This is a genomic window from Paracoccus liaowanqingii (assembly GCF_004683865.2).
Taxonomy (GTDB): Bacteria; Pseudomonadota; Alphaproteobacteria; order Rhodobacterales; family Rhodobacteraceae; genus Paracoccus; species Paracoccus liaowanqingii.
In genome coordinates this window covers 1-230,686 of sequence record NZ_CP040763.1, presented here as the reverse complement: position 1 = coordinate 230,686, position 230,686 = coordinate 1, and the positions used below count along the sequence as shown (strand labels likewise).

The 230,686-nt window shown below is 65.2% G+C and carries 197 protein-coding genes and 18 pseudogenes (1 of these 215 cut by a window edge); 104 read left to right on the top strand and 111 right to left on the bottom strand.

Annotation, left to right across the window (positions count from 1 at the left end; translation table 11 throughout):
- The 6 genes in view from E4191_RS20820 to E4191_RS20795 are tightly spaced (at most 58 nt apart) and all read right to left on the bottom strand, a layout consistent with a single transcriptional unit that may run on beyond the window.
- On the bottom strand, positions 1-206 hold the 5' end (the start) of the coding sequence (locus E4191_RS20820; RefSeq protein WP_139616254.1) for an SDR family oxidoreductase. The gene continues 523 nt to the left of window position 1, outside the view; the window shows 206 of its 729 coding nt (coding positions 1-206); it begins with the start codon at positions 204-206; the stop codon falls past the left edge of the window.
- Positions 207-221: 15 nt separating this feature from the next.
- Complete coding sequence (locus E4191_RS20815; RefSeq protein ID WP_139616289.1) at positions 222-1,688, bottom strand: UxaA family hydrolase; 1,467 nt, start codon at positions 1,686-1,688, stop codon at positions 222-224.
- Positions 1,689-1,735: 47 nt separating this feature from the next.
- Positions 1,736-2,722, bottom strand: a complete 987-nt coding sequence (locus E4191_RS20810) for a zinc-binding alcohol dehydrogenase family protein (protein WP_139616288.1) — start codon at positions 2,720-2,722, stop codon at positions 1,736-1,738.
- A 20-nt stretch (positions 2,723-2,742) separates the two neighbouring features.
- The gene (locus E4191_RS20805; RefSeq protein WP_228461877.1) at positions 2,743-3,519 is read right to left on the bottom strand and encodes an ATP-binding cassette domain-containing protein; all 777 of its coding nucleotides are present in this window, start codon (positions 3,517-3,519) and stop codon (positions 2,743-2,745) included.
- A 58-nt stretch (positions 3,520-3,577) separates the two neighbouring features.
- Positions 3,578-4,516 carry an ABC transporter substrate-binding protein gene (locus E4191_RS20800; RefSeq protein ID WP_139616253.1) on the bottom strand — a complete coding sequence of 313 codons (939 nt, stop codon included), beginning with the start codon at positions 4,514-4,516 and terminating at the stop codon, positions 3,578-3,580.
- A gap of 35 nt (positions 4,517-4,551) precedes the next feature.
- Entirely contained in the window at positions 4,552-5,577 is a 1,026-nt protein-coding gene (locus E4191_RS20795; RefSeq protein ID WP_139616252.1) for an ABC transporter permease, read from the bottom strand.
- A gap of 114 nt (positions 5,578-5,691) precedes the next feature.
- Here E4191_RS20795 and E4191_RS20790 point away from each other — a divergent pair, with 114 nt between their 5' ends.
- Positions 5,692-6,594 (top strand): GntR family transcriptional regulator, encoded by a 903-nt coding sequence (locus E4191_RS20790; RefSeq protein ID WP_139616251.1) that lies wholly within the window; start codon positions 5,692-5,694, stop codon positions 6,592-6,594.
- Here E4191_RS20790 and E4191_RS20785 read toward each other — a convergent pair.
- Complete coding sequence (locus tag E4191_RS20785; protein ID WP_139616250.1) at positions 6,579-7,517, bottom strand: aldo/keto reductase; 939 nt, start codon at positions 7,515-7,517, stop codon at positions 6,579-6,581. The genes E4191_RS20790 and E4191_RS20785 overlap by 16 nt on opposite strands.
- Positions 7,518-7,612: 95 nt before the next feature.
- On the opposite strand from E4191_RS20785, the gene E4191_RS20780 reads away from it, so the two are divergent.
- The gene (locus E4191_RS20780; RefSeq protein WP_139616249.1) at positions 7,613-8,437 is read left to right on the top strand and encodes an amidohydrolase family protein; all 825 of its coding nucleotides are present in this window, start codon (positions 7,613-7,615) and stop codon (positions 8,435-8,437) included.
- A 171-nt stretch (positions 8,438-8,608) separates the two neighbouring features.
- On the top strand, positions 8,609-9,040 hold the full coding sequence (locus tag E4191_RS20775) for an RbsD/FucU family protein (RefSeq protein ID WP_139616248.1): 432 nt from the start codon (positions 8,609-8,611) through the stop codon (positions 9,038-9,040).
- Between the two features lie 183 nt (positions 9,041-9,223).
- Here the strand turns inward: E4191_RS20775 and E4191_RS24380 are convergent.
- A pseudogene (locus tag E4191_RS24380) lies at positions 9,224-9,660 on the bottom strand (alpha/beta fold hydrolase); the annotation flags it as partial.
- Positions 9,661-10,128: 468 nt separating this feature from the next.
- Positions 10,129-10,584 (bottom strand): annotated as a pseudogene (locus E4191_RS20765) (cupin domain-containing protein); the annotation flags it as partial.
- Between the two features lie 217 nt (positions 10,585-10,801).
- Here E4191_RS20765 and E4191_RS20760 point away from each other — a divergent pair.
- From E4191_RS20760 to E4191_RS20740, 5 genes and pseudogenes are all read left to right on the top strand, one after another.
- The gene (locus tag E4191_RS20760; protein WP_331459672.1) at positions 10,802-11,389 is read left to right on the top strand and encodes a family 16 glycosylhydrolase; all 588 of its coding nucleotides are present in this window, start codon (positions 10,802-10,804) and stop codon (positions 11,387-11,389) included.
- 279 nt (positions 11,390-11,668) lie between these two features.
- Entirely contained in the window at positions 11,669-13,198 is a 1,530-nt protein-coding gene (locus E4191_RS20755) for a hypothetical protein (protein ID WP_139616245.1), read from the top strand.
- An 11-nt stretch (positions 13,199-13,209) separates the two neighbouring features.
- Complete coding sequence (locus E4191_RS20750; RefSeq protein ID WP_139616244.1) at positions 13,210-13,995, top strand: hypothetical protein; 786 nt, start codon at positions 13,210-13,212, stop codon at positions 13,993-13,995.
- A 3-nt stretch (positions 13,996-13,998) separates the two neighbouring features.
- On the top strand, positions 13,999-16,143 hold the full coding sequence (locus tag E4191_RS24050) for a sulfatase-like hydrolase/transferase (RefSeq protein WP_139616243.1): 2,145 nt from the start codon (positions 13,999-14,001) through the stop codon (positions 16,141-16,143).
- A gap of 140 nt (positions 16,144-16,283) precedes the next feature.
- Positions 16,284-17,425, top strand: a pseudogene (locus E4191_RS20740) (IS3 family transposase); the annotation flags it as partial.
- 146 nt (positions 17,426-17,571) lie between these two features.
- Here E4191_RS20740 and istB read toward each other — a convergent pair.
- The 9 genes and pseudogenes from istB to folE2 form a co-directional block, all read right to left on the bottom strand.
- Positions 17,572-18,336: an IS21-like element helper ATPase IstB gene (istB, locus tag E4191_RS20735; RefSeq protein WP_135311672.1), complete on the bottom strand. Its 765-nt coding sequence runs from the start codon at positions 18,334-18,336 to the stop codon at positions 17,572-17,574.
- The gene (istA, locus tag E4191_RS20730; protein ID WP_176562690.1) at positions 18,333-19,820 is read right to left on the bottom strand and encodes an IS21 family transposase; all 1,488 of its coding nucleotides are present in this window, start codon (positions 19,818-19,820) and stop codon (positions 18,333-18,335) included. The genes istB and istA overlap by 4 nt, the downstream gene beginning before the upstream one ends.
- A 119-nt stretch (positions 19,821-19,939) precedes the next feature.
- Positions 19,940-20,455: pseudogene (locus E4191_RS20725) on the bottom strand (MFS transporter); the annotation flags it as partial.
- Positions 20,456-20,599: 144 nt separating this feature from the next.
- A pseudogene (locus tag E4191_RS20720) lies at positions 20,600-21,778 on the bottom strand (IS3 family transposase).
- Between the two features lie 80 nt (positions 21,779-21,858).
- Positions 21,859-22,131: pseudogene (locus E4191_RS20715) on the bottom strand (transposase); the annotation flags it as partial.
- Between the two features lie 81 nt (positions 22,132-22,212).
- Entirely contained in the window at positions 22,213-22,899 is a 687-nt protein-coding gene (locus E4191_RS20710) for an FkbM family methyltransferase (RefSeq protein ID WP_139616242.1), read from the bottom strand.
- Positions 22,900-22,933: 34 nt separating this feature from the next.
- A complete protein-coding gene (locus E4191_RS20705; RefSeq protein WP_176562833.1) occupies positions 22,934-24,892 on the bottom strand; it encodes a putative bifunctional diguanylate cyclase/phosphodiesterase in 1,959 nt (652 codons plus the stop codon).
- A gap of 5 nt (positions 24,893-24,897) precedes the next feature.
- Complete coding sequence (locus tag E4191_RS20700; RefSeq protein WP_139616240.1) at positions 24,898-25,404, bottom strand: molybdopterin-dependent oxidoreductase; 507 nt, start codon at positions 25,402-25,404, stop codon at positions 24,898-24,900.
- A 162-nt stretch (positions 25,405-25,566) separates the two neighbouring features.
- Positions 25,567-26,619, bottom strand: coding sequence for a GTP cyclohydrolase FolE2 (gene folE2, locus E4191_RS20695; protein WP_139616239.1), 1,053 nt, complete (start codon positions 26,617-26,619; stop codon positions 25,567-25,569).
- A gap of 435 nt (positions 26,620-27,054) precedes the next feature.
- Here folE2 and E4191_RS20690 point away from each other — a divergent pair, with 435 nt between their 5' ends.
- Positions 27,055-28,026, top strand: a complete 972-nt coding sequence (locus tag E4191_RS20690; RefSeq protein ID WP_139616225.1) for an IS481 family transposase — start codon at positions 27,055-27,057, stop codon at positions 28,024-28,026.
- Between the two features lie 119 nt (positions 28,027-28,145).
- Positions 28,146-29,498, top strand: coding sequence for an IS5 family transposase (locus tag E4191_RS20685; protein ID WP_139616286.1), 1,353 nt, complete (start codon positions 28,146-28,148; stop codon positions 29,496-29,498).
- Between the two features lie 364 nt (positions 29,499-29,862).
- On the opposite strand, the pseudogene E4191_RS24375 reads toward E4191_RS20685, so the two are convergent.
- A pseudogene (locus E4191_RS24375) lies at positions 29,863-30,009 on the bottom strand (transposase); the annotation flags it as partial.
- Positions 30,010-30,048: 39 nt separating this feature from the next.
- A pseudogene (locus E4191_RS20680) lies at positions 30,049-31,014 on the bottom strand (IS481 family transposase); the annotation flags it as partial.
- 586 nt (positions 31,015-31,600) lie between these two features.
- Here E4191_RS20680 and E4191_RS20675 point away from each other — a divergent pair.
- Complete coding sequence (locus E4191_RS20675; protein WP_139616238.1) at positions 31,601-31,927, top strand: antibiotic biosynthesis monooxygenase family protein; 327 nt, start codon at positions 31,601-31,603, stop codon at positions 31,925-31,927.
- 640 nt (positions 31,928-32,567) lie between these two features.
- Complete coding sequence (locus E4191_RS20670; RefSeq protein WP_228461876.1) at positions 32,568-32,858, top strand: hypothetical protein; 291 nt, start codon at positions 32,568-32,570, stop codon at positions 32,856-32,858.
- Between the two features lie 211 nt (positions 32,859-33,069).
- On the opposite strand, the gene E4191_RS20665 is transcribed toward E4191_RS20670, so the two are convergent.
- The gene (locus E4191_RS20665; RefSeq protein WP_139616236.1) at positions 33,070-33,492 is read right to left on the bottom strand and encodes a MerR family transcriptional regulator; all 423 of its coding nucleotides are present in this window, start codon (positions 33,490-33,492) and stop codon (positions 33,070-33,072) included.
- 245 nt (positions 33,493-33,737) lie between these two features.
- Here E4191_RS20665 and E4191_RS20660 point away from each other — a divergent pair, with 245 nt between their 5' ends.
- The 5 genes from E4191_RS20660 to E4191_RS20645 all read left to right on the top strand — a co-directional run bounded on the left by E4191_RS20660 (position 33,738) and on the right by E4191_RS20645 (position 37,598).
- Positions 33,738-34,772, top strand: a complete 1,035-nt coding sequence (locus E4191_RS20660; protein ID WP_228461875.1) for a cation diffusion facilitator family transporter — start codon at positions 33,738-33,740, stop codon at positions 34,770-34,772.
- 267 nt (positions 34,773-35,039) lie between these two features.
- On the top strand, positions 35,040-35,264 hold the full coding sequence (locus E4191_RS24370) for a hypothetical protein (RefSeq protein ID WP_139616235.1): 225 nt from the start codon (positions 35,040-35,042) through the stop codon (positions 35,262-35,264).
- A gap of 176 nt (positions 35,265-35,440) precedes the next feature.
- On the top strand, positions 35,441-36,037 hold the full coding sequence (locus E4191_RS20650; protein ID WP_139616234.1) for an RBBP9/YdeN family alpha/beta hydrolase: 597 nt from the start codon (positions 35,441-35,443) through the stop codon (positions 36,035-36,037).
- Positions 36,038-36,065: 28 nt separating this feature from the next.
- On the top strand, positions 36,066-36,203 hold the full coding sequence (locus E4191_RS23925) for a hypothetical protein (RefSeq protein ID WP_176562832.1): 138 nt from the start codon (positions 36,066-36,068) through the stop codon (positions 36,201-36,203).
- Between the two features lie 21 nt (positions 36,204-36,224).
- Positions 36,225-37,598, top strand: a complete 1,374-nt coding sequence (locus E4191_RS20645) for an FAD/NAD(P)-binding protein (protein WP_139616233.1) — start codon at positions 36,225-36,227, stop codon at positions 37,596-37,598.
- 128 nt (positions 37,599-37,726) lie between these two features.
- On the opposite strand, the gene E4191_RS20640 is transcribed toward E4191_RS20645, so the two are convergent.
- The 5 genes and pseudogenes from E4191_RS20640 to hpbA all read right to left on the bottom strand — a co-directional run bounded on the left by E4191_RS20640 (position 37,727) and on the right by hpbA (position 44,622).
- Positions 37,727-39,232, bottom strand: a complete 1,506-nt coding sequence (locus E4191_RS20640) for an argininosuccinate lyase (RefSeq protein WP_176562837.1) — start codon at positions 39,230-39,232, stop codon at positions 37,727-37,729.
- A 160-nt stretch (positions 39,233-39,392) separates the two neighbouring features.
- Positions 39,393-40,442 (bottom strand): betaine/proline/choline family ABC transporter ATP-binding protein, encoded by a 1,050-nt coding sequence (locus tag E4191_RS20635; protein ID WP_139616231.1) that lies wholly within the window; start codon positions 40,440-40,442, stop codon positions 39,393-39,395.
- Positions 40,442-41,485, bottom strand: a complete 1,044-nt coding sequence (locus E4191_RS20630; RefSeq protein WP_139616230.1) for an ABC transporter permease — start codon at positions 41,483-41,485, stop codon at positions 40,442-40,444. The genes E4191_RS20635 and E4191_RS20630 overlap by 1 nt, the downstream gene beginning before the upstream one ends.
- 99 nt (positions 41,486-41,584) lie before the next feature.
- Positions 41,585-42,511: pseudogene (locus tag E4191_RS20625) on the bottom strand (glycine betaine ABC transporter substrate-binding protein).
- A 74-nt stretch (positions 42,512-42,585) separates the two neighbouring features.
- Positions 42,586-44,622, bottom strand: coding sequence for an N-methyl-L-proline N-demethylase HpbA (gene hpbA, locus E4191_RS20620; protein WP_139616229.1), 2,037 nt, complete (start codon positions 44,620-44,622; stop codon positions 42,586-42,588).
- A 145-nt stretch (positions 44,623-44,767) separates the two neighbouring features.
- Here hpbA and E4191_RS20615 point away from each other — a divergent pair, with 145 nt between their 5' ends.
- Positions 44,768-45,409: a TetR family transcriptional regulator gene (locus E4191_RS20615; protein ID WP_139616228.1), complete on the top strand. Its 642-nt coding sequence runs from the start codon at positions 44,768-44,770 to the stop codon at positions 45,407-45,409.
- A gap of 383 nt (positions 45,410-45,792) precedes the next feature.
- On the opposite strand, the gene E4191_RS20610 is transcribed toward E4191_RS20615, so the two are convergent.
- Together E4191_RS20610 and E4191_RS20605 are read right to left on the bottom strand one after the other, a co-directional pair.
- Positions 45,793-46,779 carry a sensor domain-containing diguanylate cyclase gene (locus E4191_RS20610; RefSeq protein ID WP_139616227.1) on the bottom strand — a complete coding sequence of 329 codons (987 nt, stop codon included), beginning with the start codon at positions 46,777-46,779 and terminating at the stop codon, positions 45,793-45,795.
- Entirely contained in the window at positions 46,776-47,009 is a 234-nt protein-coding gene (locus tag E4191_RS20605) for a hypothetical protein (RefSeq protein ID WP_139616226.1), read from the bottom strand. Before E4191_RS20605 ends, E4191_RS20610 begins: the two co-directional genes overlap by 4 nt.
- A 352-nt stretch (positions 47,010-47,361) precedes the next feature.
- Between E4191_RS20605 and E4191_RS20600 the strand changes: the two genes are divergently transcribed.
- On the top strand, positions 47,362-48,333 hold the full coding sequence (locus E4191_RS20600; protein WP_139616225.1) for an IS481 family transposase: 972 nt from the start codon (positions 47,362-47,364) through the stop codon (positions 48,331-48,333).
- Positions 48,334-48,372: 39 nt separating this feature from the next.
- On the opposite strand, the pseudogene E4191_RS20595 reads toward E4191_RS20600, so the two are convergent.
- From E4191_RS20595 to E4191_RS20580, 4 genes and pseudogenes are all read right to left on the bottom strand, one after another.
- Positions 48,373-49,715: pseudogene (locus E4191_RS20595) on the bottom strand (IS5 family transposase).
- Positions 49,716-50,437: 722 nt separating this feature from the next.
- The gene (locus tag E4191_RS20590) at positions 50,438-50,743 is read right to left on the bottom strand and encodes a hypothetical protein (protein WP_139616224.1); all 306 of its coding nucleotides are present in this window, start codon (positions 50,741-50,743) and stop codon (positions 50,438-50,440) included.
- 148 nt (positions 50,744-50,891) lie between these two features.
- Positions 50,892-51,779 (bottom strand): sensor histidine kinase, encoded by an 888-nt coding sequence (locus E4191_RS20585; RefSeq protein ID WP_139616223.1) that lies wholly within the window; start codon positions 51,777-51,779, stop codon positions 50,892-50,894.
- A gap of 535 nt (positions 51,780-52,314) precedes the next feature.
- Positions 52,315-52,731, bottom strand: a complete 417-nt coding sequence (locus tag E4191_RS20580) for a BLUF domain-containing protein (RefSeq protein ID WP_139616222.1) — start codon at positions 52,729-52,731, stop codon at positions 52,315-52,317.
- 788 nt (positions 52,732-53,519) lie between these two features.
- Here E4191_RS20580 and E4191_RS20575 point away from each other — a divergent pair.
- Positions 53,520-56,363 carry a GAF domain-containing protein gene (locus E4191_RS20575; protein ID WP_139616221.1) on the top strand — a complete coding sequence of 948 codons (2,844 nt, stop codon included), beginning with the start codon at positions 53,520-53,522 and terminating at the stop codon, positions 56,361-56,363.
- A gap of 13 nt (positions 56,364-56,376) precedes the next feature.
- Positions 56,377-56,739, top strand: coding sequence for a response regulator (locus E4191_RS20570; protein WP_139616220.1), 363 nt, complete (start codon positions 56,377-56,379; stop codon positions 56,737-56,739).
- A gap of 228 nt (positions 56,740-56,967) precedes the next feature.
- Here the strand turns inward: E4191_RS20570 and E4191_RS20565 are convergent.
- From E4191_RS20565 to E4191_RS20540, 6 genes and pseudogenes are all read right to left on the bottom strand, one after another.
- Positions 56,968-57,054: pseudogene (locus E4191_RS20565) on the bottom strand (IS66-like element accessory protein TnpA); the annotation flags it as partial.
- A 61-nt stretch (positions 57,055-57,115) separates the two neighbouring features.
- The gene (locus tag E4191_RS20560) at positions 57,116-58,255 is read right to left on the bottom strand and encodes a sensor histidine kinase (protein WP_176562831.1); all 1,140 of its coding nucleotides are present in this window, start codon (positions 58,253-58,255) and stop codon (positions 57,116-57,118) included.
- Between the two features lie 226 nt (positions 58,256-58,481).
- Positions 58,482-60,149, bottom strand: coding sequence for a phospholipase D-like domain-containing protein (locus E4191_RS20555; protein WP_228461873.1), 1,668 nt, complete (start codon positions 60,147-60,149; stop codon positions 58,482-58,484).
- A 612-nt stretch (positions 60,150-60,761) separates the two neighbouring features.
- On the bottom strand, positions 60,762-61,295 hold the full coding sequence (locus E4191_RS24940; protein WP_139616218.1) for a DUF4167 domain-containing protein: 534 nt from the start codon (positions 61,293-61,295) through the stop codon (positions 60,762-60,764).
- A 325-nt stretch (positions 61,296-61,620) separates the two neighbouring features.
- Positions 61,621-61,983 carry a response regulator gene (locus E4191_RS20545; RefSeq protein ID WP_139616217.1) on the bottom strand — a complete coding sequence of 121 codons (363 nt, stop codon included), beginning with the start codon at positions 61,981-61,983 and terminating at the stop codon, positions 61,621-61,623.
- Complete coding sequence (locus E4191_RS20540; protein WP_139616216.1) at positions 61,980-64,853, bottom strand: PAS domain S-box protein; 2,874 nt, start codon at positions 64,851-64,853, stop codon at positions 61,980-61,982. The genes E4191_RS20545 and E4191_RS20540 overlap by 4 nt, the downstream gene beginning before the upstream one ends.
- 435 nt (positions 64,854-65,288) lie before the next feature.
- Between E4191_RS20540 and E4191_RS20535 the strand changes: the two genes are divergently transcribed.
- Complete coding sequence (locus E4191_RS20535; protein ID WP_139616215.1) at positions 65,289-66,194, top strand: extracellular catalytic domain type 1 short-chain-length polyhydroxyalkanoate depolymerase; 906 nt, start codon at positions 65,289-65,291, stop codon at positions 66,192-66,194.
- Positions 66,195-66,632: 438 nt separating this feature from the next.
- On the opposite strand, the gene E4191_RS20530 is transcribed toward E4191_RS20535, so the two are convergent.
- The 12 genes from E4191_RS20530 to gspG are packed head-to-tail and all read right to left on the bottom strand — an operon-like array spanning position 66,633 to position 76,116.
- On the bottom strand, positions 66,633-66,950 hold the full coding sequence (locus E4191_RS20530) for a hypothetical protein (RefSeq protein WP_135816596.1): 318 nt from the start codon (positions 66,948-66,950) through the stop codon (positions 66,633-66,635).
- Positions 66,947-67,708, bottom strand: coding sequence for a DUF4198 domain-containing protein (locus E4191_RS20525; protein ID WP_135816595.1), 762 nt, complete (start codon positions 67,706-67,708; stop codon positions 66,947-66,949). The genes E4191_RS20530 and E4191_RS20525 overlap by 4 nt, the downstream gene beginning before the upstream one ends.
- 19 nt (positions 67,709-67,727) lie before the next feature.
- A complete protein-coding gene (locus tag E4191_RS20520; RefSeq protein WP_135816594.1) occupies positions 67,728-68,603 on the bottom strand; it encodes a metal ABC transporter substrate-binding protein in 876 nt (291 codons plus the stop codon).
- 20 nt (positions 68,604-68,623) lie between these two features.
- Positions 68,624-69,787, bottom strand: a complete 1,164-nt coding sequence (locus tag E4191_RS20515; protein WP_135816593.1) for an ABC transporter permease — start codon at positions 69,785-69,787, stop codon at positions 68,624-68,626.
- Positions 69,784-70,446, bottom strand: coding sequence for an ABC transporter ATP-binding protein (locus E4191_RS20510; protein ID WP_135816592.1), 663 nt, complete (start codon positions 70,444-70,446; stop codon positions 69,784-69,786). Before E4191_RS20510 ends, E4191_RS20515 begins: the two co-directional genes overlap by 4 nt.
- Positions 70,443-70,943 carry a hypothetical protein gene (locus E4191_RS20505; protein ID WP_139616214.1) on the bottom strand — a complete coding sequence of 167 codons (501 nt, stop codon included), beginning with the start codon at positions 70,941-70,943 and terminating at the stop codon, positions 70,443-70,445. Before E4191_RS20505 ends, E4191_RS20510 begins: the two co-directional genes overlap by 4 nt.
- Positions 70,930-71,733 carry a DUF4198 domain-containing protein gene (locus tag E4191_RS20500; RefSeq protein WP_139616213.1) on the bottom strand — a complete coding sequence of 268 codons (804 nt, stop codon included), beginning with the start codon at positions 71,731-71,733 and terminating at the stop codon, positions 70,930-70,932. Before E4191_RS20500 ends, E4191_RS20505 begins: the two co-directional genes overlap by 14 nt.
- Complete coding sequence (gspD, locus tag E4191_RS20495; protein WP_228461872.1) at positions 71,720-73,918, bottom strand: type II secretion system secretin GspD; 2,199 nt, start codon at positions 73,916-73,918, stop codon at positions 71,720-71,722. The genes E4191_RS20500 and gspD overlap by 14 nt, the downstream gene beginning before the upstream one ends.
- A gap of 8 nt (positions 73,919-73,926) precedes the next feature.
- Positions 73,927-74,790, bottom strand: coding sequence for a type II secretion system protein N (locus E4191_RS20490; RefSeq protein ID WP_139616212.1), 864 nt, complete (start codon positions 74,788-74,790; stop codon positions 73,927-73,929).
- Positions 74,787-75,149: a type II secretion system minor pseudopilin GspI gene (gene gspI / locus E4191_RS20485; protein WP_135816588.1), complete on the bottom strand. Its 363-nt coding sequence runs from the start codon at positions 75,147-75,149 to the stop codon at positions 74,787-74,789. Before gspI ends, E4191_RS20490 begins: the two co-directional genes overlap by 4 nt.
- The gene (locus tag E4191_RS20480; RefSeq protein ID WP_168217354.1) at positions 75,146-75,610 is read right to left on the bottom strand and encodes a pilus assembly FimT family protein; all 465 of its coding nucleotides are present in this window, start codon (positions 75,608-75,610) and stop codon (positions 75,146-75,148) included. Before E4191_RS20480 ends, gspI begins: the two co-directional genes overlap by 4 nt.
- Before the next feature lie 26 nt (positions 75,611-75,636).
- The gene (gene gspG / locus E4191_RS20475; protein WP_139616211.1) at positions 75,637-76,116 is read right to left on the bottom strand and encodes a type II secretion system major pseudopilin GspG; all 480 of its coding nucleotides are present in this window, start codon (positions 76,114-76,116) and stop codon (positions 75,637-75,639) included.
- Positions 76,117-76,238: 122 nt separating this feature from the next.
- Here gspG and gspL point away from each other — a divergent pair, with 122 nt between their 5' ends.
- Genes gspL through E4191_RS20455 form a run of 4 tightly spaced genes read left to right on the top strand, consistent with a single transcriptional unit; the run spans position 76,239 to position 80,485 of the window.
- Entirely contained in the window at positions 76,239-77,309 is a 1,071-nt protein-coding gene (gene gspL / locus E4191_RS20470) for a type II secretion system protein GspL (protein ID WP_139616210.1), read from the top strand.
- Positions 77,306-77,779, top strand: coding sequence for a type II secretion system protein GspM (gene gspM, locus E4191_RS20465; RefSeq protein WP_135816584.1), 474 nt, complete (start codon positions 77,306-77,308; stop codon positions 77,777-77,779). The genes gspL and gspM overlap by 4 nt, the downstream gene beginning before the upstream one ends.
- Before the next feature lie 8 nt (positions 77,780-77,787).
- Entirely contained in the window at positions 77,788-79,236 is a 1,449-nt protein-coding gene (gspE, locus tag E4191_RS20460; RefSeq protein ID WP_240768846.1) for a type II secretion system ATPase GspE, read from the top strand.
- A gap of 4 nt (positions 79,237-79,240) precedes the next feature.
- Positions 79,241-80,485, top strand: coding sequence for a type II secretion system F family protein (locus E4191_RS20455; protein WP_139616209.1), 1,245 nt, complete (start codon positions 79,241-79,243; stop codon positions 80,483-80,485).
- A gap of 7 nt (positions 80,486-80,492) precedes the next feature.
- Here E4191_RS20455 and E4191_RS20450 read toward each other — a convergent pair whose 3' ends face one another.
- Positions 80,493-81,254 carry a hypothetical protein gene (locus E4191_RS20450; RefSeq protein WP_139616208.1) on the bottom strand — a complete coding sequence of 254 codons (762 nt, stop codon included), beginning with the start codon at positions 81,252-81,254 and terminating at the stop codon, positions 80,493-80,495.
- A gap of 20 nt (positions 81,255-81,274) precedes the next feature.
- Between E4191_RS20450 and E4191_RS20445 the strand changes: the two genes are divergently transcribed.
- From E4191_RS20445 to E4191_RS20435, 3 genes are read left to right on the top strand one after another with little or no spacing between them, the layout of a single operon-like run.
- On the top strand, positions 81,275-82,303 hold the full coding sequence (locus E4191_RS20445; protein ID WP_228461888.1) for an ABC transporter substrate-binding protein: 1,029 nt from the start codon (positions 81,275-81,277) through the stop codon (positions 82,301-82,303).
- The gene (locus E4191_RS20440; protein WP_135816579.1) at positions 82,300-82,878 is read left to right on the top strand and encodes a type II secretion system protein GspJ; all 579 of its coding nucleotides are present in this window, start codon (positions 82,300-82,302) and stop codon (positions 82,876-82,878) included. Before E4191_RS20445 ends, E4191_RS20440 begins: the two co-directional genes overlap by 4 nt.
- Positions 82,878-83,729, top strand: coding sequence for a type II secretion system minor pseudopilin (locus E4191_RS20435; protein WP_228461871.1), 852 nt, complete (start codon positions 82,878-82,880; stop codon positions 83,727-83,729). The genes E4191_RS20440 and E4191_RS20435 overlap by 1 nt, the downstream gene beginning before the upstream one ends.
- A gap of 62 nt (positions 83,730-83,791) precedes the next feature.
- Here the strand turns inward: E4191_RS20435 and E4191_RS20430 are convergent, their stop codons facing one another.
- Together E4191_RS20430 and E4191_RS20425 are read right to left on the bottom strand one after the other, a co-directional pair.
- Positions 83,792-84,016, bottom strand: a complete 225-nt coding sequence (locus tag E4191_RS20430; protein ID WP_135816577.1) for a hypothetical protein — start codon at positions 84,014-84,016, stop codon at positions 83,792-83,794.
- Positions 84,017-84,025: 9 nt separating this feature from the next.
- Complete coding sequence (locus E4191_RS20425) at positions 84,026-85,663, bottom strand: DUF4331 domain-containing protein (protein WP_135816598.1); 1,638 nt, start codon at positions 85,661-85,663, stop codon at positions 84,026-84,028.
- A gap of 232 nt (positions 85,664-85,895) precedes the next feature.
- Here E4191_RS20425 and E4191_RS20420 point away from each other — a divergent pair, with 232 nt between their 5' ends.
- The gene (locus E4191_RS20420) at positions 85,896-86,348 is read left to right on the top strand and encodes a prepilin peptidase (RefSeq protein WP_135816576.1); all 453 of its coding nucleotides are present in this window, start codon (positions 85,896-85,898) and stop codon (positions 86,346-86,348) included.
- 28 nt (positions 86,349-86,376) lie between these two features.
- On the opposite strand, the gene E4191_RS20415 is transcribed toward E4191_RS20420, so the two are convergent.
- Positions 86,377-87,069, bottom strand: coding sequence for an outer membrane protein (locus E4191_RS20415; protein ID WP_139616206.1), 693 nt, complete (start codon positions 87,067-87,069; stop codon positions 86,377-86,379).
- Between the two features lie 709 nt (positions 87,070-87,778).
- On the opposite strand from E4191_RS20415, the gene E4191_RS20410 reads away from it, so the two are divergent.
- A complete protein-coding gene (locus tag E4191_RS20410) occupies positions 87,779-88,159 on the top strand; it encodes a hypothetical protein (RefSeq protein ID WP_139616205.1) in 381 nt (126 codons plus the stop codon).
- 169 nt (positions 88,160-88,328) lie between these two features.
- Positions 88,329-89,357: an alpha/beta hydrolase gene (locus tag E4191_RS20405; RefSeq protein WP_407947097.1), complete on the top strand. Its 1,029-nt coding sequence runs from the start codon at positions 88,329-88,331 to the stop codon at positions 89,355-89,357.
- Between the two features lie 415 nt (positions 89,358-89,772).
- Here E4191_RS20405 and E4191_RS20400 read toward each other — a convergent pair whose 3' ends face one another.
- Together E4191_RS20400 and E4191_RS20395 are read right to left on the bottom strand one after the other, a co-directional pair.
- A complete protein-coding gene (locus E4191_RS20400; protein WP_135816573.1) occupies positions 89,773-90,201 on the bottom strand; it encodes a type II toxin-antitoxin system VapC family toxin in 429 nt (142 codons plus the stop codon).
- Complete coding sequence (locus tag E4191_RS20395; RefSeq protein WP_135816572.1) at positions 90,198-90,443, bottom strand: FitA-like ribbon-helix-helix domain-containing protein; 246 nt, start codon at positions 90,441-90,443, stop codon at positions 90,198-90,200. Before E4191_RS20395 ends, E4191_RS20400 begins: the two co-directional genes overlap by 4 nt.
- 248 nt (positions 90,444-90,691) lie before the next feature.
- Between E4191_RS20395 and E4191_RS20390 the strand changes: the two genes are divergently transcribed.
- The 5 genes and pseudogenes from E4191_RS20390 to E4191_RS24365 all read left to right on the top strand — a co-directional run.
- A complete protein-coding gene (locus E4191_RS20390; RefSeq protein ID WP_139616204.1) occupies positions 90,692-91,261 on the top strand; it encodes a recombinase family protein in 570 nt (189 codons plus the stop codon).
- A 192-nt stretch (positions 91,262-91,453) separates the two neighbouring features.
- The gene (locus E4191_RS20385) at positions 91,454-91,900 is read left to right on the top strand and encodes a GNAT family N-acetyltransferase (RefSeq protein ID WP_139616203.1); all 447 of its coding nucleotides are present in this window, start codon (positions 91,454-91,456) and stop codon (positions 91,898-91,900) included.
- A gap of 221 nt (positions 91,901-92,121) precedes the next feature.
- Positions 92,122-93,188 (top strand): IS630 family transposase gene (locus tag E4191_RS20380; protein WP_139616284.1). Its coding sequence is split into 2 segments (ribosomal slippage): positions 92,122-92,608 and positions 92,608-93,188, totalling 1,068 coding nucleotides; the frame shifts between segments, so codons are not numbered across the junction.
- Positions 93,189-93,408: 220 nt separating this feature from the next.
- Positions 93,409-93,777 (top strand): annotated as a pseudogene (locus tag E4191_RS20375) (arsenic resistance protein); the annotation flags it as partial.
- Positions 93,774-93,851: pseudogene (locus E4191_RS24365) on the top strand (arsenate reductase (glutaredoxin)); the annotation flags it as partial. The pseudogenes E4191_RS20375 and E4191_RS24365, both read left to right, overlap by 4 nt.
- A gap of 166 nt (positions 93,852-94,017) precedes the next feature.
- On the opposite strand, the pseudogene E4191_RS20365 reads toward E4191_RS24365, so the two are convergent.
- The 3 genes and pseudogenes from E4191_RS20365 to E4191_RS24640 form a co-directional block, all read right to left on the bottom strand.
- Positions 94,018-95,217, bottom strand: a pseudogene (locus tag E4191_RS20365) (IS701 family transposase).
- Positions 95,218-95,297: 80 nt separating this feature from the next.
- Positions 95,298-95,504 (bottom strand): transposase, encoded by a 207-nt coding sequence (locus tag E4191_RS24645; protein WP_269436684.1) that lies wholly within the window; start codon positions 95,502-95,504, stop codon positions 95,298-95,300.
- A 1-nt stretch (position 95,505) separates the two neighbouring features.
- Positions 95,506-95,853, bottom strand: coding sequence for a transposase (locus tag E4191_RS24640; RefSeq protein WP_407947096.1), 348 nt, complete (start codon positions 95,851-95,853; stop codon positions 95,506-95,508).
- Between the two features lie 327 nt (positions 95,854-96,180).
- Between E4191_RS24640 and E4191_RS20350 the strand changes: the two genes are divergently transcribed.
- The 6 genes from E4191_RS20350 (at position 96,181) to E4191_RS20325 (ending at position 101,989) form a co-directional block, all read left to right on the top strand.
- Positions 96,181-96,885, top strand: a complete 705-nt coding sequence (locus tag E4191_RS20350; protein WP_139616200.1) for a hypothetical protein — start codon at positions 96,181-96,183, stop codon at positions 96,883-96,885.
- Between the two features lie 11 nt (positions 96,886-96,896).
- Positions 96,897-97,826 (top strand): NAD-dependent epimerase/dehydratase family protein, encoded by a 930-nt coding sequence (locus E4191_RS20345; RefSeq protein ID WP_139616199.1) that lies wholly within the window; start codon positions 96,897-96,899, stop codon positions 97,824-97,826.
- A complete protein-coding gene (locus tag E4191_RS20340) occupies positions 97,805-98,452 on the top strand; it encodes a Crp/Fnr family transcriptional regulator (RefSeq protein ID WP_135819075.1) in 648 nt (215 codons plus the stop codon). Before E4191_RS20345 ends, E4191_RS20340 begins: the two co-directional genes overlap by 22 nt.
- Positions 98,453-98,637: 185 nt before the next feature.
- Positions 98,638-99,162 carry a DUF3291 domain-containing protein gene (locus E4191_RS20335; protein ID WP_139616198.1) on the top strand — a complete coding sequence of 175 codons (525 nt, stop codon included), beginning with the start codon at positions 98,638-98,640 and terminating at the stop codon, positions 99,160-99,162.
- Between the two features lie 366 nt (positions 99,163-99,528).
- Positions 99,529-100,245 carry a Crp/Fnr family transcriptional regulator gene (locus tag E4191_RS20330; RefSeq protein ID WP_139616197.1) on the top strand — a complete coding sequence of 239 codons (717 nt, stop codon included), beginning with the start codon at positions 99,529-99,531 and terminating at the stop codon, positions 100,243-100,245.
- 817 nt (positions 100,246-101,062) lie between these two features.
- Positions 101,063-101,989, top strand: a complete 927-nt coding sequence (locus E4191_RS20325; protein ID WP_139616196.1) for a sensor domain-containing diguanylate cyclase — start codon at positions 101,063-101,065, stop codon at positions 101,987-101,989.
- A gap of 563 nt (positions 101,990-102,552) precedes the next feature.
- On the opposite strand, the gene E4191_RS24935 is transcribed toward E4191_RS20325, so the two are convergent.
- Positions 102,553-102,849, bottom strand: coding sequence for a DUF6812 domain-containing protein (locus E4191_RS24935; RefSeq protein WP_407947095.1), 297 nt, complete (start codon positions 102,847-102,849; stop codon positions 102,553-102,555).
- A 1,001-nt stretch (positions 102,850-103,850) separates the two neighbouring features.
- Here E4191_RS24935 and E4191_RS20320 point away from each other — a divergent pair.
- On the top strand, positions 103,851-106,910 hold the full coding sequence (locus E4191_RS20320; RefSeq protein WP_139616195.1) for a sensor domain-containing protein: 3,060 nt from the start codon (positions 103,851-103,853) through the stop codon (positions 106,908-106,910).
- 334 nt (positions 106,911-107,244) lie between these two features.
- Here the strand turns inward: E4191_RS20320 and E4191_RS20315 are convergent, their stop codons facing one another.
- Positions 107,245-107,562: a hypothetical protein gene (locus tag E4191_RS20315; protein ID WP_139616283.1), complete on the bottom strand. Its 318-nt coding sequence runs from the start codon at positions 107,560-107,562 to the stop codon at positions 107,245-107,247.
- 85 nt (positions 107,563-107,647) lie between these two features.
- A complete protein-coding gene (locus E4191_RS20310) occupies positions 107,648-108,493 on the bottom strand; it encodes a Fic family protein (protein ID WP_176562825.1) in 846 nt (281 codons plus the stop codon).
- A gap of 170 nt (positions 108,494-108,663) precedes the next feature.
- Between E4191_RS20310 and E4191_RS20305 the strand changes: the two genes are divergently transcribed.
- Entirely contained in the window at positions 108,664-110,307 is a 1,644-nt protein-coding gene (locus E4191_RS20305) for an IS66 family transposase (protein ID WP_139616095.1), read from the top strand.
- Between the two features lie 1,005 nt (positions 110,308-111,312).
- Here the strand turns inward: E4191_RS20305 and E4191_RS20300 are convergent.
- From E4191_RS20300 to E4191_RS20285, 4 genes are all read right to left on the bottom strand, one after another.
- Positions 111,313-111,687: a type II toxin-antitoxin system VapC family toxin gene (locus E4191_RS20300; protein WP_139616193.1), complete on the bottom strand. Its 375-nt coding sequence runs from the start codon at positions 111,685-111,687 to the stop codon at positions 111,313-111,315.
- Positions 111,684-111,926: a type II toxin-antitoxin system Phd/YefM family antitoxin gene (locus E4191_RS20295; protein ID WP_139616192.1), complete on the bottom strand. Its 243-nt coding sequence runs from the start codon at positions 111,924-111,926 to the stop codon at positions 111,684-111,686. The genes E4191_RS20300 and E4191_RS20295 overlap by 4 nt, the downstream gene beginning before the upstream one ends.
- Before the next feature lie 87 nt (positions 111,927-112,013).
- Positions 112,014-113,123 carry a ParB/RepB/Spo0J family partition protein gene (locus E4191_RS20290; protein WP_139616191.1) on the bottom strand — a complete coding sequence of 370 codons (1,110 nt, stop codon included), beginning with the start codon at positions 113,121-113,123 and terminating at the stop codon, positions 112,014-112,016.
- A complete protein-coding gene (locus E4191_RS20285) occupies positions 113,116-114,510 on the bottom strand; it encodes an AAA family ATPase (protein ID WP_139616190.1) in 1,395 nt (464 codons plus the stop codon). The genes E4191_RS20290 and E4191_RS20285 overlap by 8 nt, the downstream gene beginning before the upstream one ends.
- A 517-nt stretch (positions 114,511-115,027) precedes the next feature.
- On the opposite strand from E4191_RS20285, the gene E4191_RS20280 reads away from it, so the two are divergent.
- Complete coding sequence (locus tag E4191_RS20280) at positions 115,028-116,191, top strand: replication initiation protein (RefSeq protein WP_139616189.1); 1,164 nt, start codon at positions 115,028-115,030, stop codon at positions 116,189-116,191.
- A gap of 32 nt (positions 116,192-116,223) precedes the next feature.
- Positions 116,224-117,006 carry an HpcH/HpaI aldolase family protein gene (locus E4191_RS20275; RefSeq protein WP_139616188.1) on the top strand — a complete coding sequence of 261 codons (783 nt, stop codon included), beginning with the start codon at positions 116,224-116,226 and terminating at the stop codon, positions 117,004-117,006.
- A 34-nt stretch (positions 117,007-117,040) separates the two neighbouring features.
- Here the strand turns inward: E4191_RS20275 and E4191_RS20270 are convergent, their stop codons facing one another.
- On the bottom strand, positions 117,041-118,501 hold the full coding sequence (locus E4191_RS20270) for an aldehyde dehydrogenase family protein (RefSeq protein ID WP_139616187.1): 1,461 nt from the start codon (positions 118,499-118,501) through the stop codon (positions 117,041-117,043).
- Between the two features lie 189 nt (positions 118,502-118,690).
- Between E4191_RS20270 and E4191_RS20265 the strand changes: the two genes are divergently transcribed.
- A complete protein-coding gene (locus E4191_RS20265; RefSeq protein WP_139616186.1) occupies positions 118,691-119,590 on the top strand; it encodes an NAD(P)-dependent oxidoreductase in 900 nt (299 codons plus the stop codon).
- Between the two features lie 7 nt (positions 119,591-119,597).
- Here E4191_RS20265 and E4191_RS20260 read toward each other — a convergent pair.
- The 8 genes and pseudogenes from E4191_RS20260 to E4191_RS20225 all read right to left on the bottom strand — a co-directional run bounded on the left by E4191_RS20260 (position 119,598) and on the right by E4191_RS20225 (position 130,036).
- Positions 119,598-121,003, bottom strand: a pseudogene (locus E4191_RS20260) (amidase).
- Between the two features lie 34 nt (positions 121,004-121,037).
- A pseudogene (locus E4191_RS20255) lies at positions 121,038-122,167 on the bottom strand (M20/M25/M40 family metallo-hydrolase).
- Positions 122,164-123,330, bottom strand: a complete 1,167-nt coding sequence (locus E4191_RS20250) for a M20 aminoacylase family protein (protein WP_139616185.1) — start codon at positions 123,328-123,330, stop codon at positions 122,164-122,166. The pseudogene E4191_RS20255 and the gene E4191_RS20250 overlap by 4 nt, the downstream one beginning before the upstream one ends.
- Complete coding sequence (locus tag E4191_RS20245) at positions 123,314-124,987, bottom strand: ABC transporter ATP-binding protein (protein ID WP_139616184.1); 1,674 nt, start codon at positions 124,985-124,987, stop codon at positions 123,314-123,316. Before E4191_RS20245 ends, E4191_RS20250 begins: the two co-directional genes overlap by 17 nt.
- Positions 124,988-124,991: 4 nt before the next feature.
- On the bottom strand, positions 124,992-125,867 hold the full coding sequence (locus E4191_RS20240) for an ABC transporter permease (protein ID WP_139616183.1): 876 nt from the start codon (positions 125,865-125,867) through the stop codon (positions 124,992-124,994).
- Positions 125,867-126,808 carry an ABC transporter permease gene (locus E4191_RS20235; protein WP_135817701.1) on the bottom strand — a complete coding sequence of 314 codons (942 nt, stop codon included), beginning with the start codon at positions 126,806-126,808 and terminating at the stop codon, positions 125,867-125,869. Before E4191_RS20235 ends, E4191_RS20240 begins: the two co-directional genes overlap by 1 nt.
- A gap of 58 nt (positions 126,809-126,866) precedes the next feature.
- Positions 126,867-128,462, bottom strand: coding sequence for an ABC transporter substrate-binding protein (locus tag E4191_RS20230; RefSeq protein ID WP_139616182.1), 1,596 nt, complete (start codon positions 128,460-128,462; stop codon positions 126,867-126,869).
- Positions 128,463-128,503: 41 nt separating this feature from the next.
- Entirely contained in the window at positions 128,504-130,036 is a 1,533-nt protein-coding gene (locus tag E4191_RS20225) for a M81 family metallopeptidase (RefSeq protein ID WP_139616181.1), read from the bottom strand.
- Here E4191_RS20225 and E4191_RS20220 point away from each other — a divergent pair.
- The 7 genes and pseudogenes from E4191_RS20220 to E4191_RS20195 all read left to right on the top strand — a co-directional run.
- Positions 129,977-130,789: pseudogene (locus E4191_RS20220) on the top strand (IclR family transcriptional regulator); the annotation flags it as partial. The gene E4191_RS20225 and the pseudogene E4191_RS20220 sit on opposite strands and share 60 nt — an antisense overlap.
- A gap of 253 nt (positions 130,790-131,042) precedes the next feature.
- Positions 131,043-132,077 carry a glycosyltransferase gene (locus tag E4191_RS20215; protein ID WP_139616180.1) on the top strand — a complete coding sequence of 345 codons (1,035 nt, stop codon included), beginning with the start codon at positions 131,043-131,045 and terminating at the stop codon, positions 132,075-132,077.
- Positions 132,074-133,114, top strand: a complete 1,041-nt coding sequence (locus E4191_RS23915) for an acyl-CoA dehydrogenase family protein (RefSeq protein WP_176562820.1) — start codon at positions 132,074-132,076, stop codon at positions 133,112-133,114. The genes E4191_RS20215 and E4191_RS23915 overlap by 4 nt, the downstream gene beginning before the upstream one ends.
- Positions 133,111-133,803, top strand: coding sequence for a PIG-L deacetylase family protein (locus E4191_RS20210; protein ID WP_139616179.1), 693 nt, complete (start codon positions 133,111-133,113; stop codon positions 133,801-133,803). The genes E4191_RS23915 and E4191_RS20210 overlap by 4 nt, the downstream gene beginning before the upstream one ends.
- On the top strand, positions 133,793-134,353 hold the full coding sequence (locus tag E4191_RS20205; RefSeq protein ID WP_176562824.1) for an SAM-dependent methyltransferase: 561 nt from the start codon (positions 133,793-133,795) through the stop codon (positions 134,351-134,353). Before E4191_RS20210 ends, E4191_RS20205 begins: the two co-directional genes overlap by 11 nt.
- A gap of 177 nt (positions 134,354-134,530) precedes the next feature.
- The gene (locus tag E4191_RS20200; RefSeq protein ID WP_139616177.1) at positions 134,531-138,163 is read left to right on the top strand and encodes a PAS domain-containing protein; all 3,633 of its coding nucleotides are present in this window, start codon (positions 134,531-134,533) and stop codon (positions 138,161-138,163) included.
- Entirely contained in the window at positions 138,156-138,521 is a 366-nt protein-coding gene (locus tag E4191_RS20195) for a response regulator (RefSeq protein ID WP_139616176.1), read from the top strand. Before E4191_RS20200 ends, E4191_RS20195 begins: the two co-directional genes overlap by 8 nt.
- A gap of 120 nt (positions 138,522-138,641) precedes the next feature.
- On the opposite strand, the gene E4191_RS20190 is transcribed toward E4191_RS20195, so the two are convergent.
- The 10 genes from E4191_RS20190 to E4191_RS20145 form a co-directional block, all read right to left on the bottom strand.
- Entirely contained in the window at positions 138,642-139,502 is an 861-nt protein-coding gene (locus E4191_RS20190; RefSeq protein ID WP_228461883.1) for a YsnF/AvaK domain-containing protein, read from the bottom strand.
- Positions 139,492-139,926 carry a YsnF/AvaK domain-containing protein gene (locus E4191_RS20185; protein ID WP_139616175.1) on the bottom strand — a complete coding sequence of 145 codons (435 nt, stop codon included), beginning with the start codon at positions 139,924-139,926 and terminating at the stop codon, positions 139,492-139,494. Before E4191_RS20185 ends, E4191_RS20190 begins: the two co-directional genes overlap by 11 nt.
- A 248-nt stretch (positions 139,927-140,174) precedes the next feature.
- Positions 140,175-141,926, bottom strand: a complete 1,752-nt coding sequence (locus tag E4191_RS20180; RefSeq protein ID WP_139616174.1) for an ABC transporter ATP-binding protein — start codon at positions 141,924-141,926, stop codon at positions 140,175-140,177.
- On the bottom strand, positions 141,923-142,882 hold the full coding sequence (locus E4191_RS20175; RefSeq protein ID WP_139616173.1) for an acetamidase/formamidase family protein: 960 nt from the start codon (positions 142,880-142,882) through the stop codon (positions 141,923-141,925). The genes E4191_RS20180 and E4191_RS20175 overlap by 4 nt, the downstream gene beginning before the upstream one ends.
- 4 nt (positions 142,883-142,886) lie before the next feature.
- On the bottom strand, positions 142,887-144,506 hold the full coding sequence (locus E4191_RS20170) for an ABC transporter substrate-binding protein (protein WP_139616172.1): 1,620 nt from the start codon (positions 144,504-144,506) through the stop codon (positions 142,887-142,889).
- A 24-nt stretch (positions 144,507-144,530) separates the two neighbouring features.
- Positions 144,531-145,451 carry an ABC transporter permease gene (locus tag E4191_RS20165; protein ID WP_139616171.1) on the bottom strand — a complete coding sequence of 307 codons (921 nt, stop codon included), beginning with the start codon at positions 145,449-145,451 and terminating at the stop codon, positions 144,531-144,533.
- Positions 145,451-146,335, bottom strand: a complete 885-nt coding sequence (locus E4191_RS20160; protein WP_139616170.1) for an ABC transporter permease — start codon at positions 146,333-146,335, stop codon at positions 145,451-145,453. The genes E4191_RS20165 and E4191_RS20160 overlap by 1 nt, the downstream gene beginning before the upstream one ends.
- Entirely contained in the window at positions 146,328-146,921 is a 594-nt protein-coding gene (locus E4191_RS20155; protein WP_139616169.1) for an ANTAR domain-containing response regulator, read from the bottom strand. The genes E4191_RS20160 and E4191_RS20155 overlap by 8 nt, the downstream gene beginning before the upstream one ends.
- Entirely contained in the window at positions 146,918-148,030 is a 1,113-nt protein-coding gene (locus E4191_RS20150; protein ID WP_139616168.1) for a transporter substrate-binding protein, read from the bottom strand. Before E4191_RS20150 ends, E4191_RS20155 begins: the two co-directional genes overlap by 4 nt.
- Before the next feature lie 217 nt (positions 148,031-148,247).
- A complete protein-coding gene (locus E4191_RS20145) occupies positions 148,248-148,874 on the bottom strand; it encodes an aspartate/glutamate racemase family protein (RefSeq protein ID WP_139616167.1) in 627 nt (208 codons plus the stop codon).
- A gap of 362 nt (positions 148,875-149,236) precedes the next feature.
- Here E4191_RS20145 and E4191_RS20140 point away from each other — a divergent pair, with 362 nt between their 5' ends.
- The 31 genes from E4191_RS20140 to uxuA all read left to right on the top strand — a co-directional run bounded on the left by E4191_RS20140 (position 149,237) and on the right by uxuA (position 183,540).
- Complete coding sequence (locus E4191_RS20140; protein ID WP_228461886.1) at positions 149,237-150,745, top strand: ABC transporter substrate-binding protein; 1,509 nt, start codon at positions 149,237-149,239, stop codon at positions 150,743-150,745.
- Positions 150,746-150,803: 58 nt separating this feature from the next.
- The gene (locus E4191_RS20135; protein WP_139616166.1) at positions 150,804-151,757 is read left to right on the top strand and encodes an ABC transporter permease; all 954 of its coding nucleotides are present in this window, start codon (positions 150,804-150,806) and stop codon (positions 151,755-151,757) included.
- 4 nt (positions 151,758-151,761) lie between these two features.
- Positions 151,762-152,643 (top strand): ABC transporter permease, encoded by an 882-nt coding sequence (locus tag E4191_RS20130; protein WP_139616165.1) that lies wholly within the window; start codon positions 151,762-151,764, stop codon positions 152,641-152,643.
- Positions 152,630-153,646: an ABC transporter ATP-binding protein gene (locus tag E4191_RS20125; protein ID WP_139616164.1), complete on the top strand. Its 1,017-nt coding sequence runs from the start codon at positions 152,630-152,632 to the stop codon at positions 153,644-153,646. The genes E4191_RS20130 and E4191_RS20125 overlap by 14 nt, the downstream gene beginning before the upstream one ends.
- Positions 153,643-154,620, top strand: coding sequence for an ABC transporter ATP-binding protein (locus E4191_RS20120; RefSeq protein ID WP_139616163.1), 978 nt, complete (start codon positions 153,643-153,645; stop codon positions 154,618-154,620). The genes E4191_RS20125 and E4191_RS20120 overlap by 4 nt, the downstream gene beginning before the upstream one ends.
- Positions 154,621-154,630: 10 nt before the next feature.
- Complete coding sequence (locus E4191_RS20115) at positions 154,631-155,803, top strand: amidase (RefSeq protein ID WP_331459679.1); 1,173 nt, start codon at positions 154,631-154,633, stop codon at positions 155,801-155,803.
- Positions 155,800-156,267, top strand: coding sequence for a RidA family protein (locus tag E4191_RS20110; RefSeq protein ID WP_139616161.1), 468 nt, complete (start codon positions 155,800-155,802; stop codon positions 156,265-156,267). Before E4191_RS20115 ends, E4191_RS20110 begins: the two co-directional genes overlap by 4 nt.
- A gap of 22 nt (positions 156,268-156,289) precedes the next feature.
- Positions 156,290-157,798 carry a gamma-glutamyltransferase family protein gene (locus tag E4191_RS20105; RefSeq protein WP_176562823.1) on the top strand — a complete coding sequence of 503 codons (1,509 nt, stop codon included), beginning with the start codon at positions 156,290-156,292 and terminating at the stop codon, positions 157,796-157,798.
- A gap of 112 nt (positions 157,799-157,910) precedes the next feature.
- A complete protein-coding gene (locus tag E4191_RS20100; RefSeq protein ID WP_139616160.1) occupies positions 157,911-159,020 on the top strand; it encodes a YihY/virulence factor BrkB family protein in 1,110 nt (369 codons plus the stop codon).
- A 105-nt stretch (positions 159,021-159,125) separates the two neighbouring features.
- The gene (locus E4191_RS20095) at positions 159,126-160,595 is read left to right on the top strand and encodes a phospholipase D-like domain-containing protein (RefSeq protein ID WP_139616159.1); all 1,470 of its coding nucleotides are present in this window, start codon (positions 159,126-159,128) and stop codon (positions 160,593-160,595) included.
- Between the two features lie 486 nt (positions 160,596-161,081).
- Positions 161,082-162,245: a transporter substrate-binding domain-containing protein gene (locus E4191_RS20090; RefSeq protein WP_135816600.1), complete on the top strand. Its 1,164-nt coding sequence runs from the start codon at positions 161,082-161,084 to the stop codon at positions 162,243-162,245.
- On the top strand, positions 162,242-162,898 hold the full coding sequence (locus E4191_RS20085; protein ID WP_139616158.1) for an ANTAR domain-containing response regulator: 657 nt from the start codon (positions 162,242-162,244) through the stop codon (positions 162,896-162,898). The genes E4191_RS20090 and E4191_RS20085 overlap by 4 nt, the downstream gene beginning before the upstream one ends.
- Positions 162,895-164,133 (top strand): urea ABC transporter substrate-binding protein, encoded by a 1,239-nt coding sequence (locus tag E4191_RS20080; RefSeq protein WP_139616157.1) that lies wholly within the window; start codon positions 162,895-162,897, stop codon positions 164,131-164,133. Before E4191_RS20085 ends, E4191_RS20080 begins: the two co-directional genes overlap by 4 nt.
- A 72-nt stretch (positions 164,134-164,205) precedes the next feature.
- Entirely contained in the window at positions 164,206-165,078 is an 873-nt protein-coding gene (locus E4191_RS20075; RefSeq protein ID WP_139616156.1) for an ABC transporter permease subunit, read from the top strand.
- A gap of 86 nt (positions 165,079-165,164) precedes the next feature.
- Complete coding sequence (locus tag E4191_RS20070; protein ID WP_228461885.1) at positions 165,165-166,172, top strand: ABC transporter permease subunit; 1,008 nt, start codon at positions 165,165-165,167, stop codon at positions 166,170-166,172.
- On the top strand, positions 166,169-166,888 hold the full coding sequence (locus E4191_RS20065) for an ABC transporter ATP-binding protein (protein WP_139616154.1): 720 nt from the start codon (positions 166,169-166,171) through the stop codon (positions 166,886-166,888). The genes E4191_RS20070 and E4191_RS20065 overlap by 4 nt, the downstream gene beginning before the upstream one ends.
- Positions 166,881-167,594 carry an ABC transporter ATP-binding protein gene (locus E4191_RS20060; protein ID WP_139616153.1) on the top strand — a complete coding sequence of 238 codons (714 nt, stop codon included), beginning with the start codon at positions 166,881-166,883 and terminating at the stop codon, positions 167,592-167,594. The genes E4191_RS20065 and E4191_RS20060 overlap by 8 nt, the downstream gene beginning before the upstream one ends.
- Positions 167,595-167,618: 24 nt before the next feature.
- Positions 167,619-168,605 carry an acetamidase/formamidase family protein gene (locus E4191_RS20055; RefSeq protein WP_139616152.1) on the top strand — a complete coding sequence of 329 codons (987 nt, stop codon included), beginning with the start codon at positions 167,619-167,621 and terminating at the stop codon, positions 168,603-168,605.
- Positions 168,606-168,615: 10 nt separating this feature from the next.
- A complete protein-coding gene (locus E4191_RS20050; RefSeq protein ID WP_139616151.1) occupies positions 168,616-169,362 on the top strand; it encodes an SDR family NAD(P)-dependent oxidoreductase in 747 nt (248 codons plus the stop codon).
- A gap of 17 nt (positions 169,363-169,379) precedes the next feature.
- On the top strand, positions 169,380-170,906 hold the full coding sequence (locus E4191_RS20045; protein ID WP_139616280.1) for an amidase: 1,527 nt from the start codon (positions 169,380-169,382) through the stop codon (positions 170,904-170,906).
- Between the two features lie 342 nt (positions 170,907-171,248).
- Positions 171,249-172,916 carry a type 2 periplasmic-binding domain-containing protein gene (locus E4191_RS20040; protein WP_139616150.1) on the top strand — a complete coding sequence of 556 codons (1,668 nt, stop codon included), beginning with the start codon at positions 171,249-171,251 and terminating at the stop codon, positions 172,914-172,916.
- A 152-nt stretch (positions 172,917-173,068) separates the two neighbouring features.
- Positions 173,069-174,277: a GAF domain-containing sensor histidine kinase gene (locus E4191_RS20035; RefSeq protein ID WP_139616149.1), complete on the top strand. Its 1,209-nt coding sequence runs from the start codon at positions 173,069-173,071 to the stop codon at positions 174,275-174,277.
- Positions 174,278-174,405: 128 nt separating this feature from the next.
- Positions 174,406-174,864: a (2Fe-2S)-binding protein gene (locus tag E4191_RS20030; RefSeq protein ID WP_135816611.1), complete on the top strand. Its 459-nt coding sequence runs from the start codon at positions 174,406-174,408 to the stop codon at positions 174,862-174,864.
- Positions 174,864-177,149, top strand: coding sequence for a xanthine dehydrogenase family protein molybdopterin-binding subunit (locus E4191_RS20025; protein WP_139616279.1), 2,286 nt, complete (start codon positions 174,864-174,866; stop codon positions 177,147-177,149). Before E4191_RS20030 ends, E4191_RS20025 begins: the two co-directional genes overlap by 1 nt.
- A gap of 9 nt (positions 177,150-177,158) precedes the next feature.
- Positions 177,159-177,551, top strand: a complete 393-nt coding sequence (locus E4191_RS20020) for a hypothetical protein (protein WP_139616148.1) — start codon at positions 177,159-177,161, stop codon at positions 177,549-177,551.
- A 140-nt stretch (positions 177,552-177,691) separates the two neighbouring features.
- Positions 177,692-178,372 (top strand): GntR family transcriptional regulator, encoded by a 681-nt coding sequence (locus E4191_RS20015; RefSeq protein ID WP_139616147.1) that lies wholly within the window; start codon positions 177,692-177,694, stop codon positions 178,370-178,372.
- Between the two features lie 43 nt (positions 178,373-178,415).
- Entirely contained in the window at positions 178,416-179,381 is a 966-nt protein-coding gene (locus E4191_RS20010) for a TRAP transporter substrate-binding protein (RefSeq protein WP_139616146.1), read from the top strand.
- A gap of 52 nt (positions 179,382-179,433) precedes the next feature.
- Entirely contained in the window at positions 179,434-179,934 is a 501-nt protein-coding gene (locus E4191_RS20005) for a TRAP transporter small permease (RefSeq protein WP_139616145.1), read from the top strand.
- Positions 179,934-181,211, top strand: a complete 1,278-nt coding sequence (locus E4191_RS20000; RefSeq protein ID WP_139616144.1) for a TRAP transporter large permease — start codon at positions 179,934-179,936, stop codon at positions 181,209-181,211. The genes E4191_RS20005 and E4191_RS20000 overlap by 1 nt, the downstream gene beginning before the upstream one ends.
- Positions 181,212-181,219: 8 nt before the next feature.
- Positions 181,220-182,296, top strand: a complete 1,077-nt coding sequence (locus E4191_RS19995) for an L-idonate 5-dehydrogenase (RefSeq protein WP_139616143.1) — start codon at positions 181,220-181,222, stop codon at positions 182,294-182,296.
- A gap of 29 nt (positions 182,297-182,325) precedes the next feature.
- A complete protein-coding gene (gene uxuA, locus E4191_RS19990; RefSeq protein WP_139616142.1) occupies positions 182,326-183,540 on the top strand; it encodes a mannonate dehydratase in 1,215 nt (404 codons plus the stop codon).
- 10 nt (positions 183,541-183,550) lie between these two features.
- On the opposite strand, the gene E4191_RS19985 is transcribed toward uxuA, so the two are convergent.
- The 4 genes from E4191_RS19985 to E4191_RS19970 are packed head-to-tail and all read right to left on the bottom strand — an operon-like array spanning position 183,551 to position 187,940.
- Positions 183,551-184,360: a PPC domain-containing DNA-binding protein gene (locus tag E4191_RS19985; RefSeq protein WP_139616141.1), complete on the bottom strand. Its 810-nt coding sequence runs from the start codon at positions 184,358-184,360 to the stop codon at positions 183,551-183,553.
- A gap of 6 nt (positions 184,361-184,366) precedes the next feature.
- On the bottom strand, positions 184,367-185,932 hold the full coding sequence (locus E4191_RS19980) for an acyl-CoA synthetase (protein WP_139616278.1): 1,566 nt from the start codon (positions 185,930-185,932) through the stop codon (positions 184,367-184,369).
- 20 nt (positions 185,933-185,952) lie between these two features.
- On the bottom strand, positions 185,953-187,122 hold the full coding sequence (locus E4191_RS19975; protein ID WP_139616140.1) for an acetyl-CoA acetyltransferase: 1,170 nt from the start codon (positions 187,120-187,122) through the stop codon (positions 185,953-185,955).
- On the bottom strand, positions 187,119-187,940 hold the full coding sequence (locus E4191_RS19970; protein WP_228461881.1) for an IclR family transcriptional regulator: 822 nt from the start codon (positions 187,938-187,940) through the stop codon (positions 187,119-187,121). Before E4191_RS19970 ends, E4191_RS19975 begins: the two co-directional genes overlap by 4 nt.
- Before the next feature lie 140 nt (positions 187,941-188,080).
- Between E4191_RS19970 and E4191_RS19965 the strand changes: the two genes are divergently transcribed.
- The 9 genes from E4191_RS19965 (at position 188,081) to E4191_RS19925 (ending at position 196,382) form a co-directional block, all read left to right on the top strand.
- Complete coding sequence (locus E4191_RS19965) at positions 188,081-189,088, top strand: DctP family TRAP transporter solute-binding subunit (protein WP_139616139.1); 1,008 nt, start codon at positions 188,081-188,083, stop codon at positions 189,086-189,088.
- A gap of 47 nt (positions 189,089-189,135) precedes the next feature.
- Positions 189,136-189,630 (top strand): TRAP transporter small permease, encoded by a 495-nt coding sequence (locus E4191_RS19960; RefSeq protein ID WP_139616138.1) that lies wholly within the window; start codon positions 189,136-189,138, stop codon positions 189,628-189,630.
- Positions 189,623-190,948, top strand: a complete 1,326-nt coding sequence (locus tag E4191_RS19955; protein ID WP_139616137.1) for a TRAP transporter large permease — start codon at positions 189,623-189,625, stop codon at positions 190,946-190,948. The genes E4191_RS19960 and E4191_RS19955 overlap by 8 nt, the downstream gene beginning before the upstream one ends.
- A 26-nt stretch (positions 190,949-190,974) precedes the next feature.
- Positions 190,975-191,733 (top strand): SDR family NAD(P)-dependent oxidoreductase, encoded by a 759-nt coding sequence (locus E4191_RS19950; RefSeq protein ID WP_139616136.1) that lies wholly within the window; start codon positions 190,975-190,977, stop codon positions 191,731-191,733.
- Between the two features lie 120 nt (positions 191,734-191,853).
- A complete protein-coding gene (locus tag E4191_RS19945; RefSeq protein ID WP_139616135.1) occupies positions 191,854-193,344 on the top strand; it encodes an alkaline phosphatase in 1,491 nt (496 codons plus the stop codon).
- Between the two features lie 105 nt (positions 193,345-193,449).
- Positions 193,450-193,893 carry a hypothetical protein gene (locus E4191_RS19940; RefSeq protein WP_407947094.1) on the top strand — a complete coding sequence of 148 codons (444 nt, stop codon included), beginning with the start codon at positions 193,450-193,452 and terminating at the stop codon, positions 193,891-193,893.
- Positions 193,880-194,575: an ABC transporter ATP-binding protein gene (locus E4191_RS19935; RefSeq protein WP_139616134.1), complete on the top strand. Its 696-nt coding sequence runs from the start codon at positions 193,880-193,882 to the stop codon at positions 194,573-194,575. The genes E4191_RS19940 and E4191_RS19935 overlap by 14 nt, the downstream gene beginning before the upstream one ends.
- On the top strand, positions 194,568-195,887 hold the full coding sequence (locus E4191_RS19930) for an ABC transporter permease family protein (protein ID WP_228461880.1): 1,320 nt from the start codon (positions 194,568-194,570) through the stop codon (positions 195,885-195,887). Before E4191_RS19935 ends, E4191_RS19930 begins: the two co-directional genes overlap by 8 nt.
- An 18-nt stretch (positions 195,888-195,905) precedes the next feature.
- The gene (locus E4191_RS19925) at positions 195,906-196,382 is read left to right on the top strand and encodes a copper chaperone PCu(A)C (protein ID WP_139616133.1); all 477 of its coding nucleotides are present in this window, start codon (positions 195,906-195,908) and stop codon (positions 196,380-196,382) included.
- Positions 196,383-196,434: 52 nt separating this feature from the next.
- Here the strand turns inward: E4191_RS19925 and E4191_RS19920 are convergent, their stop codons facing one another.
- Together E4191_RS19920 and E4191_RS19915 are read right to left on the bottom strand one after the other, a co-directional pair.
- Positions 196,435-197,442 (bottom strand): SDR family oxidoreductase, encoded by a 1,008-nt coding sequence (locus E4191_RS19920; protein ID WP_139616132.1) that lies wholly within the window; start codon positions 197,440-197,442, stop codon positions 196,435-196,437.
- A gap of 620 nt (positions 197,443-198,062) precedes the next feature.
- On the bottom strand, positions 198,063-199,523 hold the full coding sequence (locus E4191_RS19915; RefSeq protein WP_228461879.1) for a globin-coupled sensor protein: 1,461 nt from the start codon (positions 199,521-199,523) through the stop codon (positions 198,063-198,065).
- A 462-nt stretch (positions 199,524-199,985) separates the two neighbouring features.
- Between E4191_RS19915 and E4191_RS19910 the strand changes: the two genes are divergently transcribed.
- Positions 199,986-201,863: a DNA/RNA non-specific endonuclease gene (locus E4191_RS19910; protein ID WP_176562822.1), complete on the top strand. Its 1,878-nt coding sequence runs from the start codon at positions 199,986-199,988 to the stop codon at positions 201,861-201,863.
- Positions 201,864-201,899: 36 nt separating this feature from the next.
- Here E4191_RS19910 and E4191_RS19905 read toward each other — a convergent pair whose 3' ends face one another.
- From E4191_RS19905 to denD, 3 genes are read right to left on the bottom strand one after another with little or no spacing between them, the layout of a single operon-like run.
- Complete coding sequence (locus E4191_RS19905) at positions 201,900-203,678, bottom strand: IlvD/Edd family dehydratase (RefSeq protein WP_139616129.1); 1,779 nt, start codon at positions 203,676-203,678, stop codon at positions 201,900-201,902.
- A complete protein-coding gene (locus tag E4191_RS19900; RefSeq protein WP_139616128.1) occupies positions 203,675-204,565 on the bottom strand; it encodes an NAD(P)-dependent oxidoreductase in 891 nt (296 codons plus the stop codon). Before E4191_RS19900 ends, E4191_RS19905 begins: the two co-directional genes overlap by 4 nt.
- Positions 204,562-205,542: a D-erythronate dehydrogenase gene (gene denD, locus E4191_RS19895; protein WP_139616127.1), complete on the bottom strand. Its 981-nt coding sequence runs from the start codon at positions 205,540-205,542 to the stop codon at positions 204,562-204,564. The genes E4191_RS19900 and denD overlap by 4 nt, the downstream gene beginning before the upstream one ends.
- A 112-nt stretch (positions 205,543-205,654) precedes the next feature.
- Between denD and E4191_RS19890 the strand changes: the two genes are divergently transcribed.
- The 7 genes from E4191_RS19890 to E4191_RS19860 all read left to right on the top strand — a co-directional run bounded on the left by E4191_RS19890 (position 205,655) and on the right by E4191_RS19860 (position 212,954).
- A complete protein-coding gene (locus E4191_RS19890; protein WP_139616274.1) occupies positions 205,655-207,109 on the top strand; it encodes an FAD-binding oxidoreductase in 1,455 nt (484 codons plus the stop codon).
- Positions 207,106-207,822 carry a FadR/GntR family transcriptional regulator gene (locus E4191_RS19885; RefSeq protein WP_135816367.1) on the top strand — a complete coding sequence of 239 codons (717 nt, stop codon included), beginning with the start codon at positions 207,106-207,108 and terminating at the stop codon, positions 207,820-207,822. Before E4191_RS19890 ends, E4191_RS19885 begins: the two co-directional genes overlap by 4 nt.
- 134 nt (positions 207,823-207,956) lie before the next feature.
- Positions 207,957-209,120, top strand: coding sequence for a fumarylacetoacetate hydrolase family protein (locus E4191_RS19880; RefSeq protein ID WP_139616126.1), 1,164 nt, complete (start codon positions 207,957-207,959; stop codon positions 209,118-209,120).
- Position 209,121: 1 nt separating this feature from the next.
- The gene (locus E4191_RS19875) at positions 209,122-209,679 is read left to right on the top strand and encodes a TRAP transporter small permease (RefSeq protein ID WP_139616125.1); all 558 of its coding nucleotides are present in this window, start codon (positions 209,122-209,124) and stop codon (positions 209,677-209,679) included.
- Positions 209,676-210,953, top strand: a complete 1,278-nt coding sequence (locus E4191_RS19870; RefSeq protein ID WP_135816370.1) for a TRAP transporter large permease — start codon at positions 209,676-209,678, stop codon at positions 210,951-210,953. Before E4191_RS19875 ends, E4191_RS19870 begins: the two co-directional genes overlap by 4 nt.
- Positions 210,954-210,978: 25 nt before the next feature.
- Positions 210,979-211,989, top strand: a complete 1,011-nt coding sequence (locus E4191_RS19865; protein ID WP_139616124.1) for a DctP family TRAP transporter solute-binding subunit — start codon at positions 210,979-210,981, stop codon at positions 211,987-211,989.
- A 77-nt stretch (positions 211,990-212,066) separates the two neighbouring features.
- The gene (locus E4191_RS19860; RefSeq protein WP_228461878.1) at positions 212,067-212,954 is read left to right on the top strand and encodes a DMT family transporter; all 888 of its coding nucleotides are present in this window, start codon (positions 212,067-212,069) and stop codon (positions 212,952-212,954) included.
- A gap of 4 nt (positions 212,955-212,958) precedes the next feature.
- On the opposite strand, the gene xylA is transcribed toward E4191_RS19860, so the two are convergent.
- The 13 genes and pseudogenes from xylA to E4191_RS19795 all read right to left on the bottom strand — a co-directional run bounded on the left by xylA (position 212,959) and on the right by E4191_RS19795 (position 225,761).
- Positions 212,959-214,260: a xylose isomerase gene (xylA, locus tag E4191_RS19855; RefSeq protein WP_139616123.1), complete on the bottom strand. Its 1,302-nt coding sequence runs from the start codon at positions 214,258-214,260 to the stop codon at positions 212,959-212,961.
- A gap of 44 nt (positions 214,261-214,304) precedes the next feature.
- Positions 214,305-214,951 (bottom strand): annotated as a pseudogene (locus tag E4191_RS19850) (ThuA domain-containing protein).
- On the bottom strand, positions 214,948-216,051 hold the full coding sequence (locus tag E4191_RS19845; protein ID WP_139616122.1) for a Gfo/Idh/MocA family protein: 1,104 nt from the start codon (positions 216,049-216,051) through the stop codon (positions 214,948-214,950). The pseudogene E4191_RS19850 and the gene E4191_RS19845 overlap by 4 nt, the downstream one beginning before the upstream one ends.
- Complete coding sequence (locus E4191_RS19840; protein ID WP_139616121.1) at positions 216,048-217,058, bottom strand: ABC transporter ATP-binding protein; 1,011 nt, start codon at positions 217,056-217,058, stop codon at positions 216,048-216,050. The genes E4191_RS19845 and E4191_RS19840 overlap by 4 nt, the downstream gene beginning before the upstream one ends.
- Entirely contained in the window at positions 217,051-218,694 is a 1,644-nt protein-coding gene (locus E4191_RS19835) for a glycoside hydrolase family 43 protein (protein ID WP_139616120.1), read from the bottom strand. Before E4191_RS19835 ends, E4191_RS19840 begins: the two co-directional genes overlap by 8 nt.
- A 4-nt stretch (positions 218,695-218,698) precedes the next feature.
- Positions 218,699-219,529, bottom strand: coding sequence for a carbohydrate ABC transporter permease (locus tag E4191_RS19830; RefSeq protein ID WP_135816377.1), 831 nt, complete (start codon positions 219,527-219,529; stop codon positions 218,699-218,701).
- Positions 219,526-220,449 carry a carbohydrate ABC transporter permease gene (locus E4191_RS19825; protein ID WP_139616119.1) on the bottom strand — a complete coding sequence of 308 codons (924 nt, stop codon included), beginning with the start codon at positions 220,447-220,449 and terminating at the stop codon, positions 219,526-219,528. The genes E4191_RS19830 and E4191_RS19825 overlap by 4 nt, the downstream gene beginning before the upstream one ends.
- Positions 220,450-220,528: 79 nt before the next feature.
- Positions 220,529-221,791 (bottom strand): ABC transporter substrate-binding protein, encoded by a 1,263-nt coding sequence (locus E4191_RS19820; RefSeq protein WP_139616118.1) that lies wholly within the window; start codon positions 221,789-221,791, stop codon positions 220,529-220,531.
- Positions 221,792-221,916: 125 nt separating this feature from the next.
- On the bottom strand, positions 221,917-222,198 hold the full coding sequence (locus E4191_RS19815; RefSeq protein ID WP_139616117.1) for a type 1 periplasmic-binding domain-containing protein: 282 nt from the start codon (positions 222,196-222,198) through the stop codon (positions 221,917-221,919).
- Positions 222,199-222,336: 138 nt separating this feature from the next.
- Positions 222,337-223,524 (bottom strand): Hint domain-containing protein, encoded by a 1,188-nt coding sequence (locus tag E4191_RS19810; protein WP_456320286.1) that lies wholly within the window; start codon positions 223,522-223,524, stop codon positions 222,337-222,339.
- A complete protein-coding gene (locus E4191_RS19805) occupies positions 223,525-224,274 on the bottom strand; it encodes a calcium-binding protein (protein ID WP_176562821.1) in 750 nt (249 codons plus the stop codon).
- A 126-nt stretch (positions 224,275-224,400) separates the two neighbouring features.
- A complete protein-coding gene (locus E4191_RS19800; RefSeq protein WP_139616114.1) occupies positions 224,401-224,715 on the bottom strand; it encodes a hypothetical protein in 315 nt (104 codons plus the stop codon).
- A 140-nt stretch (positions 224,716-224,855) separates the two neighbouring features.
- Entirely contained in the window at positions 224,856-225,761 is a 906-nt protein-coding gene (locus E4191_RS19795) for an extracellular catalytic domain type 1 short-chain-length polyhydroxyalkanoate depolymerase (RefSeq protein WP_139616113.1), read from the bottom strand.
- 161 nt (positions 225,762-225,922) lie between these two features.
- Between E4191_RS19795 and E4191_RS19790 the strand changes: the two genes are divergently transcribed.
- Positions 225,923-226,171, top strand: coding sequence for a DUF2188 domain-containing protein (locus E4191_RS19790; RefSeq protein ID WP_139616112.1), 249 nt, complete (start codon positions 225,923-225,925; stop codon positions 226,169-226,171).
- A 38-nt stretch (positions 226,172-226,209) separates the two neighbouring features.
- Here the strand turns inward: E4191_RS19790 and E4191_RS19785 are convergent, their stop codons facing one another.
- The 4 genes from E4191_RS19785 to E4191_RS19770 form a co-directional block, all read right to left on the bottom strand.
- Positions 226,210-227,322 (bottom strand): NAD(P)/FAD-dependent oxidoreductase, encoded by a 1,113-nt coding sequence (locus tag E4191_RS19785; protein WP_139616111.1) that lies wholly within the window; start codon positions 227,320-227,322, stop codon positions 226,210-226,212.
- Positions 227,319-228,047: a methyltransferase domain-containing protein gene (locus tag E4191_RS19780; RefSeq protein WP_139616110.1), complete on the bottom strand. Its 729-nt coding sequence runs from the start codon at positions 228,045-228,047 to the stop codon at positions 227,319-227,321. The genes E4191_RS19785 and E4191_RS19780 overlap by 4 nt, the downstream gene beginning before the upstream one ends.
- Positions 228,047-228,868, bottom strand: coding sequence for a type III polyketide synthase (locus E4191_RS19775; RefSeq protein WP_331459673.1), 822 nt, complete (start codon positions 228,866-228,868; stop codon positions 228,047-228,049). The genes E4191_RS19780 and E4191_RS19775 overlap by 1 nt, the downstream gene beginning before the upstream one ends.
- A gap of 410 nt (positions 228,869-229,278) precedes the next feature.
- Entirely contained in the window at positions 229,279-230,625 is a 1,347-nt protein-coding gene (locus E4191_RS19770) for a DUF2254 domain-containing protein (RefSeq protein WP_139616109.1), read from the bottom strand.
- Positions 230,626-230,686: the final 61 nt, after the last annotated feature.

Genomic DNA, 230,686 nt, shown 5'->3' with positions numbered 1-230,686 from the left:
GCGCAGAACTCCGTCACCGCCGCGCCGTCCAGAACGTCCAAGCGCGCCGTGCGGCAGCCGGCCAGCCCGGACAGAGCTTCCCCGTTGATGTCGGTCGCGGTGACCTGGGCGCCCGCCCTGATGAAGGCCTCCACGCTGGCACGGCCGATCCCTTGGGCTGCGGCGGTGATCAGGACGTGTTGTCCGGCAAGGCCTGGGGCTGTCATGGGTCTTCCTTTCACTTACATCACCGCGCCGATCTGCCAAGGCACGAATTCAACCGCGCCGAAGCCCTGCGCCTCGCTTTTCGTCTCGGCGCCCGACGCGGTCGCCAGCATCAGCTCGAAGATCTCGCGGCCCTTCTCCTGCAGGGTGACCCCGGACAGGATCGCCCCGCAATCGACATCCATGTCAGGCTCCATCCGGCGCCACAGGTCGGGGTTCGAGGCGATCTTGATGCAGGGCACGGGGCGGTATCCCGACACGCTGCCCCGCCCGGTGGTGAAGGCGATCAGGTTGGCCCCCGAGGCCACCTGCCCCGTGACCGAGCAGGGATCGTAGCCGGGGCTGTCCATGAAGACGAAGCCCGGCCGGTCGATGGGTTCGCCATAGCGATAGACCGCCGAGAGGGGCGCGCTGCCGCCCTTGGCGACGGCGCCCAAGCTTTTCTCGAGGATCGTGGTCAGGCCGCCGCGCTTGTTGCCGGGCGAGGGGTTGTTGTCCATCTCGCCGAAATTGCGGGCGGTGTAATCCTCCCACCACTCGATCAGGTCGATCAGCTTGCGCCCGGTGTCCGCGTCGGCCCGGCGCGTCAGAAGATGTTCGGCACCGTAGATCTCGGACGTTTCCGACAGGATCGAGATGCCGCCATTCGCCACCAGCAGGTCGGATGCGATGCCGAGCGCGGGGTTGGCGGTGATGCCCGAATAGCCGTCCGATCCGCCGCATTGCATGCCCATGACCAGCTTCGAGGCCGGCGCGGGCTGGCGGGTGGCGCGGTTCGCCTCGGCGGCCAGGTCGCGCAGCACGGACACGCCCTTGTCGACAGTGGCGCGCGTGCCGCCGGTCTGCTGGATGGTCATGTAGCGGAAGCGCGCGCTGTCCTTCAGCGCCTGCCGGTCGATCAGGTCGGGGATCTGCATGACCTCGCAGCCCAGCCCCACCATCAGGATCGCGCCGAAGTTCGGGTTGTGGCCATAGCCCGCGATGGTGCGGAAGAGCGTCTCGTAGCCCTCGCCCTTTCCCGACATGCCGCAGCCGGTTCCGTGCACGATGGGCACGATGCCGTCGACATGGGGATAGTCGGCCAGCCATCCCTGACGCTCGGCCTCTTCCGCGATGAAGCGCGCAACGGACCCCGCGCAGTTCACCGAGGTCAGGATGCCGATATAGTTGCGCGTCCCCACCCGGCCCGAGGGGCGGTGGAACCCCTGGAACGAGGCCGGGGCGTCGATGCCGGGCAGCGGATCCACCGCGCTGCCGAACCCGTAATCCTGCCGGTGCGCGCCCATGCCCAGGTTGTGGACATGCACATGTTCTCCGGCTGCGATGGCCTGCGTGGCGGTGCCGATGACCTGGCCGTATTTCAGCACCGGCTCGCCCGCCGCGATGGGGCGGAGGGCGATCTTGTGGCCCGCGGGGATCGCCTCGGCGGCGACCGTGTCCCCCGCGACGGGCGTCCCCGGGGCCAGGGACGTCAGGGCCACCATGATGTTGTCGCGGTCATGCAGGTGGATGGCGGTCGGAACGGGATGTGTCACGGGGTCACCAGGATCTTGACGATGTCGTTGCGGTCATGAACCAGCGCGGGGAACCGGGCGGGCAGATCGGCCAGGGCCACGACATCCGACACGAGCGCATCGGCGGGGATCAGCCCCTCGCGGATGGCCGCGATGACGCGGTCGAAATCGGACCGCAGCGCATTGCGGCTGCCGACGATGCGCGCTTCGCGCTTGTGGAACTCGGCGTCCGAAAAGCCGATGTCGCCCTTCACCACGCTGACCAGAACCGTGGTCCCGCCATGTGCCAGCAGGGGAAAGCCCGCCTCGATTGCCCTGGCACTGCCGGTGGCGTCGAAAACTGCGTCGAACCCCTCGGCCAGATCGCCGGTCAGGATGTCATCGCCGGGGCGGTGAAGGCGGTCGAACCCGCACAGGCGCCTGGCCAGGGCCAGCCGTTCGTCGCTGAGATCCATCAGATGCACCTCGGCCCCGGCCAGCCGGGCGAACAGGGCGGTGCCAAGCCCGATGGGCCCCGCGCCGGTCACCAGCGCCAGATCGCCCTTGCCCACGCCCGACCGGGCGACGGCATGCGCGCCGATGGCCAGGAACTCGACCATCGCGGCCTGCCGCACGCTCAGGCCGTCGGCAGGGTAGAGGTTGCCCACTGGCACCGCGATGCGCGCGCACATGCCGCCATCGCGATGCACGCCCAGGACCGCGATCGAGGCGCAGCAGTTCGGCTTGCCGCGCCGGCAGGCGCGACATGTTCCACAGGACAGATAGGGGTTCACGACGACCAGCCGCCCGGTGTCGGGTCCGCTGGCGACATGGGCCGACAGCTCGTGCCCGATCACCCGGGGGTATTCCAGATAGGGGTGCTTGCCTTCGAAGATATGGTAATCTGTGCCGCAGATCCCAATCGCGGCGATGTCCACCAGCACCCAGCCCTCGGGGGCCTCGGTCGGGCGGGGACGAGAGACGACGTCGAACCGGCCCGGCTTCAGGCAGATGCCGCAGTCCATCATGGCGGTCGTGTCGTCCTTCATTGCGCGGCCTCGATCGGACGCGCGGTCCAGCCGCCGGGCAGTTCTCCCTTCACGATCAGGCTGAGGACGTCGTCCTTGCTCACCTCGGTGATGGCATGGGCACCGACGACACGGCCCTTGTTCATCACCACGACCCGGTCGCACAACTCGAAGACGTCATGGATGTCATGACTGACCAGGAAGATCCCGATGCCATCGGCCTGCAGTTTGCGGATCAGATCGGCGACCATCGCGGTCTCCGATGGCCCGAGGGCCGCCGTCGGCTCGTCCATGATCAGGATGCGGGTGTCGAAATAGATCGCACGCGCGATCGCGATGACCTGTCGCTGCCCCCCCGACAGGCTGGACACGGGATCGCGGAGGTTCGTGAAGTTCGGGTTCAACCGGGCCAGCACCTCGCGGGCGGCGCGCAGCATCGCGGCGTCGTCCAGATTGCCGAACCGGGTCTTCAGCTCGCGTCCCAGGAACAGGTTGCTGGGCGCATCCAGATGGTCGGCCAGCGCCAGCGTCTGGTAGATCGTCTCGATCCCCCGGGCGCGGGCATCGTTGGGTTCGGCGAACGTCACCGCCTCGCCGTTCACGCGGATCTCGCCGCTGCTGGGCGTCATCGCGCCCGACAGGATGCGCATCAGGCAGGATTTTCCCGCACCGTTATGCCCCAGCAGGCCCACGACCTCGCCCGGATAGAGGTTGACGGAGACATGGTCGACAGCGCGGACGCCGCCGAAGTTCTTTTCGATGTCGGTCATCTGGACCAGCGGCTGGAGTGACATGGCCTGCCCTTTGCAACGTGTCGCCAATCGGGGGCCGGGGAAACGGCCCCCGGCAGGATCAATAGAGGACGTTCTTCGCTTCGTCGGACTCGATGTTGTCCTGATCGACCATCACGACGCCGGTGTTGATGAACGGCTCGACCGTCTCGCCCGCGATGATGTCCATGACCGCCTGCACGCCCAGCTCGCCCATGGCGAACGACCCTTGCACGGCCGTTGCCGTCAGCACGCCGTCGCGCACGAACTGCTGAAGATCCTCGTTGCCGTCAAAGCCCAGGGCCGTCAGCTGGCCCGCCTTCCCGGCCTGGGTGATGGCGCGGCCCATGCCGACGGCGGTCGGCTCGTTCGCGCCGAAGATGCCGACCAGATCCGGGTTCGAGGCCAGCATGTCGGTGGTCTGGTTCAGCGCATTGGCCATCTGGCTTTGCGAATAAAGCGGGCCCACGATCTCCAGGTCGGAATTGGCTTCCAGGTACTCGGTGAAACAGCCCACGCGGCCGATCTCGGACCCCACGCCCGCGACATAGGACATGATCCCGACCTTGCCGGTCGTCCCGGCCTCGTCGATCATGCGCTGTGCGACCTGTTCGCCGGCGGCACAGTTGTCGGTGGACAGGAAGGCCTGGAAGCTGCCCTCGGCCCCCTCGCCCAGGGTGCTGTCGATGATGACGACCGGAATGCCGGATTCGTAGGCGCGCTGCACCACGGGGATCAGGGCCTCGGGGTCGGATGGGGCCAGCACCAGTCCGGCTACGCCGCGGTTGATGGCGTTCTCGACCAGGTTGACCTGATCGGCCACCGCGCTTTCGGCCGTCGGACCGTCGAAGCTGAGGGTGTGTTCCGACTGGCCCTCGATGGCGGCCTGTGCGCCCAGGTTCACGTTCTGCCAGAAGTTCGAGTTGGTCGTCTTGACGATGACCGCGATCTCTCCGGCCTGCGCCGCGGTTGCGGTCAGGGCCAGGGCCGATACGGTCAGGCATGTCTTCAGCAGGGTCATCTTGGTTCCTCCTCCGATGATGATGGTGTTGCGGCTCAGCGCCGGTTGCGGACCTGGTCGATCCAGACGGCGCCGATGACGACCAGCCCGATGACGATCTGCTGGATGAAGGCCGACACGCCGGACATGTTCAGACCGTTCCTGAGGATGCCGATGATGAACGCCCCGATCATCGTGCCCGCGATCGTGCCCACGCCGCCCGACAGCGACGCGCCCCCGATCACCGCCGCCGCGATGGCGTCCAGCTCGTACATCACGCCCTCGCTTGGCTGGGCGGTGACCAGGCGCGACATCAGGACGTTACCCGCCAGCCCCGCCAAGGCGCCGGACATGGTATAGGCATACATTTTGGTCCAGTCGACATCGACGCCGGACAGCCGCGCGGCCTCCTCGTTCGAGCCGGTGGCATAGATATGGCGCCCGATCTGGCGGCGGCGCAGCAGATAGGTGGCTGCGATCGCCACGATCAGCAGCAGGATCGCCGGATAGGGGATGCCGGGAAAGATCACGCGGGGAAAGCCGTTCGGCTGCATCTCGACCATGCGGAACAGCGCGCCGTTGCCAAGCCGCCCGAACCCCGCGCCCAGCTGCGAGATGGGGGTGGCCCCGGTCAGCTGCAGCGCCATGCCGCGCGCGATCAGCATCATGCCAAGCGTGGCCACGAAGGGCGGGATGCGCAGTCGCGTGATGACGAGGCCGTTGAACGCCCCGCAGGCGGCCCCCGCCAGGACGCCCACGCACATCGCGGGAATGACCGGCAGACCCGCCTTGACGGCCATCGCCGAAACCACGCCCGACAGGGCCAGCACCGACCCAACCGACAGATCGATGCCGCCGGTGATGATCACCATCGTCAGCCCGATCCCCAAAAGCCCGATCACCGATGTCTGCAGCAGCACCGTCAGCCCGTTGTTGACCGACAGGAAGGACGGGCTGGCAAGCGCGAACCCCATGATCAGCAGCAGCAGCGTTAGCAGGGCAGACGCACGGTGCAACTGGTCGCGGGCCATGGTCAGCCTGCGCTCTTTCCCGTTGGCCCAAGGCTTGCTTGCGTCCGTCATCGTTCCTCCCCGACCGATCGCGTCCGAATATCGGCCAAGGATGTGCAGGCGCCTTGCACCTGTCAATTGTTTTTAATAATTTAGGACAAGAACCGTTCGGGAAAGGAAACGCTCGTGGCCCGCAGCGACACGCGCTATCGCGAGGCGTACAACCGCCTTCTGGATCACTGCGCGGCCCTGTCCGCCGGGGCCCCTGTGCCCGCCGAGACCGTGCTGAGCGAGATCGCGGGCGTCAGCCGCACGGTGGTGCGCCGCTGCCTTGCGCGGCTGTCGGACCTCGGGGTGATCGCGCTGGACGGTCGTGCCAAGTACCTGCTGCGCGTGCCGGGACCCGAGGATCGCATCGCCGTGACCCGAAGCCCCGACGGGCGGGAGGATCTGGAGCAGCGGTTCCTCGACTGGATCCTGCGCTTCGACGTGCCTGCCGAAACGCCGCTGTCGGTGGCCGAGCTGGCGCGCACCTTCGGGGTGACGCAGCATCAGCTGAACGAGTTCCTGGCCGGTCTCAGCCGGTTCGGGCTGGTGGCCCGCCGGCCAAGGGGCGGCTGGATGCTGCGCGGTTTCACGAAGGATTTTGCGATCGAGCTGTCGGATTTCCGCCTGGTGCTCGAGCTGGATGCGATCGCCAAGCTGGTCGAGGCGCCGGTCGATCATCCCGTCTGGCAGCGGCTGGCCGACCTGCGCGAGCGCCATCTGGTCCTGGCCAGCCAGATCGACACGCATTTCCACGCATTCTCGAAGCTGGACGAGGCCTTCCACGAGGCCATCAACGATGTCGTCCGCAACCGTTTCGTGGCCGAGTTCCAGAAGGTCATCTCCCTGATCTTCCACTATCACTACATGTGGGACAAGACCGAGGAGAAACAGCGCAACGCCGCCGCGATCCAGGAGCATCTGGCGGTGATCGACGCGCTCGAGGCCCGCGATGCCAACCGCGCGGCCGAGGCGGCGCGACGGCATCTGCGGACCTCCAGGTCGACCTTGCTGTCATCGCTGCGCCATCACGATCTGGGTTGACGAAGCGCCTCCAGATTGCGGCGCAGGGTCGCCGGGTTGGCCGTCCCCAGCAGCACGGCCGTGGCGGCCGGATGATCGCGCGCGAACCGCAGCGCCGCAGTGGCAAGCGGGATGCCCTGTGCCGCGGCCTGGTCCTGCAGCTCGGCAACGCGGTCCAGCACCTGCTGCGGGGCCGGGCCATAGTCATAGGTCGCGCCCGGCATCGGGCCGGTGGCCAGAATGCCCGAATTGAAGATCCCGCCCAGCACCAGGCTGGTCCCCGCCGCCCGGCAGCGCGGCACCAACACGGCCTCGGCCGAACGGTCCAGCAGCGTCAGCCGACCCGCCAGAAGGATCGCGTCCAGGGGGCCGTGATCCATCACCCGCAGGCAGATCTCGGATTCGTTGACGCCAAGGCCGAAGGCGCCGATGCGCCCGGCCTCCTTCAGCCGGACCAGCCGCTCGTAGCCGGATCCCAGAAAGGCCTGCAGATGCCGGTCGTTGTCCGCGCCATGGGTATAGGACCCCAGGTCATGGACATAGACGATCTCGACATGCCGCACCCCTAGTCGCTCGAGGCTCTGCTCGAAGCTCTCCTCGATCCCGTCCCCGGAATAATCGTAGCGCACATCGTTTTGAGCCGGACGGACATAGCTGTCGGCGTCCCGGATGGGTGCGATGGCGGGGGACAGCACGCGGCCCACCTTGGTGGACAGCGCAAAGCCCTGACGCCCGGCTAGGAAGCGGCCCAAGCGCTGCTCCGACAGGCCGCGCCCGTAATGGGGCGCCGTGTCGAAATAGCGGATACCGGCGTCCCATGCCGCCTGCAGCACCTGCCGGGCATCGTCATCCGCAACCTCCCGATACAGATTGCCGATGCTTGCGCAGCCAAAGGCGATTTCGGTGACCTGCACGCCGGTCTGGCCGATCCTGTTGGTCTTCATGCCTCCTCCTGTTCCCTCACGTGATGCGTTGACACCCGGCGACCGCCTTCATACGGTTTATTATGATTTAGAACACGACCGGCAAGGACATTCTCGTGATCATCGATGCCCATCAGCATTTCTGGCGGATCGCGCGGGGCGACTACGACTGGATGACGGAGGAAGTCGCGGCCATTCGGCGCGACCTCCTGCCCGCGGACCTCGAGCCGCTGGCGCATGCCGCGGGGGTGACCGGCACGGTCCTGGTGCAGGCCGCCCCCACGGTCGACGAGACTCTGTTCCTGCTGGATCTGGCCGATCGGTCGCCGCTGGTGCGCGCGGTCGTCGGATGGATCGACCTGACCGGCGACGTGGAGACGCAACTGTCGCGGATCACCCATCCAGCCCTGCGGGGCATCCGGCCGATGTTGCAGGACATCGATGACACCGACTGGATCCTGCAGGATGGCGTGATCGACGGGCTGCGCCGGATGGCCGATGCCGGGCTGCGCCTGGATGCGCTGATCACCCCCCGCCACCTGCCCGTGATCGACAGGCTGGCCCGCCTTCTGCCGGAATTGCCCATCGTCATCGATCATTGCGCCAAGCCGGTCTTCGACGGGGCCGACCCCGGACCGGAATGGCGCCACGGCATGACCGCGCTGGCCGCCCACCCCCAGATCGATTGCAAGCTGTCGGGGCTGGCCACGGAATACGGCCCCGGCTGGTCCGTCGACACTCTGCGCCCGGTCTTCGATCATGTGCTGGCGGCCTTCGGGCCCGCCAGACTGATCTGGGGCAGCGACTGGCCCGTGCTGGAACTGGCCGGGTCCTATCCCGACTGGCTGACCGTCGCCCAGGATCTGACCGCTGCGCTGCCGGAAGGCGATCGCGCCCTCATCTTCGGTCGGACCGCCCTGCGGTTCTATGGATTGGACTGAGCGCGTGGGGAAACGGCGGACGTCATTTGCGCTTCGCAACCACAGCTCGATCAATGCCATGGGAGGCACAGTAGTGACGCGTGCGGCGGTGGATTCCCTGTTCTTGTCATCCGTCCCGCCGATCCATTCGACACGCCCCGGACCTGACGCCGCACCTGAAAGGACCATGTCATGCTGAAGACCCTGAACCCCCTGCTGTCCGGCGAGTTGCTGGCGATACTGGCCAATATGGGCCATGGCGACGAGATCGCCATCACCGACGCCAACTTTCCCGCCGACAGCATGGCGCAACGGCTGGTGCGCCTGCCCGGCATCAGCGCGACCGATGCGCTGGACGCGGTGCTGTCCCTGCTGCCCTTGGACGATTTCGTCGATCACCCCGCCGCCGCCATGGACGCGCCGGGCGAGACGCCCCCGATCTATCCCGAGTTCGAGGCCGCGCTGGTCCGCGCCGAAGGCCGCCCGCTGACGCTGGAGCCCGTCGAGCGCTTCGCCTTCTACGAGCGCACCCGCGCCGCCTATGCTGTCATCGCCACGGGCGAGCGCCGGCTTTACGCGAACATCATCCTGAAGAAGGGTGTGCTGAGGGCGTCGTATATGTGATGTGATCTGCGACGGTGGTGACCCGTACCTGTCCGCTTCGGAAGCCGGCACCCGTGCCCGCAAACTGTTCCAAGATAGCAAGCGTCACCATCTCACGGAAACGGCCGGAAGAGCCGGGCACATCGGCGCCCGGCTCCCCTCTCTTGCAAAACCCCGTCAGGAGGACATGGCGGTCCGCGCAGGCTATCGCAGAGATTCGAAGGTTGCCCGCAGGTCGTGGACGAACGCGCCGGGACGCTCCAGGGCAGCGAAATGACCGCCTTGGTCATGTTGCGCGAAATGCACGAGGCGGTCGAACCGGGCCTCGGCCCACCGGCGCGACAGGCGAACCTGCTCGCCGCGGAACATCGAGATGCCGGCCGGGGTCCTCAGGACGTCCTGCCGCATCCCGCCCGCCCGCATCGCCTGCATCCCCTCCCAATAGAGCCGCGCCGAACTCGGCCCGGCGCCCCAGGATCATGGTGACCATAGCGCCCCAGTCCCCGCCCTGCGCGCCCCAGCTGTCATATCCGAGCCGCACCATCAGTGTCGCCCACGCGGCCGCGATGCGGGCGGGGGTCCAGCCGGGCTCGGTGACTTTTGCCCGAAAAGCCGAAACCCGGCATGGACGGGATGAAGATAAATGTTTGTCGGACTGCCAGGCTGAGAGTTTTCCTGACGAATGGTGCATTGCCGATATGGATCCCGTTCACCGGCTCTTTCTGACCGGTGGCTATTGACGGTGAACTCTTTACGGCTCGAGGCTTCAGTGGCTGCGCGTGGGTTCCAAGGTGGATCTTGCGTCAAGAGCCAGCCGGCCACTGTCCCGAGGACTACGGCGCCCGCGCCGCTTGAACGTGCCATGCTTGCGTGCGGGCCCTATGTTGGGGAAACAACTCCTCTAAGGCTGATGAAAGCCCCGGCTCCTTCGGCGCACTCTTGACCTGCAAAGCGTCGGTCCTCTTATCGAGACCAGAGTCTGCTGGTTCGAGGCAGGTCGTTAGCGGGCGGCGTTCTGCCCCATCGGCCCTGCGCTACTTTTCAACGTTGGATCGCCTGATTTATGGGTCCAGTCGTTATGCAAAAGCCGGCCCGCCCCCGCCCCGCCCTCAGTCAGCCGAGCTGCGCGAATAGACATCCTCGTAGCGGATGATGTCGTCCTCGGCCAGGTAGCTGCCGGTCTGCACCTCGATCAGCACCATCGGCACCTTGCCGCCATTCTCCATCCGGTGGACGGCGCCCAGGGGGACGTAGATCGACTGGTTCTCGGTCACCAGCGTCACGCTGTCGTCGACGGTGACCCGCGCGGTGCCCGACACGACGATCCAGTGCTCGGACCGGTGCACATGGCTCTGCAGCAACAGCGCCGCGCCGGGCTTGACCACGATGCGCTTGACTTGGAAGCGGTCGGCCAAGGCCAGCGTCTCGAACCAGCCCCAGGGGCGGTGGTCGCGGGGGAACGCCTCGGCCTGCTTGGCGCGCTTGGCCTTCAGCGCCGAGACGGCCAGCCGCACGTCCTGCGCCCGGCCCCGGTCTGCCACCAGCACCGCATCCGAGGTCGTCACGATCATCTTCGAAGATCCCTTCCTGACGCTTGACCGCGAGACATGGGCCGCCGGACCCAAGGCCGGTACGGCGGATCCCGGGTTCTACGGTCGCGCGGCCTTTGCCCGATGGGGCGGGGAAGAGGGCTTCGACCCCTATGCCATCGTCAGCGACGCCGATGCCTCGCACGGCACGGCCCTTCAGATTTCGGCGAAGTACATCGGCGAAAGGATGAATGTGCCGCATTACTACGGCAACGAGGAACCCGAGTTTCAGTGGATCAGCGGCAACATCCAGTCGGCGCGTTCGGACGGTACGATCATGCGGGGCTGGCGGCACGGGTATTTCGAGGCGCGCATGCTGTTCCCCGAGCATCCCCTCACATGGCCCGCCTTCTGGTTTCTGAACGCCCACAGCATTCTTGCTCCTGCCACCAGCATCGAGATCGACGTCGTCGAGCACAAGGGCCTCGAGCCCCATGTCTATGACGCCTATCTTCATGAATGGGGCGAACCCGGCGAACGACATGACAGCAGCGGCGTGACGACCGAACCGGACATGACCGAAAGCTACAACCGGTACGGCGTGCTGCTGATCGGACATCATTGTGTGATCTACTTCAATCGCCGCCCGATCCGCGACCCTGCAACGGGCGAGGCGCTTGTGTGGACGCTGAGCCGATCGGCCGAGATGGCGGCACCGGACGACGTCTTCTGGCCGCTCATCACACTGGCGTTGCGGTCGGACTACGCATTCCCCGATCCTTTACTGGACACGGACAAGCTTACCCGGCTGCGCACGGATTACTTCCGGGTCTACAGCTAGCATTTTTCGCTGTTCGACGGCTTGGTGACCGCTTTGCCGGTGAGACAGCACAACTCTGCCGACGACCAAGGCCATCCCTGCGGATCCGGTGCCGGTGGTCGGTCCGTGAAGCGATCTGCCGGAAAAAATCAGGCGCCTTTTGGCGTTGTGGAGTAGACCTGACGGAGAGGCGAGAATATCGTGCCGGCAATCGCGGATGTCACCTCTGCGGCGTGCTGAAGCGAGTTGCGAACCGTCATGACCCAAGATTTCGACACAGACCCTGCACAAGAGGCAGGATTGGCCGCCCTGCGCCTCATTCTGGGCAATCTTCTGCTGCGCCTCGGCGGTCAGGACGCGGAGGGCGGGGTCAATGCGCGCAAGCTTGCCGGCCCCGGGGCCTCGATGGGCGTGTCGGTCGATGACGATGCGGGGAATGTCCTCTTCCGTCTCGAGATGCATGATGGTCCGATGTCCCCGCCTGCGCGCCTGAACGCTCCGACCGCACCGGGGGATCACATCATCCCAATTATCGAGAATGCCGACGGCACGACCGCGTTCGGCATCGACATGCGGGACGGCAGCCTTTATCCGCAGCCGCCGGACAGGCGCGAAGGCACGACAATCGAGTTCGTGGACCCGGACAATCTGGGTGATGCGTGGAACGCCATCCAAAGCAGGGACGAGTTCGGCCCTGTGATCCGCTACCTCTCCCGCCAGTGGCGCGAGACATGGGGCTACGAAAAGCGGGGGGCGATCACCTTGGCGCAGACCTATGATCCCGCTCTCGGGGTCGTGGCCTTTGGCGGCGGCAGCGCGGGCGTCGTTCGCCCGATCGCCGAGGATTTCCGCTATCATCTGATCGATGAAACGCTGCGCTCGCCGGAAGACGGCGAGGCGGCCTCGGCCGTTGCCGTCGCGTTTTTGGAGGGGGAATATGCCGCGCGCCGGGCATTGCCGACGGTGGTGGCGTTGACGCGGGTCGTCGCCTCGACAGTCGAGGCCGACGCGTTGCCTGGATCGGCGCCGCGCCTAGCCCTTCGGGACCGTGTTGCGGCGGCGCGCCAGGCGCTCGTTCCCTGGGGGAAGGAGCTGTTCGTGGACCGGATCAGCCTGTCGCTGCTGGAAGGCGCCCCGCAGACGCTTCGGGCCACGGCCGATCTTCATTATGCCGCCGTGGCCAACAGCCTGCGTCAGGAAATCGCCGAAGCCGCAGGGCAGGCGCCCCTGCCGGTGGTGGTCGTCAGCCAGTCCGCCGGGACGCGCACCGATGGCACCTCCGAGGTGATCCTGGCGGAGGGCGAGCTGGACTGGGCGCATTGGTCGCTTGGACTGGTCGTGGCCACCCCCCGCTATCCCTTCCCGCTGCAACGGGGGACTGCGGCGACCCTGACCCCCGAGGCGGCGATGCAGGTCAGCGAGCTGGAAGCCTTGGCGGCCAACGAGCGTCTGGCAGGCCGCGACTGGTACGGGCCCAGCCTCGGTGCCAAGGCCTCGCGCGCGGGTCGCGTGATCACGGTGCCCTTCACCGCCATGTCGGCCCTGGTCCTGCACGACCCGGACCGGCACGGCTTCTGCGTCGACGGGGTCACCAACGGGGCCGTCGTCGCCTCGGTCGAGGTCAGGGGCACCGATGCCCTTCTGACGATGACCGCCGACCCGACCGGCACGCTGACCGTCCGCTATGCCTTCGGAGAGACCGGCGATCGCGGTGACGGGTTCCCCTGCAACCGAGGCTCCGTCACGGACAGCTGGTCCAGGCCAAGCCTGACGGTGACCGGAACCACCTTGTACCGCCATGCGCGCGCGGGCCGCGTCTCTGTTTTCTGAGGAAGATCATCTTGCCACTTGCCGTTCTGGACCTGACGGTCACTCGTCCGACCGCGGACCGACGTATATGGACCGATCAGTTCAGGTCATTCCCGGCCCTTCGGAACTGGTGGACCACCGTGCAGCGCATGTCCCGCCCGGACCCCGTGACGGGGCTTCCTTGCGTCCGTCCCCGCATCGGCGGCCTGGAACTGACGGCGTCTCCGGTCACTCCGCCGCGTCCCTTTGCCTGGCGGGACGAGGGCGGGCAGGACGCCGCCGCCTTTGACGCCGCGTTCGGGGCGGATCAGACGGATCTCACCTTTCGCCACCCGGCGCTGACCGGGCTCTGGTCGTTCGTCCATATCCGCCGCGTCGGCAAGGGGCGGGCATGGAGCATCCAGACCAACCCCGACGCCACCGGCAGCCTGACGATCCAAGACAACCCAGCCCGCACGTCCACCGAGGGCTGCATGAATCTGAACGTCCTGGGCACTAAAATCGACCAGCGGGCGACCTATACCCGGGCCCCGGTGACAAGCACCCACAGCACGACTTTCCAGACCATCGATTTCACCGCCGGATCCCTGAAAGGCGCCGTGAACGACGATGCCCCCTTGACCGCGGCGTGGCCGGCATGGACCGCCCAGGTTGGGCTGATCGGTCCGACCTGGAAGATCCGCATCGGCGAGGGCCGCGCGAATGGTCCTTTCACCGGGACCTATCTCGATTTTGCCCTGATCGAGGGTGATATCTTCGCGATGCCCCAGCTTCGCACCCTGTTCCTGGACTATGCCAAAAGCACCTACCGAGGATAACGCATGCCCAACATCCTGTTTATCGCGGCCGACGATCTGGCGCATGTGGACCGTCTTCTGTCCCTGCTGATCCCGGGGTTCGACCTGCCGAACCTGCGCCGGCTTGCCGAGACAGGGACGGATTTCAATCGCGCCTATTGCGTCGTCTCGGTCTGCGAGCCGGCCAGAACGGCGGTCATGACGGGCCTGTCCCCCGCCGATACGAAGTCGTTCGACCTTTCGCTTGGATGGGAAAGCCTCGTTCACCCCAGAAACACCTGGCTCTATCAGTTGCGCAAGGCCGGGTTCTACACCGGCACCACCGGGAAGGTCTTTCACGGCTACCGCCCGCAGCCGCCGGGCGTCTACCGAGAGTTGTACGACTCGCCACCCTTCAATGTTGGACCGTTCACCCCCGCCAAACCGATCGAAAATCGGGGCGGAATGTGCGGCGGGGTCTACGCCGAGGACGCGCCCTGGTACGACGCAAGCCGGGCGAACGACACGATCCATGCCCTCACCCATGTCCTTCCGACGGATCGGCCCTGGTATTGGGAATGCGGGTTTCACCACCCGCACCTTCCCTGGACGACCCCCGCCCGGATTCACGATCTCGTCGCCCTCGACGATGTGATCATGCCGTCAGACTGGAAGGGCGGGTTCGATACCATGCCCTTCGTCAACGAGTTCATCACCTCGGGCACCCTGAATTACTCGTCGTCCGATCCGGCCGAGTGGACCGACGAACAGGTCCTGTATGTGCGCAAGACGATCCGGAACTATGCGGCCGGCTGCCTGTGGATGGATGAACAGCTTGGGCGCGTTCTGGATGCATTGGACGCCTCTCCCCACGCGGACAACACCGTCGTGACGTTCTACAGCGATCACGGCTATCACCTGTCCGACCACGGGAGATGGCACAAGTTCACGCTGTACGAGCAATGCGCGCTGGCGCCGATGCTGATTAGGGTGCCCGGGCAGACGCCCCGGAAGGTGACGCAGCCGGTCAGCCATGTCGATCTGGGCGCCACCATCCTGGACCTGTGCGGTCTGCCGGTGCCCGACAGCTTCATGGGGCAGAGCCTCAAGCTGTGGATCGACGGCGCGACGCCCGCGCCCCGGGCCATTCCGACCTTTTGGTACGGCTCGGTCAGCATCGCCAAGCACGACAAGCGGGTCACCGTCTATCAGGACGGCACGGGCGAGATGTTCGATCTGGATGCCGACCCCTGGACTGTCAGGAACATCGCCGCGAAGGATCCCGACTATGCGGCCCTGCGCGAGGAGTGCATCCTGGCCGCGCGCGCATGGGGCATGCTGATCGTGGAAGAGGCGATCGACACCTCGCGGCCCAGCAACATTCAGTCCTTCCTGGGGACCGAGGTCACGGATCGTCGCTTTGCCACCAGTTTCGTGGCCCTGGGCGATCTGCACAGCAAGGGGCGCTCACCGAACCATCAGCGGATGTATTCGAATTCGCATCACGGTCGGACCGAGGTGCGCATGCCGCCGCATATCGAGGACTTCCAGCTCCTCGGGATGCACAGCGCGGCGATCAAGATCGTCGGCAATGCATTGGACAACAAGATCATCATGTCCGACGTGTACTACAAGAAAATCGAGCTGGATCTGGGCGACGGCAATGACGAGAACGTCTCTCCGGGGCGGACGCAGATCGTGGCTTATGGGGGCCGCGGGAACGACATCCTGCGGGCCGGCACCTGGGGCAATAACCGGCTTTACGGCGAACAGGGCAACGACACCCTGATCGGCAACAGCGGCAACGACCTGCTTGACGGCGGTGCGGGGGATGACAGCCTCATCGGCGGCGCAGGGAACGATACGCTGATTTCGGGCTCCGGCTTCGACACGCTGATCGGCGGAGAGGGCGACGACCTGCTGATCAACGATGCGGGCGGCTCCGACATGCATGGCGGCGCTGGCGCCGACATCTTCCGCATCTATCGCACGGGCGTGATCAGCTATGTCCGTGACCTGACCGAGATCGACACGCTCGACCTTTCGGATTGGGGCGCTCTGGGAACGGCGCTTGTCCGGCAGGTCGGCGACGATGTCGAGGTGACAGCAGGGGTGGAAAAGGTCATTTGCAACGACACCAGCGTCGCGAATGTGCGGGCCCGGACGATCGGAATTCTGACTGTCGAGTGACCGGATCGTCAGAAGGTCCTGTACCTCATTCCATCCGAACATTGGGCCCGGCTAGAGAGTGCTCTGCCCCTTAAAAACTGGACCGTTTGAAACTGGAGTTTTCGGCTAACCTTCCCTGGCTGGGAGAGGAGCTGAGAACGATGAAGGCATCGAGGTTCACGGAGGCGCAGAAGGCGTTTGTCCTGAAGCAGGGTGAGGAAGGTACGCCGGTGGCCGAGGTCTGCTGAAAGGCGGGGATCAGCCAGGCGACCTACTTCAACTGGAGGAAGGAGGATCAGTGAACAGTCCGGTGGACTGTTCACCCGACGAACGCGGTATGGCGGTTTGCTTCCGGACGAGATGCGCCGGCTGAAGGCGCTGGAAGATGAGAACAGCCGGTTGAAGAAGATCGTGGCCGACCTGACTTTGGATCGGGAAATGCTGCAGGATGTCATCCGCCGAAAGCTCGTTCGCCAGCCGGCTTGAACCGGTGGCGCCTGCTGGCTCACCCTGCCCGGACACGGGAACTGGTTGACGGGATGTTGGTGGGCTGGGGCATATCGATCCGCCGGGCATGTGAGGCCCTGCGCTTTGACCCGTCGAGCTACCACTACAAGTCCCGCCGAACCGGGCAGGCCGCATTGGAACTGAGGATCCGGGAGATTTGCGAAACACGGGTGCGCTACGGATATCGGCGTGTCCATGTCTTGCTGCGACGGGAGGGCTGGCAGGTGAACATCAAGAAGACGCGCAGGATCTACAATGAGTTGGGTCTGCAGCTGAGGAACAAGAATCCAAGACGTCGGGTGAAGGCGAAGCTGCGCGATGATCGCCAGGAGGCAGTCGGACCGAACGATGTCTGGGCCATGGATTTTGTTCATGACCAACTCGCCCTCGGCAACAAGCTGCGGATTCTGACGATCGTGGATACGCATTCCCGTTTTTGTCCAGCAGTCGACCCGCGCTTCGCTTACCGCGGTGAGGATGTGGTCCGGACACTGGAACGGGTCTGTGCCGAGGTCGGCTATCCCAGGACGATCCGGGTCGACGATGGCGAGCCGAATTTATCTCTCGCGATCTCGACCTGTGGGCTTATGCCAACGACGTTACCTTGGACTTCTCACGCCCTGGAAAGCCTACTGACAATGGCTTCATCGAGGCGTTCAACAGCAAGCTTCGGTCCGAATGCCTGAACGCGCGTCGCCATTGCCGCTCGGACCAATGGCGCGACAATGGCAACTTCATGAGCTTTGTGGACGCGCAGGAAAAACTGGAGACTTGGCGTCGGCACTACAACGAGGAGTGTCAACGGCGGCGTAAAAACCGGCTACGCGGCGGCGCAAAACCAGGCCAGTGGCGAGGCGCCAAGCGCCATGGCGCGCGCGCTTCCCAAATAGCTGGCGCGTGCCATGGCGCTTTGGCCCGCAGGGCCAATCTCGCAAGGTGCGATTATGTGGTTGCTTCGGCCTTTCGGGCGCGGCTTTGTCCGAGCCGATAACTGTCGCCGTTCATCTCGAGGATATTGACGTGGTGGGTCAGTCGATCGAGCAATGCGCCGGTCAGGCGTTCGGTGCCGAAGGTTTCAGTCCATTCGTCGAATGGCAGGTTGCTGGTGATCATCTTGGAACCGCGCTCATAGCGCTGAGAGATGAGCTCGAACAAGAGCTCGGCACCGGTCTTGGACAGCGGCACAAAGCCTGGTTCATCGATGATGAGCAACTTGACGCCATCCAGCTGCTTTTGCAGGCGGAGCAGGCGGCGTTCGTCGCGGGCCTCCATCAGCTCGTTGACCAACGTCGCGGCGGTGGTGAAGCTGACCGCCATGCCCTTCTGACAGGCGGCCAGCCCCAGTCCGAGGGCAACATGGGTCTTGCCCGTGCCGCTCGGCCCGAGGGCGATGACGTTCTCGCGCCGTAGGATCCATTCACAGCGGGCCAATTCCAGCACCTGCATCTTGTTGAGCTTGGGGATCGCCTTGAAGTCGAAGCTGTCGAGGCTCTTGGTCGTCGGGAACTTCGCGGCCTTGATGCGTCGCTCGACCATCCGCCGCTCGCGGTCGATCAGTTCCAATTCGACCAGGCGCGACAGGAACTGGACATGGTCCAGCCCTTCAGCGGCGCATTGGCGCGCAACCTTCTCATACTCCCGCAGGAACGTCGGCAGCTTCAGCGTTTTCAGATGGTGGGTGAGCAGGATCCTCGGGGCTTCAGTCATGCTACATCTCCCGACAGCAGGGACATGTAGCTCGCCACGGATGTGGTCGCGACGTTGGCGCGCGGCAGGTAGGGGTAGACATCAAGGTCCAGCTTCGGCGGACGCCTTTCGACCTGACAGAGCACAAGGTGCTTAACGGCATCGAAGCTGACGGCACCCAGTTGCAGCGCCTTCTTCACGGCGGCGTGCAGGTCGTCGAGGCAGAAGGTCTCGAGCAGGCGTAAAACCTGAACATACTCGCGGCGTCCGACTTTGTTCATCCGCGCCTCCATCAGTCGGCGTAGGATCGCGAACTCTGGTGGTAGATCCCACTCGGCCAGGGGCGCCGCCTGGTCCAGGGCGTTGATCTTGCGCTCGATGAGCGGAAGATAGTGCACCGGATCGAAGACCATGTCCTCGCGGTCATAGCAGCGGGGATGACGTGCGATGACCTCGCCACCGCAGCCGATCACGACCTCGGCGACATAGCCCCTGATCCAGACATCGCGGTGTCCGTAAGCGACCGGCACCGAATAGTCGTTGGTCTTGTAACGCACCAGCGCCTGCGAGCTGACCCGGCCAGTGGCCTGATCGCAGGCTTCGAACGGTGCGGCCGGCTGGTCGGACATCGCAGCCAGATCCCGCCCAAGGCGCTGGCCGATCGTCTCGGACTGGCCGCGCAGGACATCCCCCTGACGCCTGCGGCATTGCGCCTCCAGATGGGCGTTGAACGCGTCCCAAGTCGCAAACTGCGGGATCGGCACCATGAAGTTGCGGCGAGAGTAGCCAACCAAGCCCTCAGCGTTACCTTTGTCGTTCCCCTTGCCCGGGCGGCCGTAGCGGTCGCGGAACAGGTAATGCGACAGGAACCCGTTGAAGAGCGTGGCTCGCTGGCGCGCCCCGTCCGGCAGGATCTTCGCAACCAGGCAGCGGTCGTTGTCGTAGAGGACCGATGCGGGCACCTTGCCGAAGAATGCGAAGGCCTGGACGTGACCGTCAACCCAGGCTTCCGCGGTCGCCGCTGGATAGGCCCTGACATAACAGGCATCGCCGTGCGGAAGGTCCATGACGAAGAAATGCGCCTTCTGCTCGACACTGTCGATGATGGCCACCGCCTCGCCGAAGTCGGCCTGGGCATGTCCGGGCGGGTGTGCCAGCGGCACGAACATCTCGCGGCCGCGCCGTTCGCGCTCCCGCATGTAGTCCTTCACGATCGTGTAGCCGCCGGCGAACCCGTGCTCATCGCGAAGCCGCTCGAACACCCGCTTCGCCGTATGCCTCTGCTTGCGATGGACCTCCCGATCGCCCTCCAGCCAGCCGTCGATGATCCCGGTGTAGGCATCCAGCTTCGGCCGCTTCACAGGGGCCGTCCGCCGATATCCGGGCGGAACCGAGAACGTCATCATCTTGGCTACGCTGTCGCGCGCGATGTTGAAATGACGCGCTGCCTCGCGCTGGCTCATCCCCTCGGCACAGGCCAATCGCACTCTACGATACAAGTCCACGGTGAAAATCCTCCCGCCCTCCCTGTCGCCAGAAAGGGTAAAGGTGGACGACTTTTACGCCGCCCGCAGCAGGGTCATCCCGCCGCTACCGTGGCCGATTTTTGCACCGCCGTTCTCACGAAGGACACCGAGACCAGGATCGACGCGCCGATGAACAGCACCGATGTGCCCGCATCGCCCAGGGTCAGCAGCCCCTGCGCCCCGATGATGCCCAGGGTCTGCGCGATCATGTAGGCCGACAGCACCTTGCCGCGCGTCTGGTTGGTCGAGGCCGCGTTCAACCAGCTTTCGGCCGCGACATAGACGCCCGACATGCAGAACCCGACCAGCAGACGCAGGAGGGTCCAGGCCCAAGGCTCGGTCAGCAGGGGAAAGGCGATCAGCGCCGCCGACATCAGGCTGCCAAGCGCCGCGAAGACGCGCACATGACCGACGCGGCGGATCATCACCGGCGTGGCGCGCGCCCCCGACAGGAAGCCCATGAAATAGCCCGAGGTGACGATCGCCAGCTCGACCGACGAGAACCCCTCCAGGCCGCCGCGCAGGCCGATCAGCGTGAAATGCATGCCGTTGCCCAGCATGATCAGCACGATCCCCAGCAGCAGGGCCCAGACACTCGACAACACGGTCATCATTGTGGGCTGTCCTATCCGCTGCCTGTCTCGCCTATCTGGTCACGATACGGTCGGTCCGCGTCACGGTCAGGACGGTTTGCGACAGCATCTCCGTGCGCTGCTCCCCAACCTTGGACCGCCGGATGCTGGAGTTTTCCGGCTCGGTCATGGCGACGGGCTGGCTGCGCCGCCGGGATAATGCAGGGCGATCGGGACGTTATATCCGATCGCACTATGAGGTCGGTCCTCGTTGTAGTGCCTACGCCAAGTCTCCAGTTTTTCCTGCGCGTCCACAAAGCTCATGAAGTTGCCATTGTCGCGCCATTGGTCCGAGCGGCAATGGCGACGCGCGTTCAGGCATTCGGACCGAAGCTTGCTGTTGAACGCCTCGATGAAGCCATTGTCAGTAGGCTTTCCAGGGCGTGAGAAGTCCAAGGTAACGTCGTTGGCATAAGCCCACAGGTCGAGATCGCGAGAGATAAATTCGGCTCGCCATCGTCGACCCGGATCGTCCTGGGATAGCCGACCTCGGCACAGACCCGTTCCAGTGTCCGGACCACATCCTCACCGCGGTAAGCGAAGCGCGGGTCGACTGCTGGACAAAAACGGGAATGCGTATCCACGATCGTCAGAATCCGCAGCTTGTTGCCGAGGGCGAGTTGGTCATGAACAAAATCCATGGCCCAGACATCGTTCGGTCCGACTGCCTCCTGGCGATCATCGCGCAGCTTCGCCTTCACCCGACGTCTTGGATTCTTGTTCCTCAGCTGCAGACCCAACTCATTGTAGATCCTGCGCGTCTTCTTGATGTTCACCTGCCAGCCCTCCCGTCGCAGCAAGACATGGACACGCCGATATCCGTAGCGCACCCGTGTTTCGCAAATCTCCCGGATCCTCAGTTCCAATGCGGCCTGCCCGGTTCGGCGGGACTTGTAGTGGTAGCTCGACGGGTCAAAGCGCAGGGCCTCACATGCCCGGCGGATCGATATGCCCCAGCCCACCAACATCCCGTCAACCAGTTCCCGTGTCCGGGCAGGGTGAGCCAGCAGGCGCCACCGGTTCAAGCCGGCTGGCGAACGAGCTTTCGGCGGATGACGTGCCTCGCAACATCTCCCGGTCGAGGGTCAGGTCGGCCACAATCTTCTTCAACCGGCTGTTCTCGTCTTCCAGTGCCTTCAGCCGGCGCATCTCGTCCGGCAGCAAACCGCCATACCGCTTCTTCCAATTGAAGTAGGTCGCCTGGCTGATCCCCGCCTTGCGGCAGACCTCGGCCACCGGCGTGCCTTCCTCACCCTGCTTCAGGACAAACGCCTTCTGCGCCTCCGTGAACCTCGATGCCTTCATCGTTCTCAGCTCCTCTCCCAGCCAGGGAAGGTTAGCCGAAAACTCCAGTTTCAAACGGTCCAGTTTTTAGGGGGCAGAGCAAACGACAGACGGTCGCGCACCTGATACTCGATCTGGTCGTCGGACAGGTTGTAAAGCGCGCCCAGCACCAGTGTCTTGAACATCAGCACGGCATCCATGGGTTTGCGCCCGGCACGTGACTTGCGCTCTGCATCCGGCTTGCGCCAGACACGCTCCAGCGTCGGGCGGAACTCATCCCACGGCACGACAACGTCGATTTCGACCAGTGGGTCCCTCTTGGCGTCCAGGCTCGCGTAGCGGTCCGAAAGATCAAAGAAACCCAGCTGCGCCATCGTCAAAATCCAAGCCGCCGATCACCCTCACTCATACCGCAGCAAGACGGGTCAGGCAATTCTTCGAGGTGCCCTTAAGAATCAATCAGCGTAAGGCATTATAACCCCGTCATCCTTCCGAAAAAGGATGCACGGGCCAGAGGAAGATCGAGGGTCATAGACAAACCCCCGGGCTTCCATTGCCAAGAAAATATCCCGAATGCCTGCCAGACCATATAAGTGGTCATGAGTCTCGAGGAAAACGCGATCCACCCCTTTAAGGCTTGCATTCGACAGAAGCTCGCGTTCGGCTCCCTCGATATCTAGTACGACGACATTTATGGATTTATTCTCGATAAAGCAGTCAATATCCGACGACTGCAGGATGACAACTTTATCGAAAGGTCCTTGCTCTTCTAGCATCGAAGACATCCAAAAATCTCGCCTCACATAAAATGCATGATCTTTAGAATTTCCTGCGGAAAGTAAACCTTGGCTATACTCGACATTGTTGATGCCATTTTCTTCGAGAACTACACGCCCGAGCTCAACAATATCAGGATTTGCATCAAATGCCCAAATAAACACGCTAGGTGATTTAGCCATTACGGCTGTAATGATCCCAAGACCTGCCCCAAGCTCAAGAACACGATCGCCTTTCTTTAAAAGACTGTGTGCTATGCGCGCTTCTTTAGCTTCGTATTGCCCTGAAATGATATAATTCAATATGACATCAGAGACGTAAATTTTATCGAGGGGAATAGTAACGTCATGAAGTATAAAATGCATCTTCCTAGGCTCTTCCTGAAGCTCATTATATTGCTTATCCGAACTGTAACGCGATACTCCGGAGGTGACCGAGCTGCGAATTCGCTACAGGCCGTCCAAATAAAAACCCCTGGGCGACATCGCAATGAAGCTGACGTACAATATTGTGCTCCTCCTCGGTTTCGATCCCTTCGATGATGACTTCTTTCCTCAAAAGGCCACCAAGATCACTCACCATTTTCAAAAAATCCTGAGCTTCCTTGTCCTTTGTAATCCCTCTTACAAAACTTTTGTCAAGTTTTATGGTATCGAATGGAAGGCTGCGAAGCCGAGCCAGGGATGAGTGACCCTTTCCGAAGTCATCAATCGCCACGGAAATTCCAAAAGATCTGAGTTGACTGAGCACGCATGCCAAGTCGTTCTGATCTTCCAAAAGGGCTGATTCGGTAATCTCTAATTCCAATCGTCGCGGATCCAGCCCTGTTTTGGACAGAACATGCTTGACTGAGATGATAAAATCCGGGTCTTGAAGCTGTATTGGCGAGACATTGACTGCCAGTTTTGTTGGCTGCTTCCACGTGCATGCCTCAATGCAGGCCTTGGTCAGAACCAAAAGCCCCAAATCTTGAACGACCCCAATCTCCTCGGCAATGGCTATGAAGTCGGAGGGAGGTATTGACCCTCGTACGGAATGCGTCCAACGGGCGAGGGCTTCCATGCCACGAATTTCCATCGATTGGAGATCGATCTGGGTTTGATAATTTACATCGATTTTTCCGGCCTGAATCGCCAGGATAAGATCAGTTTCAAACTGCTTGCGGTCATCAAACTCTTGGGCCATGTAATATTCAAACAGACAAACCCTATCAAGATCAGAGGCCTTAGCACGATACAGGGCAATATCTGCGAACTTGAACATTGTCTGAGCTGTCATGTCGTTTGAACCCGCAGGGACAGTCGCGACGCCGATCGAGCATCCGATTTTGATCTGCCTACCAGCGATGAGGTACGGGGCAGAAATGGCCGAAACCAGATCGCGTGCATACCAAACTGCCTCGTCAAGGGATCTATGACAAAGCACGCACGCAAATTCATCTCCACCAAGGCGGGAAAACATGAGGGGCGAATGGGTCATATTCCGCAACCGATCGCTTACTTGGCAAAGAAGAGAATCTCCGGTATCGTGACCAAAGGTGTCGTTAACGCACTTGAAATCGTCCAGATCTATAAGAAGCAATGCTATCTTATCGGGTTCAGTGGCCACATTGGACAAGCTCTCTTCAAGCATGCTCCACAGTGGAGTTCGGTTGGGCAGGTCGGTAAGCGGATCATGATGTGCCGCATACTCGAGAAGTTGATTTTTATTACTCAGTTCCAGTCCTGTCGAGATCAGTGTTTCATTTAAATCTTCAGTTCTCCTTTGAGCGTTATCGAGCAAATAATTCTGGCGAAGCAGTACAGCTAATAAGATACACCAGCACAGAATAAAAAAGGCAACAACATATCCGAAGACCTCATGGAGAGAATCCAGATCATTTAGATTTTCATCTACCGATGCCCAGCTTTGCTGAACGGCCTGAGAGGAAAATCTTGTAATATCGCTAATTATTGAGTTCAATTCAGTCAGGGTTGCGATTGTTTCAACCCTGTTGTTGCTATTCAAGTTTTGGTCGAGCTCATTTAGGATCGTTTGAAGCTCCTGAATTGTTTCCTCTCGCGCCGGAACCTCCTTAAGGAAGGTGTTAAGTGTTCCCTCGTACAGGGATGCCAACCTGCTGAAGACGATATCCAGTCTAAGGACGGTCTCCGCGTCATTTAGTTCCTGATCGTTAAGCAAACCTACCGCAACATTACTTTCCAATCGAAGAACTTCCTGCACAGTCTGACTGACCGCCCAAGCATCGTTATGGTGAACAACCTGTCGGAGTATATCGTGCCGCTCACCTACAGACGACAACAGATAAAGCGTCGCTCCTGCAAAAAGAAAGACCAAAGCGTACAATATACGTCTCAAGATCTCTACCTAATTATAAGGTGTGCGACTTGCCAGGCCGAACGTGAAAAATAAGTCTGACTATTCAATTTTTCGGAACTGTCGTATGGATAGATGACGAATACTGGCCCCTTATCACGTACACTCATGACCTCACCGTTCATCTCGAGGGCCAGAATTACTCCGGTGTCGAAAGCATCTGAGACTGGTATTTCAACTTCATAGTCGTTGAGCGCCACGGCAACGATTGTTTCTCCCTGAGATCCGACAAAATCGAGGAGATTTCCTAAAGGCACGCCCGAGAAAGATATACGCCCGTCGTGCCACGGTGTTGCAGTAACCAGATCTACCATGCCAATCTTTTCCAGCATCTCTCGATCAAATTGCACGGTGTCGCCTAAGTTTGTGTTTTCAATCGCTCCTGACACCTTCAATATGATATCGCCTTCGGGTAGCGGAATGTCCTCGGAGTAGGCCACTCCGCCGGCCCATGAAACTGCAATCACTAGGCAGCAGACTCTAAACACGCGCATTTTTGATACTCCTGTCCGAGGTGGTCTTAACTCATCTGGCGGCGACAAATATTCTAGAGGGGCGCGCTATAGCGTTGGCTCTAAGAGCGAAAACCCGGGTCCAATATTTTTAATGTTACTTTTTTAGTAGTATTCGGATATTTGATAATTTATCTATCTGACTCATTTGCGGAGAACCAACGTTGAAAAAAGCTTTGGATCCAAGCTTTCTTGGACAAACGTCTGACCTTTGGTGAGAATCGAAACGGCATCGTGAGAATGCAAGGACTCCTGATGGCTTGCAACAACACGAAAATCTTTTACGCGGGGGTCCAGTTCTAGGACAGAGTAAAAGGATCTTGCAGCATCCTCGACAAATATTGGGTGCGCCGCATTTAGCTCGGCGAATGCCTGTTCGTCTTCGCGTTTTACCATTACTTGCGTCTCAGTCGGCACGGCTAGTCGCGCCATTTGCACCAAATCCTCAAACCAGAGTTGCTCCCTAGATAACTCTAAAGATAATCGCGCAACCGAACGCTGTGAATGTGGAGTTGCCAGCTGTTGCCGCGTCTGTCGTGCATGTTCTGACAGTTCTAACGAGCAGGGGCATGTGGATGAGTAGACGTAATCCAGATGGATCATCTTTTTGCGGAGACCCGCGAAATCAACTAATTCGAGGGAAATATCATAGTATTGCCAGCCAACCAAGTTCGATCTTAATGATTTAATCTGCATAGGAAATGAGAAACTTAACTGAATTCTTGCGTCGAAACTGTCGATATCATCTTTGTAGCTATCGATAGCTTTCTCTATCACTTCTAACGAATGTCCGTATGACGCGTGGGCATAAAACGACCGCATGATGCGGCTCATATTGATGCCTTTTTTCTCTGCAGCTAGACTCACGGTACCAGTTACAGATGTTTCAATTTCGATATCGCTGCCATTTTTGCGACGGTAGCGAATTGGCAATCGAAAGTTTGATATGCCGACATGATGTATCGCAGTCTTTGCTCCCACAATTAAGCTTGATGGACCATTCTGCAGATCCGGTAATCCGGTTAGATATTTGGGATCTGGCTTAAATTCCTCGGGGTATACTCGACTCAAGGCAGGATGAATTTTGGACAATTCCAGTTGGTTCAGATCGTCGTCCGTTGCCGTTTCGGTATAGATCCGTAGAACTTCCAGAGCCGCCTCTGCACTTTTCCGTGTCGGAAGAATCTTAGCTTGCATTTGCGGTATCTACCTTCACTCGCACATAGCGTCACAATATTCGGTACACCTGCGCAGCGCTATACCAAAAGGTACAGTTCAGACTTTTTTTACAATCTTGGGTAGATTTCAGTTACTTTTCTGTAGGTTCAAGCGTCAGGCAGAAGGCACTTTGTTCTAGGACGATTGTCTGACAAGCGGCGCTGTGGGTTTGGGCCCGTTCTTGATCATGGCCAGAACAACGATTTTCGCCAATGTGACAGCAGAGAGGCATGTCTTCAGGGCTTCGGTCGTAAGGCGTGCCGACTCGTCCTCAATTTTTGGCCGTCCAAACATGATCTCGACACGATTGCGCCTTCTTAGTTGTCCCATCCCGGATGATCACATAGACCCTCGCCGGACCGCATTTTTCGTGGCAAGATCGATCTTGGGCGAGTTTCGGGACGGGAGGCGAGGATGCTGATCTCTCTTCACAAACAGGCAGCGACGACACCGAAGATACGAGCCGCGATCCAGGCAAGCACGGAACCGGCCTGGATGGTGGCGGAGCGCTACGGCATCTCCATGCAGACCGTCTGGAAGTGGCGGAGCCGAGACAGCGTCCATGACCGATCCCACACGCCGCACAGGCTTCAGTCGACGCTCACGCCGGCACAGGAAGCTGTGGCAGTGTCCCTGCGCAAGTCGCTGCTGTTGCCGCTGGATGATCTGCTGTCGGTGGTGCGGGAGTTCCTGAACCCTCATGTCTCGCGTTCCGGACTGGACCGCTGCCTGCGCCGGCATGGCGTGGGCAATCTGCGCGCTTTGAAGCCTGCCTTGCCACGACCTGCGCACGGGGCCTTCAAGGCTTACGAGCCGGGCTATGTGCATGTCGACGTGAAATATCTGCCGCAGATGGCCGACGAGAGCCGCCGCCGGTATCTGTTCGTCGCCATCGACCGCGCCACGCGGTGGGTCTTCGTGCGCATCTACCCGGCGAAGACGGCGGCCAACGCCCGCCGGTTTCTGCGCGATCTGGAACGCGCCGCGCCGATGAGGATCACCAAGGTGCTTACAGATAACGGCAAGGAGTTCACCGATCGCCTGTTCGGACTTCGCCGCCGGGGCCCTACCGGCAACCACGATTTCGACCGCCTCTGCGCCGACCTCGGCATCGAGCACCGCCTGGCCCCGCCCCTGCACCCGCAGACCAACGGCATGGTCGAACGCTTCAACGGCCGGATCGAGGACGTCCTGCAGAGCCACCGCTTCCGCAGCGGCGAGGATCTCGAACAGACCATCCTGCGCTACGTCCGGCTCTACAACGGTCAGCTTCCGCAATCAGTGCTGAAGGGCCGAACGCCCATCGATGCGCTCAAGGACTGGCAGAAACAACGGCCGGACCTGTTCAGGAAGCGGCCCTATAATCACGCGGGATGTGACACTTAGTCTGGCCTGAACAGATCTTAACCAACTGAATTTGCTTGATGAAAGTGCCAAAGCGGTAGCGGGGAATTGCAGGGCTTCGTATGTTGGCACTCGAAACCTTGCGAATTTTCGGAGCTGTGATGAAGCCTCGTCCGCGCGCTGAAGAGCAGGATGATCTCCTGCGTCCCCGCCTGACCGACATGATCGATCTGCGCCATGAACTGGCGAAACTGGCCGCGCTGATTGACTGGGAGTTCTTCGAGACCGAATGGGCGGGTTTCTTTCCCTCCCCGACAGGGCGGCCGGCAACCTCGCCGCGGCTGGTAGCGGGCCTGCTGTATCTTCAGCACGCCTATCGGCTCTCTGACGAGGCCGTCGTCGCTCGTTGGGTTGAGAACCCCTACTACCAGCATTTTACCGGTGAGACGTTCTTCCAGCACAGCCCACCGATCGACCCATCCTCCCTGACCCGGTGGCGCAAGCGGATCGGAGAGGAAGGGGCCGAGTGGCTGCTGACCAAGACGATCGAGGCAGGGCGCAGATCAGGCGCGGTGGAGGATCGCAGCCTGTCGCGTGTCGCCGTGGATACGACGGTGATGGAAAAGAACATCGCCCACCCGACAGATGCGCGCCTGTATGAGACCGCACGTGGAAAGCTTGTCGCCCTCGCCGATGAAGGCGGGATCACGTTGCGGCAGAACTACAATCGTCTCGCGCCGCGCCTGGCGGTGCGGATCGGGCGCTACGCCCATGCCCGGCAGTTCAAACGCATGGGCAAGGCTCTGAAACAGCTGAGGGGATACACCGGTCGTGTCCTGCGGGATATTCGCCGGCAGTTGGACGGGATTGCGGAGGGGTCCTTCCGCGAACGGGTTCTGGACACTCTCGTGCTCGTCGGTCGTCTGCTCCATCAGACCCCCAAAAGCCGCGGCAAGATCTACGCCCTGCATGAGCCCGAGGTCGATTGCATCTCCAAGGGCAAGGCCCGCAAACGCTACGAGTTCGGCACCAAGGTCAGTCTGGCCACCACCATCGACGAGGGCTTCGTCGTGGGCATGCGTGCCTTGCCGGGAAATCCTTACGATGGCCACACTTTGCCCGAAGCCCTGGAGCAGGTGGCCATCCTGACTGGCAGGACCCCGGAGCTGGCCGTCGTGGACCGCGGGTATCGCGGCCATGGCGTGTCGGAAACGAAGGTCCTGATCAGCGGCACCCGCCGCGGCCTGACGCCGAAGCTGAAAGCGCTGCTGAGGCGACGCAGCGCCATCGAGCCCGAGATCGGACACATGAAGACAGACGGACGCCTGTCGCGCTGCCCACTGAAAGGCACGTTCGGCGACGCCGTCTTCGCCGTGCTCTGCGGCTGCGGCCACAACATCCGCAAGATCCTTGCCCACCTCAGAACTTTGCTCGCCTTCATTCTCGCCGCTATCTTGCAAGTGATCAGGACAGGAAATGGCTATCTCGCTCACGGGCAGCGTTGTTCAGCCTGAACTAAAGAGGCGCCGCTTGTCATAATTTGTTGTCTTCTTGCGTAACGTCGGGCCGGAGATGCAGACGTCTATATTCTTATCTTAAAATGATTTTTATAAATAGCCGGCATCATATTCTCAGTCTACCAGTGGCCACTCAACCTACTGCAGGCCCCAAGAGCGCCGCCGCGCCGGTGTGGTCGTTCGCTCGTGCGGGTGACATAAAGAACCTGGTCGTGCAACCATTTGCATCCGCGACGGCGTGCAGTTTTGTGTTTCTGATGCCTTTCGTTCGATCGATTTGGCCACCCCGCTTCCCTTGTTCAGCCCGCAGGCTGCAAGTCGTGCGGTGCACCTCCAGCTAAGTTGCGTCGATCATGAACCTTTGGCGGAGTGGCAGACCAAAGAGCACCTTCAGCATTGAGCAGAACCGGACCGCAGCGTCGGAGAACATGGGCGGGCGGCAAGGTCGCCCCTCCGTGACCGCCATGTCCTTGTCCAGCCAGATCAGCAGCGATCCGCGCTGCTTCAAGGCGTCAACATAGGACTTCCAGTTCGTTGTAGGGTTGCTGTCACATCCCGTATAATCATAAGGCCGCTTCCTGAACAGGTCCGGCCTTTGTTTCTGCCAGTCCTTGAGCGCGTCGATTGGCGTTCGGCCCTTCAATACTGATTGCGGAAGCTGACCGTTGTAGAGCCGGACGTAGCGCAGGATGGTCTGTTCGAGATCCTCGCCGCTGCGGAAGCGGTGGCTCTGCAGGACGTCCTCGATCCGGCCGTTGAAGCGTTCGACCATGCCGTTGGTCTGCGGGTGCAGGGGCGGGGCCAGGCGGTGCTCGATGCCGAGGTCGGCGCAGAGGCGGTCGAAATCGTGGTTGCCGGTAGGGCCCCGGCGGCGAAGTCCGAACAGGCGATCGGTGAACTCCTTGCCGTTATCTGTAAGCACCTTGGTGATCCTCATCGGCGCGGCGCGTTCCAGATCGCGCAGAAACCGGCGGGCGTTGGCCGCCGTCTTCGCCGGGTAGATGCGCACGAAGACCCACCGCGTGGCGCGGTCGATGGCGACGAACAGATACCGGCGGCGGCTCTCGTCGGCCATCTGCGGCAGATATTTCACGTCGACATGCACATAGCCCGGCTCGTAAGCCTTGAAGGCCCCGTGCGCAGGTCGTGGCAAGGCAGGCTTCAAAGCGCGCAGATTGCCCACGCCATGCCGGCGCAGGCAGCGGTCCAGTCCGGAACGCGAGACATGAGGGTTCAGGAACTCCCGCACCACCGACAGCAGATCATCCAGCGGCAACAGCAGCGACTTGCGCAGGGACACTGCCACAGCTTCCTGTGCCGGCGTGAGCGTCGACTGAAGCCTGTGCGGCGTGTGGGATCGGTCATGGACGCTGTCTCGGCTCCGCCACTTCCAGACGGTCTGCATGGAGATGCCGTAGCGCTCCGCCACCATCCAGGCCGGTTCCGTGCTTGCCTGGATCGCGGCTCGTATCTTCGGTGTCGTCGCTGCCTGTTTGTGAAGAGAGATCAGCATCCTCGCCTCCCGTCCCGAAACTCGCCCAAGATCGATCTTGCCACGAAAAATGCGGTCCGGCGAGGGTCTATGTGATCATCCGGGATGGGACAGCTAATCAGATGCGCGCGCAGCTTGCGGACGAGAAGATTGATACCACCCCCCATTAGGTGGCTCGTGTTCCACACCTTCGAAGCCCTCGGTCAGTTCGAGCGTGGCCTTATCCGCAAGCGAACCGGTGCAGGACTGAAAGCTGCCGCAGCAAAAGGGCGGCAAGAGGGGTGCCCATTGCCCTCACCCCGGACAAAGCATGCCCATCAATTGATTGCGTCTGGTCTCAACATGCGCGAGTCCGCCGCCAGCGTGAAGGTCAGCAGGTCTGCCCTCTGTATGGACCTGAAGGACAGCACGGCTTTGGCCGAGTAGCCGGCGTTCCTCCTCGGCGCGCGGCAGCCCGTTGCAACGCCTGCTATGGTAGACGGTGATGCGGGGGCCGGGGGGACATGACGACAGGCTGGACAGGGTGTCACACCGGTGCAAGCCGTTGCTTGACCCAGCCACGGCCATCGGCAACCCTGCGCACCCGAGGCCCCGGAAAGGACCCCCCATGTTTCTGGCAATGAACCGCTTCACTGTCCCGCTTGAGAACGCTGCCGATTTCGAAGCCCTGTGGCTGGGCCGCGACAGCCGGCTGCACGAGATGGACGGGTTCGTCGAATTCAACATGCTGAAGGGCCCCGAGGAGAACGGCCACCGGCTGTATGCCTCGCACACGGTTTGGCGGGACGAGGGCGCGTTCCGTGCCTGGACCACCTCCACACAGTTCCGCGCGGCCCATGCACGGGCTGGCGACACGCGCACGCTGCATGCGGGCGCACCGCGCTTCGAGGCGTTCACCTCGATCCAGACCAAGGCCCCTCAGCCCGGGCCTTGACGAAATCCTGCCTGCGCAATCCGGGTCTTTGTCCGACACCGCCGGAAAGGCGCACAGGTCACGACCGACAACGACAGCAGTCCGAAATCAACCCTGCCGACCTGCCCCCTTTTCGTGGATCGTTGCAGACCCGCCTTGGCATATCAGATGCCGTCGGGGCGGTCACGTCATCAACGCCGTTCGGACCGGTCATGACGGTCCGGTTCGTGGTGATCGCCCGGATGGGCCCCGTGCATGTTCAGGACGACGGGTCGATCCAGCGCGCTCAGGTCCGGCTCTGCGGCTGGTTTTGTCGCCCAGAACGGGCTGGCCTCGCTGCCCGTGGTGGGCCAGCAGATGGTAATTTGAGGCGGTATGTCGGCCCGTTGCCAAAGATCGCGGGTGGCCCGGATGACGCATCGGAACAGGCCGCCCGCCGCCGTCCGGTCTTCGATCCTTTATCGTGCCGGGGTGGGAAGGGAACCGCGATCGGCGGCGTCTATAGGTGCAAGATGATCCGAACAAGCGACCCGATCCTCGATCTACCGACGCGGCCCATAAAGGTCTCGACAACCTCTGCGACGGCTTCGCCGCGCCGTGATCACCACTTGAACGCCCCACGGGGGCGTCAGCCTCTGCAGGCCGTATGCTCGTGAGAAGAATGTCGGCCCTTTGGCGGGGCGATCTGCCGCTTGCGGAAGCCTTCTGGACATGGACGGTCACGATCGGGCTTTTCGTCAACGTCTTCACCACGATCCTGTTTCTGGGGTTGCTGTCCCTTGACCGACCCTGGATCGCACTGCTTTTCGGCTACGGCTTGTCCCTGCCCTACAACCTTGTTGCGGTGGTCGGCGTATGGCGCGCGGCTGAACGTGATCAGGATCCGGGGATCCATGCTGATCTTGCTCGCGGGGCAAGCGTCATTCTGATGGGTGTGTTGAGTTTCTTGTAGCGGCGCCGGGTGAGAAGGACACATCGGCAGCCGCGCTGCAGAACGCCCAAACGTCCGGTCTGGCGTCGTCGCGCTGCAGCGATGCCAGACCGGGCCGACCGCTTAGGGCCGGGATCGCGGCGTTGATACCGGATTGCCATTCCAAATCCCGTTGAAACACCGAGAATGCCTTGCACCGCCTTATCACTTGGCTGCACCCATCAGCTCTGTCCTAATGCTCGCCGTCGCACGCTTGATGGTCGGCGAGGGCGTGCAGCACCCGGCAAGGATGCCCGTCGGACCGACCGTCGCAGGCGTTCACGACGCGCACCAATTCCCTCTCCAGCCGCCGCAGCCGCTCGATGCGACCACGGATGTCGGAAATCCGATCCGTCGCGATGCGGTGCGCGTCGCCATGGGCCGTCCGTGGCGTCTCCTGCAACGCGATCAGGTCGGCGATGGCGTCGAGGTCGAAGCCCAGCTGCCGGGCATGGGCGATGAAGGACAGCCGGTCCAACTCGGCGTCACCGTAGCGACGCTGCCCTCCGCCCGTGCGACCGGGATCGGGCAGCAGGCCACGCCCCTCATAGAAGCGGATCGTCGTCACCTTCACGCCGGTGCGCTTCGACAGCGCGCCGATGGAATGGCCCTGCATCGCGATTGCTCCTTGAACCTACAGTCGCTGGAGATCGTATATCTCTCGGGGACGAAGCGAATCAAGAGTGCCGCCATGACCGACCAATGCGCCCGCTGGACCGAAATTCCGAACGACGACGCCCCTGCGATCCGCAGACTGCCTGCAGGAAAGGGCCGGGCCAACCTTGCGCGTCCGACGCAATGTGATGCTGCCCACGACCTAATGCCCACGGCAGGGGCGGGTCATCGGGCGGAGGGGCGCTGATGGGACACGGGCACAACCACGGGCACGATCATCCGCACGGGCATGACCATGGGCAGGCGGGTCATTCGCATGGCCCGACCCTCTCGGCCAGCGACACGCCCGAGGCGCGCCGCTCCAAGGAACGCGCCATCCTCATCGCCGCGGCCCTGACGGGCAGTTTCATGGGGGCAGAGGTCGTCGGCGGGCTCATCTCCGGATCGCTCGCGCTCCTCGCCGATGCGGGCCATATGCTGACCGACTTCGCCTCGCTGATGCTGGCTTGGTTTGCCTTCCGGCTGGCACGGCGGCCGGCGGATTGGAAGCGGACCTACGGCTTCGACCGCTTCTCGGTGCTGGCCGCCTTCGTGAACGGGCTGACGCTGTTCGCCATCGCGGGGTGGATCCTTTTCGAGGCCATCCAGCGCCTGCGCGATCCGCATGAGGTGCTGGGCGGGCTGATGCTCTGGGTCGCCGTGGGCGGGCTCGTCGTGAATATTCTGGCCTTCTGGGTGCTCATCCGCGCCGAGGGCGACAACCTGAACATCCGCGCCGCCTCCCTCCACGTGATGGGCGATCTGCTGGGCTCGGTCGCGGCGATCGCGGCCTCGCTCATCATCATATGGACAGGCTGGACCCCCATCGACCCGGTCCTGTCGGTGCTCGTGGCCCTCATCATCCTGCGCTCGGCCGGGGCCGTTCTGCGCGAGAGCGGCCATATCCTGCTCGAAGGCGCGCCCGCAGGCTTCGACGCCCGTGCCGTCGCGGCGGATCTGGAAGCCACGTTGCCCGGCGTGGCCCGGGCCCATCACGTCCATGCCTGGTCGATCACGCAGGAACGACCGATGGCCACGCTGGAGGTCGAACTTGCGCCCGGCGCGGTGGCAGACGACGTGCGCCGCGCCGTGAAGGCCCGCGTGCGCGAGACGACCGGAATGGAGCATGTGACCGTCGAGGTGGCGGTGGGCTTGGCGCGGGAGGGGGGAAGGGACAGATGCCCCGAGGCTGGAACGGTCACACGGATATGTCCGCGTAAGCCAGTCATCGCGCAGAGTTAAGCATCGACGGTCGGAGTTGCCGCGCCCTGCACGAATGGCCAGTTTGGCACGCTGCGCTGCAGTGTTGCGAATACCCACGAAGGTCGGGTTTAGGCCAAGCACAAGCCTGACGGTTCATTTGCCTCCTCCCCGAACGTGTCGGCCGAGGCTGGGACTGGCTTAGGTTTCAATCCCCGTTAGCTATCGCGACGATGGGGCTGTTCAGGCCATCGAAGGGCCGACTTCGCCCTCTTCTTTGACCTCAGACAGGGAGAGATTTCACCTATCTTGCCCAGGGTTCAGCAGCTTCGCGGCGTCTTTGCCAGCTTGATCCAGAGTGCGCACCGCGAATCGGCAAGGGCGGCCTATGACCGCGTCCAACAGGCGCTGATCGATGCAGCGGCGATCGAGAACGTCACCTCACAATCCGCCGTGGAAGGTCTGCCCCACGACCGGCCATTTCGTCAGCACCGCGACCGGAAGAACGTCCTTCTGTTTCGACGCCCAAATTGAGACTCGCAATACACGATTAACATTGTAGTCTTATAGTTGATTAACGAGATGACGTGGAGGATCCCATGACCGACGCTCAAACCGAAGCCTCTCACACCCCGGCCAAGTCCTTGATCACGCCCGGCATCAAGACGCGGAACTGACCCTGATTTCACAGATGCGAAGAGGAGATGCAGATGACCAAGACCCTGATCGTCCCCGGCCTCGACGGCTCGCCCGCGCCCCATTGGCAGGACTGGTGGGCCCGCACCGACCCGACTGCGATGCTTCTGGACATGGGCGACATGACGCGCCCCGTCCGCGAGGTCTGGGAGGCCACGCTGGCCGTCCATATCATGACCCATCCCGACAGCATCCTGGTGGGGCATTCGCTCGGCTCGGTCACCATCGCGCATCTGCTGGCCCGCTGGCCGGGGCTGCGGGTGCGCGCCGCCCTGCTGGTCGCCCCGGCCGACACGCAGTCCTCGGACCGCATCCGCAGGTTCGGTGCCCTGCCGCGCGAGCGCTTCGACGTGCCGACCCTGGTCGTGGCCAGCCGCAACGACCCGTGGATGAGCTTCGACACCAGCCGCAGCCTGGCCGACAACTGGGGCGCGGACCTCCATGACCTGGGCCATGCCGGGCATGTCAACACGGCCTCGGGCTTCGGTCCCTGGCCGGCAGGCAAGCGGATGCGCGACGCGCTGCTGGCCCAGACCCGCAGGCCCTCGGTCCTGCGCCGCATGTTCGGACGACCCGCCCCGCAGCCCGCGCGGCTGCGCCTGACCGCCTGAGCCCCACCCCCCCGCATCGGAGGCTTTCATGTTCGACATCCAGACCGAGGCCTATCTGCGCCGCACCCATCCCCGCGACCGTGACGCCGGCACGGCCCCGATCGTGCCGCTGGCCCTCGCCGCCAGCCTGCTGCTCTGGACGATGGTGCTGGTCGCCGCCCTCTGATCCCCGTCAAGGAGTCCCGCCATGAAGATCGACACCCTTCCCCTTAGGCCCGCCCCCGCCACCGCGCATCTGCCCCATGTGGTGATCGTCGGCGGCGGCGCCAGCGGCGTGCTGCTGGCCGCCCACCTGCTGCGCGATCCCGCTGCGCCGCTGCGCGTCACCGTGATCGAGGGGCGGCACATGCTGGGCTGCGGCGTCGCCTATTCGACCGCCGATCCCGGCCATCTGCTGAACACCCGCGTCGCCAACATGAGCGCATTCCCTGACGATCCCGACCATTTCCGCCGCTGGCTGGCCGCGTGCGGGCATGAGGCGACGGGCGCCAGCTTCGTCAGCCGCACAACCTATGGCGCCTATCTGACCGACCTGCTGGCGCCCCTGTCGGCGGATGGCCGGCTGCACTGCATCCGGGCTGGTTGCACGCGTCTGGCGACCTCGGCCTTGGGTGTCGTGGCCCATCTGGACGACGGCCAGACCGTCACCGCAGGCACCGCCGTGCTGGCCACGGGCCATGCGGTGCCCGAGCCCGACCCCGAGGGGCTGGTGCTGGGCGCGTGGGAGCCCGCGCCCCCGCCGCCGCCGGGCGGGCGCGTGGTCATCATCGGATCGGGCCTGTCGATGATCGACCAGGCCATCAGCCTGATGTCCCAGGGCCATCGCGGAGAGATCGTGGCGATTTCGCGCCGCGCGCAGCTGCCGCGGATCCATGCGACGGGCCTGCCGCTGCCCGTCGCCCGCGCCGAGGTGCCCCTGGGCGCCCCGGTCAGCGCCCTCATGTCCTGGCTGCGCGGGCTGGTCGCGCAGGCCGAGGCGCAGGGCGGCACCTGGCGCGATGCGATAGACGGCATCCGCCCGCATCTGTCGGCCCTCTGGCGCGCCATGCCCACCGAGGACCGCGCCCGCTTCCTGCGCCATGCCGCACCCTGGTGGGAGGTGCATCGCCACCGCCTGCCCCCGGAAAGCGCCGCGCCGATCCACCTGGCGCTGAGGACCGGGCGCATGCGCCAGCTGGCGGGCAGCTTTCTGGGCGCCAGTCGCGACGGCGCGATCCTGCGGGCCCACTGGCGCCCGCGCGGGCAGGAGGCTGCGCTGTCGCTGGACGCCTCGCGCATCGTCGACTGCCGCGGCATCCGCCGCGATCCGCAGGTGAACGCCACCCCCCTGATCGCCGATCTGCTGGCCTCGGGCCGCGCGCGGATCGATCCGCTGCGCCTCGGCCTGGACGTCGCCCCCGACTGCGCGGTGATCGACGCCGAAGGCCGCCCCGACCCCCGCCTGCGCGCCATCGGCCCCACCTCGCGCGCCGCCTTCTGGGAAATCACCGCCATCCCCGACATCCGCGAACAGGCGCGGACCCTGGCCGCAGAACTGACGCGGCAGCTGGCGGCAGGTTGAAACTTCCAAATCCCTAGAGTTAGAAGTCGTTAGAGCAGGCCCCTGCAGGTCCAGTGCTTGCAGCTGCCGACCCGTTCAGGGCCATGGCAGAGGATTTCCACGGCCCTTAAAGTTTGCACCACCTGCAGTCAGTTCTGGCCGAGGCCTTCAAAGTCTTCATCGAGCGTCAGGAGCGCAGCCGTGACGACCTCACGCCGCTCCACGATCCAAGCGCCGTGATCATCCAGCCGGGTGCGCGCGGTATCGATCATGCGCGTCATCTCGTCAGGTTGTGGCCCGCCGGAGGTCGCACGGGCCCGGATGATCGCCTCCGGATCAAGTATCTCGCGAAACGCGTCCTCGGCAAAGGGAAGCTCTGCCGGCGCGTCGGTGCCCATGACCGCCTCTGCATAAATCCGCTGCGCCTCGGGATAGGGGAAATCAAGCGGCCCGAGCCCGTTCTGGCGGGCGTAGGTGACGATCTCGGAGGCCACGTGATGTCCTTCGCGGAACGGCAGGCCATGATCGCGCATCAGACGGTCAGCAATCTCTTGCGAAGCAGTCCAGTCGCTGTTCAGCTCCTCCAGCGCACGCTCCTCATCGATGACCAGCGCATTCAACACTGCATCCAGACGGGACAGCACGGCAATACCCGCATCGACCATTCCGGCATTGTCGGATGCGCTCTTGGGGTCCGGCATGCCGGGGGTGATGTTAGGGGTCTGGATCACCGGCCCCATCGCCAGCACGATGGCCTGCGAGGCATCGCTGCGCGTGTTGTTCAGCAGCCCCGGATTGCGCTTCTGCGGCATCGCGGAGGACACATAGGTGTTGTCGCCACCCTCTTCCAGAAGCATCCACGGGCGTGTCTGGGCATATTGCGTCATCACGTCCTCGACGAAGTTGCCGCCGTGAAGCGCCACCGAGGTAATGATGCTCGCCACTTCGACCGGGTGATCCATCGAGGAGATTTGGGAGGCGTCATAGGCATTCTCGACCAGACCCGCAAAGCCAAGATAATCGGCCATGCGCTGGCGGTTCAGTGGCCAGCTGGTGCCGTTCAGCACCGTGGTTCCCATCGCGCTGCGATCGATGCGGGCATAGGCCTCGCGGATGCGCTGCGCATCCCGGTCGAGACCTGCTGCATGTCCCAACAGATAGTGACCGAAGCTGTTGGGCTGTGCCGCGACCCCGTTGGTGTAGTTGGGGACGACGGTTCCCGCGTGCCGCTCGGCCAGATCGACAAGTGTGGTGGTGGTGACATGCAACTGGTCAGCCAGTTCCAGCAGCTTGTCGCGCAACATGGCTGCACGAAAGGTGGCGTGCATGTCCTGGCTGGAGCGCCCTGCATGCAGCAGCGTGACTTCCGTTCCACCTGCCTCGATCAGCAACGGCTCGAAGCTGATGACAGTGCGGGGGCGTTCGCCATCGGGGGTGTCACCGGACGCGATCACCTCGCGCAGTGCCTCGGCGATGCCGGGGGCAATACCCGGGTCCAGCAGCCCCTCCTGGCTGTTGATGACAAGACTGGCCTTGTTCATCTGCGCGAGCCAGAAGAATTCGTCCCGCGCGCTGCTTTCCTGTGACATGGCGATGGCCGCCTGCCCGAAGATATCTGCCAGCAGGACGGCGGCAAACCTGGTCCCGGACGGCATGCTGGGTGTCGTGATATCTCTCATGATGCTCTCTCCCTAGTATCAAGAAAGGATAGATCCTGGCTGCGAGCAATGCCAATCCCCCGGGCGGAACGCCGCCGCAGTCCATCTTTTCCGGAGAAGCTTCGTTTGCGGGGTGCAAGTCCACCGTTCAAATCTTTCAGTCAGCTGAAACGGCTCCGCTTGGTCGACGCGGAACGAGGGCGCGGACGAGGGTTGGCATGTCGAGTATTCCAATTGGTCCATGATGATTAACGACCCTGAAAAGGCAGGCTAGGTTGCCTCGGGACACAGCAATCACATGCTCCAGAGTGTCGTCAGCCCCGATTTCCCCGGTGATGAATTCGTCACCGACGGGCTGTCTCATGATGGACCGGACCCGCAGGACACACGCACGATTGATGTCACCGATGAATGCTTCGATATAGGGGTCTGCGGGATTCAGCAGGATATGCTGAGGTTCGCCCTGCTGCACGATCTGGCCATCCTTCAGGATCACCAGATGATCGGCCAGCTTCAGCGCCTCGTCCAGATCATGCTTGATGAAGACGATGGTCTTGTGAAGCTCGCTCTGCAGCTCCAGCAGCAGACGCTGCATGTCGGTTCGGATCAACGGATCGAGTGCCGAGAACGCTTCGTCCATCAGCATGATCCCGGCATTCGAGGTCAGCGCTCTGGCGATCCCGACGCGTTGCTGTATCCCCCCCGACAGCTGATGCGGGAAATGCGCGCCATAGCCTCCCAGACCCACCTGGTCGAGCCACCTGATGGCGTCGGCCTCATAGCCCTGCCTGGGAACGCCTTGGGTCATCAGGGCCATACCGGCATTGTCCAGAACCGTCCGGTGGGGCAGCAACGCGAACTTCTGGAAGACCATCGACATCGTCCTGCGGCGCAGGTCGCGCAGACGACGTTCGTTCCAGGTCAGGATGTTCTCTCCGTCGACAAGAACCTCCCCCGCCGTGGGTTCAATCAGGCGGTTGAGATGACGGATCAGTGTTGATTTGCCGGACCCGGAAAGGCCCATGATCACCGTGATCTGGCCTTCATGGATATCGATATTGATATCGCGCAGGCCCAAGACGTGGTTGTGGCCTGCCAGCAGGTCGGCCTTCGACATGCCTGTCAGCACGTCCGGCAGCACGGCTGCGGGCCTGCTTCCAAAGATCTTGTACGGCTTGCGGATCGAAACCTTGACCGATGTCTGCATCAGCGGCCGTCCTTGCCGATGTCGATGCGGGCCAGAGACGCCTTGGTCACCCGGTCCAGAACGATCGCCAGCAGCACGATGCCGAACCCCGCCAGCAACCCGACGCCCAGTTCCAGATTGCGGATGCCGCGAAGCACCAGCACGCCGAGGCCGGGTGCCGAGACCAGCGAGGCGATCACCACCATCGCAAGGCTCATCATGATGGTCTGGTTGACGCCCGCCATGATGTTCGGCAGCGCCGGCGGGATCTGCACACGCCGCAGTTTCTGCCCACGGGTCATCCCGAAGGCGTCGGCGGCTTCGATCACGTCGGGATCGACCAGCCGGATGCCCAGGTCGGTCAGCCGGATGACCGGCACGATCGCATAGAGGATGATGGCGATGCCGTAGAGCTTGGGTTCGGTGACGCTGGACAAGAAGATCAACGGGATGAGGTAGACGAAGGCCGGCAGGGTCTGCAGCATGTCGAGCACGGGGGTGCCGATGCGGCGCAGGGTGTTGCTGCGCGACATGGCGATGCCCACGGGCACCCCGATCATCACGCAGATGAAGGCGCAGACAAAGATGATCGCCAGCGTCTGCATCGCCTCGGTGTAATGATCGACAATGGCCAGGAACCCCAGGGAGGCGGCGACGAGCGCCACCACCCGCAAGGATCTGGCCACCAGCCAGCTTATGACCAGAAGGGCCGGCAGCATGATGAACCAAGGCGTCGTGACCATCAGCGAGATCATCTCGCGCAGCATCCAGCTGAGCGGTCGCGTCGCCGGATCCAGCACGATCCGCAGCGCATCGCGCGCGGACAGGAACGCGCGTTCCAGTCCCAAGGTCAGGTCACGCGTCTGCGGGATGGCGTCACATGCCCGGTGCAGGTTGTTCAGCGACGGCAGCGGCAGATCCCACCAAGAGGATGACGGCCGTGCTGCATGCCCTGATGCTTGCGCCATCAGGTCCGCCATCGACATCGGCCCGCTTCCGCCGCCGCCGGCATCGCACCACTCTCTCAGCCCGAGGGCATCGAACAGTCTAGCATAGCTTGCCATGTCATCCCCCTGAACGTTGCCTATCGACGGCGCCGGAGATCAGTTCGACCCCAGCAACGCGGACAGATTGCCTTTGGCGTCCTCGGACAGCCAGGCCGATCAGCTGTCCGTATTCGTGGTCAGGTACTGGACCGCCACCTCTTCCGCCGAGGCGCTGTTGTCGTCCTGCCACGCCAGCAGCGTGTTCAGATCGTCGGTCCTGAACGTCATCTTGCGCAGGAACTCGACCACCTCTAGCTGGTTGTCGACCAGGGCGGCCGTGGCTGCGGCGACACTGGGGGCTTCGGGGAAATCGGATACTTGCGGGTCGGGGGCTTCGGGGTTCTGAAGCGGTGTGAATTTCGCCTCGTCGTAGCCACCGAGGTCGATCCGGGTCATGTCGTACTTGCCGAGCGGAACGGTCGGCCCCCGGCAGTAGCCGAACCACGGTTCCTGCTCACTGACTGCGGATCCCATGGACGAGGCCAAAGTCTCGCCCAAGCCATGGTTGAACACCTCGATCCCTGCACCTTCCAGATCCAGCGCGCGGATCAGGTTGTCGCTGACCACCCGGCAGCCCCAGCCCTCGGGGCAGTTGTCGAACGGTCCGACCAGGTCGGGGTTGTCCAGCACGCCCTGGATGGTCGTCAGTTCCGGATGCGCCTCGGCCAGGTAGGTGGGGATCCACCAACCTTCGATGCCGCCCGGATCAAGAACGTTGGTCAGCGTCACCATGGTGCCGGCAGCTTCCAGGCGGGTATAGGCCTCGCCCGCCTAATTTAGCCACAGGTCGGTGACGATGTCAGGCTCGCCGTTCTCGGCGACCGAGGTGATGGCGAGGATGGTGTCCGACTTGACCAGCGTCACATCGCAGCCATAGCCCTGTTCCAGCAGAAACTTTGCCACCTCGGTGATGATCTCGGCCGACGCCCAGCCCATCTGCGCGATCAACAGATCGTTGCAGGTGTCGGGCGCGTCCTGCGCCAGCGCGGGGACGGTCCAGGCAGCCCAAAGGGCAAGTGTTGCAGTCGAAAGCAGATATTTCATCGTCATGTCTTCCGGTTGATGTCTATGTTCGATGCCACGCGACTTCTGCGATCGCTGTGGCAGATCCTAGTCTGTCAGAGGTCCTTTGCCAGCCGCAGCGCATCATAGATGGCCGCATGGGTGTTGCGGGCCGCCACCGCATCGCCGATGCGGAACAGGCGGAACCGACCCTCGGGGTTCGGCGCGACGGCCTGCGGGGCGCCTGCGATCAATGCGTCGTAATCGACCTCGCCCAGATTGCGCGACAGGGGCTTCAGGTCGAAATACAGCGCGTCCAAGGGCCGGGTGCCATGGTTGACCACCACCTGATCTACCAGCCGGTCGCGGGTCATGTCGCCGTAGTCGCTGCCAAGCGTGGCGCGTAGCCGGTTGCCTTCGGGGATGACCGCGCGCAGGCGCCATGTCACTGTGAAGGTCACGTCCCGGCGCTGCAGGCTGCGCATGTAGGGCACCAGGTTCATCGCCATGACCTCGGGAGCGAAGCTGCGGTCGGGGGTGACGATCTCGACCCGGGCGCCGGTCGCGGCGATCAGCTCGGCGGCCTGCAGCCCCGCATGATCGCCCGCATCGTCGAAGATCAGCACCTCCTGGCCGGGCTTCACGTCGCCCGACAGGATGTCCCAGGCCGAACAGACCAGATCGTTACCATGGTCGAGAACCTCGGTATGGGGCAGCCCGCCCGTGGCGATGATCACCTCGTCGGGGTCGGTCGCCTGCACCTCCGCCGCTTCGGCATAGGTGTTAAAGCGGAACTGCACGCCCGCCTTGTCGCATTGCGCCATCCGCCAGTCGATGATGCCGATCATCTCGCGCCGCCGGGGCTGCAGGGCGGTCAGGCGGATCTGCCCGCCGGGGTGATCCGCTGCCTCGAACACCGTCACCGCATGGCCCCGCGCGGCGGCGACGCGCGCGGCCTCCAGCCCCGCCGGACCGGCGCCGACGATGGTCACCCGGCGCCGTGCGGGGGCGGACGGGATGTCATGGGGCATGGTCTCCTCGCGCCCCGTCGCGGCATTGTGCAGGCAGAAAGCCAGCCCACCCTGATAAATCCGGTCGAGGCAGTAGTTGGCACCGACGCAGGGACGGATGTCCTCTTCACGCCCTTGCATGATCTTGCGCACCAGATGCGGGTCGGCCATGTGCGCCCGCGTCATCCCGACCATGTCCAGCAGGCCCGACGCGATCGCATGGCGTGCGGTGGCCACATCGGGAATGCGCGCGGCGTGAAAGGTCGGAAACCCCGTCGCGCGGCGGATCTGCCCGGCAAAGTCCAGATGCGGGGCCGAGGGCATACCCTGCACCGGGATGAGGTCGGTCAGACCGGCATCGGTGTCGATATGCCCGCGAACCACGTTCAGGAAATCGACCAGCCCGCTGTCCTTCAGCCGATGCGAGATCGCCATCCCCTCCTTGGCGTCCATGCCGCCTGCCAGATCCTGATCACCGGTGTAGCGTAGCCCGACGATGAACTCCGGCCCGCAGCGGTCGCGGATCGCCTGCAGGACCTGCATCGTGAAGCGCAGACGGTTGTCCAGACTGCCGCCCCAGGGTGCCTCCAGATTATTGGTCAGGGGCGACCAGAACTGTTCCAGCAGGTGGCCATAGGCTTCCAGCTCGATCCCATCGACGCCGGCGGCCTTCATGCGTTCGGCAGCATCCGCGAAATCGGCAATGACGCGCGCGATGTCCCAGTCCTCCATGCGCTTGGGAAAGGCGCGATGGGCAGCCTCGCGGTCATGACCGGGGGCCAGTACAGGCAGCCAGTCGCCCTTGTCCCACCGAGTACGGCGGCCCAGATGTGTCAGCTGTATCATCACAGCCGCACCATGATCGTGGCAGTCGTCGACCAACTGGCGCATCCAGCCGACGACTTCGTCCTTGTAGGCCAGAATGTTGTTGAAGACCGGCGGGCTGTCGCGCGAGACCGAGGCCGATCCTGCCGTCATGGTCAGCGCCACCCCTGCCCGCGCCCGCTCCACATGATAGGCCCGGTAGCGCCCCTTGGGCATTCCATCCTCGGGATAGGCGGGCTCGTGGCTGGTGATCATGATCCGGTTGCGCAGCGTCAGATGCTTGAGACGGAAGGGCTGCAGCAGAGGGTCACTGGGCATGCTTGATTGCCTCATCAGGGAGTGCTTCCCGAGAAAGCCCTGAAATGTTCACATGTGTCAATTAATTTATCATGGAGGTTCTTGCCCTAGTACGCGGTAGGATCGGTGGCTTGATGGGGAACAGGCCGGCCGATAGGATTCGGGCATGGAAGACAAACCGATACCGCTCACCGGCTGGCGGGGCTCACGCGACGGATGGTTGAGCGCAGGTTATCGCGCGCTGATCAAAAATGGCGTGGACGCCGTCAAGATCATGCCCCTTGCCAAGACCTTGGGCCTATCGCGCACAAGCTTCTACTGGTTTTTCCAGGACCGTGACGCGCTGCTCACCGCTCTTCTGGACCTGTGGACCGAGCGCACCACCCGCCCCCTGATAGATGCGACACGCCACGACGCGGCAACTCAGGCCGAAGCGATGCTGAACGTCATCGGCTGCTTCATATCCGACGCGTTCGACTCGCGGCTGGAGTTTGCTGTGCGAAGCTGGGCCTTGCAGGATCCAGAAATCGCGGAACGCGTCAAGGATGCGGACTCCCTGCGCCTCAGCGCGCTGTCAGACCTGCTGCTGGCATGGGGTCACGACACGATGGCGGCCGATGTCCGCGCGCGCACGGTCTACCTAGTCCAAATCGGCTATATATCAATGCAGTCTTGTGAAAGCTTACAGACCCGTCTGGCGCGGATCCCGTCATATGTCGAGATCTATACTGGCACGTCACCGCATCCCCACGAGATCACGCGTTTCAGTACACGGTTTCAGTGCAGGAGTTCCATGGCTGATGAGTAATATCAGTTTATGGCACGACTGTGGAATACGTGTGCCTCAGTCTCTCCCGCGACAACGCTAACTGAAACTCTGACAATAAAGAGGTATGATGATACTGTGAGGCATCAAGGCGTTGTTCCTGTAAGCGGATAAGAAACTCAACCCGATTGATTTCAGGTAATACCCATAACAACGCCCGAACTTTCCATATGTGCCATTGTTGAATAAAGTATTAGCACAGCCAGAAGGAGTGGCCCGCTTCTTTGGAGATCAGGGCTGGATTTGCATACACGCTATGACGCAGCCTGCAAGCCCTTCTTTTTCATTTCAAACGTCAGCCGTTCCAAACTGCCGGATCATCTTACCTTGGATTTAATCTCCATTACATTTTTCCCACTGATGACTTAGACCGAAGCGACCTGACGCGACATTTGCACAGCCTTGTTCCGCCCAGTTTCCTTGGCTTGATAAAGCGCGAGATCTGCTCTTTTTACCCAATCCTCAGCGGGCTCACGGCCCCCTCGTTCGGCCACACCCAAGCTGATGGTAATGGAGCGGTGATCAAGGGCGGCAAGGCGCTTCGCCATGACAGTTGTTCGCAGGCGATCCGCCATGATCATCGCCGTATCTCCGGTTGCTTGGGGCAACAAGATGCCAAACTCTTCACCTCCCAATCTGCCAATGCAATCGCCGCGGCGGATGCACTTCATCAGGCAATTGACGACCTCTTTAAGTGCCAAATCCCCCGCGGGGTGCCCAAAAGTGTCGTTAACAGTCTTAAAATGATCAATATCAAGAAGGATTAAACTTGCTGGAAGGTTGGCAGAGAGGATGTCGTCCATTTGATTTTCAAAATTTCGTCGAGTCATCGCTCCCGTCAGGCTGTCTCGATTGGCTGCCTGCCGCAGCTCGATCTGAGAAACGACGACCCTCGCAAAGTTTATCAAGATTTCCTTGTCGCTGTCTGTGAATGCCCGAGGTTCGGTTCCAAAAACGCAGAGTGCACCAATATTGTAGCCATCCGGTGTCATGAGGGGGGCACCAAGGTAACAGCGAATATGAGCCTCCCCGGTCACAAATGGATTGTGCATGAATCGAGGATCAGTGCTGGTTGAATTGACTGAAAGCGGTTCTGAACTCCGTATCGTATAGGTACAGAACGAGTCCTCCCTCGCGCATTGTTGCGGCTCCAAGCCCGCTGCCGCCTTGATCCACTGGCGGTCAGCGTCGACCAGCGTCACGGCCGCATATTGGATGGAAAAGATAGATTTGACCAAAGCTACAATATCATCGAAATCCTCCTCTGGCGCAGAGTCGAGAATCCCGTACCGGCGCAACGCGGCTAAGCGGCCCGGTTCATCATCCGCTTTGAAGCGAAAGGTGTTCGTCACAGCCGTGCCTCAATAAGAACCAACAGGTCATCTTCGTAGGTCTTCATTAGATCTCCGACGAGGTTTCGAATTGTGTTGCTATCCTTCCCGGCTGTTTCGAGCGACATGGCCAACTGAACCAGATTGGCACGGTGCCGATCAAATGCGGGCTTCAGATCCTCCGGAACGGCGTGGCCTGCAAAAGTTCTGCGGGCGACCTCTTCGTCGACGACTTCTTGAGCATTTTGCATGGTATGCCTACATGAACGATATTGTTCAACCTAAACGCGACCGCCACGAATGCAAGCGAGCATATCCTGCCGATCTGCAAGGTAGACATCCGCGAAGGACAGATTTGCTTGCCCGTGGAGTATCGGGTAATTCTCGCCGCATCTTGCGACCCAAGATCGGCATTGCTGCGGAACTGTGCGCCTGTGGCTGGTTTCAATCGCTCCAATAGCCTACCGGTCGTCGATTAGGGCATTACGGAGACAAGCGAATTTTGCCTAGGTGTCCCATCCCGGATGATCACATAGACCCTCGCCGGACCGCATTTTTCGTGGCAAGATCGATCTTGGGCGAGTTTCGGGACGGGAGGCGAGGATGCTGATCTCTCTTCACAAACAGGCAGCGACGACACCGAAGATACGAGCCGCGATCCAGGCAAGCACGGAACCGGCCTGGATGGTGGCGGAGCGCTACGGCATCTCCATGCAGACCGTCTGGAAGTGGCGGAGCCGAGACAGCGTCCATGACCGATCCCACACGCCGCACAGGCTTCAGTCGACGCTCACGCCGGCACAGGAAGCTGTGGCAGTGTCCCTGCGCAAGTCGCTGCTGTTGCCGCTGGATGATCTGCTGTCGGTGGTGCGGGAGTTCCTGAACCCTCATGTCTCGCGTTCCGGACTGGACCGCTGCCTGCGCCGGCATGGCGTGGGCAATCTGCGCGCTTTGAAGCCTGCCTTGCCACGACCTGCGCACGGGGCCTTCAAGGCTTACGAGCCGGGCTATGTGCATGTCGACGTGAAATATCTGCCGCAGATGGCCGACGAGAGCCGCCGCCGGTATCTGTTCGTCGCCATCGACCGCGCCACGCGGTGGGTCTTCGTGCGCATCTACCCGGCGAAGACGGCGGCCAACGCCCGCCGGTTTCTGCGCGATCTGGAACGCGCCGCGCCGATGAGGATCACCAAGGTGCTTACAGATAACGGCAAGGAGTTCACCGATCGCCTGTTCGGACTTCGCCGCCGGGGCCCTACCGGCAACCACGATTTCGACCGCCTCTGCGCCGACCTCGGCATCGAGCACCGCCTGGCCCCGCCCCTGCACCCGCAGACCAACGGCATGGTCGAACGCTTCAACGGCCGGATCGAGGACGTCCTGCAGAGCCACCGCTTCCGCAGCGGCGAGGATCTCGAACAGACCATCCTGCGCTACGTCCGGCTCTACAACGGTCAGCTTCCGCAATCAGTGCTGAAGGGCCGAACGCCCATCGATGCGCTCAAGGACTGGCAGAAACAACGGCCGGACCTGTTCAGGAAGCGGCCCTATAATCACGCGGGATGTGACACCTAGGTGCTGCACTGAGGCTTGTCGTTGAAAAAAATAAGAAGTTCAGACTGAACAACGCTTTCGGTCTTTGAAGTTGTCGGTCGGCGTCCTGATCACTTGCAAGATAGCGGCGAGAATGAAGGCGAGCAAAGTTCTGAGGTGGGCAAGGATCTTGCGGATGTTGTGGCCGCAGCCGCAGAGCACGGCGAAGACGGCGTCGCCGAACGTGCCTTTCAGTGGGCAGCGCGACAGGCGTCCGTCTGTCTTCATGTGTCCGATCTCGGGCTCGATGGCGCTGCGTCGCCTCAGCAGCGCTTTCAGCTTCGGCGTCAGGCCGCGGCGGGTGCCGCTGATCAGGACCTTCGTTTCCGACACGCCATGGCCGCGATACCCGCGGTCCACGACGGCCAGATCCGGGATCTGACCGGTCAGGATCGCAACCTGCTCCAGCGCTTCGGGCAGGGTGTGGCCATCTTAGGGATTTCCCGGCAAGGCGCGCATGCCCACGACGAAGCCCTCGTCGATGGTGGTGGCCAGACTGACCTTGGTGCCGACCTCATAGCGCTTGCGGGCCTTGCCCTTGGAGATGCAGTTGACCTCGGGTTCATGCAGTGCGTAGATCTTGCCGCGGCTTCGGGGGGTCTGATGGAGCAGACGACCGAAGAGCACGAGGGTGTTCAGAACTCGTCCCCGGAAGGGCCCCTCCGCAATCCCGTCCAACTGCCGGCGGATATCCCGCAGGACACGACCGGTGTATCCCTTCTGCTGTTTCAGAGCCTTGCCCATGCGTTTGAACTGCCGGGCATGGGCGTGAGCCGCCCGATCCGCACCGCCAGGCGGTTATAGTTCTGCCGCAACGTGATCCCGCCTTCGTCGGCGAGGGCGACAAGCTTGCCGCGTGCTGTCTCATACAGGCGGGCATCGGTCGGGTGGGCGATGTTCTTTTCCATCACCGTCGTATCCACGGCGACACGCGACAGGCTGCGATCCTCCACCGCGCCTGATCTGCGCCCGGCCTCGATCGTCTTGGTCAGCAGCCACTCGGCCCCTTCCTCTCCGATCCGCTTGCGCCACCGGGTCAGGGAGGACGGGTCAATCGGCAGGCGGTGCTGGAAGAAGACCTCACCGGTGAAATGCTGGTAGTAGGGGTTCTCAACCCAACGGGCGACAACGGCCTCGTCAGACAACCCATAGGCATGCTGAAGATACAGCAGGCCCGCCACCAGCCGCGGCGATGTGGCCGGCCGCCCTGTCGTGGAAGGAAAGAAACCCGCCCATTCGGTCTCGAAGAACTCCCAGTCAAACAGCACGGCCAGTTTCGCCAGTTCATGGCGCAGATCGATCATCCCGGTCAGGCGGGGGCACAGGAGATCATCCTGCTCTTCACCGCGCGGATGAGGCTTCATCACAACTCCGAAATTCGCACGGTTTCAAGTACCAACATACGAAACTCTGCAATTCCCCGCTACAAATTTGGCACAATTGAAAAGAAAATTCAGATAGTTCAGAGTTATTCAAGCCAGACTAGTGTTCCACACCTGACGCATGCATCCCATCGGGATGCGGCGACGTTGCCCCGCACATGGTCTGAGCGGTTGCCCACACACTCCAGACAGGGAATCCACTGTCAGGCGGGCAACACTAGGTATCCCGGAAATTAGGAGGTTCGGTCAGCAGCCAATTTATGCGATGGAGCAGGATATTTCCAGGGGAAGCCGAGTAAGCTGACCCGTATTATCAAAGCAAGAATGTGCAAATGCTGAAGGTACTGGAAGCGTAGGTTTTAGTACTGGGGATTTAAAATAAAGATCTACATCAAAGCTACCGTCCTCTATAAAGATCGGTCCGGAGTGGCTTAGCATATGGAAAAAATCAGCGCCAATGATTGTCATAGTATTCCCCTCAAGAAAATCAATCTTAGGTTGATAGCCTCAAGATCGCAACGCTTTAATTACGCTTGTTTCTGCTCTTGTAGTAGCGGTTTCCGCAAAAACTATCATTTATCAGGGGTTTCTTTGTACGCTATCGGACAGAGATAAATTTGCACGATATGCAATAGAAGCTCTGCTCGTGTATAAGTTTGCGTAACAGTCGCTCTGTAAGGGGAAGCCCTTTTTGTTAGCATGACCTAATTGTGCTGATTGCTGGCGCGCCACCTTTTAGCCAGATCTGCGAGACGCTTGCTATCTGCGTCAATCTCTTCCGTAAGGCGGGCGCTGTGGAAGAACGGCGATGCCGTATTGAGGATCATGTTTTGCTCGTGGCTGGGGCCAAGATATTTGTCGGCAGCAGCTGGGGGTGATGCGGGTAAATGAAGATGAAGGAGTGTCCCTTCAACCGCTTGGACAAACCATCGCCGCCCACCAGTCTCAGTCGGCCCGCGGTCTGTGCACGTCAGGAAAATAAACTCATATTCTTTGCCAACTTTAAACATGGCGTTGCCTTAAGTGTTGATGGCCGGGATGCGGCTTGTTTTGATGGTATTCGCTATGCGAGGTTAATCACCTTCGCGCAATCTCAGAACTGTGCAGATGGCAGGCGGATGAGGATAACAGATGGCGGGAAGCCGCGACATACTTGGCCTACGAACCTAGGAGTTCGCCGTTCATTTCAATGGTGACAAGAGCTCCACTTGGTGACCAATCATAGCTGATAGTTCCACCAAGCGAATTTTCGATAGTCGCTCGCACCAATTTGCTTCCGTACCCCCGATGATCAAGTGTCGTATCTATCTCAGGGCCACCTTGTTCGGTCCAGACGATGCGGAGGTTATCCCCCTCCATGCCGCCAGAAATATCGAGAACTCCTTCATCGCAAGAAAGTGAGCCGTATTTGAGCGAGTTAGTAGCGAGCTCATGCACCACCAGCGCCAAAGATGAAGCCGCGTTTTCTCCGACACCCATTCTCGGTACTGATACGCGAATGCGGCCAGCGAATGCGCCCAGATCATCATAGGGAGCCAGCAAAACCGAAAATATATCACCCAATAGGGCTGCGTCGCCCTCATGCCCCGGCACCGGACGGACAAGATCGTGGGCTCGGCCCAAAGCTATCAGCCTACGCGTAAGCTGATTTGTCATATCTTCTACATCGGACGACGAGCGGGACGTGATCCTTGCTAGCCCGGAAGCGATGACTAAAAGGTTTTTAACCCTGTGGCTCATCTCGCCGGCCATAAGCTCGCTGCTCTCTTCAGCTTGTTTACGGCCAGTCACATCAAGAAATACACCTATCATCGCACGGTTAATAATATCGTCGTCACTGCCACGACCTCGAGCCGAAATCCAACGCACCTTTGTGCCAATCAAAGTCCGGAAATCGATTTCATAAGGTCCGACGACTGCTCGTGTTGCCTTAAATGCTGCACGAACGCGATCTCGGTCTGCAGGGTGAATTTTTTCTGAGAGATGCTCGAAAGTCAAAACTTCTTTTGACGACACATCCCACAGTTCGAACCCTCGCTCGTCCATGTCGAATGAGTCTGTGTCAACATTCCACGACCAAAGAGCGATCCCTGCAGCGTCCACTGCCCGTTGTAGCGGATTTGGACCCCACCTATCATGATTAGTCTGCAACCTATTCAAGAGAGCCTCCACCCGACATCGCGAAAGTTAACGAGCAAACAATGTTTTTTTATGTCTGGCTTTGTCAACCAAGCCCGTCAAGAACGCAGCCTTCTGCCTACGGCACATCGATAGGTTTGCCACCTTTAGGGCCTCTAAACCTGCGGTGATGGCATGGCTAACGCACCAAGCCGATCAGCAGGCTTAGATTTTGTTAGGACCTTGACTGCTTTGGTTCTACAACGGGATGTGTTGCTGCGTTCTTGGTTGCCTTTTTGACAACCCCGGCGCGAGTGACTGTGCTGGGGTTGTCCGGGGCATAACACCTCTTTTTTTTAACGGTAGGAAGGCCGATTAGGGAGCGCCATGCGGCGCGTTTCTTTTCCGTGAAGCTGATGATTTTAGCCAGGTTGCCTTGTCATTTCATCAAGCACATGATTTTTCAGATTTTTTTGATATCGCCGGATAGGAATATAAAAAGCTCCTCTATATCCTTGTGCGACATTTCGTCTGGCTCGAACAAGCCATTTATCCAATATTTGCTCAAAGGTTCATTCCTGATTTGTGATGCGCTAACGTTTTGCATATTCCATTCAGGAAAGAGACGGCTGTCTACCGGCTTGGAAAATACAATTCTGATATCACGGTGCCGCTCATCTTGCATAATGCGCATAAAGCATTTTGCAACAACTGTTCGGCCTCCTTCAATTAGCTGAATAAAGTCTTCACCACTGCAAATGAGAAGTCCAGTAATATTATCTATTTTATTATTGATTATTGATTTTTCTAGAATAGCCTCAAGGCTCGTGTCTTCTATTCCACTGTGGTTTGAAACATATATAAGCCTTGTGAGTTGCATGGTCTTTCTCCTTCAAGGCTCCGATATGTTGGGGGAAAGCTGGTGGGGCATTGCCATTTTGCCAATGTAAGCGTCTGCTTCAAAAGTAAAGCAATGATCCTGCGCGGCACCACACTCCGGCACTCGTCTCCCATTAAAGTATGACCTACAGTTCGTGGCTGCTCCCCGTCCCCCTCTCCCTGGCGGCGCGTAAAACCCGATACCGGCGTGAAGGCAGGCCGCGGGTTGAATAAGCTGTAGGCAGAGGTGCTCTTGTTGGGGCAATCGAAGGCCAAGTTGCCGCGCAGCGGTGTCCAAAGGCAATGCTGCAACGCAGCGATAACTCATGACACACATCTTCCTAATCGGCGGTCTGATTGTACGGAGCTCGCCGCTTCATTCCTTCGCCGGACCCGCCCTCCTCCTCCCTGAAGGTTCGGTCACAAAGACCTTGAAGGCCATCGGGCTTGCCGCCTCTCTCCTCTCTGCGGTCAAGTCCGGTGGTTTTCGGTTTTTGTATGCTTACTGAACTTTTTCGCCCGAGCCGCTGACAGATGAACTTACCCGCCTCAAGGTGTCGTGTTGCCTCAAGTAGTTCGGCCAGAACAACTCTGAACCAACTGGATTTGCTTGATGACACTCTCAACTGCGCTAGAAATTGTGTCTATCGACCTATGATAGATTAACTTTAAGACCAACTTAGTTGAAATTTATAACGACCTTCTGCAAGCATATCATAAGAACATTACAGAGCAGCTTGCTCGGGAACCCCCGTTGATGTGAAGCATCGACGCTTTCTATAGGTAAACATGACTGTGCTCAATCCAAACAATACGCTTCGCACCGCTCATTATAGTGAACAAGCACGGTCCTCGACGCTGCATAGTTACCAAATTCTCGATACGCCGCGGGAAGCCGAATTTGACGACATCGCTGCCATGGCGGCCGAGGTGTGTCAGACGCCTATTGCTGTAGTGAATTTCGTGGACAGTGAACGGCAGTTTTTCAAAGCCGAAGTCGGTCTTGGCGTGCGCGAAACTCCCTTGGACACGTCCTTCTGCGGCCATGCTATCTTGTCTGAGGACATGATGATCGTTCCGGACGCACGCCATGATCCGCGTTTCGAAGGCAATCCCTTGGTTACGCAGGAAGGAGGATTACGCTTCTATGCCGGGGCACTCCTAAGGACGCGCGATGGTTATCCGATTGGAACGGTATGCGTTCTCGACACCAAACCTCGTTCGCTGGACGGGTCCCAAATTCGAACCCTGAAGCTCTTGGCCCGGCAAGCAATGACGCAGGTTGAGTTGCGTGCGGCGCTGGCGGACACTCAGCGGATTGAGACCCGGCACAGGCAGGTGCTGAACAGCGCTGCTGACTACGCAATTATCTCGAAAGACCTGCAAGGCAACGTCACCGGCTGGAACCGGGGCGCGGAGAATGTTTTTGGTTGGTCAGAAGCTGAAATGCTGGAAAAACCTGTAGCGATCACCTTCAACCCGGCCGATCAGAGTGCTGGGGTTCCAGAACTAGAGATGGCTGCCGCTCGCGAGAGCGGCCGCGCGGCTGACGAGCGCTGGCATGTAAAGAAGGACGGCTCGCGTTTCTTTGCCTCGGCCGAGATGATGCCGCTGCGCGACGATGCCGGTAATCATGTGGGGTACGTGAATATTCTGCGTGATCAGACGCAGGCGCGCAGGCAAGCGCAGCAGCTTGCGCTGCTGTCGCAAGCGGCCAGTGCTCTTCTGAACACAGACGATCCTGCAGCCACGCTGAGGCCTATCTTGGCGGGAGGTGCTGACGCCGTGGGTTTTGACATGTGCTTTCTTTACGATGTCGCTGCAGACGGCCAGCATCTTGAGTTGCGTCATTCCGTGGGAGTGAATGAAGAGATAAGCATGGCGCTTCGTCGCGTTTCATTCGATGTCCCCCTTTGTGGCATTGTTGCCGAACGGGCCGAGCCACTCGTTCTCGAGAACCTGCATCTAAGCTGCGAGCCGCGCTACGAAATAGCCAGGACTTCTGGTGTTCAAGCCTATGCGGGCTTCCCCATCTGCTTCAAAGACAAAGTCACGGGAGTGGTGTCTTTTGTTAGCTCCGAGGTCCCTGCCTTTGATGATGACGCGCTGTCATTCTTTCAGACCATCGCACGCTTCATGTCGGTGTCTCGAGAGCGTGCGGAGGATGCACGTGTGCTCCGGGACGCGGAGCGGAGGTTAAGGCTTGCACAAGAGGCCGGACGCATTGGCACGTTCGAGATGAATCTGGACACTGGCATCATAGTGGCTTCGCCGCAGTTTTGCCGAACGTTTGGCCTTGCCGAGGCACCGGAGGTGTCGACCGTCGAACTCGCGGACCTTATTTTGAACCAGGCCGGGAGACTCCAGCTCGAAAATGCCGACTACTGGCAGTCAGGGGCTCATCTGGATGTCGACTACCGCATCTGCCGGGCCGATGACCAAGCTGTCAGATGGGTTTCCCGCCGCGCCGAGCACATCCTTGATGAAAAGGGGCATGTCCGAGGCATGTTCGGTACAGTGCAAGACATTACGGAGCAAAAAAATTCCGCACTCTATCAGAACGCTCTTCTCAAACTTGGCGAAGAATTAAGGCAGGTCTCAACCCTCAAGGAGATGACGCATCTCACTTGCCGCCTTCTTCTCGAAACTCTTGATGTTTCTCGCGCAGGATATGCGACGCGGAAGCGTAAGGCTGCGCAGTTCACTATCATCGGCGAATGCCTCTCCGGCGATGTGCCGCCAATGGAGGGCCACTATCAAGTCGCAGATTTTTTTCGCACCGCTGCGCTGCTTGAGACGGGACATCCCCTTATTATGTGCAATGCGGAAGAGGAGGTCGCACTTGCTGATGATCTGCAGAGCTATCAAAATATTCAGGTGGCAGCCCATATCAGCGTACCACAGTTCGAAAAAGGCGACCTTGTTGGTGCCCTCTTTGTCCACCAAGTCGACGCCAGACGTTGGGAACAGGGAGAGATCGACTTCATGCGTCGCGTGTCGGATCGTCTCCTTGCAGCTCTGAGTACTGCGCGAGCCGAGGAAGAACAGGCAGTGTTGAATCAGGAGTTGTCCCACAGGCTGAAAAACAGCCTGTCGATGGTTCAGGCGATCGCTACACAGACTTTGCGCGCGGCGCTCACCCCCGAGGCGCTATACGACTTCACTAACCGACTTCATGCGCTGTCACAGGCGCATAATGTGCTTTTGCACAGAAATTGGGAAGCCGGGGAAATTAAGGACGTTATCGAATCAACGCTGGCAGCCCTCGTCCAGATCGAACACCTTCAAATCTCCGGACCCCCTGTCGAGTTAGGGCCAAAGACGACGCTTACTCTATCAATGCTGCTTCATGAGCTTGCGACCAACGCAATCAAGTACGGCGCCTTTTCAAACGAAGCGGGCCGCGTAGAGATTCGATGGCAATTGGAAAAGGATGTGGACGATGACCACAACCTCGTCATCCAGTGGCGCGAGGTCGGAGGACCAAAAATTACAAAACCTCAGAAAAAAGGTTTTGGCTCAAGGCTGCTTCAAGTGGGTCTTGTGGGAACCGGGGGCGTGGATCTGAATTATGATCCTTTAGGGCTTATTGTAACACTGAAAGCCCCGCTCGTTGACGCAACAAGATCTTGAGGCCTGAGACATTATGACTGCTCAAATGGTTCTTGTAGTTGAGGATGAGCCGCTTTTACGCATGGCCGCGCTGGCCATGGTCGAGGAAGCGGGGTTTCAGGCTCTTGCGGCGAGTGACTGCGAGATGGCTGTGAGAGTTCTGAACACATGTTCTGACATCGCAGTCGTATTTACAGACGTGGATCTGGGTTACGGAAAGGATGGGTTGTGGCTAGCATCTCAGATTGCAGAACGCTGGCCGGCAGTCCGGATTATCGTCACCTCTGGTTATCGGCATGTAACGCCTGAGCGAGTGCCTGCAGGTGCTATCTTCTTCGAAAAGCCTTATTCCGAAGAAAAGGTCGTTGACGAAATGCGCAAGTTTGTCGGTCAATAAAAGTACCACCGCGGTCAGGCGTGTGGTTCCACGGTTTAAACCTCAGACCTCTGGGCTCGTTCTGGCTGTTTTAGAAATCATGGATAGACCGACCAGAACCGCAGCTTCTGCCCCGCCATAGTTCAATCCAAGATGTCCATTATCGATCATGGACATTTAGCAGACACTTTAACATGCCGTCAGAGTGCCGAAACCGGACGTATACGCCATCCGCGGCGCCGCGCAGTTCTCCTCCACGATCCGCACCTTCTCGGCGTCCGTCCAACGACGTCGCCGGCCGGTGTCCGTGACCAAAAGAATCTCTACCTGGGATATGAACCGGAAAACTCCAGCATCCGGCGGTCCAAGGTTGGGGAGCAGCGCAACCTCAGATGGGTCATCTCCTCAGATCAATGCAGAGCATGGTGCCAGGTTGCGACATCGGCCACGTGAGATTTCCATCCAGTTGTTCTGCCAGGGCTTCGATAAGCTTCATGCCGGTGCCTGAGCCAGGAGGGGTCGACTGCAGAACAGGCTGCATGCCCTTTCCATCGTCGCGCATGCACACTTGCAGGCGCTCGTTCGTCGACTTGACACTCACCGAGATGGTGCCGCCTTCGGGGCCAAAGGCGTATTTTAGGCTGTTGGTGACAAACTCATTGGCGATCAGACCGAGAGGCACGGCAATATCCGCAGCCAGCTCGATATCGTCAATGCTGAAGTCCAGCGCGATCTTACCATCGTCGTTTTCATGCATGCTGCATAGTCCACTGATAAGCTGAGAAAGAAATGGACGTAGGGGTAGATGATCCGGCATCCCGTTCCGGTAAAGCTGCTCATGAACCAGACGCAGGGTATCGATACGCTTCCCAACAGCCATCAGTTCGGCTCGTGCTTCATCCGATTTTGTTTGCCGCGCCCGCGCCCTGACCAGGCTGACAACGATGCTGAGGTGGTTTTTGACCCGATGTTGCAGTTCCTGCATCAGGCGCCTGTTGACGTCTGCAGCCTGCTCAAGGCTTTGCACCTTGTGCAGGCGATCGATCACCGGACCAAGGATCGTGGCGTAGGTCCGCAGGAACTGAATATCCGTGTCGCCAAATTTGCGTATCTCTGTGCTGTCAACCTGCAGCAGTCCGTACGGCATTCGGCCTGGAAGGTAGATAGGGACATTTATCAGCGAGACGACGCCGTGATCGATCAGGAAGTCGGCGAACTCGAACCGGTTCTCATCATTGATGTCACGCGAGATGACAGGTTCGCCGCGGTCGAGTGCATAGCCCTCGGAGGAGCGCTCAGAAAACAGAATGCGCTCCTTCCCCACGATCCCGGGCTTCCAGCCGATACCTGCCTTGACCAGAGCCGACCTGCCGCCCTCCTCAACTTCCAGGACTTTCGCCAAATCCGCATTGAGCGCTTCCGCGACAAGGCGACAGGCCTCCTGCAGCACGTCATCAAGGCTGTCGCTGCGGAGAGCGAATTCGCTGAAATCCGCCAGCACTTTCTGCCGGATCTCGGTCTGTTCAATATTCGACACATCGTCTCCTTGCGAAACCTGCTGGGGTTCCGCTTGTAAATCAAAGGGGCAGCAGACTTTCCGGCCCGGAATGCATAGAGTTATGCCTACTGCATTTGCAACAGCGTATCCTGAGCAGTCCAGCGCTCTGTTGAGCCATTTCTGATGTGGGGATCGGCGTGAAACAGCAACACCAAGACGTCGAAGCACATCAAGAAATGCTCATCCCCCAAAGCCAATACCTCTCTCAATGTCTCCGCAGGCTCGGCGTCGGCGCATTCGGGGCTTTGCTGGTGATGACGGCGGGTGCCGCCAGAGGCGGACGCCGGGAGCGACGCATTATGCCGCGCCCAACCCAGATGCCGATCGCGGCGATACCCACTGCGAAAACGACTGCGCCCAAGCCTAGTGTCTCCCGCTGATAGGGTTCGACAGCGCGTTTGAGGGCATGTTTGGCGCGGTCGGTTAAAGATACCTGACGGTGCGGCCAATACCGAGGATCGAGAATGCGGCTGTCCGCAAGCGCTCGCTCTAAAGGGTCAAGAGCATGCGGCTTAATCGGATGCAGGCTCCGCCCGTCCCTCCTCTGCAGCGCCTCGATCGCACCGATAAGCGAGCCTCCTTGCCGCCACACTGCATTGACCGCGTCTTTCGCACAGTCCAGATGCTCGGCCAGCAGCGAGAGCGTGCAGTTCCTGATAAATGCGCGCTCTGTTCCCGACGAAGCCTCAATCGCAATGTCGCATTCCGTATCAAAGCCCATGGAGCGGTTATCGATATTACTTGAGCCAATTTTGATAAACAGATCATCAACCACGAAAACCTTGGCATGGACGTAGATCGGGGTGCCATCCGCGCTGACCGGATGAACGATCATAAAGCGTCCGCCACCGGCACGGTCATCGGCATCCTGAAGCCGCTCGATCATCCGGGAGCGGATAGAATGCATCGCCTCGTCTTCAAGAAAACTTTGGGCCGACAGCGGGTTGACGACCACGATCTCCGGGCCGTCCGGCTCGGCCAACCGCGCCTCCATTGCTTCGCACAGAGAGCCCGCGGCAAGATATTGGTTCTCTATATAGATCGTGCGACGAGCGGCGCGGATAGCCGCAAGGTAAAGTTCCTCGATCTCGTTCACCAGCGGTCCGTCACGATAGCGTGGCTCGGTGCGGGCAATACCGACCCTCACGTCGTAGAGATCCGGTTCCAGGCAGTTCGGCCAGCAAGAATGGCTTCTGCCGAACGGTGCTTGCAGCGTCTCGCCTGTGGCCGATAGCCAGCGCTGCCGCGCCAGATCACCAAGGGCTTCTGCCACAGGGCCCTCCAGCGCGCTGGTCACGTCGTGCCAAGGCTGGTGGAGCGAGCCATCAGGGTCTTCCCTCCGATCGTCGCCAGGCTTGTGATCCCGCGTGTCCCAACGTCCCGTGGTGACGTCGATGCCGCCGCAGAAGGCGAGGTTGTCGTCGATCACCACGATTTTCTGGTGGTGGCAAGCGCCTACCGGATGGTGGCTGTCGAGTGCCAAACGGACACGCCTGGATGACTTCTTCAGGGACAGCGTCTCCCTGGCTTGTGTGGACAACTCAGCAAGCATCGCGCCATCCCACTTGAGAATATACAGGGACAGTCTGGGCCGTTCGTCAATTAAGGCCTCGAGGAAATCTCCGAGCCGGTTAGGCCATCCGTCGGGGGCATTGCCGTCCTCGTCGCTCTGGCTTGGGACCATTTCGAGACGAAGGTCGAAGTCCCAACCGATCAGATAGGCCGCCCGCTTGGCGCGGGTCAGCGCCTTGCGGAGGTGCACAAAATAGTCAGCCGCGTCCACGATCAATGCGGCTTGGCTGGCGACAGTCACTCGCCAGCATGTTGTGCCGGGTTGAAGCAACATATCGTTTTGATCTTGGGTCGTCGACATGGCTGCGTCCTCCGGGACCTTGTGAACAGGCAGGTTGAAGCAAACGCCAACATATCGGCGACTTCGGCGCAAGCTGCCCCACACTTATCACTACCTTGGACGTGATGGCAGGACCGCGCCGTTTTGTGGATAGGGACAGACGACCTTGGCACAGACATGCTGTCGGCGGCCGGACCATCCGCAAGTTTGATCCACGATACCTCCACGTTGATAATCTGATGGCTCGCCTATGACTGCTTCTCTCGATACCGATGACGACAGTGATCTGTCAGAAAAACGAGCGGTTTTCTTGTGACCCGGCTGCACGGCGCTCGAGGATCACCGAAGTGCCAGAAAACACGTTGCGAAAATCAAAGCAACTTTCAGGTCGTCCCCATGCTTTTCTGCCAGCATCAAGGTGGCTTAGGAAGCATGCGGCGCCCAGATTTGAGCAGCCATTCATACTGTGGCGAGCAGTAGCGCTGCTCTGGGCTTTTCACGTCGATAAATGTGCGCCGCACTGGCGGCAGCTGTGCGGATCTAGCGATCACTCGGCTTCCACGGCGGCGAGAATACCTGAGCTTCATCTGATAAAGCATATCCCTTCACCAGCATTAGCCACAGGCTGGGTTACTATGACCGAAGTACCAAGCCTAACTGTGCTAATGTGTAGCCATGCCGTCCGGCAACCCGCTCAAGGTCAGCCGCTGCCGCTGCCCGCTTTTCGATCCTGGTTTGCTCTTGGCTCCTAAAGTCATGGAACTCGGGCGCTATCTTTACGATGACGGCTTCAGGCGCAGGCGCTCGTCCTATGCACACTGCAGCCAATGGAACAGCTATGCAGGTATCACTGGTAGAAGCGCGCGTTTCTGTCGCAGCCGGCGCGGGCCCGTAAGGCGGGTGCTTCACAGGCCGGGTCTCGGTGTGACGGACGGGATTGCCTAAGCGGGTATAGTGCTCGGCTGATTGAAGGAAAGCCTCGGACGCCACGCGATCATTTGCACGCCGTGCTTCTTCTGCAAACTGAAGATAATGCTCGACAAGTTGCCGCGCCGTGCCTCGGATCTTGCCCTTTGCGCTCGTGCTCTCAAGGACATGGTTGCCGAGATCATGCTGTTGCTGTGGCGAACGCGATGCGCCACTCCGACGATGTCGATGCGGTTTCATGATCCAATACGATAAAGATAGCGGGGATGCGTACGCTGCATCCTGCCGAGATAGAGTTAACCTCTCTGGTCAGCAAGAAGGCTATTGCATCGCGGCCATTTCGCATCGCATCGGCTACCACAAGGAAGGGTCTTCGAAGCCCTATTCTGTCTGCTATGCGGACCTTTCGGCCCTTCGCTGCGGCTGCATCCTCACAGACGTCTGTGACGGGCGAGGGCAACCTGAGGGCGGGAAGCGGACGGACATGCATGCGTTGATGCCCGCTGCGGACAGGCGAAAGCAGCCATTTGGTACGGACCCTGTCAAACCATCTTCCAGGTCTGCATCATGGCGCTCGCAGCGCACGTACGACGGCAGCCACATTTACCGGCTTTTCGCATCGTGTGATGTGTCGCCACGCGGGAAGCACCGCTGCTTCATCATAGCCGGTGGCGAAAAGGAAAAGAACGCCCCGTGCGCAAAGCACGTCGGCGACGGGGAAGACCGCCTCCCCATCCAAGTTTATGTCGAGAACCGCACCGTTAACATCGTGTTCGCGACCAAGCAGCGCCAACGCGTCCTTGACCGAGGAAACCGGCCCGAGCACCGTCGCGCCCGCGTCTTCCAACGCCTCCAACAGGGCGTCGGCGATGAAATAATCATCTTCCACCAGAAGGATGCGACGGCCTTCCAACAATGCATTACTCATAAGTCATATTCCACTGCTCCTCCCTGCCCTGAGATTGGCAACGCGATCGTACAGCGCACGCCGTCATCGCATAGCTCATAGGTTGTCTGGGCGTGCAGTTGATAGGGCAGCGCGCGTTCGATCAGCTCGCGCCCATATCCGCCCCCGCGAGGCAAGGCGCCAGCCTGAAGCATCTTAACCCCGTTTTCCTGCCATTCAACGTGGAGGCGCGGTGAATCGTCACCGGCAGGATCGACATGCCAGCGGACGGCGAGCCGCCCGTCAGGGTTGGCGGTGGACAGCGCCCCATATTTGTCGGCGTTGGTCGCGAGTTCGTGCAGTGCAAGCGCCAAAGTCTGGACCATGCTGGAGCGGAGCGGCACCCCGTCCGGGCCGTCTAGCGTCACCTTCGCGCCCTGGCCGTCGGCGCCGAGCGCGGCGAGCTCGGAGCGAAGCAGATCATCGAAGCTGACCTTCTCGACCGAGGTAGTCCGCGAGAGCAGCCCTTGCACACGCGCAAGCGCTTCCAGGCGACACCGGAACCGAACCTTGAAATCGTCCAGAGAGGCGGCACCCCGCAGTGTCTTGTCAGAGATCGAGCGGACCACCGCGATAAGGTTGCGTGTGCGATGTTGTAGCTCCGCTACGAGTACGTCCTGACGATCGGCCAGTTCTCTGGTTTCAGTGACATCCGCAGCGACCCCGGCGACAGCGCGGATCCCACCATCCCCATCCAGCAGCGGAAAACCAGTGTCGTGAATCCAGCGCAGTGCCCCGTCGGTCGCGCGTCTTATCCTGAACTCCTGATCGACCCGTTCACCCGCCCGCACCCGGCGGATGTTCTGGAACACGCCCTTGCGGTCTTCCCGCACGATCATCCGGCCCCAGCATCGCAGGCTGCTGGTGCCGCCCATATCATGGCAGGCCCGACCATAGGTTGTCTCGAAAGCCGGGCTGGCGAACTCCATGCGGAGTGTCGCCGCATCCCTGATCCACAAGACATTGGCAGTGCCATTGGCGAATTGCCGGAAGCGTGACTCGCTTTCGGCCAAGGCACGCTCCGTCGCATGGCGTTCGGTCACGTCTTGTCCGATCTTGAGAAACCCCGTCATTACGCCGCGCTCGTTGATAAGGGAACGCATCGAGCCCTCTATCAAGATGCGACGGCCGTCCTTGCGTTGATGCCAGCGCACGTCTGGAGCGAAGCCAGATGCCGCCGCCTTAGTCCGCTCTTCTTCGGGAACCCTGTTCGCGCGGTCCTCAGGCGTAAATGCCATGGCGGACGGCTGACCAAGAGCTTCCGCCTCGGTCCAACCAAATACGGTTTGCGCCCCTGTCGGCCATGTTATGATCCGACCTTCTCTATCAGTGGCAAAGATCGCGTAGTCGCGCGCGGTATCGACAATGAGCCGGAACCGTTCCTCACTTTCACGCAGGACGCTTTGGGCCTGGCGCTGTTCGATGAGGTCAGCCGCCTGCCGTGCGATCAGGTCCAGGAACCGCAGTTCTCGTTCGGTCGAGCGATGCCCGGCCGTGTGCCAGTGTATGTTCAGCATGCCAAGCTGTTTGCCGCTGCGTGAGGTGAGCGGCACTGCCAGCGCTGTTTGGAAGCCTGCATCGACAAGCAAAGCGCATCCGGTGTCGTCGGGTTCATCAGCGAAGTCGACGAAGGCGCGCTGGCCCGTCTTGAGAACGATGCCGCAGGCGGTCCGGCTGCTCGCGTCGACTGCGGTGAAACGGTCGTTGATGGTGCGCGGGAAGTTTCGGGTGGTGAGCAGGGTCAGAGATTTCGCTTCCGGATCGAGAGTCTGGACCGTTCCCGCATCCCCCTGGGCAATGATCATGGCGGCGGACAGGATCTCGTTATAGATCGCGCCGATATTTTCCTCGGTGACTAGGCGCTCCGCCAGCTCGCGCAGCAGCTCCGTATTGGCCAGGTCGGCGGCGAGCGTCTCCTCACTCTCCTGCAAGGCCACCTCGGCGCGCTTGCGATCGGTAATGTCCTCATAGAGGACAGCGAAAAGATCACGCCCGTTAAAGGGAGCAATGTTGAAGGTGAACCATCTGCCGGTATCGGCAACAAATTCTTCGAGACGCTCCGATTGGCCCGTTGCGACAACGCGCTCCGCGGTCTCCAGCCACAGGCGATAGAAGAGTGGAAAAATTTCACTTGCCAATCGGCCCGTGGCTGCGGCGCGATTTAATCCGGTCTGCTCCTCATAGGCGGGATTTAGTTCGAGGTACTGCGCGTCAACAACGCTGCCTTGCTTGTCACGCACTAACCTGTTGATGGCGATGCCGTGGCTGACCGCCTCGAACAACGCGCGGTAGCGGCCTTCGCTCTTATGCGCGGCCGACGCGAAATGAATAAGGCTCTGAAGGACACGCGCATCTTCGCGATCAAACTGGTCATCAGGTCCATGCTTGATCGCCCATACCGTGCCACCGGCCACCCCGTCGATTTGAAAGGGGGCCAGTAGTACCTCCCCAATGCCGGGTTCCGCTTGCAGCAATGCCGGGAAAACGCGTTCCGGGTGCTTCATGAGCAAGATCGTTTCCCGCGCGATGGCCTCACCGCACGGGCTCTCCTCGCGCAGCATGGTGCCGTTTCGATAGGGTGACCAAGCCCCGGTCGTCGCGACCCATCGAAAGACGCCGTGCTCGCTGCCGGGCTCAAGAATACTGATACCGGCAGAATCGCATCGCGTCAAAGCCATGACCTCCTCGACGAGCTGCTGCAGCAAGCCGCCAGGGTTGGTGCCTACTGTTTGAGCGAGCACCGCCAGGGCGCGGTTCTCCGCCTCGAAGTCCGGCCCGCGGGAGGGCCGGCAGTCTAGCTTGCTGGTGATGATGACACTCTCAACAGCGCAGATCTCACCTTTGTCATTCATGCTGCGTACTCCACGGAAGATGGGTGCTGCGGCGGTGGCCCGCGTTGGGAAACCTGACAAAGAGGAAGCTGGGGGGGCCTTGGCTCACGCTATGGGGAAATAGCGTTCGCGGCACCTTTAACTGTCCTACATCTGCGTGAGGCGAGGCTGAACAGACGGGCGGGAAGCGGCCTGATGGCAGTGGGGTTACTCTGAACCGGCACTTGCTCCTCAACAGCAAATGAACACATAGCGCGACTTCTGCGACGATGTAATTTCCAAGGAACATCGGCCTCCCAAACCTGTTTGATCTGAACAACAAGCTTCTCGCTCACGTCAATACATGCCGGAGTGGCATGGGCAGATGTGCGGCGATGACCAAAAAAACATCAGTGTCACTATAATCCAATATATTTCTGTGCGGGTCAGAAAGAGGCTCGCGAACAAGGAGCCTGCATGCCCATACCTTCAGATACTCACGGCAGCCTAGCCGAATTGCATGGTTTTGGAACCGATCCTGGGGCGCTGAGCGCGGAAACCTATATTCCTGAGAACTTTCCGAAGAACGGTCCGCTTGTGGTCGTGCTTCATGGCAGCACTCAGTCCCCAGAGAGCTATGATCTTGGCTCAGGCTGGTCGACGCTCGCCGACGAGTGCGGGATCGCGCTTCTTTTCCCAGGACAGCGCAACTCGAATAACGCCCTTGGCAGCTTTAACTGGTTCAAGTCCGGCGACATCCACCGCGACCGCGGCGAGCCGCTCTCTATATGTCAGATGATCAAGCAAGTGGTTGATGATCATGCTGTAGACCCGTCCCGCATCTTCATCACGGGCATGTCCTCGGGAGGTGCCATGACATCCGTGATGCTGGCGACCTACCCTGAAGTGTTCGCCGGAGGCGCAATCATTGCAGGCCTACCCTACCGCAGCGCCGAAAACTTGATGGAGGCGCTTGTTCGCATGAAGGGATATGGTGGACCATCGGACCGTACCTTGGACGCGCATGTGCGCGATGCGTCGGATTTCAGGGGGCGCTGGCCGACCATTTCGGTTTGGCATGGTGGCAGCGACAAGACTGTCGACAGTTCCAACGCCGACTCTATCGTCCGGCAATGGCAGAAGATCCACGACGTCGAAGGGCCGCCGACACGGGTGGAGAAGGTCGACGGATTTCCTCATAAAGTCTGGTGTGACGACACGGGACGGGCGGTAATCGAGGAATACATGATCACGGACATGGGCCACGGCACGCCCATTAGTGCAGAGGGTGCCGAAGGCCTAGGCGAAGCAAGCAAGTTCATGCTGGAGGTCGGTATCTCTTCGACTCGCCACATCGCCAAGTTCTGGGGGCTGACGCAGTGAAAGAACAATTGCTGCACTGGGGCTGTTGCCTGTGAGAACTTTAAGCACTGCCGCGAGAAGCACGGCCAACTCAGAGAAGATGCAAAGCCGAGCGTCGATTGATTCAATTTAAAGCTTTGGCGGTACTAGCAGAAAAAAAATTGGATTTCTTGCAAATTCCCATCGAAATTAGCTTTCTGATCCCTACCCTCCTATGGTGGACGCGGAGCACGAGTTGCACGGGATGTTGGTCCGGCTCCGGTTGCTGATGAAGGCCAAAGGTCCCGAGACCTAACTAGAAAACGTGGGTCACGTTGCCCACCAATCAACTGTCAATAAGTCGTTCTTATGCAACGTTTTCGCCCAATAGTAGTCAGGTCCGCTATGACGCATAGCGTTTAATGTGGGCTACAGTATCCTGAACTGACATGAGAAATAGAGTACCGAAAGATATCACTATCAGTTCAGATCTTGGGGCGTTAGCAGCCAGTAATTGTCGTGCCCACCGCCTGCATCCACCTCGATCCGCAGCCCGTCGGTGTGGTCGCCTACAGCAAAACGGATCGGATAAGGCGGTGTGACAGGCTGTTCTATGATCAGCGCCCCGGTCGCATCTAGGATGCGCAGCGTCCCCGTAGCGACGGGTCTGCCATCGGGGAAGGCCGCCTCTATCAGAACGACGCCATCCTCGACCCTTGCAAAAACGCTCAGTTGGTGAGCTGCTGCAGGTCCGGCGCAAACCAACAGTGCCATTGCGAACAAAGTTACTCGATTCATGGCCACGCCTCGAAATGGACCCATACAACTGCGCCCAGTTCGACGAGCTTTTCAACGCCATCGTGCGGCAGTGTATAGTCTGCTGTCGTCAGCGCCGCAAAGCCCCACCAGCCCGCACCGGGGGCTGCATAGCTGAACACGCCGTTATCATCGGCCAGGATCGTCTGGGTGATCATCGCGTCGGATGGCGCGGTCACCGCCCCGTCCTGATTGTAGAACTCAATCTCGACCTCGGCGCCGGGCACGGGCGCGCCGTCGCGCAGCACTTGCCCTTGGAACAGGTTGCCCGCCCACAGGCCATAGGGCTTGCTCAGCGGCTTGATCTCGGTGATTAGGCCTTGTGGTTCGGACCACCCCTCCTCCTGTCCGAAGGCGGCCAGATAGGTCTTGGTGTGGTGGACGATGAACGCATCCTCGGCCGGTTCCCAATACGGCTGCGGCTCCATGTACAGCACGTGCAGGCCGGGTTCGCTGATCGTCAGCTGCGTCGCGAAGGCGGGCTGACCCATGAAGGGCGCGGGCGTCAGCGTCGGCAGCAGGTCCGTCTCACCCTGCGGGCCGTACAGGCGGAACACCTTTGGCGTGACCAGCTCCATCCCCTCGCGTTCAAAGGGATGCGCAAAGGAAACGGTCACGTCGATGTCGCGCGGATCGTCCTGCATGATCATGCTGTCGGACGGGATGATCATGCCGTAATGCGCGACCCCCGGTGTGGCGGTCAGCAACAGGGCGGCGGCAAGGGTCAAGGGGTGGATCATCCGTATCCTCCAGATAGGGTCAGGCAGGGGGCAGGGCGGCGGCCAGCGCGGTCAGACCGGCGGCGATGGCGTCGAACGGGTCCTGATCGGCCGGGACCTGCGCGCCATCGGGCAGGACCACGATGGCCACGTCGCGGTCGGCCAACGCGGTGGCGGTGTCCGCCGGCGGGGCGGCGTTCCACAGCATCAGCGGCAGGGCGCCCGCCGCCAGCGCCGCGTCCAGCGCAGCCAGTTGGTCGGAGGTGGCGGGTGCTGCGGGGTCCAGCGTCGCCTCCTGCAGCGCGATGTCATAGGCGCGGCCCAGATACTCAAAGCCCGGCTGTGCGACCAGCACGGTCCGTCCGGCCAGCGCGGCGCCGACCGCCTGCGCCTGCGCGTCCAGCGCCGCCAGACGGTCGTTGAGCGTGGCCAGATTGGCCGCGTGGCTGTCGGCGCCATCCGGGTTGGCCCGCGTCAGCCCATAGGCCACGGCCTGCGCCTGCCGCCCGGCCAGTGTGAAGTCCAACCAGACATGCGGCGCCGTGCCGTCATGGGAATGGGTGGGCCCCGATCCGTGGCTGTGGCTTTGGCTGGTCAGATGGATTAGGTCCTCCTGCATTGCAGTGGTCGTGTCCACAACTCGCGCGCGGGGCAGGCTGACGCGGCTGGCCCAAGGTTCGAACCCCGCGCCGTTCAGTACGATCAGGTCGGCTGCCTGAATGGCGGCAATGGCCGGGATATCGGGGGTGAACGTAGCGGGGTCGGTGCCCTCGGGGGCGATGGTGGTGACGATCACGTCAGGGGCGATGGCGCGCACCATCGCGGCCAGCACGTCGTGGCTGGCGGTGACCGCCGGACCGTCAGCCAAGGCCGGGATCGGCGCAACAAGGACAAGACCAAGGATCAGTGAACGCATGGGCAGCCTTTCGGTCGGGGTCACAGACCCGTTGAGAGCATCATGTCCGCGATGGTCGATGAGAACCACGCAAGCGGGATCAGGAAAGTTGCGGCCAGCGCTAGCCCCAGCATCAGGATCACCCCGATCTGGGCACCGATGATGCGCGCGATGGTCAGCCGGTGCGCGCCAAGGCGGAACAGCGTCGCCATTTCCGCAGCCCGCAGCCGCGTGGCCAGCGTCAGCGCCAGCGCGACCGCGATCAGCGTCGCCGCCCCCACGATCACCACGACCAGATCCAGCAGCCGCCCGATGCGCAGCAGCGTGCCCAGCAGGCGGTCGATCACCGCCACCGGCGCGATCAGCTGCAGCGGGTCCGACGCCGCCAGATAGCGGCCCTGCAGGATTGCGGCCGCTCGGTCGTCGTCTGGCACCACGATCACCGCGCTGACGGGCAGGGCGGCCGGGTCGGCATGGACGTGAAAGCTGGTGATGGTGTCGGGCGTGATGCGGTTGAACTGGCGGATTGCGGGGCTGGCCACGACCGGCAGGCCGTTTTCATTGGCCACGGGTTCGGTATGGCCGTGCCCGATGCCCGCGATGATCCAGACCGTGTTCATGTCCACGAACACTGCGTCGTCATCGGCGCTGCGCGACGGCGCCAAGACCCCCGCGACAGTCAGCTCCAGCGGATAGACCCCCTCCAGATCGAACAGAGTGCGAGCGTCGGTCACCACCGTGTCGCCGGGGGCCAGACCCAGATTGCGGGCGGCGGATGCGCCCAGCACCGCCTCTCCGATCTGGGCCAGCGGGCGGCCTTGGGCCAACGTCAGGCGTCGATAATCGAAATAATCCAGCGTGGTGCCGACCAGCGGCGCCTGCCGCGCGGTCAGGCCCAGATGCAGCGGGATGGCCAGCCCCAGCCCGCTGCCCCAGACCGCGTCCGCCGCGCCCTGCGTCACGTCCCCCGGCACCGCCCCGTCGAAATACAGCGCGGCCAGCGTCAGATCCAGCGTCGATCCCCGCGCGCCCAACAGCAGGGGCGTCTGGCGCGCGCGGTCGCCCAGCCCCTGCTGCGCGGCGTTCAGGATCAGCCGGGTCGCCACCGGCACCGCCACTATCAGCGCGATGCAGATGATCAGCGCCCCCGAGGTCAGACGGTGGAACAGCAGATAGGCCAAAGCCAGCGTCAGCGCGTGCCTCATGGCGCGGCCTGCAGGTCGCGGAAATCGATCGTCCGGTCGAAGCGCGGCAGCAGATCGTGGTCGTGGGTCACGGCCAGAACCGTCGTGCCGCTGCGGGCCGCCTGATCGAACAGCAGGTCCAGGATGCGGCCCTTGGTGTCGGGGTCCAGGTTGCCCGTCGCCTCATCCGCCAGCAGGATCGCGGGGCGCGCTAGCAGGGCGCGGGCAATCGCCACCCGTTGCTGTTCGCCCATGCTGAGGCCGCCCGGGTGGCGGTCGATCTTGTCGCCCATGCCCACGGCATCCGCCAGGTCGCGGGCGCGGGCGCGCAGGTTGGGGGTCAGGGGCAGGTCGGGATGGATGCGCGCGGCGATCAATATGTTGTCCAGCACGGTCAAGTATTCGATCAGCGCAAAGTTCTGGAACACGAACCCGATGCGCGTCAGGCGGAACCGGCGCCGCGCGGCATCAGGCAGGGCGGCCATATCGGTGCCGTCCACCATCACGCTGCCCCCCAGTGGCACGACCAGCCCGGCGATCAGGTTCAGGACTGTCGTCTTGCCCGTGCCCGACGGGCCGACGATGGCGACGCGGGCACCCGCCGCGATATCCAGATGCGGTACATGGATCCGAAACCCGCCCTGAGGATAGGCAAAGGCCACATCGTGCAGCGCGATCACTCGCCGCCCTCGAATTCGATGGCGGCGTCGCGGTCGGCCTGGGTCAGCACGAAATCCGCCAGCCGCCAGCCGTCATCGGTCCGCGCCAGCGCCAGATCGGCTGAATAGAGGTTGATGCGTTCGTGGACATGCGCGGCATGCCTGACGCGACCCACCACGCGCCACGCCGCGCGGACATGGTTGGGGTCGGCCAGCATTTCAGTGTCATAGACCTCGACCGACAGGATCTGGGTCTGGCCATCCTCGGCATGGTCGGCAACCTGGGCTGCGCGGCGTTGCAGATACAGGTCGGTCACCACGTCGCCCGTGGCCGCTTGCGACAGCGCGTCGAATATGGCGGCCTCGTCCTCCAGCGCGTAGGCGCGATATACCTGCGTCAGCAGGTCGGGCAGCGCCTGCTCGGCGGTCGGACCGGGGGGTGCTGCGGGGTCGCGCAGGAACCAGAACGCCGCGGCGGACAGGGCCGCGATCACCAGCGCGATCCTAGCGAATGTCATAGGTCATCGAGGCCCACAGCGACTGCCAGTCCGCGCCCAGCAATTCCGTCATGCGCGCGCTGGCCGGCAGGACCTGGATGGCGTTGACCATGTAGGTGCCGGGAATGTCGGTGGGCACCGCGACCTCTCCGGCGGCATCGGTGCGCAGGCGCAGGTTGGTCACCGCGCCCGCCGCGTCGCGGATGAAGACGTGGACCGCCGCGTCGGGCGCGGGTTCGTCCAGGAAATGCACCCGCAGGCGCACGAACTCGGGGCGATCCTGATAGGGATTGGTCAGCGCGACCAGTTCCAGCGGCATGCCGAGGAAGCGGTCCGCGCCCTGCCCGTCCCCCACCGCGACCAGCGATTTCGCATAGCGGAAATAAACCTCGCGGATCTGATCGCCCGGGGCTTGCTGCGCCATCAGGTCCAGCCGTTGCGCCTCCAGCAGGAACATGACCCATTTGGCATAGCTGTCATAAGTTACCTGGAAATTCGTTGACTGATACCGTAGGACGTGCAGCCCGTCGCCCATGGACGGGGTCTGCAGGGACGGGACCTGCTCTTCGAGGCCTGTCACCGGGCGGGTGTCGTTGCCCCGCCAGACATCCACGGCCCGCTGCATTGAGGCGTAATTCGCGAGCTCTTCGCCGAAAAAGTGGCTGCCGATCATGGTACGGGCGGTGATGGGAGCACCAGTCTCGACACGGAAAGTGCTTGGTTCGATCCAGAATTCGTGTCCGGCCGCCGGGACCGCAAGGCCTATTATGACCAGCGCAAGTGCGGCAATGGCGCGATTAATACAATCCATCAATCTCGACCGGCAAACGTTGAACGGGTTTGGGTGCAAGTAGCAGGCTGCCTTGGTCCGGGGGCGCCGCCTCAATCGCGCGGAGGCGTTGGAACCTGTTGCCCGAAACGGCTTGGGCATCGCCCCGTGTTCGCAGAATTGTCGGGCGTAGGAAGACGAACAGCGTCTGGCGGCGCGCAGATTCCTGGCGCGATCGGAACAGACCGCCAACCACGGGGATCCGGCTGAGGCCCGGTACATCAGTCTGGTTCGTCTGTCGGTCGTCGGAGATCAGGCCGCCCAGCACGATCGTGCCGCCATTGTCGGCCAGCACGGTGGTCTTGATGCTGCGGGTGTTGGTGATCAGGTCGGCAGCTCCCTGTACGGTTGATTGCGCAAGCGAGGATGCCTCTTGTTCGATGTCCAACTGCACCACATCGCCTTGGTTCACCCGGGGAATGACACGCATCGTGATGCCCACGTCGCGGCGCTCGATCGTGTTCTGAGTGCTGCCTTCGCTGGTAAAGGATCCTGTTCGAAATGGCACGTTCTGGCCGACGATAATTTCGGCCGCCTGATTGTCGAGCGTGGTGATCGACGGGTTCGACAAGAGGTTCGCCTTGGTCGATGATCCAAGCGCCTGCAGCAGGACGCCGAATTCATCCTGACTGGACAGTCCGATAGACAAGCCCTGCGGCGACACCCCCCCCGCGACCGGCGCGCCCAGCAGTGTCAGGATGTTGCGCAGGGTTGGCCCGCCTGGCGAAAACGAGGTGGCCGCAAAGCCAGCAGGCGGGGCGGCGGCACCAAAGCCTAGCTGTACGCCCAGTGCCTCGGCGATGTCGCCCGACACCTCGACGATGGCGGCCTCGATCAGGACCTGGGGTCGGCGCTGGTCCAGTTGACCGATCAGGGCGGCCAGATCGGCCTGCACCTCAGCGCGGGCGCGCACGACGATGGCATTGGAATCAACCACTGCCTGGATCGAGATATCCTCAGCCGCCAGCGACGACACCGGGGGCGCGGTAGCCAGTTGCCCGAGCGTGGCGTCCACGACCTCTCCGCTGAAAAAATCGGGATCGGGCAGCGATTCCGCGATCGGATTGGTGGCCAACCCCCCGGACCCCACCAGTCCCTGCAGCACCTCGGCCATGGATTCCGCGTCGGCAAAGCGCAGGTTGTAGACTCGGGTAATAGGTAGGACCGACGGCACCGGCGGGCCGGGCACATCGAGACTGGCCACGATGTCGCGGGCAACCGCAATGGTCTCGGGATCTGTGTTCAAGAGGATCGTGTTCGACCGCGCGTCGACGGTTACGCGAGGTATCAGGGCATTCCCTGCTGCCCCCTCGACTGCCGATCCAAGCGCACCTTGCAGCGCCGCGCCCACCTCTGTTGCGTCGGCGTTCCGAACGCGGATCGAATAGACCTCTTGTCCGTTATCGACGTCCAGCGCCCGAACAATATCCTCGATCCGGCGAACGTTTTCCGCCGTGTCGGTGATGACCAGCGTGTTGGTATCCACGATCGCCTCGATGTACCCAAAGCTGGCGACCAGTGGGCGGAGGGCCGCGACCGCCGTCGTGGCTGGAAAATTGCGCAGGGTCACCAGTTCGGTGATCACGTCCAGCCGCCCCGGATTGGGCGTTTCCTGCGGCGTGGTCCCACCTTCGCGGATGGTGGCCTGGGGCACGATGCGCCACAGATCGCCCGACGGCAGCGCCGCGAACCCCTGCACGGCCAGCACCGACTGGAACAATTCCCAAACCCCCGCCGCCGTTAGCGGCGTGGTCGAGATGACCGTCACAACCCCCGTCACGTTCGGGTCCAGCACCAGAGTGCGGCTGGTGATTTCAGACACTTGTTCAGACAAAGAGCGGATGTCGGCATCGCGCAGGTTGATGACAAAGGTGGGGCCGCTGTCTGCCAGGACCGGACTTTCCGGAAGGATCGCGGGCGCGGGAATGGACGTGGCAGGCGGTAAGCTTGTAACCGGCGGCGTAATCGATCCGTCGGGCGCGGCCTGCTCCTCCAGCGGGGGCAGGATCGCATCGGCCGGGGACGGCAGGGTCGATTCCTCGATCACGTTCGGCGCTGACACATTTGGGCCGGGCAGCACAGGGTCAGGAGCGTCCGCCACCTGCGCAGAAACCAGGCCCGGAAAACCCAGGCCCAGCAAGAGAAATCCTATGCGAAACTGAAGCATCGTGCCCATCATTTGAGAGGAAATGACATGACAATCGCCTGCCCGTCACGTTGTAATTCGACACGGGCACGGCCCGACGCCGCAACCTGGTCGAAATATCGCCGGTCGGCCTCCATGTCCCCCACCCGCTGACCGTTCACGGATGTGATCACGTCACCCGGACGCATACCAGCCTGCAAGACCCCCGGCGAGGCATTGACACCGATTTGATAGCCATCGGGTGTTGGGGTCACACCCAGCCTGTCCAGAACGCCAAGCGCATCTGCTTGAATCGCGGCGCGGTAACGGTTGATCACGTCCTCGGGCGCATTGGACGTGTTGGTCGGCGCGGCCTGCGTCGCTTGCGGAATCAGGTTGCGCAGGTTGCCGCCCACGGCCCTCGCGGTGGCAGTTCGCGTATCGGCGAATGACAGCGTTTCCAATCTGCCGTCGACGCGCAGCACGACATGATCAGCGTTAACCTCGGCCACATCGGCATTTCCCAGGACGCGTGCACCAACGGGATAGCTGGCTACCGGCGTGTCCCCGCCCGAGATGATCGCCCGCGACGCCGAGGCCGGGTTCCCGATCGTCACACCCAGCAACGTCAGGCCAAGGCTGGTTTCGCCCGTCACCTGCGGTTCGGGTGTGGGCAAGCTGTCTTGACCGAATGGCGCAAAGTCCAGCAGCGGCGCCAGATCGGTGCGCGCTGCAGCGGCGGCCTGAGGACCCGCGAAGGCGGGAATGATCTGGCCATCCTGCCCAGCCAAGCGCCAGATGACCGGGGCCGCGGACCAGCCAAGATTGATCGCAGTCGCTGCGGCCAGCGTCCACAAGGCCGCCGGCCAAATCCGGACCGGCATGCCACCGGTAAGGCGTGCTATGTCGATCATCTGTCCGCCCCGCGCATCACAAATCCCGTCAGTCTGGCATAGACACGTCCGTCGGCACGATCAGTTGCAGCCAGATCGACCTGTTCCAGATCGGGGTCGCTGGTCGGGCTGCGCGTCTCGGTGACCGACAGGCTGACGCCCAGCATCGGCGCGGGTTCGGCGTCGGGATCCGCACCTACGGCTAGTTCGGCCAGATAATTCTCGGCCACCCACTGCGCGGCGGCACGGGATTCCAGCGCGGCGATAGTGCGGATATGCGCCTCGGTCGCGCCCAGCAAGGCCATGGCCGACATCGCCAGGATCGCCAACGCGACCAACGTCTCGATCAGGGTGAAACCGGCATCGGGCGCGCGCCTCATGCGGGCTCCTGCGGTCCGGCCAGAGCGGTGAAGCCGTCAAAGCCAACGGTCCAAGGCACGCCCACGCCGGCGAACAGGATCTGCCGGGCCGGGCCGCTGCCGCTGGCCGCGATCAGGACCGCGCCGCCATCGCCCGCCATGCCCATCTGCAACGGCGCGCGGATGTCATGCCGCATGGCCAGCCCCGGAACCGAGGCAGGACCCCATCCGTCCCCCGCTTTCTGCCATTGCTGAAAGGAATATCCGTCCGCGTCCCAGACCAACTGCAGGGCCAGACCGGAAATCATGGCCTCGTCCACGGCCAGCGTCAGCTGACGCGACAGGCGCACGGCCTCGGATTGTGCACGGGCGCCTCGGTCGGCGCCGTTCAGGCCCATCATCGTGGCGCCAGTGGCGACGCCGATCACGGCGATCACCACCAACACTTCGATCAGGGTCAGGCCCGCCTGACGGTCCCGCACGCGCCTGTCCGTCCCGTGGCGTGACGTCATCCACCCGCACCGGCGGTGGCGACACCCGGTCCCTGACGAATGTCGGCATCCACGCCTTCGCCGCCCGGCGCGCCATCGGCGCCAAGTGACAGTATTTCATACGGGCCGGCCTCGGCCGGGGCTCTATATTCGTAGGGGTTGCCCCACGGATCGACGGGCAAGTCCGGCAGATAACCGCCCGTGGCCCAGTTCACCGGCAGGGGCGCCTGCGAGGGCTGGACCGACAGCGCCGACAATCCCTGTGCCGTGGTCGGATAGGTGCGGTTATCCAGGCGGTACATTTCCAGGCTGGAGGAAATGGTGCGCATGTCTGCACCAGCCACGGCAACACGCGCCTCGTCCGGGCGCCCGATCACCTGCGGCACGACAAGGGCTGCGACAATGCCGATGATGACCAGCACGACCATCATCTCGATCAAAGTGACGCCGCTTTCAGGGTCGCGGCTGTTGCGGTTGCGGCGGGGCTTCAGGCGCATGGGTCGGGCTTTCACGCAGATTTGGCGGGCGCGGCCTCATATCTCTTGAAACCGTGCATGGTTTGACATCCTAATTTCAGCATGAAGAAAATGGAGCATCATAGCAAGCGAACTGGCCGAAGATGACCGCGATTAGCCCTGCTGCAGCCCTGCCCGACCGTGACGTGACCAGACCCCTGATTGCCACCCGGCCCGTAACTGTGCCCGACGACGTGACATTTCTGCCATCCGAGGATGTGCTGCTGTTGTCGGTCACCCTGCCCGCCATGTCTGCCGCACAACGGCGCATCGCCACTGGGTTTGCGATCGAGGATGATCTGGCCCAATCGCTGGATCAGGTGCATGTCGTGCCGGGACCGCAGATGCCCGACGGGCGCTGGCTGGTCGCGGTCGTCAGCCGTCAGGTGTTGGCGGATGTGACGGTGCCGCAGGGGCACCGCCTGCTGCCCGACGTGCTGACCTTGCCGGTTCCAGAGGGCGGATGGGCGGTGCTGGGCCAGCCAGGGCGTGTGCTGGTGCGCCTGCCCGACGGGACCGGCCTTGCCACCGATCCTGCCAGCGCGACCGTATTGTGGACCATGTCGGGGTCGCCACCATTGCATTCCTGCGGCGGTCCGCTGCCCGATGGGATGGCCGTCACGGACATGCTGCCCCTGCCCGCCGGTCCTGATCCGACGCTAGCGCGGTTCGACCTGATGGCAGGGATCAGGCCCGGCGGCGTGGTCCGCCTGCCGCGCGGGGCTCGTCTTGCGATCGCCGTGCTTTTGGCGTTTCTGTTGGGCCATCTGATGATAGCCACTGCCGACATGATCGCCCTGACCCGCATAGAGACAGCCCGGGAGGTGGAACTGCGCGCCGCCCTGAGCGCCGCAGGCCAGCCGGTGGGCGCGGACCTGACGGCCAGCCTGTCGCAGGCGCTGACCGCGTCGGGGGTGACAGCGGGGACCGGGTTTCTGGATCTGGCCCCTCAGGTCTTTGCCGCGATGGCCGATCAGGCGGGACAGGTCACGCTGACCGATCTCAGCTATGTGCAGGACAGCATCGTGATGACGCTGGAGGCCGCCGATCTGGCCGCCCTGCAGCAGATCGAGGCCAGTCTGCAGGACGCGGGCCTGTCCGTTCAGGCCGGTGCCGCCACCACCCGCGACGGTGCGGCCGAAGTGCAGATGACCGTTTCGCGGCGCGCGCCATGACCGGGACGATGCGCGACTGGCTGCCCCGCTGGCTTTCCGAACGCACGCCGCGCGAACGCTGGCTGCTGGGCATCGGCGCGGCGGTACTGCTGGTGTGGGTTGCAGTCACGCTGATCTGGCAGCCGGTGCAGTCGCGCCGTCACGCCGCCAGCCAGCAGATCGCATTGTACGACCGCGCGCTCGTCGCGCTGCAAATGGGCAGCGTACCTGCCGCCCCTGCAGGACCTGTCGACGCCCGCGCGCTGAACGCCATCGTGACCGAGGCCGCATCAGGGTTCGACCTGACGATCCGCCGTCTGGAACCGGAAGGCGAGCGCATCCGCGTCACCGTGGACGACGCTGCGTTCCAGACATTGGTCCTGTGGCTGGAGGCGATGGCCCGCGACAGCGCCCTGCGCGCCACAGAGTTAGACCTGTCCCGCCGCCCAGCCCCTGGTGTGGTCAATGCAACCATGGTGCTGGAACGATGACCCCCGACATGCGTCTGCCGTATGCGTTTGCCCGCCAGCACGGGGTTCTTCTGGAACAGGGCGAGGGTGGCCCGGTCTGCGTAGCCCGCCCCGCAGCCCCCCTCTCCGCCCTTGCCGAGGTGCGCCGCCTGGCCGGCCCCGCCCTGCGCCTGGCACCGGTCGCGCAGGCCGATTTCGACACGCGGCTGGCACAGGCCTATCGTGACAACGCCTCGGATGCATCGGACGCAGCGGGCGATGACGACGACCTGGCGTCGCTGGCTGATACGGCTGCGGTCGTGGACGACCTGCTGGACCAGTCGGGCGACGCGCCCGTCGTGCGCCTGATCAACGCTCTGCTCCTGGAGGCGATCCGCGAAAACGCCTCCGACATCCATATCGAGACGCAGGAGAAACGACTTGTCGTGCGGTTTCGCATCGACGGCATCCTGCGCCAGATGGTCGAACCCAAGCGCGCACTGGCGCCCCTGTTGGTCAGCCGCATCAAGGTCATGGCCCGGCTGGACATCGCCGAAAAACGCCTTCCGCAGGACGGGCGCGTGTCGCTGCGCGTGGGCGGCCACGAGGTTGATGTCCGCGTGTCGACCATCCCCTCGCAATATGGCGAGCGGGTGGTGATGCGCCTGCTGGACCGCGACCAGACGCGCCTCGGACTCGACCGCTTGGGCATGAGCCCGCGTGACGGCGCGGTGTTTGCCCGTCTGCTGGCGCGGCCCGACGGGATGCTGCTGGTGACGGGGCCGACCGGGTCGGGCAAGACAACATCGCTTTACGCCGCGCTGGATCATCTGAACGACCGCACCCGCAACATCATGACGGTCGAGGATCCGATCGAGTATTCCGTGGACGGGATCGGCCAGATGCAGGTGAATGCCCGCACCGACCTGACCTTTGCGCGCGGCCTGCGCGCCATCCTGCGCCAGGACCCCGACGTGATCATGGTGGGCGAAATCCGTGACCGCGAGACTGCCCAAATCGCCGTGGAATCCGCGATGACGGGCCATTTCGTCTTGTCCACCCTGCACACCAACACCGCCATCGGCGCGGTATCGCGGCTGATCGACATGGGGGTCGAACGGTTCCTGCTGGCGCCGATGCTGATCGGCGTCGTGGCGCAGCGGCTGGTGCGTCGCCTGTGCACAGACTGCCGCCGCCCGGAACCCGCGACCCAGGCCGATGCGGCGCTGATCGATGGACTTGCCGTGGGCGAGACGGTGTTCCGCGCCACGGGCTGCGCGTCCTGTCATGGTCAGGGCTATCGCGGCCGCGCCGGCATCTACGAGGTGATCGCCATCACCCGCGATCTGGAAACCCTGATTCATCAAGGTGCGTCCGAGGCTGATCTGACCGACGCCGCGCGCCGCGACGGGCCCGGTCTGGTCACTGACGGGCTGCGCCAGATCCGCGCCGGGCTGACCACCATCGAGGACGTCGCCCGCGTCGTGCAAGAGGTCTGAGGGCATGCCCGCGTTCCGTTTCAAAGCCATCGACGCCGCGGGTAAACCGCAAAGCGGCATGTACGAGGCCGCGACCGCCGCCGCCGCCCGCGCGGGCCTGCGCGGGCGCGGCCTGCTGCCGCTGGAGGTCGAAGGCGTGGCGCCCGGTAAGGCCCAATCTGGCAAGGCTGCCCGCGCCGACACCGCGTCCGTGCCGCGTCGCAGCAAGGGCGCACGGATCCCCCTGTCGGCGCTGACGCTGGTCACCCGGCAGATGTCCACCCTGCTGGGTGCGGGCCTGAGGGTCGAAGACGCACTGTCTGCCATTGCCGTGGGGCAGCCGCCCAAGGTTGCGGGCATCCTGCTGACTGTGCGCGGCGCGGTGCTGGAAGGACGTTCCTTTGGCGAGGCGCTGGCCGGGTATCCCCAGGTGTTTTCCGATTTCTACCGCGCCTCGGTCCGGGCGGGGGAACAATCGGGGCGGCTGGATCAGGTCATGGCGCATCTGGCGAATTTCGTTGAGAACCGCGCCCGAAACCGCCAGACCGTCCAGCTGGCGTTGCTGTATCCGGCGCTGCTGGCCTTTGTCAGCCTGGCGATCATCACCATGCTGATGGCCTTTGTGATCCCTGACATCATGCGCGTGTTCAGCGCGCGCGGCGCGGACCTGCCGTTCCTGACGCGGGCGCTGATCGCAGTATCGGATCTCGTGCGCGGATACGGGCTGATTGCCTTGGGATTGGTGGTGGCTGCGGCTTTTGGGTTCCGACGCTGGCTGGGCACAGGGCAGAACCGACTGCGCTGGCACCGAGTGCTGGCCACGCGCCGCCCCACCGCACGCGTCGTCCAGCGCATGAACGCATCGCAATTCGCAGGCACGCTGGCCACGTTGGTGCAAAGCCGCGTGCCCCTGATCGAGGCGTTGGCCGCCGCATCCGACGTCACACCCAACCTATTCGTGCGCGCCCGCGTGGTGGACGCCACAGAAAAGATCCGGCAGGGTATCAGCCTAAAACGCGCCATGGAAGAGGCCGGGGTCTTTCCTGCCATGCTGATCGCGATGGTCGCCAGCGGCGAGGCCGGTGGCCATCTGGGCGACGCGTTGGACCGTGCCGCAACCGATCAGCAGCGCGATCTGGATGCCTGGGTGCGCGCGCTGGTGGCGCTGGTCGAACCGGCGATCCTGCTGATCATGGGCGGGTTCGTGATGATCATGGTGTTGGCGATCCTGCTGCCCATCGTGTCGATGAACAGCCTTGCGGGGGTCTGACGGCGCCTCAAGGCAGGATGGCCGACAGCGGCAGCTCTATCTCGCTATCGGATGTGGCGGGCATGCCGGGAACCAGCCGGGCACCCGCCGCATGTACCCGCAAGATCAGTCTGTTCTGATCGGTCAGCGTGGCGGTGGCAAACGGAGTGTCGGGCGCGCTTTGCGCCGCCAGCACGCCCTGCACGCCATCCTCGACTCCGTTCAGCGTGGCTATCAGCGCGGGTACCGGCACGCCGCTGACGCTGCCGTCCAGCCGGGCACAGCTTCCTGGCCCAGTCCGCAGCCCGCCCGACGCATCACGCGCAGCACCCGCCTGACGGACCGCCAGATCATCGAAGCTGGCCGTCAGATCGCAGCCGATCGCCAGACCGGGCATCAGCTGTGTGACCATCGGCCACCCCACGGTACCACTGAGCGCACGCAGGGTGTATTTCCCCGGCAGGAGCGACACGCGGCCCCGCAGGTCCGCCCCCAGCCCGATCGCAGTCACATCGAATGTCGGCGAAAAGGCCAGCAAGCTACGTCCCGCATTGATCCGCCATTCCGCGCGATACCCCTGTGGCAGATCCGCGGCCCCCGCCAACGCCCTGCCAGATACCACCGCCTCGCCCAAAGGCAGGTTTGCGTGATGCACCACCACCCGCGCTGGCATATACCAGACAAGACCAACGCTCAGCGCGATGATTCCAAGGAGGACCACCGATGACGACAGAACAACCGTCCGCAGCCGCGATTTCCCGTCGGACCTTGTGTCGATCGCTTCTGGCATCCTGGTCTCTTCCCTTGATTGTGCCGCTGGCGGCCTGCGGCGGCGGCGCGCTTGGCGCGCGGGGGTCGGGTGTGGGCGGGCGTGATGCGGCGCTGTTGCTGCCCCTGTCGGGATCGCTGTCTGCTGTCGGCCAAAATATGGGGCGGGCGGCGTCGCTTGTCACGCAGGGACTTGATCCGTCCGCCGCGCCTGCGGTCTTTGACACCGCCGACACGCCTGACGGTGCCGCAGAGGCCGCGCGCCGGGCGCTGGCCGGGGGCGCCCGGATACTAATGGGGCCGTTGCGGGGCAATCAGACGCCTGCGGTTCTGGCGGTGGCGGGTGGGGTGCCGGTGGTGACGTTTTCCAATGACGACACGTTGGGCGCGCAAGGCGCGTTCGTCATGGGCGTCACACCGGCGCAATCGGTCTCGACAATGTTCAGCTATGCCCGCGCGCAGGGGTTGACGCGGATCGCACTGGTAGCGCGCAACACGCCGCTTGGGGTCGCCTCGATCGCATCCGCGGGGGGCATCGCCCGGGGTGGCGGCATCACGTTGACTGCGACGCTGCTGCGCGACCCCGAACAGGGGGGGCTGATCGATGCGATCCGCGCTGCAAGCGGAGGCACCTTGCCGCAAGCAGTTTTCCTGCCCGATGGGGGCGCGACCCTGACAGCGTTTGCCCGACAGCTGCAAGGCAGTGGCATGCAGGTGTTGGGATCGGTCCAATGGGGCGTGTCGGATGCGGCGGCCGACCCGAACCTCTCCGGGGCTTGGTTTGCCGCTGCCCCACCCAACCTGTTTCAGCCGTTTTCGGACCAGTTTCAGGCGGCTTTCGGCGAGGCGCCGGGCATCATCGCGGCCCTGGGGTATGATGCGGCACTGATCGCCGTCGGCATGGGCAATTCGGGCGAGCTGAACCGAAAAGGCCTGTTGCGGCAGGCGGGCTTTACCGGTGCTTTGGGTAATTTCCGCTTTGTCGAAGATGGCCGCTGTCAGCGCGACCTGACCGTGCTGGGCATTGTGGGTGGCGGTATCGAGGCCTTGGGCGAGATTACCGGCACGTGACGCGCCCCACCCTGCGATCTGCCACGGCAGGGGTCACGCTGGTCGAGGTGCTGGTGGCGCTGGTCCTGTTCGCGCTGATCGGCGGTGCGGGGTTCGGGATGCTGGACCAGATCCTGCGCACCCAGGCAGGAACCGAGGGACGGCTGGAGCGTCTGGCCCAGATCCAGCGCGGAATGTACCTTCTTTCCACCGATTTCAGGCAGGCGCGGTCCGGCACACTGTCCTGGCAGGATGGCGAAGCAGGGCCGGTCCTGTCAGTTGGGCGCAGTGCGGCCGAAACGGGCGCGGGCTGGATCACCCTGACCTATCAGGTGCAGGAGGGGGTGTTGCTGCGCGATGTCGCCTCGGCCGGCGGCGACCCGGTGGCGCGCCAGTCTTTGTTGAGCGATGTGGCGGGAATTGCTTGGCAATTCTATGATCCGGGCGTGGGATGGGTGGATCAGTGGCCGCCGCCGCGCGCGGTCGCGGTGTTGTCGCAGCGCCCGCCCAACCCGGTGGCGGTGGCCGCTATCATCACCCTGGCCGACGACAGGCAACTGCGCCGCGTCGCCACCCTGCCCTCCGAGCCGCGCTGATGGCGGCCCGCGACCCGCAGGATGGCGTCGTGCTGATCAACGTGCTGGTCACCCTGGCGCTGGCATCTTCGGTTCTCTACGCAATGATCAGCCTTTCGGATCTGTCGATCACCCGCAGCCAGAGGTTCAGCGATGCCGGTCAGGCACAGGCCCTCATCGCCGCCGGGGAGGCCAGTCTGATCTCCGCTCTGACCCGCGACATGGCGGAGGCACCCCAGACCGACAACCTGTCCGAGCCTTGGGCGCAGGTCGCACAGGACCCCATCGCCATCGCGCAGGGCAGCTTTTCGCTGTCCATCCAGGATGCACAATCGCGCATCAACCTGAACAGCAACGCGATGCGCGGTGCGCTTGGGGCGCAGGTCCTGACCCGGGTGGGCGCAGCGCTGGATCTGCCCGCCGACGTGGCGGCGCGGGTGGTCGCGCGGCTGGCGCAACAGCAAGTGCTGGATCGGCTTGGCGACCTGACCGCCGAGGCAGGGCTCACCCCGCAGGAAGTGGCCCAACTGTCGGATTTTCTGACCGTATTGCCCAATTCGACGGATGTGAACCTGAACACTGCGCCGCCGCACGTCATCGGCGTGCTGACCGACAATCCGGTCCAGGCCGCGACTCTGATCGCGACCCGCGACCGCAATGGTCTGCTAACACCGCAGGACGTAGTGAATGCTCGGCTTATCCTGCCGCCAGGAGCAGGCTTCACCTCAAGTTGGTTCGGGGTCACGGTCAGCGTGCAAGTTGGCCAGACCGTCCAGCAATCGACCGCACTGATCCAGCGGGCGACCGGGCCGGGTGACCGCCCAAGCGTCGCCGTTGTCGCACGCGAAACGCCGTTCCGCGGCAGGCCCTGACCCGCATGCGAAAAAGGGCGGCCGCGATGTGCGGCCGCCCCGTGTCAGATGTGCCGGTGCGATCAGATGTCGATCGGCTCGGCGGTAAAGTTCGGGCCATTGACGCCGCGGAAGATGATCGCCAGATCCTCTTTCGGTTCGTCCACGGGCTGGGCGTTGAACGCCGCGGCAAAGGCCGGACCGAACTGGGTCTGGGCATTGCCGAACGTCCCGTCCGATCCGTCGCAGGCCGCAAGCACGGCCAGCGCAAGACCCAGTCCCGACAGCAGTTTGACGTGTCTGGTCATGTCCTGTCCTTAGTTGTTGGGCGAGCCGGGGATCGGCGCGTTCAGATAGGGGAAGGCATTCTGCAGTTCGGCGGCGGTGATCGGTGCGCCATCGGTAAAGGGCACATTACCCACGGCCGCATCCTCGGGCTCGCAGATGCCCAAGTTGACCAGATCGCTTGGCGTGCCTTGGACCGCACCCGGAATGCCCAGTTCGGCACCCAAGGGCAGCGGATGGCACAGGGCACCCATCACGACGCGCAGGGCGATGTCCACGGTGTCGTCGGCAGGACGGCGACCGTTCGGAAAGCCCGCCAAATCCTCGGCCACGACGCCAAAGGCGTTCTGCTGGGCGCGCGGCGTTGCCGGGATGGCGGTGTTCAGGCGCATCATTTCCGACGGGGTGACGGTGGCCAACTGGTTCACGCCCGGGAAGCCGGTCAGGAACGCGGTGACCAGGTCGGTCCGCGGTAGGTTAGTGGGTGCCAGGTTCTCTATATCGGTGCCCAAGGTCGCGTTGACCGCATCGCGGAACAGCAGGTTCAGCAGCGCGGGCAGCGTCGGGTTGGTAACATAGGTTGCGAGTGCGGAATCCTGCGTCGGCTGTGCAGCGTTGAACAGGTTCTTGTCGGGCAGGCCGATGACGACTTCGTTGACCAGCGGCGCGGACAGGCGCGAGACCTGAACGAACGCGCCACCCTGCGACGCGGTGCCGTTATAGGTCGGCGACGGGTCCAGCAGGCGGGCCTGCGGCAGGCTGGCGGTGGTCCAGCCGCCAATGACGCCATTGCCCTCGCCGGTCAGACACGAGATTGGCAGCTCCATCGCGATTGAGGTCACGTTGGCCTTGTCGACCAGGTCGTCGTTCGCACGGTCTTGGGTGATGCCGCCCGGGAATGGGGTCGCAGTGGAATATTGCGGCCAGGTAGGATTGGCCGCGCCCTGGATCGGGACAAGGTTTACCAAATCGAAGATCTCGCCCAGATTGACGGCAAAAGCTTCAGCGCGCTGGCCGACGAACACGCGGCCTTGGCCGGTGCAGCCAGGAACGCGGATCGGATAAATATGGGCATTGGCATAGGCCGCATAATCCGGGATCGTCTTGTTGCCAATATTATCGATCGGTTTGACGAACCGCGCAGAGTCGTTGCCGCCCCGGGTGATTGGCGTGCGTGTGCCGCTGCGGCGGTCGCCTTGTACCATCGTCACGGTATACGACTCGGTCTCGTTGATGTTGGGATCATTCGGCCGGTTGCCTAACTGACCTGCCTGGCGCAGGGGGATGGCGACGTCCTGATCGCCCACCCGCAGCGTGATTCCGTTGCCTTCGTTCGCCAGCGCGCTGTCGAAGCTGAACTGAAAGGTCAGATCCTCGACCGCATCTCCAGTGTTGTCGATATGGATCTCGTAGATTGCATCGTTGTCCAGCGCGAAATAGTTCGGACCGCCATAGGGGGCCTGAACCGGGTTATAGTTCGCGATCAAGGTCACGAAATCCTCGCGTCCAGGCTCGTAGCTGCGGAACATGTAGAAGTCGGTCGCATCGACGCGCGGCATGCCCGCAGTTGCCGGGGCCTCGCGGTGGCTGGACGCAAAGGCGACGGGCGCTGTCAGGACCACTGACCCTGCCAGTATCGTGCTTAGGGTATAACGGGAAAGAGACGTCATCTTATCCTCCATTCAGATGACCTAACGGTCACCGGGCAAACAATAGATACCAGTCGATCAATAAGGCATTGCCGGATGCGGACAGACTTTAGCGATCCATGACGGGCAAAGTGCGTCCAAGCCATTCACGCACCATGTCACAGCAAGTTGCGTCGTGGTTGAAAAAAAGTGAATCGACGAGAATGTGATCTCTGTAGCTTTCGCCTGTTTCGGTGCCGCGCTAGCGTTGCGCATGCTGATCACATTCTGCCTGCTGGCCACGTTGCTGGCCATCGCCGTGACCGACGTCCGACACCGGCGTATTCCTGACATGTTAAGTTTGCCGCTGATCGCTGCGGGACTGGCCCTGGCGGCGGGGCAGGTCTGGTTGGGCGCACCATCGCAGGTGCTGAACGACCGGGTAATCGGGGCGGCAGTGGGCTATCTAATCTTTGCCGCTATCGGCAGCGCTTTTTTCCGGCTGCGCGGCACCGAGGGGTTGGGTCTTGGCGACGCTAAATTGCTGGCGGCGGCGGGGGCTTGGTTAGGTTGGCAAATGCTGCCAGCGCTGGTCCTGATCGCGGCTGTCGGTGGCCTGGCGCAGGTCGGAGTTCAGGCCCTGCGGTCACGAAACCCTGACGGAACATTGGCCTTTGGCCCATGGCTGGCCCTTGGATTTTCGGTCTTGTGGGTCTTTGCGACGTGACCGGGCCGTTGCCCGGTCACGTCAGGGCTCAGAAGCGATAGTTCACGCCCATTCTGATCTCGTTCAGATCGACGCTGATCTGGTCATCTGCACCCGCAACGTCGCCAAAGTCGGTATAGCTATATTCGCCATATCCCGAGAAGTTGCCCATGAAGCGTCGCTCAACCCCGATACCAGCTGTGACACCTTCGATGTCGCCCTCGCCGCCATCCGGGCCGCTGATTTCCAGCTTTGCGGTGCTGTAGCCCAGCAACGCGTAAGGCAACCAGGGCCCTGTCGCATAGCCTACGCGACCGAACACGCGGCCCACCTCAGATAGGGTAGCAGTCGGGTCGCTCAGGGTGACGGCAGTGTCGGCATCTTCCAGCCCGCTATCTCTGTCACCAAGAGAATAATCGCCCCCAAGGCCAAACACAAATTGGCCGCGCTGCCAGTCATAGCCGCCGCGAAGACCGCCTGTCAGCCCGTCGGGTTTAAACAGGGTACGGCCGATGCCCAACGCATCCGTCTGCAATGCCAGAATGTCCTGCGCTTCGATCTCGGCTGTTCCATAGCCAAGATTGCCGCCGACATATCCGCCCGCCCAGTCAAGCGGCGCCATGACAGAAACGGACTCAATCGAGATGGGCTGATCGATGACGGGCACCGTCAGCCCCCCTGCCCATGCCGGAGCGCCGGCAAGTGTCGCTAGCGCAGTAAAAACACGTGTCTGATGTTTCATGCCTTGATCCTTAACCCCTGCATTTCATATGCCCGCTATTAGGTGACGCTCTTGAAAGAGGCTTAAATGGCCTAACCCGCATGACCTTTGGAAAATTAAGAGCAACCATAGCACAAGCCGAAAAAAAAGCACAACGCTGCAAGCGGTCATGACAATGTCAGTATCTGGCTGGACACCCATATGGCCGCAGGCGGGTTGCGGGCCAATGTTGTTCGATTGATAACGCACTGAGGGACTGCCGTATCTTCAGCCTAATGGTGTCGGCCACCATTCCCCAGGTTGGGTGCGCTCGAAACAGCTGCTTGCTCCATGGTCTCGCCGCCGCGTTCTTCAGGGCGGCATTCATTCAGATATCTGAGAACAGGCGCAAATTGCCACTTTTCACCCTGCAGATTAGAACCGAACAATGGTGCAGAGTGTTTAAAAATTTCCCTGGCACTGACAGAATAGCATCTGAGTTGAGCATGCCCTGTGCTGTGAAACTTCCAAGAAGATCGAACTCGGTGTCGTTCCAGATGAACGGTCCCATCTCTCCTCTCCGAAAGGCTGGCCGCCCGACAGGCTTCGATCGGCGCGTCGTTCTTGAAACGGCCATGGATCTGCTGTGGGATGGCCGCTCTAGGCGACCCCCATTGGAGATCTGATCGACCGCATGGGTTTGAGCCGGTCAAGCTTCTACGCTGCATTCGGGTCAAAGCGAGCGGTCCTTTTGGAAGCACTGGACCTGTATTCGCAGCATTGTATCCGGTTGCTGAGGGATATCGCGCAAAGTCCACGGGACGCGCGAGGAAAGCTTCAAGAGGTGGTTCACCAAATCGCCCATGTCGACGAAGGCCGCGGGTGCTTAATGGTGAACGTGGTCACGGAACGGGGGCGCCACGATCCCGATGTGCGCAAGATCGCCGCCAATCACCATAGTGCGTTGATGGGCCTCATGACTGCCGTGCTTCAGGACGCGGGGGAGCCGGATGCGATCCTTAGGGCGCGCGTGTTGATTTCCGGCGCCTACGGGGCATCTCTCATGATGTCCTCAGGGCTGTCCAGAGAAGAGGTCCGGGATTTGTTGAACAAGCTTGTGGATGGCAACTAGGCGGGAACCTTTCCAGCATAATCGGGGTTTGCAAATTGTGGAATTACGGTTCCAAAAAATGCAAACAGGCTCGCTGATTTCCGTAATGCGTGATGCATTGGAGAAGGTTTGCACCTTCCCCAAAGATATCGACGCGGTGGCGGGCGACCCCCAGGAACAGAGAACTCAAATGACCTTTCCCTTGCGCACGATGACTGCCGGGCTTGCCTTGTCCGCGTTGATGCCCTTGACGGCCGGAGCCCAGGACGCCCCGGTGCTGTCGCCAGATACGCAGGCCTTCATCGACAGCTTGGCCGGTGCCCCTGCCGTCAACACGCTTCCGCCGGAAGAGGCCCGCCAGGTCCTGATCGACACCCAGACCGGCGCGGACGTCGAGATGCCGGACGCGATGGTGGAAGAGATGACGTTGCCGATCGGCCCGACTGGTGAGGTGACCGTTCATGTGGTCCGCCCCGCAGGCAGCGAAGGCGAGACGCTTCCCGGTGTGGTCTACTTTCACGGCGGCGGCTGGATCCTGGGCAATTTCACGACGCATGAGCGGCTGATGCGCGATCTGGCGAACAAGACCGAGGCGGCATTCGTCTTTGTCGAATATGCGCCGGCCCCCGAGCAGAAGCACCCCGTCCAATTGCAGCAGGACTTTGCCGTTCTGCAACACGTGGCCGAGAACGCGGCGGACATGGGCATTGACGCGAACCAGCTGGCCCTTGCCGGGGATTCGGTCGGCGGCCAGATGGTAGCCGTCGTTGCCCAAATGGCCAAGGCTGAGGGAGGCCCAGAGCTGGACTCCATGGCATTGCTGTATCCGGTCACCACCGCGGACCTGACCAGCCCGTCATACGACCAGTTCGCCGAGGGTCCTTGGCTTACCAAGGCAATGATGGAATGGTTCTGGGACGCCTACCTGCCCGAAGGCGTGGATGCGGCCGATCCAATGATCTCGCCGCTGAATCACGCGGTCGAGGACCTGCAGGACCTGCCCCCGGCACTGGTCATCACCGATGCCAATGACGTGCTGCGTGATGAAGGCGAAGCCTTTGCCGCGAAGCTTGTCCAGGCTGGTGTGCCGACCGAGGCGACGCGGTATCACTTCACCCTGCACGATTTTATGATGCTGAACCCGATCGCGGAAACCCCCGCTGCCATGGCTGCGGTCGATCAGACAGCCCGGTTCCTGCGCGATCACTTCACCGAGTAACCACCATCGCGCTAAGCGAAAGCCCTGTCTGACATCCGGCAGGCCCGCGACAGCCTGTCCCAACAGGATCGGGACAGTCTTTCGTGGGCCTGCTTCTGACCTGCTTCCCTCCGAAGCCTCGTTATGAGGCAGCTTTGTTCAGGTTTTAGTCTTTGAATCGCCCGTGACAGCGTGTCTCGACACGGATGACGACGGTGGAGCTGCAAGAAAAAAGAGCGATTTTCTTGCGATCCCCATGTGCAGCGCTAAATGACCCTTGAGACGCGAAAAAACCCATTGTGGAAATCAACGTTAGATTGGTGGGTATTGATTGTCTTTCTTTGTAAAGTCTGGTGGATTATGTGGCCGTGTCCAAGTTGAAGCAGGTCAGATGGTTACGGGGTGGATCATCGCGCAGAGGCGGCCTGCCCCCTATTCACGGTTGGTATTCCCAGGGATTGATGACGCCGACACCCATGGCCTGAAAGGGTGCGGTGTCGCGGGTGGCGATACTGGCAGCCTGCTGTGCTGCAACGATGGCCCCGATCTGTCCGTCGGCGTGGCCTATGGAGACGCCCCGCTCTCGGGCCCTTGAGACGCGCATGGCATAAAAGAGCGATGCCGCTCCGTCATAAGGAAGGATGCGTCCGGCAAAATCGTCCTGCAGCATCGCTTCGATCGTCCCGACAAGGCGAGTCTTCCTATCTCCGGTAGGCAAGATGAACGCTCCGAACAACAGTTCCTCGGCCGTGATGGCGGTCACGTAAAGATTGCCCGGCTCCTGTGCGTCAAGCCAAGCCATGACGTTCGGGTCCGGCGCAGGCCGCTGGACCTCCGACAGAACGTTCGTGTCCAAGATGATCATGAGAAGTCAGCAGCGTCACCAACAACCTTGTCGCGTGGTCGGCTCAGCTCATCACCGATCACGCCCATGTCCTGGAACCGGGACCGAAGCCTCTGCCCGAAACCTCCTGTGTGGCGCGCGACGTAGGCGTTGACCAAAATCGCACGGACCTCTGCTTCAAGGCTTCGCCGGTTGCTCAATGCCTGCTCCCGAAGGTGATCGTGGATCTCGTCAGGCAGGTTTCGGATCATCATGTTTCCCATGTCAGTCTTCCCCATGATAACATTATCCGCCAGGTGATATCGCAAGCTTTTGGTGATGTCAAAGAACGTATGGTGATATCGCTATTCTGTCTGATCAGATGTCCATCAAACGGACGTTTTCCGGACGCATCTGAAAGTTGTCCATGAACAAGGTTTGAAATGAGTATTCGGACAACTTGATTACTGGATGAGTTTGTGGACATTTGCGGGAGTCAGGCGCTCAAAACTGCACTGTGCAAGGAAATACGATGTCACTCGTAGGGTACGCGCGGGTCTCCACCTCCGAACAGGATCTCGCCCTTCAACTCGACGCGCTAAAGGCTGCAGGCGCGACGCGCATCTTTGAGGATCGTGGGGTGTCTGGAGCCAAGGCGGAACGCCCTGGATTGAATGCGGCACTCTCCTTCCTTCGGGAGGGTGACACGCTCGTCGTCTGGAAGCTCGATCGGCTTGGCCGGTCGATGACCCATCTGCTGCAGACCGTGGCCGAACTTGAAGGCAGGGGGGTGGGCTTTCGGTCCCTGACCGAGACCATCGATACCACCACCCCGACCGGGCGGCTTGTGTTCCACCTGTTCGGAGCCCTTGGTCAGTTCGAGCGTGATTTGATCCGCGAGCGAACTGGCGCAGGCTTGAAAGCTGCCGCGGCACGAGGGCGGAATGGGGGTCGTCCCATTGCCCTTACCGCTGAGAAGGTCGCACGTGCCCGTCAGCTGATCGCGTCCGGCCTCAACGTGCGCGAGGCCGCCACCCGCGTGAAGGTCAGCAAGTCTGCCTTCTATTTGGCTCTGAAAGACAGTTCAGCGCTGGCTGGATGACCGACGTTCCTCCTTGGCGCGCGGCAACCAGTCGCAAGGCGGGGACAATTGAATTGGGTGCGGCGACCTCGATCGCATAGAAAGCAGACTATCACAGGACATGAACAGATCGACGCGAGGAGCCCACTGCGGTCATTGCTGTGGACGTCCTGACAACTCAATATCGTCTCTGCTGTATCTCAGGAGGGCGACATGATCCGGCAGGCCACGGCCCACGATGAAGTGCAGATTAGGGAATGCGCTGAAAAGGCGTATGAGCGGTATGTTCAACTGATCGGACGAAAACCGACACCGATGGTCGCTGACTTTGCTACTCAGATCGCTGACGGCGACGTGTTCGTTGCGATAGATGACCAAGGCGGATTTCAGGGCTTTATCGTTTTTTATGCCGAAGAAAGGCATATTCTTCTCGAGAGTGTAGCTGTCCTTCCTCGTGCAGCTGGGCGCGGTGTAGGGAAGGAACTCGTCAATTTCTGTGAGAATGCCGCGCGAGAACGGGGTCTAGGTGCCGTTAAGCTCTACACAAACGAGAAGATGACCGAAAACCTATCGATCTACCCAAAGCTTGGATATGCCGAAGTGGGCCGCCACTCCGAGGACGGCTTCAACCGAGTTTACTTCGAAAAGGTGCTCACCTAGCAACAGCAGCTCCGTCCCGCATCGCAAACGGATGAAGGCGGCGGCTGAGGGGCTGCTATGCGGACGAAGCAGCCACTGGCAATCATATCACTCGATGCAGCAAGGCAAACTTTACGTCCGCGCCTCGATGGCTATCTTATACCAACAGCCCTGATCTCTGACTCGTGCGGGATCCCCTTCGCCCTGAAAATCTGAATCATTGCCATCAAGAGATGGAGGTTCTGATGGCGATTGAGATCACTCGAACGGATATGTCGACAAGCGAGCTTCGGGCGGCGGCGGCGCGCACAAAGGATGCAAAAGCGGTGCGGCGGATTTTGGCGATCGCTTTTGTTCTGGAGGGCGCGGATCGCAAGACGGCGGCGGAGGCCTGCGGCATGGATCGGCAGACCCTGCGCGATTGGGTTCATCGCTACAACGCCGAGGGGATCGCCGGTCTGTCGAACCGGTATTCGGCAGGCCCGTCGCCACTCCTGAACTCTGAGCAGAAAGCGGAACTTGCCCGGATGGTCCGTGAAGGGCCTGACCTTGAGGCCGATGGGGTGGTCCGCTGGCGCTGCGTCGATCTCAAGTGCAAGATCGAAGATCACTTCGGCGTGGCCATGCACGAGCGGACGGTCGGCAAACAGCTGGCGGCCCTTGGCTTTCGCCGCCTGTCGGTGCGCCCACAGCACCCCAAATCCGACCCGTTGGCACAGGAGGCATTTAAAAAAACTTTGCCGCGACGGTAAAGGCCGCCCTACCGGAGACGGCGCACGGGAAGCCATTGGAGGTGTGGTTTCAGGATGAAGCCAGAGTGGGCCAGCAGGGGACGCTCACCCGGACCTGGGCCGAGTGCGGAACCCGACCTCGTGCGCCGCGCGACACCCGCTACAAATGGGCCTATATCTTCGGCGCCGTCTGTCCATCGCGCGCCACGACCGCGGCACTTGTCATGCCACGTGCCGATACCTCGGCCATGAACGCTCATCTCGCTGAAATCGCAAAAACCGTCGCGTCGGGCGCCCATGCCGTGCTCGTCATGGACGGCGCCGGCTGGCATAACTCCAGTGCTCTACGCATCCCCGACAACATCACCATCGTGACGCTTCCGCCCTATGCGCCCGAGCTGAACCCGGTTGAGAACATCTGGGCCTATCTGCGCGCAAACTGCCTCGCCATCACCGTCTTTGACACCTACGCAGACATCGTCGACCGATGCTGCAACGCGTGGAACGCCTTCGCAAACGACCCCGAGCGCGTCCGATCAATTGCTACGCGTGAATACGCAAAAGCGGTCAATGCTTAGGGCCGTTGGTATAACATGCCCCTGCGGCGGTTCCAGCCAGTGAAAGACGGGCCGGGAAACGGCACCCAATGCACATCAGCATCAGCCCGTAGTTCTGGCGGCACTGTTGCATGGCTGAGAACAAACTTCTGAAAGACGTGGAGCGATGCAAGCTTCGTTTGAAGAAAGGAAGCGCCGAATGAGCAAGATTTTCGCAATCGCCGCTCTGTGTTGCGCGCTGGTGACCGGCCTGATCGCCACCGTGGCAATCTTGTTCGACCTGCAGGGCGAGGCCATCATCGACCGCCCCCTGATCATCGCGCTGATCGCCGTGCCGATCATCATCCAGAGCTATGGCATCTTTGCGCTAGCCTATGGCGCAGCCTTCGTGATGAAGGTTCCGCACCGCATCGCCGCTCCCTGAGCGATGATCGGCACGTGCAATTTCTTCGAGCTGGCCGTAGCGGTAGCGATCAGCCTGTTCGGTCTTAATTCCGGCGCGGCTTTGGCCACGGTTGTCGGCGTGCTGGTCGAGGTTCCGGTCATGCTGACCCTGGTGGCATTCGCCAACCACACCCGTGCCCACTTTCCAGAAAGAACAGCGCTGTGATCGTCGTTCACCACAACCCTGATTGCGGCACGTCGCGCAACGTATTGGCCATCATCCGTGCCTCAGGCACCCAATACTACAGTTGCATATAACGCTGGCTTCTGCGGTGTGAGACTGCCGCGTTCAACTGGTGTCGGCATCGCCATCTGGACCAGGTCCGGATAAAGGCAATCGCGGGCACTGGCCTCAGAAGCAGCTTCGAGATCAGCCTGCGTATTTCGGAGGTCGTGAGGGTATTCTTCAAGCGTGCAACCGTGCCTTCAGAGCTGGAACCGGACTCCTTTCGTTCTGTTTTTCAAAGGCCGCACGTCGTTGATCGGCAGCGAGTTTCGCCAGGAAGGCAGCGGCGGCCATGACGAGGCTCATGTGGCGATGCCAGCCGTGCCAGGAACGGGCCTCGCAATGGTCCAGTCCGAGATCATCCTTTGCGCGCAGGAAGCATTCTTCAATCGTCCAGCGCTATCCGGCCGCTGCGGCGAGGTCTGCGAGTGAGCTATCGGCCGAAGCATGAGCGAAGTAGTACGTAACCGCCTGAGGGTCGCTCAGGCTGCATCGTGCCAGCACCCACCGTGCAAAGCCTTTGCGGGTTATACCTCCAAGCGGAATACGTGCCCATCTGTACAGGCGCATCCCTTTCGTGCCTTCGCCCGCAGGCAGGGCCTGCCATGCATCGGCGGAAAGCTCACCAATCATTGTCGCAGGATCGGTTTCCAGAAGCCCGGCCTCTTGAAAGAACCGCAGCCTGTGATTGGACCTTATCGCCAAGACATAGGCCTGTGCTCGGTCTTCCAGCATGCGCCGGAAGCGCCGGTCAGACCCATAGACGGAGTCCGCCAGCACGAAAGCGCAAGGCGTGCCTTCATCCAGCAGCCGCGCAATCATCTCGCGCGCCAGGGCGGGCTTGGTTGCAAACTCGATATCCTCCGGAACCTGCGCCTTGTTGCGTCGCACGGGATCCTCGGCCCAGTTCTTCGGCAAATAAAGCTGCCTGTCGATCAGACTGTGGCCCCATCGGCTGGCATAGGCGACAAACACACCGATCTGGCAATTCTCGATCCGCCCCGCTGTGCCCGAATACTGGCGGCCTACACCGACTGAATGGGTGCCTTTCTTCAAAAATCCAGTCTCATCGACCACCAGAACGCCATCAGGATCTGCAAGTGCATCCATCGCATAGCCGCGAACCCGTTGGCCAAAACCGTCTGCCGACCACCGAGATCGGCCCAGCAACGACTGAATACGGTAAGGCTGCGATAAACCAGCTTCCTCGGAAAGCATCCAGCCGGTTTTACGCTCTGCACCGGACAGCAATCCATCAATGAAGGCGGCTGCAGAGGCACGCTGTTCAGAGCGCCCGAAGGAAGGCGCAAGAAAAGCTTTCAGCTCATCAAGCTTGTCAGCCCAATCTTCAAGACATCCTGCCCAATCCGAGATCGACATGAGCCCTCCCCCCATTCTCGCAGGACGACTGAATCAAACATCGAATTCATATGCAACTGTAGTACTAAAGCCGGTTGCACTCAATCAACCTCATACCCTGCGGCTTTGAAGTAGCTGTAGCACTCCTCGTCGGAAAACACGTTGCAGACTTGGCCGACCGCGGCCCATCGCTGATCGTAGGTCCGTGCGGCAGCTTTTCTGACAAGAGCCTTGAGCTTGGCAAATGCCATTTCAATCGGATTGAGATCGGGGCTGTATGGCGGCAGGAACAAGAACCACGCGCCGATATCATGCAGTGCAGCCGCAGCAGGCAGGGCTCTTGTGGCTGGAGAGGTTGTCCAGAATGACGACGTCGCCGGCCCGGAGCGTCGGGACCAGTTGAGTTTTGATATAAAGTTCGAACATCTCAGCGTTCATCGCCCCGTCGCTCACCCAAGGCGCGTCCAGCCTGTCATGGCGCAGCGCTGCAATGAAGGTCTGGCTCCGCCAATGTCCAAACGGCGCATGATCCACGAAACGTTGCCCGCAAGGCGACCAGCCGGTGGTCTTGGTCATGTTGGTCTTGAGCCCGGTCTCATCAAGAAAGCCAGCCGCTCCAGATGGTTGGCCATGAAAGGTTGGCGCCTCGCGATCCAGATATGACGCAGGCCAGCAACATCTTGGCGCTTCTGTTCAAGCGCCTGCAGGGCTTCTTTTGTGTGTCAATCCAAGCCCGCGCAACATCCGCCAGACAGTGGCACGGTGGGCGGTGATCCTGTTGGCAATCTTGCCGTCGAGTATCGTCGCTGTATTGACGCTGCCGCTGGCAGGTGGCTGGGCGGGATTGACCCTGTTCACTCTAGCGCGCGCGTCAGATGGCCTTCCGCCGCGGTGACGATCTTACCCCACATCAATGACCGGAGCGCTCTCCGGTCACACAATTCCAATGGCACGTCAGTCACCCTATTCTAAAGGAGCAAAACTATGACCCAAGCACTCAGATTACATCCGTCTGACATCCGCAGCGGTGTGACCGGGACTGTCGGTCTCATCCTTCTGCAATTTGCAGCAATGTGGGGCGCCTTCTTCATCCTTGCCCCCTCGATCAACTGGCCCGCATCGCTTGACGAACCACCTGCGATCATCTTGCCACTGATTCTGGACCAGTCAGGCGCGGTCTTCGCCGGCTACCTCAGCTACCTCATTCACGCCTTAGCCCTTATCCCCTTGGCGATCCTGCTGCGGGATGCTTTGAGCCTTGATGGCACGATGGGACAGGCCGTCATCACACTCGGGGTCTTGGCGGGATTTGCCAAGGCGCTCGGTATCACCCGGTGGCTTTTCCTGATGCCTGGTTTGGCAACAGCCTACACTGACCCTGCGGCCTCCGGAGCCACGCAGGATGCCATCGCAGTCGTCTACGAGGCGTTCAATGCTTACGCGGGTGGCGTGGGTGAGTTGATGGGTGTTGGCTTTTTTTCGGCTGTCTGGACGATCGTGATCTCGGTCGCTGCTTTGCGCCAGGGCTGGACGCTGATCGGCTATACCGGCTTCGGGGCTGCGGCGCTGCTGTTGTCCACCTTGCTGTCAGTTGTCGGGATCGAGTCGCCCCTCATGCTGACTCTTTCGGGCATTCTGTGGCAATTCTGGACTGTTGCGTTGGCCGTCACCATCTGGCGCAAAGCGTGAGGGCGGCTGAAATGACCAAGCAAGCTCATTCTGTCATTCTCGGGGCTGGGCCCATGGGCCGCGCCATTGCACAAACCTTGGCCGCGAAAGGTGGGAACGTTACTGTCATCACACGTGACGGCCGCACCATAGGGGCTGGCATCGGCAGCGCGCAAGCGGACCTGTCAAACGCAGAGCAAACCATTGCTGCATGCGCGGGGGCAGATGCGATCTACCACTGCGCGGCCCCGCCCTATCACAAGTGGGTTGCGGCATTTCCGGCCCTGCAGGCGGCAGCGGTCGCTGCCACCGAGGCAACAGGCGCCGTGCTTGTCGCCGTTGAGAACCTCTATGGCTATGGCGTGGCCGGAACCCTGACAGAAGACATGCCGCTGAGCGCCACAACCCGCAAAGGCGCGTTACGGGCGCGGTTATCGCGAGAGCTCCTGGCGGCGCATGCGTCCGGCCGCGCCAAATGCGTCGCGGGTCGGGCGACCGACTTCTTCGGCCCCGGTGTGCACGCGTCTGCCTTGGGGGGCCGGTTCTGGTCCGCGCTTTTGGCAGGCAAGGCTGTCGATTGGGCCGGGAATCCGGATGCGCCGCACAGCTTTGCGTATCTACCCGACCTTGCTGCAGCCTATGTGACGCTTGCGCAGACACCGCTTGCATGGGGTCGGGCCTGGCATCTGCCAGCCTTGCCGCCGGTCAGTGTGCGGGAGATTTGTCAGATGGCGACACCTGACGGTGACGCGCCAACAAAGATCCGGAGCACGCCCTCATGGCTTTTGCGGATTGTGGGTTTGTTTCAACCTGCTGCCGGCGAGCTGGTCGAAATGCGCTACATGTTCGACAATTCCTTTGTCGTCGATCAGACACAATTTGATCAGACCTTCGGGCGGCAAGATCGGGATTGGGGCACGGCCCTGAAGGAGACCTTGGCGTGGTGGGACGCACAAACATAGAAACCGGCAAAGTGACGCGGGAGACCGCGCTTGCGGCCTTTTCATACAGGTTGAAGACCGCTGTTGCGCCGCTGGTGCCCTGCGCCGCCGCGATGGAGCGGCTGCATCGCGGAGCGCGTCATCGTATTTTGTCCAAAGGCGATCACATTTTGCGTGCGGGTACTGTCGCCGATGAAGTATTTTTCGTCCATCAGGGGTTGCTGCGCTACTACTTCAATGACCCAAACGACGGCGGACAAGAACGCACGGGCCAGTTCTTTGACGAAGGGATCGTCGTCACGGACGCCGAGAGCTTTCTGGCTCGCGTTCCTGCAAAGCAGAACTTTGAGGCGCTGGAAACCAGTTCTATTATTGTTCTGCCTCGCACGGTCTTAAACGCGGGCTACGACGCCGACCACGCCATCGACCGGTTTGGGCGGCTAATGCTGGAAGAGGCCCTTGTCGGCTCGCAACGCCGGGCTAGCCGTTTGCTGACCCTGCAACCCGAAGATCGCTATCGCCTCTTTGTCGAAACGCGGCCCGAAATAGCCCGCCGGGTCCCGCAATACCTGATTGCAAGCTACCTTGGTCTGACGCCTGAAAGCCTCTCCCGCATCCGGCGACGTATTGCGGGACAGGTCGGTTAGAACTCATACGAACAAACAGTTAAATGATGAAAACGGACACTAAGTTCTGACAGAGAACGACAGCTAATAATTGTCCCGCATAGCGGACGCTAGTGTCGGGACCGGGCATCGACCCAAGGAGCCCATTTCAGCTATCGGCCGATTCTGTTATTTCGAAGAAGACTTTCACCAGTCGAGATACTCAGATGGCACTGGCACTCTACACATTTGGCATGTTCGCTGCCCTGGCAGAGGGCCCAGCCAATGACGGTTTCCGGAAGCTCAACGACCAAATCTTCGAGTTAGTTGATCAGGCCGAAAGCCTCATCGCTCGGTCTGGATATGCGTCTGACCCGGGTCCAAGTCCTTGGGGTCTTGAGGTGTATGCCCGGTTCTATTGTGAAACATGTGATGATTGGTCCCCGGCGACGCTTTCCCTCTGGACCAACATGGAGTCGTTGTTTTCGTTCACCTACTTTGGCCTGCACGCCGCCGCACTCAGACGCGGTCGGGAATGGTTCCAAAGGCCACAATGGCCGCTTCTGGTAATGTGGTGGCATACTGGACAGGGCTATCCGACCTGGGCCGAGGGCGTCATGCGGCACGAACATCTACACGATAATGGTGCCTCACCAGCAGCATTCGATTTCAAGCAACCGTTTGATGAGACTAGAGCTCCGACGAAGCTTGATAGAGCACGCTCCAAAAAACTTCGCGCAAGCCGCGCTTGACCGGGCAGCTTCGTCCGCATAGCCACCCGTCGCGCACCTGCCGCTACCGATCAAGAGCGTCTTCAGTTTTATACTTTTATTTTTTTGCGAATCTTAACTTGATAAAGCTTCGAACTTCCACCAAGCCTTGGTGCATTCTAGAGCTGAGCGACCCGAATTTGAATAGTTGGATGATAATTTCAAAGAAAATTAAAGAATAAGTACTTTCGCTAATAAAGGACGTTTACTTGCAGGGAGGTGCGGTAACGTACCAAAATATGCCATGCAATATTTCTATGATTAGGTTAGTTGTAGCTAAGCGGCTCTCACCTCGACTGCGGGGCGTATAAAGAAACACCGCGCAAAATTTTTCCAGAAGAGGGCAGCATGCCAAAACAATTGCCCCGATTCGAAGGGCGCAACACTCTTCTGTCCACACTTTCCCTTGAAGATCAGGCTTTGACTTCGCCTTATACCTCTAAGTTCTCGCTTCATCGGGGAATGATACTTGAAACTCCACAAAGGGCGGTGGAATGTCTTCTTTTCCCAACGTCCGGAGTCGTATCAGTTGCTGTCTCCTCAGAACACCTAATGTGCACCATTGAGACTGGACTTTTTGGATTTGAAGGTATGTCAGGCGCTTCTGTTTTACTGAATGCGAAGGTGCCATCAACCTATCTATATGTTCGAATTTCGGGAAGTGCTGCAAAAATCGATACCACGGCGTACAAAGGCTTGGTAAGAGAAAGCTGGACAATACAACGACACTTCCTAAAATTTACTCAATCTTTAATCACGCAAACGGCCTACAATGCATATGCAAGCAGATTTGACAATATTGAAAGACGGCTCGCCCGGTTGCTCCTGATGTGTCACGATAGGGTGCTCTCCGACCGAATAGATATAACCCATCAACTCCTATCTAAAATACTGGCAGTTCGGCGATCCGGCGTTACGGTGGCGACCCTAGCACTGGTGGGCAAGGGCTTAATACATGCAGAGCGAGGTGAAATTCATATCGTCGATCGCAGTGGATTAGAGAATTTGGTGGGGAATAGTTACGGCCCGCCTGAGGGCGAGTATAATAAATTGTTTAAGTTTTGAATGGTCATCGATTTTGCGCACATACTCTATATCGCAAACGATATTAAAATGTTTTAATAAAATTGGAATGACAGGCTGTCCCTTACTGGGTCTGCCAGCACGTTTCGGTGATTAAAGCCAAGCCTTCCAGCAGTTCAGTGATTCGCGCAACGCCGAGGTACTCAAGCCCATTTTCGGTGCTCAAACGGGCGAACCAGACCTAAGTACACTATGGGTGAAGTCACCATCGCTAAAGTTCACTGTCATCGAAAGGACGCATGGGGAGGACTCTGAGCCAGGTCATCCGGCGCTCGAAAGATGGCATGACAATCAAGATCCCCGCGCTGACAGACGCACTAGTAACTTGGAAGGATGTCCGAGCCTCGACCTCGACCTCCATAATGCGCTCAGCAGTGATCGCCAACATTTTAAGCACGAGTTAGCCATCTGCCTGCTCTCAGCCAGTTCGATCAGCGCCATTCCATCGCTGGTCATCGTCATCTTTATTGTCCCTTCCAGATGTCGCAACCGGAATATACTCCGGAGGGGAGCGGTAGCCGCCGGCGTCTCCCCCACGGCCGCGCGCTGCACTACACTACATTAAGGAGACTCTGCGCGGCCTCCGACACTACCACCGGGGATCCTGCCGAACCGTGCGGGGCAACTTGGCATCATGCTATCGCAAAGCATGTTGCAAGACACGACCTCATTGGTTTCGCCAATCGAGCGACGATGAACTGGAGGTGCAAAAAAAATAGGAAAAAACGCGGAAATAAAAAGAGTTGTCTGCAAGTCAAGGTTGTGTCAAGGATAGGCATTCTCCTGCAGGATAATACAAATGTCGGCAATTGAAAGATTCTTGCGCCAGAGAAACTGGAACATACTTTCAGAACTCATTTTTCACTCCGAAGATCTAATCGCCGCTTTTGACATGAATTATAGATTGCTACTGGCAAATCCTGCGTACTGCCAAGCATACTATTGTGATCCAAACACCGAAAATCACTGGCAAGATATTATGCGCTTAAATTACGAGCAGAAGCGCGGACCAGTTGTGGAGACCGATGATATTGAGGCGTGGCTCATAGAGGCTTTGGCGCGCCGTGCAGTTTTAAAATATCGGTCATTCGAAGCTGAACTTCATGGTGGAAAGTGGATATGGATAACGGAAACAGTCTCCCCCGAAGGAGTGACGCTCTTTTATGCTACCGATATTTCAACAGTTCGCACGTCTAGCCGGAAGCTCCGCTTGGAGCGAGATGCAGCGCGCCGTGCTTCCTGGACAGATCCCCTTACCGGAGTTCCTAACCGACGCTACATCATGGATCGGCTGGAAGAGTGGCATGAAAAGCAATCATGCCAAGCTGAGTTCGGTGAACATGTCCTCGCAGTCGTTGATCTTGATAAATTCAAACGAATTAACGATCTCTACGGGCATGATGTGGGAGATGAAGTCTTATGCTCATTTAGTCAAAATGTGGTAAAGCATATTCGACCCTTTGATCTATTTGGGCGGATTGGAGGGGAAGAGTTCCTATTTTTTATGCCCAACTGCTCGCCTGACATTGCACGACATCGCCTCAGTATGTTTCAATCAATGGCCTTGAATCCCAAACAGGGATCCAAAGATCTTTCCATAGTATACACGTTTTCGGGTGGGGTGGTTAGCATTTGCAAAGACGAAGATATTCATTATTCAATCAGGGAAGCGGACAAATTGCTCTACCGTGCTAAAGCAGAGGGGCGTGTTCGCATTCTTTGCTAAGGAACTATTGTAGCTAAACGACAAAACCAAAGAGCGCGGGAGCCTATCTTGTTTCAAGGCCAACAAAGGCACTGATATACAGTTATAAAAATGCGCCTACTTCCAGAAAAAGTCATCGACCAGACGATTTACCATATAAGCACTGAAAGGCGCTTGGTTCATAGCGTCTTCGATTAACTAAAGCGTAATTAACGCCTCTTTGGTGAGTGACAATGATCTCTTGTGCGTTCGGTAGGCCAAACGAAGGTAAGTTTAACAGATATCCGTCAGCACCTCTTCGCCCTCGGGAGATCGGTGATATCTGCATTTACCAACCTATCGCTGGCTGGGCCGTCATTTTATCTTTGAAACCAGGCGCACTGCTCATTCGCGTATGAAGAGTTGGCGCCAGAAAAATTATCCAGTAAGTCCTGACCTCTGCGCACTTCCCCAGAAAACGCGCCAGACCGATAATTTTCTTGGATCCCCAGACCATCCGATCTGAGCGAAAATCTCTTTAAATTTTAAGGCGCCTAAAACATAAACCGTATTTGATACGCTTTATATAGTACGCTATAGGTTCCTTAGTCTAATTCCCTCATTTCTCCAGATCTACGGTCTAGCGCATTCAAATCTACTTCAGGATAGGCATCTGGTATTTTTTCGATATTTTTCCGTGTTGCCAAGGCAATTTTTGTAACGGTATTTTTATTGATCAGAATAACCCCTTCCCGAGTCTCCACTGGAAAAAATAGCCTTGCGTCGCAGAGCATGTCCAAAACTCGCTGATCCTGTCGCACGTGAACGATACCTAAGACAACGTCGCTTTCTCCAGCTAAGTGGATTTGAACAGGAAGTCGGAACTTGTGTATACGTTGCAATATGTGAAACCTCGTTTAATCGTAATACGACGGCATGATGCCGTCGCGACTTTTATTCAATAACTTATAACTATTTTCTTAGCGTCACAAGCAGGAGTATGACTGTGCGGGCGGTCCAAATGGATCTGGATGCTTCTTTATTATATTGCAATCCAAATAAAGAAACCTAGATAGGATTTTTCTCTTCAGCTATTATGCTTGCAAGTCCAGAAGGCCTTCGTATCCACTTTCCGGCTTTATGTCTAGAATTTTATTACTACTGCGATATTTGATATGGCATTCCAGTATCAGGAAACGCTTTGCTCCACTACATGAGGTCGAGATGCTGGGTGGCTCTGGGCGCTCCGGTCGATCTAGCTGCCATAGTTTCGCCCATGAGCTTCTCGTAGGGTGTCCGGTATCGTGTGTTATGCTGATAAGCAGAGAAATTTCCGATTATCTGAGACAGATCGTCTAGCGTTACGGCTGTCATGATCACCTCATTCCGCATGGTTGACTACACTTTCTTTTTATTGAGCGCCCCAACACATCAAGCACCCCAAGGCTGCATCGCAAAATGCTTTAGTGATTTTCCGCGTAGATTGGCTCATGTGCTGCATGCAGTTTGCTTCCTTTGCCTCACCGATCCCTGCGTTTTTACTTTCTCCGTGTCGATTTAATGCTCTGGAAAATTAATTTTACACTTTGAGCTTTTAGTCGCAGGCGGTCTTGGATCCCGCATATGCTTTGCGGGGCACTTCATCGCCCTGCCCTTGGAACTGCGGAAGGGCGCCATTACAATCACCGACGTCGGACAGTTCAGCCGAAATATTGAGATTGCTGTAAACGATATAACGGGCGGCAATGCCCTGATCCTTACGCACCCGATTGTCACGCTGCCCGAGACAGCTGCGATTTTTCATGTACAAAAAAAACGTGGGGCTCTTGAATAAGCGTATACCATTGATGTTCGCCTATAGGTAGAGTTGGGTGTTTAACGGCCCTTTTTCATTCCGGACCCGATGAGCGACATGCCGAGATCCCGACAGACAATATCCAAACTTCAGATCATCGCTGTATTTGCCTTGGCGCTTGGCGGGGCCGTGGCTCTGGCCTGCCTGGTGGCGACAGGCACCTTCCCACTTCTGGCTGGAATTCCTGCGCGAAGTGTTGTGGTGGCCGTGGCGGCAACTGCTTTCTTGGTAGCGCTCCCGATCGTCTTCGTGCTGACATTCCTGATCGCCCGGTTTGCCGGGCGGCAGCGCAATCTCGCCGCCCGGGAAGAGCTGTTCGTGACTGCGCAGCAGATCGGGAAGTTTGGCTATTGGCATTACGATGTGAAGAACAGCAAGTTCACCTTGTCCGATAACGTGCACGACTTGCTGGGGGACCCGAACTGCACGCTTCAAATGGACCTTCCGAGACTTTTGGAAATGACGGACCCCGACGACCGGGACATGTTGTCTCAAGCCCTCCACCGGATCGTCGTCGAAGGCAGCCGTGAGGAGATTGAGTACCGGCTTACGGGGCTGGACGGAGTTCAGAAGACCTTTTGGGTGGACGGCAAGAGAATGCTTGATCGAGCAGGCAATCCGCTCAGGGCATACGGGGCCTGCCGGGACATCACGGACCAAAAGAAGATCGAAGCGGCTCTCCGTGAAAGCGAGGCTCACTATCGGTCTGCGGTGGAACTGAACGCTCAGATCCCCTGGACAGCCGATGCCGAGGGAAACGTCGAGGAATTAGGGCCGCGCTGGTTTCGGTACACGGGCATGAAGCGCGAAGATGCCCTTGGCACGGGTTGGGCCTCAGCGCTTCACCCTGAAGATCTCGAACTGAACCTGCCCCTCTGGTCAGAGGCCTTGCGGTCGGGGGAGCCAATCGATGTTGAATACAGGTTGCGGCAGACCGGCGGGTCCTGGCGCTGGTTTCGCGCCCGTGCGGCTCCGAGGCTGAACGATCGGGGTTCGATCGTCCGCTGGTATGGCACCCTTGAAGATATCCATGACCGCAAGATGGCAAACGTGGCCTTGCGCGAAAGCGAAGCCTTTGCCCGGAGCATCCTCGAAAGCACGCCTGACTGTGTCCGCGTTGTGAACCTGGATGGTCATGTTCAGTTCATGAACGGCCCCGGCATGCGGGAGATGGAGATAGATGATTTTGAAAGCCGGCTGAAGGGACAAGTTTGGGCCAGTCTGTGGCCTGCCGATGCCCGGGAAACGATCGAATGTGCTGTTGATGCGGCGCGCCAAGGGCGTACTGCTCATTTTTCTCATTTCTGTCCGACGGCAAAGGGTACCGCCAAATGGTGGAATGTTTCTGTGTCGCCAATTTTCGGGCCGAATGGCGAGCCAGACAAACTGCTCGTCATCTCGCGCGATATGACAACAGCGAAGAGGACACAGGACGCGCTGGAAAGGGCCAAGAGGGCAGCTGAACAATCGGCGCAGCGGCTCGAAAATGTGCTGTCGAGCACGACGGACGGTGTGATCACATTTGATAGACAACTACGTGTGGTCTACCTCAACCGCAGTGCGTTGGAGGTCGTCCCCGGGGCACGCGGACTCATTGGTAAACTCTACCATGAGGCTGTCCCGGAACTCGTCTCTCCTCCTTTTGAAGAATACTTTCACAGGGCGTTCAGTCAGGGTGTTCCGGAACATTTTGAAGGATACTTTGCTGCATACGACCGTTGGCTCAAGGTCCATGTTTATCCGTCACCCGACGGGATATCCCTGTTCTTCAAGGATGTCAGTGAGCGGCAACGGGCACAGGAACAACTGCTTTATCTCGCGCATCATGACACCCTCACCGGCTTGGCCAACCGGGCAATCCTGTATGACGTACTAGAGAAGTCCCTGGTGACAGCGCGCCCGGAGAAACCGACGGTGCTGCTGTTTCTAGACCTCGACGAATTCAAAGCGGTCAATGACACACTCGGACATTGCGCAGGGGATCGCTTGCTTGTCGAGGTAAGCGAGCGCCTCAAGAGCTGCGTCCGTACGTCGGACGTTGTCGCCCGTTTCGGGGGCGACGAATTTGCCGTTGTGGCGGATGTGGACAGCCCGGACGAAGCGGCCAGACTTGCCGAACGGATTATCGAGGTGCTCCAGGAGCCCTATGAACTCGACGGTCGTCCTGGGGCGGTTGGCGTCAGTATTGGCATCGTTTCGACCTCCGATCCCAATGTTACCGCAGGCGAGATGCTTCGGGATGCGGACATCGCGCTGTATCAAGCCAAGGCTAGTGGGCGAGGAACTTATCGAATTTTCGAGACCGCCATGGGGCAGAGCTTTCGGGAACGGGAAGCGCTGAAGCAGGATCTTCGCGGCGCTGTCGCGCGTGGCGAACTCCATCTCGTCTACCAGCCGCTGTTGGACCTCGCGACCAACCGCGTCAACGGTTTTGAAGCGCTTCTTCGATGGCATCATCCAACTCGTGGGCTTGTGCCCCCCGTCTTCTTCATCCCTGTCGCGGAGGAGATGGGCCTAATTGTGGAGATCGGTGCCTGGGCCCTGGACAGGGCCTGTCACGACGCAGCAACTTGGCCTGAGGGCATCACCGTGGCAGTCAACCTCTCTTCGGTTCAGTTCCGTACCGGCGATGTGTTGCAAGCGGTTGCTCATAGCCTGTTACAGAGTGGGCTGTCTGGAAAGCGGCTTCAGCTGGAGATTACGGAGTCCGTTCTGCTTGCTGACAGTGCAGCAAACCTCGAACTCCTGCACGCCTTGCGCACACTCGGGATCACCATCTCAATGGACGATTTTGGAACCGGCTATTCCTCCCTCAGCTACCTTCGAAGTTACCCGTTCGACAAGATCAAGATCGACCGGAGCTTCGTGAGCGATCTCTCTATGAATGAGGCAAGCGCAGGACCAAAGGCGATTGTTCGGGCAATCATCGGCCTGGCGCAGAGCCTGGGCATGACTATCACCGCTGAAGGTGTGGAGACCGCCTCGCAAATCTCGGTGCTACGCAGCATGGGTTGCAACGAGGTACAGGGCTTTCTTATCAGCAAACCCGTCGGTGCGGAGGGCGTAGCCGAGACCATTTCACGATTGAACAACGCTTCGGTGCTTTAGCGGCCACAGGCTGCCGTCACAATGACACAGGGCGGCAAATATGCGCCTGCTGTTCGGCGGTAATGACAGGAGAGCCCTACCTGTCCGGTTACTGCCCAGATGCTTCACGGCGGTCAGATCAGCCTTTGATGCGGATATGACCTCTTTCGGCAAGGCATTGCGCCTCCGGCCCTTTCAGCAGGCAATAGACATGAAACCCGGCTGGCATAAGGTTAGATCAGATATCACTCTGTCCTCGACCCCAGCTGCTGTAGGAAAAGAGGCAACGCGGAATGCGCAAAGAGCGGTATCCGTCTGACCTCTTTGCTCGCTATACGCCGCGCTCAGCACCCTGTCATTCCCGAATTCCCGACGCACTTCCAATCGGGAACATGTCCTCGCCGTAATGGTGCAGCTTGACGTGATGGGTTCGGCACAGCCAGCGGACAATAAGCGGCTGATCATAGCGGTCGTGATGGGCGTCGACGACGCTCGCCCCGCAGACCTCACAAGGCTGCTTCTGGAGCTGGCCGGACATGAGCGCGCGTTGCACGGCGAGATGGGCGCGGTACTTGGACAGATTGGCCCGGCGCCAGTTGGTCTGACGACTGTCGCTTTTCAGAACGGTTGGCTTTTGATGCGGGGGCGTCTTCGCGTCCGGCTTGCGTGTTATCTGGCCCTCCGGTGTTTCGCCATCCCGTGGCGGGATCTGCACCCAGGCTGCAGTCGAGGTGCTGCAGCGCAAAGGCATGATACGATCATATTTCGGTGGTCCACAGCCTGAACCTGCGATTTCCGGTCACCTCGCGGGTCAGACCGAGATCGTTCAGGCGCTTCAGCATGCGCTCGGCCGTGGGGCGGCTGATGCCGGCGCGCGTCTCCATCTCCATGGCCGAGACGAAGGGGCGGGCCGCCAGCACGCCGATGACCCGGGCGGCGTTGTCGCCCTTGATGCCGGCGGTGGCGGCCCGGGCCTGCTCGGACCAGGCCCCGATGCGCAGGATCAGCGCCCGTGCTTCCTGCGCGCCGGCGCGCAGCGCGGCAAGATGCGTGGCGAGCCGATCCGCGGGCGGACCATAGCCGGTCCAGACCCGCCGCCCATGCCGGCTGAAAGGGACGAAGCGAAGCCCTTCGGCCCCTGCCGCCATGTGGCGCGCCGACCAGACGGCGGGCTCGGCCACCTGCCCCGGTGGAGACAGTTCGGCCATGCGCCACAGCGCCAGAACCGCAGGGCCGCGTGCCAGCGGATGTAGCCCCGTAAAGGCATCGACGGCCGCCAGGAATTCGGCGGCCGCGCCATCGAATTCCCTGCCCTGGAGGCGCAGGTCCATGCTGGTCGCCGATGGCTCATCGGAGGCAGCCCGGCGGTGCAGTCCCAGAAAGGCCGGCAGGTCCGCCAGGGCCCCCTGCCCTTCCAGCCGGCGGACAGCCCACCGCGCCAGACGCAATGCCTCCGGGTCGGATGCTGCGCGGGCCTCCATCAGCTCGCGGCCGATCTCGTCTCGACCCAGCATCAGCCCCTGCGCCCGCAGCATTGCTTCGACCTCAAGATAGACCAGGCGTTCGCGGGCCCCTGTAGCCTCCGCCGCGGGCAGCGCCAGCAACGTGGCCTCCAGCCGCCCGAGATCGCGGGCTGCATCTGCAAGTGCGGGGGCTTGTGCCGCTTGGGCGTCAAGCCAAGGCCGGGGATCAGCTAAGGACGGCATCTGAGTAAGCGGGGCAAATTTCCGGGCATGATCGTTGCGCTCTTGATCTTGGTCTGATTCAAGATCGTATGAGCCTGCCGTCAGATGATGCCTTTGAGATGCTGAGCGCCGACAGTTTGCGTCGGCTCGTCATTGATCTGTCGCAGCGGCTTCATTCCCTCGAAGACCAGGTGTCCCAACTCGCCGATCAACTCGAGACGGCCGAGACGTCGCAAGCGGCGCTCCAGGTGGAGAACCAGGAACTGCGCGATGAGATTGCGCGGCTGAAGAACCTGCCCCCTCGGCCTCCCTTCAAGCCATCCGGCATGGAGAAGGCTACGGAACGCGAAGTTCGCAAATCTGGCGGTCCATCACGGCGCCGCGGTGCCAAGCGCGACCGGGATCGTGTCACCCGCGAAGAGGTACTGACGACCAAGGCTCCCACCGGGTCGCGCTTCAAAGGCTACGAGACAGTTCTGGTCCGTGAGCTGGCGATCTCGTCCGAAGTTGTCCGTTATCGCCGCGAGCGCTGGCTGACTCCAGAGGGCAAGACGATCATCGCACCGTTGCCAGCGGGACTGCTCGGCGGTTTTGGCGCCAACCTGCGCCGGTTCTGTCTTGTCCTTCATGCCCAGGGGCAGGTCACGACGGAACGGCTGACCTTGATCCTGAACGGGATCGGCATGGAAATCTCCAAGCGGCAGGTCGTGCGCATCCTGACCAGTCGTCTTGACGGCTTTATCGAAGAGGATCAAGCAGTCCTTCGGGCCGGCCTGGCAACAGCACCCTTCATCAGCGTGGATGACACTGGCGCCCGCCACGCCCGCCGCGACGGGATCACGACACAGATCGGCGGTGCCGACTTTACCGTGTTTCGGACAGGCCGCTCGAAGTCGCGGCTGAATTTCCTGTCACTCTTGCGGGCCGGTCGCGAGGATTACGTGATCAACGATGCAGCGCTCGATTACATGCGCCGTCGCAAAGTCGCGCCGGACGTCGTCGCTTATCTTGCCGCCCATCCAAAGACCTTATTGACCTCGCAGATGGCCTGGTACGAGCACCTGGTAGCACTTCGCATAGATGTCTTCGACCGAACCTTGCTGCGTGAGGTCAGCGAGGGCGCCCTCTGGGGCGCGGTGCGCCATTACGGGCTGATGGAAAACACGGTGGTCGTGTCCGATGATGCCGGGCAGTTCCGTGTCCCCAATCATGCCTTGTGTTGGGTACATGCCGAGCGCCTGCTGCAGAAGCTAATGCCAAAGACGCCCCAACAGGCACGCAAGATCGAGAAGATCCGGGACGAGATCTGGACACTGTATCGAGATCTGAAGCTCTGGAAGCTGACCCCTGCTGAGGCAGACTGCCCCATGCTTGCCAAGCGCTTCGACAACATCTTCACGCAACTGACCGGCTACAACGACTTGGACCAGCTGCTAGCCCGCTTGCACAGACGAAAGCACGAACTGCTGAAAGTGCTGGAGCGGCCGGAAACTCCACTCCACACCAATGCCTCGGAAAACGACCTGCGTGCCTGCGTGACCAAACGGCGGATCTCAGGCGGCACAATGAGCATTGATGGCCGCCAGGCCCGCGATGTCATGCTTGGGTTGATGAAGACCTGTCGAAAGCTCGGCATCTCCTTCTTCGTTTATCTGGGCGATCGGCTCGGCCTCAACCAGTCGGCTGGACGCGTCCCGTTCCTCCCTGACCTTGTCGCGGGGCAGCCTGTCTGAACTGAGCTGCCCGGAAATTTGCCCCGCTTACGCAAGGGACGGCATCTGATCGATGAGCGAAGCCTCTTTTTTCAATTTGAACGCAGTATCTAGATAACCTCAAGCACCATCTTAGCACCTTTATGAAGAGCACTGATGTATTTTCAGAGGGTCGGTTGCAGGATCTTCCTGAATGGTCACGTGCGCATCAAATACCCCGCAAGCGCCCCTCATTTGCTAGAGATACACCGCATAAGAACAATGCCGGCTCACTTGCGCACGTTTACAAACGGTCGTTTATTGGCATCATAATAATTTGCAAGCTTTTGCCAGACATGCCTCAGATCGGCTTTGCAACGCGTTAACCACGGATCACCCTTGCATTGCCACTTTTGGAGAGGCGGGATCTCGAAGATCCAAGATCTCTCAAAGGATTTCATTAAAAAAAACCGCAAGACACTGGTTTCTGGGCTAGGCGCCCTAAACCAGCGGCACGAGCATGGCCCCCCGTGGGACCGCCAACGCGGCTATGGGATCTGCGCCCTCGAGCTAAAACTTTAAAGGGAACTTGGAACGCTGCAGATCCGGTCGACCATCCCAAACGCCCAAAGCGGAAGGGGGTGGACGTGCTGGACGACCCTCATCTGGCAGGCTTAGGCATCTGGGCGGACCTCTCCCCGTCAGCGGAGCGTGTCGTCCGAAGCCGAAGCCATTCAGCACGCGGCGCGGCACGCCGAAGACTGGTGGGGGAAGGCGAAGACATCAGCCACCCGCTGCAGGAATGCGTAGTGATGCATCACATCGCTCCGGTGAACATCGCACCAGCCGCTTCAACTGGCCTTTCAAGCGCCATAATCGGTCGGTCAGACACGACTGATGCGAACGGGACATCATTGCTGGCATCGAGGAACCCGGACCTCCTCCTCCCCGAGGGCGTCCAGCTCTGACGAAGGCCCGAGCACCGCATACCTGTCCGGCGCCCTCTGACCATGGCCGTCCCCCGCCCTCTCGGTTTCGCGACGAAACCTAGCCCGCGATCAGCTCCACGTCATAGGCGCGGAACTTGCCGTCGGCCGAGACCAGCACCATCCCCTCCTGCCGGGCCTGCGCGATCAGCAGCCGGTCGAAGGGATCGGCGTGATGGGCGGGCAGCCGCTCGACCGCGCGCGCATGCGCCCAGGTGATCGCCAGGGGCCGGACGCCCGCCGCCAAGGCCTGGTCGAACAGGTCCTCGGGCACCTCCAGCTTGCCAAGGGCCACCTTGATCGCGATCTCCCAGACCGAGGCCGCGCTGACATGGATGGCCTCGGCCCCGTCCATCGCCGCGCGGGCGCCCGCCCCAAGGCGCGGGTCGTCCAGCATCGCCCAGAGCAGGATATGCGTGTCCAGAAGCAGCCTCACGCGGGCGGGATCAAGCTGTCGGCAAAGAGGGCCGCGACCGCCTCGTCGGCCTCGTCGACGGCCCCCGGCGCGACGAAGCGGCCCCTCATGCAGCCGATCAGCCCCTGCCCCGGGGTCTGGGCGGCGGTCAGGCGGGCCACGGGGCGGCCATAGCGGGTCAGCTCGACCTCTTCGCCGGCCTCGACGCGGCGGATCAGCTCGGCGAACTGCGCCTTGGCTTCGGCAATGGCGATCTGCATGGGCAAGCCTCCTGATGATGACCATCAATGTAGGTCATCATTGGGGCGATGGCAAGCGGCCTGCCCATGGTTTCGCGGCGAAACCGCTCAGCGCTCCAGCAGGGCCCGGAGCTCCAGCATCAGGCTGTCCATCAGCTCGCCGTTCAGGACCTCGCCCTCCAGCCGGATCACATGGCCCCGGCTGTCCTGCGCCCGGCGGATCGTCACCCCGCTGGAGGTCCGCAGCGTGCGGTCGTCGATCCAGCCGGTCACCGGCGGCAGCTTCTTCGGGCGCCCGCCCCGGCTCGGATCGCGGACCCCGCCATCCTCGACGCGGATGACAGGCTCGATGGCCAGCCACTCCTCCTCGGCGTCGCTCGGCGTACGCTCGGACAAGGCGGTGCGCAGGCGGCCCTCGGCCCCCTGCCGCAGGGCCGTGGCCAGCTGCAGCCCGCGCCGCTCGGTCAGTCCCTCGGGGAACTCCAGCATGTCGCCCAACTCCTCGAAGATCAGCGCGAAGGACCGGATCTTGGACCGCTTGGCCTTGGATCCCGAGGCGAACAGCTTGGCCACCGCATCCTCGGTATTGGCGAAGGCGCCGTGATTGGCGGCAATGACGGCGATGCGGCCGCGCTCGAAATGGCTCAGCTCCTCGCGGACCTCGTTCTCTTCGATCATCGAGACGAAGGCGCTGCCGCTATCCTCCTGTGGTCGGACGATGGCGCGGATGGTCCGGTATTTGTCGGCCTGCGTCAGCTCCAGCAGGCCGCGCGTGGCCAGCAGGCGCCGATAGCCCGACAACAGCCCATAGCGCGGCCCTGCCCCGTCGCCGCCCGGCAGCTCGAACACCTCGATCGGCAGCCGCAGCCCATGGGCGGCGATCGAATGGCGCAGCTCGAGCATCTCGTCCTCGCCCATGGTCAGGCGGTCGCGGATCATCGCGTCGGCATCGATCTGCTCCAGCGGGATCTCGGTCATCAGCAGGCCCTGCGCCTGCGCGGCATGCAGACGCGCGGCATCGGCCTCGGTCCGGGCCCGGGCGGCGCGGATGTCGGTGCCGTCGGCCTGGGCATGCGAGGCGCTGTCGGCGGCCACCTGCGCGATGGGCGCCAGGCCCCGGGCGGTCGCGGGTCGGTCGAAGGTTTCGCTGCGAAACTCCTCCTCGATGCGGCTCAGATCGTCGCTGCTGGGGGTCTCCAGCCGCCTGCGCTTAACCATCCTGTCCGTCCTTTCCCTCGGCCTCGGCCATCTGCAGATCGCGCCACCAGGCGCCCAGGATCAGCTCCTTGACCTCGGCCCAGGTGCGGTCGAAGGTCTCGCGGCCGCGCACATAGGTGTCGCGGTTGAACTCGCGGTAATCGGCCTCGTAGATGCCGTTCACCTGCTCGCCCGCCTGGCCGACCATGGCGGTCAGTTCCTGGCGATAAGTGGTCATGAAATCCCCGAAATAAGCCTGGATGACATTGGCCAGATCGGTCTGCTGCCCGGCCTCGAAGCGGGTGATGATGGCCCGCACCGCGTCCCATTCGAAGCGCATCTCGGGCAGCCCGTCGCGGCGGCGCGCCTTGTTCTCGCCATCCTCGACGCTGGCGAAGGTCGAATAGAGCATGTCGAAGAACCGCCCCGTCGAGTCGAACTCCAGGAAGGTCGCGCCAAGCGGCACCAGCAGGATGTCGGCCGCGGCCAGCGCGTTGATCGTCAGGTAGCCGAGCGCGGGGGGCGTATCGAGGAAGATCAGGTCGTAGTCGTCGAAGATGCCGTCATGGCTGAGCCCGTTGGCCAGCGCGTCCCACAGCGGCCAGCTGCGCAGGCCCATGCGCCAGACCGGCACCTGGAATTCCGCCCAATAGAGGTTCAGCTGCGCGCCCAGCAGGTCGATATTGGGCCAGTGGGTCGGCTGGATCAGGTCGCGGGCGCCGATCTTGAGCGCCTCGGTCAGCGTCTCGTCGAAGGGCAGGGGAGCCTGACCCGCCGCCTCGCGGACGCGGTTCTCGCCCTGCAGGGCCAGCGCATAGTCCTTGGCCAGCAGCGGGAAGGCGGTGGACCATTCGTCGGGCACCTGGCCGCCCATGATCGAGGTCATGCTGCCTTGGCTGTCCAGGTCGATGACCAGCACCTTGTAGCCATCGAGCGCCGCCGACATGGCCAGATGCGCGGCGGTCGAGGTCTTGCCGACGCCGCCCTTGAAGTTGGCCACCGCGATGGTCTTGGCGGGCAGGCCCTTGGGACGCCAGGGCCGGTATTCGCGGTCGGCCGCGCCCTCGGTCGCGAAGTGGTCGCGCAGGCGCAGCACCTCGTCGAGAGTGAACCACTTGGAATTGCCCTCGCCGGTGCCTTGGGGCAGGTCGGGGAACTTGCGCAGCACTCGCCGGAAATGGGCCGTGGCGACCGGGATCAGGTAGCGGCAGACCTCCCAGGTCGAAAAGCGGCGCAACCGCTTGCGCCCGTCGGGGGCATAGCCGCGTTCCGCCAGATCCTGCCGTCCGCGCGCGGCGAAGGCCGCCGCCTTGGCGAATCGGGCGGTGCCGATCGGCTCGGACAGGCGCTTGGCGGCGCGGGCGGGGTCGATGCTGAAATAGGGGGGAAGAGGCTCTTTGCCTGCCATCTCGGTCCTGCTGCGATGTGACGTGTTTCGGAGGTCTCGGGGGAAACTCTCGCACATGAAAAGCGGAAAGTGAATCATGTTGACCCGGTTTCGCCGCGAAACCTTCCAGAATCGGAAGAAAGCGGCCGCATATAGGTTGTAGAGTCTTTAGGGACTTTAAAGTCTTTAGGTCGAAATTTGCGTTTCAAGGCAATGTGTTGCTGCACGAAAGGCACCCATCTGCGGGACCAGGGGCACCCGTTTGCGGGGGGAGGGGTGCCCGTCTGCAGGAAGGTCGGGACCGATTCGCGGGATGGGAGGTGTCCGGACGCGGGACGGGCCCGGAAGGGCCGGGTTCGGCGCCGAAAGGCCGGTTCTGCGGCATCCGCCGTCCTGCAAACGGATACCTTTTGCCCCGGCGCGAGGCCAAAGGTGCCCGGTTCCGGGACGGCCCGACCGCAGCCTGAGGTGCCTGTTTAACAATTGTCCGCAGGTGCCTTTTGGGCCAGAATGACGCAGCAACCGGTGGGCACAGGCCATGGACGAGATTCCCCGCGACCAGCTGTCGGGCGCCCTTCGCCGGGGCGCGGTCAAGAAGCATGTGGCGGCGATCCATGTCTCGGGCAAGCTGACGCTGCTGCAGCGCAAGCTGTCCAACGTCCTGCTGCTGAACGCCTATGACACGCTGACCAGCCGCCCCAGCCACCAGATCGACGCGCGCACGCTGTGCCTGATGATCGGCTACAACAGCAACGACATGGACACGCTGAAGCAGTCGCTGCGCGGGCTGGTCGAGACGGTGGCGGAATGGGACATGCTGGACGAGAAGGGCCAGCAGGAATGGGGCGTGTCCAGCCTGCTCAGCTATGCCAAGCTGAAGGGCGGGGTCTGCGAATACGCCTATTCCCCGGCGCTGGCGGAAAAGCTGCACGACCCCAAGATGTTCGCGCTGATCAACCTGAACATCCAGCGCCGCTTCACTTCGGGACATGCGCTGGCGCTGTACGAGAACTGCTATCGCTTCGTGCGCACTGGATCGACGGGCTGGTGGGATCTGGACCTGTTCCGGCGGCTGATGGGGGTCGAGGGGTCGGCCTATTACGAGGTCTTCAAGCAGCTCAACGCCAAGATCATCAAGCCCGCCGTGGCCGAGGTGAACAAGACCAGCAACATCATGCTGAGCGCCGAGACCCGCAAGCAGGGCAGGGCGGTCACGCAGATCCGCTTCCGCATCGCGGAAAATCCGCAACTGGCCATCCTGGACATTGACGATGGCGAGGGCGTGCGGCACGGCGCGGTCTATGCCCGGCTGCGCGCGCTCGGGGTCAGCGACCGGCTGGCGCGGCAATGGCTGTCCGCCCATGGCGAGGGGCAGGTGGCGGCCAAGCTGGACTATGTCGAGACGCGCCAGAACGTCAAAAGCAAGGTCGGCTATCTGAGCGCCGCGCTGGAGGGGAACTTCGGCACCGAGGCGGCCGAGGCCGCGCCCCCGGACGGCGCGCCCAGCCCCGGGGTCGAGCGCCTGCGCCGCATCCTGGAGATCATCAAGACCCGCACCCCCACGCAGCGCGATGCCGACCGGCGGCTGTTCCTCAGCCACCTGACCGACGCCCGCGCGCGGGCCGATTTCGAACGCCACGGCTGGATGTCGCCCCTGAACGCCCGCCGCATCGCCGCGTTCTGGGACGAGATGTCGCTGTAGGCGGCGCGTCCATCATCCCGGGGGAGGGGCTCATGAACCGACTGAAACGGCGCATCGCGCAGGGCGAACGGATCGAGGCCGCCTGGCTGCAGCTGGGCAGCCCCGACATCGCCGAGATCCTGGCCCGGCATGGCTGGGACGTGCTGGTGATCGACGGCGAGCATGGGCGCGGCAACATCGAGGACTGGGTCGCGGTGGCGCGGGCCGCCCGCGCGGCCGGGGCCGAGGTGATCCTGCGGGTGCCCGACGGGTCGGACACGATGCTCAAGCGCGTGCTGGATCGCGGCTTCACCTCGATCATCGTGCCGATGGTCGAGACCGGGGATCAGGCGCGCGATGTCGCGGCCGCCTGCCTCTATCCCCCGCGGGGGCGGCGCGGCTATGCGGCGCCGCTGGTGCGCGCCTCGGACTGGGGCGCGCGGGCGGGCTACGGGCCGGAGGCGGCGGACGAGCTGCTGCTGATCGTGCAATGCGAGACGGGGCCGTCGGTCGGGAACCTGACCGCGATCATGGCGGTCGCGGGGGTGGACATGGTCTTCATCGGGCCGAACGACCTGGCGGCCTCGATCGGGCATCTGGAGCGGATGACCGATCCCGAACCGCAGGCCCTGATCGCGCGGATCGAGGCGGCGGCCGGAGCCGCCGGGATGCCGCTTGGCACGATCACCGGGGCGGGGCGCGATTGGGAAGACCTGCGCGCCTTGGGCTACCGGCTGATCGTGGGCGGCAGTGACGTGGCGATGGTCGTGGCGGGCGCGCGCGGGGTTGCCAAGGCGCGGGGGGAGGGGGATCTGCCCCCGGCGGCGATCTATTGACCGCGCCCGGGGACTGACCCCGCCAACCCGCGCGTCAGCCGTGGTGGATGGTGACCGTCTTGATGCGGGTGAAGCCGTTCAGGGCCTCGAAGCCCTTCTCGCGCCCGTGGCCCGAGCGGCCGACCCCGCCGAAGGGCAGCTCCACCCCGCCGCCAGCGCCGTAGTTGTTCACGAAGACCTGGCCGCAGTCCAGCTTGCGGGCCAGCCGCAGCTGGCGGGCGCCGTCGCGGGTCCAGATGCCCGCGACCAGCCCGTAATCGGTGCCGTTGGCGATGGCTAGGGCATGGGCCTCGTCGTCGAAGGGGATCAGCACCTGCACGGGGCCGAAGATCTCCTGCTGGGCCAGCGGGTGGTCGGGGGCGACCTCGGCGAACAGGGTCGGGCGCACGAAATGGCCGCCCGAGGCGGCATGGGGATGCAGCCGGCCCTCGGCGGCCAGGGTCAGCTCGCGCTTGCCCAGGTCGATGAAATCCTGCACCAGCTGGCACTGCCGGGCCGAGACGACGGGCCCCAGATCGTGGCTGCCCACCGCGGGGCCCGCGACCAACCCCTGATAGATGCCCGCCATCCGGCGCCGCACCTCGTCATAGACGCCCCGCTGGACCAGCACGCGCGAGGCCGCCGAACAGGTCTGGCCCGCGTTCTGCAGGCAGGTGGCGACCAGCACCGGCACCGCCATGTCCAGATCGACGTCGTCGAAGACCAGATGGGGCGACTTGCCGCCCAGTTCCAGCGTGACGGGGACGACGTTGCGGGCCGCCGCCTCCTGGATGCGGGTGCCGGTGGCGACCGAGCCGGTGAAGGACAGGTGATGGATCCCCGCATGGCCCGCCAGCGCGGCCCCCACCTCGGCGCCCAGACCCGTGACGACGTTCAGCACGCCCGCCGGCAGCCCGGCCTTGGCGGCGATGTCGGCGAAGACCAGCGCGGAGAGCGAGGCATCCTCGGCGGGTTTCAGCACGACCGTGTTGCCCGCCGCCAGCGCCGCGCCGACCGCCCGGCCCAGGATCTGCATCGGATAGTTCCAGGGGATGATGATGCCGCAGACGCCATGCGGCTCGCGCAGGGTATAGACGGTGAAGCCGTCCTGATAGGGGATCGTGGTACCGTGCAGCTTGTCGGCGGCGCCCGCGTAGAATTCCAGGTAGCGCGCCAGCGCCGCGCTGTCGATGCGGGACTGGTTCAGCGGCTTGCCCACGTCGCGCGTCTCGATCATGGCCAGATCCTCGGCGCGCGTCAGGACCTCCGCGGACATCCGCATCAGGATCCGGCCGCGCGCGGTGGCGGTCAGGCGGCCCCATTCGCCCGCCAGCGCGTCCCGGGCGGCGGCGATCGCGGCATCGACATCGGCGGGGGTGCCGCGCCCCAGCTGGCCGATGACCAGCCCGTCCGAGGGGTCGGTGACCGGCAGGGTGCCGCCGCCCGCGGGCCGCACCCATGCGCCGTTCACGAAAATCCGCGTGCTGTCGATCTGCGTCAGGTCGTCGAGGCTCATGATGGGTCCTTGCGGCTGCGTCCGGGACCGGCCCGGTGACCTTGAAGGTGGCAGAGGCGGGCCTTGGGTGCAACGCGCATCCCCCAAAAGGCGCACGGACCGGTTCAGACGGCCCGGGCGGGGTGACGGATCGGTCCGGGCGTCGTAGACAGGGACGGCCGCATCAAGGGCGGGAAAGACGAGGGACGGATGGGCGAGATGAAGGTGGGGTTGGTCGGTGTCGGTTTGATGGGCCATGGCATCGCCCGGAACCTGGCGGCGAAGGGCTGGCCGCTTGGCTTTCTGGATCATCCGGGCAACCAGCCGGTGCAGGACCTGATGGATCTGGGCGCGCGCCGTGTCGCGGACCGGCAGCAGCTGGCCGCCGAGAGCGAGGTGATCGTGCTGTGCGTCTCGGGCAGCCCGCAGGTCGAGGAGGTGCTGCTGGGCGCGGCGGGCATGCTGGCCGCGATCCGGCCCGGCACCGTGATCGTCGACTGCTCGACCGCCATCCCCAGTTCGACCGCGCGCCTGGCGCGGCTGACGGAGGAGGCGGGCGGGCGCTTCATGGACGCCGCGATGACCCGGACGCCGCTGGAGGCCGAGGCGGGGCGGCTGAACCTGCTGGTCGGGGCCGAGGACGACCTGCTGGAGCGGATGCGGCCCCTGCTGGGGGCCTTTGCCGAGAACATCTTCCATGCGGGCGGGCCGGGCGCGGGGCATACGCTGAAGCTATTGCACAACTATGTCTCGATCGGGCAGGCCACGCTGCTCAGCGAGGCGGCGGCCTGCGCGCGCAAGGCGGGCATCCCCGCGCAGGTCTTCACCGATGCGCTGGCGCAGGGCGGGGGCTATGGCGCGGCGCTGGACCGGATCGGCCCCTTCCTGCTGGAGGGCGACACCTCGCGGATGCGGTTCTTCGTGTCGAATGCCGCCAAGGACATGGCCTACTACCTGCACATGACGCAGGATCTGGCGGCGCAGAACCATGCGGCGGGCGGCGTGGACCGCGCGCTGCGATCCCTGTCCGAGGGCGGCTACTCCGAGGGCTACCTGGCCGAGGCCCCGGCCTTCTTCGACAGCCTGGGCGGGGACGTGCCGGAGGGCTGAGGGCGCCTTACGGGGCCTGGAACGGCCAGGGCCGGGGGGCGGGGCCGATCCGCTGCCACGCATGGGCGGCGCGCAGCACGCCCAGATCGTCGAAGCGGCGACCCGCGATCTGCAACCCGATGGGCACGCCCGCCGCATCCTGCCCGCAGGGGACCGAGATGGCGGGCTGTTCGCTGATGTTGAAGGGCGCGGTGAAGCCGATATGGGCCATCGCGCGGTCCACGTCATTGTCGGCGGGATAGGCCCATTCGGCGGGAAAGCTGACATTGGGCGAGACGGGCGACAGGACCAGATCGAAGCGGGCGGTCGCGGCGACGGTCAGGCGCCGGATCTCGACCGTGGCGGCATAGGCGCGATAGACCTCCTCTCCGGTCTTTCCCAGGCCGGATTCGGACCATTGGCGGATCACCGGCAGCACCGTGTCGCGCTGCGCGGGCGTCAGGGCCTGCAGGTCCAGACCCCCCGCGTGCGCCAGAAATCGTCCAGGGCCTGCAGCAGGTCCGGCGTCATCCAGGGGTCCAGCGGGTCGACATGGGCGCCCGTCGCCTCGAAGCGGCGCGCGGCATCGATGACGGCATCGGTGACCTGCGCGTCGACCGGCAGGCCGCATCCGGCCTGCATCAGCAGCCCGATCCTGAGGCCGGTCAGGTCCCGGTCCAGATCCAGCCAGTCGATCGCGTTCGGCGGCAGGTCCATGTGGTCGCGGAAATCGGGCTGGGACAGCACGGCCATCGCCATGGCGGCGTCGCGCGCCGTCCGGGTCATCGGCCCCGCCGCGCGGCCCATAAAGGGCGGGTCGATCGGCACGCGGCCCAGGCTGGGCTTCAGCCCCACCAGCCCGCACCAGGCGGCGGGCAGGCGGATCGAGCCGCCGATGTCGGTACCCAGATGGATCGGCCCGTATCCCGCCGCCCCCGCGACCCCCGCCCCGGCGCTGGAGCCGCCCGGGTTCATCGCCGGGTTCCACGGATTGCGCGCCAGTTGGTGAAAGCTGGACAAGCCCGAGGAGAGCATCCCGAAATCGGGCATGGTCGTGCGGCCCAGAAAGACCGCCCCCGCCGCGCGCATCCGGGCGGCGGGCGGCGCGTCGGCCGGACGCGGGGTCATGTCGCTGACCCGCGTACCCAGGGGCATCGGCACGCCCTCGGTGGCGATGTTCTCCTTGATCGTGATCGGCACCCCGTCCAGCGAGACGCCGTTGCAGGTGATCTGGTGGCCGTCCTTCCAGCGCGCCTCGGAGGCCTGAGCCGCGGCCATCGCCACCCCGGGATCCACCGTCCACATGCCGTGCAGCTGCGGCTCGCAGCGCGCTATTTGGGCCAGCACGTCGCGCGTCACCTCGACGGGCGACAGGGTGCGGGCGGCGAAGCCCTCGGTCATCTGGGCGGCGGTCAGCTCGTTCAGTCCGGTCATGGGCGGTGGGGTCCTTCGGGGGTCAGGGCGTCGGTCAGGTGATCCGGGTCAGCAGGCCGGCGGCCAGGCGCGCGCGCTCGGTCAGGCTGGAGGTCAGGATATGTTCGTCCAGCGTGTGCAGGCCGCGCCCGCGCACGCCGATGGAATCCAGCGTGGGCACGCCCATCGCGCCGGTGAAGTTGCCGTCCGATCCGCCGCCCGCGCTGCCGGCGGAGAGGTCGAACCCGATCTCTGCCGAGACCTCGCGCGCCAGATCGTAAAGCGCCATCGTGCCGGGCTGCGGTTCCCAGACCGGGCGGGTCACGCCGCGCGTCACGGTGAACTCGACCCCGTCCTCGGGCCCCTGAAGCGCCAGCAGGGCGGCGACGCCCCGGTCCAGATCGCCTTGCGTCTTGGCCATGGACAGGACCTCGGCCCGGCAGGTCGAAGACACGCAGTTCACCCATTGCCCGGCATGGATGACGCCCACGGAAAAGGTGCAGTCCTCGGTCGTCATCGCCTCGATCTGCAGGATGCGCCGCGCCATGGCGGCGATGGCCGAGCGCCCGTCTTTCAGCGCCCAGCCCGCATGGCTGGGGCGTCCCTCGCTCAAGAGGTCGAAGCGCGCGATGGCATAGCGGCCGATCACCGCGCCGCCATCGGGGGATGCGGGCTCGGGCAGCAGGACGGCGCGCTGGCCGCGCGCGGCCTCCTCGATCAGCCCGCGGGTGGCGGGGGTGCCCACCTCCTCGTCGGGGGTGAAGAGGAAGGTGACGGGCAGGGGGTGGTCAGGCCCGCCCGGCCGATCTGGCGCATCGCCTCCAGAAAGACGTAGTTGCCGCCCTTCATGTCCATGATGCCGGGGCCGTAGGCGCGCCCGTCCTCGACCCGGAAGGGCAGCCTGTCCAGCGTGCCGATCGGGTGGACGGTGTCCAGATGGCCCGAGACGAGGATGCCGGGCCGCCCCTGGCCGGGATGGGGAAAGCTGGCGCGGATCGAGGTGCCGAAGCCCTTGGTGCCGGGGATCACCTGCACCGCCGCGCCGATCTGGGCCAGGTCGCGCGCGGCCAGGTTCATCATGCGGGTGACGGCGCCCGCGTCCCAGGTGGGGCTTTCGCATTCGACCCAGGGGCGCAGGCCTGCCAGCATCTGATCGGTGTCGAAGGGCAGGGCGGTCGCGCTCATGCGGCCACCGGCAGGCGGCGTTCGATCAGCCGGGCATAGATCGAGGCGCCGATGGGCAGGATCCCCTCGTCCAGCACGAAGCCCGGATTGTGCAGCGGCACGGTGCCGCCGTGGCCCACATTGCCATAGGCGCCGGGGACCAGCTGCAGCATGTCGGCGAAATCCTCGGACCCGGCGACGGGGTCCTGATCGGCGACATTGTCGGGGCCCACCACGTCGGCGGCGGCCTGGGTCCAGGCGTCCGACAGGTCGGCATCGTTCACCAGCACGTCGAAGATCTCGCGGAACTGGACGTCGATGGTCACGTCATGGGCCAGCGCGGCGCCGTCGCAGATCGCGCGCACGCGGGCCTGCATCAGGTCGCGGACCTCGGGCTTGAAGAAACGGATGGTGCCGGCCAGCGTCGCGGCTTCCGGCACAACGTTATAGGCGCTGCCCGCATGGATCTGGGTCACCGACAGCACGGCCTGGTCCAGGGGCGCGATGTTGCGGCCCAGGATCGTCTGGAACTGGCCCACCAGACCGCTGGCGATCACCAGCGCGTCGCGCGACTGGTGGGGCATGGCGGCATGGCTGCCCTTGCCGGTCACGGTGATGTCGAAGAAGGACGCTCCCGCCATGGCCGCCCCCTTGCACAGGCTCGCGCGGCCCAGCTCTCCGGTGGGCTGGTTGTGCATGCCGTAGACCTCGTCGACCGGAAAGCGCTGGAACAGCCCGTCCGCGATCATCGCGCGGGCGCCGCCCAGACCCTCCTCGGCGGGCTGGAAGATGAAGACGGCGGTGCCGTCGAAGTTGCGGCTGGCGGCCAGGTATTGCGCGGCGCCCAAGAGCATCGTGGTGTGCCCGTCATGGCCGCAGGCATGCATCCTGCCCGCGTTCGTGGATGCATGGGAAAGCCCGGTCGCCTCATGGATCGGCAGCGCGTCCATGTCGGCGCGCAGGCCGACGCGGCGGTTGCCCTGACCGCGCCCGCGCAGGATGCCCACGACGCCGGTCCGGCCCACGCCCTCGTGCACCTCGTCCACGCCCCATTCGCGCAGGCGTGCCGCGACGATGGCGCTGGTGCGGACCTCCTCCATGCCGATCTCGGGATGGGCGTGCAGGTCGCGGAAGATCGCGGTCAGCTCGGGGGTGGCGGCGTCGATCTCAGGCAGGTTCGGCATGGGAGGGGTCTCGCATCTCTCGGAAGTTGTGGAAGTCCCAGGACCGGCCGGGGGCGGCGTCGATCAGGGCGCGGGTATAGGCATGGGCGGGGGCGGCCAGCACCTGGGCGGCGGGGCCGTGTTCGACCACGGCGCCGCGCTGCATGACCAGCACCTCGTCGCAGATCTGGGCGGCGACGCGCAGATCATGGGTGATGAAGACGATGGCGATGCCCAGATCGCGCTGCAGCTGGTCCAGCAGGTCCAGCACCTGCGCCTGCACCGACACGTCCAGCGCCGACACGGCCTCGTCCGCCACCAGCACGTCGGGGCGCATCATCACCGCCCGCGCGATGGCGATGCGCTGGCGCTGCCCGCCCGAGAACTGGTGCGGATAGCGCGCCAGCGCGTCGGTGGGCAGGCCCACCACCTGCATCAGGCGCGCGGCCTCGGCCAGGGCGTCCTTGCGCGAGGTGCCATAGTTCAGCGGCCCCTCGATCAGGCTGTCGGCGATGGTCCAGCGCGGGTTCAGCGACCGCATCGGGTCCTGGAACACCACCTGCAGCTTCTGGCGATGCGGGCGCAGGCCGCCGCGCGTGAGGGTCGCGATGTCGGTGTCGTCCAAGAGGATCCGCCCCGAGGTCGGGTCGATCAGCCGCATGATGCAGCGCGCCACGGTGGACTTGCCCGAGCCGGATTCGCCCACGATGCCAAGCGTCTGGCCGCGCGACAGGGTGAAGGTCACGTCCTTGGCGGCGTGCGCCGTGGGCAGCTTCTTCAGGATGCCGCCGCCGCCATAGACCTTGTTCAGCTTCTCGACCCGCAGGACGGCATCATCCGCACCCGCCCGCGCCGCGCGGGGCGACAGGCTGGGCACGGCGGCCAGGAGCGCGCGGGTGTAGTCAGCCTGGGGCGCGCGCAGCAGGGTTTCCACCGCGCCCGATTCCACGATCTCGCCGTGCTTCATCACATAGACGGTGTCGGCGATTTCCGCGACCACGCCCATGTCATGGGTGATGAACAGCACCGCCGTGCCGTGGTCCTGCTGCAATTCGTCGATCAGGGCCAGGATCTGCTTCTGCGTGGTCACGTCGAGCGCGGTGGTGGGCTCGTCCGCGATCAGCAGGACGGGCTCCAGCACCAGGGCCATCGCGATCATGATCCGCTGGCGCTGCCCGCCCGACAGCTGGTGCGGATACGAGGCGAAGATGCGCGGCACGTCGGGCAGATGCACCTGTTCCATGATCGCCAGCGCGCGCTTGCGGCGTTCGGCGGCGGGCAGCGCGGTGTGCAGCTCCATCACCTCCATGATCTGGTCGCCGACGCGCAGGACGGGGTTCAGCGCGGTCATCGGCTCCTGAAAGATCATCGCCACGCGGGCGGCGCGCAGTTCCCGCATCTGGGCCTGGGACAGCGGCAGCAGGTCGCGGCCCTGCAGGTGGATGGTGCCGGATGCGACCTTCAGCGCCTCGGGCAGAAGCCCCATGATCGCCAGTGAGGTGACCGACTTGCCCGAGCCGGACTCGCCCACCAGGCAGACGGTCTCGGACGCGCGGATCGTCACGTCGATGGATTTCAGCACCTTCGGGTCGCCCTTGGTGTCGGGCAGGCTGACGGTCAGGTTCCTGGCCTCGAGCACCACGGGCGCATCGTCGAAATTGCGTGTCTTGAACAGCATGGCCTTACCCCGCCCGTTTCTTCAGGCGCGGGTCCAGCATGTCGCGCGCCGCATCGCCCAGAAGGTTGATCGACAGGATGCACAGCGACAGCGCGATCCCGGGATAGAGGATCAGTTCCGGCTTGATGCGGAAGAATAGCCGCCCCTCGGCCATGATGTTGCCCCAGGTGGGGGTCTCGGTGCTGACGCCGGCGCCCAGGAAGGACAGGATCGCCTCGGTCAGGATGGCCGAGGCCAGGATATAGGTGCCCTGCACGATCAGCGGCGCGGTGGTGTTGGGGACCAGATGGCGGATCAGGATCTTGTGCATGGGGGTACCAAGCGCGATGGCGGCCTCGACATAGGGTTCCTCGCGCGCGGACAGGATCACGGCGCGGACCAGGCGCACGACGCGGGGGATTTCCGGAATGGTGATCGCCGCGATGACCGATCCGACCGAGGGGCCGTTCAGCGCCACCAGCGCGATGGCCAGCAGGATCGACGGGATCGCCATCAGCGCGTCCATCATCCGCATGATGATCGCATCCGCTGTGCGGAAGAACCCGGCAATCATGCCGATCACCAGCCCCAGCAGCACCGACACCACCGCCGTGGCGATGCCGATCATCAGGGACAGCTGCCCGCCGATCAGCACGCGGCTGAAGATGTCGCGGCCATAGTTGTCGGTGCCGAGCGGATAGCCCTCGATCGGGCCCTGCAGGCGCACCATCGGGTTCATGGTCAGCGGATCATGCGGCGCGATCCAGCCCGCCAGCAGGGTCAGCGCGACGATGATCGCCAGCACGACGGCGGCGATCTTGCTGCCAAGTCCGAACTGCGGCAAGCGCAGCGCGCGCAGGATCGGCTGCATCGCCGAGGTGGGTTGGGGGACGGGGGCCATCAGTACCGGATCCTTGGGTCGAAGAAGCTGTAGCTGAGGTCGATCAGCAGGTTCACCAGCACATACAGAAAGCTGGTCAGCAGGATCATCGCCTGGATGACCGGATAGTCGCGCGCCAGGATCGCATCGACGGTCAGGCGCCCGATGCCGGGGATGTTGAAGACGGTTTCCGTCACCACCACGCCGCCGATCAGCAGCGCGAAGCCCGATCCGATGACCGTCAGGATCGGCACGGCGGCGTTCTTGAGCGCATGGCGGAACAGCACGGTGCGTTCGGGGGCGCCCTTGGCGCGGGCGGTGCGGATGTAATCCTCGCCCAGCACCTCCAGCATGTTGGCCCGCGTCATCCGGGCGATCAGCGCGATGTAGATCGTGGACAGCGTCAGCGCGGGCAGGAAGGCGTTCGACAGGAAGGCCCCGACGCCTGACCCGATGGGCGTGTAGCCCTGCACCGGGAACCAGCCCAGCTGAAGCGAGAAGATCAGGATGAAGATGTATCCGATCACGAAGACCGGCACCGAGAAGCCCAGCACCGAGAAGGTCATCACCGCGTAATCGGCGGCGCTGCGGTGCTTCCACGCGGCCAGCACGCCCATCGGCACGGCCATGGCGACCGACATGAGGATCGTCAGGATCGCGATGGAGAAGGTCGGCCCGATCCGGTCCGCGACCATCGTGGCCACCGGCGTGTTCGAGATCAGCGAGACGCCCAGATCGCCGCGCAGCAGCTGGCCCACCCAGGTCACGAACTGGATGTGCAGCGGCTGGTTCAGGCCCATCGCCTCGCGGATGCGTTCCAGCTGCGCAGGCGTGGCCATGTCGCCCGCGATGATCGCGGCCGGATCGCCCGGGGTCAGGCGCAGCAGCAGGAAGACGAAGACGGCGACCAGCAGCATCACCGGGATGACCGCCAGAATGCGTCGCAGGATATAGCCCAGCATCACGACCCTCCGGATCGAAGAACGGCGGGGGCGGCACGGCCGCCGCCCCCGGCTTGGATCATTCCGCCTTCTGCATGCCCCAGAAGACCGGCACCGGCGACTGGATCATGTCGGTGATCGTGGCGCGGCGGGCCTGGGGCAGGGTGTACTGGCCAAGCGGGATCAGCAGGCCGTTGTCCAGCGCGTGGGTCTGGATCTGCTGGGCGACTTCGACCTGCGCCTCGGGCGTCTCGGCGTCGATGAAGTCCTCCTTGAGGGCCTCGATCGTCTCATCCTCGGGCCAGCCGAACCAGGCGTCGCTGCCGCGCCCGTTCAGCATCGGGTTCGAGATCGGGTTCGAGATCTCGGGGACCATCCAGTTGGTGATGAAGATGTTCCAGCCGCCCTCGGCGGGGGCCGCCTGGCTGGCGCGCCGGGTGACCAGCGTCTGCCAGTCCATCGGCTGCAACTCGACCTCGAAGCCCGCCTCGCGCAGCATCTGCGACACGACCACCGGCTGCGTGGCCAGGGCCACCATGTCGGTGGGGGCCATCAGGACGACGGGGGTGCCGTCATAGCCCGCCTCCTCCAGCAGCGCGCGGGCCTCGTCGGCGCCGCCGCCTTGCGTCAGCGTCTCGGTCTGGGCGTCGCTGGCCAAGGGCGTGCCGCAGCCCAGGATCGCGCCGCAGACCGAGTAGTATTCGGGGTTGCCGACCATGGCCGCCAGCACCGGTTCCTGCGTGATCGCCTTCAGCGCCGCCTGGCGGACCTGCTGGTTGTCGAAGGGCGGGTGCAGGAAGTTCATGCGGGTCATGGTCTGCATGCCGGTCGGCTCGCGGGTCTCGACCACCACGTTCGGATCGCCCTCCAGCAGCGGGATCAGGTCGACCTGCATCGCCTCGACATAGTCGACCTCGCCGCCCGACAGCGCGTTCACGGCGGTCTGGATGTCGGGCATGTTGACCCATTCGACGCGGTCCACGTTCACGACCTTGCCCCCGGCCATCCAGTCGGCGGGCTCGTCGCGCGGGACATAGTCGTCGAACTTCTCGTAGACGACCATCAGGCCGGGCTGGAACTCGGCCTCGACGAAGCGGAAGGGGCCCGAGCCCACATATTCCGTGATCGCCTCGTCGGCCGAGGTCTCGGCGATGCGGGCGGGCATGATGAAGGGGGGCAGGGCGGACTGCTTGGACAGCACGTCCAGCATCGGCACGAAGGGCTCGGTCAGGGTCCAGGTGATCGTCGTGTCGTCGGTGGCCATCAGGCTGGCGGTGCGGTCCATGATGACCTGCCCGCCCGCATCCTTCTGGCCCCACCGGTTCAGCGAGGCGACCGCATCGGCGGCGGTCACCGGGGCGCCGTCATGGAAGGTCAGCCCATCGCGCAGGGTGAAGGTATAGGTCAGCATGTCGTCCGAGACGGTCCAGTCGGCCATCTGCGGCTGCGGCTGGAACGCGCTGTCCTGCGCGATCAGCACGTCATAGATCATGTAGGCGTGGTTGCGGGTGATGTGCGCGGTGGTGATCACCGGGTCCAGCACGCGCAGGCCGGAATGCATCACCGCCTTGACGGTGCTTTGCGCGAAGGCCGCGCCGGACAGCATCGTGGTCCCCAGAAGGGCCGCGGTGACGAAGGTTGCCGTCTTGAAGGCTAGGCTGGGTCGGTTGAACATGATGTCCTCTCTGTTGAACGGGGCCGCGGGGCGATCTGGCGTCAGCCTTGCGCGGGGGGGATGAAGGGGGCGCCGCCCGGTTCAAGGCGGAGGCCGGGAGCGAGGTGGCGAAAGGGCAGGCTGGCCGGGCTGATCGGCATGGGGCCGGGCGCGGTGCAGGTCAGGATGGCTTGCGCGATCGGGGTGAAATCGGCGCGGAAATGGTTCGAGCTTTTCACGACCAGGATCGCCTGATCCTCGGGCACGATCCCCAGGAAACGGAACATCTGCCGGTCGGCCATCTGCGCCTTCTCCGAGGCGACGGCGACCCGCACGCCCCCGATCCGCAGGCAGGCCGAGGGCCCGAGCCGCAGATGCGCGCCGCCGTAATAGGGGCCGGTGGCGTGGCAACGGCCGTCCGACAGCGCCTCGACCGTGAAGGTCGCGGTCAGGGGCGCGTCGCCGGGGATGTTGGACCGGCCGCCCAGGGGCAGGGTGATCGTCGCACCCGTGCCCGCCGCATGGGCGGCGGCGGCGGCCTCGGGGTCGCAGATCAGGCCGATGGCGGCAGCTTGGGCCTCCGCGTCGATCAGCGCGCGCAGCATGCCGGTGGTGTCGGAATTGCCGCCCGCGCCGGGGTTGTCCTGCGTGTCGACCAGGACCACGGGCCGGCGGGCGCTGGCCGCGAGGCGCTGCGCCTCGGCCACGCCCGCCTCCGGGCCGTAGGAGCGGCCGTTGAAGGCGGGCTCGGCCTGGCGCAGCGCCTCCGCGATCCGGTCGGCGGCGGCATCGGCGCGGTCCTGGCTGTCGGCGTGAACGATGACCGAGGGGCGGCAATCGGTGAAATCCGCCGCCGGAAAGCCCATGAAGACCGAGGCGCAGAGGCCTTGGGCATCGGCCTGATCCAGCAGGGCATAGATCGCGGCGGCGGGGTCCGCATCGGTCGCCTGCCAGGCGATGGGGATCAGGAAATCCAGCTGCCGGAACGCCGTGAAGCTGGGCGCGCCGGCCAGCAGCCGGTCCAGCTCGACCGCCGCGCGGCGGCCCGTCTCGGCCATGTCGACATGCGGATAGGTGCGAAACCCCACCATCCGGTCGGCGGCCCCGACCATCTGCGCGCTGAGATTGCCGTGCAGGTCCAGTGCCGCGACGACGGGCACGTCCGGCCTGACCTCGGCCCGGATCCGGGCCAGCAGCGCGCCCTCGCCATCGGGCGTGCCCTCGGCCATCATGGCGCCATGCAGGTCCAGGAACACGCCGTCCAGCGGCCCGGCCCGGCGCAGCCCGGCGATGATCTCGTCGGTGATGTCCTGATAACAGGCTGCCGTGACCGGGGCCGAGGGCACGGCGCCCGCCCAGATCAGCGGCACCAGATCCCAGCCCCGCGCCTCGGCATGGGCGAGGGCGCCCGCGACCGGCAGGTTCACGTCGCGCGCCCCCGTCAGGATCTGCGCGCCCCGGCACAAGGGCAGATAGCCGCCGCCCTGAAGGAAGGCCGCCATGTCCGCCGCACTGGGCGCAAAGGAATTGCTTTCATGCACGAAGCCCGCCAGCGCGATGCGGGGGGATCGGTCAAGGGCTGGGGACGCCACCATAAAGTATTGCCATCCGATACGCTTGCATTGCATGATGAGTGTATTGGTGCAGTTTTAACGATGTCAACGCCGGAGATGACCGTGTCGGACGATCAGCCGGTTTCAGCACGACCGCAGGCAGAGGATGCCCTGTTCGTCCGGTCGCTTGCCCGGGGAATGAGCGTTCTGGAAGCGTTCCAGGGCGCCGACCGCGCGCTGACCCTGACCCAGATCGCCGCGCGCACCGGGCTGACCCGCAGCGCCGCGCAGCGCCTGGTGCACACCTTCCGCAAGCTGGGATACCTGACCCTGGCCGAGGACGGGCGCGGCTTCCGGCTGGACCTGCCGGTGCTGGACCTGACGCATGACTACCTGCGGATGAACCCGCTGGTGCGCCGCGCCAGCCCGATCCTGCTGGAGCTGCGCCGCAACGTGCGCGAGCGCATCGACCTGTCGCTGTTCGACGGCCCGCGCATGGTCTATGCCGCCCGCATGCAGAGCAAGCGCGAGAGCTTCTTCGCCACGCTGGTCGGCAACAGCGTGCCCACCGCCTGCACCTCGGGGGGCTGGGCGGTGATGGCGCTGCTGCCCGAACCCGAGGTCGCGGCGCTGCTGGAAGGGGCGCGCCACCCGCAGCTGACGCCCCGCACCCTGACCGACCCCGCAGCCATCCGCGACCAGATCGCGCAGGCGCGCCGGAACGGCCATGCCCTGGCGCTGGAGCAGATCCTGATGGGCGAGGTCGCGCTTGGCGTGGCCATTCCCGATGCGGCGGGCCGCCCGGTCGCCGCGATCCACATCGCCGCCTCGCTGTCCGAATGGGACCCCGAGGAGTTCCGCCGCCGCATGGCCCCCTGGCCGCCGAGGCGGTGCGCAGCATCGTCTCGGGCTAGGCCCGCGGCGCCTCGATCATCGCGCGACCGGCTGATCTTCGCCGGGTCCTGCCCGCCGCCCGGGCGGCGCCGATTTAGCCGGGAACATCCCCCACCGGGAAAGGTTGGCCCCCGGATTGACCCGGAGTATATTGATGGACGGCGCACCCCTGACCGCACCCTGCCTGCGCTTGCCCGATCCCCTGACGCATGTCACCGTCGCCATCCCGGTCCGCAACGAGGCGGACCGGATCCCCGCGCTGCTGGCCGCCCTGGCCGAGGCCGCGCGGCTGGCGCCCTTGCCGGTGGGCGTGGTGATCCTGGCCAACAACTGCACCGATGCCAGCGTCGCGGTGGCCCGGGCCTTCACCCATCCCGCGCTGGAGGTGTCGGTCCGCACCGTCACCTTCCAAACGCCCGAGGCCAGCGCGGGCCGCGCACGGCGGGTGGCGATGGATCTGGCGGCCCGACCCGGCGCGCTGCTGATGACCACCGATGCCGACGCGCTGCCGCAGCCCCGCTGGATCGCCGTCGCGCTGGAGGCCGTGCAGTGCGGCGCCGATCTGGTCTGCGGCGCGATCAGCTGCGAGGTGCCGCATGTGCTGGCCACCCCTTCGGGCGCCCGCATCACTCGCGTCGAAGAGGCCTATGCCGACCTTCAGCACCAGATCCGCCATTGTATCGACCAGATGGCCGGGCGCCAGCCCCTGGGCGCGCCGCGTCCGCATTACATGGAATCGGGCGCCTCGATGGCGATCCGGGCGGACCGCTATCTGGCGGTCGGCGGGCTGCCCCGCATGGATCACAGCGAGGACCGCGCCATGGTCCATCGCGCCGAGGCCGATGGTCTGTCGGTCCGCTACGTCTCCGAGATGCAGGCCCGCGTCTCGGCCCGCCTGCAGGGCCGGGCGGATGGCGGCATGGCGGCCTGCCTGCGCCACCGCATGCAGGACCACGACCCGCTGGCCGATCAGGCGATGCTGCCGCCCGGACTGCTGGGCCGGCTGTGGGCCGAGGCGCTGGCGGGCGATCTGGCGACCTATCCCTGCCGCAGCCTAGCGCCCGCGCAGCATCTGCGCGCCTCGGACCTCGAGGCGGGGCTGGCCGAGCTGTCGGACCTGCTGGCGGGGCGGGTGCGGCCCGATTTCGCGGCCTGGCGGGCCCTGCGCGCGCCGATGGTGGCCGAATGACCTGCCCCATCGCGCAGGCGGAGCGGTTGCTGGCCGAGGCCCCCCGGGACGGCGCGGACGGTCCCTCGGGGCCCGGGCTGGCGGCGGCGCTGCGGGGCAGCGGCCTGCTGGCCGAGTGTCTGGCGCTGGCCCACAACGCCCCCGATCCGCTGCGGCTGCTGGACGCGCTGTCGCGGATGGGCCGGGCCAACCTGTCGGCAGGCCGCATCTTCGAGGGCCATGTGAACGCGGTCAAGCTGCTGTATCTGCACGACGGCCCGCGGGACGCGGTCCGGCAGGGGCTGCTGCACGGCATCTGGGGGGCCGACGGTCCCGACCCCGCCCGGCTGGAGGGCGGCACCTTGCACGGGCAGAAGCTGTTCGCCAGCGGTGCTGACGTGCTGGACCGGATGATCGTCACCGCCCGGTCCGATCGGGGGCTGCACCTGCTGATGTTTCGCCGCGACCAGCTGGCGGGGCGGCTTTTCCCCGGCGAATGGCAGGTGTCGGGGATGAAGGCCACCGCCTCGGGCCGCTGCGATCTGGAGGGGCTGGCGCTGGCCGACGCCGTCCAGCTGGGCCCGCCCGACGCCTACATGACCGAGCCGCATTTCCATGGCGGCGTCTGGCGCTATGCCGCCGTGCAGCTGGGCGCGATGCGGGCGCTGACCGCGATGACCGCCGACCAGCTGACCGCGCGCGGCCAGCAGGACGCGCCGCTGCAGGCCATGCGCCTGCACCGCATGATCACCGGCTGCGAGACGGTGCGGCTGTGGCTGGCGCAGGCCGCCTGCCGGATCGAGCGCGCGGATGCCCTGCCCGCGGATGCCGAGGCGGCGATCCTGGCGCGGCTGGTTACCGCCGACCAGGCCGTGGCGCTGCTGGCCGAGATGGACCAGGCGCTTGGCGCGGCCTCCTTCGCGACGGCGCATCCCGCCGACCGGGTGCGCCGCGACCTCAGCCTCTATCTGCGGCAGGCGGGGCCGGATGCGCTGGCTTTGGCCTCAGTGACGCGCATCCTGGCCGATCCGGAGCTGCGCGCGCGGTGGGTCGGATGAGCGGCTTTCTGGATCATGTCGCGGCCACCGCGACCCCGGTCGACGTGCCGGCCCTGCTGGGCGGCCGCGTGCTGGTCGTGCTGGCGCCCCATCCCGATGACGAGACCTTGGGCTGCGGGGCGCTGCTGTTCGATGCCGCGGCACGCGGCACGCCCTGCCACGTGATCTGCGTGACGGATGGCGCGCGGTCGCATCCCGGCTCTCGCGCCTGGCCTGCGGCGCGGCTGGCACAGACGCGGCACGACGAGCTGGACGCCGCCGTCCAGATCCTGGCCCCCCGCGCGACGGTGACCTGGCTGGGCCATCCCGATTGCGGCGCCCCGGACGATGCGGAAACAGCGGCCCGGATCGGGCGGCTGATTCCGCAGGGCGCGCTGCTGCTGGCTAGCTGGGTCGAGGATCCGCATGTCGACCACCAGCAGGTCGCGCGGCTGGCCGCCCGGATCGCCGCCGCCCGGCCCGACCTCGCGCTGGCCTTCTATCCGGTCTGGGGCCGCTTCACCGACCTGCGGGCCCCGGCGCGGCTGATCGCGGCCTCGGACCCGGCGCGGGCGGCCAAGGCCCGGGCGCTGGCCTGCCACCGCACGCAGATGACCGCGCTGATCGACGACGACCCGGAGGGCTTCGTCATGACCGAGGCGCACCAGGCCCATTTCCTGACCCATCCGGAGATCGTCATTGCCCCGTAAGGACACGCTGGATCATCTGACGCGGCTCTATCAGGCCAGCGACGACCCGTGGGACCACCGCACCAGTGCCTACGAGGCGGGCAAATACGCAGCCACGCTGTCGGCGCTTGGCCCCGGTCCCTTCCTCGAGGCGCTGGAGATCGGCTGCGGCAACGGCACCTTCGCGGGGCAGCTGGCCCCGCGCTGCACCCGGCTGACGGTGATGGACTGCATCCCCGCCGCGATCGGGTCGGCGCGGCGGGCGCTGGCCCCCTTGGCGCAGGTCACCGTGATCGAGGGTGCGGCCCCGCAGGACCTGCCCCGGCTGCGCCCCGATCTGGTCGTGCTGTCCGAGGTGCTGTATTTCCTGACGCCGGACGAGATCGCGGAACTGGGCCGCTGGCTGCGGGACCATGCGACCGGCCCGGTCATTGCCGTGAACTGGACCGGACCCACCGACGAGCCACTGGACGGCGCCTCGGCCGTGGCGCTGCTGGCGAGCAGCTTGGGGCCGGGCGCGACCGATCTTCATGACGGTTTCCGCATCGACCGCTTCGATCCGTCCGGATGACAGCGGCGCCCGGCCAGACCGATGCCGCGCGGATTGCGGCGCGGCGACCCCCCTTGCCGGGGGCGGGAGGGCGGGGCGCGGAGGGGCGGCAGTGTACGCCCTTGTACGGAATCGGTGGCTTTTGCAGGCCATATGCGCGATCACGGACGGGAAGGTTCAGGAAGGGCTGCGTCAGTCATGACCGGTAATCCCGTCACCCCAGGCTTTGCGGACATCGTCATCACCGGCGCGCTGGACCAGCGCCCGTCGCGCAAACCCGACTACAAGGCCGAGACGCTGGCGCTGGCCGCGCTGTCCGATGCGCTGAGCGACGGGCCCGCGGGCGTGCTGCACCAGCTGTCCCGGACCGTCCTGCGCCTGACCGGCGCCGGATCCGCCGGGATCACCCTGCAGGAGCCCGCCGGGATGGGCCTGCGCTGGATCGCCGCTGCGGGGCTGTGGGCGCCGCATCTGGATGGGACCATGCCGCCGCCCGACGGCGCCTGCGCCGACCGTCTGGCGCGCGATCCCGTCCTGCTGATCGGCGCCCCGCAGCGCGCCTTCCCGACCCTGCCGCCCGGCCCGGCCGAGGCGCTGCTGGCACCCTTTGCGGTGGGCGGCGCGCAGGTGGGCTTGGTCTGGGCCTTCCGCCACGGCGCGGGGGTGGGGTTCGAGGCCGAGGATGCGCGGCTTCTGAAAAGCCTGGCCCGCTTTGCCGCGCTGGTGCGGCACATGGCGCTGGCCCTGACCTCGGCCGAACAGCGCCGCGTGATCAGCGACGAGCGGCTGACCGCGCTGGCCCGCGCCAGTTCGGACGTCTTCTACAGCATGAGTGCCGACATGAGCGAATTGCGCGCGCTGGTGGGCGGCGATTTCATTCCTGACACGGTCAGCCCCAGCATCGACTGGCTGCGCGACTACCTGCCGCCCGAGGATCACCCGGTGGCCTTGCTGGCGATCAACGAGGCGATCGCGCGCAAGGGCATCTTCCAGCTGGAACACCGGGTGCGGCAGCTGGATGGCAGCATCGGATGGGCGCAATCCCGCGCGGTGCCGATCCTGGACGCTCAGGGCGAGATCCTGGAATGGTTCGGCGCCGCCAGCGACGTGACCCTGCGCAAGCAGGCCGAGGACCGTCTGCGCGACAGCGAGGCGCTGTTCCGGGCCTTTGCCCTGGCCCGGTCCGACGCGATCTACCGGATGAGCCCCGACTGGTCCCAGATGCGCCAGCTGGAGGGAAAGGCCTTCCTGCCCGACACCAGCGCGCCCGGCGGGACCTGGCTGGACCGCTATATCCATCCCGACGACCAGCCCCATGTCTATGCGGCCATCGCCCAGGCCATCGCGGCCAAGGCGGTGTTCGAGCTGGAACACCGCGTCATCCGCCGCGACGGATCCCTGGGCTGGACCCGCTCGCGGGCGGTGCCCGTCCTGGACGACGCGGGCCGGATCACCGAATGGCTGGGCTCGGCCAGCGACATCACCGCCGCGCGGCAGGCGGCGCAGGCGCAGGCCGAGGCCGAGGCCGCGCTGCGCGCCTCGGAAGAGCGGCAGGCCTTCCTGTTCCGGCTCAGCGACGCGCTGCGCACGGTGGTCGATCCGGTGGGCATCATGGTGGCGACCAGCGCGCTGGTGGGCGAGCATCTGGGCGTCGGGCGCTGCGGCTACGGGCAGCTGGACGAGACGGGGCAGCTGTTCACCGTGAAGGGCGACTGGACCGACGGCGTGATGGCCAGCCATGCGGGCACCTGCCGGGTGGGCGATTTCGGCGCGGCGGCGCTGGCCATGTACCGCCGGGGCGAGGCGCTGATCATCGAGGACACGCGCCTGGATCCGCGCCTGCAGGGGCTGGCCGCGATCTACGAGGGGCTGGGCGGCATGCGCTCGGGGATCGCGGTGCCGCTGGTCCGGGACGGACGCTGGATCGCCTGCTTCTATGTGCAGCAGAGCGCGCCGCGCCACTGGACCGCCGAGGACCGGATCCTGATCACCGAGGTGGCCGAGCGGACCTGGTCCGCCGTCGAGCATGCCCGCGCGCAGGAGGCGATGCGCGACAGCGAGGCGCGGTTCCGGCAGTTCGCCGAGGTCTCGCCCGACGTGATCTGGGTCCGGAACATCCGCTCGCGGCAGGTCGAATATGTCAGCCCGGCCTTTGCCGAGGTCTATGGCGCCCAGCTGGACAGCTTCGTGCAGGATTCCACGCTGCAGACCTGGCTGGGGCTGGTCCATCCCGAGGACCGCGCGCGGACGCTGGCGAATGTCGCCCGGGTCGAGGCGGGCGAGCAGGTCACGCACGAGTTCCGCATCCGCCACGGGCGCGACGGCGGCACCCGCTGGATCCGCGACACCGATTTCCCGCTGACCGACAGGGAGGGCCGCGTCCAGCGCATCGCCGGGATCGGCCATGACATCACCGTGCAGAAGCGGTCCCTGGCCGACCTGCGCGAACGCGAGGAACGGCTGGCCCTGATCGTCGAGAATGCGCGCGACTACGCGATCTTCACCACCGATCCCGAGGGCGTCATCACCGACTGGTGGGAGGGGGCCGAGGCCGTTTTCGGCTGGTCGCGCGCCGAGGCCGTGGGCATGGATGCGCGCGTGCTGTTCACCGCCGAGGACCGCGACCGGGGCGCCCCCGACACCGAGATGCGGCTGGCCCTGACGACGGGGCGTGCGCCCGAGGTCCGCTGGCATCTGCGCAAGGACGGCAGCCGCGTCTTCATCGAGGGCGCGCTGACGCGCCTTGGCACGGAGGCGGCGGCGACGGGCTTCCTCAAGATCGGACAGGACATGACCGACCGCCACCGGGCGGCCGATGCGCTGCAGGCCAGCAAGGCGCGGCTGAAGAGCCTGGTCGAGGGGATCCCGCAGCTGGTCTGGCGGGCCTGCGACAAGGGCCTGTGGACCTGGGTCAGCGCGCAATGGCTGGACTTCACCGGCCAGAGCCCCGAGGACAGCTTCGGGTCGGGCTGGTACGCGGTCGTCCATCCCGACGACCATGCCGAGGTGCGGCGGGCCTGGGACGCGGCGACGAAAAGCGGCCTGCTGGATGTCGAGTACCGGATCCGCCGGGCCTCGGACGGGGCGTGGATCTGGCACCATTCGCGGTCCGTCCCTGTGCGCAACGAGGCGGGGCGCATCGGCGAATGGCTGGGCACCTCGACTGACGTGCAGGCGCTGAAGGAATTGCAGGAGGGGCAGGAGGTGCTGGTCGCGGAGCTGCAGCACCGCACCCGCAACCTGATCGCGGTGATCCGGGCGATCTCGGACAAGACGGCGCGCGGCAGCGACGGCGTGGCCGATTTCCGCGCCCGGTTCCATGACCGACTGGCGGCGCTGTCCCGCGTGCAGGGGCTGCTGTCGCGGCTGGCCGATCCCGACCGCGTGACCTTCGACGAGCTGATCCGCGCCGAGCTGGCCGCGATGTGCGGCGAGTGCGAGCGCCTGACCCTGCGCGGGCCGCCGGGCATCCGGCTGCGGTCCTCGACCGTGCAGACGCTGGCGATGGCGCTGCACGAGCTGGCGACCAACGCCGTCAAGTACGGCGCGCTCGGCCAGCCGCAAGGGCGGCTGGACGTGCGCTGGTCACTGGACCCCTCGGGCGAGGGGGCGCGGCCCTGGCTGCATATCGACTGGCGCGAGACGGGCGTGACCATGCCGCCCCCGGGCACGCCCCCGGCCCATCCCGGCCAGGGGCGCGAGCTGATCGAGCGGGCCTTGCCCTATCAGCTGAACGCCCGCACCTATTACGACCTGGGCCCCGAGGGGGTGCATTGCACGATCTCGCTGCCCGTCTCGGCCAGCGCCGGCCCGGGGGAACCCCATGCCTGACCTGCGCCACCGCACCATCCTGATCGTCGAGGACGAGTACCTGCTGGCCTGCGAGCTGGAGACGGAACTGCGCGATGCCGGGGCCGATGTCCTTGGGCCGGTCGGATCGCTGGAGGATGCGCTGGACCTGGTCGCCTCGGGGCGACCCATCGACGGGGCGATCCTGGACGTGAACCTGCAGGGCAGCACGGTCTTTCCGGTCGCGGACATGCTGATGGACCGGCAGGTGCCCTTCGTCTTCACCACGGGCTACGACGATCTGGTGCTGCCCACCCGGCTGCGGCAGGCGACGCGCTATGAAAAGCCGCTGGACATCGCGGTGGTGCTGCGCCGGATGCGGCAGATGATCGACGGCTGAGGACGCTGCGGCGGCCTTCGGGCCGGCGGCGTTCGGCATGGAGAAACCCCCGGCAGGCAGATGCCCGCCGGGGGTCGTTCGGACCGGATGCGCCCGGTTCCCCCGGGCGCCCCGCGACGCTTACTTGCGCGTCGGGTTCAGGCCGGTGCGGTCTGCGGCGGTGCGGTCATCCTCGACCTCGACCTCGGTGTGGCGGACCGTGTCGGACACGGTTTCCTGATGCGTGTCGCTGACCTTGCGCAGGGCGATCTCCTCGACCACGCGGGCCTCCTTGGAGACGACGGCTTCTTCCGCATATTCCTCGGCCTCGATGGTGCGGTCCTGGAAGGCCGCCTCGGTGCCGGTTACGGCGCGGTCGACGGGACGACGCTCCAGCTCGACCCGCTCCTCGCGCAGGTTGACCGTCTCGCTGACGGGTTCCTCGACCGTATAGGCGCGGACGCGGACGCGGCCGTGGCTGGTGTCGCGCTTGCCGATGGTCAGCTGCTCTTCCACGACCGGGATGCTGTCCTGGTCGGTGGTCGCGGGCGCGCGGCCGGTGTCGGCCGCCATGCCGCCTGCGGCATAGGGGCTGGATTCGTAGCCGCCCCAGCCTTCCGAGCGCCAGTCGGCCTCGCGGGCGTCCAGATCGATGGTGCCCTCGTCATCCAGGATGTCCAGCACCATGTCGTATTCCGCCGAGGTGAGGTTCGACACCGTCACCAGGCAACCGCCGCGGGACAGGCCCTCGGCATAGGTGTAGCGATCCTCGTCGGGGAAGAAGAAGTCGCTGAGGCTGTCCCAGAACCCCTTGTCCTGCTCGGGTGCACGGCCGGTGGTGGCGGTGTCCGTCGCGCCTTCGGTCATGCGGACCTGGTTGTCCGAGACGCCGGTGCCCTTCAGGCGGTCGACGGCGGCCTGCGCCTCCGCACGGCTGTCGAACATGGCCGAAACCGAGCGGTTCGCTGCGCCGGTCATCGAAGTTTCGTTGTCATAGGTCATCGTGATCATCCTTTGAATGGAGAGGCGCCGTGCCGGTCCCGGCATCGTCGGGACCGAGATGTTCAACATGGGCAGTCTGCCGCCTGACCGACACGGGCACTTCCTGGGTGTCCTGGAAGTCGATGCGCCGGATGTGGATCTCTTCGCGCAGGTAGAGTTCGCGCGTCATCACCATGCGTTCCTCGACCACCGGGACGATGGTCAATTCGCCCTCGGTGGTGATCTCGGGAACCGTGTCGATCCTGCGATCGATGGGCACCCGGACGACATGCACCTCGGTGCCCGACAGTTCGACGGGCAAGCTGCTGTCGACGGTCTCGGTCGTGGTGCTGACGCGCACTCGCCCGGTCATCCGGCGGTCCTTGGTGATCGTCAGCCGCTCCTCGATCAGGGGAAGAACGGCGTCGTCGCGGTCGTCTGCCATGTCGGCCTCCTGTGGTGGCAGTAAACGGATTGGTCTGCCGTTTGTTCCGGCAAGTTCTGCACGGTTTCGGGAGGGCGGGCGAAGCTTCGCCGCCCTGCAATTGCAGGAGGAGCGGGCGGCCTGACGCTCCCGTTCAGGCAGGCGGGCCAAAGAGGGGAGGGCGGGCCCGATCGACCTGCCGCGCGCCTCGGCAGGCCGTGGCCGGGACCGGGGCGCACGGCGTCACGGGCGTCCCGCGCAGGGGCGCGTCAGGCAGCCTCGGGCGCGACGAGATGGCCGTGGCCGATGTCGTGCAGGCGGTGCCGGGCCGGGGGGGTGCCGACGGGATGCAGGGGCGAGGGGATCTCGCCCGCCGGGCGCAGATGGGCGCGGCCCCGGCGGGCGGGGTCGGGGATCGGCACCGCGTCCAGCAGGCGGCGCGTATAGGGATGCTGCGGGTTGCCGAAGATCTGGTCGCGGCTGCCCATCTCGACGATCTGGCCCAGATACATCACCGCCAGCCGGTCGACGATGTTCTCGACCACGGCCATGTCATGGCTGATGAACAGGTAGGACACGCCGGACTGGGCCTTCAGCTCTTCCAGCAGGGCCAGCACGCGGGCCTGCACCGACACGTCCAGCGCGGACACGCTTTCGTCGCAGATGATCAGCCGGGGGCGCAGCGCCAGGGCGCGCGCCACGCAGATGCGCTGGCGCTGGCCGCCGCTGAATTCGTGGGGATAGCGCGACATCTGGTCGGGGGTCAGGCCCACGCGGCGGAACAGGTCCTCGGTCAGGGCGCGGCGTTCGGCAGGGGTGCCGATGCGGTGGATGACCAGCGGCTCGGCCACCGCGTCGCCCACCTTCATGCGCGGGTCCAGCGCCGCCATCGGGTCCTGGAAGACCATCTGGATGTCGCGGCAGATGTCCTTCCGGCCCTGCGCGGTCAGGTCCGACAGGGCGCGGCCCCCGACCTCGATCCGGCCCTGATGGGGCACCAGCCCGGCCAGCGCCTTGGCGACGGTGGACTTGCCGCAGCCGCTTTCGCCGACCAGGCCGAAGGTCTCGCCGGGGCGGATGTCGAAGCTGACGCCCAGGGCCGCATGGACGCGATGCGTGGGGCGGCCGAGGAAGTTCGCGCCGATGTCGAAATGCACGCTGGCCTCGGACAGGCGGGCCACGGGGACGGGCGCCTCGGGCGGCGGCGGGGCGGCGCGCAGGGCCCCGGCGCCCAAGCGCGGCACGGCGGCCAGCAGGTCGCGGGTATAGGCCGCGCGGGGCGCGGCGAAGACCTGCGGGGTGGTGCCCTCCTCGACCCGGCGGCCGGCCTGCATGACCACGACGCGGTCGGCCGTTTCGGCCACCACGCCCATGTCATGGGTGATCAGGATGATGGCGGTGCCGGTCTGGCCCTGCAGGTCGCGCAGCAGGTCCAGCACCTCGCGCTGCACGGTCACGTCCAGCGCGGTGGTGGGCTCGTCCGCGATCAGCAGCGCCGGGCGCAGGGCCAGCGCCATGGCGATCATCACCCGCTGGCGCATGCCGCCCGACAGCTCGTGCGGGTACTGCCCCATGCGCCGTTCGGGTTCCGAGATGCGGACCTGCCGCAGCGCGCCCACCGCCGCCGCCCGGGCCTGCCCGCGCGAGACGGGATCATGGGCGCGGATCGCCTCGGCCAGCTGGGTGCCGATGGTCTGCACCGGGTTGAGCGAGGTCATCGGTTCCTGAAAGATCATCGCCACCTTGGCGCCGCGCAGGGGCCGCATCTGGGATTCCGGCAGGCTCGCCAGATCGGTGCCGTCCAGCACCATCCGGCCCGAGGTGACCGCGACGTTCGGCGGCAACAGCCCCATCAGCGCCAGGGAGGTGATGGATTTCCCCGAGCCGCTTTCGCCCGCGATGGCCAGCACCTCGCCCGCCCGCAGATCGAAGCTGAGATCCTGGACCAGGGGGCGCAGCACCCCCCGGTCCCGGACCGACACGGTCAGCCCCTGCACCGACAGAAGCGGCGTGTCGGTCATTCGAAGACCGCGCGCGGGAAATAGAAGGACACGACCCAGTTGGGCATGTCCACGATCTCCGAGATGCGCAGGTCGCCGCAGGTGGAGACCAGCATATAGGCATCGACGGCCGCCATCCCGTGCTGCGCACAGAGCAGATCGACCATCTGTTCCACCGCCTGCCGCGCCCCGGTCATCAGGTCGGGACCGATCCCGGTCGTCACCTCATATCCCTTGGCATCCAGATGCCGGGTCACGGGGCCGGGCGTGTTAAAGCGCGGCATCTTCAGGTTCGCGCCCTTGACCAGATCCAGCGTCAGGGTGACATCCATCGGGCTTTCGATGGCGGTGCCGCAGACCTCTCCGTCACCCTGCGCCGCATGGGTGTCGCCCACGGAGAAGAGCGCCCCCGCGACCTCGACCGGCAGGTAGAGGACCGTGCCCGTGGCGATGTCGCGGATGTCCAGATTGCCGCCCGTGCGGCGGGGCGGGACGATGGAATGCAGCCCCGGCTCGGCCTGCGCCACGCCGATGGTCCCGGTGAAGGGTTTCAGCGGCACCCGCCCGTGCTGGCCCCACAAGGCGGGGGCCAAGGTCGCGGCGTCATAGCGCCAGATGGTCAGCGCCGGGTCGGTGAACTGGTCCGCCAGCAGCCCGAAGCCCGGGATGTTGGCCGTCCAGCCCCAGGCCGATCCGTCCTGTTCGCGGGGCGCGAAGTGATCCAGCGTGATCTTCAGCGCATCGCCCGGCTCGGCCCCCTCGATGAAGACGGGGCCGGACACGGGGTTGATCTTGCCGAAATCCAGCGCCACCACGTCGGCGACGCTGGAGGACGGGCCAAGCTGGCCCGCCGAGGAATCCTGGCACTGGAACAGGATCGTCGATCCCGGCGCGACGGTCTGGACCGGGGCGATGGAATTGTCCCAGCCAAAGTGATGCTGCGCGCCGTGGATCGTATAGTCGCACTGCTTGCACATGGGGTTACTCGGTCACGTAGACATAGTCGTAGTTCACCGGGATCGAGACCGGATCGACATAGAGCGCGTCCTCGCCGCCCATGCGCGCCGACTTCATCGTGTAGCGCTGTTCGTTGAAGACCGGCACCCAGGGGGCCTGGGCCATCACGTCCTGATAGACCTGCGACCACAGCTCCAGCCGCTCGGGCGAGGCGGGGTCGGTGAAGCTGTCGGCCTCGGTGGCCTTGGCGTCGATCGCCTCGTCGCAGAACTTGGACCAGTTCCAGCCGCCGTCGCCCGCCCCCGCGCAGCCTAGGATCGGGCCGTAGAAGTTCGACGGATCGGGAAAGTCCGCGATCCAGGCCATGCCGCCCGACCAGATCATCGGCGCCTCTCCGGCGCCGCCGGCCTCGATCACGTTGGCCTGCGCCAGGCTGCGGATCTCGACCTCGATTCCGATCTGGGACAGGTCCTGCTGGATGGCCTGCGCGATGCGGGGGTTCGGATCGGTGTTCATCACGTAAAGCTGGGTGGTGAAGCCGTCCGCCAGCCCGGCCTCGGCCAGCTTGGCTTTCGCACCTTCGACGTCATGGGCAAAGCCCGCGAAGCCCTCGGTATACGCGGGCATCGAGGGGGGCAGGGGCTGTGTGGCGGGCACGGCGCGGCCGTTGATGACCTGGACGATGCGCTCCTTGTTGATGGCCATGTTGACGGCCTCGCGCACGGCCAGCTGGTCGAAGGGTTCGACGCCCACGTTCAGCGTGATGTAGCCGGTGTGCAGCTGGCCGCCCTCGACCACGCGCGCGGCCTGGTCGGGATCATCCATCACCTCCTGGAACTTGGCCGGAGGGATGCCGTCGCCGGGCACGTCGACCTCGCCCTGCTGCAGGCGCAGCAGCGCCACGATGGGCTCTTGGCCCACCTCGAAGGTGATGCCGTCCAGATAGGGGACGCCGTCGCGCCAGTAATCGGCGTTCTTCTCGAAGGTCAGGCGCTGGCCGATGGTCCATTCCGCCAGGGTGAAGGCGCCGGTGCCGACGGGGTTCTTGCCGAAATCGGCGCCGAACTCCTCGACCGCCTCCTGCGGCACGACCGAGGCGAAGTTCAGCGCCATGACATGGAGGAAGGTCGCATCGGGGCGCGACAGGGTGATGCGGACGGTCAGCGGGTCCATGACCTCGACCCCCGACAGGCTGTCGGCCTCGCCCGCCGAGACCGCGTCGAAACCCGCGATCGAGGCGAAGAAGCCCGCGCCGGGCGATTGGGTTTCCGGGTCGGTGACGCGGTCCAGCGAGTACTTCACGTCCTCGGCCGTCATCTCGCGGCCGTTGTGGAAGGTCACGCCCTGGCGCAGGGTGAAGGTGAAGACGGTGCCGTCCTCGGACACCTCATAGCTTTCGGCCAGGCCGGGGCGCAGTTCCGTGGTGCCGGGGACATAGTCCATCAGCCCGTCGAACAGCGACTTGATCATCGACCAGTTCTGCCAGTCATAGCCGATGGCCGGGTCCAGGGTCGCCACGTCGTCCTTGTAGGTGACGGTGATCATGCCGCCGGGCACGGCCGCCGGATCGGGGGTATAATCCTGCGCCAGGGCGGGCAGGGCCAGCGCGGCGATCAGGGCAGAGGAACAGAGCAGCTTTTTCATGATGTTTCCTGTCGGTTGGTGGACTTACCGCATCTTGATGCGCGGATCGATGAAGGGAGTGACGATGTCGGCCAGCAGGTTGCCCAGCACGATGGCGGTGGCGGAGACCATCGTGACCCCCATGATGATCGGAATGTCGACGCGCTGGATCGCCTGCCAGGCCAGTTGCCCGATGCCGGGCCAGCCGAAGACGCTTTCCACGACGACCAGCCCGCCCATGAAGATGCCGATGTCGATGCCGATCATGGCGATGATCGGCAGGATGGCGTTGGGCAGGGCGTGGTGGAACAGCACGCGGCCCCGCGTCAGGCCCTTGGCGCGGGCGGTGCGGATGTAATCCTGACGCAGCACCTCGATCATCGAGGACCGCATCATCCGCGAATACCAGCCCGACCCCATGATCCCAAGCGTCAGCGCGGGAAGGACCAGATGCGCCGCCGTCCCATACCCGCCGATGGGGAACCAGCCCAGCTGCACCGCGAAGACATAGAGCAGCAGCAGCCCCACCACGAATTGCGGAGCGGACACGGCGACGAAGCTGGTCACCATCAGCCCCTGATCCAGCGGCCGCCCGCGAAAGATCGCGGCGATCACGCCAAGGGTCAGGCCGATCAGCAGCTCGGCCGCGATCCCCCCCGCCATCAGCAGCAGGGACGCGGGCAGGCGGGCGGCGATCAGCGACGAGACCTCGGTCTTCTGCAGATAGCTGCGGCCCATGTCGCCCTGCACCAGCCCGGCCAGATAGCGCCCGTATTGCACCAGCAGCGGCTGATCCAGACCCAGCTGGGCGCGGATGTTCTCGACCGTCTGCGCGGTGGCGGAGCGCCCGGCGATCTGGCGCACCGGATCGGCGGGCAGCACATAGAGCAGCACGAAGGTGATGAAGCTGACGCCCAGCAGGATCAGCAGGGCGGCCACCACGCGGCGGAACAGGTATCCGGCCATCAGTCGCGCCCCCGCTGCGTCGGGTCCAGCACGTCGCGCAGCGCGTCGCCCACCAGATTGAAGGCCAGCGCCAGCAGCAGGATCGCCGCGCCGGGGATGAAGACCAGCCAGGGCGCGGCCTGGAAATAGGTCTGGTTCTCGAAGATGATGTTGCCCCAGCTGGGGGTGGGGGGCTGCACGCCGACCCCCAGAAAGCTGAGCGTCGCCTCCAGCAGCACGGTGACGGAAATGCCAAGCGTGCCCCACACGATCAGCGTCGGCACCAGATGCGGCAGGATGTGGCGGAAGAGGATGCGCGCCCCCGAGGCGCCAAGCGTGCGCTCGGCGGCGATGAACTCGCGTTCGGCCAGGCTGGTGGTCTCGGTATAGACGACGCGGGCGGTCTGGACCCAGTTCACCAGCGCGATCACCATGGCCACGATCCACAGCGAGGGCTGGAAGATCGCCGCCAGGCAGATCGCCAGCAGCAGCGCGGGAAAGGCCATCATCAGGTCGGTGAAGCGCATCAGCACCGCGCCCACCCATCCGCGCACAAAGCCCGCCGTCAGCCCGACCAGCGTGCCGATGATCAGCGCCGCGCCATTCGCGACGATGCCGATGATCAGCGAGGTCCGCGCGCCGTAGAGGATCCGGCTGAACAGGTCGCGGCCCAGCAGGTCGGTGCCCATCAGGAAGTCGCCGCCCGGCGGCATGGGGGCGCCCTGCAGGGTCAGCCCCTCGAACAGCTGCTCGTTGGGGCCGTGGCGCACGATCCACGGGGCCAGCAGCGCGCCGCCGACGACCAGCGCGATGATCGCCAGCCCGAACAGCGCCAGCCTGCGGCGCAGCAGACGGCGCAGCGCGCCCGCCGGGGCGACGGGGGCCAGGGGGGTGGCGTCAGCCATGATCGGCCTCCTGCGCCTGAGCCAGGGCCACGATGCGTTCGGCCGCATCCTCGAAGCTGACGCGCCAAGCCATCGCCATGCCGCGCAGCTGGTCATAGGCGGCATCCTCGGTCTTGCCGCGCGCGGCCAGCAGGGCCACAGCGCGCACCACCGTCTGGCGCTGGCCCAAGCGGCGGCGCAGGCTGTCGATGCGGTCGGCCATCTCGGCCCGCGCATCGAAGGTGGCCCGCGCGATCAGCAGCGCGGAATAGACCCCGCCGGTGCCCACGGGCTTGAGGATCTGCGCATCCGCGCCGAAATTCATCAGCCATTCGATCCGCCCCGGCGCCTCGGATCCGACCAGCGCGACGGTGGGCATCGGCGCCTGCCCGGGCGCCCAGGGGAACTGGTCCTCGTGCGCGGTGTCGACATCCAGGAACAGGTAGTCGGCCCCGCGCGCGGCGGCGGGCAGTTCGGGCCAATGTGCCTCGATGTGCAGGCCGATGGCCTCCAGCTGGCGGGTCAGGGCCGCGACGGTCGCATGCGGGCGGTGCAGGATCGCGGCCCGCGCGCCGCCCAGATCGGGGATCTGCAGCCGCCGTGTCATGTCACCACCCGCAGCGCCGGGGGCGCCTCGCGCCCGGGGGTCAGCCCGAGGGTCAGGTAGGGGTCGCCCTCGATCGGGGCCATGCTCCGCAGGGGCACGAAGGCGCCGTCGCGGACCTGTGCGATGGCCACGGGCAGGCGGGTGTGATGGGTCCGCGGGCTGAGGCCCATCGCCGCCGCGCGGGGCAGGGCCAGCAGCCGCGACAGGGGCAGCGCCTCGGCTCCGGGGCGATGGCTCAGAAGCCGCGCCAGCATCATGACCGAGGCATGCGCCGCCGCCTCCAGCGAGGATCCGAACGCCTGCCCGCGCGCGTCCTCGGGCCGCAGTGGCGGCATGCCCCGGAACCACGGCCCGGCCGCGATCACCCCCTCGGCGGCGGCGCCGATGGCGGGCAGCTCGCATTCCGTCAGGTTGCAGGACAGGATCGGGCACTGGCCCGCGGCAAAGGCCGGGTCGCGCGCCCGCAGCCCGGCCATCGCCTGCAGGAAGGCGTATTGCGACGGGCCGATCAGCTGGTTCAGCACGAAATCGGGGCGCAGGTCGGCGATCTCGTCCACGATCCGCGACACCTCGGTCGAGCCGAGCGGCAGGTAGCGTTCGCCCAGCACCTCGCCCCCGGCCCGCATCCCGATCTCGCGGGCCAGGCGGTTCATCTCCCACCCCCAGATGTAGTTCGATCCGGTCAGGTAGCTGCGCGTGCCGTACTGGGCGAAGGCATGGTCCAAGAGCGGCAGCAGGTGCTGGTTGGGGCAGGCATGGGTATAGACCACGCGGTCCGAGGCCTCGAACCCCTCGTAGGGCACCGGATACCACAGCGCGCCGTCCATCCGTTCCAGCGAGGGGATGACCTCCTTGCGGCTCCACGAGGTGGTGCAGCCGATGACATGGCGGGCGGTGCTGGTGGCGAAGATCTGCTCGCAGAGCGGTGCATAGGCGTCGACATTGCCCTGCGGGTCGCGTTCGACCGGGCGGAAGGCGATGTCGAACTGCGGATCGCCGTTGACCTGCGCGACCGCCTTGAGGGCGCCGGTGCGGCTGGCCTCGCCCAACAGGCCATATGTCCCCGAGCGCGAGAACAGAAGGCCAAGGTCGATGCTGCGTGTCGCCACGGGGGTCCCTCAACGAGAAACGCCCCGCGGATCCCGGCGCCTGAAAGAGGGGGCGCGTTGCGGGATCGCGGGGCGTGATTGCCGGTTATGTCGCCTTGGAGTTCCGCATGGGGCAGGGGCGGCTGTCAACGAAAAGCGCGGGGCGGGGCAGGGGGTGTACGGTCCTTGTCGGGCTTTCTGCCCGATTTTCGGGCAGAGGGGGCGGTCGGTCGGGCGGTCAGCCGGCGTCGAGGCGCGCCTGCAGAAGGCGCGCCGCCGCCTGCAGGGGCTGGACCAGCGGCACCGGGCTGCGCGGGGACAAGCGGAGGGCGGCCTCGGCCAGGGGACCGCCGCCGATGATGACCGCTTGCGCCCCCGCCTTGGCCGCGCGCCGCACCGCCGCCAGCAGGGCCGCGTCCAGCGCGGGCGGATCGGCCAGCAGGTCGCGCATCGTCCCGTCGGTCAGGAAGCAGCCCAGATAGCGGCCCGGGCCGGCCGCCGTCATCAGCGCGTCGATGCGATCGGCCAGGGCGGGGGTCGTGGTGGCCACGGCGAAGGCCCGGCCTCCGGCCCCCGCGGCACCCGCCGCCGCGGCGCCGATGCCCAGGACCGGCACCGTCAGCCGCGCGGCCAGATCCTGCGCGCCAGGATCCCCGAAGGCCGCGACGATCACGCCCCGGCAGCCCTGCGGCGGGGTCAGGGCGGCGACCAGTCGCGCTGCCGCATCCAGCTGGGCCGGGGTCTCGATCACCCCCGGCCCCTCGGGGGCGGTCCAGCCCCGAAGATGCGGCAGGACGGGGGCCAGGATGGCGCACATCGCGCGGGTCGTGGCCGTGGTGCTGTTGGGGTTTGCCAGCAGAATCATCGCGGCCAGGGCTCCTGTCGGTCGGGGGCGGCCCGATGCGGGACGCAGAATCCCCGCGCCGTCCAGAGGCTGCGGCCCCAAAGGGGCGTGGATCATCGCCTTGCGCCATTTGTCGGCAATCTGGTCCGCATTTGGGCAGCAATGCGGCTTTTTCCGACTGGCCCCCGCCGGCTGTGCCCTTCCGGCATGCATCCCGGCGCGGGGCGGGCAAGCTGCCCCAAGTGAATTCGGGCAGACACGACCTGGACCCAAGAGGGAGAACGACCTTGCTTCATCTGAGAAAAGGCCTCGCCGCGCTGGCGCTTTCGGTGGCGGTGCTGGGCGGGCAGGCCGCCGTCGCGCAGGGCACGCTGCGCATCGGCATGACGGCCGCCGACATTCCGCTGACCACCGGCCAGCCCGATCAGGGCGGCGAGGGGATGCGGTTCATCGGCTACACGGTCTATGACGCGCTGATCAACTGGGACCTGACGCAGGGCGACGGACCCTCGGGGCTGGTGCCCGGGCTTGCGACGGAATGGTCCGCCGACGAGGAGGACCGCACCCGCTGGACCTTCACGCTGCGCGAGGGCGTGACCTTCCATGACGGCAGCCCCTTCACCGCCGAGACGGTGGTCTGGAACTTCGACAAGCTGCTGGACGAGGGGTCCGAGCAGTACGACCCCCGCCAGTCGGCGCAGGGCAAGTCGCGCATGCCGGCGGTCGCCAGCTATCGCGCCATCGACGACCTGACGCTGGAGATCATCACCACCGAACCCGACGCCACGCTGCCCTATCAGCTGGCCTGGGTGATGATGTCGTCGCAGGCCAACTGGGAGGCGATGGACAAGGACTGGGAAAAGGTCGCGGCCAGCCCGTCCGGCACCGGCCCGTGGAAGCTGGAGACCTTCGTGCCTCGCGAACGGGCCGAGCTGGTGCCCTTCGAGGAGTACTGGGACGACACCCGCATCCCGCAGCTGGACCGCCTGGTGCTGATCCCGCTGCCGGAATCGAACGCGCGTTCGGCCGCGCTGATGTCGGGGCAGGTGGACTGGATCGAGGCGCCCGCGCCCGACACGATCCCCGCGATGGAGGGCAACGGCTTTGCCATCACCTCGAACGCGCTGCCGCACAACTGGACCTGGCATCTCAGCCGGACCGAGGATTCGCCCTGGAACGACATCCGCGTGCGCAAGGCCGCGAACCTGGCCATCGACCGCGAGGCGATGGGCGCGCTGCTGGGCGGGCTGATGATCCCGGCCAAGGGCTTCGTCACCCCGGAATCGCAATGGTTCGGGGAACCGACCTTCGACATCACCTATGACCTGGAGGCCGCGCAGGCGCTGATGACCGAAGCCGGCTTCGGTCCCGACAACCGGCTGGCGGTCAAGGCGCTGATCTCGCCCTCGGGTTCTGGCCAGATGCTGCCGCTGCCGATGAACGAATACATCCAGCAGTCGCTGGCCGAGGCCTGGATCGACGTCGAGTTCATGGTCGTCGAGTGGAACCAGATGATCAACCTGTGGCGCGCAGGCGCCGCCGATCCGGCGGTCGAGGGGTCGCAGTCGATCAACTTCACCTATTTCATCCAGGATCCGTTCACCGGCTTCATCCGGCATCTGGATTGCGACCTGATCGCGCCCAACGGCACCAACTGGGGCCATTACTGCGACGACGAGATGCAGTCCCTGTTCGAGGAGATCAAGACGACCTTCGACCAGACCGAGCAGGACGAGGTGCTGCGCCGCACGCACGAGAAGTTCGTCGACGACGCGCTGTTCCTGATGGTGACCCACGATGTCGCGCCGCGCGCCATGTCGCCCCGGGTGCAGGGCTATGTCCAGGCGCAGAACTGGTACCAGAACTTCTCGTCCATCACGATGGCCGACTGATCCGTGACACCCGCCGCCCTCCGGGATCTCCGGGGGGCGGCACAGCCAGGAACGCGATGTGCTCAGCTATTTTCTCAGGCGGTTGATCCTTGTGCTGCCGGTGGCCTTCGGGGTGTCGGTGGTGTGCTTTCTGCTGGTGCAGATCGCGCCGGGCGATCCGCTGACCGCCATCATGCCGGTCGATGCCACCGCCGAGCAGCAGGAGGCGATGCGCGCCGCCTACGGCTTGGACAAGCCGGTGCCGGTGCAATACCTGATCTGGGTCGGCAACCTGCTGCAGGGCGAGATGGGCCGGTCCATCGCCAGCGGCCGGCCCGTCGCCGACGAGGTCTTCGGCGCAGTCGGCAACTCGCTGCTGCTGGCCGCCGCCGCCGCCGCGATCGCCTTTCCCATCGGGACCTTCCTGGGCTTTCTGGCCGGGTACTATCGCGACACGCTGCTGGACCGGGCGGTGACGGCGCTGTCGATCACCGGCGTCTCGGTGCCGAACTACTGGCTGGGGATCGTGCTGGTCATCATCTTCTCGGTCAACCTGGGCTGGCTGCCCTCGATGGGGGCGGGGCCGGGCGGGTCGCAGGACTGGTCCTGGGACTGGGCGCACATGCGCCATCTGGTCCTGCCCGCGGTGACGCTGGCCGTGGTGCCCATCGGCATCGTGGCGCGCACCGTGCGCGCCCTGGCGGGCGACATCCTGTCGATGGACTTCGTGCAGGCGCTGTATGCCAAGGGCATGAGCCGGGCCGACGTGCTGCGCCATGTCGCGCGCAACGCCGCCGCCACCGCGCTGTCGGTCATGGGGCTGCAGCTGGGCTACCTGCTGGGCGGGTCGATCCTGATCGAGACGGTCTTCAACTGGCCCGGATCGGGGTTCCTGCTGTCCAACGCCATCTTCCAGCGCGACCTGCCGCTGCTGCAGGGCACGATCCTGGTGCTGGCCATGTTCTTCGTCGCCATGAACCTGATCGTGGACGTGGCGCAGGCCGCCATCGACCCCCGCATCAAGAGGAGCTGAGCGCATGGTGCAGGTGACAACCGACATCCCCGTCGTCCCGCCCGCCGAGCGCGGCTACTGGTCTGGGGTGCTGTCGCGGCTGCGGCACGATCCGGTGGCGATGGTCTGCTTGGCGATCCTGTCGGCGCTGGTCCTGTCGGCGGCCTTCGCGCCCTGGCTGGGGCTGGCCGATCCCTATCGCGGCAGCATGATCGCCCGGCTGGCCGCCCCCGGCACGCCCGGCCATCTGCTGGGCACGGACGAGCAGGGCCGCGACATGCTGGCCCGGCTGATCTATGGCGGCCGGCTGACGCTGTTCATCGGGCTGATGCCGGTGGTGCTGGCCTTCTTCATCGGCGGCACGTTGGGCATCATCGCGGGCTATGTCGGCGGCATCACCAACACGATCATCATGCGGGTCGTGGACGTGTTCTTCGCCTTCCCCTCGGTCCTCTTGGCGATCGCCATCTCGGGCGCGCTCGGCGCGGGGGTGCTCAACAGCCTGGTGTCGCTGACCATCGTCTTCATCCCGCCGGTGACGCGGGTGGCCGAGGCGGTGACCTCGGGCGTGCGGTCCCTGGACTACATCGACGCGGCGCGGGCCTCGGGGGCCAATGCGCTGACGGTGATCCGGGTGCATGTGATCGGCAACGTGCTGTCGCCGATCTTCGTCTATGCGACCTCGCTGACCTCGGTCTGCATGATCCTGGCGGCCGGCCTGTCCTTCCTGGGCATCGGCGTGCGCCCGCCCGAGCCCGAATGGGGGCTGATGCTGAACACGCTGCGCAGCGCCATCTATGTGAACCCCTGGCTGGCGGCGCTGCCCGGCGTGATGATCTTTGCCACCTCGCTGTGCCTCAACCTGCTCAGCGACGGCCTGAGGAGTGCGATGAATGTCCGCGACTGACACGAAACCCCTGCTGAGCGTGCGCGACCTGAAGAAGCACTTTCCCATCAAGGGCGGCATCCTGGGCCGCACGCAGGCGGTGGTCCAGGCCGTGGACGGCGTCAGCTTCGACGTCCGCGCGGGCGAGACGCTTGGCATCGTCGGTGAATCCGGTTGCGGGAAGTCCACCACCGCGAAACTGCTGATCGGGCTGGTGGACCGGGACGAGGGCGACATCGTGCTGGGCGACAAGACGCTTGGCCGCGACATCAGCCTGCGCGCGCTGCGCCGCGACATCCAGATGGTGTTCCAAGACAGCTATGCGTCCCTGAACCCGCGCATGACCATCCTGGACAGCATCGCCTTCGGCGCCCGCGTGCAGGGGTTGGACGACCCGGTGGGCCGGGCGCGGCGGCTGATGGCGCGCGTGGGGCTGGACCCCGAGCGCTTCGCCGGGCGCTATCCGCACGAGCTGTCGGGCGGCCAGCGCCAGCGCATCAACATCGCCCGCGCGCTGGTCATGTCGCCCAAGGTCGTGGTGCTGGACGAGGCGGTCTCGGCGCTGGACAAGTCGGTCGAGGCGCAGGTGCTGAACCTGCTGGCCGACCTGCGCGCCGAATTCGGGCTGACCTACATCTTCATCAGCCATGATCTGAACGTGGTGCGCTATATCTCGGACCGAATCCTGGTCATGTATCTGGGCGAGGTCGTCGAACTGGCCCCGGTCGATGCCATCTGGAGCGAGCAGGCCCATCCCTACACGCGTTCGCTGTTCTCGGCGATGCCCTCGATGGACCCCGACAACCGCACCGAGAAGCCGCCTTTGACCGGCGATCCGCCGAACCCGATCGGCCCGCCGCCGGGCTGCCGGTTCCACACCCGCTGCGCCTTCGCCGCCGATGTCTGCAAGGTCCGGCACCCGGCCCTGGGGCCGATGCGCGCGGGCTCGGCGCATTGGGTGGCCTGCCATCTGCATGATGCGTCCTCGGGCCATCCGCGCGCCGGGCAGGGGGTGCCCGCATGACGCCGCTGCTGCAGATCCGCGACCTGAACGTGCGCTTCAAGGGCGGGCGCACCGTCCATGCCATCAACGACCTGTCCCTGACCCTGATGCCCGGAGAGACGCTGGCCCTGCTGGGCGAAAGCGGATCGGGCAAGAGCGTGACGCTGAAGACCCTGCTGCGGCTGCTGCCGGAAAAGCGCACCGACCTGTCCGGGGAGATCGACTTCGACGGGACCGACATCATGACGCTGTCGGGCCGCACCCTGCGCGCCTATCGCGGCGGCGACGTGTCGATGATCTTCCAGGATCCGGGGCTGGCGCTGGACCCGGTCTATACCGTGGGCCAGCAGATCGCGGAGACCGTGATGCGCCACAAGGGCGTCAGCCGCGAGGATGCGATGGAGGTGGCGCTGGACATGCTGCACCGCGTCCGCATCCCGTCGGCCGAGCGGCGGCTGAAAAGCTATCCGCACGAGCTGTCGGGCGGCATGCGCCAGCGGGTGATGATCGCGCTGGCCCTGGCCTGCCGCCCGCGCCTGCTGCTGGCGGACGAGCCGACGACGGCGCTGGACGCGACCGTGCAGATCCAGATCCTGCTGCTTCTGCGCGAACTGCAGGCGGAGTTCGGCATGGGGGTGATCTTCGTCACCCATGACATCGGCGTCGCGGTCGAGATCTCGGAACGCATCGCCATCATGTATGCGGGCCAGATCGTCGAGGAGGGCACCACCCGCGAGGTGATCCGCAACCCTCAGCATCCCTACACGCGCGGGCTGCTGGCCGCGAACCTGCACGACGTGGCGCGCGGGCAGCGGCTGGACGCGATCCCCGGCGCGCCCCCCTCGCTGGAGGTGCGGCCCGACAGCTGTTCCTTCGCGCCGCGCTGCCCGCTGGTGCTGCCCGCCTGCCGCGAGGCGCTGCCGCCGATGCAGTCGCCCGCGCCGCGCCGCCGCGTGGCCTGCCTGCGGGCGGGCGAGCCCCTGGCCGCCGAGTAGGCCGATGACGATGCGCGACGACCCCTTCGGCGCCTTCATGCCCTATCCGCCCGTCCCCGTGGCCCATGCGGCCGACGGGCCGCTGGCCGGGCTGACGCTGGCGGTCAAGGACATCTTCCATGTCGCGGGCCATCGCACCGGGGCGGGCTGTCCGAGCTGGCTGGCGCAAAGCCCGGTCCATGACGCCACGGCGCCCGCCGTGCAGACGCTGCTGGACGCGGGCGCGCGGTTCGTGGGCAAGACCCATACCGACGAGCTGGCTTGGTCCATGTACGGCATGAACGCGCATTTCGGCACGCCGGTGAACCCCGCCGCGCCCGGGCGGATCCCGGGGGGATCGTCCTCGGGTTCGGCGGTGGCGGTGGCGGGGGGGTTGGCCGACATCGCCATCGGCTCGGACACGGGCGGGTCGGTGCGCGCACCTGCCAGTTTCTGCGGCATCTGGGGATGGCGGCCCACGCATGGTCTGATCCCGATGGCCGGCGCGATGGCGCTGGCCCCCAGCTTCGACGCCTGCGGGATCTTCGCCCGCGACGGCGCCACCCTGGCGCTGGCGGCGGCGGCGGTGCTGGACCGGGACGCGGCCCCGCTGACGGCGCCCCGGCTGCTGGTGCCGCGCGACATGCTGGCGCTGCTGGGACCGGCGGCGCAACGCATCTGGCAGCAGGGCTTCGGCGCGCTGTCCGCCCGCGAGGTGACGGTCTATCCCGACGGGGTCGAGGTCGCCTATGCCACCTTCCTGACCGCCGTGATGGCGGATGCGAAGGAGACGATCCTGCCCTTCATCCGGCAGTCCCGCATGCCCCTGGTGCGCGGCATCGACGGGCGGGCCGATGCCGCCGAGGCGCTGACGCCCGATCAGATCGCGGACGGGCGCGCGTCCCGCGACGCCTTCGCCGCCCATCTGGACCGGCTGCTGGCCCGCAGCGGCGTCCTGCTGGCGCCGGTGGTGCAGGATGCGCCCTTCCGGCTGGATGCGCCGGTCGAGGTCTTCGACCGCTTCCGCCACGAGGCGCAGCGGCTTCTCTGCGTGGCGGGCATGGCGAGGCTGCCGCAGGTGGTCTTTCCGGCGGGATGGATCGACGGGGCGCCCTTCGGGCTGTCCCTGATCGGGCCGCGCGGATCGGACCTGTCGCTGATCGCGCTGGCCCAGGAGCTGACGAGCCTCAAGGAGACCCCATGACCGACTGCCCCATCGAAACCCGCCTGACCGCGCTTGGCCTGGCGCTGCCGCCGTCGGCGCCCTCGCGCGCGCTGTTCCTGCCCGGCAAGATCACCGGCAACCTGCTGTTCCTGTCGGGCCAGATCTGCGAATGGGAGGGGGTGCCGCGCTATCTGGGGCCTGTCGGGCCTGGCTTCGATCGTGCCCAGGGGCAGGAGGCCGCGCGGATGTGCGCGCTGAACCTGCTCTATTCCATCCGCGCGGTGGCGGGGTCGCTGTCGCGCGTGGCGCAGGTGGTGCGGGTGGGCGGCTTCGTCGCCGCCCCGCCGGGCTATGGCGAGGGGCCGTTCGTCGTCGACGGCGCCTCGCAGCTGTTCATCGACCTGTGGGGGGATGCCGGGCGGCATGCGCGCACGGCGGTCAACGTGGCCTCTCTGCCCGCCAATGCGCTGGTCGAGATCGAGGCCGTGGTCGAACTGGCCTGACGCCGCAACCCCAAGGATCTTCATGCAGCCCCTGGCCATCAGCCCCCATCCCCTGGCCACAGAGGCCGGGACCCGCATCCTGCGCCAAGGCGGCACCGCCGCCGAGGCCGCCGTCGCCATTGGCGCGGTCCTTGCGGTGGTCATGCCGCATTTCTGCGGTCTGGGCGGGGATGCCGTCTGGCTGTTGGCCGACCGCGACGGCCGGTCCGCCGCGCTGATGGGGATCGGGCAGGCGCCGCAGGTGCTGCCCGACCTGCCCGATGCGCTGCCGATGCGCGGGCCCGGCGCGATGCTAACCACCGCCTGCGCCGTCGATGCCTGGGACCGGGCGTTGCAGCTAGACCGGGCAGAGGGGCAGGGCGGCATCGCGGTGCCGGACCTGCTGGCCCCCGCCCTCGCCCTGGCCCGCGACGGGTTCGCGGTGGGGGCCAGCCAGCGCTTCTGGCTGGACTTCCGGCGCGACGACTGGCCCGGCTGGCCGGGATTTGCGGCCCTGTTCGGGCAGGGCGGCGCCGGGCCTCTGCGTCAGCTGCAGCTGGCCGAGATGCTGGCGCTGCTGGCGCGCGACGGGTTGCGCAGCTTCTATGACGGCGCGGCGGCCCGGCGCGTGGCCCAAGGGCTGGCGCAGGCCGGATCGCCGCTGCGCCCCGCCGACCTGGCCGCCACCCGCAGCCGGGTCGCCGCGCCGCTGTCCCAGACCTATCGCGGCCTCAAGCTGCTGGCCCCGCCGCCGCCCACGCAGGGCCTGACGACGCTGGCCATCATGGGCATCCTGGACCGATGGCCGCTGCCCGGGGACCCCGCCGCCCGCACCCATCTGCTGGTCGAGGCGGTCAAACAGGCCTTCCTGGACCGCGACCGCATCGCGGATCCCGACCATGTGCCCGTCGACCCGGCCGCCCTGCTGGCGCCCGCGCGGCTGGACGCCAAGGCGGCGGCGATCCGCGCCGACCGCGCGCTGCCCTGGCCCCATGTGACCCGCCATGGCGACACGGTCTTCTTCGCCGCGACGGATGCGCAGGGGCGCTGCGCCAGCGTGCTGCAAAGCACCTTCTTCGATTGGGGCAGCGGCGTGGTCGTGGGCGACACGGGCATCCTGTGGCACAACCGCGGCGCGGGCTTCGCGACCGCGCCCGGTCATCCGAACCGCATCGCGCCGGGCAAGCGACCCTTCTACACGCTCAACCCCGGCATCGCGCTGAAGGACGGGCGGCCGCATCTGCTCTACGGCACGCAGGGCGCGGACGGCCAGCCGCAGACGCTGGCGGTGCTGCTGAGCGCGCTGATCGACCGGGGTCTGTCCCCGGCGGAGGCGCTGGCCGAGCCGCGCTTCCTGCTGGGGCGGACCTTCTCGGACAGCCGCGACAGCCTGAAGCTGGAGGGTTCGCTTGGGGCCCGGGCGATCGCCGCCCTGCAGGCCCTGGGCCATGACATCGCCGAACTGCCCGCCCTGTCGCCGATCTTCGGCTGCGCGGGCGCGATCCGCATCGCGTCCGGGGGGACCGAGGGCGCGCATGATCCGCGCGGCTGAGGCCCCTCCGCGCCGCGGGACGGCCCGCGCCAAGGAACCATGCGGCCGCTCACGACTTCGTTGACCAGCATACAGCCCCAAGACGGAGCGCCCTGCAGGAGAACGAGCCACGATGACCCACACGACCGACACCGACAGCGGCCAGGCCGCCTCGGCCCCCACGCATATTCCCGCCTCGGGCTGGAAGGACATCCTGATGCGGGTGAAGGCCGAGATCGCCAAGGACCACATCTCGGTCGTGTCGGCGGGAATCGCGTTCTACACGCTGCTGGCGATCTTTCCGGCCATCGTCGCGATGATCTCGATCGCCGGTCTGGTCTTCGACCCGGCCGAGATCGCCAGCCAGGCAGCGGCGGTGGCCGACATGCTGCCCGCCGAGGCCGCCACCATCCTGCAGGACCAGATCGCCAAGGTCTCGGGCGGGGACGAGACGGGCACCGGGCTGGTCGCCCTATTCGGCATCGTCATCGCGCTCTACGGCGCGATGAAGGGCGTGATGACCCTGATGGAAGGGCTGAACATCGCCTATGACGAGGACGAGACGCGCGGCACCGTCCGGCTGTACCTGACGGCCATCGCGCTGACCCTGGGCCTGATCCTGGGGCTGATCGCGGGCATGGCGCTGGTGATCCTGCTGCCTTCGCTGGCGGCCTTCGGCTGGCTGCCCCCGGCGGTCGGCACGGCCATCGGCTGGCTGAAATGGCCGGTGCTGGCGGTGCTGACCATGCTGGGTCTGGGCGCCGTCTACCGCTTCGGCCCGTCGCGGGCCAATCCCCGGTGGGCCTGGGTCAGCGTGGGCGCGGTGTCGGCGACGGCTTTGTGGATCCTGGGTACGATGGCCTTCTCGGTCTATGCGCAGAATTTCGGCAGCTATACCGAGACCTACGGCACGCTTGGCGGCGTCATCATCCTGCTGACCTGGATGTGGCTGTCGGCCTTCGTGGTGCTGGCAGGGGCCGAGCTGAACGCCGAGACCGAACAGCAGACGGCCCAGGACACGACCACCGGCGCCCCCGAGCCGATGGGCCAGCGCGATGCGGTCAAGGCCGACACGCCCCCCTCGGGCGAGGGTCCGAAAGGCACGGACCGTCGGGACGATCAATCGGACCCCGATGCGGACCGCGCGGCCGGCAGGCCGCTGTCTGCCGGGGCCGAGGTCTCGCTGGCGCTCGTGCTGCTGGGCAGCGCCGCGATGAAGGCGGTCCGCAAGCCCGGGGCCTAGGGGCACGGCGGTCGCGGCGTCTTCGGGCGCATGGTCCGTCCGTGAACATGGCCGTTCACGTCGGACTGTGCTAGACCTGCGGATTGACGACTGCAGGAGCCGGGAATGACCGAGGTGACAGGACCGTCCGTCCTTCGTGAGGGCGACACATGCTGGAAGGTGGCGCGGGCGGATCGTCTGGCGGTCATCATCGATGCCGAGGACTATTTCGCCGTCATCCGCGCCGCCATCCAGACGGCGCGCCACAGCATCCTGCTGATCGGGTGGGATTTCGACACGCGGATCGAACTGGACCGCCCCTCGGAAGATTCGGACGTGCCCAACAAGCTGGGCGACCTGCTGACCTGGGTGGTCGACCAGAACCCCGACCTGCAGGTCCATGTCCTGCGCTGGAACCTGGGGGCGATGAACGCGCTCGGGCGGGGCACCACGCCCTTGGTCATCCTGAACTGGATGACCGACAAGCGGATCCACTTCCAGCTGGACAGCGCTCATCCGGTCGGATCGGCGCATCACCAGAAGATCGTGGTGATCGACGACGCGCTGGCCTTCTGCGGCGGCATCGACATGACCGGCGACCGGTGGGACACCCGCGCGCATCTGGACGAAGAGCCGGGGCGGGTGCGCCCCTCGACCAAGCGCAGCTACGGGCCGTGGCACGACGTCTCGACCGCCGTCGACGGCGATGTGGCGCGGGTGCTGGGCGATCTGGCCCGCGACCGCTGGCACCGCGCGACCGGCGAGGTGCTGGACCCGCCGCCGCCCTCGGACAGCGGCTGGCCCGACCGGCTGGTGCCGCTGCTCTGCGATGTCGACGTGGCCCTGTCGCGCACCGCGCCCGAGCATGACGGCCGCGAGCCGGTCCACGAGATCGAGGCGCTGTACCTGGCCGCCATCGCCGCCGCCCGACACACGATCTATATCGAAAGCCAGTATTTCGCCTCGCGCAAGATCGCCGAGGCGATGGCCGCCCGTCTGCGCGAACCCGACGGCCCCGAGATCGTCGTGGTCAACCCCGACGAGGCCGACGGGTGGCTGGAGGAGGAGGTCATGGGCTCGTCCCGGGCGCTGCTGATGGGGCTGGTGACGAAAGCAGACCAGCATGGCCGCTTCCGCCTCTACACGCCGGTCACGCAGCAGCGGAACCCGATCTATGTCCATGCCAAGGTCATGGTGGTCGACGACCGCTTCCTCAAGGTCGGCTCGTCGAACCTGAACAACCGCTCGCTCGGCTTCGACACGGAATGCGATCTCAGCATCGACGCCGCGATGAACGGCGCGATCCGCGACGAGACCCGCACGGCCATCCTGCGCCTGCGCCACGATCTGCTGGCCGAGCATCTGGGCGTCTCCATTGAGGACGTGGAACAGGCCGTCGCCCACGCGGACGGCTCGCTGATCGGCGCCATCGAGGCGCTGCGGTCCGAGGGCCGGTCGCTGGTCCTGTTCGAGATCCCCGAGGTGAACGGCATCGAGCAGGCGCTGTTCGAGGAAAGCCAGCTGCTGGACCCCGAGCGCCCCTCCAGCCGCTGGCGCGGCCTGCAGCGCCTCAAGAACCTGATCCCGGGGTGGTAGGGCAGGTTTTTTATCGACAAACGGATGGCGTTGCCGGGCTTGGGGTAATCCGAATTATGCAACAAGCCTGCGGTGTCTCGGAGGTAGGCCTAGATCGCGTCGCCTTGATGGATGATCTTCTGCAGACGACTGCCGGATCCACGCCTGCAGATGACGTCAGCGGTTTCCGGGCCTTGGACCGGTAACAGGACGCTGTGGCTGATCCGGGAGACAGACGGTGACGCTGCCCGGAAAACATGCCCGTGATGCAGGTTCTTCACAACGGGTGCAAAAATTTTCGGCGTTTGCGGATCGCTCGTGTTTGGGGCGGCTGGCATTTCGTTTTAAGTTGACAAACCCCTCTCCGGTCTTGTGTCCTGATGCCAGCCTCAACGATGCGGCTTCGACCTGAATTCCTGAACACAGCGCATGATGCGCAAGGCAACATGGCCTCCCTGAGCGACAGTCTTGTCGCCATGGGGGCTTTTTGTTTGGTGGGACCCGGCGATGACGAGACGGCAGCTGGACATCGGGATCGTGCTTTCGACCACGGGCTCTTACGCGGCGGTCGGTCGGTCGATGCGCGCCGGCGCGGACCTGGCCATCGCCGAGGTGAATGCCGACCGGCAGGCCGCCGTCACGCTCCACCCCGTGGCCATCGATCCCGGAGGCGTGCAGTCCGCCTATGGCGAGGCCATGCAGGCGCTGCTGGTCGACCGGGGATTGACCCACGTCCTCGGCTGCTACACGTCCTCCAGCCGCAAGGACGTGCTGCCGCTGTTCGAAAAGAACGACGCCCTGCTGTGGTACCCGTCCCATTACGAGGGGTTCGAGACCAGCGAGAACGTCGTCTATACCGGTGCGGCACCCAATCAGCACATCATCCCCCTGGTGCGCCACCTGCTGTGCCATCACGGCAAGCGGGGCTGGCTGGTCGGCTCGAACTACATCTGGGCGTGGGAAAACAACCGCATCCTGCGCGAGGCCCTGTCCGAGGTCGGCGGCGCCGTCATCGGAGAGCGGTATTTCCCGGTCGGTGAGACGGATCTGCGCGCCGTGGCCCGCCAGATCGTGTCGGATCGGCCCGACTTCATCTTCACGACGCTGATCGGCCATTCCTGCTACGAATTCTTCCGGCTGCTGCGGGCAGAAGCGGCCGCGGCAGGGATCGACCAGCCACGCGCGCTGCCCATCGCCAGTTGCAGCCTGTCCGAGGCGGAACTGCCGATGATCGGGGACAGCGCGGCGGGGCATCTGTCCTCGTCGGTCTATTTCTCGACCATCCGGTCGGAGGCGAACGACCGCTTCACCGCGCAATGGGACCGGCATTACGCGCATCTGGGACGGGCCTGCGCGGATGCCGAGGCCGCCTATATCGCCATCCACCTGCTGGCGCTGGCCGTGGCAAAGGCCGGGTCCACGGGTTTCGCCGAAATGCGCGCAGCCCTTGGCGGCATCCGGTTCGCGGCGCCGCAGGGGTTGGTGACGGTCGATCCCGACAATCTGCATTGCTGCCTGCGCCCGCGCATCGGCCGCTCGACCGATCACGGAACCTTCGACATCCTGCACGAAGACCCCGCGCCGGTCTGGCCCGACCCCTATCTGGTCTGGGCCAGCCTTGGGGACGTCGCCCCCCGGCAGGCCCCCGCCCACCTGCAGGTGGTGCGATGAAGGGCGCGATCACCAAGAACTTCCGTGGCCTGCGGGCGCTGGTGATCCATGCCGAGGATGCCAACCGGCAGATGCTGGTCGGCGTGCTGGGCAGGCTGGGACTGGACGTGCGCACCATCGACCCGCAGGACGCGGTCCTGCCTGATGCGCTGGCGGGCAGCGACATCGTTCTGGCCGACATGGTCACCGAGGGGCTGCCACCCCGTGCGGCGCCGGACGCCCTGCCCTGCATCGCGCTGATCGGCAGCGAGGCGCCCAGCCAGCTGGCCCGTGTCGTGGCCCAGGGCTGCGCCAGCCACATCATGAAGCCGATCCGCAGTTCCGGGGTGTTCACCGCCCTGCTGCTGGCGGTGAACGAGCACGACCGGCGCCGCAAGGCGGATCGCGAGATCCACAGCCTGCGCCAGCGCATGGCGGGTCGCCGGATCGTCACCCGGGCGGTCCTGAACCTGATGCTGGCACATGGCCTGAACCATGACGACGCATACGAACGGCTGCGGCTGGCCGCCATGAACCGGCGCCTGCCCATCGACGAACTGGCGCGCGAGCATCTGGCTTTGACCCCTCACGCCGCGGAGCCTTCCGCGCACCCCTGGGTCCCCGCCGATGACCGCCCCGACACCCCGGCCCCCAACAGGAGAATGACCAGATGAGAAAGTCACTGAACCGCACTCTGCTTGCCGCTCTGCTGGCAGGAACCATCATGGCCGGGCAGCCCGCCCTGGCGCAGGACGGCCCGATCAAGATCGGCGTCCTCGAGGACCAGTCGGGCGACTTCGCCGCCGCCACCGCCGTCAAGGTCCATGCCATCGAGCTGGCCACCAAGGAGATCAACGACGCCGGCGGCATCGATGGGCGCCCGATCGAGCTGGTGGTCTATGACACCCAGTCCGACAACCGCCGCTATCAGGAATTCATGCGCCGGGTGCTGCAGCAGGATGAGGTCGATGTCGTGTTCGCGGGCTTTTCCTCGGCCTCGCGCGAGGCCTACCGACCCATCGTGAACCAGTTCGACGGGCTGGCCTTCTACAACAACCAGTACGAGGGCGGGGTCTGCGACGCCAACATGATCGTGACGGGCGCGGTGCCCGAACAGCAGTTCTCGACCCTGATCCCGTGGATGATGGAAACCTACGGCCCCAATGTCTACACGCTGGCGGCGGATTACAACTTCGGCCAGATCTCGGCCGAATGGGTGCGCCAGATCGTCGAGGAGAACGGCGGCACCATGGCGGGCGAAGAGTTCATCCCGCTCGGCGTGTCGCAATTCTCGCAGACCATCCAGAACATCCAGCAAAGCGAGGCCGACTTCGTGGTGACCCTGCTGGTCGGTGCGGCGCAGGCCTCGTATTACGAACAGGCGAACGCCGCCGATGTCGGGCTGCCGATGGCGTCGTCCGTCAACGTGGGACAGGGCTACGAGCACAAGCGCTTCACCCCGCCCAGCCTTGCCGACATGTACGTGACGACGAACTATATCGAGGAGATCGACAGCCCCGCCTCGACGGATTTCGTCGAGCGCTTCCGCGCCATGTTCCCCGACGAGCCCTACATCAACCAGGAGGCCGCGAACTCCTACATCGGGATCAATCTCTACAAGCAGATGGTGGAACGCGCGGGCAGCACCGATCATGACGCGATCCGCGCCGTGCTGGCCGAGGGCGATGTCTGCTTCGACGGACCGTCCGGCAATGTCTGCCTGGACCCCAAAAGCCAGCACATGTCCCACACCATCTTCCTGGCCAAGGTCGAGGATGACCATTCGATCACCTTCCCCGAGACATGGGAGAACATCGAGCCCTACTGGCTGGGCGATGCGGGCTGCGATCTGACCCAGAACGATCCCAGTGCGCAATACACCCCCTCCAGCCCGCCCCCGGCGCCCTGACACGGACCCTCGGGCGGGGCCGCGCCGGTCCCGCCCGGATCACGCATCAATCTATCGACGGAGGCGCGGCACGTGGAGCTTTTCACGGCGATCTTTTCCATCACCTATCAGTTCGGCGATGCCTTCGCCTTTCTGGTCATCTCCTGCGCCGGGCTGGCGGTCATCTTCGGGATGATGGGGGTGATCAATCTGGCGCATGGCGAATTCATCATGTGCGGCGCCTATGTCACCGCCGCGACCGCGCGGGCGGGGCTGGCCCTGCCTGTCGCCATCCTGTGCGGGGCGCTGGCGGCGGCGGCCATCGGGATGGTCCTTGAACGCACCGTGATGCGGCATCTGTATCACCGGCCCATGGACAGCATCATCGCCACCTGGGGGATCAGCCTGATCGCCACGCAGGGCGTGCTGATCCTGCTGGGGCCGACCATGCAGGGGGTGGGCACGCCCCTGGGCAGCATGGCCCTGGGGGATCGCTCCTATTCGCTTTACCGGCTGGTGCTGTTCGCCGCGGCGGTGGGCCTTCTGGGCGGGCTGTATTTGCTGTTCTATCACACCCGCTTCGGCGTGATCGCCCGCGCGACGATCCAGCGGCCCGCCATGGCGCGTGCGCTTGGGGTCGACACGCGGCGCATCTATGGGCTGACCTTCGGACTGGGTGCGGGGCTGGCCGGGCTGGCGGGCGGGCTCTATGCGCCGACCATGACGATGGTGCCGACGATGGGCGCGACCTTCATCGTGGAGAGCTTCGTGACCGTGGTCGTGGGCGGTGCGGACATCTTTCTGGGCGCCGCCCCTGCCGCCGCGATCCTCGCCATCATCAAGGCCAGCCTGACCGCCTGGTACGGGCAACTGTTCGGCCAGATCGGCCTGCTGGTCGCCGTCATCGTCGTCATCCGGATCATGCCCGGCGGATTGTCCGCCGTCGTCAAGCGGTGGCAGCGATGAGCCGCGCCGAGGCGCTGAACGCCCCGGCCGCCCCCGCCCGGTCGCGCGCCCGCCAATGGCTGTCGCGTCTGGAGGGGCCGCAGACCATGGGCCGCGGCCCGGCCTTCTGGGCCGCCATGGTGGCGGTGGTGCTGGCCGCAGCGGTCTATCCGCTGTTCAGCAACGACTATACGGTCGGCAATGCCGCCTATTTCCTGGTCTGGACCTTCATGGCGATGGGGCTGGGCGTGGTCTGGGGATATTGCGGCGCGCTCAGCTTCGGGCAGACCGCGTTCTTCGGGCTGGCGGGCTATGCCTATGGCGTCATCACGATCAATATCGGATCGGCCTATGGGCTGACATGGCTGGCGCTGATCCTGTCGGTGGGCTTGGGCGGCGCCTTCGCCCTGCTGATCGGCTATTTCATGTTCTATGGCCGCATCAAGGGCGTGTTCATCGGCATCGTCACCCTGTCCGTCACGCTGGTGCTGGAGACGTTCATGTCGCAGACCGCAGGCCCGCAATGGGCCATCGGCACGGCGCGGCTGAACGGGTTCAACGGCATGTCCGGCATGCCGCCCCTGACCGTGCCGTGGTTCAGCGGGGACGTGGTCCTCTATTCCGGGACGGCGCTGTATTATGTGCTGCTGGCGATGGTGGTGGCCGTCTATCTGGGGCTGCGCATGCTGCTGAACGCGCCCTTCGGAAATGTGCTGGTCGCCATCCGGGAAAACCCCGAACGGACCGAGATGCTGGGCTATGACATCCGCCTGTACCAGATGCTGGCCTTCGGGCTGGGGGGTGCGCTGGCCGGGCTGTCGGGCGCGCTGTACACCGCTTGGGGCCAATACATCACGCCCTCCAGCATGGGGCTGACCTCTGCGGCGCTGCCGATTGTCTGGGTCGCGGTCGGGGGACGGCGCGACATCACCGCGACACTGCTGGGCAGCGTGCTGGTCATCGCCGGTTTTCAGTCCCTGACCATCTATGGCAGCCAATATGCGCTGGTCGTAATGGGCGCGCTGCTGGTCTTCACCGTCATGGTCACGCCCGATGGGGTGGTCGCGACCCTGATGCAGCGCCTTGGGCGCATCTTCGGAAAGGCGGCGCGATGACCCGGATCCTGCAGGTCAGCAAACTGAACAAGCGCTTCGGCGGCGTGACCGTCGCCCGCGACATCGACTTCGCGCTGGACGAGGGCGCGATGCATTGCCTGATCGGACCGAACGGGGCGGGCAAATCGTCCTTCTTCCGGCTGCTTCTGGGCGAACATGCCCCCGACAGCGGCACGATCACCTTTCGGGGCCGCGACATCACCCCTCTGCGGTCCTTCCAGCGCATCCGCGAGGGGATCAGCGTCAAGTTCCAGGTCCCCGGCATCTTCAAGGCGCTCAGCGTGCGCCAGAACCTTCAGATCGCCTTCCAGCACCACCTGCACGGCGCCAGCCTGACCGGGACCATCCGGCAGGTCTTGGACTTCACCGGCCTGACGTCCGAGGCCGCGACCCCGGCGGGCGTGCTGTCCCACGGCCAGCAGCAATGGCTGGAGATCGGGATGGCCGTGGGCGTCGAGCCGCGTCTGCTGCTGCTGGACGAGCCCACGGCGGGCATGTCCCCCGACGAGACCCGCAAGACCGGAGAGATGCTGCACGACCTGAACGCGCGCGGCATCACCATCCTGGCCGTCGAACATGACATGGCCTTCGTGCAGCAGATCGCCCACAGCGTGACCGTGCTGCACATGGGCGCCATCTTCGCCCAAGGCAGCATCGACCAGATCACCGCCCATCCCGGCGTGCAGGAAATCTATCTGGGGGCCGCCGATGCGTGACACCGTCCTTTTGCAGACGACGGGCCTGTGCAGCGGCTATGGCGGCGAACAGGTCCTGCAGGGCGTCGATCTGACCCTGAACGCGGGCGAGATCGTGGCCGTCATCGGCCGCAACGGCGTCGGCAAAAGCACCCTGATGCGCACGCTGATCGGGTTGTTGCCTGCCAGCGGGGGCAGCATCCGCTTTGGCGGACAGGATGTCACGCAGATGGGGGCCAACCACCGCGCCCTGCAGGGCATCGGCTACATCCCGCAGGGCCGCGACGTGTTCCCCGACCTCAGCGTGCGCGAGAACCTGATGGTGGGCGAGGTCGCGGGCGCAGGGCGTCCGGCCCCCGATTACGACCTGATCCACCGGTTCTTCCCGATCCTCAAGGACCGCGCCCGGCAGCGGGCGGGCACCCTGTCGGGCGGCCAGCAGCAGCAGCTAGCCATTGGGCGGGCGATGGTCAGCCATCCCCGCCTGATGCTGCTGGACGAGCCGTCCGAGGGCATTCAGCCCTCGATCATCAAGGATATCTCGCGCAACATGCGGGAACTGAACGCGCAGACGGGGGTGGCGGTGCTGCTGGTCGAACAGAACCTGGACCTGATCGTGTCGATGGCGCAGCGGGGCTACGTCATGGAAAAGGGCCGCATCGTGGCCACCTTGGGGCCGGACGAGATATCGTCGCGCGACGCCGTGCGGCGCCATCTGACCATCTGAGACGACATGCCGGAAGGAGCAAACATGAGCTGGCTGGACACTTCGATCATGGCGCGCAAGGGCGTCGCCAAGGGCCGGGCGGGCGACCGCCACACCATCACCATCGCCGATCAGGGCAAGTTCCACTATGTCTATGGCCCCTATGTCCAGCCGGTGCTGGAGGTCGATCCGGGCGCGGTGGTGACGGTCGAAACCCATGACGCGTTCGAGGGCAAGATCACCTCGGAAAGCGACAAACCCTCGGACATCCTGAACTTCCCGTTTCTCAACCCGCAGACCGGGCCGATCCACGTCAGGGGCGCGGAAAAGGGCGATGCGCTGGCGGTGCGGATCATTTCGATCACGCCGCGGGGCGCGCAGCCGGTGGGCACCACCTGCCTGATCCCGGAATTCGGCGGTCTGGTCGGCACCGGCAACACCGCGATGCTGAACGCGCCCCTGCCCGAGAAGGTCAAGAAGATCGTCGTGGACGAGGGCGGCGTCCATTGGTCCGACACCCTGACCCTGCCCTACGAGCCGTTCATCGGCACCATCGGCACCTCGCCCGAGATCGAGGCGATCTCGTCCCTGCAGCCCGACTATTACGGCGGCAACATGGACCTGCCGGACGTGGGGCCGGGCGCGATCATCTATCTTCCGGTGAACACGCCGGGCGGCTATCTGTATCTGGGCGACTGTCACGCCATTCAGGGCGACGGGGAATTGTGCGGCGTCGCGCTGGAGATCCCGGCCACGGTCGAATTGCAGATCGACCTGATCAAGGGGCATGGCAACAGCTGGCCGCAGCTGGAGACCGAGGAGATGATGATGTTCATCGGCTCGGCCCGCCCGCTGGAGGATGCGTCCCGCATCGCCTATCGCGAGCTGGTCCGCTGGCTGGCGGCCGAGACGGGACAGTCCGAGGCCGACGCCTATATGCTGCTGACCATGTGCGGCAAGGTCCGCTTGGGCAACATGGTCGATCCGAAATACAGCGTCGGGGCGTCGATCCTGAAGCGCTATGTGAAGTGAGGGGCAAAAGATGGATCTTGGACTGACGGGCCTTCGGGCGGTGATCACCGGCGGCAGCAAGGGCATCGGGCGGCGCTGCGCCGAAATTCTGGCGGCCGAGGGTGCACAGGTGGCGATCTGCGCGCGCACGCAGGCCGATGTCGATGCGACCGCCGCCGATCTGGGCGTGCGGGGCACGGCGGTCGATGTGACCGACAAGGCCGCGCTGGAGGCCTGGGTCAGTAAGAGCGCGCAGGCGATGGGCGGCATCGACATCGTCATCGGCAATGTCTCGGCCTTGGCGGTGGCCGATGACGAGGCCGCGTGGCAGGCGGGTTTCGACACCGACATGATGCATTCCGTGCGGCTGGTGAATGCCGCGATGCCGTGGCTGGAGACATCCGGGGCCGCGTCCATCACGCTGGTCTCCTCGGTCTCGGGGCGAGAGATCGACTTCACCGGCGCGGCCTATGGCGCCTTCAAGGCGGCGCTGGTCCATTACGCGCAGGGGCTGGCCTTCAAGCTGGCGCCCAAGGGCATCCGCGCGAACACCGTCTCTCCGGGCAATACCTATTTCGACGGCGGCATCTGGCAGCAGATCGAGACAGGCAATCCCGACCTGTTCGCCACGGCCCTTGGCCTGAACCCCATGGACCGCATGGCCACACCCGAAGAGATCGCCCGGGGCGTGGTGTTTCTGGCCAGCCCTGCCTCCAGCTTCACCAGCGGCACCAATCTGGTGATCGACGGGGCGCTGACCAAGGGCGTGCAGCTGTGACCGAGGCAACCCTTCCGATGTCCGGGACCGATCCCCTGCAGGATCTGGACCGGCTGTCCATCGCGGCCATCCGCGACGGACTTCGCGACGGGACCTTCACCGCCGAGGCATTGACCCAGGCCCATCTGGCACAGATCCGGCGGCTGAACGGCACCCTCAACGCGATCATCTTCGAGAACCCCGAAGCGCTGGAGACCGCGCGCGACATCGACCGGCGGCTGGCGGCGGGTCAGCCCGTGGGACCCCTGGCGGGGGTGCCGGTCGTGGTCAAGGACCCGATGGACATGGTCGGATTTCCGACCACGGCGGGGTGGCGGCTGCTCTATTCCGGGACCGGGGGCGTCGATCTGATGCCCGCCACCGACAGCCCGGTCGTGGCGCGGATGCGGGCCGCGGATGCAGTCATCCTGGGCAAGACCAATGTCCCCGTCCTCAGCCATACGGGCAGCCATGCCAATGACAGCTGGGCGGGGCCGACGATCAATCCCGTGATCCCCGACCGGGTGCCGGGCGGGTCCAGCGCCGGAACCGCGGCGGCGGTGGCGGCCTGCATGTGCGTCGTGGGACTGGCCGAGGAAACGGGTGGCTCGATCCAGAACCCGGCCTCGGCGCAGGGGTTGGTGGGGATCAAGCCGACCATCGGTCTGGTGCCCAATGCGGGCGTGGTGCCCCTGGCCGCCAATCGCGACGTGGTCGGGCCGATCGCGCGCACGGTCACGGATGCGGCTTTGTGTCTGGACGTTCTGGCAGGCTACAGTGCCGAAGACCCCAAGACGCTGGCCAGCACCGGCAAGATCCCCGACAGCGGCTATGCGGCGGGCCTGTCGGCGGAGGGGCTGCAGGGCAAGCGCATCGGCCTCTACGGGCCCGGCTGGCGCGACCAGCCGTTGTCGGAGGAGACAATTGATCTGTATGCCCGCGCCCGGTCCGAACTGGAGGCCGCCGGGGCGATCCTGATCGACGACCCCTTTGCAGGGACCGGATTTGCCGCCCTGCGTGCGCCCACCGTCGGCAATTTTGACGCGCGAGGGATGGAATCCGTGGCCTATGATCTGGGCTGCTATCTGCGCAGGCTGGGGCCCGATGCGGCGCTGACCAGCTTTGCCGACTTCGCCGCGGCCACCGCGGCCGAGGACGCCTTCGGTCCCGGCGGCGTGCTGTCCTTCCTGCCCCGGCTGCCCGATTTCCGGGCCGCGATGCAGGATCCGACGCGCCCGCCCGACCTTCCTGAATTCATCGCCCTGAAGGCCGCCTATCTGCGCATCGTCGACGCCGTCTTCGAAGATCACCAGCTGGACGCGCTGGCCTTTCCGCAGATGCGTCAGGAACTGCCCCCCCTGCACGGGACCGAGACGATCCAGGAAACCACTGTGGGAGAGCTGAATATCGCGGGCCTTCCGGCGGTGACGGTACCGGCGGGCCATTATGCCTCGGGCGCCCCGTTCGAGCTGATCTTCGTCGGCCCCCTGTGGTCCGAAGCGGCGCTGCTGACGCAGGCCTATGCCTATGAGACGGCGACCCGGCATCGTCGTCCGGCGGTCTGAAGATCAGGACAGGTCCGGATCCGGCAGGATGCGCTTGATCCGTGACCTCCTCTCCCCCGGCAGGACCCCAGGCAACGACGCCTCTCGCCGGTCCTTGAGGTCGGCTTGCCGAAAGACCGGCGCCTTCGAAGTCATTCGGTCGATGGTCCTGCCCAAGGTCGCGGGATCGATGCACCCGTGTGGGTGCCGATCTCAATCTTGTCTCGACGTCTGGATTCCGCTGATGACGATGCCGTGTCGCAGCTGCGCGCCGAACGCCCCGCAGATTGCACCGGGGGCGGATTCCTGCGATAACTACACCCGTTGGTTCGTTGTCACCATTTTCCTCGTAAGGCGCCCTCCATGAACAGACGCTCTGTCCTTCTGCTGACCCTTGCCGGCTATCTTCAGGGGTCCGTGGCCTTTGCCAGGACCTCGGGCACGGTGGCGCAGAGCGGCGAGCAGCCTGTGCGCCGCCCCTTCGTCGCCGCGGGCCTGTCGGGGATCGCCGATTGGGAGGCCGCGCAGCCTTTCATCGACGTCATGCGGCAGAGCCGCGACTGGATGGCCCGCTCGCCGTCGGAATTCGTGTCCCACACCAACCAGCAGCTGCGCGAGGGCGGGCATCTGGACGCGGATGGCTGGCCGGTCTCGCTGCCCGAGGGCGCGACCTCGGTCGGCACGATCATCCTGTGCGACCTGTCGGCCAGCGACACCAGCCTGAACGGCCATTACCGCATGACCTGGCAGGGCACGGGCACCGTCGTGCTGAACGGCACCGCTACCAATATCCGCCAGGGCGAGAACTCGGCCGAATTCGACTATGTCACCTCGGACACCGGCATCGTCTCGATCGACATCACCGAACAGGATGCAACCGATCCGGTCCGGAACTTCGTCTGCGTCCACGAGGACCTGCAGGCCGCCCATGACGCCGGAGAGGTGTTCCGCCCGGCCTGGCTGGAGCTGCTGCCCAGCTTCCGCCTGATCCGCTTCATGGACTGGATGTCCACGAACAACAGCACGCTGTCGGACTGGGACGACCGGCCCACGCTGACCTCGGCCACCTGGACCCTGGGCGTCCCGGTCGAGGTGATGGTGATGCTGGCCAACAGGCTGGGCATCGATCCGTGGTTCTGCATGCCCCATCTGGCGACCCCGGACTACATCACCCGCTTCGCCACCCATGTGCATCAGAACCTGGACCCGTCCCTGACCGCCCATTACGAATATTCCAACGAGGTCTGGAATTTCCAGTTCGAGCAGACGCAATGGGCGCTGGAACAGGCCGAGGCGCTGTGGCCCGGCCAGGGCGACGGCTGGATGCAGTTCTATGGCGGCAAGTCGGTGGAGATGGCGCTGCTGCTGGACGCCGTCTACGCCGATGCGCCGGACCGCTACCGCAAGGTGATGACCGCCCACACGGCCTGGATCGACCTGAACCACGCGGCGCTGGACGCGCCGCTCTGGGTGGCGGGCGGGCAGGACCGCCGACCGCCCAAGGAGCATTTCGACGCCTATGCGGTCACGGGCTATTTCGACGGCGGGCTGGGACGTGCGGCCAATGTCGCGCTGGTCCAGTCCTGGCGCGACCAAGGCGACGAGGCCGCCTTCGCCCTGATGTCCGAGCAGATCATGGAGGGCCGCCACGTCCAAGGCGACGAGGCGGGCACCACGATGGTCGCGCTGCGCGGCATGTGGGATGCGCAGAAGAAGATCGCCGATGCCTCGGGGCTTGCGCTGGTGATGTATGAGGGGGGCACCCATATCGTCCCCGACCACGCGGCCCTCGAGGCCGATCCGACGCTGCTGGATTTCTTCGCCCGCTTTCACTATTCGCCGCAGATGGGGCAGATCTACACCCATGCCTTGGACAGTTTCGCCGAGGCCGGCGGAGAGTTCTTCAACATCTTCGTCGAGGTCGCGGGACCGGGCCGGTGGGGCTTCTGGGGCGCGCGGCGCCATGTGCTGGACGACAATCCGCGCTGGCGGGCGATCGTCGACCACGAGTTGCAGGCCAGCGCGCAGTAGCGGCTGGTCCGGCGGAGTCAGGGCCAGCCGGCAGGGATTGCGACATATTCGCGCAGGGAAGATTGGTTAACGAATTATTAACGCGACCTATTGTTGCGTAGACTGGGTTCGGTCATTAACTTTGTTTCGAAGCCCCAATTCCGGTAGACCCGATGCCGACCTCCGACCCGTTCCCTGCCGAAGACCCGTTGCTGGCCACGGATCTGGCGGTGATCACCGGCAACCCCGCCGTGCCGACGATGCTGGAGACGGTCTGCCTGGCGGCGGGGGTGCGCTTTGCCGCGATTGGGCGGGTGACGGACAAGCACTGGACCATGTGCTCGGTCAAGGACCAGCTGGATCTGGGACTGGCGCCGGGCGACCAGCTGGTCGTGGAATCGACGCTCTGCCATCAGGTGCGCACCTGCGCCACCGAGATTATCGTCAACGACATCCGCCAGCACGAGGTCTATCGCGACCACCAGATCCCCCGGCGCTACGGCTTCCGCAGCTATCTGTCGATGCCGATCCGGCGGCCCGACGGGACCTTCTTCGGCACGCTCTGCGCCTTCGACCCCGAGCCTCGGAATCTGGACGACCAGTCGATCCTGCAGATGGTCCGGCTGTTCGCCAAGCTGATCGGCGACACGCTGCATACCGAGGACCAGATGCGCCTGATGCGGCACGAGCTGGATCAGGAGCGCCGGATGGCCCAGGTCCAGGAGGAGTTCATGGCGATCCTGGCCCATGACCTGCGCAACCCCGCCAACGCGATCCGCGCGGGCCTGCGGATGCTGGCCCGCCGCAACGCCGACCCCGAGACGGCCTCGCTGATTTCGCTGATGGATGCGGCGGCGCAGCGCATGACCGATCTGGTCGCCAACCTGCTGGACCACGCCCGCAACCGCCTGAGCGACGGCATCGTGCTGGACCGGACCCGCGACGGATCGCTGGCCGAGGCGCTGCAGCAGGTCATCGCGGAGTTCCGCACGATCTCCTGGGGGCAGGAGATCCGGGCCCGGATCGACCTGCCCGGCCCCATCGATTGCGACCGCGCGCGGCTGGCGCAGATGCTGTCGAACCTGATCGGCAATGCCATCACCCATGGCGCCCCGGGCAGGCCCATCGGGGTCGTGGCCCGCACAAGCGACGGAATGCTGGTGCTGACGGTCGAGAACGAGGGCCGGCCCATCCCGCCCGACCAGATCCCGGGCCTCTTCAAGCCCTTCAAGAAGACCGGCGACCACCCCAGCCAGAAGGGGCTGGGCCTGGGCCTCTACATCGCTGCCGAGATCGCGGCGGCGCATGGCGGGCGGATGCAGGTCGCCTCGGATGCTGACCGCACCATCTTCACCTTCACCATGCCGCTGGACGCTGCCTGACGGCTGACCGCGCCGGGCATCGGACCCTGCCGGGGGAACCTCGCGGCCGACCGGGCGTTGGCGGTCACGTCATGCTGTATGCATCGGCGCGACCGAACGTCCCAGGATCTGAAAGCGAGGATGCCATCATGATCACCCTGACCGTGAACGGAACGGAGCACAGCTTCGATGGCGACCCCGAGATGCCGCTGCTGTGGTATCTGCGCGACGAGCTGGGCCTGACCGGAACCAAGTTCGGCTGCGGCATCGCCCAATGCGGCGCCTGCACGATCCATCTGGACGGCTATCCGACCTTCGCCTGCATCACCCCCATCTCGATCGCCGAGGGCTCGGACGTGCGCACCATCGAGGGTCTGGCCGAGAACGGCGATCATCCGGTGCAGGTCGCGTGGCGCGATCTGAACGTGTCGCAATGCGGCTACTGCCAGGCGGGGCAGATCATGCAGGCGGCGGCGCTGGTCGACACCACCCCCGACCTGACCGACGAGGACATCGACGTGGTGATGAGCGCGAACCTCTGCCGCTGCGGGACCTATCCGCGCATCCGCGCCGCGATCAAGCAGGCCGCTCAGGCGAGGACCGAATGATGCAGAACACCCTGATCGCGAATGTCAGCCGCCGTGCCATGCTAATGGGCCTGGGCGCCGGCAGTCTGGTTCTGGCCGTGGGCCTGCCTGCCCGGGGCCGCGCGCAGGAGGCGCCGGTGGAATTCGGCGCCGATGCCATGCCCAACGGCTGGCGCGACGATCCGAACGTCTTCGTCTCGATCGCCGAGGACGGCATCGTCACCGTGACCGTCCATCGCGCCGAGATGGGACAGGGCGTGCGCACCTCGATCGCCATGGTCGTGGCCGACGAGCTGGAGGCGGACTGGGACATGGTCCGCGTGACCCAGGCCCCCGGCGACGAGCCGCGCTATGGCAACCAGGACACCGACGGCTCGCGCAGCCTGCGCCATTTCTTCAATCCGATGCGCCGCGCCGGGGCCTCGGCCCGGGCGATGCTGGAACAGGCCGCCGCCGAGGCCTGGGACGTGCCCGTGGCCGAGGTGCGCGCAGAAGCTCATGCCGTCCGCCACGAGGGTTCGGACCGCAGCATGGGCTATGGCGAGCTGGCCGCCGCCGCCGCCGCCCTGCCGGTCCCGGACCGCGAGGGGCTGCGCCTCAAGGACCCCGCCACCTTCCGCTATGTCGGCAAGAGCGACATCGGGCTGGTCGACAATGACGACATCACCCGCGGCACCACGACCTACGGCATCGACGTGCGCCGCGAGGGGATGCTTTATGCCGTCATCGCCCGCCCGCCGGTCTTCGGGGGCCGCGTGGCCAGCCTGGACGACAGCGCCGCCCTGCAGATCGCCGGGGTCGAGCGGATCGTCCGCCTGGACCCGCCCGCGATCCCGGCCGAGTTCCAGCCGCTCGGCGGCGTCGCCGTCATCGCCCGCAACACCTGGGCCGCGATCAAGGGCCGCGAGGCGCTGGTGATCGAATGGGAGGACGGCCCCCATGCCGCCTATTCCTCCGAGGACTACAAGGCCGAGCTGGAGGCCGCGGTGCAGACCGGCGACGGCAAACTGATCCTGAACCGGGGCGATGTCGAGGCCGCGCTGGCCGAGGCGCCGACCCGCGTCGTGGCGGAATACTACATCCCGCATCTGGCGCAGGCCCCGATGGAGCCGCCCGCCGCCGTGGCCGATGTGCGCGACGGATCCTGCGAGGTCTGGGCCTGCGTGCAGGCACCCCAGGTCACCCGCCTGCGCCTGGCGCAGCGGATGGAACTGCCCGAGGAGGACGTGACCGTCAATGTCACGCTTCTGGGCGGTGGCTTCGGGCGCAAGTCCAAGCCCGATTTCGTGCTGGAGGCCGCAATCCTCAGCCGCGAGGCGGGCGCCCCGGTCAAGCTGACCTGGACGCGCGAGGACGACCTGCATCACAGCTATTACCACACCGTCTCGGTCGAGCGGATGGAGGCGGGGCTGGACGGGGACGGCAAGGCGGTCGCCTGGCTGCACCGCACCGCCGCCCCGACGATCGGGTCGATCTTCGCCCCCGATCCGAAAGAGAAGCTGCCCTTCGAACTGGGCATGGGCCTGACCAACATGCCTCTGGACATCGCCAATGTCCGGGCCGAGAACCCGCAGGCCCCCGCGCATGTGCGGATCGGCTGGTACCGGGCGGTGTCCAACATCCCGCATGCCTTCGCCATCCAGTCCTTCATCGCGGAACTGGCCGAGGCGGCGGGCCGCGATCCGCGCGACTATCTGCTGGAGGTGATCGGCCCGGCCCGGCTGATCGACCCGAGCGAGATCGGCGACGTCTGGAACTATGGCGAGAACCCCGACCGCTATCCCATTGACACCGGCCGCCTGCGCAAGGTGACCGAGACGGTGGCCGAAGCGATCGGATGGGGCCGCGAGATGCCCTCGGGCCGGGGTCTGGGGCTGGCGGCGCATTACAGCTTCGTCAGCCACGTGGCCGTCGCCGCCGAGGTCGAGGTGATCGACGGCGAGGTCCGCATCCCGCGGGTCGAGATCGCCATCGACTGCGGCGCGCATGTCAATCCCGACCGCATCCGGTCCCAGATGGAGGGCGCGGTCATCATGGGCGCGGGCCAGGCGCTGACGACCGAGATCACCTTCCAAGAGGGGCGCGCGCAGCAGGGCAACTTCGACAGCTACCTGATCCCGCGCATGGAGACCGCCCCGCGCGAGATCAACGTGCATCTCGTGTCCTCGGGCGGCTACGACCAGCCCTTGGGCGGGGTGGGCGAGCCGGGCCTGCCGCCGGTGGCCCCGGCCATCGCCAACGCGATCTTTGCCGCGGCCGGGCGGCGCATCCGCCGCCTGCCGGTCGCCGATCAACTCCGCAGCTGAGGACATGCCATGACCCTGAAACAGATCCTGCTGGCGGCCGGCCTGGCGCTGGTCGCCGGACCCGCTGCGGCGAATTGCGCCGACCGCATCACCTTCCTGGAGGAGGTGCTGGACGACGCGGCGCGGCTGGCCATCTCGGCCTCGTCGGGCGGTCAGGGGGTCGCGGGCGCCCGCGAATCCGTGGCCATGACCGAGGAGGGGACCGAGGACCCGGTGCCCTATCAGGACGAGGCGGATGCCGAGGCGGCCGTCGAGCAGACCGAAAAGGCCGGTGACGGCGGCGACGCCCTGATCCAGGCCCGCGCGCAGCTGGGCGAGGCCCGCGCCCTGGCCGATGACGGCGACGAGGAGGCCTGCACCACCCAGGTCCGCGAGATCCTGGTCGGACTGATTCAGGACTGATCCGCGCGCCCCGCACCCCCGACACGACCCGCAGCCGCCCCCGGCTGCGGGTATTTTGCTGTCCTGTTGCCAGGCAGCGTGAAAACCGCTTCCGTGGAATGGTAGTATAGTGTAGAGATGACGCAAGGGGAGGATCGCCGATGATCGCAGCCACGACATGGGAGCCGAAGGCGCGGATCAGCACCGCCGCCCAGGTCTGCGATATCCTGCGCGACGCCATCATCACCCACGCCCTGCCCCCCGAGACCCGCCTGTCCGAGATCGAGACCGCCCACCGCTTCGGCGTCAGCCGCCAGCCCGTCCGCGAGGCGTTCATCGCGCTGGCCGCTCAGGGGCTGGTCGACGTGCGCGCACAGCGCGGCACCTTCGTCACCCGCATCTCGCTGGACGCGGTGATGGATGCGCGCTTCGTGCGCGAGGCGGTCGAGGCCGACATCGTCAAGCTGCTGGCAACCGACCCCGACCCCGCGCTGATCGCCGATCTGCAGGACCAGGTGACCCGGCAGGCGGAACTGACCGGCGCCGCCGCCCCCAATTTCATCCAGGCCGACGAGACCTTCCACCGCACCCTGGCCGAGGGCGCGGGCAAGGCCAGCGCCTGGCGCGTGGTGGTGGCGATGAAGGCGCAGATGGACCGCGTGCGCGTGCTCTCCAGCCGGCATTTCCCGATCGACCGGCTGATCGACCAGCACCGCGCGCTGGTCGCGGCCATCGCCGCGGGCGACGTTGCGGGGGCCGAGGCGGCGATCCGCACGCATCTGCAGGGCATCCTGGCCGACCTGCCGGTCATCCGGCAGGACCGCCCCGACTATTTCACCTGACCCCCGGCACCGCCCGGATCCGATCCTTGGAGGAGGACCACCCATGACACTGACCCGCATCTTCGCGACCGGCCTGGCCGCATCCCTGATGGCCAGCACCGCGATGGCCGCCGACGTGACCCTGAAGCTCGGCCATCTGGCCAACGAGGAGAACATCTGGCACCTGGCCGCGCTGCATTTCGCCGAACAGGTCGCGACCGGCACCGAGGGCCGGGTCGAGGTCCAGGTCTTCCCCAACGAGTCGCTCGGGAAAGAGATCGACGTCATCAACGGCATGCAGCTGGGCACCGCCGACATGACCATCACCGGCGAAAGCCTGCAGAACTGGGCGCCGATGGCCGCGCTGCTGGCGCTGCCCTATGCCTATCGCTCGCTGGAGCACATGGACGAGGTCGCCTCGGGCGAGATTGGCGAACAGATCGAGGCCCAGATCATCGAGATGGCCGACATCCGCCCGCTGACCTATTTCGCCCGCGGCCCGCGCAACCTCTCCGCCGGGCGCGAGATCACCACGCCCGCCGACCTGAACGGCTTCAAGCTGCGGGTGCCGAACGTGCCGCTGTTCGTCTCCGCCTGGCAGGCGCTTGGCGCCAACCCGACGCCGATGGCCTTCTCCGAGGTCTTCACCTCGCTGCAGAACGGCACCATCGAGGGGCAGGAGAACCCGCTGGCCCTGTTCCAGTCGGGCGGCTTCTACGAGGTGCAGAAGACCGTGAACCTGACCGAGCATGTCCGGTCCTGGATCTACCTGACCATCTCGGAGAACGCCTGGAACAAGCTGTCCGAGGCCGACCAGGCCATCGTGCAGGCCGCCGCCGACAGCACCCAGGCCTTCGAGCGCGAGATGTTCATGGAGAACGAGCAGGAGCTGGTCGCCCAGCTGGAGGCCGAGGGCGTGACCTTCGTCGAGGTCGACCAGGAGGCCTTTGCCGAGGCCGCCCGCGACGCGGTGATCGCCGGCGTGGCCGAGGACATCCGTCCCACGGTCGAGGACATCTTCAACAACTGACACCGCAGGCGGCGGGGCGCCCGGCGCCCTGCCCCGTTACCGGAGTGATCGCATGACACAGGCCTTCAAGGCGCTGGAGGGGCTGTGCCGCCTTCTGATCCTGTCCGCCTTCCTGCTGCTGTCGGCATCCGTGCTGCTGCAGGTCTTCGCCCGCACCTTCCTGCCCACCTCCCCGGTCTGGACCGAGGAGCTGACGCGCTTCTGCCTGATCTATATCGGCGCGCTCGGGGCCGGGCTGGCGCTGCGCAGCGGCGACATGGTGAACGTGGATCTTCTGTGCGAAAGCCTGCCGGGCCGCTGGCCGTGGATCCTGCGGCTGGTCAGCGCGCTGCTGACGGCGCTGTTCTCGGCCGCCCTGCTGGCCTCGGCCTGGCAATACACGCGGGTGGGCGTGCGTCAGACCGCGCCCTCCCTGGGCTGGCGGATGGATTTCCTGCACGCCTCGATGCTGGTGCTGTTCGTGGCGCTTGGCCTCTGGGCGCTGATGCGCATCTTCGAGATGCTGACCGGTCGCCATGACGGCCGCCCCATCCCCGTGTCGGAGGATCTCTGATGGGTCTGACCCTGCTTCTGGGCGTCTTCGTGCTGGGGCTGGCCATCGGCCTGCCGGTGGCGGTGACGCTTGGGCTGTCCTCGATGGCCTATCTGCTGTTCGCCGACATCCCCTTCGTGGTGATCCCGCAGAAGATGTATGCGGGCATGGACAGCTTCGTGCTGCTGTGCATCCCGGGCTTCATCCTGGCGGGCAACCTGATGAATTCGGGCGGCATCACCGAACGGATCATCCGTTTCGCCAATGCGCTGGTCGGCTGGATGCGCGGCGGGCTGGCGCAGGCCAATATCGCGGCGTCCATGCTGTTCGGCGGCATCTCGGGCACGGCGGTGGCGGACGTGGCCTCGGTCGGCGGCATGATGATTCCCGGCATGAAGAAGGCGGGCTATCCGGCGGCCTTTTCCGCCGCCGTCACCGCCGCCTCGTCCACCGTGGGGCCGATGATCCCGCCAAGCGTGCCGATGATCATCGTCGGATCGCTGTCGGGCATGTCGGTGGGCAAGCTGTTCCTGGGCGGCGCCATCCCCGGCATCCTGATGGGCCTGGCGATGATGGTCACGACCGTCATCCTGGCCCGCAGGCACAGCTTCCCGCGCGAGCCGTGGCAGGGCATGAAGGAGCTGTTCAGTTCGTTCACCGGGGCCATCTGGGCCATCGCCATGACGGTGCTGATCGTGGGCGGGCTGCTGACCGGCTATACCACGCCGACCGAGACGGCCATCGTCGCCTGTCTCTACGCGATGCTGGTGGGGCTGTTCGTCTATCGCGAGCTGCCGTGGCGCGCGATCCCCGGGATCATCACCAACAGCGCGATCAGCTCGGCCGGGATCCTGGTGCTGGTGGGCACGGCCAATGTCTTCGGCTGGATCCTGGTGTCGGAACGCATCCCGCAGATGCTGGCCGACGGGGTGCTGTCGGTCACGCAGAACAAGTTCATCGTCATCCTGCTGATCAACCTGCTGCTGCTGTTCGTCGGCATGTTTATGGAGACGATCGCCGCGCTGATCATCCTGTTCGTGCCCCTGCAGACGCTGGCGCTGGCGGTGGGGATCGACCCGCTGCATTTCGCGGTCTTCGCGGTGATGAACCTGATGATCGGGCTGACCACGCCGCCGGTGGGGGTGTGCCTGTTCGTGGCCGCCAACATCGCGCGCCTGCCGCTGTCGCCGGTGATCCGGGCAATCACGCCCTACATCATCACCAACATCATCATGCTGCTGATGGTCAGCTATTTCCCGCCGCTGTCCACCTGGCTGCCCAACAGGCTGATGCCCTGAGGCCCCCCATGACCGAGACGACCGACACCCGGACCCGCGCCGTCCGCCTGAACGGGCAGGACGACCTGACCATCGCCACCACCGACCTGCCCGCCCTTGGGCCTGGAGAGGTCCGTGTCGCCGTGCTGGCGGGCGGCATCTGCGGGTCCGACCTGCATTACTGGCACGAGGGCGGCATCGGCACCATCCGCGTGCGCGAGCCGATCATCCTGGGCCACGAGGCGGCAGGGCGGATCGAGGCCCTGGGCGCGGGCGTGACCGGGCTGGCGGTGGGGCAGCTGGTCGCCATGAACCCCTCGCATCCCTGCGGGGCCTGCGAATTCTGCACGCAGGGCCTGCCGCATCACTGCATGGCGATGCGCTTCAAGGGCTCGGCCATGTATCTGCCGCATGAACAGGGGATGTTCCGCGACCGCATGGTGATCGGCGCCGCGCAATGCCATCCCCTGCCCCACGTCATCACCCCGGGCGCCGCCGCCTGCGCCGAGCCGCTGGCCGTCTGCCTGCACGCCGCGAACCGGGCCGAGGCCCTGGCCGGGCCGCTGGCGGGCAAGACCGTGCTGGTGACCGGCGCCGGGCCCATCGGCGCGCTGTGCGTGGCGGTGGCCCGGCAGCGCGGCGCGGCCACGATCATCGTGACCGACATCCAGGACGCCACGCTGGCCGTGGCCCGCCGCATGGGCGCGGATCATTCCGTGAACCCGGCGACGGACCCGGACGGCCTGGCCGCCTGGCAGCAGGACAAGGGCCGCGTCGATCTGGTCTTCGAATGTTCGGCGGCCGCCTCGGCCATCCGCGACGCGGTGGCCTGCCTGCGCCCGCTCGGCACGCTGGTGCAGGTGGGGGTCGCGGGCCCCACGCCGATGCCGCTGAACCTGATGGTCGGCAAAGAGATCGTCTTCGCCGGGTCGCACCGCTTCGACAGCGAATTCGCCGAGGCCGTCCGGCTGATCGGCGCAGGCGACATCGACCCCCGCCCGATGATCACCGCCACCTATCCGATGGCGGAGGCCTTGACGGCCTTCCGCACCGCCTCTGACCGCGCACAATCGGTCAAGGTGCAACTTTCCTTCGCCGACAGCTGATCGGCCCGCTAACAGAAAGACCCCATTCCATGAGACAGACCTGGCGCTGGTTCGGCCCGAAAGACCTGGTTTCCATCGACGACATGCTGCAGGCGGGCGTCGAGGGCGTCGTGACCGCCCTGCATCACATCCCCACCGGCGAGGTCTGGCAGTCCGCCGAGATCGCGCAGCGCCAGGCGGCGCTGGCCGTAATGTCGGACGGCGCGCCCTCGGGCCTGGCATGGGAGGTCGTCGAAAGCCTGCCCGTGTCCGAGGACATCAAGCGCCAGACCGGCGACTGGAAACGGCATGTCGAGAACTGGAAGACCTCGATGCGGCATCTTGCGGCGGCGGGGATCGAGGTCATCTGCTACAACTTCATGCCGATCCTGGACTGGACGCGGACCGACCTGTCCTATCGGCTGAAGAACGGCGCCACCTGCATGCGCTATGACGCCATCGATTTCGCGGCCTTCGACCTGTTCATCCTAAAGCGCAAGGGCGTGGCGGACGACTATACCCCCGAGGTGACCGAGGCCGCCCGCGCCCGGCTGGCCACCATGTCCGACGCCCGGCGGCAGGAGCTGACCGGCAATGTCGTCTTCGGCCTGCCCGGGGCCGCCGAACGCATGTCGCTGGAGGACGTCAAGGACCACCTGGCCCGCTATGACGCGATCACGCCCGAGCGTCTGCGCAGGCATCTGGTCGATTTCCTGGCCGAGGTCACGCCGCTGGCCGAGGAACTGGGGATGCGGCTGTGCTGTCACCCCGACGATCCGCCGTTCCCCCTGCTGGGCCTGCCCCGCATCATGTCGACCGAAGCCGATTACATGGCGGTCATGGACGCGGTCGATCTGCGCGCCAACGGCATCACGCTGTGCACCGGATCGCTTGGCGCGCGCGCCGACAACGACCTGCCCGGCATGATGTCCCGGCTTGGCAGCCGCGTGCATTTCCTGCATCTGCGCAACGTCGCGCTGGAGGACGACCATCTGGGCGGATCCTTCCACGAGGCCGCGCATCTGGAGGGCAATACCGACATGGTCGCGATGATCGCCGCGATCCTGGCCGAGGAAGCGCGCCGGCGCGCCGAGGGCCGGGCCGACTGGCGCATCCCCTTCCGCCCCGATCACGGCCAGGACATCCTGGACGACCAGTCCCGCAAGGCGCAGCCCGGCTATCCGGCCATCGGGCGCCTGAAGGGTCTGGCCGAGCTGCGCGGCATCGCCACCGCCCTGTCGCATCCGCTGGTGGCGGGGGCCTGATCGCGCCCGCTCAATCCTCGTCGATCAGCAGCAGCTCGGCGGTGATGCAGACCGGGTTGGCGGGGGCCAGCAGCCCCTGCCCCACCCGGCCCTCGATCCCGACCGAGGCGATGCGCAGGTCCTGCCCGTCCCGGCCTAGGATCAGGATCTCGGTCGCCGGGCCGGGCAGGTCGGGGGCATCCGCAAAGCTTGTGCCGATCAGGCTGCCCAGACCCGCGACATGGCGGGTCTGCGGCCCGGCAAGGTGCCGGACGCTGTCCCCCAGATCCTGATGGGGCCGCAGCCGCAGCAGCCGCGAGGGCAGTCCGCCCTGATGCGATCGCGGCAGCGCGCAGGGAGAAAAGAGATCGAAGCCCGTCTCGGCATCCCGGGCCCGGTGGAACGCCGCCCCGTCCAGACCCCAGCCCGTGACCTCGGCCGCACCGGCCAGCAGGGTTGCCTCGGGGCGCAGATGGCCCATCCGCAGGGCGCCCTCCGCCTCCGCCCACAGCCCATGGGCATGCAGGACGGCCCCGGCAGGCCCCTGGCCCAGATGCAGGCCCGCCGCGACGATCCGGGGGCGGTCGTCCAGCAGATGCGTGTCGCTGTAGAAGGCCACGCGTCCGTCGCCGGGCGGTGGGGCGGGGATGACATAGGACAGCCGCGCGCAGCGTAGATCCTGCAGCCACAGCCAGGCCGCGTCGAACCCCGCCGCCCCGATCGCCTCGGCCACCGCCCGGTCCAGCGGCAGGCCGGGCGCCAGCCGCAGGCGCAGCGGATGGGCGCGGCAAGGGACGACCTGCACCCGCTGCGGATCGGCGGGGCCGGGATGGACCAGCACCGCCCCTCAGCCCGCCCGGGCCGGGTCCAGGGGCCAGTCGCCGCGCACGATCAGCTCGTCGCGGATCATCTTCCGGGTGATCTTGCCATAGGCCGATTTCGGCAGCGCCTCCCAGATCAGCAGCCGCTTGGGCAGCTTGTAGCGCGCAAGCTTGGGCGCCAGCCAGGCCAGCACCGCCTGCGGATCGGGCGCCGTCCCGGGGCGGGCCACGCAGACCGCCAGCCCCGCCTCGCCCCAGACCGGATCGGGGGCGCCCAGCACGATCGCCTCGGCCAGATCGGGATGGGTCAGCAGCTTTTCCTCGACCTCGCGCGGATGGATGTTCGAGCCGCCCGAGATGTACATGTCGGATTCCCGGCCCGTCAGGTACAGAAATCCCTGGTCGTCCATGTGCCCCAGGTCGCCGGTCAGGAACCAGCCGTCGCGGAAGGATTTTCCGTTTGCGGCTGCATTGTCGTGATAGCCCGCGAAGACCGCGGGGCCGATCACCGCGATCTCTCCGGTCTCGCCCGGGGGCAGCTCGACCCCTTGGGCGTCCTGCACCTGCACCTGCATGCCGGTGCGGGCCAGCCCGCAGGTGCCGATGCGCATCGCGGCGTCGTCGGGCGAATGATGCGCGGGCGGCAGGACGGTGATCGCGCCGGTCACCTCGCCCAGACCGAAATACTGGACCAGCACCGGGCCCAGCTTGTCCAGCGCGCGGATCTGGTCGGCGCGGTACATGGGCGCGCCCGCATAGATGACATAGCGCAGGCTGGAATGATCGACGCGGTCGACCGACGCATCCTCGACCAGCAGCTTGACGATGGTGGGGACGGTGAACATGTTCGTCACCCGGTGGCGCTGGACCAGCGCCCAGATCTCGGCGGGATCGAAGCGCTCGCCCTCGGGCAGGATCGTGGGCACGCCGCGCGCGACCTGCGTCAGCTGGTGGATGCCCGCGCCATGCGACAGCGGCGCCACCACCAGCGAGGCGTCGGATTCCGTCGTGCCGGGCATCAGATCGCACAGGTGGTTGGTGACCACGAAGGCCATCTGCCCATGGGTCAGCACGGCGGCCTTGGGGCGGCCCGTCGTGCCCGAGGTGTAGAAGAACCACGCCGGATCGTCGCGCACGACCTGCGCCTCGGGCGGCATGGCGCCCATGTGGCGGGCGATCAGCGCGTCATGGTCGGGGCCGAGGGGGGATGGGCCGATGGGGATGATCGCGGGAACATGCGGCGCGCAGGCGCTGGCATGGGCGGTGAACTCGGCCCCGCAGATCATCAACCTCGCGCCAGACGACTGCGCGAGGAAGGCCAGATCATCGGGCGAGAGGCGAAAATTGGCGGGCACCCAGACCGCGCCCACGCGCCAGCAGGCGAACATCGTCTCGAACATCTGCAGGCAGTTGGCCGATTGCACCAGAACCCGGTCGCCCTTGGCCAGGCCGTAATCCTGGACCAGCGCATGGGCCAGCGCCCCCACCCGCGCCTGCATCTGCGCCCAGGTCGTGACCCGCTCGCCATGGATCAACGCGGGCGCGTCGGGCAGGCGGCGGGCGTTCTGGGTCAGGAAATGGCACAGGTTCATCACCCGGTCGGATACGGGCGTCACCTCACCCGCTCCAGGATCGAGACGTAGTTCGTGACCGCCGCGCCGCCCATGTTGAAGACCCCGGCCATGGTCGCGCCGGGCAGCTGCATCTCGCCCGCCTCGCCCGCCAGCTGCATCGCGGCCATCACATGCTGCGACACGCCGGTCGCGCCGATCGGATGGCCCTTGGATTTCAGCCCGCCCGACAGGTTGACGGGCAGCCGCCCCTCGCGCCGGGTCACGCCCTCGCGGATGACGCGGTGGCCCTGGCCGGGCTCGGCCAAGCCCATCGCCTCATATTCCAGCATCTCGGCGATGGTGAAGCAGTCATGCGTCTCGACCAGCGACAGGTCGTCCAGCGTGACACCCGCCTGCGCCAGGGCTGCGGCCCATGCGGCGCGGGCGCCGCGGAACTCCAGCACGTCGCGGCGCGACAGGGCCAGCGCGTCATTGGCCTGCGCGCGCGCGCGAAAGGCGATGGCGCGGGACAGGCCCGCCGCCGTCTCGGCATCGGCCAGCACCAGCACCGCCGCCCCGTCCGAGATCAGCGAGCAGTCGCTGCGCCGCAGGGGCCCCGCCACGCGGGGGTTGCGGTCCGAGATGGTATTGCAGAAGGCCAGCCCCAGATCCTTCTGCATGTGGGCATAGGGATTGCGCATCCCGTTCTCGTGGTTCTTGGCGGCGATCATCGCCAGCTCTTCCGACCGGTCGCCGTGGCGCTGGAAATAGCCCGCCGCGATCTGCCCGAAGAGGCCCGCGAAGCCCGCATCGACCTCGGCCTCCTCGGCGCGGTAGCTGGCGCCCAGCAGGATGTCGCCCACCTCGGCCGTGGGGGTGGCGGTCATCTTCTCGGCCCCCACCACCAGCGCGATCCGGCCCCGCCCGGCGGCGATGAAGTCCATCGCCCCGTGCAGCGCGGCAGAGCCGGTGGCGCAGGCATTCTCGAACCGCGTGGCGGGCACATGGGCCAGGTCGGGGACCGCCATGCCGACCAGCGCCGCCTGGAAATCCTGGCGCGAGAAGCCGTTGTTGAAGACGCCGGTGAAGATGCCGTCGACATCGGCGGCGGTGATGCCCGCATGCTCCAGCGCGGCGGGAACGGCCTCGGCCATCAGCGCCTCGGTGTCGGGGGCATCGGATTTGCCGAAGCGCGTATGGCTCCAGCCGACGATCATCGGGTCGGTCATGTCTCTCTCCCTGGGCGGGGCGCGGTCTGCGCCAGTCGTGTTTGGATGCGCGCGGCCTCGGCCCGCAGCGCGTGGATCAGGTCGGGCAGGCGGTCGGCGCGCATCCGCGCCTCGACCGCCGCGATGGACAGCGCGCCCGCCAGCCCGCCGCCCGGATGGTACAGCGCGATGCCCAGGCCCCAGGACCCCTCCAGCACCAGGCCGGGGTTCAGCGCCACACCCTCGGCCCGGGTCCGGGCAACCATGGCCTCTAGGCGGTCGGGCGGCAAGTTCGGATAGCGCTCGGCCAGGGCGGGGGCGATGGCCGACAGCACGGTCGCCACCTGATCGTCGGGCAGGCTGGCCAGCATTGCCAGCGACCCCGCGCCGACGCCCAGGGGATGGCTCTGCCCCGCCACCAGCGCGTGGCTGCGCAGCGGGTGGCTGCCCTCCTCGCGCATCAGGCACAGCGCGCTGGCCCCGCGCCGCACCGACAGCAGGGCCGCGTCGCCGGTGACCTGCGCCAGCCGAATCACGCTTTCGCCCGCTGCCGCCATCAGGCCCGGGCGGCGGGCGGCCTGCGCGCCCAGCACCTGCATCTGTTCGCCCAGGTGATAGGTGCGGCGGGCCTCGTCCTGTTCGACCAGCCCCGCCCGGATCAGCGCCAGCAGCAGCCGCCGCACGGTGGCCTTGTTCAGTCCCGTGTCCGAGACAAGCGCCGCCAGCGTCCGCCCCTCGGCCCCGAGGCGCTGCAGCAGCATCAGCGCGCGGTCCACGCTTTGCGTGCCATTGCCGTCGCGGGGGTCCATATGCTGGATCAGTGAAAGCTGCGGCGTCATGCGGAAATCCCCGGGTCTGGGCAAAGGATGGCCGCGACCGCGGCAGGCTTGCAAGTTTTTTCTTGCAAGACGGCGAAACACCGCACCATGATGTGAACCAACGCCACGGGAGGGTGGCCGGGATCTGACGGGAGGATGCGATGCAACGGACGGGATGGGGACGGCTGGCGCTGGCCACGGCACTGGTGTCAAGCCTGGGCGCGGGGACGGCCCTGGCCGAGACGCTGCGCCTGTCGCACAACACGGGCGACGGCACGACCTGGCACCAAGGGGCCGAGCGTTTCGGCGAACTGCTGGCCGAGCGCACCGAGGGCGAGATGGCGCTGCGGGTGTTCCCCAACGCCCAGCTGGCGGGCGGCGACCAGATGCGGCAGGCCGACATGGTGGGCCGGGGCGCGCTGGATTTCGTGATGACCTCGGCCATCAACGTCACCCCGCTGGTGCAGGAGATGGCGGTGTTCTCGCTGCCCTACCTGTACGAGAACTATGCGCAGGTCGATGCGACCACCGCCGATGGCGGCCCGGCCGAGGCGCTGCGCGACATCCTGCGCGAGAAGGGCATCGAGGTCCTGGCTTGGGGCGAGAACGGCTTTCGCGAGGTCACGAACAACACCCGCCCGATCCGCTCGCCCGAGGACATGCGCGGGCTGAACATGCGCGTCGCGGGGCCGATGTATATCGACGTGATGAACGCGCTTGGCGCCAATCCCCAGCAGATGCAGTGGACCGAGACGATGACCGCCCTGCAGCAGGGCGTGGTCGACGGGCAGGAAAACCCCATCGGCGCGGTGATCATCCCCCAGCAGGTCTACGAGGTGCAGTCGCACCTGACCGCCTGGCACTATTCCTACGATCCGATCTTTTTGGGCATGTCCAGGGAGAAGTTCGACGCCTATGACGCCGACACGCAGGCGATGCTGCGCGAGGTCGCGGCCGAGGCGATGGACTATCAGCGCCAGATCACCCGCGAGGGCACCGAGACCGGCATTGCCTTCCTGCGCGAGAAGGGGATGGAGGTCTACGAGCCCACCCCCGAAGAGCTGGAGGCCTTCCGCACCGCCACCCAGCCCGCCTTCGACCAATGGGCCGAACGGGTCGGCCCCGATCTGGTCGCCTCGTTCCGCGAGGCCATCGCCCAGGCCGACTGAGGCCGTTGCCGGGGGGCAGCCCTGCCCCCCCTACCCCCGAGGTGCCCATGCTCGCCTTTCTGTCGCGCGAGGCCGAAAGGCTGATCTGCGCCGTCCTGTTCCTGGGCATGACCCTGCTTGGGTTCGCCAATGTGGTCGTGCGCTATGCCACCAACTATTCGCTGGCCTCCAGCGAGGAGCTGCTGACCAACGGCTTCTTGCTGCTGACCGTCTTCGGCGCGGCCATCGCGGCGCGGCAGGGGCAGCATCTGGCGGTGACGGCGGTGGTGACGATGCTGCCGCGCGGGCTGGCCCGGGCGGTTGTGCTGCTGTCGGTCCTGCTGTCGGTGGGGCTGCTGCTGGCCTCCAGCTGGCTGGCATGGCAGTCGCTGACCACGCTCTATGACAACGGGCTGACCTCCTATGCCCTTGGCATTCCGACCTGGTATTATCAGGCGGCGGTGCCCTTCGCCTTCCTGCTGATCGCCTTGCGCTTCGTGCAGCACACGGTCGAGGAATTCCGGCTGGCGGGGTCGGATCATGCCGGAGATGGGCATGCCTGAGATGGGCCCCGGCACGCAGATGATCGGGCTGTTCTTCTTGCTGCTGGCGATCCGGGTGCCGGTGGCCTTCTCGCTTGGGCTGTCGGCGCTGTACGCGATGTGGCGGATGGGGTTCGGGCTGGATCTGGCGGGCGATCTGATCACCGCGGGCGTCGCGCGCTATTCGCTGCTGGCGATCCCGTTCTTCATCCTGGCGGGCGCGCTGATGGGCTCGACCGGGATCGCGGAACGGATGATCCGCTTCTTCCGCGTCCTCGTCGGCGGGCTGCCGGGGGGGATGGGCGTGGTGGGCACGGTGGTCTGCCTCTTCTGGGGGGCGGTCAGCGGGTCGGGGCCGGCCTCGGTCGCGGCCATCGGGCCGATGATCATCAAGGGCATGGAGGAGAACGGCTATTCCCGCGCCCATGCCGCGGGCCTCGTCTGCGCGGGCGCGGCGCTGTCCATCGTCATCCCGCCCTCCATCGGGCTGGTGCTGTTCGGGGTCATCGCCGAGGTGTCGATCTCGCAACTGTTCCTCGCGGCCATCCTGCCGGGGCTGTTCATGGGGCTGACCATGCTGGCGGTGCTGCCCTTCATCGCCCCCAAGGGTGCGGGGGCGGGCGCGGGGCCGGCGCTGGCCGGGATGATCCCCGACCCCTATGCGGGCCTGCCCTATGGCACCCGGCTGTGGCGCAGCTTTCGCGACAGCTTCTGGGGGCTGATGACCCCGCTGGTCATCCTGGGCGGCATCTATTCGGGCATCTTCACGCCGACCGAGGCCGCGTTGGTGGCCACCGTCTATGCGCTGCTGGTGGGCGGGCTGGTCTATCGCAGCCTGTCGCTGCGCGCGCTCTATGACACGCTGGCGGATGCGGCGGGGTCTTCGGCCACGGTGATGCTGATCGTGGCCTATGCGGGGCTGTTCGGATGGGTCATAACGGTCGAGGATCTGGTCAGCACCTATTCCGGCGGCCTGCTGGGCATCAGCGAGAACCCGTGGGTGATCCTGCTGGTCATCATGCTGATCCTGCTGATCGCGGGCATGTTCATGGATGCCATCACGGTGATGTTCATCACCCTGCCCATCGTCCTGCCGGTCATGCACGAGCTGGGCTGGGATCCGGTCTGGTTCGGCGTCGTGGTGATGATCAACCTGGCCATCGGCTTGATCACGCCGCCGGTCGGCGTCAACCTGTTCGTGGCCGCCAACGTGGCGCATCTGTCGATCGAGCGCGTGGCCCGGGGCGCCGTCCCCTTCCTGATCGCCGCGCTGGTGGGCCTGGCGGTCGTGGCCGCCCTGCCCGGCCTGTCGCTGTGGCTGGTCCATTGGCTGAGATAGACCCCCCTCGGGGCGAAGGAGACGACATGACCCAGAAGACCGTCCTCATCACCGGGGCCGCGCGCGGCATCGGACTGGCCACCGCGCGGCTGCTGTCCGAGCGCGGCTGGCGCGTCGTGCTTGCCGATATCGACGGGGACGAGCTGTCCCGCGTCGTGGGCAGTTTTGCGGACGCCAAGGCCATTCCCTGCGACGTGTCCGACCCCGATCAGGTCTCGGCCATGATCGAGGGGGCGGTGGCGTGGTCGGGGCGGATCGACGCGCTGGTCAACAATGCGGGCATCGCCGATTTCCGCCCCATGGCCGAGACGGACCTGCAGACCTGGCGCCGCATCATGTCGGTCAATCTGGACGGGGTGTTCCTGTGCTCGCAAGCGGCGATCCCGCATCTGGCGCGTGCGGGCGGGGCCATCGTGAACGTGGCCTCGATCTCGGGGCTCAGGGCCAGCACGCTGCGGGTGGCCTATGGCACCTCCAAGGCGGCGGTGATCCACCTGACGCGCCAGCAGGCGGCGGAGTTGGGCCAGCAGGGCATCCGCGCCAATTGCGTGGCCCCCGGGCCGGTCGACACCAAGCTGGCCCTGGCCGTCCACAGCCCCGCGATCCGCGCCGCCTATCACGACGCGATCCCCCTGAACCGCTATGGCCGCGAGGACGAGATCGCCCAGGCCATCGCCTTCCTGTGCAGCGACCAGGCGTCCTACATCACCGGCCAGGTGCTGGCGGCGGATGGCGGGTTCGAGGCGACCGGCGTCGGCCTGCCGGCCCTGCGCGCGGGAAACTAGCCCGCTGATGTGATACTATAACTCACTGACCTGACGGCAGAAAATCGCGCGCCATCACAAATCTGCGACAAAGCCCCGCTAAGCAGGCTCCACAGGAATCGATCTGATGGAGCCATGCACATGAAGACTTCCGCCCTTGCCGTCATCGCGGCGATGACCGCCTCCGGCGCCGTGGCGCAGGACATCTCGCAAGCCGACAGCGACTGGTTCACCGCGGGCCAGGCCACGATCGAGCAGCGCCTGGCGCTGCAGCCCAACACCAACCGGGCGCGCAACATCATCCTGTTCAACGCCGACGGCAACGGGGTCGGGACCAACTATGCGATCCGGCTGTTCGCGGGCCAGCAGGCCGGGGGCCTGGGCGACGACCATGTCCTGCCCTACGAGGCGTTCCCGAACATGGCGCTGGTCAAGACCTACACGGTCAACGGCCAGACGCCGGATTCGGCGCCCACCGCCTCGGCCATGCTGACCGGCGTGAAAAGCAAGAACACCATGATCAACGTCGATGGCGACGTGGCCGTGGGCGATTGCGCCAATCTGCCCGGCAACGAGCTGACCACCCTGACGCAGATCGCCGACCAGATGGGCAAGTCGATCGGCGTGATCTCGACCGCGCGCCTGACCCACGCGACCCCGGCGGCGGCCTATGCCGCCACCGCCAACCGGGACTGGGAGGACGACAGCCTGCTGCCCGAGGGCTGCGACACGCAGAAGGACATCGCGGCGCAGCTGTTCGACGCGATGGAGGCCGGGCTGATCGACCTGGCCATGGGCGGCGGGCGCCAGCATTTCCTGCCCACCGACGTGACCGATGACGAGGGCCGCACCGGCACCCGCACCGACGGCCGCAACCTGGTCGAGGAAATCACCGCGCTTGGCGGCCAGTATGTCTGGAACGACGAGGGTTTCGCCGCGCTCGAGGCCGGCGACGGCCCGGTCCTGGGCCTCTTCGAGGCCTCGCACATGCAGTACGAGTATGACCGCACCGGCGAGCCCTCGCTGGCCGAGATGACCTCGGCCGCGATCGAGCGCCTGTCGGCCAACGAAGAGGGCTATTTCCTCTCGATCGAGGCGGGTCGCGTGGACCATGCCAACCACGGGGGCAACCTGCACCGCGTGCTGACCGACGGCGTGGCCTTTGCCGAGGCCGTGCAGACCGCCATCGACATGGTCGACGACACCGACACGCTGATCCTGGTCACCGCCGACCATGAGCATGCCATCGCCTTCAACGGCTATTGCGGGCGCGGCTCGGACATCACCGGGCTGTGCATGGGCATCAACGACGCGGGCGTCGAGCATACCGGAGAGCCGGAACTGGCCGCCGACGGCAAGCCCTACACCGTCGCGGGCTATCTGAACGGCGCGGGCTCGGTCCTGGTCGAGCAGGAGGACGGCAGCTACTCGGGCGAGCGCCCCGAAGTGAGCAACGAAGAGGCGATGGACGCCGACTATCTGCAGCAGGCGCTGGTGCCGATGGACTCGGAGACCCATGCGGGCACCGATGTCGCGCTCTATGCGCATGGTCCCTGGGCGCATCTGGTCGGCGGCACGATCGAGCAGAACGTGATCTTCCACGTCATGCACCACGCGATGACCGCCGAATAGGCGCAATCGCCCCAATGACCCGGCGGGCCCTGCGCAGGCGGGGCTCGCTCTTTTGTCACGGGACTGTCCCATTTCCGTGCTACCAGATGCCTGAAGGAAGACCCGATGACCCGATTGTCCCGCCGCCAGATCCTGTCGCTGCTGCCCGCCCTGCCCCTTGCGGCGGCGCTGCCCGGCGGGGTGCGGGCACAGGACGCGGCGATCCGGCTGCGCGACCTCTACAACCGCGACCTGAGCTTTTCCGATCTGGCCCTGTCGAACGAGGGACAGCGCATCACCATCGTGGGCTTCATGGCGCCGCCCTTGCGGGCCGAGAGCAATTTCTTCGTGCTGACCAAGATGCCGATGGCGGTCTGCCCCTTCTGCGAACCCGGCATGCCCTGGCCCGACGACATCCTGGCCGTCTATGCCAAGCGGGTGGTCGACGTGGTGCCCTTCAACGTGCCGCTGCAGACCTCGGGCCTGCTGGAGCTGGGCGATTGCGTCGACCCCGAACTGGGCTTCTATTCCAAGGTCCGCCTGACGGACGCCACCTATGGCCGCGCCTGAGGCGGGACTGGCGCTGTCCGTCACCGGTCTGACGGTGCAGGCCCCGGACGGGCGGCGGCTGGCCGAGGTTCCGGCATTGACCGTGGCGCCGGGCAGTTCGGTCGCCATCCGGGGGCCGTCGGGCGCGGGCAAGACGACCCTGCTGCATGCGCTGTCGGGGCTGGTCCGCCCCGCCTCGGGCCGGGTGGCTTGGGGCGGGACCGATCTGGCGGCCTTGGGCGATGCCGCCCTGACCCGCTTTCGCCGCGACCGGATCGGGCTGATCTTCCAGGACTTCCTGCTGTTCGAGGAGCTGGGCGCGCTGGACAACGCCGCGATCGCCACTGCCTTCCTGCCCCGCGCGCAGCGCCCCGCCTTGCGCCAGCGGGCCGGGACCTGGCTGGACCGATTGGGTCTGGGTCAGGCAGGCGCGCGCCGGGCCGACAGCTTTTCGGGGGGCGAGCGGCAGCGCATCGCGGTCGCCCGCGCGCTGGCCAACGATCCGCCCGTGATCCTGGCCGACGAGCCGACCGCCAGCCTGGATCGCGCCAGCGCCGACCGGCTGGCCGTCGATCTGGCCGCCCTGTCCCGCGACACCGGCCGCACCCTGGTCGTGGTGACCCATGACGCGACCTTGGCCGCGCGGCTGGACCGGGTCCTGACCATGGCCGAGGGGCGGATCGTCGAGGATACGCATGCATAGCCTGCGCGCCCTCTGGTCCGGCCTGCCCGTTCTGGGGCAGGACGTCGCGCTGCTGGTCCTGCTGCTGGCACCCGGCCTGTTGACGGGCCTTCTGGTGCTGCGCGGCTTTAAGCCGTGGCGGCTGGTGCGCGCCATGCTGCGCCGCTTTCGCGGGGCGAATGCGGTCTTCGTCGCGCTGATCGCCGTGTCGGTCGGCATCGGCGTCGGGCTGACCGCGCAGGAACGCGGGCTGCGTCAGGGCAGCGCGCGGGCTGCCGAACGCTTCGACCTGATCCTCGCCGCGCCGGGCAGCGAGATCACGGCGATGCTGGCCGCCGTCTACCTGCAACCCTCGGACGTGCCGCTGCTGACGGGCGCGCAATATGCCGAGGTCGCCGCCGATCCCGACGTGGTGCTGGCCGCGCCCATCGCCTTTGGCGACAGCTATCAGGGCGCCCCGGTGGTGGGCACCATCGCCGATTTCGTGGCCCATCTGGCGGGCGATCTGGCCGAGGGCCGGATGTTTGCCACCTCGACCGAGGCGGTGGCGGGCGCTTATGCCCCGGTGACCGCCGGCGATAGCTTCACCCCCGCCCATGGCCACGGAGCCTCGGCCGAGGCCGACGCCCATGGCGGCGCTGCCTATACCGTGACGGGCCGCATGGCGCCCACCGGCAGCCCGTGGGACCGCGCGATCCTGGTGCCCATCGAGGGCGTGTGGGAGGTTCACGGTCTGGCCAATGGCCACGCTTTGTCCGAGGGCGACCGGATCGGCCCGCCCTTCGACGCCGCCCTTTTCCCCGGCACCCCCGCGATCCTGGTGCGGGCCGAGGCGCTGTGGGGCAATTACGCGCTGCAATCGCGCTATGCGCGGCCCGACATGATGGCGTTCTTCCCCGGCACGGTGCTGGCGCAGATGCACGGGCTGATGCGCGATGTCCGCGAGGCCATGTCGCTTCTGGCCGTGGTTACGCAGGTGCTGGTCACCGTGTCGATCCTGGCCGGGCTGGTCATCCTTACGCGCATCTTCGCCCGCGGGCTGGCTTTGCTGCGTGCCATCGGCGCCAGCCGCCGCTTCGTCTTTGCCGTCGTCTGGAGCTACAGCGCCGCCCTGATCGCCGCCGGATCGCTGGCCGGTCTGGCCCTGGGCTGGCTGGCCGCCAGCGCCTTCTCGGCCATCATCACCGCCCGCACCGACATCCTGGTCACCGCCACCGTGGCCTGGGCCGAGGTGCAGCTGGTCGCGGGCTTCGTCAGCCTGACGCTGATCCTGGCCCTGCTGCCCGCGCTGTCGGCGACCCGCCGCCAGCAGCTTGCCGACCTTCGCAGCTGATCCCAAAGGACCTCGTCCATGTACCGCATCGCCTTCGCCGCAGCCCTGATCCTGGCCGCCCTGCCCGCCGCCGCCCAGGACGGTCACGACCACCTGGCCGAGGCGCAGGGCCTGCGCATCCTGCACGCCTGGACCCCGGCGACCGCAGGTCCCGAGGCGCTGATCTACATGGAGATCGAGAACGGGTCCGACCAAGCCCTGACCCTCTCCGGCGCGCAGACCGAGGACGGACAGACGGCCCGGCTGGTGGGCTTTGCCTATGCGGGCGGGGTCGAGACCTGGCAGCCCCTGCCCGACATGCCGATCGCCGCCGGACAATATCTGGACCTGGTCCCGCGCGGCCTGGCGCTGCAGCTGTCCGACCTGCCCGCGCCCCTAACCCAAGGGCAGGCGCTGCAGATCGAGGTGATGTTCGGAGAGATCCATCTGGACGTGGCGGTCGAGGTTGAGGCCGCAGGCGCCTCGGCCCACAGCCACGCGGGCCACAGTCACTGATCGCGGTGTCGCGGGGGCACGGCGTCGCCGCCATGCCCCCGGCCGAAAGGTGTCAGCCGCCGGTGGCCTCGAAGACCTGGCCGGTCGAATAGCTGGATTCGCCGCTGGCCAGCAGCACGTAAAGCGGCGCGATCTCGACCGGCTGACCCGGGCGTCCGATCGCCGTGGTGGCGCCGAATTCCGGGATCGCCTCGGGCGGCTGGCCGCCCACGACCTGCAGCGGGGTCCAGAACGGCCCCGGCGCCACCGCATTGACGCGGATCCCGCGCCCGGCCAGCTGCTTGGCCAGCACCTTGGCAAAGATCACGTTCGCCGCCTTGGTCTGGGCATAATCGAACAGGTTCTCGGGCGGCTGGTCGGCCACCACCGACGAGGTGATGATGATCGAGGCGCCCGCCTCCAGATGCGGCAGCGCCGCGCGGGTGATCCAGAAGGGCGCGTAGACATTGGTCTTCATCGTCTGGTCGAAGGTCTGGTCCGAGATCTCGTCGATCGAGGGGGCCGACTGCTGGTAGCCCGCATTGTTGACCAGCACGTCCAGCCCGCCAAGCGCCTCGACCGCCTGCGCGATCAGGTCCTGACAGAAGGCGGGATCGGTGATGTCACCCGGAATGGCGACCGCGCGGCCGCCGGCCTCCTCGATCAGGGCGATGACCTCCTGCGCGTCGGGCTCTTCGTCGGGCAGGTAGTTGATCGCCACATCGGCGCCCTCGCGGGCGAAGGCGATGGCCACGGCGCGGCCGATGCCGCTGTCGCCCCCGGTGATCAGCGCCCGGCGTCCCGCCAGACGGTCCGAACCGCGATAGCTCTCCTCGCCATGGTCGGGCCGCGGGTCCATCTCTCCGGCGAGGCCCGGCCAGTCCTGCTGCTGTTCGGGGAAGGGCGGCTCGGGATAGGCCGTCTGCGGATCGCGCATCCGAGTGAGCGGCGCCGCGCCCGCCGCCGTGTCGGCCTGCTGCGCCTGCGCCGCACCGGCCAGGCCGATGGCGGCAACGCCGCCGGCCATGCCGCCAAAGACTTTCCGGCGGTCGGGATTCTGGGGGGTATCGTCGGTCATCATCTGTCTGTCCTTCGGGTCTGGCGGACGGGGATGTCCTGCCGGGTGCAGGCAGGATCCGTGCCGCCCTTGCACGCGACCACCTATGGGTGGCCCGGTGCGACCCGCAGGCAACCGATCGGGGCGGGGATTGTTCCCGACCCCGGCACGACAGTCCTGCGGTCCCCTGGGCGGAGGCCTCCGCCTCGGCGGGGATGCCGAGCGACAAGACCGGCCCGTTCAGGATGCTGGGCAGCCGCGCCATCGGCCAGTGCCCGAGCATCTTCGGCACGACTGCGATCTTGGCCGCGCGGCCATACGGGAAGGCGGCGATAGGCTGCGAAAGGGGCCATCCATGGTCAGGGGCGCCTGCGGACGAGGATCGCCGTGGTCCATCGCGGGGCCGGGCCGGCGATGACCCGCGCCGGTTACCCCGCAAGTCGCACCCTCGATGCCAGACGTGTCGGACCAAGTAGGTAGGGCGCCATGGTCGAAGACAACCTGACCCCGCCGAGCGCGCCGCGCTCTGCCTTGGCTCAGGGTTGCAAACTCAGCCGAATGCTGCATTGCCGCGCAGATGCCGGGTCATCGACACAACCGTCCACCGAAGCATAGCTCGGGTCGCCTGCGCTTGTCGCGTGCCCTCAGATCGCCTTGCGCCAGCGCGGTGCGGAGGCGGCGTCGCTGGTGACGGTGAAGCGGCTGACCAGGGTGGTCAGGGCCTGCGCCTCGGTGTTCAGAAGCGCGCTGGTGGAGGTGGCCTCCTCGACCATGGCGGCGTTCTTCTGGGTAACTTCGTCAAGATAGCTGACGGCGCTGTTGATCTCGGTGATGCTCAGGGCCTGGCGCTGCGCGGTCGCCGACATCTCGGTGACGATCGTCTCGATATCCTGAAACACCGCGACGATCCGGGCGAGGGTCGTGTCGGTCTCGGTCACCAGCCTGACACCATGGGCGGTCTGCTCGACGCTGCGGTCGATCAGTTCGCGGATGGTGCGCACCGCATCGGCCGAGCGCTGCGCCAAGGCCCGCACCTCGGCCGCGACCACCGCGAAGCCGCGCCCGGCCTCGCCCGCGCGGGCGGCCTCGACCCCGGCATTCAGGGCCAGAAGGCTGGTCTGGAAGGCGATCTCGCTGATGACGCCGATGATCTGCCCCATCTCGCTGGCGCTGGCCGAAACCTCCGCCATGGCGGCCCGGGTCTGATCCATGACCTGGCTGCCTTGGGTCGCCACCTGCCGGGCACGCCCGGCCATCTCTTCGGCAGCACGGCTGCGTGCGGCGGATTCGCGGACCGAGGCGGTCATCTCGTTCAGGGCGGCGGCGGTCTGTTCCAGGCTGGCGGCCTGCTGTTCGGTGCGTCGGGCCATGTCGTTGGATGCGTCCGAGATCCGGCGCGTGCCGGTGCTGATCAGCTGCGCGGATTGCCGCACGGATCCCAGCATCTCGTCGAGGCTGTTCACCGTCTCGTTGAAGCGGGTCCGTTCGGACAGGACCGGCTCCAGCCGGATCGTCATGTCGCCCTCTGCCAGCCGTCCCAAGGCCCCCGAGAGCAGCTCGAAAGCCCGGTGCTGCGTGTCTTCGGCCTCGCGCCGCCGTCCCTCGATCTGCTCCAGATAGGTCGAGATCGACAGGTCGATGTCCAGAAGCGCCGCGCGCATGACCGTCGACAGGTCCGCGGCCAGCTGCCCGCGCGCCGAGGCGGTCAGGGTCCGCCGGTCGGTGACCAGATCGCGGACGATATGGTCCAGGACCAGCCCGTAGCCGCCGATATACCACCGCGGCTCCAGTCCGATCCGGGCATGGACGGCCCCGATGCGGCGAACGGCCAAGGCATAGTCGTCGCCGAACTCGGCCGAGACGATGCGCGCCCAGTGCTGCTGCTGGCTGGTGCGCGCCTTCTGCCGGTGCGGTTCGCTTTCGAAATGCCGGTGCAGGTCCGGCATCTTGGCGATGATCTGGTAGAACTCCTCCAGCGCGGGGGCGACGCTGGACTGAACCTGCGGCGCCAGGGCCCGCAGCCGGGCCTGGGCCTGGGCATCCAGCTTGAGGAATTTCAACCGCTCCTCGAGATGGACGGAGGATGCACCCTTGGAATTGGTCACGGTCGATTCCCTTTGCATGACGCGGGCTGTTCCCTTGGGTCTAGCGCAGAGAGGTTAAGAACCACTCAATCGCGCCGGGGATCGGCCTGCTGTGGCTGCAGGTCGCGTCGCGGGACCGGCAAAGGCCACCCCTGCAAGGCGGTCGGTGTTCAGGCGCGGTCAGGTTGTCGTTCTCTCTCGATTCGATCGAACGGACCGTCGGTGCGGGGGCGCGAGCAGGCGTCGTGATCACGGCGCCGTCCTGCAGAACCTCGGCCAGGTAGACATGTCTTCTGCGGCGGTGTCCTCAGCTCTGGACTTGCAAAGACCTCATAACGGCCATGCCCGATCCTCGCGACCGTTCTGCGACCAAGCGGTCGGGAGCCCGCAGGACTGATCCCCGGGCTTGTGGGCGCGGGCCGGAGGCCGCAGGGTTTCGACATCCGGGGAATCGCCATGCCGGGCAAAGCGGGGACGCGCAGGATGTTTCGCAGCCAGATCGACCAGGTCCGCCACAGCACCCCCGATTTCGAGGACCGCGCAGCCGCGATCCTCGAGGCGCGGCGCCGCATGACCCAGCCTGCGGGCCTTCTGGCGGCAGAGGCACTGCGGCCCGAGGCGCTTGGCCGTCACGGCCTGGCCGAGGCCATCGTGCTGGCCCGGCTGCGCCCGGCCTTCTTCGTGAAGCCATCGGGCATCGACACGGCCGACGCGATCGAGGCCGATCCCCGGCTGCTGGCGCTGGTCACCGGCAATGCAGCCCTGCTGCATGCGGCATCCCGGGGCGTCGGGCGCATCGACCTGCTGCATCATCCCAGCCTGCCCTTTGCAGGCACGGGCTTCCTGATCGACGACACGCTGGCCGTCACCAACCGCCATGTGGCTGCGGTCTTTGCCGAGGACCTGCGCGGCGGATACCGGATGCGCCCGGGCCGGTTCGGAACCCCGATGGAGGCGCGGCTGGACTATCACGGCTTCGTCGGGACGGAGACGCGCCTGCATGCCGAGGTCACCGGCATCCTTTACATCGCCCGCGACCACGAGCCCGACTTCGCCCTTCTGCGCGTCGCCCCCCAGGGGGCCGCGACCCCGCTGGAGCTGCTGGGCGTCCCGCCCCTGCGCGACCGCCGCCCCGCCGTGGCGGTGATCGGATATCCCGCCGAGGACGGCAGCCGCAACGACCCGGACCTGATGGACGAGGTGTTCCGCGGCCGCTACGGGGTCAAGCGCCTCGCCCCGGGCTTCGTGTCCGACTACAGCCGCGACGCGCCGGTGCTGATGGCGGATTATTCGTCCCTGGGCGGCAATTCCGGCTCTCCGGTCGTGGCGCTGGAGGATGGGCGCGTGCTGGGGCTGCATTTCGCGGGCCGCTTCCTGGAGGCCAACCACGCCGTCACCGCCGACGTGATCGCGGCCGCCCGCCGGGCCGTCCTAACGCGCCTGCCGGGAACCGCCCTGCCGGACATGGACGCGCCCGGACCCGAGGCGCCCGTTTCGCCTGGCGCCAGCTTCGCCAAGCGCAACGGCTATGATCCGGACTTCTTGGGGACGGGCGATCTGTCGGTGCCGCTGCCGGGGCTTGGCCCGTGGCAGGCCGCGCCGGTCAGCGACGCGGCGGACGGGGTGCTGCGCTATCGCAACTTCTCGGTCATCCAGTCCGCCGCCCGGCGCCTGCCCCTGCTGACGGCGGTCAACATCGACGGCGCGCTGGCACGGCGGCTGAAGCGGCGGGGCAGCTGGCGGCTGGACGGGCGGCTGGACCTGGCCCACCAGATCGGGAACGAGCTCTATCTGCGCAACGCGCTGGATCGCGGCCACATGGTCCGGCGCCGCGACCCCGGTTGGGGGCCCGGGGCCGCAGAGGCCGAGGGCGATACGTTCCACTATACCAACTGCGCGCCGCAGCACGAGGATTTGAACCAGAGGGACTGGCTGGGGCTGGAGGATTACATCCTCGAGGCCGCCGAGACGCGCGATTTCCGCGTCTCGGTCCTGACCGGCCCGGTCTTTCGCGACACCGACCGCCGCCTGACCGCGCAGCCCGGCGCCGAGGACGTGCCCATCCCCGAGGAGTTCTGGAAGATCGCCGTCATGGTCCATGCCGACACGGGGCGGCTGTCCGCGACGGGCTATGTGCTGTCGCAGGGGCGGATGATCCGCCCGCTGGTCGAAAGCGCCTTCGTCTATGGCAGCTACCGGACCTATCAGCTGCCGCTTGCACGGATCGGCGCCGAGACGGGGCTGGCCTTCGGTGCGCTGCTGGAGGCCGACCCCCTGGGCGGTCCGCCGGGCGAGACGGCCCTGGCAGAGGTGGCGCGGATCATCGACGGGCCGGACAGCCTGGTTCTTTCACCGCGCTGACGGGGGGCAAGGGGTCGGGCCCCTTGCCCCGCCCCCTCAGTGATTGTGGCGCGGCAGGGCCTCGGAGAGGCGCGAGAACGCGTCCGCCCCCTCGATCGTCGCGCCGCGATCCAGCTGCGTGACCGTCTCGCGATAGATCTTCTGCCACGGCGTGGCCGAGGCGGGCACCGCGGGGATGCCCTCGGCCCGGCGGGCGGCGATCTGCGCCTCGTCCACCAGCATGTCGCAGCGGCCTTGGTTCAGGTCGATGCGGATGCGGTCGCCCGTCCTCAGCCAGGCCAGCCCCCCGCCCGCCGCGCTTTCCGGCGAGGCGTTCAGGATGGACGGGCTGTCGGCGGTGCCCGATTGCCGCCCGTCGCCGATGGTGGGCAGGCTGCGGATGCCCGCGCGGATCAGCCGGTCGGGCGGCTGCATGTTCACCACCTCGGCCGCCCCGGGCCAGCCGAGCGGCCCGGCCCCGCGGATCACCAGGATGGAGTCCGCGTCAATGGCCAGCGCGGGATCGTTGATCCGCGCGTGGTAATCGGCGGAGCCGTCGAAGACGAAGGCAGTGCCCTCGAAGATGTTCTCGCGCCCCGGTTCGGACAGGTAGCGGGTGCGGAAATCCTCGGATATCGCGCTGGTCTTCATGATCGCGAAATCGAACAGGTTGCCGCGCAGGACCAGAAAGCCCGCGCGGTCCATCATCGGGGCGCCGAAGGGCTTGATGACCTCGCGGTCCGTGCTTTCGCGGCCGAAGAGGTTCTCGGCCATGGTCTTGCCCGTCACGGTCGGGCAGTCGCCGTCCAGCAACCCGGCCTGCAGCAACTCCCACATCACGGCAGGCACGCCGCCCGCGCGGTGGAAGCGTTCGCCCAGCCACGCACCCGAGGGCTGGACATTGGCCAGCAGCGGCACGTCATAGCCGTGAAGCTGCCAGTCCTCGGGGTCCAGCCGGACCCCCGCGTGCAGCGCCATGGCCATCAGATGCGGCTGCGCATTGGTCGACCCGCCGATGGCCGAGTTCAGGCGGATCGCGTTCAGGAAGGCCGCCCGGGTCAGGATGGCCGAGGGGCGGATGTCCTGGCGCACCAGTTCCACCGCGCGCAGCCCGGTACGATAGGCAATCTGGCCGCGTTCCCGATAGGCCGCCGGGATCGCCGCACAGCCGGTCAGCGACATGCCAAGCGCCTCGGCGATGGCGTTCATCGTGGAGGCCGTGCCCATCGTGTTGCAATGGCCGATGGAGGGTGCGCTGTCCAAGGCGGTCTGCAGGAACTCGTCGCGGGTGATCTCTCCGGCCGACAGCTTGCGGCGCGATTGCCAGATGACGGTGCCGGACCCGACCAGCTTGCCCTCGTGCCAGCCGTCCAGCATCGGCCCGCCCGACAGCACGATGGCGGGCAGATCGACCGTCGCCGCCGCCATGATGGCCGAGGGCGTGGTCTTGTCGCAGCCCGTGGTCAGCACCACCCCGTCGAACGGGTAGCCATAGAGCAGCTCGACCAGCCCCAGATAGGCCAGGTTGCGGTCCAGCGCTGCGGTGGGACGCTTGCAGTTCTCGAACAGCGGATGGCTGGGAAATTCGATCGGGATGCCGCCCGCGTCGCGGATGCCGTCGCGCACGCGCTTGGCCAGATCCAGATGGTGGCGGTTGCAGGGGTTCAGGTCGCTGCCCGACTGCGCGATGCCGATGATCGGCTTGCCCGACCGCAGCTCCTCGGGCGTGGTGCCGTAGTTCATGAAGCGTTCAAGATAGAGCGCGGTCATGTCGGCATGGTCGGGATTGTCGAACCAGTCCTGCGACCGCAGGCGGCGGGGGGGCGTCTCGGTCATGTCGGGTCCTTCCGGCGGGGGGCGGGGTTCATGGCCTCCAGATGCAGCAGCAGCCCGCTGTGATCGGCCTCGCCATGGCCCGCGGCGACGAAATCGGTGAAGGAGGCGCGCACGCTTTCCGTCAGGGGCAGGGTCAGGCCGGTATCTGCGGCCAGATCGGCGACCGAGTTCAGGTCCTTCAGCTGCAGGCGCGACAGCCCGCCGGGCGCAAAATCGCGCGCGACCATGCGCCCGCCATGCAGCTCCAGGATGCGGCTTTCGGCGAATCCGCCCCGGATCGCGTCGCGGAACTTGGCGCGGTCGGCGCCGCCGGCCTCGACCAGCATCATCGCCTCGGCCACGGCGCCGATGGTGACGGCGACGATCTGCTGGTTGGCCAGCTTGCAGACCTGCCCGGCCCCCGAGGGTCCGACATGGGTCAGCCGCCCAAGCGGCACCATCACGGGGGCGATGCGGTCGATGACCGCCGCCTCGCCTCCGGCCATCAGGGCCAGCGACCCGGCCTGGGCTCCCGCCACCCCGCCCGAGACGGGGCAGTCGACATGGTCGATCCCCATCGACGCCAGCCGCTGTGCGTGGTCGCGGGCGATGGGCGGCGCGATGGACGAGGTGTCGATGACGACGGCGCCGGGCGCCATCGCCCCCGCCACGCCGCGCTCGAACAGCACCGCCGCCACGGCGGGCCCGTCCGACAGCATGGTGAAGACGACCTCGGCCCCCGCCACCGCCTGCGCGGGGTCGGGGGCGACCGTGGCCCCGTCCGCCGCCAGCGCCTGCGCCTTCTCGGGCGCGCGGTTCCAGACGGTCACGGCATGACCTGCGGCCAGCAGGCGCCGCACCATCGGCGCGCCCATCAACCCGGTTCCCAGAAAGGCGATCTTGGTCATGCGCGGTCCCCCAGCTCATCCTCGATATGCGCGCGGATGATGTCGTCGAAACTGTCTTCGGCGACAAAGCCCAGCTCGCGGGCGCGGGTGGCGGTGAAGCCGGGCGCCCAGCCCTCGCACATGGCGGTGATGGCCGGGTCGGGCTCGCGGCGGATCAGCGCCACGGCCTCGTCGCCCGCCACGCGGCGCAGCGCCTCGATCTGCTCGCCCACGGTGGCGGACAGGCCCGGCATGGACAGGCTGCGCCGCGCGCCCAAGCGCGACAGGTCCATCGTCGCGGCACGGATCATGAAGCCCACGGCGGATCGGGGCGAGGTGTGCCAGTGCCGGATCGTGTCCGGGACCGGCAGCACGGCGGGCTTGCCCACCAGAGGCTCGCGCAGGATGTTGGAGAAGAAGCCCGAGGCAGCCTTGTTGGGCAGGCCGGGGCGGATGCAGATTGTCGGCAGCCGGATGCCGATGCCGTCGAGGAAGCCGTGGCGGCTGTAATCGGCCAGCAGCAGCTCGCTGATCGCCTTCTGCGTGCCATAGCTGGTCAGGGGCGTCGTGTGGAACTCGTCCGGGATGGGATAGGGCAGGGGCGCGCCCACCACCGCGATGGACGAGGCGAAGACCACGCGCGGGCAGTATCCATCCAGCACATGGGCCATCCGGATCGCCTCGAACAGGTCGCGGGTGCCGTCCAGGTTGATGCGATAGCCCTTCTCGAAATCGGCCTCGGCCTCGCCCGAGACGATGGCCGCGAAATGAAAGATCACGTCGGGCCGCGGCGCGATCAGCCGCGCGGCGGTGCCCGGCGCGGAGAGGTCGGCGGCCACGCAGTCCGTCTTGTTGGCAAGCTCCACGGGCGCGTCGGGCGCCATGATGTCGACCAGCGTCAGCGTGTCGACCGGCCGGCCCGCCAGCCCGTCGCGCGCCAGCCGTTCGGTCAGCTTCCGGCCCAGCATGCCTCCGGCACCGATGGTCAGGATATGCATGTCGGGTCTCCTCCTCAGATCCGGGTGGCATTTCTGCGCGGCCAGATTAGTATGATTGTCTGACGACCTGCAACATGAACATCCGGGAGGGATCGGGGTGGCCGAGGCAGAGATGATCGCGCATGACACGACGACCGGCGCGGACGCCGACCCCCGCGTGGCGCAGCTGGTGCATGCCCTGGGTGCCGATGTCGTGCAGTCGGGCGCGGCGGTGGCCCCCTATTGCCGCGACTGGCATGGCGACGTCCAAGGCGGCGCGGTGGCGGTCCTGCGCCCGCGCGACACGGCGGGCGTGCAGGCCTGCGTGCGGGCCGCCGTGGCGCTGGACCTGGCCATCGTGCCGCAGGGCGGCAATACCGGGCTGGTGCTGGGCGCCATTCCCGACGCGCCCGGCGCGCAGGTGGTCCTGTCGCTGGACCGGATGACCCGCATCCGCGACCTGGATCCCGACAACTTCTCGGCGGTGGTCGAGGCGGGGGTGGTGCTGCAAAGCCTGCGCGATGCCGCCGCCGCCCAAGGGCTGGCCTTTCCCCTGTCGCTTGGCGCCCAAGGCAGCTGCCGGATCGGCGGGAACGTGTCGACCAATGCGGGGGGCGTCAACGTCCTGCGCCACGGCATGACGCGCGAGCTGGTGCTGGGGCTGGAGGTGGTCCTGCCCGACGGGCAGGTCTTCGACGGGCTGTCGAAGCTGCGCAAGGACAATCGCGGGATCGACCTGAAGCAGCTGTTCATCGGCGCCGAGGGCACGCTTGGCATCATCACCGCCGTCTCCGTCAAGCTGCTGCCCGCGCCCGACCGCGTGGCCACCGCGCTGGTCGCACTGCCCCGGCTGGAGGATGCGATCGGCCTCTATCGCCGCGCGCGGCGGGAGTGCTGCGATCTGATGTCGGCCTTCGAATTCATGCCGCCGCTGGCCTTCACCCTGGCGCGCGAGGCGATGCCCGATCTGGCGCTGCCGATGGACCCGACCCACCCCGCCTATGCACTGATCGAGATCGCGGGCTCGGGCCTTGTCGATATCGACGACCTGATGACGCGGTTCCTGGAGGGCGCGTTCCAGGACGGGCTGGCGCTGGACGGGGTGATCGCGCAGTCGCAGGCGCAGGCCGCCAGCCTGTGGGCGGTGCGCGAGGGGATGAACATGGGCCAGGCGCAGCGGGGGCGGCATTTCCGCAGCGACGTCTCGGTCCCCCTCTCCAGGCTGGCCCGGTTCGTGGCCGAGGCCGAGGCGGCGATCACGGCGCAGCTGTCCGGCGTGGTCTGCGTGTCCTACGGCCATGTCGGCGACGGGAACGTGCATCTGAACGTGCTGCCCGATCAGGCGCTTGGGCCAAAGGGGGTCGACGCGCAGATCCTGGCCGCGAAGAAGATCCTGAACACGGTGCTGGACCGCTACGAGGGCTCGATCAGCGCCGAGCATGGCATCGGGCGGCTGAAACGGGAGGATTTCGAGGCCCGCCTGCCCGGGACGCAGCGGGCCCTGCTGACGGCCATCAAGGGTGCGCTGGACCCGGGGCGGGTGATGAACCCGGGCTGCCAGCTGACCCTGAGCGGAGCGGAGCGATGAGCCAGTCCCCCACCCCGATCAGCCGCACCCAGCATCTGCCCGCCCGGATCGCCGGCCAGTTCGCCCGGCAGATCCAGCAGGGAGAGTTGAAGCCCGGCGACCGCCTGCCCACCGAAAACGCCATGTCCAAGAACTTCGGCGTCAGCCGCACGGTCATCCGCGAGGCCATCGCCCAGCTGCGCAACGAGGGCATGATCGAGACGCGCCAAGGCGTCGGCGCCTTCGTCATCGACCGGCCCACCCGGCACATTCGGCTGGATGACGGCGCCCAGATGGAGGGCCATGATTTCCGCGACCTCTTCCAGCTGCGCGTCCCGCTGGAGATCGAGGCGGCGGGGCTGGCCGCCACCTATCATCGCCCCGACCACCTGCGGCAGATGGACGAGGCGCTGGTCCGCATGTCCGCCACCGGCGAGAATGCCGAGGACGGGATCCTCGCCGATCTGGACTTTCACCGCACCATCGCGGCGGCCACCGGCAACGACTACTTCGTGCAGTTCCTGGGCGCCGTGTCGGACCGCATCCTGCAGACCATCGTCACCTCGCGCGAACGCATCCGCCTGGACGAGATCGTGGCGGTCGTGAACCGGGAGCATGTCGCGCTCCGCGACGCCATCGCCGCCCGCGATCCGACCCGGGCGCGCGCCGCCATGCGCGCGCACATGGCGGGCTCGGCGGCGCGCATCGCGCTGCGGCTGGAATTCTATTCCTGAACTGATCGGTTCGGGTTTATGAAATAAAGGAGTGGACAGCCCGCCGGGGCCACGATTAGGGTCGAGTCATCTTGTTGTCTGACAAAGTCGGACGGCACGGCGTTGGAGGATGCCGGGATATCAGGGGGATTGATTTGACGTTGCAGCATGCCTTGGCCGCCGATGCGGTCCTGCCCGACGATGCCGACCGGGCGACCCTCGTGGGCCGGGTCTGGTCCGACCGGCAGGGCGGCCCTTGCCCCGTCGCCCTGCGCCAGGGCCGGGTCCATGACCTGAGCGGCGTGTCGGCCACCATGTCGGGCCTGCTGGAACGCGACGACCTGGCTTCGGTGCTGGCGGGCGATCTGCCCGATCTGGGGCCGTTGGACGGTTTCCTGGACGGCAGCGCCGGTCGGCTGCTGGCGCCCATCGACCTTCAGGCCGTCAAGGCCGCCGGCGTCACCTTCGCCGACAGCATGCTGGAACGCGTGATCGAGGAGCAGGCGCGCGGCGACAGCGCCCGCGCCGCCGAGATCCGGACCCGGCTGGCCCCCGTGATAGGAGACAGCCTGCGCGGCGTGCAGGCCGGGTCCGACAAGGCCGCCGAGGTCAAGGCGCTGCTGCAGCAGATGGACCTGTGGTCGCAATATCTGGAAGTGGGCATCGGCCCGGATGCCGAGATCTTCACCAAGGCGCAGCCGATGTCGTCGATGGGCTGCGGCGATCTGGTGGGCATCCACCCGATGTCCGAATGGAACAACCCCGAGCCCGAGGTGGTCTTGGTCATCCGCTCGGACGGCGCCATCGTCGGCGCGACGCTTGGCAACGACGTGAACCTGCGCGACGTCGAGGGAAGGTCTGCCCTGCTTCTGGGCAAGGCCAAGGACAACAACGCCTCCTGCGCGATCGGGCCCTTCATCCGGCTGTTCGACGACCATTTCACCCAAGGCGATCTGGACCGCGCGACCGTGTCGCTGCGGGTCGCGGGGACGGACGGGTTCGAGATGACCGGCGAAAGCCCGATGGCCGCGATCAGCCGCACGCCCACCGACCTGGCCGGGCAGCTTCTGAACCGCTCGCATCAGTATCCCGACGGGGCGGTGCTGTTCCTGGGGACCATGTTCGCGCCCGTCAAGGACCGGCGCGGCGCGGGACAGGGCTTCACCCACGAGACCGGCGACCGGGTCGAGATCGCCTCGCCGCATCTGGGACGGCTGGTCAACTGGGTCGAGCGCACCGACCGCTGCCCCGAATGGACCTTCGGCACCGTGGCCCTGATGCGCAACCTGGTCGCGCGCGGCCTGGGCGAGAGGATCTGAGATGTCGCGCGCGTCACAGCTGTTCTTCCGCTTCCTCGACATCCTTCTGGCGCTTCTGATCGCCAGCATGGCGCTGATGGTCTTCGTCAATGTCGTCATGCGCTACACGATGAACTCGGGCTTTCCCCTGTCGGACGAGCTGTCGCGGTTCGCCTTCGTCTGGCTGACCTTCATCGGCGCGGTCGTCGTCTATCACCACCGCCAGCACATGGGGATGGAGACGGTCGTGGCGCAGTTCGGCGATCGCGGGCGGCTGGTGCTGATGGGCATCTCGGACCTGATGATCCTGGGCTGCGCGGGCGTGCTGACGCATGGCACCTGGAAGCAGCTGCCCATCAACGCCTCCATGAGCGCGCCCGTCTCGGGCCTGTCGATGGCCTGGGTCTACGGGATCGGGCTGTTCACCGGCGCGGGCATCATCCTGATCACGCTGGAGCGGCTGTTCCGCCTGGCCACGGGCCGCATCACCACGGCCGAACTGCGCGGCTTCGGAGGCGAGATGGAGGACCTGTACGACAGTCCCGCCAAGAGCCTCAAGGCAGGGGAGCGCGGGGAATGACCCTTCTGGTCTTCATCGTCTCGCTTCTGGGCGCGATGTCTCTTGGCGTGCCGGTCGCCTTCGCGCTGATCTTCTGCGGCGTGATCCTGATGTCCTTCATGGGCATGTTCAACACGCAGATCATCGCGCAGAACATGCTGATCGGCGCCGACACCTTCACGCTGCTGGCGATCCCCTTCTTCATCCTGGCCGGAGAGCTGATGAACAAGGGCGGGCTGTCGACCCGCATCATCGAATTCGCGATCACCTGCGTGGGCCATATCCGCGGCGGGCTGGGGCTGGTGGCGATCATCGCCGCCGTGATCATGGCCTCGATCTCGGGCTCGGCGGCCGCAGACACGGCGGCTCTGGCCGCGATCCTGATCCCGATGATGGCGCGCGCAGGCTACAACGTGCCCCGCTCCGCCGGGCTGATCGCGGCGGGCGGCGTCATCGCGCCGGTCATCCCGCCGTCGATGGCCTTCATCATCTTCGGCGTGGCGGCCAACGTGTCCATCAGCCAGCTGTTCATGGCGGGGATCGTGCCCGGCATGCTGATGGGCGTCGCGCTGGTCATCACCTGGCTGATCGTGGCCCGGAACGACGATGTCGAGACGCTGCCCCGCGCCGGATGGGCCGAACGGGGCCGCGCCTCGGGCCGGGCCATCTGGGCGCTCGGCATGCCGGTCATCATTTTGGGCGGCATCAAGATGGGCGTCGTCACGCCCACCGAAGCCGCCGTCATCGCCGCCTTCTACGCGCTGTTCGTGGGCATGGTCGTCTATGGCGAACTGAAGCTGCGCGACCTGCCCGAGGTGCTGATCTCGGCCGGGCGGACGACGGCGGCGATCATGTTCCTGGTCTGCGCGGCGCTGGTCTCGGCCTGGCTGATCACCGCGGCCAACATCCCCAACGAGATCGCCGCCTATATCGAGCCGCTGATCGAGAACCCCAAGCTGTTGATGCTGGTCATCATGCTGCTGATCCTGGTGGTGGGCACGGCGCTGGACCTGACGCCCACGATCCTGATCCTGACGCCGGTCCTGATGCCCATCGTCATCAAGGCGGGGATCGACCCGGTCTATTTCGGGGTCATGTTCATCATGAACTGCTGCATCGGGCTGCTGACGCCGCCGGTGGGCGTGGTGCTGAACGTGGTCAGCGGCGTGGGCCGGGTGCCGCTCGGCAAGGTGATCCGCGGCGTCTGGCCGTTCCTGATCGCACAGATCCTGGTGATCCTGCTGCTGGTGGCATTCCCCAGCATCGTGATCGTCCCGGCACGATGGTTCTACTGATTTCAGATTTCCAAGGGAGGAAACCATGACACGTTCCGTATTGAAGGCCGCCTTGTGCCTGACCACCGCCATGGCCGTGGCCAGCCCCGCGCTGGCCGAGTTCACCGAACGCACGTTCCGCGTCTCGAACGGCATCAACGAGGATCACCCCGTCGCCACCGGCATGGCCGCGATGCAGGAATGCCTGGACGAGGCGACCGGCAGCATGATGGAGATGCAGGGCTTCTGGGGCGGCGCGCTTGGCGGCGACCTGCAGGCCACGCAGGCCGTCCGCTCGGGCCTGCAGGAGGCGGTCGTGACCTCCTCCTCGCCGCTGGTGGGGATGGTGCCCGCGCTTGGCGTCTTCGACCTGCCCTTCCTGTTCCGCACCCCGGAAGAGGCCTATGCCGTCATGGACGGCCCTTTCGGCGACAGCCTGAACGAAAAGCTGGACGCCGTCGGGCTGGTCAACCTGGCCTATTGGGAGAACGGCTTCCGCAACATGTCGAACTCGCAGCGGCCCATCGAGACGTGGGAGGATTTCGAGGGGATGAAGGTTCGCGTCATGCAGAACAACATCTTCCTGGACACCTTCTCGAACTTCGGGGCCAACGCCACGCCGATGTCCTTCGGCGAGGTGTTCTCGGCGCTGGAGACGAAGGCCATCGACGCGCAGGAAAACCCCTACGTCACCATCGACACCTCGCGCTTCTACGAGGTGCAGGAATACATCAGCGAGACCAAGCACGCTTACACGCCGTTCCTGTTCCTCTTCTCGAAGGCGATCTTCAACAGCTACTCGCCCGAGGAACAGCAGGCCCTGCGCGACTGCGCCATCGTCGGGCGCGACGTGGAACGCGCGGCCATCCAGGAACTGAACCTGGCGTCGCTCGCCAAGATGGAAGAGGCGGGCCTGCAGTTCAACACCATCACCCCCGAGAACCAGGAGGAGATGCTGGCCAAGTCGCAGGTCGTCTACGAGAGCCACAAGGAGGCGATCGGTGCCGATGTCGTCGAGCAGGTCCAGGCCACGCTGGCCGAGCTGCGCGCCGAATAACCCCCGGCATCCGTCCTTGAAAGGGGCGCCCGGACCGGATCCGGGCGCCCCGTCCACCTGCGGGGTCCTTTCACACGATGCTGTCCTCCCTGTCCGGCAACAAGGCCGGTGCGCTGCTGATGCTTCTGGGCATGGCGGCCTTCGCGGCCAATGATGCCATCGGCAAGTGGCTGGTCGCCGATTACGGCGTGGCGCAGGTCATCCTGCTGCGGTCGCTGGCGGCCCTGGTGATGATGGCGCCCTTCCTGATGCGGGGCGGCCGGATGATCGCGCGCCTGAGCGCAGCCCCCCGCCCCCGCCTGCAGGCCCTGCGCGCGGTCTGCGCCACGGCCGAGGTCTTCTGCTTCTACCTCGCGGTCTTCTACATGCCGCTGGCCGATGTGATGGCCTTCTGGATGGCCGCGCCGATCTATGTCGTCGCCATCTCGCCCTTCCTTCTGGGCGAGCGGGTGGGCGCGCGGACCTGGGGCGCGGTGGCCGTGGGTTTCGTGGGCGTGCTGATCCTGCTGGCGCCGTCGCTGCAGGTCTCGGGGCCGGGGGTGGTCTTCGCCCTGCTGGGCACGATGGCCTTCGCGGGCATCATGCTGCTGGGACGGTCCCTGCGCGAGACGCCCGACCGCGACCTGGTGCTGTTCCAATTGGGGGCGGCGGCGATCGCGGGGCTGGTGCTGGCGCCCTTCGACTGGACGCCGCTGCGCTCGGGCGGGGATCTGGCGCTGCTGTTCCTGCTGGGCGTGGTGGCGACGATGGCGCATATGCTGGTCACCCGCGCGCTGAAGCTGGCCGATGCCTCGGTCGTGGCGCCGCTGCAATATTCACTGCTGGTCTGGGGCGCGCTGTTCGGCTTCACCGTCTTCGGCGACGTGCCCGCGCCCGGCATGGCCCTGGGCGCGGCGCTGATCGTGGGATCTGGGCTGATCGTGCTGCGCCGCCCCCCGCGCAGACCCGCCGGGGACGGCGCCTGATCCCTCAGACGAAGCGGTTGACCCAGTTCTCCAGCCGCTCCTGCCGGCCGGACCGGGGCTGCGGGTCGATGCCCTGCGCCTCGACCGCCGCGGCGATCTCGTCCAGTGGCTGGTCCAGAAGCGCCCGTCCGTCGGGCGCGTCCCAGCCCGCATAGCGGTCCTGCCGGGCGCGTTCCAGCCCGCCATCCTCCAGCATCGCGGCGGCGGCCTTCAGGCCCCGGGCGCAGACGTCGATGGCGCCGACATGCGAGAGGATCAGGTCCTCGGGGTCCAGCGACTGCCGCCGCACGCGGCTGTCGTAATTCGTGCCGCCGGTGGTGAAGCCGCCCGCGCGCAGCACCTCGTAATAGGCCAGCGCGATCTCGGGGGTGTTGTTGGGAAACTGGTCCGTGTCCCAGCCCGACTGGTAGTCGTTGCGGTTCATGTCGATGGAGCCCAGCATGTCCAGCGAGGCCGCCAGCGCCAACTCGTGCTCGAAGGAATGGCCCGCCAGGATCGCATGGCCCTGTTCGATGTTCAGCTTGACCTCACCCTCCAGCCCGAAGCGCTTGAGAAACCCGTAGACGGTGGCGACGTCGAAATCATACTGGTGCTTGGCGGGTTCCTGCGGCTTGGGCTCGATCAGGATGGTGCCCTCGAAGCCGATCTTGTGCTTGTACTCGACGACCTTGGACAGGAACCGCCCGGCCTGCTCGGCCTCGCGGGTCAGATCGGTGTTCAGCAGCGTCTCGTAACCCTCGCGCCCGCCCCACAGCACATAGTTCTCGCCATTCAGGCGGTGCGTGACGTCCATGCAGGACTTCACGCAGGCGGCGGCATAGGCAAAGACCTCGGGGTCGGGATTGGTCGCGGCCCCGGCCATCCAGCGGCGATGGCTGAACATGTTCGCCGTGCCCCAGAGCAGCTTCGTGCCGGTCTGTTCCATCTTGGCCGCGAAGACATCGCAGATCTCGTCCAGATTGCGGCGGCTTTCGGCGAAAGTCGCGCCCTCGGGGCGGACATCGGCGTCGTGGAAGCAGAAATAGGGCTGGCCCAGGATCGCGAACATCTCGAAGGCGGCGTCGGCCTTGCGGCGCGCGGCCTCCATCGTGTCGCCGTACCACGGGCGGTCGAAGGTGCGCCCGCCGAAGGGATCGGCGCCCTCATAGGCCAGGCTGTGCCAATAGGCGACGGCCAGGCGCAGGTGATCCTCCATCCGCTTGCCCATGACCACCTCGTCGGGGTCGTAATGGCGGAAGGCGAATTCGTTCGTGCTGTCGGGGCCCTCGAAACGGATGGGCGCGATGTCGTGGAAATAGCCGGTCATGATGGTCCTCGTTCAAGGGAAAGGGGCGGGTCCGGGCGGCGGCGTCAGCGCGCGGCCCAGACCAGCCCGCGTCGCAGGATCTGCTGCATCTGGGGGTGGTCGAATTCGGCCGCGACATGGCCGAGGGCGGAATAGAAGACGCGCGCCGCGCCATAGCGGTGCTTCCACACCACCGGCATCACGGTGCCCTTGGTCCAGGGGCGTGGGTGCCGTCGAAGGTGGTGGTGGCCAGCACCTCGATGCCCGGATCGACATGCAGGAAATACTGCTCCGAGCGATAGTCGAAATCCCCGATCCCGGCCATCACCGGATCGTCGGGCCGGGTGACCTGGACGCGATAGTCGATGATGTTGCCGGGATGGGCGACCCACTGGCCGCCGACCATGAACTGATAGGCGGGCTCCATGCGGAAGGCATCGGCCATGCCGCCGTGAAAGCCCCCCAGCCCGGTCCCGGCCTCGACGGCGGTGACCAGGTTCTGCACGGCCTCGGGCGCGACCTGCACCTGCGTGATCAACGGCACGATCAGGTCGTGGCGGCCCAGATCATCGCTGCGCAGGATATCGGTGCCTTGGGCGCTGTGGACCGAGAATCCCTCCTCGGTCAGCATCCGCTCGACGATGCGGGTGCAGGCTTCGGGCTCGTGCCCCTCCCATCCGCCCCAAAAGATCAGTGCTGATTTGCGGCTCATGCGACCTCCTCCGTACGGGTCAGGGGGGCGTCCGGGGCCAGCGCCTCGGGACGGGTGCAGCTGGTCGCCAGGGTCACGGCCTGTCCGGTCCGGGCCGAATCCAGCAGCGAGGTGATCACGTCGAGGACATGCAGCGCCAGATCGCCGCTGGCGCGATGCGGGCGGTCCTGAAGGATCGCCCCGGCCATGTCGGCCAGCCCCAGCCCGCGGTAATTGCCGTCGCCATGGGGATGGCTGGTGGCCTGCGGCTGCCAGCCCTTGTCCGACAGCTCGACCGTGCCGTCGAAGCGGTTGGGATCGGGGATCCGCAGCGAGCCTTCGGTGCCGTACAGCTCCAGCGGCGCGTGGCCATGGGCCTGCACGTCGAAGCTGGTGGCGATCTGGATCAGGGCGCCGCCCTCGAACTCCATGACGCCCGCCACATGGGTCAGGGCATCGACATCGACCGACTGCCCGGCGCGGGGCCCGGTGGCGATCACCCGGCGGTCATGGGCGCGGCTGGCCAGCGCGTTGACCCGGCGCACCGGGCCCAGCAGGTTCACCATCGCGGTGATGTAATAGGGGCCCATGTCGAACAGCGGCCCCGCGCCCGGTCCCTGGTAGTAGAAATCGGGATTGGGATGCCAGCGTTCATGCCCCGCCAGCATCAGGGTGGCCGTGCCCGCGACGGGCCGGCCGATCCGGCCCGCATCGAGCAGCGCCCGCGCCGTCTGATGCGATCCGCCCAGGAACGTGTCCGGCGCGCAGCCCAAGCGCAGGCCCCGCTCGGCCGCCATGTCGGCCAGCCTGCGGCCATCGGCCAGGCTGACGGCCAGCGGCTTTTCGGAATAGACGTGCTTTCCGGCCCGCAGCGCGGCCAGCCCGACCTGCAGATGGGCTGCCGGAACGGTCAGGTTCAGCACCACGTCGATATCGTCGCGCGCCAGCAGCGCCTCGGGCGTCAGGGCGTCGATGCCATGGGCCTGCGCCTTGGCCTCTGCCGCCTCCCTGCGCAGATCCGCGACCGCGCGCAGGGCCAGCTGCGGAAACAGCGCGGCGTTCTGCAGATAGATGTCGCTGATCACGCCGCAGCCGATGATGCCAAGTCCAAGGGGGGTCATGAGGGGTCCTCCATGCGCATTCCCGCATCGTCGAACAGGTGCAGGTTCTGGGGTTCGGGGGTCAGGAACAGGGTCTCGCCCGCCTTCATCCGCTGGTTGCCGGGCAGGCGCACGGTGACGTCGCCCACCTGATCGACCTTGGCATAGACCACCGTGTCGGCGCCCAAGGTCTCGACCACCTGCGCCTTGGCGGTCCAGGTGCCGACCGAGGACGAGACGCCGATATGTTCGGGGCGGATGCCCACCTGCGCCACGTCCGCCCGCCCGATCGCCGTGCCCGGCAGCAGGTTCATGCGCGGAGAGCCGATGAAGCCCGCGACGAAAGCCGTCTGCGGACGGTCATAGACATCCATCGGCGCACCCACCTGCTCGATCCGGCCCGCCTTCATCACCACGATCTGGTCGGCCAGCGTCATCGCCTCGACCTGATCATGGGTGACATAGATCATCGTTGCGTCCAGCGACTGGTGCAGCTGCGCCAGCTCGACCCGCATCTGGGTGCGCAGGGCGGCGTCCAGGTTGGACAGCGGCTCGTCGAACAGGAACACCTGAGGCTGGCGCACGATGGACCGGCCGATGGCCACGCGCTGGCGCTGCCCGCCAGACAGCTGGCTGGGCTTGCGGTCCAGGTAATCCTCCAGCGCCAGGATGCGGGCGGCCTCGGTCACGCGGGCCTTGCGTTCCGCTGCAGGGACCTTGGCCAGCCGCAGTCCGAAATCGATGTTCTGCGCGACGGTCATGTGCGGATAAAGCGCATAGGACTGGAACACCATCGAGATGCCGCGCTTGGACGGCTCCTCGAAGGTCACGTCCTTGCCGCCGATCCGGACCTGTCCGCCCGAGGGCATCTCGAGCCCCGAGATGATGCGCAGAAGCGTGGACTTGCCGCAGCCCGAGGGGCCGACCAGCACGGTGAAGGACCCATTGGGAACCGTCAGGTTCAGGTCGGGCAGGACCGTCAGCCCGCCGAAGGACTTGGAGATGTTGTGCAGCGTGACTTCAGCCATGATCGCGCCCCGCATAGCGGAAGTTCAGGACATCGGCGGGCCGTCCCCGCCCCGAGGTGTCATGCGCGCAGACCCCCACGAAGGCGCCAGTGAAGTTGTTGCCCGGCCCGTTGCCCGCCTCGTCCGAGATGGCGGACTGGTCCAGCGCGATGCCCAGATCGGTCCAGTCGCCATCCGTCGCATAACGGAACCGCAGCACCGCGCCGTCCACGTCGCAGCCAAGCCGGATCGTGCCGGTCGCGGGCAGCGGGATCTGGTCGATGGGATAGCTGACCCGCGCATCCGGCCAGTCGGCAGCGCAGCTGTAGACGGTCAGCACCCGCGCGCCGTCGTCATTCGCGGTGACGGCCAGATAGTGGAACTTGAACCGCCCGTACCAGGCGATCAGCCCGGCGAAATGCTGGTAATCGCCGGGGGTCATGTCCAGCTCGGTCTCGGCGGTGAAGGCCAGATGCTGCTGGCGGCGCGCGACCAGCGCATGATCGAACTGAGAGCCCGGCGATTCCCGCCCGAAGAGGCGCAGCGCGCCCGGACGCTCGGTCAGCGAGAACAGGCGCTCGGGATGCGGGGTCCGCAGCCATTGCAGGTCGATGGGCAGCCCTTGGGGCGAGAACGCGACCAGTTCGGGCGCGGGGTCGAAGGGGTGGTCGGGTAGGTCCGGGGCGGGTGCCGTGTCGGCGGGCGCATTGCCGCCATGGGCCAGACGGGGAAATTCGCCCGGCGCCCAGATCAGCTTCTGGATCGCCGTCTCGCGTCCCAAGGGGGACCGGCGCACGTCATCGGCATGGATACCTCCCGTGCCCGTCGGCAGCGTGCGCGTCTCGGGCAGCGGGCGCGAGCACAGATGGACCATGTAATGCTGGCCGTCGCGCGTTTCCACGATGTCTGCATGGCCGGTGCGCTGCAGCAGCCCGTCGGTGCCGCGCGCGGTCAGGATGTGCTTGGCGGGGTCGGTCTCGTACGGTCCGAACAGGTCGCGCGACCGGGCCATGGTCACCGCATGGTCATAGCCGGTGCCGCCTTCTGCGGTCAGCAGGTAATACCAGCCGTCGCGCAGATACAGATGCGGCCCCTCGGTCAGCTTCAGATCGGTGCCGCGATAGATGTTGCGGACCGGGCCGGTGAGCGCGCGATCCTCGACCGAATATTCCTGCATGACGATGCCGCCGAAACGGTCGCCGCCGGTCTTGTTGTGGTCCCAGATCATGTTCATCAGCCATTTGCGGCCGTCCTGATCGTGAAACAGCGAGGGATCGAAGCCCGACGAGTTCAGATAGACCGGATCGGACCACGGCCCCTCGATGGCGGGGGCGGTGACCAGATAGTTGTGGCTGTCCTTCCACGCGCCGTCGCGGCGCTTCACGTCGGAATAGATCAGCCAGAACAGCCCGTCCGCATGGGTCAGGCAGGGCGCCCAGACCCCGCCGCTGTCGGGATCGCCGCGCAGGTCCAGCTGCGCGGCCCGGTCCAGCGGGCGCTTGACCAGCTGCCAGTGCCGCAGGTCGCGCGAATGGTGGATCTGCACGCCCGGATACCATTCGAAGGTTGAGGTCGCGATGTAATAGTCGTCGCCCACCCGGACGATCGAGGGGTCGGGGTTGAAACCGGGAAGGATCGGGTTCTGGATCAGGCTCATGTCGTCATCCTTTGACGGCGCCACCGGTCAGGCCGGCGACGATGTATTTCTGGGCGGCGAGGAAGAAGACGATCGCGGGCAGGATCGTCAGGGTCACGAAGGCCAGCGTCAGGTTCCACTGGGTCACGTATTCGCCCCGGAACTGCATCATCCCCAGGGGCCAGGTGAACACCTCGCGCGAGTTCAGCACGACCAGCGGCAGCAGGAAGTTGTTCCAGCTCTGCACGAAGACGAAGGTGCCCACCGTCGCCAGGATCGGCGCCGACAGCGGCAGGGTGAAGCGCCAGAAGAACCGCACATAGCCGCAGCCGTCGATATAGGCGGCCTCGAACAGCTCCTTGGGCAGTTGCGCGAAGAAGGTGCGGAACAGCAGGATCGCCAGCGACAGGCTGAAGGCCGTCTGCGGCAGGATGACCGCCCACCAGGTGTCCAGAAGGCCCATGTCGCGGACCTTGATGAACAAGGGCAGGATCGCCGTCGCGAAGGGAAACATCAGCCCCAGCAGCACATAGGAGAACAGCATCCGCGAGCCGAAGAACCTGATCTGCGCGAAGACATAGGCCGCCGCCGCCCCGGTGATCAGCGTCAGCACCACCGACCCGATCGAGATCACCAGCGAATTGCCCAGGTAGCGCCAGAAGGCCGGGTCCGACAGGATCGAGCCGTAGAACTGGGTGTTCCAGATCGCGGGCAGGCCCAGGGCGTTGGTGCGGATCTCGGCATTGGTCTTGAAGCCGCCCAGCACGGTGGCCAGCATCGGCGCCAGCACGAAGCTGGCGACGATGCACAGGAAGGCCAGCCGCAGCAGGTTGCGGGCCAGATGTCCGCGGGTCATGCCTCGGTCCTCTTCATGAAGATGCGCTGGTAGAAGATCGCGACCGTCACGGCGCCCACGAACAGGATCACCCCCACCGCGCTGCCGAAGCCGATGTTCAGGCGGGTCAGCCCGAAGGTGTAGAGATAGGTGACGATGGTGTGGGTCTGGTTGGACGGCCCGCCATTGGTCAGCGGAATGATGACGTCGAAGACCTGCAGCGCGCCGATGATGGCAAAGAAGGCGCTGACCGCGATCGCAGGCTTGATATGTGGGATCTGGACATAGCGGACCACCTGCGTACGGCGCGCGCCCTCGATCCGGGCGGCCTCGATCTGGTCCTCGGGGACGCTCTGCAGGGCGGCGATGTAGATCATCATGTGGAAGCCGAAATACTTCCACACGATCACCGTCATGATCGCCGCGAAGGCCCAGTCCGGGTCCGACAGGATGAAGACGTTCTCGAACCCCAGGGATTGCGCGATCGAGGCGGTGACGCCGTAATTGCCGTCGAAGACGAAGCTCCAGATCAGGCCCGCCGCCACTTCGGCCAGAATGTAGGGCAGGAAGAAGACCAGCCGGAACAGCGCGTTGGTGGGGGTCTTTTTGTAGATCAGCAGCGCCAGGAACAGCGCCAGCGGCATCTGCACCACCAGCGAGATCGCGACGATCTTCAGCGTGTTCCCGGCGGCGGTGTGAAAGACCGAATGGCCCAGGATCCGTTCATAGTTGTCCAGGCCCACGAAATCCTCGGGCGCGCCGTAGCCGTTCCAGTTGAAGAACGAGAACCACGCGGATTCGCCCAAAGGCAGCATCACAAACAGGGTGAACAGGATCAGCGCGGGCGGCAGCAGGATCAAGACCGCCGTGACGCGGCCGTTCGACATGGCCCGGCGCAGGCGCGCGCGAGCGGACAGTCTGGGGTCGGCGGCATGGGTCATGCCACGCTCCTTTCGGGGGATCGGGACGATGGGGCGATGCGCGGCCCGGAGGGGCGCGCGCATCGCCGGAGGGTGCGCCTCAGCGGAAGTCCCAGGCCTCCTGGACCTGCGCTGCGGCATCCTCGGGGGCCATCACGCCCTGTGCCAGATCTGCCGAGATGTCGTTGATCGTGGCGCCCACCGAGGCCCCCAGGAACTGGTCGAGGAAGATCTGGTGGAAGCTGCTGGCCGCGATATGGTCGGCGACCTCGATGAAGAACGGATTGTCCATCTGGTCGGCGGTGCCTTCCGCGATGGGGATGAACAGCTCCTGCCGGCCGGCCTCGCGCTGGTTCTCGGCATTCATCATGAAGGCCAGGAAGGCGACCGCCTCGGGCTCGGCCGAATTGGACACCGCCCAGCCATTGATGCCGCCAAGCGTGGCCGCCTCGCCGCCCGCCGCGACCGGATCGGCCAGGGTGGGAAAGCTGAGGATCGCCAGCTGGTCGTCGGGCAGCCCCTCGCCGCTGGTCGAGCGTTCGCGCATGGGCAGGTAGTCCCAGTCCCCCATCAGGTGGAAGGCGCCCGCACCGTCCGCGAACATGCCGCTGGCGGTCTCGTAGGTGGTGGCGATGTAGCCGGGCTGGAACGGCTCCATCTCGGTCAGGCGCTGGAATTCGCGGCCCGCCTCGACGAAGGCCTCGTTCTCGAAGCCGCCATTCTCGCCCGCCATCGCGTCGGTGATGACCGAGGGGCCGCCCTCGCGCAGCGCCAGATAGCTCCAGTAGAAATGCAGCGGCCATTTGTCCTGGCCCCCGGCGACGATCGGGGTCACGCCCGCATCCTTCAGGGTCTGCACGGCGGCCAGGAAATCGTCCCAGCTTTCGATCGCGTCGATGTCGACCCCGGCCTGGTCGGTCAGCGCCGTATTGGTCCAGAAGACCACCTCGGTCGCATATTGCGGCAGGCCGTACAGCTGGTCCTCGACCATGTAGGCCTGCAGCCCCGCCTCGGGGATGGTGTCGGCGAAGCCCTCAGGCAGCAGGGCGTCGATGGGTTGCAGGAAGCCCGCCTCGACCTGCTCGACCACGGTCTGCCCGCCCCAGCTGTAGAAGATGTCGGGCCGCGCCTCGGATTGCAGCAGCGTCGGCAGCCGCGACTTGTAGGCCTCGTTGGCGACATATTCGAAGCTGACGGTGACGCCCTCGTTCTGGGCCTCGAACGCCTCGGCGATCTGTTCCAGATAGGCCTGCTGTTCGTCATTCACCGTGACGCGCAGCACGGTGATCTCTGTCTGGGCCTGCGACGCCCCGGCGGTCATGGCAGACAGCGCCGCGGCCAAGGCCAAGCTTGGATATTTCATGGTTCCCTCCCTTTCGCCAGCTCCTCAACCGGCGCATCCCCTGACGAAGAATCATCAAGTCTGACGAACGTACGTCAAATACACCCATGCCGCAATGCGATCTTGGGCGTGTCCAGGGGCGGGGATCAAGGCAGATTGTCGCGCAGGACCACCTCGATGCCAATCCGCCCGGCATCGGGATCGGGATCGACCAGCATGCCGCTGACTAGCGCCGGTAGAAGGCCCACGGCGGTGGTGATCTCGCGCCGCCTGTCTTGGAAAATGACGGCGTCGAAGACCCCCTCCGGCAGTGCCTTCAGCGAATGCTGCGTCAGTTCGCGCACGACCACCGCCGGTGCGCGGGCCAGCCCCGCCACGCCATCCGTCGCCTGCGGGTCGACGTCGCCGCCCTGGCGGGCGCCCTGCATAACCTAGACCAAAACACGTGACGCCAGGGAAATGCGTCGGCCCGGTGGGCGATCCGGGGTGCAGACCGACCGCAGCCCCGTCCTTGGCGCCCAACGGCGAACCTGCCCGACCTGGATCGCCTTGCTGCCGACGATGGTTCAGGACGCGTAGAGCGCGACCTGGTTCTTCTGGTGGCGCTTGGCCAAGGTGCGGCCCATGCGGCCGGTCACGAAGGTCCGGGCCGGGGTGAAGGTCGCGTCCTGAAGTTGGGGCAGCAGCTCCATGATCTCGCGGCGGCTCTCGTCGCTGACGCTCTTGAGCGCCTCGGGCCCGGTGAACAGGCTTTCGGTCGTCGCGCCCTCCGAGCGGATCACCTGATGGGTCTTGAACATCACGTGCCAGTAATCGACCGGCCGCCGGTCGTCGATCACCGCGATCCCCTCGGTGCCCACCAGATGCTTGGCGGCGACCAGGACCTCGACCTGGCCGAACATCCTCTCGGCAATGCGCGAGCGGATCAGGATCCGGTGCTGCGGCGAGACCGTCAGATCGCGATGCGGCAGGCCCCGGCCCAAGGTACTCGCGGGGATCCTGACCGGCTGCAGATGCGGTCGTGCCTTCAGTTTGTCGGCCGACAGGGTGCGGTGACCGATCCACAGGATCGGCTGCGCCCCGGCATCCAGCGTCACCGCAAGATCGCCCTGCGCCAGATCCTCGATGGCGACCTCTCCGCGCGGGGTCAGGATCCGCGTGCCCCGGGTGAAGCAGGTGACGCCGGTGTTCTCGGCAGTGAAGTCCTCGACCTCGGTGTCGAGGAAGGCGATGCCGCCGCTGCCGTTGACCAGCAGCGACTCCTTGCCGTCATACGAGAGGCTGCGGCCCGCGAGGTTGGTCGTGTTGGACTGGTTCAGGATCCCGTCATCCGCGAAATCCGCGCGCAGCTGCGACAGGTTCTGGTAGTACATGCTCAGGTCGATGAAGTCGTTGTTCGTCGGGTCGCCGTCATCCAGCGTCCCGGTATTGCCGGCGTTGAAATCGGTGATCGTGTCGACATGGCCGTCGACCGTATAGTGGAAGACGTCATTGCCCGCGCCGCCGGTCAGCGTATCGGCGCCATCGCCGCCGATCAGGGTGTCGTTGCCCGCGCCGCCATACAGGCGATCATGTCCGTTTCCGCCGCTCAGGTGGTCGTCGCCCTCACCCCCGTCAATCGTATCGCGCCCGGCGCCGCCGTGCAGCATGTCATCGTCATCGCCTCCCATCAGAAGGTCGTTGCCGCTGCCGCCAATCAGCGTGTCATTGCCGCTGCCACCTTGCAAGGTGTCGTTGCCCGTCCCGCCGTCCAGCTAGTCATCCCCCGCGCCGCCGATCAGGCTGTCGTTGCCCGCGCCGCCGTAAAGGCCATCGTCCCCCGCGCCGCCGTCCAGCGTGTCTTGGCCCGCGCCGCCATACAGGTCGTCATTCCCGTCCATCCCCAGGATCGTGCCCGAAACGTCCGACAGCGTCAGGTTGTCCCCGTTCGAGCCGCCGATGATGTTCTCGAAGCCCGAGACGACGTCGCCATCGGCCTCTCCGCCAAGGACGGTGTTGGTGGCCAGATTGACGGTGATCCCGGCGGCGGCGGTGGAATAGTCCAGCGTGTCGGTGCCGGCGCCACCCTCCAGCATGTCCGCGCCGAGGCCGCCCCGGATGGTGTCATCTCCGGCCCCGCCGTCGATATGATCGTTGCCGTCGCCGCCGATCAGCAGGTCATTGCCATCCCCGCCCAGCAGCCGGTCATGGCCCGCCCCTCCGATCAGCGTGTCGTTGCCCGCCCCGCCGGACAGCGTGTCGTTGCCGTCGCCGCCGTCGATCAGGTCGTCGCCGCCTCTGCCGCTCAGGCTGTCATGGCCCGTGCCGCCCTGCAGGATGTCGCTCACCTCGGTCGTCACGTTGTAGTTGCCATTGAGGTTGATCTTAACGTCATCGCCAGCCGGGCTGAAATCCAGCTCCCGCGTCTGGATCGAGCGGATGTTGATGTCGCCCACGCTGTCGTCCAGCGCCGCGAAATAGCGGGTCGGCCCGCCCCCGGACAGCGGCACCGCGCGGATGAACACGATGTTCGACGTTCCGCCGTCGCCGGTGACGGTCGTGGTCGCTCCCGACCCGCTGGTCAGAGTGACCGGTTCGCCCGATTCGTCCGGGGCGACGAGGATGATCTTGTAGGCGACCCCCCCCGACCGTCAGGATCCCGCCATCCGAATCCGTGTCGTTCCGTTCGTGGTGCTGTAGGTCGTATGACTGGCGATGCCGGACAGCTCGATCAGGTCGTGATTGAAGGGCATGATGTTATCGTGGCTGGAAGGGTGAAATAATGATGACCAATCATTTAACAGAAGTACCCTTCCGTTCTTTAAATAGACGCCTTCACTTTGTTTAAAAATATATAAACTTATTATCGAAGATAATGTTTGCGGGATGACTGCGCGAGCTGCGGCAATATCCTGATGGTATTTATGCCCTTGGCCGATGAATACGGCCTGCTGCGCAGCGCGCATATCCTGCGCTGGATCGGCAGATAAATACCAATCCCCACAAAATGATTAATGGGCGTCAATTTCGACCTCGCCCGTGGACCGGCGAAAAGCCGATCCCGCCGGGTCAGCACCCCGGGCATGGCAAGCCCATAACCGACCGGTTATTTCGTCAGGCCCCAGGCATCCGCGATCACCCGCGTCGACGAGATGCCGACCTCCAGCATGTAGGCGCCCTCGCGGCCCAGGCCCTTGGCGCCTGCCGCGCCGATGGGCGTGCCGTGGTCCATCCCCTCCACGAGGATCTCGTCGATCAGCACGCGTCCGTCGGCATCGCACCAGGTCTGGCGCGTGAAACCCTCATGCTGCTCGACCGAGTCCGGGGGGCCGTCGACCTGATGGATCTGCTGCCACTGCCGGACGATCGAATCCGCGTTCGACATGTGGACCGTCCGGTCCCGCGCCCCGTGCCAGACCGAGATCGTGGGCCACGGCCCGGTATTGCCCGATGCCGCACGGACCAAGGCTGTCAGCTGCCGGTCCGACGGGCCGCTGTAGCCCTTCATGCGATAGATGGCCTGCATCACCGTGTTCGCGGTGCGATAGGGCAGCCCCGCGATGATGGCGCCCCCGGCAAAGACCTCGGGATAGGTGGCCAGCATCACCGAGGTCATGGCACCGCCCGAGGACAGCCCGGTGATGAAGACCCGCGCCGGGTCTATGACATGTTCGGTGACCACGTCGTTGATCATGTGGCGGATGGACAAGGGCTCTCCTTCGCCGCGACCGCTGTCGCCGCGCCGGAACCAGTTGAAGGCGCCCTTGAAGTTGTTGGCGATCCGCTGTTCGGGAAACAGCAGGGCGATGCCGTATTCGTCCGCCAGCTCGGACCAGCCCGACCCGCCGTCATAGCCTTCGGCCGATTGGGTGCTGCCATGCAGGACGACGACCAGCGGACCGCCCGGCTGAAAGCCGTCCGGGATGTAGGTGTTGGCCAGCAACCTGCCGGGATTCGTGCCGAAGGCCACCAGCGGTGTCAGGCGGTCGGGATGATCGGATGATGTCGGCATAAGCGCTCCTTTGCCGGAGCCACGCTTTGGCTTCAGCAGCCGAACGGCCGCCCGGGGCGCGTGGTTCCGTCGCGCCGCCCATTGAGCGTCTCGGGTCTGCCGGAACAAAGAGGGGGCCGCCGCTCTTTGCCCTGACACAGCATGCAAAGAGGCAGCGGAAGATGACCAAGATCGTGTATGAGATCGTCGAGCATGACGGGGGCTGGGCCTACAAGCTGGACGACGTGTTCTCCGAGACGTTCGACAGCAAGGAGCAGGCGACGGCGGCGGCGAATGACGTGGCGGCCCGCCAGCAGGTGTCAGGCGAGTCCGAGACCATCCAGTATCAGGACGAGGACGGTGTCTGGCGCGAGGAGGACGAGGCCGGGGATGACCGCCCCGACGTCGAGGTTCGCGACGCCAAGCCGTAGATCCTGAAGCGGAGGATGCCGAGAGGAGGCCCGCTGCTTTAGAAATGATCTTGAGGCACGTTCGGCAGCCGGGTCGCGGCTGCAACGCCGCGCATGGCCTGTGGCAGGTAGCGTGCCGCCGTCGAGAGGACAGCCTGCGCCCCGGGCCGGACGAGAAGCCGGGACAGCAGGGTGGCGCGGCCGACCGGACGGCGGACGTCGCGGGCGAAGGCGTGCTGGAAGTCGTCCGACGACCCCCCTGCGGCATAGCATCGGGCGGCAAGATCGGCGCTGTGCAGCGCCATGGAGATCCCGTTGCCCGCAAAGGACGGGATGACCGCCGCCTGATCCCCCAGGTACCACGCGCCATCGCTGTGAGGGCGCACGAAGCCGTAGGGCAGCGCGCTGATCGAGAGGGGCTTTTCTGCCAACGCCGTCGCGTCCTGCAGGCGTTCCCGCAGGATCGGGCCGGTCGCCATAAGGTGGTCCCACAACAGATCCCATGACCCGAACCGCGCGAACCGGCTCTTCCGGATCAGCAGGGACATGTTGGCGATATCGCCCTCCACGGGTTCAAGGCCGCAATAGCCCCCGGGAAACAGGTGCAGCTCGACCCGCCCCGCAAGGTCCCGGACCCGATCAGGTTCCAGGCGAAACCGCTGCTTGAAGCCGATCAGGTCGGACTGGCGGCCGGGGGGACGTTTCCACCCCCGAAGATCGTGCTTTCCGTTGGCCATGAAGACATCGCGCGCCGTGATCTGCCGGTCGTCGACCTCGACCTGCCACGCGCCGCGATCCTGTCGCACGGCGCGGACCTGCGATCCGCGACGGATGTCCACTCCGGCATCGGCGGCCAAGCCCAGCAGGGCCTCGTCAAGGTGGAACCGGGACAGGCTGACCGCGGGGAACGGCAGTGCTGCACATGCGACGGCGCGGTGGCGGATCAGGGCGACCGAAGAGATCGGCACCGCGCCCAGCTTCCCGGGATCGACGCCCATCCTCTTGAGATAAAAGATCGCTTCGTGGCTGAGAAATTCGCCGCAGACCTTCTGATGGGGGCCCTGCGAGCGTTCCAGCAGCAGCACGCTGTGCCCGGCGTCCCCCAGGCTTCGCGCCAGGGAGGCCCCGGCCGGTCCGCCCCCGACGACGACCGCGTCGTAGGTGGGCGTCATCGCGGCTTTACCCGCGAGACGCACAGCCGGAAGGGCACCCACCACCCAATATCGGCGCCCTCGACCCCCGCGGCGGCGAGCGAGTTCTGCCAATCCTTTCGCACGAAGCCGCGCGCGATGGAGACCGGGCCGTCATGCTGCACGAAGGGGTGCAGGCGCAGCAGCCGCGAGGCCTGCCTGAAGACGTGATACGGCACGGGGTGCCGATGCAGGTCGTTGACGAACCAGCCGATCCGGGCGGTCTCGTCCTGCCAGCGAAGGAAGCGCACCAGCATCTCGTCGGAGAAATGATGCGCGACAAGCGCGCTCAGCGAGATGTCGATCGGCTCGGCGGGCTGCAGGGCAAAGACGTCTCCGGTCTCCCAAGTGACAGGGATCCCGGCAGGGGTGGCCTCGGTCGCGGCCTTGGCGGACCAGGGGTTCAGGTCGATGCCTGTCAGTGTCACGGCGACCTTGTGCCGGTGCGCCCACTCCGCCACCGCCCGCAGCATGTCGCCATGCCCGTAGCCCACGTCCAGCACGTGCAGGGGCCGGTCCTTGGGGAAAAGATCCTTCCGATGGAGCGCGTCCAGAAAGGCCAGCGTCGGGCGATAGGCCAGCGTCATTCGGTTGACGCGCGCCAGGTCCGTCAGGCAGCCCCGGAACGTCTCGTAGTCACTCTCGCCATCCATCAGCTCGGGCGCCTGCGAGCGGCGGGAGAAGTCCTGGGCCGATCCGGTCCGCATCAGACGACGGTGAAGCGCATGGTTTCGGCGACGATGCCCGGGCCGAAGGCCATCCCGCAGCCGCGATGGTCGGGCCGGCTGTCGAGGTCGGCCATCATCGCCGCCAGAACGAACAGGACCGTGGCCGAGGACATGTTCCCGCAGGTCCGCAGCACCTCGCGCGAATGGGCCAAGGCCGCGTCAGGCAGATCGAAGGCCTGCTGCACCGCGTCCAGGACCGATCTGCCGCCGGGATGAACCGCCCACAAGTCGATGTCGTCGATGCGGCCATCGGGCAAGAAATCGTGCATCTGCTGGCCAAGCGACTGCGCGATGCTTCCCGGCACCTGCCCGGACAGAACCATGTCGAAGCCCTGATCGCCGATGGCCCAGGTGATGTGCCCGCTCGTGTCCGGCACCATTACGGATCTGAAGGAATCGAGCGCGATGCCCTCCCTGTCGGAACTGATGATCGCGGCCGCACAGCCGTCACCGAAGATCATGAACGACAGCACCTGCTCCAGATCGCCGGTATCCTGCAGATGCAGGGTGCACAGCTCCAGGCTGACCATCAGGACGCGGGCCTCGGGGTCGGACCTGACGATGTGCCGGGCCAGCTTGAGCCCGTTGATCGCGGCATAGCATCCCATGAAGCCGACCGATGTCCGTTCGATGGACCTGGGCAGATCGAACCGCTCCATCAGGTGGAAGTCCAGCCCCGGCGCCGACAGACCGGTGCAGGAGATGATGATCAGATGGGTGATGGCGGATGGCTGCGTGATCTGCAGGCCTTCGACGGCCCTGTCGGCCAGACCGGGGGCCGCGGCCTCGTACTGGTGCATGCGCCGCGCCGTCGTCGGAAACGCGCCGGGGACGTAGAACCCCCCTGATCGAGGGACGAGAACTCCCCGGCCTCGTCGGGCTTCAGGCAGGACCAGCGGTGATCGATCTGCGCGCGCCCGGCCATCCGCCGGAACAGGGCATGCCTGTTCTCCTGCTGCAGGATCCTCTCGGCAAAGCTCATGAAGGTCTTGTGCACGTCATGCTGGGGGACAGCCGTACTGATCCGGTTCAGATAGGCTGTGACCATGGCATCCTGCCCTTTATGTCCGCCCAGCCAAACCGGCTGCGCCCGCACATGTTCCCGGGACCAGAGGCCACGCGTCCAGAAGGACAATATGTCGCTTCCCGACACCCGGGGCTCGGGCGGCCATCGCCGCACCGATCCCCGTGGCCTCCCTGACGGCTTGCGTCAGCCGGATTCTTCTTCGTGCAGCGCCTCCCGTGCCGTCCGACCATGCTGTTCGATATCCTCCAGATCCGCAGGGTTCACGATGGCGCGCCGCGCATCGTCTAGGACGGCGTCCACCTGCTCGCGCAGAGCGGTGCGCTGCTCGGATGTGCGGATGCAGAACGAGATCGCGTGCATCGACTTCAGCAGCTGGATGATGACCAGCGGCACGCCCGTGCTGTTCTGTCGGATCTGGCTGAAGGAGGCGTTCAGCAGCAGGGCATAGGTCGGGCGGGGACAGATGACCCGCGGCTGGCCGTCCTCGTCCCGAAAGACCCCGGGCGGCACCGCCTTCCCCAGCAGCCGCGACCATGAAGCGGACAGTCGGTGAATGACCGCGACCGCCGTATAGGGATCGTTGATCCCCGGAGAGAGGGCCCGGACCGCGATCTCCACCAGATGGCGGATCGAGAATTCCAGATCCTGCGCGGGTGTCCGGTGCACGCCCAGTCTGATCGTCCCGGCGATCCGGCGCGCCAGATCCTGGGTGGACCTGTCATCGGGATAAATCCCGAAGCAACGCCCGTCCTGGACCGCGAAATTGCCCGCGCGCAGATGCAGTCCCACGATCACGTCATGCGATCTGGCCAGATCGGTCAGGCGCTCGAAATCGATGGCCTGCACGTATCCGGACCTTTCGGTGCCATGGAAGGCCGCGCGATCCGCGAAATCCGCGGGCAGCGCCGCTTCGGGGTCGTCCGCCTGACCAAGCGGCGGCAGCTGCGCGATCCCCTGGTCAAGCTCGTGGCCCACGGCCTTGATGAGGCTTTCCGAGATGATCGAGTTCGCCAGCACGTGGATGTAGAGGACCAGCAGCGCGACGCTGACGACGGTCAGCACTGTCGCGATCGTCACCGACAGATAGGCGGATGACGCGGCCTCGTCCTGCGACGCGAGGGACGCCAGCAGCAGCAGGCAGTAGATGATCGTCAGCACAAAGGCGCCCAGGACGAACTGCGTCTGAAGGCGCCCCATGAAGCTGCGGATCAGCCGCGGCCCGAACTGGCTGGCCGCCAGCGTCAGCACCACCATCGTGATCGAGAAGACCAGGCTGGCCATGGTGATCATCGAGGTGAGGATCGTGGCGAGGAAATCGCGTGCCTCGTCCGGCTGGCTGACATAGACTAGGCGGGGAAAGCTGTCGCCCGCGCCCTGGCCAAGCCGGGCGTCCGCCGCGATTGCCGCGATCACCAGGATTGGCGCCATCCCTCCCATCAGAGAGGGCAGGAACCACAGGCTGGTCCGGACGGAATCCCAGACCGCGCGGACGGCGCTTCCGCGCGGCAGGGCCAGGGTGCGGCGTGTCATGTCAGTCGTGGCACCCTTACGTTTTGACTATCTGCAGTGTCCCGCCCCTCGCGACCCCGAC

Bases quoted from the DNA above. Each gene is read 5' to 3' on its own strand.
- E4191_RS20335 (WP_139616198.1), top strand. From the start codon at position 98,638: ATGGCACTGGCACTCTACACATTTGGCATGTTCGCTGCCCTGGCAGAG.
- E4191_RS20645 (WP_139616233.1), top strand. From the start codon at position 36,225: ATGAAGATCGACACCCTTCCCCTTAGGCCCGCCCCCGCCACCGCGCAT.
- E4191_RS20165 (WP_139616171.1), bottom strand. From the start codon at position 145,451: ATGGCCGGATACCTGTTCCGCCGCGTGGTGGCCGCCCTGCTGATCCTG.
- E4191_RS20275 (WP_139616188.1), top strand. From the start codon at position 116,224: ATGAACCGACTGAAACGGCGCATCGCGCAGGGCGAACGGATCGAGGCC.
- E4191_RS20115 (WP_331459679.1), top strand. From the start codon at position 154,631: ATGCGCGACGACCCCTTCGGCGCCTTCATGCCCTATCCGCCCGTCCCC.
- E4191_RS20405 (WP_407947097.1), top strand. From the start codon at position 88,329: ATGACCTTTCCCTTGCGCACGATGACTGCCGGGCTTGCCTTGTCCGCG.
- E4191_RS20245 (WP_139616184.1), bottom strand. From the start codon at position 124,987: ATGCTGTTCAAGACACGCAATTTCGACGATGCGCCCGTGGTGCTCGAG.
- E4191_RS20030 (WP_135816611.1), top strand. From the start codon at position 174,406: ATGATCACCCTGACCGTGAACGGAACGGAGCACAGCTTCGATGGCGAC.
- E4191_RS20070 (WP_228461885.1), top strand. From the start codon at position 165,165: ATGGGCCGCGGCCCGGCCTTCTGGGCCGCCATGGTGGCGGTGGTGCTG.
- E4191_RS23925 (WP_176562832.1), top strand. From the start codon at position 36,066: ATGTTCGACATCCAGACCGAGGCCTATCTGCGCCGCACCCATCCCCGC.
- E4191_RS19865 (WP_139616124.1), top strand. From the start codon at position 210,979: ATGACACGTTCCGTATTGAAGGCCGCCTTGTGCCTGACCACCGCCATG.
- E4191_RS20685 (WP_139616286.1), top strand. From the start codon at position 28,146: ATGAAGCCTCGTCCGCGCGCTGAAGAGCAGGATGATCTCCTGCGTCCC.
- E4191_RS20795 (WP_139616252.1), bottom strand. From the start codon at position 5,577: ATGACGGACGCAAGCAAGCCTTGGGCCAACGGGAAAGAGCGCAGGCTG.
- E4191_RS20105 (WP_176562823.1), top strand. From the start codon at position 156,290: ATGCAGCCCCTGGCCATCAGCCCCCATCCCCTGGCCACAGAGGCCGGG.
- E4191_RS20270 (WP_139616187.1), bottom strand. From the start codon at position 118,501: ATGAGCCTCGACGACCTGACGCAGATCGACAGCACGCGGATTTTCGTG.
- E4191_RS20200 (WP_139616177.1), top strand. From the start codon at position 134,531: ATGACCGGTAATCCCGTCACCCCAGGCTTTGCGGACATCGTCATCACC.
- E4191_RS20785 (WP_139616250.1), bottom strand. From the start codon at position 7,517: ATGAAGACCAACAGGATCGGCCAGACCGGCGTGCAGGTCACCGAAATC.
- E4191_RS19820 (WP_139616118.1), bottom strand. From the start codon at position 221,791: ATGAAATATCCAAGCTTGGCCTTGGCCGCGGCGCTGTCTGCCATGACC.
- E4191_RS19845 (WP_139616122.1), bottom strand. From the start codon at position 216,051: ATGACCCCCCTTGGACTTGGCATCATCGGCTGCGGCGTGATCAGCGAC.
- E4191_RS20600 (WP_139616225.1), top strand. From the start codon at position 47,362: ATGCTGATCTCTCTTCACAAACAGGCAGCGACGACACCGAAGATACGA.
- E4191_RS20660 (WP_228461875.1), top strand. From the start codon at position 33,738: ATGGGACACGGGCACAACCACGGGCACGATCATCCGCACGGGCATGAC.
- E4191_RS20090 (WP_135816600.1), top strand. From the start codon at position 161,082: ATGACGAGACGGCAGCTGGACATCGGGATCGTGCTTTCGACCACGGGC.
- E4191_RS20555 (WP_228461873.1), bottom strand. From the start codon at position 60,149: ATGTCGACGACCCAAGATCAAAACGATATGTTGCTTCAACCCGGCACA.
- E4191_RS20540 (WP_139616216.1), bottom strand. From the start codon at position 64,853: ATGAATGACAAAGGTGAGATCTGCGCTGTTGAGAGTGTCATCATCACC.
- E4191_RS20290 (WP_139616191.1), bottom strand. From the start codon at position 113,123: ATGGTTAAGCGCAGGCGGCTGGAGACCCCCAGCAGCGACGATCTGAGC.
- E4191_RS19835 (WP_139616120.1), bottom strand. From the start codon at position 218,694: ATGAGCCTGATCCAGAACCCGATCCTTCCCGGTTTCAACCCCGACCCC.
- E4191_RS19905 (WP_139616129.1), bottom strand. From the start codon at position 203,678: ATGACCGAGACGCCCCCCCGCCGCCTGCGGTCGCAGGACTGGTTCGAC.
- E4191_RS20520 (WP_135816594.1), bottom strand. From the start codon at position 68,603: ATGCGTTCACTGATCCTTGGTCTTGTCCTTGTTGCGCCGATCCCGGCC.
- gspM (WP_135816584.1), top strand. From the start codon at position 77,306: ATGACCGGGACGATGCGCGACTGGCTGCCCCGCTGGCTTTCCGAACGC.
- E4191_RS19970 (WP_228461881.1), bottom strand. From the start codon at position 187,940: ATGACGCCGCAGCTTTCACTGATCCAGCATATGGACCCCCGCGACGGC.
- E4191_RS20690 (WP_139616225.1), top strand. From the start codon at position 27,055: ATGCTGATCTCTCTTCACAAACAGGCAGCGACGACACCGAAGATACGA.
- E4191_RS20425 (WP_135816598.1), bottom strand. From the start codon at position 85,663: ATGACGTCTCTTTCCCGTTATACCCTAAGCACGATACTGGCAGGGTCA.
- E4191_RS20085 (WP_139616158.1), top strand. From the start codon at position 162,242: ATGAAGGGCGCGATCACCAAGAACTTCCGTGGCCTGCGGGCGCTGGTG.
- E4191_RS20140 (WP_228461886.1), top strand. From the start codon at position 149,237: ATGACGGCCGCCGACATTCCGCTGACCACCGGCCAGCCCGATCAGGGC.
- E4191_RS20585 (WP_139616223.1), bottom strand. From the start codon at position 51,779: ATGGACGAGCGAGGGTTCGAACTGTGGGATGTGTCGTCAAAAGAAGTT.
- E4191_RS20010 (WP_139616146.1), top strand. From the start codon at position 178,416: ATGACACTGACCCGCATCTTCGCGACCGGCCTGGCCGCATCCCTGATG.
- E4191_RS20215 (WP_139616180.1), top strand. From the start codon at position 131,043: ATGGACGGCGCACCCCTGACCGCACCCTGCCTGCGCTTGCCCGATCCC.
- E4191_RS20005 (WP_139616145.1), top strand. From the start codon at position 179,434: ATGACACAGGCCTTCAAGGCGCTGGAGGGGCTGTGCCGCCTTCTGATC.
- denD (WP_139616127.1), bottom strand. From the start codon at position 205,542: ATGCATATCCTGACCATCGGTGCCGGAGGCATGCTGGGCCGGAAGCTG.
- E4191_RS19785 (WP_139616111.1), bottom strand. From the start codon at position 227,322: ATGACGCCCACCTACGACGCGGTCGTCGTCGGGGGCGGACCGGCCGGG.
- E4191_RS19930 (WP_228461880.1), top strand. From the start codon at position 194,568: ATGCATAGCCTGCGCGCCCTCTGGTCCGGCCTGCCCGTTCTGGGGCAG.
- E4191_RS20430 (WP_135816577.1), bottom strand. From the start codon at position 84,016: ATGACCAGACACGTCAAACTGCTGTCGGGACTGGGTCTTGCGCTGGCC.
- E4191_RS19960 (WP_139616138.1), top strand. From the start codon at position 189,136: ATGCTCGCCTTTCTGTCGCGCGAGGCCGAAAGGCTGATCTGCGCCGTC.
- gspG (WP_139616211.1), bottom strand. From the start codon at position 76,116: ATGCGCCTGAAGCCCCGCCGCAACCGCAACAGCCGCGACCCTGAAAGC.
- uxuA (WP_139616142.1), top strand. From the start codon at position 182,326: ATGAGACAGACCTGGCGCTGGTTCGGCCCGAAAGACCTGGTTTCCATC.
- E4191_RS20710 (WP_139616242.1), bottom strand. From the start codon at position 22,899: ATGCATTTTATACTTCATGACGTTACTATTCCCCTCGATAAAATTTAC.
- E4191_RS20210 (WP_139616179.1), top strand. From the start codon at position 133,111: ATGAGCGGCTTTCTGGATCATGTCGCGGCCACCGCGACCCCGGTCGAC.
- E4191_RS20305 (WP_139616095.1), top strand. From the start codon at position 108,664: ATGAGCCTGCCGTCAGATGATGCCTTTGAGATGCTGAGCGCCGACAGT.
- E4191_RS20635 (WP_139616231.1), bottom strand. From the start codon at position 40,442: ATGCAGACATCGGTCAAGGTTTCGATCCGCAAGCCGTACAAGATCTTT.
- E4191_RS20415 (WP_139616206.1), bottom strand. From the start codon at position 87,069: ATGAAACATCAGACACGTGTTTTTACTGCGCTAGCGACACTTGCCGGC.
- E4191_RS20575 (WP_139616221.1), top strand. From the start codon at position 53,520: ATGACTGTGCTCAATCCAAACAATACGCTTCGCACCGCTCATTATAGT.
- E4191_RS20815 (WP_139616289.1), bottom strand. From the start codon at position 1,688: ATGGTGGCCCTGACGTCCCTGGCCCCGGGGACGCCCGTCGCGGGGGAC.
- E4191_RS20240 (WP_139616183.1), bottom strand. From the start codon at position 125,867: ATGGCCCCCGTCCCCCAACCCACCTCGGCGATGCAGCCGATCCTGCGC.
- E4191_RS20650 (WP_139616234.1), top strand. From the start codon at position 35,441: ATGACCAAGACCCTGATCGTCCCCGGCCTCGACGGCTCGCCCGCGCCC.
- E4191_RS20805 (WP_228461877.1), bottom strand. From the start codon at position 3,519: ATGTCACTCCAGCCGCTGGTCCAGATGACCGACATCGAAAAGAACTTC.
- E4191_RS19925 (WP_139616133.1), top strand. From the start codon at position 195,906: ATGTACCGCATCGCCTTCGCCGCAGCCCTGATCCTGGCCGCCCTGCCC.
- E4191_RS20160 (WP_139616170.1), bottom strand. From the start codon at position 146,335: ATGGCTGACGCCACCCCCCTGGCCCCCGTCGCCCCGGCGGGCGCGCTG.
- E4191_RS19920 (WP_139616132.1), bottom strand. From the start codon at position 197,442: ATGATGACCGACGATACCCCCCAGAATCCCGACCGCCGGAAAGTCTTT.
- E4191_RS20800 (WP_139616253.1), bottom strand. From the start codon at position 4,516: ATGACCCTGCTGAAGACATGCCTGACCGTATCGGCCCTGGCCCTGACC.
- E4191_RS20525 (WP_135816595.1), bottom strand. From the start codon at position 67,708: ATGATCCACCCCTTGACCCTTGCCGCCGCCCTGTTGCTGACCGCCACA.
- E4191_RS19955 (WP_139616137.1), top strand. From the start codon at position 189,623: ATGCCTGAGATGGGCCCCGGCACGCAGATGATCGGGCTGTTCTTCTTG.
- E4191_RS20385 (WP_139616203.1), top strand. From the start codon at position 91,454: ATGATCCGGCAGGCCACGGCCCACGATGAAGTGCAGATTAGGGAATGC.
- gspL (WP_139616210.1), top strand. From the start codon at position 76,239: ATGACCGCGATTAGCCCTGCTGCAGCCCTGCCCGACCGTGACGTGACC.
- istB (WP_135311672.1), bottom strand. From the start codon at position 18,336: ATGACTGAAGCCCCGAGGATCCTGCTCACCCACCATCTGAAAACGCTG.
- E4191_RS19860 (WP_228461878.1), top strand. From the start codon at position 212,067: ATGCTGTCCTCCCTGTCCGGCAACAAGGCCGGTGCGCTGCTGATGCTT.
- E4191_RS20775 (WP_139616248.1), top strand. From the start codon at position 8,609: ATGCTGAAGACCCTGAACCCCCTGCTGTCCGGCGAGTTGCTGGCGATA.
- E4191_RS20455 (WP_139616209.1), top strand. From the start codon at position 79,241: ATGCCCGCGTTCCGTTTCAAAGCCATCGACGCCGCGGGTAAACCGCAA.
- E4191_RS20015 (WP_139616147.1), top strand. From the start codon at position 177,692: ATGATCGCAGCCACGACATGGGAGCCGAAGGCGCGGATCAGCACCGCC.
- E4191_RS20420 (WP_135816576.1), top strand. From the start codon at position 85,896: ATGCTGATCACATTCTGCCTGCTGGCCACGTTGCTGGCCATCGCCGTG.
- E4191_RS20125 (WP_139616164.1), top strand. From the start codon at position 152,630: ATGTCCGCGACTGACACGAAACCCCTGCTGAGCGTGCGCGACCTGAAG.
- E4191_RS19825 (WP_139616119.1), bottom strand. From the start codon at position 220,449: ATGACCCATGCCGCCGACCCCAGACTGTCCGCTCGCGCGCGCCTGCGC.
- E4191_RS20055 (WP_139616152.1), top strand. From the start codon at position 167,619: ATGAGCTGGCTGGACACTTCGATCATGGCGCGCAAGGGCGTCGCCAAG.
- E4191_RS20435 (WP_228461871.1), top strand. From the start codon at position 82,878: ATGGCGGCCCGCGACCCGCAGGATGGCGTCGTGCTGATCAACGTGCTG.
- E4191_RS20810 (WP_139616288.1), bottom strand. From the start codon at position 2,722: ATGGACTGCGGCATCTGCCTGAAGCCGGGCCGGTTCGACGTCGTCTCT.
- E4191_RS19910 (WP_176562822.1), top strand. From the start codon at position 199,986: ATGTTTCGCAGCCAGATCGACCAGGTCCGCCACAGCACCCCCGATTTC.
- E4191_RS20000 (WP_139616144.1), top strand. From the start codon at position 179,934: ATGGGTCTGACCCTGCTTCTGGGCGTCTTCGTGCTGGGGCTGGCCATC.
- E4191_RS20400 (WP_135816573.1), bottom strand. From the start codon at position 90,201: ATGATCATCTTGGACACGAACGTTCTGTCGGAGGTCCAGCGGCCTGCG.
- E4191_RS20515 (WP_135816593.1), bottom strand. From the start codon at position 69,787: ATGAGGCACGCGCTGACGCTGGCTTTGGCCTATCTGCTGTTCCACCGT.
- E4191_RS19790 (WP_139616112.1), top strand. From the start codon at position 225,923: ATGACCAAGATCGTGTATGAGATCGTCGAGCATGACGGGGGCTGGGCC.
- E4191_RS20230 (WP_139616182.1), bottom strand. From the start codon at position 128,462: ATGTTCAACCGACCCAGCCTAGCCTTCAAGACGGCAACCTTCGTCACC.
- E4191_RS20580 (WP_139616222.1), bottom strand. From the start codon at position 52,731: ATGCAACTCACAAGGCTTATATATGTTTCAAACCACAGTGGAATAGAA.
- E4191_RS20670 (WP_228461876.1), top strand. From the start codon at position 32,568: ATGTCGGCCCTTTGGCGGGGCGATCTGCCGCTTGCGGAAGCCTTCTGG.
- E4191_RS19875 (WP_139616125.1), top strand. From the start codon at position 209,122: ATGTCGCGCGCGTCACAGCTGTTCTTCCGCTTCCTCGACATCCTTCTG.
- E4191_RS20395 (WP_135816572.1), bottom strand. From the start codon at position 90,443: ATGGGAAACATGATGATCCGAAACCTGCCTGACGAGATCCACGATCAC.
- E4191_RS20080 (WP_139616157.1), top strand. From the start codon at position 162,895: ATGAGAAAGTCACTGAACCGCACTCTGCTTGCCGCTCTGCTGGCAGGA.
- E4191_RS20195 (WP_139616176.1), top strand. From the start codon at position 138,156: ATGCCTGACCTGCGCCACCGCACCATCCTGATCGTCGAGGACGAGTAC.
- E4191_RS19975 (WP_139616140.1), bottom strand. From the start codon at position 187,122: ATGACCGACCCGATGATCGTCGGCTGGAGCCATACGCGCTTCGGCAAA.
- E4191_RS19830 (WP_135816377.1), bottom strand. From the start codon at position 219,529: ATGACCCGCGGACATCTGGCCCGCAACCTGCTGCGGCTGGCCTTCCTG.
- E4191_RS20170 (WP_139616172.1), bottom strand. From the start codon at position 144,506: ATGAAAAAGCTGCTCTGTTCCTCTGCCCTGATCGCCGCGCTGGCCCTG.
- E4191_RS19980 (WP_139616278.1), bottom strand. From the start codon at position 185,932: ATGAACCTGTGCCATTTCCTGACCCAGAACGCCCGCCGCCTGCCCGAC.
- E4191_RS20175 (WP_139616173.1), bottom strand. From the start codon at position 142,882: ATGTGCAAGCAGTGCGACTATACGATCCACGGCGCGCAGCATCACTTT.
- E4191_RS20060 (WP_139616153.1), top strand. From the start codon at position 166,881: ATGCGTGACACCGTCCTTTTGCAGACGACGGGCCTGTGCAGCGGCTAT.
- E4191_RS20630 (WP_139616230.1), bottom strand. From the start codon at position 41,485: ATGGCAAGCTATGCTAGACTGTTCGATGCCCTCGGGCTGAGAGAGTGG.
- E4191_RS20280 (WP_139616189.1), top strand. From the start codon at position 115,028: ATGGACGAGATTCCCCGCGACCAGCTGTCGGGCGCCCTTCGCCGGGGC.
- E4191_RS19940 (WP_407947094.1), top strand. From the start codon at position 193,450: ATGACCCGATTGTCCCGCCGCCAGATCCTGTCGCTGCTGCCCGCCCTG.
- E4191_RS19935 (WP_139616134.1), top strand. From the start codon at position 193,880: ATGGCCGCGCCTGAGGCGGGACTGGCGCTGTCCGTCACCGGTCTGACG.
- E4191_RS20155 (WP_139616169.1), bottom strand. From the start codon at position 146,921: ATGACACGGCGGCTGCAGATCCCCGATCTGGGCGGCGCGCGGGCCGCG.
- E4191_RS19770 (WP_139616109.1), bottom strand. From the start codon at position 230,625: ATGACACGCCGCACCCTGGCCCTGCCGCGCGGAAGCGCCGTCCGCGCG.
- E4191_RS20235 (WP_135817701.1), bottom strand. From the start codon at position 126,808: ATGCTGGGCTATATCCTGCGACGCATTCTGGCGGTCATCCCGGTGATG.
- E4191_RS20500 (WP_139616213.1), bottom strand. From the start codon at position 71,733: ATGGATTGTATTAATCGCGCCATTGCCGCACTTGCGCTGGTCATAATA.
- E4191_RS20665 (WP_139616236.1), bottom strand. From the start codon at position 33,492: ATGCAGGGCCATTCCATCGGCGCGCTGTCGAAGCGCACCGGCGTGAAG.
- E4191_RS20345 (WP_139616199.1), top strand. From the start codon at position 96,897: ATGACCAAGCAAGCTCATTCTGTCATTCTCGGGGCTGGGCCCATGGGC.
- E4191_RS19840 (WP_139616121.1), bottom strand. From the start codon at position 217,058: ATGGCTGAAGTCACGCTGCACAACATCTCCAAGTCCTTCGGCGGGCTG.
- E4191_RS23915 (WP_176562820.1), top strand. From the start codon at position 132,074: ATGACCTGCCCCATCGCGCAGGCGGAGCGGTTGCTGGCCGAGGCCCCC.
- E4191_RS20250 (WP_139616185.1), bottom strand. From the start codon at position 123,330: ATGCCGAACCTGCCTGAGATCGACGCCGCCACCCCCGAGCTGACCGCG.
- gspD (WP_228461872.1), bottom strand. From the start codon at position 73,918: ATGCTTCAGTTTCGCATAGGATTTCTCTTGCTGGGCCTGGGTTTTCCG.
- E4191_RS19965 (WP_139616139.1), top strand. From the start codon at position 188,081: ATGCAACGGACGGGATGGGGACGGCTGGCGCTGGCCACGGCACTGGTG.
- E4191_RS20390 (WP_139616204.1), top strand. From the start codon at position 90,692: ATGTCACTCGTAGGGTACGCGCGGGTCTCCACCTCCGAACAGGATCTC.
- E4191_RS20180 (WP_139616174.1), bottom strand. From the start codon at position 141,926: ATGACCGACACGCCGCTTCTGTCGGTGCAGGGGCTGACCGTGTCGGTC.
- folE2 (WP_139616239.1), bottom strand. From the start codon at position 26,619: ATGCAAGCTAAGATTCTTCCGACACGGAAAAGTGCAGAGGCGGCTCTG.
- E4191_RS20570 (WP_139616220.1), top strand. From the start codon at position 56,377: ATGACTGCTCAAATGGTTCTTGTAGTTGAGGATGAGCCGCTTTTACGC.
- E4191_RS19815 (WP_139616117.1), bottom strand. From the start codon at position 222,198: ATGCAGGGCGCCCGCCAGGGCGGCGACGTCGACCCGCAGGCGACGGAT.
- E4191_RS20605 (WP_139616226.1), bottom strand. From the start codon at position 47,009: ATGCAAAATGCTCAAGAAGTCGTCGACGAAGAGGTCGCCCGCAGAACT.
- E4191_RS20100 (WP_139616160.1), top strand. From the start codon at position 157,911: ATGACCCACACGACCGACACCGACAGCGGCCAGGCCGCCTCGGCCCCC.
- E4191_RS20095 (WP_139616159.1), top strand. From the start codon at position 159,126: ATGACCGAGGTGACAGGACCGTCCGTCCTTCGTGAGGGCGACACATGC.
- E4191_RS19945 (WP_139616135.1), top strand. From the start codon at position 191,854: ATGAAGACTTCCGCCCTTGCCGTCATCGCGGCGATGACCGCCTCCGGC.
- E4191_RS20110 (WP_139616161.1), top strand. From the start codon at position 155,800: ATGACCGACTGCCCCATCGAAACCCGCCTGACCGCGCTTGGCCTGGCG.
- E4191_RS20185 (WP_139616175.1), bottom strand. From the start codon at position 139,926: ATGGCAGACGACCGCGACGACGCCGTTCTTCCCCTGATCGAGGAGCGG.
- E4191_RS19795 (WP_139616113.1), bottom strand. From the start codon at position 225,761: ATGCCGACATCATCCGATCATCCCGACCGCCTGACACCGCTGGTGGCC.
- E4191_RS20325 (WP_139616196.1), top strand. From the start codon at position 101,063: ATGTCGGCAATTGAAAGATTCTTGCGCCAGAGAAACTGGAACATACTT.
- E4191_RS19900 (WP_139616128.1), bottom strand. From the start codon at position 204,565: ATGACCAAGATCGCCTTTCTGGGAACCGGGTTGATGGGCGCGCCGATG.
- E4191_RS20265 (WP_139616186.1), top strand. From the start codon at position 118,691: ATGGGCGAGATGAAGGTGGGGTTGGTCGGTGTCGGTTTGATGGGCCAT.
- E4191_RS20320 (WP_139616195.1), top strand. From the start codon at position 103,851: ATGAGCGACATGCCGAGATCCCGACAGACAATATCCAAACTTCAGATC.
- E4191_RS20530 (WP_135816596.1), bottom strand. From the start codon at position 66,950: ATGAATCGAGTAACTTTGTTCGCAATGGCACTGTTGGTTTGCGCCGGA.
- E4191_RS20050 (WP_139616151.1), top strand. From the start codon at position 168,616: ATGGATCTTGGACTGACGGGCCTTCGGGCGGTGATCACCGGCGGCAGC.
- E4191_RS19775 (WP_331459673.1), bottom strand. From the start codon at position 228,868: ATGCACCAGTACGAGGCCGCGGCCCCCGGTCTGGCCGACAGGGCCGTC.
- E4191_RS20020 (WP_139616148.1), top strand. From the start codon at position 177,159: ATGACCCTGAAACAGATCCTGCTGGCGGCCGGCCTGGCGCTGGTCGCC.
- E4191_RS20450 (WP_139616208.1), bottom strand. From the start codon at position 81,254: ATGCCAGAAGCGATCGACACAAGGTCCGACGGGAAATCGCGGCTGCGG.
- E4191_RS20700 (WP_139616240.1), bottom strand. From the start codon at position 25,404: ATGCGCGTGTTTAGAGTCTGCTGCCTAGTGATTGCAGTTTCATGGGCC.
- E4191_RS20040 (WP_139616150.1), top strand. From the start codon at position 171,249: ATGAACAGACGCTCTGTCCTTCTGCTGACCCTTGCCGGCTATCTTCAG.
- E4191_RS19800 (WP_139616114.1), bottom strand. From the start codon at position 224,715: ATGCGCGCTGCGCAGCAGGCCGTATTCATCGGCCAAGGGCATAAATAC.
- E4191_RS20145 (WP_139616167.1), bottom strand. From the start codon at position 148,874: ATGATTCTGCTGGCAAACCCCAACAGCACCACGGCCACGACCCGCGCG.
- E4191_RS24940 (WP_139616218.1), bottom strand. From the start codon at position 61,295: ATGAAACCGCATCGACATCGTCGGAGTGGCGCATCGCGTTCGCCACAG.
- E4191_RS20535 (WP_139616215.1), top strand. From the start codon at position 65,289: ATGCCCATACCTTCAGATACTCACGGCAGCCTAGCCGAATTGCATGGT.
- E4191_RS20590 (WP_139616224.1), bottom strand. From the start codon at position 50,743: ATGTTTAAAGTTGGCAAAGAATATGAGTTTATTTTCCTGACGTGCACA.
- E4191_RS20120 (WP_139616163.1), top strand. From the start codon at position 153,643: ATGACGCCGCTGCTGCAGATCCGCGACCTGAACGTGCGCTTCAAGGGC.
- E4191_RS19870 (WP_135816370.1), top strand. From the start codon at position 209,676: ATGACCCTTCTGGTCTTCATCGTCTCGCTTCTGGGCGCGATGTCTCTT.
- E4191_RS24050 (WP_139616243.1), top strand. From the start codon at position 13,999: ATGCCCAACATCCTGTTTATCGCGGCCGACGATCTGGCGCATGTGGAC.
- gspI (WP_135816588.1), bottom strand. From the start codon at position 75,149: ATGAGGCGCGCGCCCGATGCCGGTTTCACCCTGATCGAGACGTTGGTC.
- E4191_RS20225 (WP_139616181.1), bottom strand. From the start codon at position 130,036: ATGGTGGCGTCCCCAGCCCTTGACCGATCCCCCCGCATCGCGCTGGCG.
- E4191_RS19780 (WP_139616110.1), bottom strand. From the start codon at position 228,047: ATGCGGACCGGATCGGCCCAGGACTTCTCCCGCCGCTCGCAGGCGCCC.
- E4191_RS20545 (WP_139616217.1), bottom strand. From the start codon at position 61,983: ATGAGTAATGCATTGTTGGAAGGCCGTCGCATCCTTCTGGTGGAAGAT.
- E4191_RS20330 (WP_139616197.1), top strand. From the start codon at position 99,529: ATGCCAAAACAATTGCCCCGATTCGAAGGGCGCAACACTCTTCTGTCC.
- E4191_RS19890 (WP_139616274.1), top strand. From the start codon at position 205,655: ATGATCGCGCATGACACGACGACCGGCGCGGACGCCGACCCCCGCGTG.
- hpbA (WP_139616229.1), bottom strand. From the start codon at position 44,622: ATGCCCAGTGACCCTCTGCTGCAGCCCTTCCGTCTCAAGCATCTGACG.
- E4191_RS19885 (WP_135816367.1), top strand. From the start codon at position 207,106: ATGAGCCAGTCCCCCACCCCGATCAGCCGCACCCAGCATCTGCCCGCC.
- E4191_RS20035 (WP_139616149.1), top strand. From the start codon at position 173,069: ATGCCGACCTCCGACCCGTTCCCTGCCGAAGACCCGTTGCTGGCCACG.
- E4191_RS20675 (WP_139616238.1), top strand. From the start codon at position 31,601: ATGTTTCTGGCAATGAACCGCTTCACTGTCCCGCTTGAGAACGCTGCC.
- E4191_RS20640 (WP_176562837.1), bottom strand. From the start codon at position 39,232: ATGCCGTCCGGGACCAGGTTTGCCGCCGTCCTGCTGGCAGATATCTTC.
- E4191_RS20285 (WP_139616190.1), bottom strand. From the start codon at position 114,510: ATGGCAGGCAAAGAGCCTCTTCCCCCCTATTTCAGCATCGACCCCGCC.
- E4191_RS20350 (WP_139616200.1), top strand. From the start codon at position 96,181: ATGACCCAAGCACTCAGATTACATCCGTCTGACATCCGCAGCGGTGTG.
- xylA (WP_139616123.1), bottom strand. From the start codon at position 214,260: ATGACCGGCTATTTCCACGACATCGCGCCCATCCGTTTCGAGGGCCCC.
- E4191_RS20045 (WP_139616280.1), top strand. From the start codon at position 169,380: ATGTCCGGGACCGATCCCCTGCAGGATCTGGACCGGCTGTCCATCGCG.
- E4191_RS20065 (WP_139616154.1), top strand. From the start codon at position 166,169: ATGACCCGGATCCTGCAGGTCAGCAAACTGAACAAGCGCTTCGGCGGC.
- E4191_RS20295 (WP_139616192.1), bottom strand. From the start codon at position 111,926: ATGCAGATCGCCATTGCCGAAGCCAAGGCGCAGTTCGCCGAGCTGATC.
- E4191_RS20505 (WP_139616214.1), bottom strand. From the start codon at position 70,943: ATGACATTCGCTAGGATCGCGCTGGTGATCGCGGCCCTGTCCGCCGCG.
- E4191_RS20490 (WP_139616212.1), bottom strand. From the start codon at position 74,790: ATGATCGACATAGCACGCCTTACCGGTGGCATGCCGGTCCGGATTTGG.
- E4191_RS20025 (WP_139616279.1), top strand. From the start codon at position 174,864: ATGCAGAACACCCTGATCGCGAATGTCAGCCGCCGTGCCATGCTAATG.
- E4191_RS19950 (WP_139616136.1), top strand. From the start codon at position 190,975: ATGACCCAGAAGACCGTCCTCATCACCGGGGCCGCGCGCGGCATCGGA.
- E4191_RS19995 (WP_139616143.1), top strand. From the start codon at position 181,220: ATGACCGAGACGACCGACACCCGGACCCGCGCCGTCCGCCTGAACGGG.
- E4191_RS20130 (WP_139616165.1), top strand. From the start codon at position 151,762: ATGGTGCAGGTGACAACCGACATCCCCGTCGTCCCGCCCGCCGAGCGC.
- E4191_RS20615 (WP_139616228.1), top strand. From the start codon at position 44,768: ATGGAAGACAAACCGATACCGCTCACCGGCTGGCGGGGCTCACGCGAC.
- E4191_RS20190 (WP_228461883.1), bottom strand. From the start codon at position 139,502: ATGACCTATGACAACGAAACTTCGATGACCGGCGCAGCGAACCGCTCG.
- gspE (WP_240768846.1), top strand. From the start codon at position 77,788: ATGCGTCTGCCGTATGCGTTTGCCCGCCAGCACGGGGTTCTTCTGGAA.